The organism is Caballeronia sp. PC1 (genome assembly GCF_021353155.1).
GTDB lineage: Bacteria > Pseudomonadota > Gammaproteobacteria > Burkholderiales > Burkholderiaceae > Caballeronia > Caballeronia cordobensis.
The window spans coordinates 1,534,282-1,764,967 of the sequence record NZ_JAJUBH010000001.1 but is presented as its reverse complement, the minus strand read 5'-3'; the positions used below and the strand labels follow the sequence as shown (position 1 = coordinate 1,764,967).

General features: G+C 64.3%; 203 protein-coding genes, 1 tRNA gene, 19 pseudogenes and 2 riboswitches (2 of these 225 running past the window's edge). Of the genes and pseudogenes, 119 read left to right on the top strand and 104 right to left on the bottom strand.

From position 1 onward, the window contains the following. From parC to LY284_RS08495, 3 genes are all read left to right on the top strand, one after another. A protein-coding gene (gene parC / locus LY284_RS08505; protein ID WP_014190848.1) for a DNA topoisomerase IV subunit A crosses the window boundary here: on the top strand, positions 1-338 show its 3' portion. It extends 1,981 nt beyond the left edge of the window; only the last 338 of its 2,319 coding nucleotides appear in the window; the start codon falls outside the window, past its left edge; its stop codon occupies positions 336-338. A 167-nt stretch (positions 339-505) separates the two neighbouring features. Then, on the top strand, positions 506-829 hold the full coding sequence (locus LY284_RS08500) for a helix-turn-helix domain-containing protein (protein WP_045450411.1): 324 nt from the start codon (positions 506-508) through the stop codon (positions 827-829). Between the two features lie 314 nt (positions 830-1,143). After that, positions 1,144-1,602 (top strand): CopD family protein, encoded by a 459-nt coding sequence (locus LY284_RS08495; protein ID WP_014190850.1) that lies wholly within the window; start codon positions 1,144-1,146, stop codon positions 1,600-1,602. A 9-nt stretch (positions 1,603-1,611) separates the two neighbouring features. Here the strand turns inward: LY284_RS08495 and LY284_RS08490 are convergent, their stop codons facing one another. From LY284_RS08490 to LY284_RS08465, 6 genes are all read right to left on the bottom strand, one after another. Next, positions 1,612-4,032, bottom strand: coding sequence for an EAL domain-containing protein (locus tag LY284_RS08490; protein ID WP_041730231.1), 2,421 nt, complete (start codon positions 4,030-4,032; stop codon positions 1,612-1,614). Between the two features lie 449 nt (positions 4,033-4,481). Next, positions 4,482-5,372 carry a PhzF family phenazine biosynthesis protein gene (locus LY284_RS08485; RefSeq protein ID WP_233385797.1) on the bottom strand — a complete coding sequence of 297 codons (891 nt, stop codon included), beginning with the start codon at positions 5,370-5,372 and terminating at the stop codon, positions 4,482-4,484. An 80-nt stretch (positions 5,373-5,452) separates the two neighbouring features. Next, a complete protein-coding gene (locus tag LY284_RS08480; RefSeq protein WP_014190853.1) occupies positions 5,453-5,914 on the bottom strand; it encodes a RidA family protein in 462 nt (153 codons plus the stop codon). Between the two features lie 25 nt (positions 5,915-5,939). Then, the gene (locus LY284_RS08475) at positions 5,940-7,136 is read right to left on the bottom strand and encodes a PLP-dependent aminotransferase family protein (protein WP_014190854.1); all 1,197 of its coding nucleotides are present in this window, start codon (positions 7,134-7,136) and stop codon (positions 5,940-5,942) included. A gap of 86 nt (positions 7,137-7,222) precedes the next feature. Continuing rightward, a complete protein-coding gene (locus LY284_RS08470; protein WP_014190855.1) occupies positions 7,223-8,152 on the bottom strand; it encodes a DMT family transporter in 930 nt (309 codons plus the stop codon). 40 nt (positions 8,153-8,192) lie between these two features. Next, complete coding sequence (locus LY284_RS08465; protein ID WP_014190856.1) at positions 8,193-8,978, bottom strand: VOC family protein; 786 nt, start codon at positions 8,976-8,978, stop codon at positions 8,193-8,195. Positions 8,979-9,157: 179 nt separating this feature from the next. Between LY284_RS08465 and LY284_RS08460 the strand changes: the two genes are divergently transcribed. Further along, positions 9,158-10,621, top strand: a complete 1,464-nt coding sequence (locus LY284_RS08460) for a PLP-dependent aminotransferase family protein (RefSeq protein ID WP_014190857.1) — start codon at positions 9,158-9,160, stop codon at positions 10,619-10,621. Here the strand turns inward: LY284_RS08460 and LY284_RS08455 are convergent. Continuing rightward, positions 10,588-11,205: a Rhs element Vgr protein gene (locus LY284_RS08455; protein WP_231927707.1), complete on the bottom strand. Its 618-nt coding sequence runs from the start codon at positions 11,203-11,205 to the stop codon at positions 10,588-10,590. The two genes, LY284_RS08460 and LY284_RS08455, sit on opposite strands and share 34 nt — an antisense overlap. 127 nt (positions 11,206-11,332) lie before the next feature. Here LY284_RS08455 and htpG point away from each other — a divergent pair, with 127 nt between their 5' ends. Next, positions 11,333-13,237, top strand: coding sequence for a molecular chaperone HtpG (gene htpG, locus LY284_RS08450; protein WP_014190859.1), 1,905 nt, complete (start codon positions 11,333-11,335; stop codon positions 13,235-13,237). A 55-nt stretch (positions 13,238-13,292) separates the two neighbouring features. Here htpG and LY284_RS08445 read toward each other — a convergent pair whose 3' ends face one another. Further along, positions 13,293-13,550, bottom strand: a complete 258-nt coding sequence (locus LY284_RS08445) for a hypothetical protein (RefSeq protein WP_014190860.1) — start codon at positions 13,548-13,550, stop codon at positions 13,293-13,295. Positions 13,551-13,695: 145 nt separating this feature from the next. Between LY284_RS08445 and LY284_RS08440 the strand changes: the two genes are divergently transcribed. From LY284_RS08440 to LY284_RS08415, 6 genes are all read left to right on the top strand, one after another. Next, a complete protein-coding gene (locus tag LY284_RS08440) occupies positions 13,696-14,334 on the top strand; it encodes a chorismate lyase (protein WP_014190861.1) in 639 nt (212 codons plus the stop codon). After that, the gene (locus LY284_RS08435; protein WP_014190862.1) at positions 14,331-14,813 is read left to right on the top strand and encodes a DNA-deoxyinosine glycosylase; all 483 of its coding nucleotides are present in this window, start codon (positions 14,331-14,333) and stop codon (positions 14,811-14,813) included. The genes LY284_RS08440 and LY284_RS08435 overlap by 4 nt, the downstream gene beginning before the upstream one ends. Further along, positions 14,810-15,712, top strand: a complete 903-nt coding sequence (locus tag LY284_RS08430; RefSeq protein WP_014190863.1) for a spermidine synthase — start codon at positions 14,810-14,812, stop codon at positions 15,710-15,712. The genes LY284_RS08435 and LY284_RS08430 overlap by 4 nt, the downstream gene beginning before the upstream one ends. 225 nt (positions 15,713-15,937) lie before the next feature. Beyond that, on the top strand, positions 15,938-16,186 hold the full coding sequence (locus LY284_RS08425; protein ID WP_014190864.1) for a DUF3311 domain-containing protein: 249 nt from the start codon (positions 15,938-15,940) through the stop codon (positions 16,184-16,186). Beyond that, positions 16,186-17,736, top strand: a complete 1,551-nt coding sequence (gene mctP / locus LY284_RS08420) for a monocarboxylate uptake permease MctP (protein ID WP_014190865.1) — start codon at positions 16,186-16,188, stop codon at positions 17,734-17,736. Before LY284_RS08425 ends, mctP begins: the two co-directional genes overlap by 1 nt. A gap of 176 nt (positions 17,737-17,912) precedes the next feature. Beyond that, positions 17,913-19,019, top strand: coding sequence for an FUSC family protein (locus LY284_RS08415; protein WP_014190866.1), 1,107 nt, complete (start codon positions 17,913-17,915; stop codon positions 19,017-19,019). A gap of 17 nt (positions 19,020-19,036) precedes the next feature. Here the strand turns inward: LY284_RS08415 and LY284_RS08410 are convergent, their stop codons facing one another. The 7 genes from LY284_RS08410 to LY284_RS08380 form a co-directional block, all read right to left on the bottom strand. Continuing rightward, positions 19,037-19,465 carry a VOC family protein gene (locus LY284_RS08410; RefSeq protein ID WP_014190867.1) on the bottom strand — a complete coding sequence of 143 codons (429 nt, stop codon included), beginning with the start codon at positions 19,463-19,465 and terminating at the stop codon, positions 19,037-19,039. 198 nt (positions 19,466-19,663) lie between these two features. Next, positions 19,664-20,617, bottom strand: coding sequence for a transaldolase (gene tal, locus LY284_RS08405; RefSeq protein ID WP_014190868.1), 954 nt, complete (start codon positions 20,615-20,617; stop codon positions 19,664-19,666). Positions 20,618-20,834: 217 nt separating this feature from the next. Beyond that, entirely contained in the window at positions 20,835-21,077 is a 243-nt protein-coding gene (locus LY284_RS08400; protein WP_041730234.1) for a hypothetical protein, read from the bottom strand. A 72-nt stretch (positions 21,078-21,149) separates the two neighbouring features. Further along, a complete protein-coding gene (locus tag LY284_RS08395) occupies positions 21,150-22,346 on the bottom strand; it encodes a benzoate/H(+) symporter BenE family transporter (protein ID WP_014190870.1) in 1,197 nt (398 codons plus the stop codon). Between the two features lie 10 nt (positions 22,347-22,356). Further along, on the bottom strand, positions 22,357-23,532 hold the full coding sequence (locus LY284_RS08390; RefSeq protein WP_014190871.1) for a VWA domain-containing protein: 1,176 nt from the start codon (positions 23,530-23,532) through the stop codon (positions 22,357-22,359). Between the two features lie 25 nt (positions 23,533-23,557). Further along, positions 23,558-24,148, bottom strand: a complete 591-nt coding sequence (locus tag LY284_RS08385; protein WP_014190872.1) for a GNAT family N-acetyltransferase — start codon at positions 24,146-24,148, stop codon at positions 23,558-23,560. A gap of 3 nt (positions 24,149-24,151) precedes the next feature. Next, complete coding sequence (locus LY284_RS08380) at positions 24,152-24,994, bottom strand: MoxR family ATPase (protein ID WP_014190873.1); 843 nt, start codon at positions 24,992-24,994, stop codon at positions 24,152-24,154. A 397-nt stretch (positions 24,995-25,391) separates the two neighbouring features. On the opposite strand from LY284_RS08380, the gene LY284_RS08375 reads away from it, so the two are divergent. Both LY284_RS08375 and LY284_RS08370 read left to right on the top strand, forming a co-directional pair. Then, complete coding sequence (locus LY284_RS08375) at positions 25,392-25,757, top strand: c-type cytochrome (RefSeq protein ID WP_014190874.1); 366 nt, start codon at positions 25,392-25,394, stop codon at positions 25,755-25,757. 45 nt (positions 25,758-25,802) lie between these two features. Beyond that, positions 25,803-26,183, top strand: coding sequence for a c-type cytochrome (locus LY284_RS08370; protein WP_014190875.1), 381 nt, complete (start codon positions 25,803-25,805; stop codon positions 26,181-26,183). Positions 26,184-26,267: 84 nt separating this feature from the next. On the opposite strand, the gene LY284_RS08365 is transcribed toward LY284_RS08370, so the two are convergent. The 3 genes from LY284_RS08365 to rsxB form a co-directional block, all read right to left on the bottom strand. Beyond that, a complete protein-coding gene (locus tag LY284_RS08365; RefSeq protein ID WP_014190876.1) occupies positions 26,268-26,699 on the bottom strand; it encodes a DUF1841 family protein in 432 nt (143 codons plus the stop codon). A gap of 62 nt (positions 26,700-26,761) precedes the next feature. Further along, complete coding sequence (gene nth, locus LY284_RS08360; RefSeq protein ID WP_014190877.1) at positions 26,762-27,406, bottom strand: endonuclease III; 645 nt, start codon at positions 27,404-27,406, stop codon at positions 26,762-26,764. Continuing rightward, positions 27,403-28,266, bottom strand: a complete 864-nt coding sequence (gene rsxB, locus LY284_RS08355) for an electron transport complex subunit RsxB (protein WP_014190878.1) — start codon at positions 28,264-28,266, stop codon at positions 27,403-27,405. Before rsxB ends, nth begins: the two co-directional genes overlap by 4 nt. 271 nt (positions 28,267-28,537) lie before the next feature. On the opposite strand from rsxB, the gene LY284_RS08350 reads away from it, so the two are divergent. Further along, complete coding sequence (locus LY284_RS08350; protein ID WP_014190879.1) at positions 28,538-29,170, top strand: TetR/AcrR family transcriptional regulator; 633 nt, start codon at positions 28,538-28,540, stop codon at positions 29,168-29,170. 113 nt (positions 29,171-29,283) lie between these two features. On the opposite strand, the gene LY284_RS08345 is transcribed toward LY284_RS08350, so the two are convergent. Then, complete coding sequence (locus tag LY284_RS08345) at positions 29,284-30,555, bottom strand: polyhydroxyalkanoate depolymerase (RefSeq protein WP_014190880.1); 1,272 nt, start codon at positions 30,553-30,555, stop codon at positions 29,284-29,286. Between LY284_RS08345 and LY284_RS08340 the strand changes: the two genes are divergently transcribed. Continuing rightward, positions 30,538-30,912 carry a hypothetical protein gene (locus LY284_RS08340; RefSeq protein ID WP_014190881.1) on the top strand — a complete coding sequence of 125 codons (375 nt, stop codon included), beginning with the start codon at positions 30,538-30,540 and terminating at the stop codon, positions 30,910-30,912. The genes LY284_RS08345 and LY284_RS08340 overlap by 18 nt on opposite strands. Here LY284_RS08340 and LY284_RS08335 read toward each other — a convergent pair. After that, complete coding sequence (locus LY284_RS08335) at positions 30,909-32,783, bottom strand: glycoside hydrolase family 15 protein (protein WP_014190882.1); 1,875 nt, start codon at positions 32,781-32,783, stop codon at positions 30,909-30,911. The genes LY284_RS08340 and LY284_RS08335 overlap by 4 nt on opposite strands. A 464-nt stretch (positions 32,784-33,247) precedes the next feature. Here LY284_RS08335 and LY284_RS08330 point away from each other — a divergent pair, with 464 nt between their 5' ends. Beyond that, positions 33,248-33,496 carry a hypothetical protein gene (locus tag LY284_RS08330; protein ID WP_014190883.1) on the top strand — a complete coding sequence of 83 codons (249 nt, stop codon included), beginning with the start codon at positions 33,248-33,250 and terminating at the stop codon, positions 33,494-33,496. 127 nt (positions 33,497-33,623) lie between these two features. Here LY284_RS08330 and LY284_RS08325 read toward each other — a convergent pair whose 3' ends face one another. Beyond that, complete coding sequence (locus LY284_RS08325; protein ID WP_014190884.1) at positions 33,624-33,776, bottom strand: DUF3096 domain-containing protein; 153 nt, start codon at positions 33,774-33,776, stop codon at positions 33,624-33,626. 207 nt (positions 33,777-33,983) lie between these two features. Between LY284_RS08325 and LY284_RS08320 the strand changes: the two genes are divergently transcribed. The 3 genes from LY284_RS08320 (at position 33,984) to LY284_RS08310 (ending at position 37,048) form a co-directional block, all read left to right on the top strand. After that, complete coding sequence (locus tag LY284_RS08320; RefSeq protein ID WP_045450413.1) at positions 33,984-35,318, top strand: lactonase family protein; 1,335 nt, start codon at positions 33,984-33,986, stop codon at positions 35,316-35,318. 24 nt (positions 35,319-35,342) lie between these two features. Continuing rightward, positions 35,343-35,906, top strand: a complete 564-nt coding sequence (locus LY284_RS08315; RefSeq protein ID WP_014190886.1) for an antimicrobial peptide resistance and lipid A acylation PagP — start codon at positions 35,343-35,345, stop codon at positions 35,904-35,906. Between the two features lie 71 nt (positions 35,907-35,977). After that, a complete protein-coding gene (locus LY284_RS08310) occupies positions 35,978-37,048 on the top strand; it encodes a CorA family divalent cation transporter (RefSeq protein WP_014190887.1) in 1,071 nt (356 codons plus the stop codon). Between the two features lie 13 nt (positions 37,049-37,061). Here the strand turns inward: LY284_RS08310 and LY284_RS08305 are convergent, their stop codons facing one another. The 3 genes from LY284_RS08305 to LY284_RS08295 form a co-directional block, all read right to left on the bottom strand. Then, positions 37,062-40,622, bottom strand: coding sequence for a DNA translocase FtsK (locus LY284_RS08305; protein ID WP_375294243.1), 3,561 nt, complete (start codon positions 40,620-40,622; stop codon positions 37,062-37,064). Between the two features lie 177 nt (positions 40,623-40,799). Next, complete coding sequence (locus tag LY284_RS08300; RefSeq protein ID WP_233387160.1) at positions 40,800-41,282, bottom strand: META domain-containing protein; 483 nt, start codon at positions 41,280-41,282, stop codon at positions 40,800-40,802. Further along, positions 41,203-41,637: a hypothetical protein gene (locus tag LY284_RS08295; protein WP_233387197.1), complete on the bottom strand. Its 435-nt coding sequence runs from the start codon at positions 41,635-41,637 to the stop codon at positions 41,203-41,205. Before LY284_RS08295 ends, LY284_RS08300 begins: the two co-directional genes overlap by 80 nt. A 62-nt stretch (positions 41,638-41,699) precedes the next feature. On the opposite strand from LY284_RS08295, the gene purT reads away from it, so the two are divergent. The 5 genes from purT (at position 41,700) to LY284_RS08270 (ending at position 45,545) form a co-directional block, all read left to right on the top strand. Further along, positions 41,700-42,932: a formate-dependent phosphoribosylglycinamide formyltransferase gene (gene purT / locus LY284_RS08290; protein ID WP_014190890.1), complete on the top strand. Its 1,233-nt coding sequence runs from the start codon at positions 41,700-41,702 to the stop codon at positions 42,930-42,932. 54 nt (positions 42,933-42,986) lie between these two features. Further along, positions 42,987-43,157 carry a DUF6726 family protein gene (locus tag LY284_RS08285; RefSeq protein WP_014190891.1) on the top strand — a complete coding sequence of 57 codons (171 nt, stop codon included), beginning with the start codon at positions 42,987-42,989 and terminating at the stop codon, positions 43,155-43,157. A gap of 58 nt (positions 43,158-43,215) precedes the next feature. Continuing rightward, complete coding sequence (locus LY284_RS08280) at positions 43,216-43,572, top strand: MliC family protein (protein ID WP_014190892.1); 357 nt, start codon at positions 43,216-43,218, stop codon at positions 43,570-43,572. Between the two features lie 67 nt (positions 43,573-43,639). Next, the gene (locus LY284_RS08275) at positions 43,640-43,795 is read left to right on the top strand and encodes a hypothetical protein (RefSeq protein WP_175582452.1); all 156 of its coding nucleotides are present in this window, start codon (positions 43,640-43,642) and stop codon (positions 43,793-43,795) included. A 259-nt stretch (positions 43,796-44,054) separates the two neighbouring features. Then, complete coding sequence (locus LY284_RS08270) at positions 44,055-45,545, top strand: DEAD/DEAH box helicase (RefSeq protein ID WP_014190893.1); 1,491 nt, start codon at positions 44,055-44,057, stop codon at positions 45,543-45,545. A 53-nt stretch (positions 45,546-45,598) separates the two neighbouring features. On the opposite strand, the gene gluQRS is transcribed toward LY284_RS08270, so the two are convergent. Beyond that, entirely contained in the window at positions 45,599-46,483 is an 885-nt protein-coding gene (gene gluQRS, locus LY284_RS08265) for a tRNA glutamyl-Q(34) synthetase GluQRS (RefSeq protein ID WP_014190894.1), read from the bottom strand. Positions 46,484-46,489: 6 nt separating this feature from the next. Beyond that, entirely contained in the window at positions 46,490-47,353 is an 864-nt protein-coding gene (locus LY284_RS08260) for a sulfurtransferase (protein WP_014190895.1), read from the bottom strand. Positions 47,354-47,589: 236 nt separating this feature from the next. Here LY284_RS08260 and dnaE point away from each other — a divergent pair, with 236 nt between their 5' ends. Further along, positions 47,590-51,102, top strand: a complete 3,513-nt coding sequence (gene dnaE / locus LY284_RS08255) for a DNA polymerase III subunit alpha (protein ID WP_231927708.1) — start codon at positions 47,590-47,592, stop codon at positions 51,100-51,102. A gap of 13 nt (positions 51,103-51,115) precedes the next feature. On the opposite strand, the gene LY284_RS08250 is transcribed toward dnaE, so the two are convergent. Continuing rightward, a complete protein-coding gene (locus LY284_RS08250; RefSeq protein ID WP_014190897.1) occupies positions 51,116-51,877 on the bottom strand; it encodes a glycosyltransferase family 2 protein in 762 nt (253 codons plus the stop codon). Between the two features lie 242 nt (positions 51,878-52,119). Here LY284_RS08250 and msbA point away from each other — a divergent pair, with 242 nt between their 5' ends. The 3 genes from msbA (at position 52,120) to LY284_RS08235 (ending at position 56,367) form a co-directional block, all read left to right on the top strand. Then, positions 52,120-53,886: a lipid A export permease/ATP-binding protein MsbA gene (gene msbA, locus LY284_RS08245; RefSeq protein WP_255724282.1), complete on the top strand. Its 1,767-nt coding sequence runs from the start codon at positions 52,120-52,122 to the stop codon at positions 53,884-53,886. Positions 53,887-54,063: 177 nt separating this feature from the next. After that, positions 54,064-55,029, top strand: coding sequence for a glycosyltransferase family 4 protein (locus LY284_RS08240; protein WP_231927709.1), 966 nt, complete (start codon positions 54,064-54,066; stop codon positions 55,027-55,029). Positions 55,030-55,092: 63 nt separating this feature from the next. Further along, positions 55,093-56,367: an O-antigen ligase gene (locus LY284_RS08235; RefSeq protein WP_231927710.1), complete on the top strand. Its 1,275-nt coding sequence runs from the start codon at positions 55,093-55,095 to the stop codon at positions 56,365-56,367. A gap of 24 nt (positions 56,368-56,391) precedes the next feature. Here the strand turns inward: LY284_RS08235 and rng are convergent, their stop codons facing one another. The 9 genes from rng to upp form a co-directional block, all read right to left on the bottom strand. Then, on the bottom strand, positions 56,392-57,861 hold the full coding sequence (gene rng / locus LY284_RS08230) for a ribonuclease G (protein WP_014190901.1): 1,470 nt from the start codon (positions 57,859-57,861) through the stop codon (positions 56,392-56,394). 7 nt (positions 57,862-57,868) lie between these two features. Continuing rightward, positions 57,869-58,480 carry a nucleoside triphosphate pyrophosphatase gene (locus LY284_RS08225; protein ID WP_087086230.1) on the bottom strand — a complete coding sequence of 204 codons (612 nt, stop codon included), beginning with the start codon at positions 58,478-58,480 and terminating at the stop codon, positions 57,869-57,871. Between the two features lie 57 nt (positions 58,481-58,537). Further along, positions 58,538-59,008, bottom strand: a complete 471-nt coding sequence (gene rlmH / locus LY284_RS08220) for a 23S rRNA (pseudouridine(1915)-N(3))-methyltransferase RlmH (protein ID WP_014190903.1) — start codon at positions 59,006-59,008, stop codon at positions 58,538-58,540. A 14-nt stretch (positions 59,009-59,022) separates the two neighbouring features. Next, positions 59,023-59,475 carry a ribosome silencing factor gene (gene rsfS / locus LY284_RS08215; protein WP_014190904.1) on the bottom strand — a complete coding sequence of 151 codons (453 nt, stop codon included), beginning with the start codon at positions 59,473-59,475 and terminating at the stop codon, positions 59,023-59,025. Positions 59,476-59,488: 13 nt separating this feature from the next. Then, positions 59,489-60,187, bottom strand: a complete 699-nt coding sequence (locus LY284_RS08210) for a nicotinate-nucleotide adenylyltransferase (RefSeq protein WP_014190905.1) — start codon at positions 60,185-60,187, stop codon at positions 59,489-59,491. After that, the gene (gene hemF, locus LY284_RS08205) at positions 60,178-61,137 is read right to left on the bottom strand and encodes an oxygen-dependent coproporphyrinogen oxidase (protein ID WP_014190906.1); all 960 of its coding nucleotides are present in this window, start codon (positions 61,135-61,137) and stop codon (positions 60,178-60,180) included. The genes LY284_RS08210 and hemF overlap by 10 nt, the downstream gene beginning before the upstream one ends. Positions 61,138-61,249: 112 nt before the next feature. After that, complete coding sequence (gene purD, locus LY284_RS08200; protein WP_014190907.1) at positions 61,250-62,566, bottom strand: phosphoribosylamine--glycine ligase; 1,317 nt, start codon at positions 62,564-62,566, stop codon at positions 61,250-61,252. A gap of 269 nt (positions 62,567-62,835) precedes the next feature. Continuing rightward, positions 62,836-63,564: a YebC/PmpR family DNA-binding transcriptional regulator gene (locus LY284_RS08195; RefSeq protein ID WP_008350627.1), complete on the bottom strand. Its 729-nt coding sequence runs from the start codon at positions 63,562-63,564 to the stop codon at positions 62,836-62,838. 377 nt (positions 63,565-63,941) lie between these two features. Continuing rightward, positions 63,942-64,595: a uracil phosphoribosyltransferase gene (gene upp / locus LY284_RS08190; protein ID WP_014190908.1), complete on the bottom strand. Its 654-nt coding sequence runs from the start codon at positions 64,593-64,595 to the stop codon at positions 63,942-63,944. A 212-nt stretch (positions 64,596-64,807) separates the two neighbouring features. Here upp and LY284_RS08185 point away from each other — a divergent pair, with 212 nt between their 5' ends. Genes LY284_RS08185 through kdpE form a run of 4 tightly spaced genes read left to right on the top strand, consistent with a single transcriptional unit; the run spans position 64,808 to position 67,697 of the window. Then, the gene (locus LY284_RS08185; protein WP_014190909.1) at positions 64,808-65,587 is read left to right on the top strand and encodes an SDR family oxidoreductase; all 780 of its coding nucleotides are present in this window, start codon (positions 64,808-64,810) and stop codon (positions 65,585-65,587) included. A gap of 13 nt (positions 65,588-65,600) precedes the next feature. Then, complete coding sequence (locus LY284_RS08180; protein WP_014190910.1) at positions 65,601-65,990, top strand: methylglyoxal synthase; 390 nt, start codon at positions 65,601-65,603, stop codon at positions 65,988-65,990. Positions 65,991-66,024: 34 nt separating this feature from the next. Continuing rightward, the gene (locus LY284_RS08175) at positions 66,025-66,999 is read left to right on the top strand and encodes a quinone oxidoreductase (RefSeq protein WP_014190911.1); all 975 of its coding nucleotides are present in this window, start codon (positions 66,025-66,027) and stop codon (positions 66,997-66,999) included. Next, entirely contained in the window at positions 66,996-67,697 is a 702-nt protein-coding gene (kdpE, locus tag LY284_RS08170; protein ID WP_233385776.1) for a two-component system response regulator KdpE, read from the top strand. The genes LY284_RS08175 and kdpE overlap by 4 nt, the downstream gene beginning before the upstream one ends. Here the strand turns inward: kdpE and LY284_RS08165 are convergent. The 6 genes from LY284_RS08165 to LY284_RS08140 form a co-directional block, all read right to left on the bottom strand. Further along, entirely contained in the window at positions 67,673-68,365 is a 693-nt protein-coding gene (locus tag LY284_RS08165; protein ID WP_014190913.1) for an NAD(P)H-binding protein, read from the bottom strand. The genes kdpE and LY284_RS08165 overlap by 25 nt on opposite strands. A gap of 102 nt (positions 68,366-68,467) precedes the next feature. Then, positions 68,468-71,794 carry an efflux RND transporter permease subunit gene (locus LY284_RS08160; protein ID WP_014190914.1) on the bottom strand — a complete coding sequence of 1,109 codons (3,327 nt, stop codon included), beginning with the start codon at positions 71,792-71,794 and terminating at the stop codon, positions 68,468-68,470. A 3-nt stretch (positions 71,795-71,797) separates the two neighbouring features. After that, the gene (locus tag LY284_RS08155; protein WP_014190915.1) at positions 71,798-74,917 is read right to left on the bottom strand and encodes an MdtB/MuxB family multidrug efflux RND transporter permease subunit; all 3,120 of its coding nucleotides are present in this window, start codon (positions 74,915-74,917) and stop codon (positions 71,798-71,800) included. A gap of 15 nt (positions 74,918-74,932) precedes the next feature. Continuing rightward, a complete protein-coding gene (locus tag LY284_RS08150) occupies positions 74,933-76,294 on the bottom strand; it encodes an MdtA/MuxA family multidrug efflux RND transporter periplasmic adaptor subunit (RefSeq protein ID WP_014190916.1) in 1,362 nt (453 codons plus the stop codon). A 297-nt stretch (positions 76,295-76,591) separates the two neighbouring features. Next, complete coding sequence (locus tag LY284_RS08145) at positions 76,592-77,425, bottom strand: IclR family transcriptional regulator (protein ID WP_014190917.1); 834 nt, start codon at positions 77,423-77,425, stop codon at positions 76,592-76,594. Positions 77,426-77,923: 498 nt separating this feature from the next. After that, positions 77,924-78,136: a hypothetical protein gene (locus LY284_RS08140; RefSeq protein WP_050878265.1), complete on the bottom strand. Its 213-nt coding sequence runs from the start codon at positions 78,134-78,136 to the stop codon at positions 77,924-77,926. A gap of 381 nt (positions 78,137-78,517) precedes the next feature. On the opposite strand from LY284_RS08140, the gene LY284_RS08135 reads away from it, so the two are divergent. Both LY284_RS08135 and LY284_RS08130 read left to right on the top strand, forming a co-directional pair. Next, a complete protein-coding gene (locus LY284_RS08135) occupies positions 78,518-78,976 on the top strand; it encodes a hypothetical protein (protein WP_014190918.1) in 459 nt (152 codons plus the stop codon). 146 nt (positions 78,977-79,122) lie between these two features. After that, positions 79,123-81,744, top strand: a complete 2,622-nt coding sequence (locus tag LY284_RS08130) for a mechanosensitive ion channel family protein (RefSeq protein WP_233385762.1) — start codon at positions 79,123-79,125, stop codon at positions 81,742-81,744. A gap of 22 nt (positions 81,745-81,766) precedes the next feature. On the opposite strand, the gene LY284_RS08125 is transcribed toward LY284_RS08130, so the two are convergent. Continuing rightward, positions 81,767-82,351 carry a cysteine dioxygenase family protein gene (locus LY284_RS08125; RefSeq protein ID WP_014190920.1) on the bottom strand — a complete coding sequence of 195 codons (585 nt, stop codon included), beginning with the start codon at positions 82,349-82,351 and terminating at the stop codon, positions 81,767-81,769. A gap of 127 nt (positions 82,352-82,478) precedes the next feature. Between LY284_RS08125 and LY284_RS08120 the strand changes: the two genes are divergently transcribed. From LY284_RS08120 to LY284_RS39220, 3 genes are all read left to right on the top strand, one after another. Then, positions 82,479-82,952 (top strand): Lrp/AsnC family transcriptional regulator, encoded by a 474-nt coding sequence (locus LY284_RS08120; RefSeq protein ID WP_014190921.1) that lies wholly within the window; start codon positions 82,479-82,481, stop codon positions 82,950-82,952. 229 nt (positions 82,953-83,181) lie between these two features. Next, a complete protein-coding gene (locus LY284_RS08115) occupies positions 83,182-83,355 on the top strand; it encodes a hypothetical protein (protein WP_156902993.1) in 174 nt (57 codons plus the stop codon). Positions 83,356-83,575: 220 nt separating this feature from the next. Then, a complete protein-coding gene (locus LY284_RS39220) occupies positions 83,576-83,980 on the top strand; it encodes a hypothetical protein (protein ID WP_014190922.1) in 405 nt (134 codons plus the stop codon). Positions 83,981-83,985: 5 nt separating this feature from the next. On the opposite strand, the gene LY284_RS08105 is transcribed toward LY284_RS39220, so the two are convergent. Next, complete coding sequence (locus LY284_RS08105; RefSeq protein ID WP_014190923.1) at positions 83,986-86,499, bottom strand: FUSC family membrane protein; 2,514 nt, start codon at positions 86,497-86,499, stop codon at positions 83,986-83,988. Positions 86,500-86,694: 195 nt separating this feature from the next. Here LY284_RS08105 and recC point away from each other — a divergent pair, with 195 nt between their 5' ends. From recC to arfB, 4 genes are read left to right on the top strand one after another with little or no spacing between them, the layout of a single operon-like run. Beyond that, a complete protein-coding gene (recC, locus tag LY284_RS08100) occupies positions 86,695-90,111 on the top strand; it encodes an exodeoxyribonuclease V subunit gamma (protein ID WP_233385760.1) in 3,417 nt (1,138 codons plus the stop codon). Further along, complete coding sequence (gene recB / locus LY284_RS08095) at positions 90,108-93,800, top strand: exodeoxyribonuclease V subunit beta (protein ID WP_233385758.1); 3,693 nt, start codon at positions 90,108-90,110, stop codon at positions 93,798-93,800. The genes recC and recB overlap by 4 nt, the downstream gene beginning before the upstream one ends. Beyond that, the gene (gene recD, locus LY284_RS08090) at positions 93,797-95,758 is read left to right on the top strand and encodes an exodeoxyribonuclease V subunit alpha (RefSeq protein ID WP_014190926.1); all 1,962 of its coding nucleotides are present in this window, start codon (positions 93,797-93,799) and stop codon (positions 95,756-95,758) included. The genes recB and recD overlap by 4 nt, the downstream gene beginning before the upstream one ends. Beyond that, positions 95,755-96,165, top strand: coding sequence for an alternative ribosome rescue aminoacyl-tRNA hydrolase ArfB (gene arfB / locus LY284_RS08085; RefSeq protein ID WP_014190927.1), 411 nt, complete (start codon positions 95,755-95,757; stop codon positions 96,163-96,165). Before recD ends, arfB begins: the two co-directional genes overlap by 4 nt. Positions 96,166-96,174: 9 nt before the next feature. On the opposite strand, the gene LY284_RS08080 is transcribed toward arfB, so the two are convergent. The 7 genes from LY284_RS08080 to thiC form a co-directional block, all read right to left on the bottom strand. Further along, complete coding sequence (locus LY284_RS08080) at positions 96,175-96,702, bottom strand: hypothetical protein (protein ID WP_014190928.1); 528 nt, start codon at positions 96,700-96,702, stop codon at positions 96,175-96,177. A 100-nt stretch (positions 96,703-96,802) separates the two neighbouring features. Further along, a complete protein-coding gene (locus LY284_RS08075; RefSeq protein ID WP_014190929.1) occupies positions 96,803-97,735 on the bottom strand; it encodes a DMT family transporter in 933 nt (310 codons plus the stop codon). A 100-nt stretch (positions 97,736-97,835) separates the two neighbouring features. Continuing rightward, positions 97,836-99,437, bottom strand: a complete 1,602-nt coding sequence (locus LY284_RS08070) for an L-lactate permease (protein ID WP_014190930.1) — start codon at positions 99,435-99,437, stop codon at positions 97,836-97,838. A 243-nt stretch (positions 99,438-99,680) separates the two neighbouring features. Beyond that, positions 99,681-99,809 carry a hypothetical protein gene (locus tag LY284_RS38635; protein WP_255724154.1) on the bottom strand — a complete coding sequence of 43 codons (129 nt, stop codon included), beginning with the start codon at positions 99,807-99,809 and terminating at the stop codon, positions 99,681-99,683. Positions 99,810-100,061: 252 nt separating this feature from the next. Beyond that, positions 100,062-100,550: a hypothetical protein gene (locus LY284_RS08065; RefSeq protein ID WP_233385756.1), complete on the bottom strand. Its 489-nt coding sequence runs from the start codon at positions 100,548-100,550 to the stop codon at positions 100,062-100,064. A gap of 200 nt (positions 100,551-100,750) precedes the next feature. Further along, positions 100,751-100,954 carry a glycine zipper 2TM domain-containing protein gene (locus LY284_RS08060; RefSeq protein ID WP_374730226.1) on the bottom strand — a complete coding sequence of 68 codons (204 nt, stop codon included), beginning with the start codon at positions 100,952-100,954 and terminating at the stop codon, positions 100,751-100,753. Between the two features lie 229 nt (positions 100,955-101,183). Beyond that, a complete protein-coding gene (gene thiC / locus LY284_RS08055) occupies positions 101,184-103,115 on the bottom strand; it encodes a phosphomethylpyrimidine synthase ThiC (protein WP_014190932.1) in 1,932 nt (643 codons plus the stop codon). 141 nt (positions 103,116-103,256) lie between these two features. Beyond that, a riboswitch (TPP riboswitch) is annotated at positions 103,257-103,398 on the bottom strand. A gap of 219 nt (positions 103,399-103,617) precedes the next feature. Between thiC and LY284_RS08050 the strand changes: the two genes are divergently transcribed. Continuing rightward, positions 103,618-104,559, top strand: a complete 942-nt coding sequence (locus LY284_RS08050) for an EamA family transporter (RefSeq protein WP_233385754.1) — start codon at positions 103,618-103,620, stop codon at positions 104,557-104,559. A gap of 324 nt (positions 104,560-104,883) precedes the next feature. After that, positions 104,884-105,666 carry a DUF4397 domain-containing protein gene (locus tag LY284_RS08045; RefSeq protein ID WP_233385746.1) on the top strand — a complete coding sequence of 261 codons (783 nt, stop codon included), beginning with the start codon at positions 104,884-104,886 and terminating at the stop codon, positions 105,664-105,666. 144 nt (positions 105,667-105,810) lie between these two features. Here the strand turns inward: LY284_RS08045 and LY284_RS08040 are convergent, their stop codons facing one another. Both LY284_RS08040 and LY284_RS08035 read right to left on the bottom strand, forming a co-directional pair. Beyond that, entirely contained in the window at positions 105,811-105,945 is a 135-nt protein-coding gene (locus LY284_RS08040) for an entericidin A/B family lipoprotein (protein ID WP_014190935.1), read from the bottom strand. 183 nt (positions 105,946-106,128) lie between these two features. Then, complete coding sequence (locus LY284_RS08035) at positions 106,129-107,589, bottom strand: sensor histidine kinase (RefSeq protein WP_014190936.1); 1,461 nt, start codon at positions 107,587-107,589, stop codon at positions 106,129-106,131. A 233-nt stretch (positions 107,590-107,822) separates the two neighbouring features. Between LY284_RS08035 and LY284_RS08030 the strand changes: the two genes are divergently transcribed. The 5 genes from LY284_RS08030 to LY284_RS08010 all read left to right on the top strand — a co-directional run bounded on the left by LY284_RS08030 (position 107,823) and on the right by LY284_RS08010 (position 110,191). Next, the gene (locus tag LY284_RS08030) at positions 107,823-107,999 is read left to right on the top strand and encodes a DUF1328 domain-containing protein (protein ID WP_008350561.1); all 177 of its coding nucleotides are present in this window, start codon (positions 107,823-107,825) and stop codon (positions 107,997-107,999) included. A gap of 60 nt (positions 108,000-108,059) precedes the next feature. Further along, the gene (locus LY284_RS08025; RefSeq protein ID WP_008350559.1) at positions 108,060-108,221 is read left to right on the top strand and encodes a DUF1328 family protein; all 162 of its coding nucleotides are present in this window, start codon (positions 108,060-108,062) and stop codon (positions 108,219-108,221) included. A 204-nt stretch (positions 108,222-108,425) separates the two neighbouring features. After that, entirely contained in the window at positions 108,426-109,001 is a 576-nt protein-coding gene (locus LY284_RS08020) for a bacterioferritin (RefSeq protein ID WP_014190937.1), read from the top strand. 105 nt (positions 109,002-109,106) lie between these two features. Then, complete coding sequence (locus tag LY284_RS08015; RefSeq protein ID WP_041730251.1) at positions 109,107-109,739, top strand: response regulator transcription factor; 633 nt, start codon at positions 109,107-109,109, stop codon at positions 109,737-109,739. A gap of 35 nt (positions 109,740-109,774) precedes the next feature. After that, complete coding sequence (locus LY284_RS08010) at positions 109,775-110,191, top strand: response regulator (RefSeq protein WP_041730983.1); 417 nt, start codon at positions 109,775-109,777, stop codon at positions 110,189-110,191. On the opposite strand, the gene LY284_RS08005 is transcribed toward LY284_RS08010, so the two are convergent. From LY284_RS08005 to LY284_RS07995, 3 genes are all read right to left on the bottom strand, one after another. After that, positions 110,170-111,384 (bottom strand): MFS transporter, encoded by a 1,215-nt coding sequence (locus LY284_RS08005; protein WP_233385744.1) that lies wholly within the window; start codon positions 111,382-111,384, stop codon positions 110,170-110,172. The two genes, LY284_RS08010 and LY284_RS08005, sit on opposite strands and share 22 nt — an antisense overlap. Positions 111,385-111,449: 65 nt before the next feature. After that, entirely contained in the window at positions 111,450-112,250 is an 801-nt protein-coding gene (locus LY284_RS08000; RefSeq protein ID WP_233385743.1) for a phosphodiesterase, read from the bottom strand. A 37-nt stretch (positions 112,251-112,287) separates the two neighbouring features. Further along, the gene (locus LY284_RS07995; protein ID WP_233385740.1) at positions 112,288-112,629 is read right to left on the bottom strand and encodes a hypothetical protein; all 342 of its coding nucleotides are present in this window, start codon (positions 112,627-112,629) and stop codon (positions 112,288-112,290) included. A 171-nt stretch (positions 112,630-112,800) separates the two neighbouring features. Between LY284_RS07995 and LY284_RS07990 the strand changes: the two genes are divergently transcribed. Then, a complete protein-coding gene (locus LY284_RS07990; protein WP_041730987.1) occupies positions 112,801-113,094 on the top strand; it encodes a hypothetical protein in 294 nt (97 codons plus the stop codon). 197 nt (positions 113,095-113,291) lie between these two features. On the opposite strand, the gene LY284_RS07985 is transcribed toward LY284_RS07990, so the two are convergent. From LY284_RS07985 to LY284_RS38630, 5 genes and pseudogenes are all read right to left on the bottom strand, one after another. Next, positions 113,292-114,176, bottom strand: coding sequence for a zinc ribbon domain-containing protein (locus LY284_RS07985; RefSeq protein WP_255727845.1), 885 nt, complete (start codon positions 114,174-114,176; stop codon positions 113,292-113,294). 24 nt (positions 114,177-114,200) lie between these two features. After that, positions 114,201-114,935, bottom strand: a pseudogene (locus LY284_RS07980) (recombinase family protein); the annotation flags it as partial. Between the two features lie 24 nt (positions 114,936-114,959). After that, complete coding sequence (locus tag LY284_RS07975) at positions 114,960-115,499, bottom strand: hypothetical protein (RefSeq protein ID WP_233385732.1); 540 nt, start codon at positions 115,497-115,499, stop codon at positions 114,960-114,962. A gap of 152 nt (positions 115,500-115,651) precedes the next feature. Continuing rightward, the gene (locus LY284_RS07970) at positions 115,652-115,810 is read right to left on the bottom strand and encodes a DUF1778 domain-containing protein (RefSeq protein WP_255727844.1); all 159 of its coding nucleotides are present in this window, start codon (positions 115,808-115,810) and stop codon (positions 115,652-115,654) included. 1 nt (position 115,811) lies between these two features. Continuing rightward, on the bottom strand, positions 115,812-115,943 hold the full coding sequence (locus LY284_RS38630) for a hypothetical protein (RefSeq protein WP_255727827.1): 132 nt from the start codon (positions 115,941-115,943) through the stop codon (positions 115,812-115,814). A 555-nt stretch (positions 115,944-116,498) separates the two neighbouring features. Between LY284_RS38630 and LY284_RS07965 the strand changes: the two genes are divergently transcribed. The 3 genes from LY284_RS07965 (at position 116,499) to LY284_RS07955 (ending at position 118,824) form a co-directional block, all read left to right on the top strand. Beyond that, the gene (locus LY284_RS07965) at positions 116,499-116,738 is read left to right on the top strand and encodes a DUF6429 family protein (protein WP_155178378.1); all 240 of its coding nucleotides are present in this window, start codon (positions 116,499-116,501) and stop codon (positions 116,736-116,738) included. A gap of 434 nt (positions 116,739-117,172) precedes the next feature. Continuing rightward, a complete protein-coding gene (locus LY284_RS07960) occupies positions 117,173-117,397 on the top strand; it encodes a DUF736 family protein (protein WP_233385695.1) in 225 nt (74 codons plus the stop codon). 479 nt (positions 117,398-117,876) lie between these two features. Beyond that, complete coding sequence (locus tag LY284_RS07955; protein ID WP_309243181.1) at positions 117,877-118,824, top strand: DNA methyltransferase; 948 nt, start codon at positions 117,877-117,879, stop codon at positions 118,822-118,824. Positions 118,825-119,126: 302 nt separating this feature from the next. On the opposite strand, the gene LY284_RS39215 is transcribed toward LY284_RS07955, so the two are convergent. Beyond that, entirely contained in the window at positions 119,127-119,498 is a 372-nt protein-coding gene (locus LY284_RS39215) for a hypothetical protein (RefSeq protein ID WP_375294242.1), read from the bottom strand. 65 nt (positions 119,499-119,563) lie between these two features. Here LY284_RS39215 and LY284_RS39210 point away from each other — a divergent pair, with 65 nt between their 5' ends. The 28 genes and pseudogenes from LY284_RS39210 to LY284_RS07820 form a co-directional block, all read left to right on the top strand. Continuing rightward, entirely contained in the window at positions 119,564-119,920 is a 357-nt protein-coding gene (locus LY284_RS39210; RefSeq protein WP_375294241.1) for a transcriptional regulator domain-containing protein, read from the top strand. 16 nt (positions 119,921-119,936) lie between these two features. Continuing rightward, the gene (locus LY284_RS07945) at positions 119,937-120,485 is read left to right on the top strand and encodes a DUF2285 domain-containing protein (RefSeq protein WP_230461243.1); all 549 of its coding nucleotides are present in this window, start codon (positions 119,937-119,939) and stop codon (positions 120,483-120,485) included. 129 nt (positions 120,486-120,614) lie between these two features. Beyond that, complete coding sequence (locus tag LY284_RS07940) at positions 120,615-120,881, top strand: AlpA family transcriptional regulator (protein WP_060977333.1); 267 nt, start codon at positions 120,615-120,617, stop codon at positions 120,879-120,881. Continuing rightward, positions 120,878-121,760: pseudogene (locus tag LY284_RS07935) on the top strand (replication initiator protein A). Before LY284_RS07940 ends, LY284_RS07935 begins: the two are co-directional and overlap by 4 nt. A gap of 325 nt (positions 121,761-122,085) precedes the next feature. Continuing rightward, positions 122,086-122,730: a hypothetical protein gene (locus LY284_RS07930; RefSeq protein ID WP_233385691.1), complete on the top strand. Its 645-nt coding sequence runs from the start codon at positions 122,086-122,088 to the stop codon at positions 122,728-122,730. Continuing rightward, positions 122,727-123,875, top strand: coding sequence for a phosphoadenosine phosphosulfate reductase family protein (locus LY284_RS07925; RefSeq protein WP_155178390.1), 1,149 nt, complete (start codon positions 122,727-122,729; stop codon positions 123,873-123,875). Before LY284_RS07930 ends, LY284_RS07925 begins: the two co-directional genes overlap by 4 nt. Next, complete coding sequence (locus LY284_RS07920) at positions 123,872-125,257, top strand: DNA cytosine methyltransferase (RefSeq protein WP_233385689.1); 1,386 nt, start codon at positions 123,872-123,874, stop codon at positions 125,255-125,257. Before LY284_RS07925 ends, LY284_RS07920 begins: the two co-directional genes overlap by 4 nt. 54 nt (positions 125,258-125,311) lie before the next feature. Then, positions 125,312-125,797: a DUF2840 domain-containing protein gene (locus LY284_RS07915; RefSeq protein ID WP_230461329.1), complete on the top strand. Its 486-nt coding sequence runs from the start codon at positions 125,312-125,314 to the stop codon at positions 125,795-125,797. Beyond that, a complete protein-coding gene (locus LY284_RS07910; protein ID WP_233385687.1) occupies positions 125,794-126,048 on the top strand; it encodes a hypothetical protein in 255 nt (84 codons plus the stop codon). Before LY284_RS07915 ends, LY284_RS07910 begins: the two co-directional genes overlap by 4 nt. Further along, positions 126,036-126,230 (top strand): annotated as a pseudogene (locus tag LY284_RS38950) (S26 family signal peptidase); the annotation flags it as partial. The gene LY284_RS07910 and the pseudogene LY284_RS38950, both read left to right, overlap by 13 nt. A 119-nt stretch (positions 126,231-126,349) precedes the next feature. Next, a complete protein-coding gene (locus LY284_RS07905; protein WP_155178399.1) occupies positions 126,350-126,682 on the top strand; it encodes a DUF736 domain-containing protein in 333 nt (110 codons plus the stop codon). A gap of 3 nt (positions 126,683-126,685) precedes the next feature. Next, positions 126,686-127,549 (top strand): lytic transglycosylase domain-containing protein, encoded by an 864-nt coding sequence (locus tag LY284_RS07900; RefSeq protein ID WP_174834972.1) that lies wholly within the window; start codon positions 126,686-126,688, stop codon positions 127,547-127,549. After that, positions 127,546-128,127 (top strand): hypothetical protein, encoded by a 582-nt coding sequence (locus LY284_RS07895; protein WP_155178403.1) that lies wholly within the window; start codon positions 127,546-127,548, stop codon positions 128,125-128,127. The genes LY284_RS07900 and LY284_RS07895 overlap by 4 nt, the downstream gene beginning before the upstream one ends. Positions 128,128-128,365: 238 nt before the next feature. After that, complete coding sequence (locus tag LY284_RS39025; RefSeq protein ID WP_233385678.1) at positions 128,366-129,667, top strand: DUF3363 domain-containing protein; 1,302 nt, start codon at positions 128,366-128,368, stop codon at positions 129,665-129,667. A gap of 33 nt (positions 129,668-129,700) precedes the next feature. Then, on the top strand, positions 129,701-130,129 hold the full coding sequence (locus LY284_RS07885) for a DUF3363 domain-containing protein (protein WP_309243195.1): 429 nt from the start codon (positions 129,701-129,703) through the stop codon (positions 130,127-130,129). Positions 130,130-130,144: 15 nt separating this feature from the next. Further along, a pseudogene (locus LY284_RS07880) lies at positions 130,145-132,125 on the top strand (conjugal transfer protein TraG). Between the two features lie 9 nt (positions 132,126-132,134). After that, a pseudogene (locus LY284_RS38620) lies at positions 132,135-132,239 on the top strand (CopG family transcriptional regulator); the annotation flags it as partial. Positions 132,240-132,274: 35 nt separating this feature from the next. Beyond that, the gene (locus LY284_RS07870; RefSeq protein ID WP_233387195.1) at positions 132,275-132,454 is read left to right on the top strand and encodes a hypothetical protein; all 180 of its coding nucleotides are present in this window, start codon (positions 132,275-132,277) and stop codon (positions 132,452-132,454) included. Between the two features lie 382 nt (positions 132,455-132,836). Further along, a pseudogene (gene trbB / locus LY284_RS07865) lies at positions 132,837-133,773 on the top strand (P-type conjugative transfer ATPase TrbB). A 53-nt stretch (positions 133,774-133,826) separates the two neighbouring features. Then, entirely contained in the window at positions 133,827-134,138 is a 312-nt protein-coding gene (locus tag LY284_RS07860) for a TrbC/VirB2 family protein (protein WP_031290822.1), read from the top strand. Next, a complete protein-coding gene (locus tag LY284_RS07855) occupies positions 134,135-134,416 on the top strand; it encodes a VirB3 family type IV secretion system protein (protein WP_155178416.1) in 282 nt (93 codons plus the stop codon). The genes LY284_RS07860 and LY284_RS07855 overlap by 4 nt, the downstream gene beginning before the upstream one ends. Then, positions 134,413-136,966: pseudogene (trbE, locus tag LY284_RS07850) on the top strand (conjugal transfer protein TrbE). Before LY284_RS07855 ends, trbE begins: the two are co-directional and overlap by 4 nt. Further along, on the top strand, positions 136,851-137,975 hold the full coding sequence (gene trbJ / locus LY284_RS07845) for a P-type conjugative transfer protein TrbJ (protein ID WP_233385673.1): 1,125 nt from the start codon (positions 136,851-136,853) through the stop codon (positions 137,973-137,975). The pseudogene trbE and the gene trbJ overlap by 116 nt, the downstream one beginning before the upstream one ends. Next, positions 137,972-139,304 (top strand): annotated as a pseudogene (gene trbL, locus LY284_RS39205) (P-type conjugative transfer protein TrbL); the annotation flags it as partial. The gene trbJ and the pseudogene trbL, both read left to right, overlap by 4 nt. A gap of 8 nt (positions 139,305-139,312) precedes the next feature. Continuing rightward, positions 139,313-139,995, top strand: a pseudogene (gene trbF / locus LY284_RS07835) (conjugal transfer protein TrbF). After that, positions 139,992-141,012 (top strand): annotated as a pseudogene (trbG, locus tag LY284_RS07830) (P-type conjugative transfer protein TrbG). Before trbF ends, trbG begins: the two co-directional pseudogenes overlap by 4 nt. Continuing rightward, positions 141,012-142,271, top strand: a complete 1,260-nt coding sequence (locus LY284_RS07825; protein ID WP_233385656.1) for a TrbI/VirB10 family protein — start codon at positions 141,012-141,014, stop codon at positions 142,269-142,271. Before trbG ends, LY284_RS07825 begins: the two are co-directional and overlap by 1 nt. Continuing rightward, a pseudogene (locus LY284_RS07820) lies at positions 142,268-142,474 on the top strand (DUF2274 domain-containing protein); the annotation flags it as partial. The gene LY284_RS07825 and the pseudogene LY284_RS07820, both read left to right, overlap by 4 nt. Positions 142,475-142,507: 33 nt before the next feature. Here LY284_RS07820 and LY284_RS07815 read toward each other — a convergent pair. From LY284_RS07815 to LY284_RS07800, 5 genes and pseudogenes are all read right to left on the bottom strand, one after another. Continuing rightward, a complete protein-coding gene (locus LY284_RS07815; RefSeq protein WP_155178434.1) occupies positions 142,508-142,813 on the bottom strand; it encodes a hypothetical protein in 306 nt (101 codons plus the stop codon). 70 nt (positions 142,814-142,883) lie between these two features. Beyond that, a complete protein-coding gene (locus LY284_RS07810; protein ID WP_233385654.1) occupies positions 142,884-143,525 on the bottom strand; it encodes a LysR family substrate-binding domain-containing protein in 642 nt (213 codons plus the stop codon). Continuing rightward, positions 143,525-143,776: a LysR family transcriptional regulator gene (locus tag LY284_RS38610; RefSeq protein ID WP_309243194.1), complete on the bottom strand. Its 252-nt coding sequence runs from the start codon at positions 143,774-143,776 to the stop codon at positions 143,525-143,527. Before LY284_RS38610 ends, LY284_RS07810 begins: the two co-directional genes overlap by 1 nt. A 480-nt stretch (positions 143,777-144,256) precedes the next feature. Continuing rightward, positions 144,257-145,476 (bottom strand): annotated as a pseudogene (gene pcaF / locus LY284_RS07805) (3-oxoadipyl-CoA thiolase). 46 nt (positions 145,477-145,522) lie between these two features. Next, entirely contained in the window at positions 145,523-146,098 is a 576-nt protein-coding gene (locus LY284_RS07800) for an NADPH-dependent FMN reductase (RefSeq protein ID WP_230461330.1), read from the bottom strand. Positions 146,099-146,362: 264 nt separating this feature from the next. Between LY284_RS07800 and LY284_RS07795 the strand changes: the two genes are divergently transcribed. Together LY284_RS07795 and LY284_RS07790 are read left to right on the top strand one after the other, a co-directional pair. Next, on the top strand, positions 146,363-147,091 hold the full coding sequence (locus LY284_RS07795) for a nitroreductase (RefSeq protein ID WP_233385652.1): 729 nt from the start codon (positions 146,363-146,365) through the stop codon (positions 147,089-147,091). 15 nt (positions 147,092-147,106) lie between these two features. Then, entirely contained in the window at positions 147,107-147,646 is a 540-nt protein-coding gene (locus LY284_RS07790; protein WP_155178442.1) for a DUF4863 family protein, read from the top strand. Positions 147,647-147,934: 288 nt separating this feature from the next. On the opposite strand, the gene LY284_RS07785 is transcribed toward LY284_RS07790, so the two are convergent. After that, on the bottom strand, positions 147,935-148,360 hold the full coding sequence (locus LY284_RS07785) for a hypothetical protein (protein ID WP_233385650.1): 426 nt from the start codon (positions 148,358-148,360) through the stop codon (positions 147,935-147,937). A 64-nt stretch (positions 148,361-148,424) separates the two neighbouring features. Further along, positions 148,425-148,616 (bottom strand): annotated as a pseudogene (locus LY284_RS39200) (LysR family transcriptional regulator); the annotation flags it as partial. A gap of 225 nt (positions 148,617-148,841) precedes the next feature. Here LY284_RS39200 and LY284_RS39195 point away from each other — a divergent pair. From LY284_RS39195 to LY284_RS07760, 3 genes and pseudogenes are all read left to right on the top strand, one after another. Beyond that, positions 148,842-150,246 (top strand): annotated as a pseudogene (locus LY284_RS39195) (aldehyde dehydrogenase family protein). 380 nt (positions 150,247-150,626) lie between these two features. Continuing rightward, positions 150,627-151,007, top strand: coding sequence for a hypothetical protein (locus LY284_RS07765; RefSeq protein WP_233385632.1), 381 nt, complete (start codon positions 150,627-150,629; stop codon positions 151,005-151,007). A gap of 41 nt (positions 151,008-151,048) precedes the next feature. After that, positions 151,049-151,609: a helix-turn-helix transcriptional regulator gene (locus LY284_RS07760; protein WP_233385630.1), complete on the top strand. Its 561-nt coding sequence runs from the start codon at positions 151,049-151,051 to the stop codon at positions 151,607-151,609. Between the two features lie 34 nt (positions 151,610-151,643). Here LY284_RS07760 and LY284_RS07755 read toward each other — a convergent pair whose 3' ends face one another. From LY284_RS07755 to LY284_RS07710, 10 genes and pseudogenes are all read right to left on the bottom strand, one after another. Further along, the gene (locus LY284_RS07755) at positions 151,644-152,753 is read right to left on the bottom strand and encodes a DUF2817 domain-containing protein (RefSeq protein ID WP_155178449.1); all 1,110 of its coding nucleotides are present in this window, start codon (positions 152,751-152,753) and stop codon (positions 151,644-151,646) included. A gap of 9 nt (positions 152,754-152,762) precedes the next feature. After that, positions 152,763-153,347: a DMT family transporter gene (locus tag LY284_RS07750; RefSeq protein WP_233385627.1), complete on the bottom strand. Its 585-nt coding sequence runs from the start codon at positions 153,345-153,347 to the stop codon at positions 152,763-152,765. After that, on the bottom strand, positions 153,290-153,781 hold the full coding sequence (locus tag LY284_RS07745; RefSeq protein WP_233385626.1) for a DMT family transporter: 492 nt from the start codon (positions 153,779-153,781) through the stop codon (positions 153,290-153,292). The genes LY284_RS07750 and LY284_RS07745 overlap by 58 nt, the downstream gene beginning before the upstream one ends. Before the next feature lie 13 nt (positions 153,782-153,794). After that, complete coding sequence (locus LY284_RS07740; protein ID WP_155178453.1) at positions 153,795-154,841, bottom strand: low specificity L-threonine aldolase; 1,047 nt, start codon at positions 154,839-154,841, stop codon at positions 153,795-153,797. A gap of 72 nt (positions 154,842-154,913) precedes the next feature. Continuing rightward, positions 154,914-156,530, bottom strand: a complete 1,617-nt coding sequence (locus LY284_RS07735; protein WP_174834965.1) for a GMC family oxidoreductase — start codon at positions 156,528-156,530, stop codon at positions 154,914-154,916. 93 nt (positions 156,531-156,623) lie between these two features. Continuing rightward, positions 156,624-158,035 (bottom strand): annotated as a pseudogene (locus LY284_RS07730) (aldehyde dehydrogenase family protein). Between the two features lie 165 nt (positions 158,036-158,200). Then, entirely contained in the window at positions 158,201-159,874 is a 1,674-nt protein-coding gene (locus tag LY284_RS07725) for a TonB-dependent receptor domain-containing protein (RefSeq protein WP_233385619.1), read from the bottom strand. A 5-nt stretch (positions 159,875-159,879) separates the two neighbouring features. Next, complete coding sequence (locus LY284_RS07720) at positions 159,880-160,389, bottom strand: TonB-dependent receptor plug domain-containing protein (protein ID WP_233385616.1); 510 nt, start codon at positions 160,387-160,389, stop codon at positions 159,880-159,882. A gap of 157 nt (positions 160,390-160,546) precedes the next feature. Continuing rightward, on the bottom strand, positions 160,547-160,882 hold the full coding sequence (locus LY284_RS07715) for a heme-binding protein (protein ID WP_233385614.1): 336 nt from the start codon (positions 160,880-160,882) through the stop codon (positions 160,547-160,549). A 125-nt stretch (positions 160,883-161,007) separates the two neighbouring features. Then, positions 161,008-162,240: pseudogene (locus LY284_RS07710) on the bottom strand (D-amino acid dehydrogenase). Positions 162,241-162,347: 107 nt separating this feature from the next. Further along, positions 162,348-162,432, bottom strand: a riboswitch (glycine riboswitch). A 216-nt stretch (positions 162,433-162,648) separates the two neighbouring features. On the opposite strand from LY284_RS07710, the pseudogene LY284_RS07705 reads away from it, so the two are divergent. From LY284_RS07705 to LY284_RS07675, 7 genes and pseudogenes are all read left to right on the top strand, one after another. Continuing rightward, a pseudogene (locus LY284_RS07705) lies at positions 162,649-163,298 on the top strand (CoA transferase subunit A). Further along, positions 163,298-163,936, top strand: a pseudogene (locus LY284_RS07700) (3-oxoacid CoA-transferase subunit B); the annotation flags it as partial. The pseudogenes LY284_RS07705 and LY284_RS07700, both read left to right, overlap by 1 nt. Before the next feature lie 15 nt (positions 163,937-163,951). Next, positions 163,952-164,665, top strand: a complete 714-nt coding sequence (pcaH, locus tag LY284_RS07695; RefSeq protein WP_155178467.1) for a protocatechuate 3,4-dioxygenase subunit beta — start codon at positions 163,952-163,954, stop codon at positions 164,663-164,665. Beyond that, entirely contained in the window at positions 164,658-165,353 is a 696-nt protein-coding gene (pcaG, locus tag LY284_RS07690) for a protocatechuate 3,4-dioxygenase subunit alpha (RefSeq protein WP_155178469.1), read from the top strand. Before pcaH ends, pcaG begins: the two co-directional genes overlap by 8 nt. Next, positions 165,350-166,351: a lyase family protein gene (locus LY284_RS07685; protein ID WP_309243180.1), complete on the top strand. Its 1,002-nt coding sequence runs from the start codon at positions 165,350-165,352 to the stop codon at positions 166,349-166,351. The genes pcaG and LY284_RS07685 overlap by 4 nt, the downstream gene beginning before the upstream one ends. A gap of 143 nt (positions 166,352-166,494) precedes the next feature. Beyond that, a complete protein-coding gene (gene pcaD, locus LY284_RS07680) occupies positions 166,495-167,667 on the top strand; it encodes a 3-oxoadipate enol-lactonase (RefSeq protein ID WP_155178473.1) in 1,173 nt (390 codons plus the stop codon). A 126-nt stretch (positions 167,668-167,793) separates the two neighbouring features. Further along, positions 167,794-168,963 (top strand): MFS transporter, encoded by a 1,170-nt coding sequence (locus LY284_RS07675; protein ID WP_155178475.1) that lies wholly within the window; start codon positions 167,794-167,796, stop codon positions 168,961-168,963. Between the two features lie 184 nt (positions 168,964-169,147). On the opposite strand, the gene LY284_RS07670 is transcribed toward LY284_RS07675, so the two are convergent. Continuing rightward, the gene (locus tag LY284_RS07670) at positions 169,148-169,846 is read right to left on the bottom strand and encodes a haloacid dehalogenase type II (protein ID WP_217482576.1); all 699 of its coding nucleotides are present in this window, start codon (positions 169,844-169,846) and stop codon (positions 169,148-169,150) included. Between the two features lie 341 nt (positions 169,847-170,187). Here LY284_RS07670 and LY284_RS07665 point away from each other — a divergent pair. Continuing rightward, a pseudogene (locus LY284_RS07665) lies at positions 170,188-172,304 on the top strand (malate synthase G). Between the two features lie 503 nt (positions 172,305-172,807). Here LY284_RS07665 and LY284_RS07660 read toward each other — a convergent pair. The 6 genes from LY284_RS07660 to LY284_RS07635 are packed head-to-tail and all read right to left on the bottom strand — an operon-like array spanning position 172,808 to position 177,546. Next, positions 172,808-173,785 (bottom strand): hypothetical protein, encoded by a 978-nt coding sequence (locus LY284_RS07660; RefSeq protein WP_233385609.1) that lies wholly within the window; start codon positions 173,783-173,785, stop codon positions 172,808-172,810. Continuing rightward, entirely contained in the window at positions 173,731-174,192 is a 462-nt protein-coding gene (locus tag LY284_RS07655) for a hypothetical protein (protein ID WP_233385607.1), read from the bottom strand. The genes LY284_RS07660 and LY284_RS07655 overlap by 55 nt, the downstream gene beginning before the upstream one ends. A 35-nt stretch (positions 174,193-174,227) precedes the next feature. Continuing rightward, entirely contained in the window at positions 174,228-174,605 is a 378-nt protein-coding gene (locus LY284_RS07650; RefSeq protein ID WP_233385605.1) for a response regulator receiver domain, read from the bottom strand. Next, positions 174,595-174,894, bottom strand: coding sequence for an ATP-binding protein (locus LY284_RS07645; RefSeq protein WP_233385596.1), 300 nt, complete (start codon positions 174,892-174,894; stop codon positions 174,595-174,597). Before LY284_RS07645 ends, LY284_RS07650 begins: the two co-directional genes overlap by 11 nt. Next, entirely contained in the window at positions 174,809-176,338 is a 1,530-nt protein-coding gene (locus LY284_RS39005; protein ID WP_233385588.1) for a hypothetical protein, read from the bottom strand. Before LY284_RS39005 ends, LY284_RS07645 begins: the two co-directional genes overlap by 86 nt. Then, positions 176,338-177,546 (bottom strand): ATP-binding protein, encoded by a 1,209-nt coding sequence (locus LY284_RS07635; protein WP_233385575.1) that lies wholly within the window; start codon positions 177,544-177,546, stop codon positions 176,338-176,340. The genes LY284_RS39005 and LY284_RS07635 overlap by 1 nt, the downstream gene beginning before the upstream one ends. On the opposite strand from LY284_RS07635, the gene LY284_RS07630 reads away from it, so the two are divergent. After that, a complete protein-coding gene (locus LY284_RS07630; RefSeq protein ID WP_309243179.1) occupies positions 177,545-178,006 on the top strand; it encodes a very short patch repair endonuclease in 462 nt (153 codons plus the stop codon). The genes LY284_RS07635 and LY284_RS07630 overlap by 2 nt on opposite strands. Here the strand turns inward: LY284_RS07630 and LY284_RS07625 are convergent. The 4 genes from LY284_RS07625 to LY284_RS07610 form a co-directional block, all read right to left on the bottom strand. Then, positions 177,970-178,377 (bottom strand): DNA cytosine methyltransferase, encoded by a 408-nt coding sequence (locus tag LY284_RS07625; protein ID WP_233385567.1) that lies wholly within the window; start codon positions 178,375-178,377, stop codon positions 177,970-177,972. The genes LY284_RS07630 and LY284_RS07625 overlap by 37 nt on opposite strands. Before the next feature lie 11 nt (positions 178,378-178,388). Continuing rightward, the gene (locus LY284_RS07620) at positions 178,389-178,877 is read right to left on the bottom strand and encodes a DNA cytosine methyltransferase (protein WP_233385549.1); all 489 of its coding nucleotides are present in this window, start codon (positions 178,875-178,877) and stop codon (positions 178,389-178,391) included. A 306-nt stretch (positions 178,878-179,183) separates the two neighbouring features. Next, the gene (locus tag LY284_RS07615) at positions 179,184-179,402 is read right to left on the bottom strand and encodes a MerR family transcriptional regulator (protein WP_233385535.1); all 219 of its coding nucleotides are present in this window, start codon (positions 179,400-179,402) and stop codon (positions 179,184-179,186) included. A gap of 337 nt (positions 179,403-179,739) precedes the next feature. Next, positions 179,740-179,824 (bottom strand) — tRNA-Leu (locus LY284_RS07610). A gap of 66 nt (positions 179,825-179,890) precedes the next feature. Here LY284_RS07610 and LY284_RS07605 point away from each other — a divergent pair. Beyond that, the gene (locus LY284_RS07605; protein ID WP_233385533.1) at positions 179,891-180,343 is read left to right on the top strand and encodes a metallophosphoesterase family protein; all 453 of its coding nucleotides are present in this window, start codon (positions 179,891-179,893) and stop codon (positions 180,341-180,343) included. A 48-nt stretch (positions 180,344-180,391) separates the two neighbouring features. On the opposite strand, the gene proP is transcribed toward LY284_RS07605, so the two are convergent. Next, positions 180,392-181,867, bottom strand: coding sequence for a glycine betaine/L-proline transporter ProP (proP, locus tag LY284_RS07600; RefSeq protein ID WP_233385531.1), 1,476 nt, complete (start codon positions 181,865-181,867; stop codon positions 180,392-180,394). Between the two features lie 164 nt (positions 181,868-182,031). On the opposite strand from proP, the gene LY284_RS07595 reads away from it, so the two are divergent. Continuing rightward, entirely contained in the window at positions 182,032-182,220 is a 189-nt protein-coding gene (locus tag LY284_RS07595; protein ID WP_144403875.1) for a hypothetical protein, read from the top strand. Positions 182,221-182,522: 302 nt separating this feature from the next. Here LY284_RS07595 and LY284_RS07590 read toward each other — a convergent pair whose 3' ends face one another. Further along, the gene (locus tag LY284_RS07590) at positions 182,523-182,795 is read right to left on the bottom strand and encodes an oxidative damage protection protein (protein ID WP_008350541.1); all 273 of its coding nucleotides are present in this window, start codon (positions 182,793-182,795) and stop codon (positions 182,523-182,525) included. Positions 182,796-182,855: 60 nt separating this feature from the next. Next, positions 182,856-184,238, bottom strand: a complete 1,383-nt coding sequence (argA, locus tag LY284_RS07585; protein ID WP_014190946.1) for an amino-acid N-acetyltransferase — start codon at positions 184,236-184,238, stop codon at positions 182,856-182,858. A gap of 22 nt (positions 184,239-184,260) precedes the next feature. Here argA and hrpA point away from each other — a divergent pair, with 22 nt between their 5' ends. The 6 genes from hrpA to LY284_RS07555 all read left to right on the top strand — a co-directional run bounded on the left by hrpA (position 184,261) and on the right by LY284_RS07555 (position 193,471). Further along, positions 184,261-188,724, top strand: coding sequence for an ATP-dependent RNA helicase HrpA (gene hrpA, locus LY284_RS07580; RefSeq protein ID WP_233385529.1), 4,464 nt, complete (start codon positions 184,261-184,263; stop codon positions 188,722-188,724). A gap of 147 nt (positions 188,725-188,871) precedes the next feature. Further along, entirely contained in the window at positions 188,872-189,915 is a 1,044-nt protein-coding gene (locus tag LY284_RS07575; RefSeq protein WP_233385514.1) for a beta-propeller fold lactonase family protein, read from the top strand. Positions 189,916-190,000: 85 nt separating this feature from the next. Beyond that, complete coding sequence (locus LY284_RS07570; protein WP_233385513.1) at positions 190,001-191,014, top strand: sterol desaturase family protein; 1,014 nt, start codon at positions 190,001-190,003, stop codon at positions 191,012-191,014. Positions 191,015-191,092: 78 nt separating this feature from the next. Continuing rightward, positions 191,093-191,950: an EI24 domain-containing protein gene (locus tag LY284_RS07565; protein WP_233385476.1), complete on the top strand. Its 858-nt coding sequence runs from the start codon at positions 191,093-191,095 to the stop codon at positions 191,948-191,950. A gap of 10 nt (positions 191,951-191,960) precedes the next feature. Beyond that, positions 191,961-192,779, top strand: a complete 819-nt coding sequence (locus LY284_RS07560) for a molybdopterin-binding protein (RefSeq protein WP_233385467.1) — start codon at positions 191,961-191,963, stop codon at positions 192,777-192,779. Further along, positions 192,776-193,471 carry a copper homeostasis protein CutC gene (locus LY284_RS07555; RefSeq protein WP_233385448.1) on the top strand — a complete coding sequence of 232 codons (696 nt, stop codon included), beginning with the start codon at positions 192,776-192,778 and terminating at the stop codon, positions 193,469-193,471. The genes LY284_RS07560 and LY284_RS07555 overlap by 4 nt, the downstream gene beginning before the upstream one ends. A gap of 9 nt (positions 193,472-193,480) precedes the next feature. Here LY284_RS07555 and LY284_RS07550 read toward each other — a convergent pair whose 3' ends face one another. Next, the gene (locus LY284_RS07550; protein WP_014190953.1) at positions 193,481-193,945 is read right to left on the bottom strand and encodes a rhodanese-like domain-containing protein; all 465 of its coding nucleotides are present in this window, start codon (positions 193,943-193,945) and stop codon (positions 193,481-193,483) included. 352 nt (positions 193,946-194,297) lie between these two features. Between LY284_RS07550 and glnA the strand changes: the two genes are divergently transcribed. The 3 genes from glnA (at position 194,298) to ntrC (ending at position 198,574) form a co-directional block, all read left to right on the top strand. Then, positions 194,298-195,713 (top strand): type I glutamate--ammonia ligase, encoded by a 1,416-nt coding sequence (gene glnA / locus LY284_RS07545; protein ID WP_014190954.1) that lies wholly within the window; start codon positions 194,298-194,300, stop codon positions 195,711-195,713. A 128-nt stretch (positions 195,714-195,841) separates the two neighbouring features. Beyond that, on the top strand, positions 195,842-196,984 hold the full coding sequence (glnL, locus tag LY284_RS07540; protein ID WP_233385447.1) for a nitrogen regulation protein NR(II): 1,143 nt from the start codon (positions 195,842-195,844) through the stop codon (positions 196,982-196,984). A 105-nt stretch (positions 196,985-197,089) separates the two neighbouring features. Further along, a complete protein-coding gene (gene ntrC, locus LY284_RS07535) occupies positions 197,090-198,574 on the top strand; it encodes a nitrogen regulation protein NR(I) (protein WP_014190956.1) in 1,485 nt (494 codons plus the stop codon). 24 nt (positions 198,575-198,598) lie between these two features. Here the strand turns inward: ntrC and xth are convergent, their stop codons facing one another. Beyond that, positions 198,599-199,381 (bottom strand): exodeoxyribonuclease III, encoded by a 783-nt coding sequence (gene xth / locus LY284_RS07530; RefSeq protein WP_014190957.1) that lies wholly within the window; start codon positions 199,379-199,381, stop codon positions 198,599-198,601. A 197-nt stretch (positions 199,382-199,578) separates the two neighbouring features. Between xth and LY284_RS07525 the strand changes: the two genes are divergently transcribed. From LY284_RS07525 to LY284_RS07495, 7 genes are all read left to right on the top strand, one after another. Further along, positions 199,579-199,686: a potassium ABC transporter ATPase gene (locus LY284_RS07525; RefSeq protein ID WP_193788504.1), complete on the top strand. Its 108-nt coding sequence runs from the start codon at positions 199,579-199,581 to the stop codon at positions 199,684-199,686. Continuing rightward, on the top strand, positions 199,683-199,778 hold the full coding sequence (kdpF, locus tag LY284_RS07520) for a K(+)-transporting ATPase subunit F (RefSeq protein WP_041730256.1): 96 nt from the start codon (positions 199,683-199,685) through the stop codon (positions 199,776-199,778). Before LY284_RS07525 ends, kdpF begins: the two co-directional genes overlap by 4 nt. Beyond that, complete coding sequence (gene kdpA, locus LY284_RS07515; protein WP_014190958.1) at positions 199,775-201,532, top strand: potassium-transporting ATPase subunit KdpA; 1,758 nt, start codon at positions 199,775-199,777, stop codon at positions 201,530-201,532. Before kdpF ends, kdpA begins: the two co-directional genes overlap by 4 nt. Positions 201,533-201,546: 14 nt before the next feature. Further along, positions 201,547-203,679 carry a potassium-transporting ATPase subunit KdpB gene (gene kdpB, locus LY284_RS07510; RefSeq protein WP_014190959.1) on the top strand — a complete coding sequence of 711 codons (2,133 nt, stop codon included), beginning with the start codon at positions 201,547-201,549 and terminating at the stop codon, positions 203,677-203,679. Between the two features lie 4 nt (positions 203,680-203,683). Next, entirely contained in the window at positions 203,684-204,259 is a 576-nt protein-coding gene (kdpC, locus tag LY284_RS07505; RefSeq protein WP_014190960.1) for a potassium-transporting ATPase subunit KdpC, read from the top strand. A 665-nt stretch (positions 204,260-204,924) separates the two neighbouring features. After that, positions 204,925-207,702, top strand: coding sequence for a sensor histidine kinase KdpD (locus tag LY284_RS07500; protein WP_045450417.1), 2,778 nt, complete (start codon positions 204,925-204,927; stop codon positions 207,700-207,702). A gap of 81 nt (positions 207,703-207,783) precedes the next feature. After that, positions 207,784-208,368, top strand: a complete 585-nt coding sequence (locus tag LY284_RS07495; RefSeq protein WP_014190962.1) for a GNAT family N-acetyltransferase — start codon at positions 207,784-207,786, stop codon at positions 208,366-208,368. Here the strand turns inward: LY284_RS07495 and LY284_RS07490 are convergent. Continuing rightward, positions 208,328-209,251 carry a LysR family transcriptional regulator gene (locus LY284_RS07490; protein WP_014190963.1) on the bottom strand — a complete coding sequence of 308 codons (924 nt, stop codon included), beginning with the start codon at positions 209,249-209,251 and terminating at the stop codon, positions 208,328-208,330. The genes LY284_RS07495 and LY284_RS07490 overlap by 41 nt on opposite strands. Positions 209,252-209,358: 107 nt before the next feature. Here LY284_RS07490 and LY284_RS07485 point away from each other — a divergent pair, with 107 nt between their 5' ends. Continuing rightward, positions 209,359-210,186, top strand: a complete 828-nt coding sequence (locus LY284_RS07485) for a nitrilase-related carbon-nitrogen hydrolase (RefSeq protein WP_231927713.1) — start codon at positions 209,359-209,361, stop codon at positions 210,184-210,186. A gap of 76 nt (positions 210,187-210,262) precedes the next feature. Then, positions 210,263-211,540: an amidohydrolase family protein gene (locus LY284_RS07480; protein WP_014190965.1), complete on the top strand. Its 1,278-nt coding sequence runs from the start codon at positions 210,263-210,265 to the stop codon at positions 211,538-211,540. 28 nt (positions 211,541-211,568) lie between these two features. On the opposite strand, the gene LY284_RS07475 is transcribed toward LY284_RS07480, so the two are convergent. The 7 genes from LY284_RS07475 to fixL all read right to left on the bottom strand — a co-directional run bounded on the left by LY284_RS07475 (position 211,569) and on the right by fixL (position 221,570). Next, complete coding sequence (locus LY284_RS07475) at positions 211,569-212,339, bottom strand: hypothetical protein (RefSeq protein WP_014190966.1); 771 nt, start codon at positions 212,337-212,339, stop codon at positions 211,569-211,571. Between the two features lie 140 nt (positions 212,340-212,479). Then, a complete protein-coding gene (locus LY284_RS07470; RefSeq protein ID WP_014190967.1) occupies positions 212,480-214,597 on the bottom strand; it encodes a M3 family metallopeptidase in 2,118 nt (705 codons plus the stop codon). Between the two features lie 155 nt (positions 214,598-214,752). Further along, on the bottom strand, positions 214,753-215,607 hold the full coding sequence (gene folD / locus LY284_RS07465) for a bifunctional methylenetetrahydrofolate dehydrogenase/methenyltetrahydrofolate cyclohydrolase FolD (RefSeq protein ID WP_014190968.1): 855 nt from the start codon (positions 215,605-215,607) through the stop codon (positions 214,753-214,755). 201 nt (positions 215,608-215,808) lie between these two features. Beyond that, a complete protein-coding gene (locus tag LY284_RS07460; RefSeq protein ID WP_045451894.1) occupies positions 215,809-216,720 on the bottom strand; it encodes a DUF2950 domain-containing protein in 912 nt (303 codons plus the stop codon). Positions 216,721-216,783: 63 nt separating this feature from the next. Beyond that, positions 216,784-218,091, bottom strand: a complete 1,308-nt coding sequence (locus tag LY284_RS07455) for a DUF3300 domain-containing protein (protein WP_014190970.1) — start codon at positions 218,089-218,091, stop codon at positions 216,784-216,786. A gap of 312 nt (positions 218,092-218,403) precedes the next feature. Continuing rightward, positions 218,404-219,039 (bottom strand): oxygen response regulator transcription factor FixJ, encoded by a 636-nt coding sequence (gene fixJ / locus LY284_RS07450; protein WP_014190971.1) that lies wholly within the window; start codon positions 219,037-219,039, stop codon positions 218,404-218,406. Continuing rightward, entirely contained in the window at positions 219,036-221,570 is a 2,535-nt protein-coding gene (gene fixL / locus LY284_RS07445; protein ID WP_041730259.1) for an oxygen sensor histidine kinase FixL, read from the bottom strand. Before fixL ends, fixJ begins: the two co-directional genes overlap by 4 nt. Here fixL and LY284_RS07440 point away from each other — a divergent pair. The 4 genes from LY284_RS07440 (at position 221,524) to lpdA (ending at position 228,414) form a co-directional block, all read left to right on the top strand. Continuing rightward, the gene (locus LY284_RS07440) at positions 221,524-221,712 is read left to right on the top strand and encodes a hypothetical protein (protein ID WP_175582453.1); all 189 of its coding nucleotides are present in this window, start codon (positions 221,524-221,526) and stop codon (positions 221,710-221,712) included. The genes fixL and LY284_RS07440 overlap by 47 nt on opposite strands. A gap of 153 nt (positions 221,713-221,865) precedes the next feature. After that, complete coding sequence (gene aceE, locus LY284_RS07435) at positions 221,866-224,559, top strand: pyruvate dehydrogenase (acetyl-transferring), homodimeric type (protein ID WP_014190973.1); 2,694 nt, start codon at positions 221,866-221,868, stop codon at positions 224,557-224,559. A 79-nt stretch (positions 224,560-224,638) separates the two neighbouring features. Further along, positions 224,639-226,282 carry a dihydrolipoyllysine-residue acetyltransferase gene (gene aceF / locus LY284_RS07430; protein WP_014190974.1) on the top strand — a complete coding sequence of 548 codons (1,644 nt, stop codon included), beginning with the start codon at positions 224,639-224,641 and terminating at the stop codon, positions 226,280-226,282. A gap of 74 nt (positions 226,283-226,356) precedes the next feature. Then, a complete protein-coding gene (gene lpdA / locus LY284_RS07425; RefSeq protein ID WP_014190975.1) occupies positions 226,357-228,414 on the top strand; it encodes a dihydrolipoyl dehydrogenase in 2,058 nt (685 codons plus the stop codon). Between the two features lie 162 nt (positions 228,415-228,576). On the opposite strand, the gene LY284_RS07420 is transcribed toward lpdA, so the two are convergent. Next, the gene (locus tag LY284_RS07420; protein ID WP_014190976.1) at positions 228,577-229,152 is read right to left on the bottom strand and encodes a phasin family protein; all 576 of its coding nucleotides are present in this window, start codon (positions 229,150-229,152) and stop codon (positions 228,577-228,579) included. A 748-nt stretch (positions 229,153-229,900) separates the two neighbouring features. Here LY284_RS07420 and pbpG point away from each other — a divergent pair. Then, positions 229,901-230,686: the 5' portion of a D-alanyl-D-alanine endopeptidase gene (pbpG, locus tag LY284_RS07415; RefSeq protein WP_014190977.1), read on the top strand. Its footprint extends 399 nt past the window's final position; 786 of the gene's 1,185 nt are visible here — the first part of the coding sequence; its start codon is at positions 229,901-229,903; its stop codon lies off the right edge, out of view.

The following is a 230,686-nucleotide window of genomic DNA, read 5'->3' as shown; positions in this document are numbered from 1 at the left end:
TCGCGCCGATGCCTGTCGTTCCCGGCGCGACGTATGTGGCGTGCCTGTCGAGCACGGGGCGTCTGCTCGTGTTCGGCATGGACGAGATGAAGACGCTTTCGGGCGGCGGCCGCGGCGTGATTCTGATGGCGCTCGATCCGAAGGAGACCTTGCGTCAGGCGCTCGCGATCGATGCGCGCGGCGTCGTGATGATCGGCACCGGACGCGGCGGGAAAGTGAGGGACGAGAAGCTCGCGGGTTCGCAGATGCAACTGCATTTGAGCAAGCGGGCGAGGAAGGGAAGGGCGCCGGATTCGTCGTTGAAGGTGACGGATCTGCGGCCGGTCTTCGAGGGGTGAGGGTGACGGAGCGCTGCCGGCGCTCCAGTCGCGACACGATGAGCCCGCTTCGTGCGGGCTTTTTTGCGTCCGGGGGGGCGCGACAATCAGACATTAATCATTTCAATGCGCGATGCGAGCGGACAAGCTTTGGGGCGAAGCACGAGCGCACGCCGAAGGAGAAGACAATGATCGAGATTGAAAAGGGTAGCGGCAACGTGTACGGCGATTTGGGACTTGCCGACGCCGAAGAGATGCGCGTGAAGGCGCAACTTGCCGGCAAGATAAGCGAGATCATCAAGGCGCGGCGCTGGACGCAACAGCGGGCCGCGGAAGCGCTCGGAATCAGTCAGCCCAAACTCTCGCAGTTGATGCGCGGTCAATTTCGCGGAGTCAGCGAGGCGAAGATGCTCGAACTGCTCGCGCGCCTCGGCCGAAACGTGCAGATCGTCGTCGGTCCGGCGCGGCGCTCGGCGAAGCCAGGGCGCGTGGAAGTCGTATTCGCGGCCTGACGCCATCCGGATGCATTCGAATCTCGCGGGCTTCCAGCCATGCTCGCGAAGCTACACAGTTCATATCGGCTCGTTTCTCCATGCGTCGAGAAGCCGCCTCACGGACAACGCACCGCGCCGCCCATGCCGACAGAACTTACCTTCACGAAGCAATCTTTAGGTTCACGAATAATCCGATTCTGCCTTTTGCCGTCGCTTGTATCCGGGATAAAGCCGCCAAGTAAATCTGCCGGGCCGGGAACTCCTCACCACGGGCGCATTCCTAGTCTTGTGCCTGACCGTACCCGACAACTCAAAAACACCCGGAATCCCCAATGAACAAAGCCATCGAAGCGGCGCTCTTTCTGCATTTGCTCGGCGTAGCCGTTTGGATAGGCGGCATGGTCTTCGCGCATTTCTGCCTGCGTCCCGCGCTCGGCGATCTCACGCCGCAGCTACGTCTGCCGCTGTGGGAGTCGGTGTTTGCGCGATTCTTCAACTGGGTGGCCGCCTCGGTGCTCGTAATTCTCGTCACCGGCGGCTTTCTGCTCGTGGAGTTCGGCGGCGGTCACGCAGCGTGGCCGCTGCATGCAATGGCCGGGCTCGGCATCGTGATGATGCTGATCTTCGGGCATATCCGCTTCGCGGTGTTTCCGCGCATCCGCCGCGCCGTGCAGGCGCAGAACTGGCCCGACGGCGCGCGAGCGGTCGGCACCGTGCGACGGCTCGTCGTGATCAATCTCGTGCTCGGCGTCGTGACGATCGGCACGGCGGTTCTGTCGCGCGGCTTCTGAACCGCTGAATCAGCCGCCGCGCTCGTCGGAAAGCGCGGTGCTCGATTCGCGTCCCGCATCCTTGCGCGAGCGCGGCGCCTGCCCGCGCGGCCATCCGCATACACCGAAGCGATCGAGCAACGCCTGCACGCCGTCCGCCGGCACGGGCCGCGAGAACAGGAAGCCTTGCGCTTCCACCGGCCCGAGCGCCGCAAGCCAGGCAATCTGCTCCTCGCGCTCGGTGCCTTCCACGACCACGGTCAGACCCAGCGATCGCGCCAGATTGACGATCGCCGAGACCATCACGCAGACGCTGCGGTCCTCCGGAATCGCCTGGATGAAGGAGCGGTCCACCTTGAGCGTATCCACCGAAAAGCGGTTCAGATACGACAGCGACGAATACCCCGTGCCGAAGTCGTCCAGCGCGATGCGCACGCCCAGACGCTTCAGCGCGACGATCTTCTCCTGCACCAGTTCCGGATACTCGACCATCACGGTTTCGGTGATTTCGAGTTCCAGCTTGTCCGGCGGAATGCCGCTCGCCTCGATCGCGCGCGCGACCGTCTCCAGCAAATCGCCGCGCCAGAACTGCACGGCCGAGATGTTCACCGCGAGCGACAGCCCCGCGTAACCGTCGCGCTGCCATTGCGCGAGCTGCAGGCACGCGGTGTGAATCACGAAGTCTCCGACCGCGACGATCAATCCGGTGGACTCCGCGACCGGAATGAACTCATTGGCCGGAATCAGCCCGTGCTGGGGATGATTCCAGCGCACGAGTGCCTCGAAGCCGGTGATGCAGCGGCGCGTCAGGTCGATCTTCGGTTGATAGACGAGGAAAAGCTGCTGCTCGGTGAGCGCCACGCGCAGTTGCTGCTCCCACTTCATCAGATGATCCGCGCGATGCGACAGTTGCGGCGAATAGAACTGATAGCAGTTCCGGCCCGCGTCCTTCGCGCTGTACATCGCGAGATCGGCCTTCTTCAAGAGATCGATTTCGCTTTCGTTCGATACGGAATAGAGCGCAATGCCGATGCTCGCGTGCAGCACGAACGCGCTGCCGCGCACGTCGAACGGCGTGGCGAACATGGTCGAGATATCGTCGGCGAGCGTGACGGCGCGTTGCTCGACTTCGTCGCCCTTCACGACGACGACGAACTCGTCGCCACCGATGCGCGACAGCGTGCCGCTCTGGCCCACGGTCTCCGCAAGCCGCGACGCGGTCATTTGCAGGACGATGTCGCCGGCGTTGTGACCGAGCGTGTCGTTGACGGTCTTGAAGTTGTCGAGGTCGATGAAGAGCAGCGCGAGCCGCCCGATGTTCTCCGGTTGCGCCACGTCCTGACGCAGCGCGCGCAGCGTCGAATAGCGGTTGCGCAAGCCGGTGAGCAGATCGTATTCGACGAGATGCGTCATCTCGCGCTCGCGTCCGAGCAGCTTGCCGATGAGGCCCGTCGCCACCGCGAAGAAGCCGAGCATCGCGAGCGAGATAAAGCTCGCCATCAGCAGATAGACATTGCGCGTGTGGTTGTAGTCGGTCATCTCCTCGCGCTCGGAGAGGCCGACGAGCACGCCGAGCGGATAGCCGTCGATATGCCGGTACGAAACGATGCGCTTCACGTGATCGATCGGATCGACATAGATGCCCGACGCGTGATCGGTCGTCGGATAGACGCCGCTCGCGCTGAATTCGGCGTGCGCGCGTTCGGCCGGGCCGCCGCCTTTCGCGACGGCATGCGTCGCGGCGTTGTCGGAGAGACCGCCGGCCGTGCTGCGCGCGAGCACCGAGCCTGAATCCGAGACGACGGCGATCACGCCTTCATGGCCGATCGACGCAACGTTATAGAAGTCGTTCGTGAAGTAGGTCGGATTCTCCGAGACGACCACGACGCCCGCGAACGAGCCGTCCGCGTGATTGAGCCGCCGCGTGATCTGCAGGGTCCACTGTCCCGACACGCGCCCGCGCACCGGACGGCTGATGTACAGCAGATCGTCGTTCGAATGCGCATGGACCTTGAAGTGCTCGCGGTCCGACAGGTCGATGGGCTTCGGATGCGGGTCCGACGTATTGCCGATGAGCGTGCCGTATTCGTCGATGAGCGAGACCTGCACGAGCGTGTCGCTCTGCACGACGCCTTTCTCGACCGTCGCGACGAGATCGAAGTTGTCGGGCGATTTCTCGTACTCGTACTTCACGAAGCGCGTGATCTGATCGACCTGATGAATCGCCTTGATGGTGTGCTGTTCGAGCGCGGAGGAGAGGATGGCGGCGGAGGCCATCGATTCATGCGTGGTCGCTTCGCGCTCGACCGAAAGCCGCGCGAAGATCACCGCCCACAGCAGCACCAGCACGAAGCTGCCGAGCACGGGAATGGCGAGCAGCGCGCGCCGGCGTCGTGTGGAGGCCGCGCCGCGAAGCGCGTCCGAAAAGACGTGAGTGCGCATGCGCTTCATGACGCGTCCGTGCACGCGCGATCGCGTAGCGCGTGGCGTGCTGCGAACTGCGCGAAGTGGATGAAGCGATGCATGTCGTGAGTCGTTCGGCCGAATCGATTGAATAGAGCGCGTGCGTCGCGCAGCGAAGGGTCGGCACAGAAACTGTCCGGGGCGCGGGTCACGGCCCGAACTCTATCAGCAGGCAGCGCAACGGCGGTTCGGCGAGCCGTGTTGTCCAGCAGCGCGCGACCTCCGTCAGGAGCGAAACGACGAGCGTCTGGTGTGGTTAGAAGCATACGTTTGCGCCGCGGCGCAGACGGTTCACCTCACGACGCAAAACCGTCCGCGGACATGAACCGCAAGCGCCATCCCCGATTGTTCAGATATTAACGAAGCCTCGAAGATTAAGAAAGGGGCGCAGCTTGGGGGTATACGCGCGGCCGTATCGCCGCGCGTAGGTCATTGTTTCAAAGGCAGAAAGTGCCGTCGATCACAGTTACCGAAGCGCCCCCGATCCACGCCTGCGCGCCGCTCGCCTCGTCGTCGTAGGCGATGTTCACGCGGCCTTCGCGCCCCAGCACGGTGCCTTGACGCACGGTAAACGATGCGCCGGGACGCTTGCCTTGCGCGCTCAGCAGCGTGGCGAGCGCCGCGTTGGCGCTGCCCGTCACCGGGTCTTCGATGTTCTCCGCGCCGAGCAGGATCACGCGCAGCTCGAACGTCGCCGGTCCGCCGCGCTCATGCGGCCCGTAGACCGCGATGCCGTGCGTGCCGACTTCCTCGACGAGCGCCTGCAGCGATTCGCGCGCCTGGCCCTGCAGCGTCAGCGCGAGGCACTGCGCGGCGTTCTGCACGCGCACGACGAGCCATGGCGCGCCGTTGTTCACGGCGGCGGGCGGCGCGCTGAAATCGATTACGGCCGAACCGAGCGTGGCGGCGAGCCGGTCGTTCTGCGCGGTGTTCAGCGGCACGATGGTGGCGGGCGGCGCGGCGAACGCCCACTCGCCGTCATCGCGCTCGGCGAGCGTCACGAGACCGACGCCGCATTCCTGCATCAGCCGCCCGGGCGTCTTCGGCGTGTAGCCGCTGTCGATCAACGCGTGCGCGCTGCCGAGCGTCGGATGTCCGGCGAACGGCAGTTCGACCGCCGTCGTGAAAATGCGCACGCGATAGTCGGCGCGCGGATCGGTCGGCGGCAGGAGAAAGACCGTTTCCGAAAGATTGGTCCAGTGCGCGATGGCCTGCATGCGTTCGGTCGAAAGCCCTTCGGCGTCGAAGATCACCGCGAGCGGGTTGCCCTTGAACGGAACCGGCGTGAAGACATCGACCTGCTTGAACTGTACGGTGCGTGAGGACATGATTTTTTTCAGCGTCGTTGAGACATAAAAAAACCCGACGGCCTGAGCGCGTCGGGTTTCGTTCCGAAGCGGAAAGCGCCTTAAGCGACTTCCGCGATCATTTCGATCTCGACACACGCGCCGAGTGGAATCTGCGCGACGCCGAACGCCGAGCGCGCATGCTTGCCGGCATCGCCGAAGACTTCCGCAATTAGCTCCGACGCGCCGTTCGTGACGATGTGCTGCTCGGTGAATTCGAACGTCGAGTTCACGAGGCTCATCAGCTTGACGATGCGCTTCACCTTGTTCAGATCGCCGACGTGCGCATGCAGCGTCGCGATCAGATCGATGGCGACGCTCCTCGCGGCGGCCTTGCCTTCTTCAGTCGTGATGTCGTGGCCGAGCTTGCCGGCGTGCACCTTGCCGTCCTTCTTCGCGATATGGCCGGACAGATACACGGTGTTGCCGCTTTGCGCACTCATCACATAAGCGGCGGCGGGCGCGCCCGCGGCGGGCAGTTCGATGCCGAGTTCCTTCAGCTTGTCGTACACGTTCGATGCCATCGGTTGCTCCTCTAAACGTTGAAAATCAGATGCTCGCGCGAATCAGCGCGCCAAGCTTCGCCACGCCGGCGTCGATCGTTGCGGGCGGCACGGTGACGAACGAGAGGCGCATCGTATGGCGCTCGGGTTCGTTCGCGAAGAACGGGCCGCCCGGCACGAAGGCCACGTTTTGCGCGATCGCCTGCTCCAGCAGCTTCATCGAATCGATATGCTTCGGCAACTTCACCCACACGAACATGCCGCCTTCCGGGCGGTTCCATTCGACTCCGGCGGGCATGTGGCGTTCCAGCGCGTCGAGCATCGCGTGGCATTGATCGCGATAAAGCGCGCGGATGGTCGGCACGTGCCGGTCGAGAAAGCCGTCCTTCACCACTTCGTAGACGATGCGCTGCGTGAGGCTCGGCGTATGCAGATCGGTCGCCTGCTTGGCCTGCACGAGTTTGAAGTGCAACTCCTCGGGCGCGATGATGTAGCCCACGCGCAAACCCGGCGCGAGCACCTTCGAGAACGAGCCGAGATGCACGATGTGGTCGGGCGCCATCGAGAGCAGCGTGGGCAGCGGGGCGCCGGCGTAATCGAGCGCGCCGTACGGATCGTCTTCGATCACCGGGAACGAAGCCTTCTGCGCGAACGCGGCGAGAGCGCGGCGGCGTTCGAGCGGCAGGCGGCGGCCCGTCGGATTCTGGAAGTTCGGCTGCGCGTAGAGCAGGCGCGCGTCGGCGGTGAGCGCGGCATCGAGCGCTTCGGGAATCAGGCCGGATTCGTCGGTGGGCACCTGCGCGTAGTGCGGCTCGAACAGCGAGAACGACTGCAGCGCGCCGAGGTACGTGGGCGTTTCGACGAGCACGCGGCTGCCCGGATCGATGAGCGTCTTGCCGAGCAGATCGAGCGCCTGCTGCGAGCCGGTCGTGATGAGCACCTGCGTCGGGCGGATATGCGCGCCGTTCACCGAGTAGCGCGCCGCGACCCATTCGCGCAGCGGCATATAGCCTTCGGTCGCGCTGTACTGGAGGGCGGCCGCGGCCTGATCGCGCAGGATGTGCTCCGAGGCATGGCGCATTTCCTCGACCGGAAAGGTCGCGGGCGAAGGCAGGCCGCCCGCGAAGGAAATGACTTCCGGCCGTTCCGTGACCTTCAGGATTTCGCGAATCGCCGAACTGGTGAGCTTGCGGGCGCGTTCGGAGAGTTGCCACGGCGTGGCGCGGAGATCGGCTTGATTCATGGAAATGCCTCGGTTGTCTCGGGTGTGTCTCGGGAGTGATTTTTATCGCGGACCGTGCCGCAAACGTCGATTATCGCGCGAGTGCGTCATCTTGCGTGGGTCGTGCGGGCGGCGACCGGCGCGGACGGCGGCGCGGCGCGCACGGCGGCCTTGCGGCCGAGCACGACGGTGACGATCACGGCGGCCGCATACAGCCACGTCGATCCGCTCACGTGTTCGCCGAAGAAAAGCGCGGAAAACGCCATCGTGAAGAAGATCTGCAGCAGTTGCACCTGCCCGACGCGCGCGATGCCGCCCATCGCCAGGCCGGCATACCACGCGAAGAAGCCGATGAACTGCGAAAACAGCGTGACATAGCCGAACGCGAGCCACGTGCGCAGCGCGAGCGGTTCCGGATGCGCCATATGATGCGCCCACGCGAGCCAGCCGACCGGCAGCACCAGAAACGGCGCGGAGACCACGAGCGCCCAGCAGATCACCTGCCAGCCGCCCATCTGACGCGCGAGGCGTGCGCCTTCCGCATAGCCGAGCGCGCCGATGCCGACCGCGACGAGCATCAGCAGGTCGCCGGCCTGCAGGCCGCCGCCGCCCGCCTGCAACGCGAACGCGACGACGATCGCGCTGCCCGCGATCGCGCTCGCCCAGAACGCCTTCGAGGGCCGCTCGTGCGAGAGCCACGCGGCATAGACCGCGACGCACAGCGGCTGCAGGCCGTTCACGACCGCGCCGTGCGAGGCGGGCACGCTTTTCATGGCCCAGGCGGAAAACACCGGAAACGCGATGATGACGCCGAGCGACACCACGGCCAGGCTCTTGACCTGCGGCCACGTCGGCAGCTTTTCGCGACGCCAGAGCAGGAGCGCCGCGGCCGGAACCGCCGCGACGAGCGCGCGCCCGAGGCCGTTCAGGATCGGATGCACCTGCTCGACCACGATGCGGGTCATCGGCAGCGTGAGGCTGAAAATGACGACGCCGATCAGGCCGAGCAGCATGCCTTCGGTTTCGCGGGTCTTCATCGTGTAGCGTCTCCTTGTTTGGACCGGTCGGTCCGATGTGTCAGTCCCGAGTATCGGGTGGTGATGCTGCTTTCGTCGTGCGGCGGCGCTTTGCCGCCTGAGCCGCTTCTTCCTCGCGCCGCTCGGTCGCTTCCGCCGATTCGCCGAGCGTCAGCACGGAGCCGTCCGGCAAATCGAACTCGGCGACGAGCACGGGCGCGCCCGCCGTCGCCTCGACGCGCATCAGATGCGCCGCGCCGAGCCACGCGAGTTGCGCCGCGAGCGTCTGCGCCTCCGGATGAAAACCCGTCAGCGAGCGCAGCGCCACGCCCGATTCCGGCAACGTCGCGCTCGGATGGCGCGGCGTGTCCCACTGAATCAGCGACGGCAGCACGCCGTCGCCCGCGCCTTGCCAGGACGGAAACGCGCCGTCGTCAGGGACGGTGAGGCCCCATGTATTGCCGCCGCGCGACATGGCCGCGACCGGCGCGATGCGATCCGGATACTGCTCGCGCCAGCGCCCGAGCGATTTGGGCCGCTCGACGCGCGCCACCCAGTGCACGAGCTGCGGGCCGTGCGCTTCGAGCCGGTGTTGCAGCGCCGGATCGTCGAGCGCGAAAAGACGCGGCCTCGGCGACTCGGCGGGCGCGGCGGCCGGATCGATCGCGATGACTTCGAGATACGCGCCGTCCCACAAATTCAGCAGGCGGTTGTGCGTGCGCATCGACGGATGCGCACCGCCACCCGCTGTCTCGACGCCGAATTTCACGGCGACGAAGCGCGCGCCTTCTTCCAGCGTGCGTGCGGCGATCACGAGGTGATCGAGTTTGAGTCGATGTTCGGTCATGACGGGCGAAGCGAGCCAAAAAGGGGCCGATAGCATAACGCGTCCCTCGTGCGCGCCGGGAGCCCGAAAGCAAAATGTAGCCGCTATCACCGTAACAGTAACGGTACAATCGGCCCAATACTATTCGGTACAGTTTTTCCTCGGCGCACGCCTGCTTGCGCCGCAGACCGGAGGCTCGCATGTCCGTTCCGCTCGACCAGATTCCCGCCCCGCACGACGCGGCCCAGCTCACGCTCGTCGACCAGTTGGTGCAGTGGGGTCGCCGCCGCATCGACGAGCGCGTGTTCCGTCCCGGCATGCGCATGCCGTCGATCCGCAAGCTCGCGCTCGACAAGGGCGTGTCGCGCTTCACGGTCGTGGAGGCTTACGAGCGGCTCGTCGCGCACGGCTACCTCGATTCGCGGCGCGGCTCCGGCTTCTACGTGCGCGAGCGCAGCGGGCCGACGCTCGTCGCGAAGGGCGAAACGCCGGCGCTCGCGGCGGAGCGCGAGCCGGTGCAGAACACCATCGACGTGGTCTGGCTGCTGCGCAACATGCTGCATACGTCGAGCCCGGAAAAAGGGCCGGGGCTCGGCTATCTGCCGGGACGCTGGCTCGACGGCGAACTGATCACCAACGCGCTGCGCGCGCTGTCGCGCCAGAGCGGTGCGCAGATGCTCGGCTTCGGCACGCCGCAAGGGTTTTTGCCGCTGCGCCAGCAGTTGCAGACGCGGCTCGCGGAACTGGAAATCGGCGCGTCGGCGGCCAGGCAGATCGTGCTCGTGTCGGGCATCACGCAGGCGATCGACCTGATCGCGCGCCTGTACGTCAAGCCGGGCGATGCGGTGATCGTCGGCGATCCGGCGTGGTTCCAGATGTTCGGCCGCTTCGCCTCGCAGGGCGCGCGGCTCATCGGCATGCCGTACACGCAGGACGGCCCCGATCTCGACGCGCTCGAAACGCTGGTCGCGACCTGGCGTCCGAAGATGCTCATCATCAACTCTGTCCTGCAGAACCCGACGGGCACGTCGCTCACGGGCAGCCAGGCGTTTCGCATCCTGCAACTGGCGCAGGAATACGATTTCATCGTCGTCGAGGACGATGTTTACGGCGACCTGTGCCCGCCGGCGTTTCCCGCGACGCGTCTCGCCTCGCTCGATCAACTGAAGCGCGTGATCTTTCTCGGCAGCTTTTCGAAAACGCTCGCGGCGAATCTGCGCGTCGGCTATATCGCGGCGGCGCCCGAGGTGGCGAAGGCTCTGGCCGACCAGAAGATGCTCGTCGGCATGACGAGCCCCGAACTCAACGAACGCGTCGTCTACAAGGTGCTGACGGAAGGGCACTACCGGCGGCATGTCGAGCGCCTGCGCGCGCGGCTCGACGGCGTGCGCGAGAAGACCGCGCGCATGCTGGAGAAGACCGGCCTGCGCCTCTTTGCAACGCCCGGCGCCGGCATGTTCCTGTGGGCGGATGCGGGTGTCGATTCCGATGGCCTCGCGGCAGCGGGACACGAAGCCGGTTTTCTGCTGACGCCAGGCAGTCTTTTTTCGCCGCATCAGTCGCCGACGACGTGGATGCGTTTCAATATCGCCAATTGCGGCGATCCGGCGCTGGCCGAATTCCTCTCGAATTACCTGGATAAGGCCGCGCGACGCAGCGCTTGAGCGCGGCGTCCCGGCAGGTTGTGCCGATCGGCGGGCGCGCGGATGAAATCGGCGAGCACGGATTCATAGCGCGCGAGCGCGTTGTCGACTAGCCGGTAGCGATGCTCGTACAAGCCGCTTTGCCCGTCGCAGAATTTCAGCGCGAAATAGTCCGCGAGCAGATTGCCTTGCGCTTCCATGTTGTAGTCGGACAGACGCTTGCCGTCTCCGAGCGTGTAGGCGTACGGCAAGCCGATGCGCACTGCGCCGCGCAAGCGCACCGGATAGCCGAGCTGGAACTGCCACACGTGCGTCATTTCGTGGATGAACCACATGCGGCCGGCCAAGGCGCAGGCGGAAAAGTCGTCCTGAAAGCAGCCGGGCGGAAAATACAGGTTGCCGTTGGGCGCCATCGCCGTGCGGCGTGGCTGCAGGCCGAACGGCAGATAGGCACAGGCGTGGACCGCGACCTTCGCGTAGTCGATCGCTTCGCCAAACACGAGCCGGGCCATCGCGGTTTCGCCGGGCGTGAGCGGGCGGGCATGGCGTTTTCTGAAGAGCGGCATCGCGGTGCGGGAGGAGAATCGGTCGTTCGCAAGCCACATCTTACGATGGCTCTTGAAAATTGCGGCGCCGCCCTCATATCGGACGAATTCGCGGCGAGGCAAGACAAGAGGGCTGCCCGCCCGATCGACTTCAGGCACCAACGAAATCAACACAGAGGACCCGAGCATGGCGCAAGAAACCATGAGCTTTCAGGCGGAAGTGAAGCAGCTTCTGCACTTGATGATTCACTCGCTGTACAGCAACAAGGAAATTTTCCTGCGTGAGTTGATTTCCAACGCGTCGGACGCCGCCGACAAGCTGCGCTTCGAAGCCATCGAGAACAGCGCGCTGTACGAGAGCGATCCGGATCTGCGCATTCGCGTGTCGTACGACAAGGCCGCGCGCACCGTCACCATCGACGATAACGGCATCGGCATGAGCCGCGACGAGGCCATCTCGCATCTCGGCACCATCGCGCGTTCGGGCACGAAGGAATTCTTCTCGAAGCTCTCGGGCGACCAGCAGAAGGACGCGGCGCTCATCGGGCAGTTTGGCGTGGGCTTCTATTCGGGCTTTATCGTCGCGGACAAGATCACGGTCGAGACGCGCCGCGCTGGCTTGCCGGCGAGCGAGGGCGTGCGCTGGACGAGCGCGGGCGAGGGCGATTTCGAAGTCGAGGACATCGAGCGCGCGCAACGCGGCACCACCATCACGCTGCATCTGCGCGCGGACGAGGACGACCTGCTGTCCACGCACCGGCTCAAGTCGATCATCCAGAAGTATTCGGATCACGTCGCGCTGCCCATCCTGATGAAGAAGGAAGAATGGGACGCCGAAAAGAGCGAGATGGTCACGAAGGACGAGGACGAGACCGTCAATCAGGCGAGCGCGCTGTGGACGCGCCCGAAGAACGACATCACGGACGAGCAGTACAAGCAGTTCTATCAGCACATCTCGCACGACCACGACGACCCGCTCGCCTGGACGCACAATCGCGTCGAAGGCCGCAGCGAGTACACGCAACTGCTGTACGTGCCGAAGCACGCGCCGTTCGATCTGTGGAACCGTGAGCATCGCGGCGGGCTCAAGCTGTACGTGAAGCGCGTGTTCATCATGGACGACGCCGAGCAATTGCTGCCCGCCTATCTGCGCTTCGTGAAGGGCGTGGTCGATTCGGCCGATCTGCCGCTCAACGTGTCGCGCGAAATCCTGCAGGAAAGCCGCGATGTGAAGGCGATTCGCGAAGGCGTGACCAAGCGCGTGCTGTCGATGCTCGAAGACATCGCGACGTCGTCCGCCGAAGCCACGGAAGACGCCGACAAGCAGAAGTATCAGACGTTCTGGAACGAGTTCGGTCAGGTTTTGAAGGAAGGCATCGGCGAGGACTTCAGCAATCGCGAGCGCATCGCGAAGCTGGTGCGCTTCGCATCGACGCAGAACGACAGCGCCGAACAGAACGTGTCGCTCGCCGATTACGTCGCGCGCATGAAGCCCGAGCAGACGAAGCTCTATTACGTCACCGCCGATAGCTGGCAGGCCGCGAAGAACAGCCCGCATCTCGAAGTGTTCCGCAAGAAGGGCGTCGAAGTGCTGCTGCTCACCGACCGCGTCGACGAGTGGATGCTGTCGTTCCTGAACGAGTTCGATGGCAAGCCCTTGCAGAGCGTCGCGCGCGGCGATCTCGATCTCGGCGCGCTCAACGACGAGGAAAAGCAGCAGCAGGAGAAAGTCGGCGAGGAGTTGAAGCCGCTCGTCGAGAAGATGAAGGAAGCGCTCGAAGGCAAGGCGAAGGACGTGCGTCTCACGTTCCGTTTGACGGATTCGCCGAGCTGTCTCGTCGCGGATGAAGGCGACATGAGCGGTTATCTGCAACGCATGCTGAAGGCGGCGGGCCAGAATGCGCCGCAAGCGGAGCCGATTCTCGAAGTGAATCCGGAGCATCCGCTGGTGAAGGCCTTGAACACCGATAGCGCCAACTTCGCGGACTGGTGCCATCTGCTGTTCGATCAGGCGCTGCTTGCCGAAGGCGGCGCGCTGGAAGATCCGGCGAGTTTCGTGAAGCGCACGAACGCGTTGTTGCTGGCGCGTTAAGAAGCTGCGCGCGCTTGAATCAAGACGCGCCGCCGGGAAACCGGCGGCGCGTCTTTCATTTCAGCTTGCGTTCCTTGTTGGACTGCGCAAGAACCGACGCGGCGAGCGTCTTCGTTTCTTCCGAATACTTGTTGCTGTGAAGCACTTCGCTCGCCTTGTGCTCCATCTCGGCGCTCGTTTGCTTGCTGGTGTGCGATTGCGACAAGGCCGAAGCGGCGAGACTTTTCTTGATGGCCGACGCCTTCGGGTCATGCAGCGTTTCCGCCGCGAGATGCGCTACTTTCTGCGATGTCTGTTTCTTGTTCTGCGACATGCGATGTCCTCTCGATAATGTGCCGATGTTCGCGCCTGAAGCGCGGCCGGACCCGGCACACGAACCGGCGGCTCAGTTTCTTTCACGAAGCACGCTGATTCCATACGAATCGTCCTAAGCAAGAGCCGGTCATATAATCCGCAGCATGCTCACGCCCAACGATCCCACCGACGCGCACTGGCGCGTCGTCCCGCTCCCCACGCTTTCCGACGCACAAAAGGACTGGCTCACCCGAGGCGGCTCGCTGACGGCGCACTTGCGCACGCTCGGCGCGGTGACGGTCGAGGTCACGCGCGAGGCCGTCGACATGCCCTGGCGCGACGAAGCGCGCGCCCTGCGCATTACGCCGCGCACGCCCGTGTGGGTGCGCGAAGTCGCATTGAAAGTGGATGGCGTGCCGTTCGTCGTCGCGCACAGCATCGTCGCGCTCGCGCACAGCACGGGCGTGTGGCAGTCGATGCGCCGCCTGCGCACGCGGCCGCTGGCGGAACTGCTCTACAGCGACAGCAGCGTGTCGCGTTCGGCGCTCGCAAGCAGCCGGATTACGGCGCGGCATCCGCTGCACAGGCTGGCGTCGGCGCAGGTCGATGGACGCCATGCGCTCGTCGCGAGACGCTCGGTCTTCAAGCGCCACGGCGCGCCGCTGATGGTCACCGAATGCATGCTCGACGCGCTCTGGACGCGCCTCGCCGCCTCGCATGCGCCGAGCCATCGCGAACATGCGCGCGCTTACGATCACTTAAGCTCGCATGCGAAGCGTGTCGCGCACGGCGAGGCGAAATGAAGCTCGCAGGCTTTCCTCCGGTCGGCGACGAAGCGACGCACACGCTCATCCTCGGCAGCTTTCCCGGCGTCGCGTCGCTCGCGGTCACGCAGTATTACGCGCATCCGCGCAATCAGTTTTGGCGGCTCGTCGGCGCGGCAATCGGCGAAGCGCTGTACGAGCTGAGCTACGACGAACGCCTCGCACGGCTGATGAAACACGGCATCGGCCTGTGGGACGTGCTCGCCGCCTGCGAGCGCGAAGGCAGTCTCGACGCCGCGATCCGCAACGCATCGCCGAACGATTTCGCCGCGTTCCACGTGCGCTTTCCGAAGCTGCGCCGCGTGTGCTTCAACGGCAAGACCTCGGGCAAGTTCGCGCCCGTGCTCGCCGCAGCGGGCTATGACACGCTGGTGCTGCCATCGTCGAGCGCGGCCAATGCTATCCTCTCGTTCGATCAAAAATTGCGCATCTGGCGCGACATCCTCACCACACAATGACCAATCTCATCAAGCGCGCGTCGGCCGAAGCCCGCGCGTTCGGCCGCAAGAAAGACGACAACAAGGCAAAGCGCAAACGCAATGATCGCGATCACGACGATCTCGCGAACGCGCCGCGCATCGACGCGCCGCGCAAGCCGCGCTTCGCGCCTGTGACGTTCTCGGAAGAGGGCGGCGTGCGCTATCTCCACTTCGGCACCGAATGGGTGCAAGGCGCGATGCGCCTGAAAAAGCCCGATCACATCGAGCTCGAATACGCGCAGCAGATGATGGCGTGGCTGCTCTTCATCGAGACGCCCGCGCGCATCGTGCAGCTCGGGCTCGGCGCGGCTGCGCTCACGAAGTTCTGTCATCGCTTTCTGAAGCGCGCGAAGGTGGAAGCCGTCGAGCTGAATCCGGCGGTCGTGATCGCCGCGCGCGCGATGTTCGAGCTGCCCTACGACGACGCGCGCCTCACCGTCACGGAGCGCGACGCGTGGGAGTTCGTCAACGACCGCGCGAATCACGGCACGACCGGCGCGTTGCAGATCGATCTCTACGACGCCACCGCGCGCGGCCCCGTGCTCGACAGCGTGTCGTTCTATCGTGCATGCCGCGCATGTCTCACGCCTGAAGCAGGCGTCGTGACGATCAACCTGTTCGGCGATCATCCGAGCTTCGTGCGCAACATGCGTCACCTGAACGAAGCGTTCGATCGTCGCGTGATCGCGCTGCCCGAAGTGCATGACGGCAATCGCGTCGCGATCGCGTTCGCCGGTCCCGCGCTCGACGTGCCGTTCGCCGCGCTCGATGCACGCGCGAGGCTCATCGAAACGCAACTCGGCCTGCCCGCGCGCAAGTGGGTCAAAGGTCTTGCCGAAAGCGCGGGCGTTGCAACGAGCGGTTCCTTCGCGATCTGATTGACGAAGCACAAGGCCAAGGCCCGCTGCAAGGGTTTTGGCCTATTTACAAAATCCTTTCAAATCAGCGGAATAGTCGGGATTCTCCCTGCTTGACCGTCTTTTAAGGGTCCATATACTCCCTCTGTTATTTCGGGGCGCTTTCAGCGGCGTGTCTACCCGACAACCGGCATCCCGCCGGGCTCGCAATAACCCCAGCGAATCAAAACAAAGAGGAGACCGTTCATGGCCCACGAAGCTGCGACCGGCACCGGACAACCGCGCAATAAGCATTGGCTTTGGCTTCTGATCCTTCCGTGGATCGGTGTGGTATGGGTGCCGTTTTACAACAAGATCGAGCCCGTTCTGTGGGGCTTTCCGTATTTTTACTGGTACCAGCTTCTCTGGGTGCTGATCAGCGCGGTCATCACGGCCGTGGTCTACGTGAAGACCAAGGCGCTGCCCTCCGGCCGTAAGAATGGAGGTGCGGCATGATGAATCTCACCGCAACCATCGTCTTCGTTCTCTTCTTCGTCGGCGTCACGATTCTCGGCTTCGTCGCCGCGCACTGGCGCAAGGGCGATCTCGGCCAGCTCGACGAATGGGGTCTCGGCGGACGCCGCTTCGGTACCATCGTCACGTGGTTCCTGCTCGGCGGCGATCTCTATACCGCCTACACGTTCGTCGCGGTGCCGGCGCTCGTGTTCGGCGCGGGCGCAACGGGTTTCTTCGCGCTGCCGTACACCATCCTCATCTATCCGTTCGCGTTCGTCGTGTTTCCGAAGCTCTGGAGCATCGCGAAGCGTCACGGCTATGTGACCGCCGCCGACTTCGTGCACGCGCGCTACAACAGCCGCATGCTCGCGCTCGCCGTCGCGGTGACGGGCATCGTCGCGACGATGCCGTACATCGCGCTGCAACTGGTGGGCATCGAAGTGGTGATCGGCGCGCTCGGCTTCTCGACGCAAGGCTTCGTCGGCGATCTGCCGCTCATCATCGCGTTCGCGATTCTCGCCGCGTACACGTACACGTCGGGCCTGCGCGCGCCCGCGATGATCGCCGTGGTGAAGGACGTGCTGATCTACATCACCATCATCGCCGCGATGATCGTGATTCCCGCGCAGCTTGGCGGTTTCGGCCACATCTTCAGCACGGTTCCGCCCGAGAAGCTGCTGCTGAAAGCGCCCGACGCGACGAGCCTGAACGGCTACAGCGCCTATGCGACGCTTGCGGTCGGCTCCGCGCTCGCGCTCTTCCTGTACCCGCACTCGGTGACGGCGATTCTGTCGTCGAACTCGGGCAACACGATCCGCCGCAACATGTCGCTCCTGCCGGCGTACTCGCTCGTGCTCGGCCTGCTCGCGCTGCTCGGCTACATGGCGCTGGCGTCGGGCGTGAAGGACATGCCGGAATACGCGTCGTACTTCAAGGCCTATGGCGCGAACTTCGCGGTGCCGGCGCTCTTCCTGCACTACTTCCCGTCGTGGTTCGTGGGCGTGGCGTTCGCGGCGATCGGCATCGGCGCGCTCGTGCCGGCGGCGATCATGTCGATCGCGGCGGCGAATCTGTACACGCGCAACGTGCACCGCGAGTTCGTCAATACGAGGATGACGCCTGAGCAGGAAACCAACGTCGCCAAGCTGGTGTCGCTGATCGTGAAGGTCGGCGCGGTCGTGTTCATTCTCGCGCTTCCGCTGACCTACGCCATTCAGTTGCAACTGCTCGGCGGCATCTGGATCATCCAGACGCTGCCCGCGCTCGTGCTCGGCCTCTATACGCGCGTGCTCGATCATCGCGGCCTGTTGCTCGGCTGGGCGGTCGGCATCGGCGTCGGCACGTGGATGGCCGTCTCGCTGCAACTGAAAGGCTCGATCTATCCGCTGCATCTCTTCGGCTATGTCGTGCCGGGCTACGCGGCCGTGTGGGCGCTGATCGCGAACCTGATCGTTTCGATCGTCGTGAGCGTGCTGGTGCGCGTGCTGGGCCTCAAGCGCTCGGAAGACCGCACGCGTCCGGAAGACTATCTCGACATCGTGGAAGGCTGATCCGTACCGCCGTGGCCGCGCGTCGGGCAGCCGTTCGACGCGCGGCCCCAAAAGCTGGTAAAACGCCCGTAGCAGCCGAATGGCCGTTACGGGCGTTTCGTTTTCTTTTTCGTTTCGTTTTCGTTTTTCGACCGCCTTCGTTGTGAGGCGTGTGTCTTCACCGACGCGAGCGAACCATGCTTTCACCGACATCGACGTCAGCCCGGCGCAGCCAACTCGCGCGCCTTCTGCACTGGATCGCCTCGCCGTATTTCCGCTACCGGCACGCGGCCCTGATCCACGCGGTGCGCGTCGGCCTCGCGATGGCCGTGTCGATCGCCGTCACGACGGGCATCGACATGCCGCACGGCGTGTGGGCGTCCGTTTCGGTGCTCGTCGTGATCGGCGGCTTGCAGCACTACGGCAACATCCGCAAGAAGGCGGCGGAACGCGCGGTCGGCACGATGCTCGGCGCGTCCTTTGGTCTCGTGCTCATCATCGCGCAAATGCTCACCGGCTCGTCGATGGTGTTCTTCGTGCTGATGTGCGTGATCGCGGGCGGCTGCGCCTACTACGCGATCGGCAAGGCGGGTTATGTCGCGCTGCTCACGGCGATCACGATGGTGATCGTCTCCGGCCACGGCGACCTGCCGCTTTCCACCGGCCTGTGGCGCACGGCAAACGTGCTGATCGGGGTCGTGATCGCGCTCGGATTCTCGTTCGTGTTGCCGCAGTACGCGACCTATTCGTGGCGCTACCGTCTCGCGGACAATCTGCGCGAATGCGCGAAGCTCTACGGCGCCCTGCTCGACGGCACGCCGCTTCTCGCGGAGGAGTCCGCCCAGCGCTTTTTCAAGATGAGCCAGCGGCTCGTGCAGTCGAGAGGGCTGATGGAATCGGTCTCGAAGGAAACCGACGTGTCGATGGCGCGGCTCGAAGAAATCCAGCGGCTGCACCGCTCGATTCTCGCGGCGCTGGAGTTGCTGGTAGGCTCGATGCCCGAAGCGGCGGGCGCATCGCCGGACCGTTTCGCGATCGCGTGCACGCCGCGCGAATACACGGTGCGCCAGCAACTCCTGCAGATGGCCCGTGCGTTGCGCTTCGGGCGCGTGGGCTTGCTTTATCGCGCGGTGGAGTTATCGCCGCTGCCGCCGCCGCACATCGACGAGAAGGCCAGCGACGCGACGCAGGGCATGCACTGGCTCGCGATGCGTTTCGTCGAGCAGGTGGAACGCTTGCGGCTGCGTCTGTCGGAAATCGAGCGGCAGTGGAATATCGAAGGCGCGCGGCCGCTTGGCGAGTAAGGGTTCGTTGACGAGGTTCAGGCGGCCTGAACTTCGTCGGGCTGCACCACGTTGATGAGCCAGGGCACGCCGAAGCGATCCGTCAGCATGCCGAAGCCTTGCGTCCAGAACGTGTTTTGCCACGGCGTGAGCACGTTGCCGCCTTCGGCGAGCATGTTGAAGATGCGCTCGCCCGCGGGCGCGTCGTCCGCGGCGATCGACAGCGTGAATCCGGAGTAGTCCTTGCGCGGCTGGCCGTAGCGGCCGTCCGACACCATGATCGCGTTCGGTCCGACGTGGAACACCGCGTGCATGACCTTGTCCTGCCAGTCGGGCGGGGCGTTGCCGCCGTCGGGCGCATCGCGGAAGCGGACCAGCGCGGCGATCTGCGCGCCGAATGCGGCCTGATACAGTTCGAGCGCCGCGGCGCAGTCGCCGTTATAGAAAATGTAGGTATCCAGTTGCATGACCGAACGGCTCCGTGCATAGAAAGCGGACATGCCGCCAGAGCACGGAAGTCTATTGCAACGCGATGCCGCATTGACTCGGAATTAGTCAAATTGCGTCACGAAGAAGCGCAATGAAAAAAACCGCAAATCGAAACCTTGCGTAGGCTCGATTTGCGGTTCTGTCCGTGGACTTTCAGACCATCGGATGAGGACGATTTACTGCAACGAGGTGATCAGCTTTTCGAGCTTGATCGCGTCGGCGGCGAAGGTGCGGATGCCTTCCGCGAGCTTTTCGGTCGCCATTGCGTCGTCGTTCACGAGGAAGCGGAAGGTCGGCTCGTCGACGCCGATTTTCTCCACGTTCTCGTTCTTGACGTTTTCCGGCGAGAGCTTGCGCTCCACCTTGTCGTTACTGTCGGCGAGCTTCTTGAGCAAATCGGGGCTGATCGTCAGCAGATCGCAGCCGGCCAGCTCGGTGATCTGGCTCACCGTGCGGAAGCTCGCGCCCATGACCTCGGTCTTGTAGCCGAACTTCTTGTAGTACGAGTAGATGCGGCGCACCGACTGCACGCCCGGATCGTTCGCGCCGCCGTTCTTCGCTTCGTCCCATTCAGCGCCGGCGGACTTCTTGTACCAGTCGTAGATGCGGCCGACGAACGGCGAAATGAGTTGCGCGCCCGCTTCGGCGCATGCGACGGCCTGCGCAAGCGAGAAGAGCAGCGTCATGTTGCAGTGGATGCCTTCCTTTTGCAGCACTTCCGCCGCGCGGATGCCTTCCCACGTCGATGCGAGCTTGATCAGCACGCGATCGCGGCTCACGCCCGCGTTCTCGTACAGCTTGATGATGTCGTGCGCCTTGTCGATCGAGGCCTTCGTGTCGAACGAGAGGCGCGCATCCACTTCCGTCGAGACGCGGCCCGGAATGATCTTCAGAATCTCGGTGCCGAACGCGACCAGCAGATTGTCGATGATCTGCGGCATCGGCTGCTTCGCGTGCTCCTTGACGGTCTTTTCGAGCAGCGGCTTGTAATCGTCCTTCTGGACGGCCTTCAGAATGAGCGACGGATTGGTCGTCGCGTCCTGCGGCTTGAATGCGATGAATTGCTGGAAGTCGCCCGTGTCGGCGACGACGGTCGTGTATTGCTTGAGCTGGTCGAGAGCGGATGTCATGTCGAGTCTGAGACGCGATGCGCCTTGTCAAAGTGCGGTCGTAACCCGCGGATTGCCCATGAATGCGACGCCGCGCGGCGACTTCGTTCGCGCGGCGCGCCCCTGAATGTCATTCCCTCATTCTAGTCCCGAGCGCGGCGAGCGCGCTGAGTGCGTGTGAATCCGTTTGAACCGGTGCCGCGCGCTGCCGGTTTCGACCGGGCGCGCGAGCACGCGTTCAATCGGCGGCGTAGGCGAGCTCGTGCCAGCGCCGCACCGTGCCCGAGCCGAGCTGGCCGCGCGCGAACCGCATCTTGCGGACCTCGTCGAGCGCGTGCGCGTCTTTCGCGGCGTCGCCGCAGCTCATCTTCAGCACGACGTCCTGCACGTGCCCGGCGTCGTCGAGCAGCACGCGCACGATCGTCTTGCGTTTCTGGGCGCCGGGCGCGCTGCGCGCGAGCAGTTTATCGATCAAAGCCATGACGGAATACCACCAACCTATGACAAAAATCCGGCCGGAAATTCGGGGCCGATTCCGCCATTGTAGGCTGCCTCAGGGTCGCCGCGCGTTGAGCACGACATGCGTCACGATGCCCGCGACCAGTCCCCAGAACGCCGGGCCGATCGACAGCAGCGTCAGGCCCGAGGCCGTCACCATGAAGGTGACGAGCGCGGGCTCGCGCTGGCGCGCGTCCTGCATCGCGTTGGTGAGGCCGCTCATGATCGAGCCGAAGAGGGCGAGCGCCGCGACGGACACGACGAGCTCCTTCGGAAAGGCCGCGAACAGCGCGGCGATGGTCGCGCCGAACGTGCCCGCGATCAGATAGAAGATGCCGCACCAGACGGCCGCCGTGTAACGCTTGTCGCGATTCTCGTGCGCTTCGCGGCCGGTGCAGATCGCGGCGGTGATGGCGGCGAGATTCACGCCGTGCGAGCCGAACGGCGCAAGCACGAGCGAGGCGATGCCGGTGGTCGAGATGAGCGGCGCGGAGGGCGTCGCGTAGCCGTCCGCGCGCAGCACGGCGAGTCCGGGCACGTTCTGCGAGGCCATCGCGACGACGAAAAGCGGCACGCCGATGCTGATGGCCGAGGCGAGCGAGAACGCGGGCATCGTGAAGACGGGATGCGCGAGCGCGACATGAAAGCGCGAGAAGTCGAGCAGCCCGAGCCCGCCCGCGACCGCGACGCCCACCACGAGCGTCGCCGGAATCGCGTAGCGCGGCGTGAAGCGCTTCGCCGTGAGATACGCGAAGAACATCACGAGGACGAGCGCCGTGCGATGTCCGGCGGCGCGAAAGATTTCGATGCCGATCTCGAACAGGATGCCCGCGAGCAGCGCGGCGGCGATGCCCGACGGGATGCGTTTCATCAGCGTGTCGAACCAGCCGGTGAGGCCGACCGCGGTCAGCAGCACCGCGCAGACGATGAACGCGCCGATCGCATCGGCATACGCGACATTCGGCAGCGACGAGACGAGCAGCGCCGCGCCGGGCGTCGACCACGCGACGACGACCGGCGCGCGGTAGCGCAGCGACAGGCCGATCGTGCAGACTGCCATGCCCATGGAAAGCGCCCAGATCCAAGATGAAATCTGCGCGTCGGTGAGATGCGCGGCCTGACCCGCCTGGAACATGAGCACGAGCGAACTGGTGTAGCCGGTCATCATCGCGACGAAGCCGGCGACAACCGTGGACAGCGACGTGTCAAAGAGAAAACGCGGCGCGGCGGGCGCCGGAGCGGATGCTTTCATGTCGAGTTTCTTATTTGGACAGCGCGCGCATCGCGGCTTCGAGGCCGGCCATCGTGAGGCCGTACATGCGGTTGCCGAGGACGTTGCGGATCGCGGCGATCGACTGCCGGTATTCCCATAGCCGCTCGGGCTCGGGATTGAGCCACGCATGATGCGGAAACTGATCCGCCAGACGGCGCAGCCACACCGCGCCCGCCTCGGCATTGTTGTATTCGACGGAGCCGCCCGGCTGAAGCACTTCGTAGGGACTCATGGTGGCGTCGCCGACGAAGATCAGCTTGTAGTCCGGCGTGAACTTGTGCAGCACGTCGAAGGTGGGCGTGCGTTCCTGATGACGGCGGCGATTGTTCTTCCACAGATAGTCGTACACGCAGTTGTGGAAGTAGTAGAACTCGAGATGCTTGAACTCGGCCTTCGCCGCCGAGAAAAGCTCTTCGACGCGCTTGATGTGATCGTCCATCGAGCCGCCGACATCGAGCAGCATCAGCACTTTCACGTTGTTGTGGCGCTCGGGCACCATCTTGAGATCGAGCCAGCCCGCGTTGGCGGCGGTGCTGCGGATCGTGTCGGGCAAATCGAGTTCTTCGGCCGCGCCTTCGCGCGCGAAGCGCCGCAGACGCCGCAACGCGACCTTGATGTTGCGCGTACCGATTTCCACCTGATCGTCGTAATCCTTGTACGCGCGCTCGTCCCACACTTTCACGGCCGTGCGATTGCCCGACGATTCACCGCCGATGCGAATGCCTTCCGGGTTGTAGCCGCCATGCCCGAACGGCGACGTGCCGCCCGTGCCGATCCACTTGTTGCCGCCTTCGTGACGTTCCTTCTGCTCGTCCATCAGTTCCTTCAGGCGCTCCATCAGCTTGTCGAGGCCGCCGAGCGCCTCGATGCGCTTCTTTTCCTCCGCCGTGAACTCGCGGTCGAGGCGTTTTTTGAGCCAGTCGAGCGGAATGTCGAAGGCTTCGTCGGGCAACTGCGTCACGCCGTGGAAGTAGGCGCCGAACGCGCGGTCGAACTTGTCGAAGTATTTCTCATCCTTCACGAGCGTCATGCGCGCGAGGAAATAGAACTCGTCGAGCGATGGCGAGATCACCCGCGCCTTCAGCCCTTCGAGCAAGGTCAGATATTCCTTGACCGAGACGGGCAGCTTCGCGTCGCGCAGCGAGTAGAAGAAGTCGATCAGCATGGCGCGCTCTCCATCGTGACGTAGTTCAGCGGTCGAGCCGGTAGTTGAGATTGGCGCGCACCGCCGGCCATTCCGACTGGATGATGGAAAACACGACGGTGTCGCGCAAGACGCCATCGCGGCCGATCTGATGGTTGCGCAGAATGCCGTCCTGTTTCGCGCCGAGCCGCGCGATCGCCGCACGCGATGCGTGATTCATGAAATGCGTGCGGAACTCGACCGCGATCGCGTTCAGCTTCTCGAATGCGTGCGTGAGCAGCAACAGCTTGGCTTCGGTGTTGAGCGCGGTCTTTTGCATGCGCTTCGCATACCACGTATGGCCGATCTCCAGCCGCCGGTTCGCTTCGTCCACCGCGAAATAGCGCGTCGAGCCGACGATGTCGCCCGTTTTCGCATCGATGACCGCGAAGGGATGCGCGCCGAGGCGGTCGCGCATGTCCAGCGCGGTCTCGATATAGGCGCGCGTCTTGTCGGGCGAGGGCACGAAGGTGTACCAGAGCTTCCACAATTCGCCGTCGCTCGCGGCGGCCGTCAGCGCCTGTTCGTGCTCGTGCGTGAGCGGCACGAGCTTCACATGTGCGCCTTCCAGCGTGACGGGTTCGATCCAGCGGCTCATTGTCTAGCGATGGTTGCGGTTCATGAAAAGCAGCCGTTCGAAGAGCGCGACATCCTGCTCGTTCTTCAGAAGCGCGCCGTGCAGCGGCGGCACGATCTGCTTCTGATCCGACGAGCGCAGCGCTTCGGGCGGAATGTCTTCCGCGAGCAGCAGCTTGAGCCAGTCGAGCAGTTCGGAGGTCGACGGCTTCTTCTTCAGCCCCGACACCCCGCGCAATTCGAAGAAGCTCTGCATGGCCGCGGCCAGCAGTTCCTGCTTGATGCCGGGAAAATGCACGTCGACGATCGCTTTCATCGTCTCGGCGTCGGGGAACTTGATGTAGTGGAAGAAGCAGCGGCGCAGGAACGCGTCCGGCAACTCCTTCTCGTTGTTCGACGTGATGATGACGAGCGGCCGATGCTTCGCTTTCACGAGCTCGCGCGTCTCGTAGACGTAGAACTCCATGCGGTCGAGCTCACGCAGCAGGTCGTTCGGAAATTCGATGTCCGCCTTGTCGATCTCGTCGATGAGCAGCACGCTTTGCTGGTCGGAATCGAACGCCTGCCACAGCACGCCCTTGACGATGTAATTGCGGATATCCTTCACGCGTTCGTCGCCGAGCTGCGAATCGCGCAGGCGCGATACCGCGTCGTATTCGTAGAGGCCCTGCTGCGCCTTGGTCGTCGATTTGATATGCCATTGCAGGAGCGGCATGCCGAGCGCGCCCGCCACTTCTTCTGCGAGCATGGTCTTGCCGGTGCCGGGCTCGCCCTTGATGAGCAGCGGCCGTTGCAGCGTCATCGCGGCGTTGACCGCGAGCTTGAGATCGTCGGTTGCGACGTATTGCGATGAGCCTTCGAAACGCATGACGAAGATCCGGTTGGCAAAAAAATCCCAGTATAAGTCAGAAGACCTTTCGGCATTGAGGCCCGCCGGGTATCGTTTGAGCCGCTCCATCGGCGGGTGGCCGCATGCGTCGGGATGCGATTCTAGCGAGCGCGCAGGCGGGCTCGTCGGTTGTACAGGGACGAAATGTCGCAGGCCAAACCACTGCGTTTCAGCCGGTTCCCATTGCCAGCAAGGCTTCCGCGCGGTTCGTGTGTGGACGGAGGGTAGGTCGCGCGGTACAATTAGCGCGATTTTTTTGGCCTGCGTGGCGACAGACCCTGCAGCAGCAAACAGTCCCGAGAAGGTTGTAGCGCGCTCGGCGCGGGCCACGGCCTTTTGAGCGCCGGATTTCCCCTCAAGCCAGGTTAGAAGAGCTATGAACAATTTCGTCGGCAAATGTGCCGTGATTGCAGCGCTGTCCGGTCTCGCCGGCTTCGCGACCGAGGCGTCGGCCGACGTCGTCGGCAACGCGAAGGCTGCGGAGGGCAAGGTCGCGATGTGCATCGGCTGCCACGGCATCCCCGGCTATCGCACCGCGTACCCCGAGGTCTATGAAGTGCCGATGCTGGGCGGCCAGAACGCGCAGTACATCGCCAATGCGCTGCATGCCTACAAGAAGGGCGACCGTCATTTCGACACGATGCGCGCCATCGCGACGACGCTCTCGGATCAGGACATCGCCGATATCGCCGCGTACTACGCTGCGCAGACTCCCCAATCGAAGAACAATCCCGACAAGTAATCCCGGCGTCGAAGCACGCCAGAGCGACAAGGGGAAGGAGAATTCATGAAGCCCTCCAAGGCACTTCAAAGCAGCTTCAAGGCAGCATGCGCGGCAGCGGCGCTGATCGGCATGACGTCGTTCGGCGTGGCGCACGCGGCCGACGTGAGCAACGGCAAGGCGCTCTCGGACAGCCACAACTGCGCGGCCTGTCACGGCCCCGGCCTCAACAAGCCGGTGAGCGGCGAGTATCCGCGTCTCGCGGGTCAGCATGCGACCTATATCTACTGGGCGCTGCGCCAGTATCAGATCGGCGGCAACAACCCGAACTTCGGCCGCAACAACGCCATCATGGCGGCGCAGGTGCAAAGCCTGTCGCAGAGCGACCTGAAGGATCTCGCGGCTTATATCGAATCGCTCGACGGCAGTCTCGTGCTGAAGAAGTAAGCGCGCGTCTTTCGGCCCGGCCGCAGACAAACGAAACACCCCGCTCGAAGCGGGGTGTTTTGCTTGATGGGCCGGTTTCGATGCTCAGTCGCGCGAAGCACGCCGCTCGATCAGGGCGAGATAGGCGTCGGTGTCCGGCGGCGTGCCCGAGCGCTGCGCTTCCCAGATCACTTGCCCGAGGCAGTCCATGATGGCGTGCTGTGCGTCGTGCGGCGAGCCGAGCCGCGCGACGAGCCTGTCGTGCGCCCGGCGGATGCCCGGCGGCTGATCGATCGACAACTGCTCGCTGATCGCCAGATGCATCGACAGATGCAAAAACGGATTGGTCTGGCCGCGATCCGGCGAGTAATCGGTGTCGCGCGCTTCGGGGTTCGCGAGCGCGTCGTGATATTCGGGATGCTCGCCGATCCAGTCGGCGGCCATGCTTTCGAGCGGCGTCAGGATTTCGCCGGCGCGCTCCTTGCGCCACGTCTCGGTGAAGAACTGGCGAACTTCGTCGCGGCTGGGGTTGAACATAAGGTATTGATTCGATGCGGGTTTCGTAACCCGCTATTGTAGACTGCGGCGCCGCGGGCCGCTCATTCCACCGGCGCGGGCGTCTTCGGCCGGTATTCGCAGAGCGGCTCGATCGCGCAATGCCAGCACTCGGGCACGCGCGCCTTGCAGACATAGCGCCCGTGCAGAATGAGCCAGTGGTGCGCGTCGTGCAGGAACTCCTTCGGCGTGAATTTTTCGAGCGCGGTCTCGACCGTGCGCACGTCCTTGCCGGGCGCGAGCCCCGTGCGGTTCGCGACGCGGAAGATGTGCGTATCGACGGCGATCGTCGGATGCCCGAACGCCGTGTTCAGGATGACGTTCGCGGTCTTGCGGCCGACGCCCGGCAGCGCTTCGAGCGCTTCGCGATCGTCCGGCACGTCTCCGCCGTGTTGGTCGATGAGAATCCGGCACGTCGCGATCACGTTCTTCGCCTTCGTGCGATAGAGCCCGATGGTGCGGATATAGTCCGAGACGCCTTCTTCGCCGAGCGCGAGCACCGCCGCCGGTGTGTTGGCGACGGGAAACATCTTGCGCATCGCCTTGTTCACCGAAACATCCGTGGCCTGAGCGGAAAGCATCACCGCGATCAGCAGTTCGAAGGGCGTCGTGTATTCGAGCTCGGTCGTCGGATGCGGATTCAGGCTTTGCAGCGTTTCGTAGATGGCGCGGCGCTTGGTGGCGTTCATTCGTGGCGTTGATTTTTGGCGTTCACGTTGGCGGAGCGCTCGCCCTCGCCGGGATGGGACGCGTTTTCGCCGTCCGTCAGTCCGAGCCGGCGGCGGCGCGCCTCGGCCGCGTCGATCTGCGCCTGAACATCCGTGCTGACATGCTCGGTGTTCTTCGGACCCGCGCCGAGGCTGGCCATCTCTTCCTTTTTCTTGCGCGCACGTTCGAGCGCGGCCTGGATGATCGCGCGCTTCTTCGCTTCGGGATCGTCCTGCGCGGCGGGCGCTTCGGGCTTTTCCTGTGCTTTGGATTCGGCCTGCGAGCGCGACGCCTGGCGCGCGTTCGCCCGCGCTTCGGCCGCCGCGCGCTCGCGTTCGAGGCGCGTCATGCGGCGGTCATGCCGCGCGCGCGCGGCATCGGCTTCCTCCTGGCTCCATGCGTCCCAGCCGATGCGCTGGCCGGTCACGGGGAGCATCGCGATGCAATCAACCGGGCAGGGCGGTACGCACAGATCGCAGCCGGTGCACAGTTCGGCGATGACCGTATGCATCTGCTTCGCCGCGCCGGCGATTGCATCGACCGGGCAAGCCTGCATGCACAGCGTGCAGCCGATGCACACGTTCTCGTCGATGACGGCGAGCGGGCGCGCGCGCTCCTCGCCATGTGTCGTGTCGAGCGGGATCACGGGCTTGTCGAGCAGCGCGGCGAGGCGCGCGATGCCTTGCGCGCCGCCGGGCGGGCACTGGTTGTAGTTCGCCTCGCCCGCGGCGATGGCTTCGGCGTAGGGACGGCAGGCCGGATAGCCGCACTTGGTGCATTGCGTCTGCGGCAGCAGGTCTTCGATGCGCTCTGCGAGCGTTCTGGAAACGGTGGCGGTCACGGGGAATGGCGATGTTGCCTTGGGGACTGGCGCGGCATGGCGCGCTCGGCTTTAACCGTCATTATCGCCGAAGTCGTCAACGGTCGTGCCGAATGTCTTTCAATCCTAATTGCCAATGTTCGTTCAATGTGCGCATAATCGAAGTGCTTTTCCGTTTGACCGCAGGACGGTGTTTCCCAATTAACCAATGGGCAGCGCCCGTTCACGTCATGTACCCCATTGCGGGCCGCGTGACGCTAACCCGGCAACGCGGCTCCCGAGTCATGCCATCATGAATCAGCCGAAAATCAAAAGAGATCCGGAAGGCACCCGGCGCCGTATTTTGCTTGCCGCCGCAGAGGAATTCGCGGCCGGTGGGCTGTTCGGCGCTCGCGTCGATCAAATTGCGCGCCGGGCGGAGACCAATGAGCGCATGCTCTATTACTACTTCGGTAGCAAGGAGCAGTTATTCACGGCGGTGCTGGAACACGCGCTTGCCGCGCTCGTCGACGCCGAGCGCACGCTCGAACTCGACGGCATTGCGCCCATCGAAGCCATGACGCGCCTCGCGCATTTCGTCTGGGATTATTACCGCGACCATCCCGAGCTGTTGCGGCTCATCAATAACGAAAATCTGCACGAAGCGCGGTATATCAAAGGATCGAATCGAATACGCGAGCTGATTTCGCCTATCGTCGCGACGCTCACGGCCATTCTCGATCGCGGACAGAAGGCAGGATTGTTTCGCACCGATGTCGATCCGCTCAAGTTCTACATCATTCTGTCGGGGCTCGGCTATTACATCGTCTCGAATCGCTTCACGCTGGAAGCCACTTTCGGTCTCGACTTCAGCGAGCAGGGGCAGCGCGACCAGATCGTGCGGATGAATACCGAATTGCTGATGGCGTATCTGACGCGCCGCTGATTCGCGAAGTTCGCGCACGCGTTGCCGGAAGAAAAAACGTCGCGCCTTTTGCAGGGCGCGACGTTTTCATTTGATGCGATGGAATCGGTTTCGACGCTTTTCAGCTCAGACGTTCACGCCGGCACCGCTTCGGTTTTCGGCGTCTTGTCGTGTTCGAGGATGAACTCGCGCAATTGCGGATACACCATCGTGCGCCAGCGCCGGCCCGAGAAAATGCCGTAGTGACCGGCCTTTTCCGCCGTGAAATGCCGCTTGTGCTTCGCCGGGAGGCCGGTGCACAGATCGTGCGCGGCGCGCGTCTGGCCGCTGCCGGAAATATCGTCGAGTTCGCCTTCGATCGTGAAGAGCGCGGTGTGCTTGATGTCCTGCGGACGCACGAGCTCGCCTTCGACTTCCCACGTGCCTTCCGCGAGCCGGAACTCCTGGAACACGACGCGGATGGTCTCCAGATAATACTCGGCGGCCATGTCGAGCACGGCGTTGTATTCGTCGTAGAAACGGCGGTGCTGTTCGGCGTCGTCATCGTCGCCGCGCAGCAGGTTTTGATAGAAGTCCCAATGGGCCGTGAGATGGCGTTCCGGATTCATCGCGACGAAGCCCGCGTGCTGCAGGAAGCCCGGATACACCTTGCGGCCGACGCCCGGATAGTTCGCCGGCACCGTGTAGATGACGTTGTTCTCGAACCACTCGTAGGAATGCTCATTGGCGAGCGAGTTGACGGACGTGGGGCTGCGGCGCGCGTCGATCGGGCCGCCCATCATCGTCATGGTGCGCGGCGTGTCTTCGCCGCGGCTCGCCATCAGCGAAATGGCGGCGAGCACCGGCACGGTCGGCTGACACACCGAGATCACGTGCAGATCCTTCGCGCCGATATGGCGGATGAATTCCTGAATGTACGCGACGTAGTCGTCCAGATGGAACGGGCCGTTCTCGATCGGCACCATGCGCGCGTCGATCCAGTCGGTGATGTAGACCTTGTGGTCCTGCAGCAGGGTCTTCACCGTATCGCGCAAGAGCGTCGAATGATGGCCGGAAAGCGGCGCGCACACCAGCACGATCGGCTCGTTCTTGAGCTTGGTGACGGTGCCGCTGTCGTCCGCGAAGCGCTTGAAGCGCAGCAGGCGGCAGAACGGCTTTTCGACGACCGTCTGCTCGACGATCGGAATGTTGTGGCCGTCCTTGACGATCTGATGAATGCTGAACTCGGGCTTTTCGTAGTCTTTTCCGAGCCGGTAGAGCAACTCGTACGCGGCGGCCAGACGGCTCGAACCGGGAACGTAGGCGAGGGGGCTGGCCGGGTTGACAAAAGACTTCGATGCGGCCTGGGCCCATGCTGTGAGGGGAGACAGCACGGCTCGCTGAAATTCGTGAATTTGATAGAGCATGGTTGCCCCAGTAACTCCGGTGAAACCGGTACGCCCGTTGATCCCGGCAAACCTCCCGGGGATGAGCTTCAACGGCATTCGAAGATCCCCGGCGGCGCGGCGGGCTGTCGCCGCGCTGCGGGGCACTGTCTTTCCTGCGACGCTGCATGCCTTTTCTGTGTTGCCACCTGCGCGTTATCGACCCTCAGCAACAAATCCTTGAGTCTAGGCAAGATTTTCCGCGCATTAAATGTTCAATTCAACCAACCGGTTGAAATTGCCGGCCTGGAAACAACACATCTGCGAATACTAGCTTTTGTGCATTGCACCAATATTACCGTGCGCCGCCCGTTTTCGCCAAACAAAACAGCTATTTAAGATTTTCCCGCCGCCGCATCGACCGCTGCGGGGGCATCCGCGTCCTCGTGGTTCTCCGAGCCAGTCGGCTGGCCGGTCGCCTTGGCCATCTCTTCCTCGTGCCGCATCAGGTTCATCCCAGTGTGCACGAGCGCCACGTGGGTGAAAGCCTGCGGAAAGTTGCCCACCATGCGCTTCGCCACCGTGTCGTACTCCTCGGCCAGCAAGCCGACGTCGTTCGCGAGACCGACGAGGCGCTCGAACATCCGGTGCGCCTCGTCGATCCGGCCCTGCAACGCCAGGTTGTCGACCAGCCAGAAGCTACAAGCTAGAAACGTGCCTTCCCCAGGCGGCAGTCCATCGGAGACTTCGGCGGTGTGATAGCGCTTGACAAGACCATCGTGCGTCAAATCGGTCTCGATCGCATGTACGGTTCCGGTCACTCGCGGATCTTTTGGCGGCAAAAATCCGAGCAAGGGGATGAGCAGCAGGCTCGCGTCGAGCGCGTCGCTGCCGTACGCCTGCGTGAACGAGTTCAGCTTCGGGTTCCAGCCTTTCTTCAGCACTTCCGCGCGGATGCGCGCGCGCATCTCGCGCCAGTGATCGATCGGACCGGGCAGCTCGAACTTCTCCGCCGACTTGATCGCGCGGTCGTACGCGACCCACGCCATGACTTTCGAAAAGGTGAAGTGTTGGGGCCCGCCGCGCACTTCCCAGATGCCTTCGTCGGGTCGATCCCAGATCGTGTCGAGGTGCTCCAGCATCGCGCACTGGATCGACCATGCGGTTTCGTCGGTCTGCAGGCCGCCGACGCGCGCGAGGTGCAGCGCGTTCATCACTTCGCCATAGACGTCGATCTGCAACTGGTCGACCGCGCCGTTGCCGATGCGCACCGGCGCCGCGCCCTCGTAGCCCGGCAGCCACGGGATTTCCCACTCGGGCAGGCGGCGCTCGCCCGCGATGCCGTACATGATCTGGATCTGCGAGGGCGAGCCGGCCATCACGCGGCCGAGCCACGCCCGCCACGCGCGGGCTTCGTCGTAGTAGCCGCCGCGCATCATCGCGAGCAGGGTGATGGTCGCATCGCGCAGCCAGCAGTATCGATAATCCCAGTTGCGCGTGCCGCCCAGTTGCTCGGGCAGCGAGGTGGTCGGCGCAGCGACGATGCCGCCGGTCGGCTCGTACGCGAGCGCCTTCAAGGTGATGAGCGAGCGGCGGATGGCGGGCGCCCACTGGCCCTTGAGCTCGCTCTGGCCCGACCATTCGCGCCAGTGGTTCTCGGTGCGCGCAAGCTGCGTATGCGGATCGGACGCGTGCGGCACGCGCAGATGCGATTGCGAATAGCACAGCGAGAAGGGCACGCGCTCGCCGGCGCTCACATCGAAGCAGGCGGTCGTATGCATGTTTTCGCCGACGAGCTCGACGGGCGTGCGCAGCACCGCCAGATCGGGCCCGGCGATCGCGCGGATGCCGCTGTCGTCGGGCAGGCGGCTGACCCAGGGCACGGCCGAGCCGTAATCGAAGCGCAGCACCAGTTCCATCTTCATGCGCACGGTGCCGCGCCGTCCGATCACGATGCGCACGAGTTCCGAATGCCCGTTGCGCAGCGGCATGAAGTCGACGATCGTCACCGCGCCCTGCGGCGTCTCGAAATCGGTCTCGAGGACGAGGGTGTCCTCGCGATAGCGGCGTTTGATGACGGGCATCTCGCCGTCGGCCATCTCCGGGGCGATCAGCCATCGTCCGTGCTCCGGCGTGCCGAGCAGCGCGGCGAAACACGCGCCGGAATCGAAGCGCGGCCAGCACAGCCAGTCGACCGAGCCTTCGCGGGAAATGAGGGCGGCCGTGTGGCCGTCGCCGACCATCGCGTAATCTTCAATCAGTGCAGGCATGAGCGAACATCATCCTCCTGGCGGCGGGGGCTGAACCAAAGCGCGCGCCGCGGGTTGAGCGGGAGATCCGGGACGCATGCTGCGAGCGTGCTCCGGGCAAGCGCCGCGTCCACGACATACGGGACGTCACGCATGCTTTCTGGCCGCATTCTGCCGCATTCGTTCGATCCGAGCAGAAAAGCGGGCCGGGCACGCAGCGCGCCGCGCCATGCGGCATGCGACAGCATGCCGCGGGCAACTGGCGGAAAGCGCGAACGAAGCGCCGATGAATCCGTTGAAAAAACATTCGACTGATGTTTACAATGAAGTTTCGCGAAAGCTTTCGGCGCGGTTTCCCTTGTTTCTTCTTGTTACGCGGTGCGGCTGAAACTCTTTGACCTTTCGCGCGTCTTTCAAGCATGATCCCGGCCGCTCCCGCCGGTCCTTTACGTACCTTAACGTAGCGTTTTCGAGGAACCGAACCCATGCTCTATCCGTCGAAAGCTGACTGCATTGCCATTCTTTCTGCCGCGAGCCGCGTCCCGGACGCCGACACGCTCCTCGCGCTCGATTACACCCATCTCGGCCTGTCGCGTAACGCAATGGTCACCGCCGCGGCCTTTCTCACCGAACGCGACTGTTTTAGTCGCTATAGCTTCGGCGTCGCGGGCGTCTCGGTCGGCGCGTTGTCGTTGCAGGGGCGCCTGCGTCTCGATCAACTCGCGAACGGCTGACGCGCGCAGATTCCGGCGCGGCAGGACCGCGCGTACTTCCACCTGTACTTTTTTCGTGACACTTTGCGCACGCGCGCGGTTCAGTCCGTGCGCGTGCGCTCGTCTTTTGCGCGGCGACCGTCGAACGTCAGAAATGCGCCGATCCCATGCCGAACAAGCCGATCAGACCGATCACGATCAGATAGATCGCGACGATGAAGTTGAGAAGCCGCGGCATCACGAGAATCAGAATCCCGGCAATCAGCGAAACCAGCGGGGCAAGGCTTAGATGGATAGTCATCGCGGCAACTCCTGTTGTTGATTCGAATCGTGTCGGTTGACCTGTGGCGCGTGGTGTATCTTGGCTGCGAGCCCATCTTTCGCGACGGCGGCCGGCGCCTTTGGAGCGGAACTTGCTCCCGCACGTCGCGGGCTTCGCGATGCCGCGCGCTCGCATCGCTTCGCCTTGCTCCAAAAACAAGCGGCAAAGAAACGATGAGGAGGTTTCATGCACCCGAGCCATCCATTCGGCGCGAACACGCTGATGCCGCTCTTGCAAGACGCGCGCCCGATGCGCGCCAGAACCGTCGGGTGGGCGAGAGGCATGGCGCTGATGCTATCGCTGGCGGCGGCGCAGACGTTCGCGCAATCCGCCCCGGCGTCGGCCACGCCCGCCACGTCCGCCACGCCGGGCGCTGCGAGCGGCACGGCCGCCGTGGGCGCGTCGGGCGGCCCGGTCTTCGATCTGCTCGTCGGCACGTATACCGGCGGTGGCAAGAGCGAAGGCATCTATGTCTATCGCTTCGATACGGGCAATGGCGAACTGTCACGCATCGCGTCGGCGCAGACGGTGAACCCGTCGTATCTCGTCGTGAGCCGCGACCGGAATTACGTGTACGCGGTGAACGAATTGCCCGGCGACAACGGCCCGGCGACGCAGCGCGGCGGCGTGAGCGCGTTTCGCTTCGATCGCGCGACTGGCCAGTTGAGCTTTCTAAACCGCGTTTCCTCGGACGGCAACGATCCGTGCTATCTGGCCATCTCGCCCGACGGCAAATATCTGCTGACCGCCAACTATTCGGTCGCGTCCAATCCGGGCGGCAGTTTCGCCGTCTTTCCGCTTGCGGCTAACGGTCAGGTGGGCACGTCGGTGCTGACGGTGCATCACGAGGGCGGGGGACCGGTCAAAGGGCGGCAGGACAATTCGCACGTCCACTCGACCGTCTTCTCGCCCGACGGCAAGTATCTTTTCGCACAGGATCTCGGCGTCGACAAGGTGTTCGCGTATCGCTACACGCCCGATCCGTCGCAGTCGAAGCGCGGGCTGTTCGGTCCGACCGAAGCGCGTTACGCACCCGTCGCGCCGGGCTCCGGCCCGCGCCATCTGATCTTCGACGAAAGCGGCAGGCGCGCCTATCTGACGACGGAACTGAACGCGTCGGTGCTCGTGTTCGATTATCGCGACGGCAAGCTCACGCAAGTTCAGACCGTATCGATGATCGCGCCGGGCTTCAGAGGCAAGATCGGCGGCGGCGCGATCCATCTGTCGCCGGACGGGCGCTTCCTCTACGCGACAAATCGCGGCGATGCGAACGAGATCGTCGCGTTCACGGTCGATCCGAAGAACGGGCATCTGAAGCTCGTCAAGCGTTATCCGACGCTCGGCAAGACGCCGCGTGAATTCGCGATCGATCCGACCGGGCGCTGGCTCGTCGTCGGCAATCAGGAAAGCGACAGCGCGTATTTCTTCCGCCGCGATCCGGAATCGGGCGAACTCGCGTCGGACCCGAAGCGCCTGTCGATCGGCTCGCCGGTGGATTTCAAGTTCGTGTCGCCTTCGTGAGCGGATGACGACCGGTTCGCGACCATGAAAAGCACATGGGTCAAGGCGGTCACGGTGTCGACGCTATGCGCGCCGCTTGCCGTGCTTGCGAGCGGCACGGACTGCGACTATCAGCGGGACTGGATGTCGTCGGCGTGCGAGCGCGTGATGCGCGTCGCGCACGAAGGCACGTGGGATCTGTATGTGACCGGCTACGGCTGGCATATCGATGGCTTCGACAACCGCAGCGAGTTGAACCCGTGGTCGTACGGCGGCGGCGCGGGCAAGCACTGGACCGATGCGAACGGCAACGAGGACATTCTGTTCGCGTTCGCTTTTTCGGACTCGCATCACAACTTTCAGCCGATCGGCGGCTATGCGCGACAGTGGTACACGAAGCCGGTGCTGGGCGGCTTGCAGGCGGGCGGCGGATTTTTCGTCGGCGTCACGGCGCGCAGCGATATCGCGCATTACCTGCCGTTGCCGCTCGCGCTGCCGATCGGTTCCGTGCGCTTTCAGCGCGCCTCGGCGATGGCGACCTTCATCCCGCGCATTCCCGGCCTGAACGACGGCGACGTGGCGTTTTTCTGGGGCCGCTATGAGTTCTAGTACGATGCAATCCGCACAGCGCCATGCGACAGCGCGCGACTGAAAGGTGTACTGAGGAAATTTGAAAGGCAATGGCAGGAAACACACGACTGAACACGGCTCATCCGCTCGACGCCAATGAACGCCCGCTCAAGCGCAAGGAGGCCGCGCCGCCGGGCTTCATCAGCGCGTTCAGCTTCGCGGGCGGCGAGGCATTGCGGCTCACGTGGGACGAAGCGCGCGATGCGGTCGCGGGCGACGGCCCGACGTGGCTGCATCTGTCCGCGAACGACGATACCGTCGAAGGCTGGCTCGAAGGCGTCACGTCGATGCCCGATGTCGCGCGCGAATTCCTGAACGGTGAGGACAAGCGTCCGCGCGTGCATATCGGCTCGAACTTCATGTATGGCGTCGTCGCGGATCTCGAACTCGTGGCGAAGACGCCGGATGCCGCCGCGCCCGGCGCGCGCGAGGTGAACCGCGCGACCGGCGCGCTGCGCTTTTACGTCGACCGGCACCGCATGATCACGGTGCGCGCGCGGCCGCTCGAATCGACCGACCGGCTGCGCCACGCCGTGCTCGAAGGCACGACGTTCCGCGACACCGTCGATCTCTTCGCGGGGCTGATTCGCGCGCTGAACGAGACTTTCGCGGACCGCATCGACGAAATCGGCGACTGTCTCGACGATGTCGAGGAAAGCGTGCTCGAAGGCGGCCACGTGAAGTGCCGCTCGGTGCTGGGCGATGTGCGGCGGCGTCTCGTGGAAGTGCGGCGCTTCATCGACCCGGAGCGCAACGCGCTGACCCAGCTCGTGCTGCGCAAGCTGGAATGGGCCGAGCCGCGTTCGATGGAAGCGCTCGTCCAGGCGATTCAGGTGCTCAACGGTCTCGGTGGCGGGCTGGAAGGGCTGTACGAGCGCGCGAAGCTCTTGCAGGATGAAATCGCCGCGGCGCTGTCGGAAGACATCAACCGCAAGCTGCTGTGGCTCGCGATCATGTCCGCGTTGCTGTTGCCCGCGACGCTCGTGACGGGCATCTTCGGCATGAACGTGGCCGGCCTGCCGGGCACGAAAGATCCCGTTTCGTTCTGGATCGTGATCGGCGTGATGGCAGCCTGCGCCGCCATCACGATCTTCCTGTTGCGCCGCCTGCGGCTCTGGTAAAGCCCGCGCCCCGTCAGTCCGCCGGGCCGGGCGGCGCGAGCACTTCGCGGTTGCCGTTGCTGCCCATCGGCGAGACCAGACCGGCGCTTTCCATCTGCTCGACGAGCCGCGCCGCGCGGTTATAGCCGATGCGCAATTGCCGCTGCACCGACGAAATCGACGCGCGCCGCGTGCGCACGACGAAGGCCACGGCTTCGTCGTAGAGCGGATCGGCTTCGGCGTCGGGCGTGTCGCCAAAGAGATCGCCCGTCGCGCCGCCCTCGGCGGTCGGGCCGGAGAGGATGCCTTCCTCATACTCGGGCTCGCCGAACTGCTTCAGATGCTCGACCACGCGATGCACTTCCTCGTCCGCGACGAACGCGCCGTGCACGCGCTGCGGATAGCCCGTGCCGGGCGGCAGGAACAGCATGTCGCCCGCGCCGAGCAGCGATTCCGCGCCCATCTGGTCGAGAATCGTGCGCGAATCGATCTTCGACGACACCTGGAACGCCACGCGCGTCGGAATATTCGCCTTGATGAGGCCGGTGATCACGTCCACCGAAGGCCGCTGCGTCGCGAGAATCAGGTGAATGCCCGCCGCGCGCGCCTTTTGCGCGAGCCGCGCGATCAACTGCTCGATCTGCTTGCCGGCGACCATCATGAGATCGGCCAGTTCGTCGATGATCACGACGATGAGCGGCAGCGTGGACAGCGGCTCGGGCGCATCGGGCGTCAGCGAGAACGGGTTCGTGAGCTTCTTGCCCGCGGCTTCGGTATTGCGGATCTTCTGGTTGAAGCCTTGCAGATTGCGCACGCCGACCGCCGACATCAGCCGGTAGCGCTTCTCCATTTCGCCGACGCACCAGTTGAGCGCGTTCGACGCGAGCTTCATGTCGGTCACGACCGGCGCGAGCAGGTGCGGAATGCCCTCGTAGACGGACAATTCCAGCATCTTCGGGTCGATCATGATGAGGCGCACGTCCTCGGGCTTCGCCTTGTAGAGCAGCGAGAGGATCATCGCGTTGATCGCAACCGACTTGCCCGAGCCCGTCGTGCCCGCGACGAGCATGTGCGGCGCCTTCGCGAGATCCGTCACAACCGGATTGCCGATGATGTCCTTGCCCATCGCGATCGTCAGATTGGACTTCGAACTGCGGTAGACGTCGGCCTCGAGAATCTCCGACAGCCGGATCATCTGACGCTTCGCGTTCGGCAGTTCCAGGCCCATGCAGGTCTTGCCGGGAATTGTCTCGACGACGCGGATCGACGTGAGGCCGAGCCCGCGCGACAGATCCTTCATCAGCCCGACGATCTGGCTGCCGCGCACGCCGAGCGCCGGCTCGACCTCGAAGCGCGTGATGACCGGACCGGCCGATGCGCCGACCACCGTCACCGGCACCTTGAATTCTTGAAGGCGCTGCTCGATCAACAGGCCGGTTTCGGCGAGGTGCTCTTCGGAGACGGGTTCGGCTTCGTCCGAGGCGGGTTCGAGCAGATCGAGCGTCGGCAATTCCACCGCCGATGCGTGCGGCGCGTGGAACTCGAATTCGGCCGGCGCGGAGCCGCGCACGGGTGCGCGCGGTTCGGGCGGGGAGGTCGGTGCAATGGCCGGCGCAATCGCGGGCGCGGCCGCGACGCTGGTCGCGATGGGAAAGCGCACGACGTTCGACGGCGACGCGAATTCGTCGCCCGCCGCCTGGCGCTCGGCCTCAGGCGCGTCCGCGTCCTCTTCAAGCTCGGCTGGCGCTTCGAGTGCCGCGACCGGTTCATCGGCGATGTGCACGAGCGACGGGGGAGGGGGCTCGCGCTCTTCGTTGCCCGAATCGACGGCGTCGAGCCACGGCGGCGTCTGCGCGATCTCGCGCGCGTCATGCATCGGGGGCAAAACGGCAATCGGCTCGTCGATCTGGGGCGACGGCGGCTCGGACAGCATTTCGATGGGCGCGGGCGCGGGCGCGGGCGCTTGCGCTTCGATCGTGGCGATTTCGCTGGCCGGCGGCGAAGCGGGTTGCGGCGGTGCGATCGGTTCGGCCACGGATTCGGCTTCGGCGAGCGATGGCTCCGGCAGGCGGATGTCGAAAAGCGGCGGCGGCTCGACGAGCGCGGGCGCGATCGCCAGGGCGTCGATCAGCGGCAGGTCGTCGTGGTCTTCGATCGTCGGCGCGGGTGCGGGTGGCGTTAGCGGCGTTATCGGCGCTATCGACGGTTCCGCGCGCGGGATTTCGACGAATTCCACGGCAGGCTCGTCGCTCGGCGCCGCTGCCAATGCCGGCGTTTCGGCGTCCGGCGGAATGGCCGACTGACCCGCGCGCGCCATCGCGACGTGTCCGCGAGCGAGGCTCGCGCCCGCCAGCGACGTCCACAGCGCGGTCTTTTCCTCGATGGAGCGCAGCGTCGCCTGAATGGCGTCGGGCGCGGGCGGCGGCGAGGGCGGTCCGAGCGGCGCGGCCGGGCGCGAGAACGCGGGCGCGGCGAGCGGCGCCGACGCGAACTCGCGCGGGGCGGCGCTCGCGACCGGGCGCGCGAGCGGGCGTCTGAACCCTTGCACCGGCTGCTGAGATTGTGGCAACGATGCCCCGCGCGCGGCATGCCCAGCCGGCGCGACGGACGTAGACAAGCTCGCCGCGCCCGTGCTCCGTTGCGCGGGCATCGAAGACGGCGGACTGCGCGGACGATCCACGCGCGGCGCGGGCGTCGGCTGCGTCCGGGCACGCGGCTCCTCGGCAGCGACGGACGCGCGCAAGCCCGATCCCGACGGCTCGAACGCGGACGCCTGACGCGGCGGGAACGGCGCGCGGGCATCGCGATTCGCGGAAGGCGACGGCGGATTCAACCAGCCCGAAGGCGCGACCGGCTCCGTGTGCGTGGCAGGCCGGGGGACGCCCGCCGCCTCGAAGGCGGGACGTTTCGCATACGCTTCGGCAGTGGCCACGGCGCTCGCGCCGGCCGCCGCCGCGCGGGCGGCGTTCTTGCCCACCGCGGGCGGTCGCCACACGGTCGGCCGCTGATAGCGGCTGCTGCGATTGCCGGTCGGCAGGCCGAGCGTGGGTTCGTCGGGCGCGATGCGCGATGACGACGCATCGAAACGCTCCGCGCGATGGCCGCGCTCCTGCGACTCGCGAGGCGTCTTCGCGCGGGGGCGGCGCGCAAACCAGCTCGCGATTTTGTCGCGGCCCGGCGCGCTTTGCCGCGGCTCGCTCTCCCGCTCGCGCGGCGTGAGCCAGCTTTGCGGCAGGCCGAAGCCGAACGCCTCGTCGGCCCAGGCCAGCACCGAGCGCCAGCTGAATTCGACGAGCCACGGCAGAAAGATCGCGAGCACCAGCGCCGCGATCGCGGCCGCGCCGCCCGGATGCGCGATGCCGCTCAAGCTCGAGGCGAGCGCGCGTCCGCAGCGATTGATATTCACCTGCGTTTCGAACGAGCCCGCGAGCGCGCCTTCGAGCGTGCTGCTCGCGAGCAGCACGGCGATGAAGCCGAGCCAGAGACGGATCGTGCCTGCACCGCGCGCGCCGCCCGGCAGCGCGAGCCTGACGATGCGCCAGAGAAGCGGAAGAAACCAGACGACCGATGCACCGAACCAGCCGAGAACTACCATGTGCATGCCTGAGATTGAATCAATGTTGTGTCAAACGGATGAGACTGCTGCCCGGCCACGGCGATGCCGCCTGCGAGCCGGGCTGTTCGATGGAGCAGTTTAACGGGTGCCGCGCACGCGCGACGCGCCTGCCGCAAGTACGCAACACCTGTTTCGACAATGCGCGCGTCGCGCTCCTTACTTCTCGGCGCGTGGCGCGAAGGTGAGCACCTGACCGTCGTCGAGCGTGAGTTGCAGCGCTTGCGGAGGATTCATCTGCACGCCGCTTTTTGCGACATGCGCGAGCGCGTCGAGATACGGCCGCTCAAGCGCGGCGCCCGCGCCGGAGACGCACGCCATGCGGGTGCCTGCGAGCGGGCCGAACGTGAGCTTGCCGTTCTTGAGATCGTAGGCGCCGCTGAAGCGGTTGCAGCCCGAAAAGCCGCTCGCCCGGCGATGCCCGCTCGCGGTCGAAAAATCGAGCGTGAGCGGCTGCGCGGCGTTCTCGCCCGCATGCGGCACGGCGCGCGGCTGGCCGCTCGCGTCGGTCCAGCTCGTGAGCGCCCATTGCGTGTCGTCGAGCAACTGCGTGGCGGCGGGATTATAGGGATCCGTGGGCGGGGCCGCCACATCCGGGTGTTTCGGCATCGCGCAGCCGGCGGCGATGCTCGCGGCGGCAATCAGCGTGCAAGTGCGGGAAACCAGCGAGAGCCATGCTTTGCGGCGCGACAGGAAACCTGACGATGAGCGCGGCCGGAAAAAAACGGTAGCGGACGCGCGAAGGAAGGAACTGGGCATCGATGATCCTGAAGCTGGCGAAACCGTAAGGGTATCGCACGCGTCCTACGATTTGTCCAGCTTCCGGATGCAACAAAATGATCGGCGGCGTCCTGGCAACGCCGATGCAAGCGGGGACCGCGCGGGGAATTCCGGTGCGCGTTCGCGTGTCAATACCGTCTGTGACGACGCTGTCGGCAAGCCGGACGGCAAAGTGCCGGTGCGCGCGCTGCGTGTTAACATCGCGGCCAATCAACATCGCGGCCCACCCGGCTTTCGAGCATGGCCGGCCTCGCTACTCGACCGATCCCTGGAGCACTCATGCAGACCGATCCTTTCCGCCCCGGCGCCTTGCGCATCGGTACGCCGCTGTCCCCCAACGCGACGCGCGTGATGCTGCTCGGCGCGGGCGAACTCGGCAAGGAAGTGATCATCGCGCTGCAGCGTCTGGGTGTGGAAGTGATCGCGGTCGATCGTTACGCGAATGCGCCGGGGCATCAGGTCGCGCATCGCGCGCACGTCATCGACATGACGGACGGCGCAGCGTTGCGCGCGCTCGTCGAAAAGGAGCGGCCGCATCTGATCGTGCCGGAGATCGAGGCGATTGCGACCGACGCGCTCGCCGAAATCGAATCGGCCGGACTCGCGACCGTCATCCCGACCGCGCGCGCCACTCAGCTTACGATGAACCGCGAAGGCATCCGGCGTCTCGCCGCCGAGGAACTCGGGCTGCCGACTTCGCCGTATGCGTTCGCGCAATCGCTCGACGAGATGAAGGCGGCGATCGCCACGATCGGCTTCCCGTGCGTCGTAAAGCCGGTGATGTCCTCGTCGGGCAAGGGGCAGTCGGTGCTGAAAAGCGACGCGGATATCGAACCCGCGTGGCAGTACGCGATGGCGGGCGGTCGCGTGAATCACGGGCGCGTGATCGTCGAGGGTTTCATCGACTTCGACTATGAAATCACGCAGCTCACGGTGCGTGCGGCGGATGCGGCGAGCGGCGAGACGCAGACGTATTTCTGCGAGCCGATCGGCCATGTGCAGGTGGCGGGCGATTACGTCGAATCGTGGCAGCCGCAGGCGATGAGTCCGGCCGCGCTCGCGAAAGCGCGCGACGTCGCCGCGAAGGTGACGACCGCGCTGGGCGGCCGGGGGCTCTTCGGCGTCGAGCTTTTCGTGCGCGGCGACGATGTGTGGTTCTCGGAAGTGAGCCCGCGTCCGCACGACACCGGCCTCGTCACGCTCGCGACGCAGCGCTTCTCCGAGTTCGAGCTGCATGCGCGCGCGATTCTCGGCTTGCCTGTCGATACCGCGCTCGCCACGCCGGGCGCGTCCGCCGTGATCTACGGCGGGCTGGAGCAAGCGGGCATCGCGTTCGAGGGCGTGGCCGAAGCGCTCGCCGTGCCGGGCGCGGATCTGCGGCTGTTCGGCAAGCCGGAAAGCTTCGCGAAGCGTCGCATGGGCGTCGCGCTGGCGACGGGCGCGGACACGGAGCAAGCGCGCGAGCGTGCAAGGCTCGCTGCGTCGAAGGTGAAGCCGGTGGCGGCAAGTTAAGCGAAGAGAAGCGAACAAGGCAAGCGGCGCGCGAGCGCGGGCGGGAGCAAGAACGTGAACTGGAAAGCACTGGCCATGCTCGTCGTGGCGTCCATCGGACTGTCGGGCTGCGGCCTCGCGGCGGCGCCGTGCCGGATCGCATCGGCGGGACTGAAGATCGTGCCGGTCGTCGGCCACGTCGCCGCCGCGCCCACCGATGCCTGCGCGGACGTAATCGATCCGTGACGCGATCCGTCGTCGCGATCGCACACGCACCGGCATCCAACGAACCACGAACCGAACGATGAAAAAGCTCTTCGCCTTGCTGCTCGCGTCGCTCTGCGCCCACGCCGCGCTCGCCATGCCGCTCACCGTGCCGCAGATCCAGACCGCATCGACGCAAACGACCCGCTACGACTGCAAGGACGGCAAGAGCGTGTCCGTGCAGTACACCAACACCCGGAACCATCAGAGCTTCGCGGCGCTGACCGTCGACGGGCGCAAGCTGCTGTTCGTCAACGTGATCGCGGGATCGGGCGCGAAATACGTCGCCGATCAATACACCTGGTGGACCAAGGGTCCGCAGGCCAATCTCTACGACGAAATGGCCGCGAAGGACGCGCCGCCGCTGCTCGCCGATTGCGAGGCGCGCAAGAAGTAGGGCCGGGCGCGCCGCGTGCTGGTTCGGGTTCGACCGGCGCGGCGGCGTGCCGCCGGAGCCGGGCGGCGTGCGGTGCTACAATGTGCGGCTTTCCGGCGGTGAATTCGCGGCCGGACCGAATTTCGAGTTTTCCGGCATCGCCGTCGATGCCGGTTCGGGCGGTTCGAGCGGTACGCGGCCTGAGGCGTCCACGAACCGCGAGCGAGCGATGCACGTGCCTTGAAGGCGTCATCGAAGCCGTGTTCCATTTGGGCGCGGGCTCGCGAATCGAAACGAATCGAAACGAACGGCGCTCGAACCGGGCGCGCCAGACACGATAAACCAGCCGCCCAAGCCCGGCGCCGCGCACGATGTGCCGATCGCGTGCGCCCACGAAACCCATCCGCGTAAGCAAGCGATCGCGACGATCGACCCAACGACCCGACCGATTTTTACGCGCGCCGCATCGAGCGGCATTATTTGCGATAGCCAATATAGTTACCATGTCCGATTCCGTCGCCACGAACACGTCCACCGCTGTGGGCGCCGCGCCTACGTTCGACCAGTTCGGTTTGGCCGCCGACATCCTGAAGGCGGTGCGCGAGTCCGGCTACACCACGCCCACGCCGATCCAGGCGCAGGCGATTCCGGTCGTCCTCGCGGGCCGCGATGTCATGGGCGCCGCGCAGACCGGCACCGGCAAGACCGCGAGCTTCTCGCTGCCGATCATCCAGCGCCTGTTGCCGAGCGCGAACACGAGCGCCTCGCCGGCGCGCCATCCGGTGCGCGCGCTGATGCTCACGCCCACGCGCGAGCTCGCCGATCAGGTCGCCGCCAACGTGCAGACGTACTCGAAGCACACGCCGCTGCGCAGCACGGTCGTGTTCGGCGGCGTCGACATGAACCCGCAGTCCGATGCGCTGCGCCGGGGCGTCGAAATCCTGATCGCGACGCCCGGACGCCTGCTCGATCACGTCCAGCAGAAAACGGTCAATCTGGGCCAGGTCCAGATGCTGGTGCTCGACGAAGCCGACCGCATGCTGGACATGGGCTTTCTGCCCGACCTGCAGCGCATTCTGAATCTGCTGCCGAAGGAGCGTCAGACGCTGCTGTTCTCCGCGACGTTCTCGCCGGAAATCAAGAAGCTCGCGTCCACGTATCTGCGCAATCCGCAGACGATCGAAGTCGCCCGCAGCAATTCGACCGCGACGAACGTGCGTCAGATCGTCTTCGAGGTTCATGAAAGCGACAAATCCGGCGCGGTCGCGCAGCTCATTCGCGAGCGCGAGCTGAAGCAGGTGATCGTGTTCTGCAACAGCAAGATCGGCGCGAGCCGGCTCGCGCGCGTGCTGGAGAAGGACGGCATCGTCGCGACGGCGATTCACGGCGACCGTTCGCAAAGCGAGCGCATGCAGGCGCTCGACGCGTTCAAGCGCGGCGAGATCGAAGCGCTCGTCGCCACCGATGTCGCCGCGCGCGGTCTTGATATCGCCGAATTGCCGGCGGTCATCAACTTCGACCTGCCGTTCAACGCGGAAGATTATGTGCACCGCATCGGCCGCACGGGGCGCGCGGGCGCGTCGGGCGACGCGCTGTCGCTGTGCAGCGCGAACGAGCGCAAGCAACTCGCCGACATCGAAAAGCTCATCAAGCGTCCGCTCGAAGTCGAGCCGCTCGAAGTGACGATGCGCGCGCGCCGCGATGGTGCGACGTCCGCGCCGCGGCGCGACGAGCGCTTCGGCCGTTCGGAGCGCGCCGAGCACCGTCACGGATCGCGCGACGAAGCCGGTTCGCGCCGCCGCACGGCCAGCACGCATGATCGTCCGCGCGGCCGTCAGCAGCCCATCGACGAGTTTTTCCTGAAGCCCTACGAGCCGTCGCCCTCGGCGATGAAGCGTCAGGAGGAAACGGTCGAGCCCGAGCGCAAGAGCGCGCCGAAGCAGCCGCTTGCGGCCTTGCTCGGCGGATTAGGCATGCCGCGCAAGTCGTCGTAAATGTCAAAAGGGCAGCCCGCGTGGCTGCCCTTTTTTACGTCTGGAGGCGGAATTCAGCGCGCGAAGCGCTGCGCCCATGCGGCCGTCGCGGCGCTGTAGAACGTATCGAGCGACGAGATCGATGAAAGCGACGACGCAACGTCGAGGCCCAGATGCCGCGCCGCCTGCACGAGCGCATCGAGCGGCGCGTGGCGATCGAGCGGGGCCGCGCCCGTCTGCTTGCTGAGCTTCTCGCCGACGTCGTTATTGACGACAGGCACATGCAGATAAGCCGGCGTCGGCACGTCGAGACACCGTTGCAGATAGATTTGCCGCGCCGTCGAATCGAGCAGATCGGCGCCGCGCACGACATGCGTGATGCTCGCGTCGGCATCGTCGACGACGACCGCGAGTTGATACGCCCACAAGCCGTCCGCGCGCTTCAGTGCGAAATCCCCGACCTCGGTGGCCAGATCTTGCGATTGCATGCCTTGCCAACGATCCTGAAACGACACGACGGCCGCCGCGCCATCCGGCACGCGCAGCCGCCATGCGCGCGCGGGTTTTCCATGCAGACCGTTTCGGCACGTGCCCGGATAGGCGAGGGTGGCGTGGCGCGCATGTGCGTGTAGCAGCGAATCCGCGATTTCGCGCCGCGTGCAGCCGCACGGATAGATGAAGCCCGCCGCCTGCAACCGGGCGAACGCCGCCGCATAGGCCGCGCCGCGTTCGCTCTGCCAGACGGCGGGCGCATCGGAATGCATGCCGAAGTGCGCGAGCGTCGCGAGGATGTCATCGGCGGCGCCCGGTACGGTGCGCGGCGCGTCGACGTCTTCGATGCGCACGATCCAGCTTCCGCCGTGCGCGCGGGCATCGAGAAAACTGGCGAGCGCGCTGACGAGCGAGCCCGCATGGAGCGGACCGGTCGGCGAGGGCGCGAATCGGCCGCGATACGTCATTCGGTCTTACGCCGCCGCGCGGGCCTTCGCGTCGGGATGGCAGGCCGGACACGTCTCGCCCGGCTTGTAGTACGGCGACGCCTGATCTTCCACCGGCACCACGGCGCGGCAACCGAAGCATTGCGCGGTCGCGGTCGGCTGCAGGTTCGGATCGAGCGCGGTGCGGTAATCGAACACGAAGCATTCGCCGGTGTAATGCGCGCCGCCCACTTCTTCGAAATACTTCAGAATGCCGCCTTCGAGCTGATAAACATGCTCGATGCCGACTTCCTTCATGTGAATCGCGGCCTTTTCACAGCGAATGCCGCCGGTGCAGAACGACACGACCGTCTTGCCTTCCATATCCGCGCGATTCTTTTCGATGACTTCCGGAAACTCGCTGAACTTCGTGATGCGGTAATCGAGCGCATTGTCGAACGTGCCGACATCCACTTCGAACGCGTTGCGCGTGTCGAGCATCACGACCGGGCGGCCCGCGTCGTCGTGGCCGCGGTCGAGCCACGTCTTGAGCGTGGGCGCATCCACGAAAGGCGCGCGGCCGAGTTCCGGCTTGATCGCGGGCTTTTTCATCGTGATGATTTCGCGCTTGAGCTTCACCAGCATGCGGCGAAAGGGCTGCTTCGCGGAGAGGCTTTCCTTGAATTGCAGATCGGCGAAACGGCCGCCGAAGAGCGCATCCGTGCGGATGTAATCGATGAATTCGCGGACTTCGGAAATCGGCCCGGCGATGAAAAGATTGATGCCCTCCGGCGCCAGCAGAATCGTGCCCTTGAGGCCGAGCGCGTTGCAGCGGTCGGTGACGAGCGGCCGCCACGCGGGGCCGTCTTCGATGCTGACGAATTTGTAGGCGGAGAGGTTCAGAATGCTCATGATCGGATGACGCGCGATGCGGCGTGTAACAGGTAAAAACGAGTAAATGTTGCGGACGGACGCGCCGCGCAAAACACGTATTATCCCGCAAACGGCGCGCGCTCCCGCATTACGTGATGCGGCGATTCCCGCCGCCTTGCGCACGCGCAATATCGATCGCCTTCAAGGGCTTATCCGTTCGGCCAATGCGCCGCCGTCAGGGCAATTTCGGGACGGCCCGCATGTACAATACCGCCATGTCAGATCCCCGCTTCGTTCATCTCCGCGTCCACTCCGAATTCTCGATCGCCGACGGCATCGTACGGCTGGACGATGTCGTCAAGGCTGCCGCACAAGACGGACAAGGCGCGCTCGCGCTGACCGATCTCGGCAACGCATTCGGTCTCGTGCGCTTTTACAAGGAAGCGCGCGGCAAGGGTGTGAAGCCCATCGCCGGCTGCGACGTCTGGATCACCAATCCCGACGACCGCGACAAGCCCTCGCGCCTGCTTTTGCTCGTGCGCGACAAGCAGGGCTATCTCAACCTGTGCGAACTGCTGAGCCGCGCGTGGCTGACGAATCAATATCGCGGTCGCGCCGAGGTCATGCTGGAGTGGCTCGAAGGCGGCCTGGCGCAAGGCCTGCTCGCGCTGTCCGGCGCGCAGACGGGCGATATCGGCATGGCGTTCGCGGCGGGCAATGCGGCGAGCGCGCAACGTCACGCCGAGCGCTGGGCGAAGCTCTTTCCCAATGCGTTCTATATCGAACTGCAGCGCGCGGGACAGCCGGGCGAGCAGGGCTATATTCAGGAAGCCGTCGCGCTGGCCGCGAAGCTGCGCTTGCCGGTCGTCGCGACGCATCCGATGCAGTTCATGACCCCCGACGATTTCACCGCGCACGAAGCGCGCGTGTGCATTTCGGAAGGCGATATCCTCGCGAATCCGCGCCGGCAGAAGCGCTTCACGCAAGATCAGTTTTTCCGCACGCAGGACGAAATGTGCGCGCTCTTCGCGGATATTCCTTCTGCGCTCGCGAACACGGTGGAGATCGCCAGGCGCTGCAATCTGACGCTCGAACTCGGCAAGCCGAAGCTGCCGCTCTTCCCGACGCCCGATGGCATGTCGCTCGACGACTATCTCGTGCAACTGTCGAAGGAAGGGCTCGAAGTCCGCCTGCAGCAGCTTTATCCCGATGAAACCGAACGCGAGGCGCAGCGCGAAACGTATTACGCGCGCCTCGATTTCGAGTGCGGCACGATCATCAAGATGGGCTTTCCGGGCTACTTCCTGATCGTCGCCGACTTCATCATGTGGGCGAAGAACAATGGCGTGCCGGTCGGTCCGGGCCGCGGTTCGGGCGCGGGTTCGCTCGTCGCCTATGCGCTCGGCATCACCGATCTCGACCCGTTGCGCTACAACCTGCTGTTCGAGCGCTTCCTGAATCCGGAACGCGTGTCGATGCCCGACTTCGACATCGACTTCTGCCAGGAAGGGCGCGACCGCGTCATTCAGTACGTGAAGGGCAAGTACGGCGCGGACGCGGTGTCGCAGATCGCGACGTTCGGCACGATGGCGGCGAAGGCCGCGGTGCGCGACATCGGCCGCGTGCTCGATCTCGGCTACATGTTCACCGATGGCATCGCGAAGCTGATTCCGTTCAAGCCGGGCAAGCACGTGACTATCGCGGACGCGATGAAGGAAGAGCCCACGCTGCAGGAGCGCTTCGATTCCGAAGACGAAGTGCATCAGTTGCTCGAACTCGCGCAGCGCGTCGAAGGGCTCACGCGCAACGTCGGCATGCACGCGGGCGGCGTTCTGATCGCGCCGGGCAAGCTCACGGACTTTTGTCCGCTCTACACGCAGGGCGAAGACGGCGGCGTCGTCAGTCAGTACGACAAGGACGACGTCGAAGCCGTCGGCCTCGTGAAGTTCGACTTTCTGGGCCTCACCACGCTCACCATTCTCGACTGGGCCGAGCGTTACATCCGGCGTCTCGATCCGTCGAAGCAAGACTGGAATCTCGCGCAAGTGCCGCTCGACGATCCGGTCTCGTTCCAGATACTGAAGAAAGCGAACACCGTCGCCGTGTTCCAGCTGGAAAGCCGCGGCATGCAGGGCATGCTGAAGGACGCGCAGCCGGACCGCTTCGAGGACATCATCGCGCTCGTGGCGCTGTATCGCCCGGGCCCGATGGACCTGATTCCGAGCTTCTGCGCGCGCAAGCACGGGCGCGAGATCGTCGAGTATCCGGACCCGCGCGTCGAACCTGTTCTGAAAGAGACCTACGGCATCATGGTCTATCAGGAGCAGGTGATGCAGATGGCGCAGATCATCGGCGGCTATTCGCTCGGCGGCGCGGACTTGCTGCGCCGCGCGATGGGCAAGAAAAAGCCCGAGGAAATGGCGCAGCACCGCGAGATCTTCGCTCAGGGCGCGGCAGTTAACGGCCTGACGCGCGCGAAATCCGACGAAATCTTCGACCTGATGGAGAAGTTCGCCGGCTACGGCTTCAACAAGTCGCACGCGGCGGCCTACGCGCTGCTCGCGTATTACACGGCGTGGCTGAAGGCGCATCATCCGGCCGAATTCATGGCGGCCAACATGTCGCTCGCCATGGACGACACCGACAAGGTGAAAATCCTTTTCGAGGATTGCGCGACCAACGGCATGAAGGTGCTGCCGCCGGATATCAATCAGTCGGCGTATCGCTTCGAGCCGGTCGCGGAGGCCGACGGCACGCGCTCGAAGACCATCCGCTACGGCCTGGGCGCGGTGAAGGGCAGTGGCCAGAACGCGATCGAGGAAATCCTGCGCGCGCGCGAAGACGGCCCGTTCGTCGATCTGTTCGATTTCTGCGAGCGCATCGACCGGCGTGTCGTGAATCGCCGCACCGTCGAGGCGCTGATTCGCTCGGGCGCGTTCGACACGCTGCATGCGAATCGCGCGCAACTGCTTGCCTCCGTGCCGCTCGCGATGGAAGCCGCCGACCAGGCCGCCGCCAACGCCATGCAGGCCGGCCTTTTCGACATGGGCGACGCCACGCTCGCGAAGCACGAATACGTCGACGAACCGATGTGGTCGGACAAGAAGCGCCTGCAGGAAGAAAAGACCGCGCTCGGCTTCTATCTGTCGGGGCATCTTTTCGATGCCTACAAGGGCGAGGTGCGCCGTTTCGTGCGCCAGAAAATCGGCGAGCTGAAGGAAGGGCGCGACAAGCTGGTCGCGGGCGTCATCTCCGCGATGCGCACGCAGATGACCCAGCGCGGCAAGATGCTGATCGTCAATCTCGACGATGGCAGCGGCCAGTGCGAAGTCACCGTCTTCAACGAGCAGTTCGAAGCGAACAAGGCGCTCTTCAAGGAAGACGAGCTGCTCGTCGTGCAGGGGCAGGCGCGCAACGATGCGTTCACGGGCGGCATCCGCTTCACCGTCGATACGGCGATGGATCTCGAACGCGCGCGCAGCCGTTATGCGCAGTCCGTGAAAGTCGAAATGAACGGCAACGCCGATGCGCTGCGTTTGCGCCGCGTGCTCGAAGCGCATGCCGCGGGCGCGCAGAGCGAACCGCCGCCGATGCCGGTCAAGGAAAACGGCCGTCAACGTTCGAGCGCGCCGATTCCGAACGGGCTGAACGTCAGCATCGTCTATCGCAGCGAACATGCGGAGGGCGAGGTGCGTCTCGGCGATGCGTGGCGCGTCAAGCCCACCGACGAACTCATCACGGCGCTGCGCGGCGAGTTCGCGGGCAGCGCGATCGAGATCGTGTATTGAGGCGCGTCGCGCTTCAGCGAGGCTGGTCGAGATGCGCCAGCTTCAGAAACCGGTAGTAGACGGTCTGAGCATTGAAGACGGCGATCAGAAAGCCGGCGCGGCCGTCGAGAAAACCGCGTCGCAGCAGGTAGGTTCGTGCAAATGCCCACAGTCCGCGCGTGATCGCGATGCTCAGGCTGCCTCGCTTGCCTGCCGCGTGGCGTTGCAGCGCGCCCGCCGTGGAGTACGCGTCCAGCTTGCGCAGGACGGTCTCGAAGTCTTCGTAAGAGTAATGCATCAGCTTGCCTTGCAGGCGCAAGGCGGGTGTCTTCGCTGCCATCACCAGCCGTTCGTGCACCAGGTCGTCCGAGAAGCGCGCCGACGAGCGCCTGAAAAGCCGCGGAATCCAGTCCGGATACCAGCCGCTGTGTTCGATCCACTGGCCGCAAAAGCTCGACAGGCGGTCCACCGCGTACACGTCGGCGGCGGGCGCGGCGATGGCGGCGCGGATCGCGGCGGCGAGTTCCGGCGTGACGACCTCGTCGGCATCGATGGAGAGCACCCAATCGGTCGAAAGCGCGTCGAGCGCCCGATTCTTCTGCGGGCCGAAGCCGGGCCAGTTCCGCTCGACGATTACGCGGGCGCCGTGTGCGCGCGCGATCTCCGCGGTGGCGTCGGTGCTGCCGCCATCGATCACCACGATGTCATCGGCGAAAGAAACGGATGTCAGGCATTGCGCGAGCCGCGCGGCCGCGTTGTAGGTGATGAGAGCGATGCCGAGTGTGGGTTGCGTCATGTCGTGATGATGAAAAACGGGTGCGCGCCGGATGCATGCTGACGCGTATTCTAAGACCATCGATCGCAAGCGCCTCACCGGTGAAGGAACGCGCCTGTAATGTGAGCTTCGCATCAACGACGGTTTAAAATGAGCGAAATTGTGACGCCCGGCCAGAAGGCGTTCGGCATGACCTTCCGCCCGGCCGCGTCTCGCGCGCGGGGCATCGCAATGTAGAGGACGATTTGAGCGAGAAGCAGACACTGAGAAAAACCATCGGCGGCGGCGAGCATTCATCGTCCACGGCCGTCGTCAGGCGGCTGTGGCCTTATATTCGGCCGCTGATGAGCATCGTGCTGCTCGGCCTCGTCGCCATGGGTTTCGTCGCCGCGAGCGAAGCGGGCATCCCGATGCTGCTCAAACCCCTGCTCGATCATGGCTTCGGCACGAACGGCAGCGAGAAGGCGAAATGGGTGGTGCCCGCGGCCGTGATCGGCCTCGCGCTCGTGCGGGGAAGCGCGCAGTACGCCTCGGGCTATCTGCTTTCTTATGTGTCGAATAAGATCCTGCTGCAGTTGCGGCTCCAGATGTTCGATCGCATGATTCACGCGAGCGCCGGCTTTTTCCAGCGAGAGACGGCGAGCACGGTCATCAATGCGATCGTATTCGAAGTCAATCAGGTGCTGCAGATCTTGTCCGGCGTGGTCGTGACGCTCGTGCGCGACTCGCTGACCGTCGTCTTCCTGCTGGGCTATCTCTTCATCCTCAACTGGCGTCTCACGCTGATCGTCGCGCTGATCCTGCCTGCCATCGGCTGGCTGGTTTCGAAGATCAACCGCCGCCTGCGCCGTCTGAACCGGGAGCATCAGATGCTCACCAACGATCTCTCGTATATCGTCGAAGAGACCGTGGGCGGCTATAAGGTCATGAAGGTGCATAACGGCGAGCCGTACGAGACCGGCCGTTTCACGGAGATGAGCAACCGCCTGCGCGGCTACTCCATGCGCATGCAGGTGTCGGGCGGGCTCGCGCAGCCGTTGACGCAGTTTCTGGCGTCGATCGCGCTTGCCATCGTGATCACCATCGCCGTGCTGCAATCCGCAAGCGACCAGACGACGGTCGGTGGCTTCGTCGCCTTCGTGACGTCGATGCTGCTCGTCATTTCGCCGCTCAAGCATCTGATCGACGTCAATCAGCCGCTTCAGCGCGGCGTGACCGCGGCCGAGCTGATCTTCGGCCTCATCGACGAACCGCCGGAGCCCGCGGGCGGTGGCCGCCGCCTCGAACGGGCTCAGGGCAGCATCGAGTTTCGCAACGTGTCGTTCAACTATGGCTCGCGCGAGCGCGCCACGCTGGATCGCGTGTCGTTCAAGGTCGCGCCCGGCGAGATGGTCGCGCTGGCGGGGCCGTCGGGAAGCGGCAAGACCACGTTGGCGAACCTGCTGCCGCGCTTTTTCGATCCGGCCGAGGGCGAGGTGCTCGTCGACGGCGTGGCGTTGCCCGAGTTCGCCTTGCGCGACCTGCGCGCCCAGATCGCGATGGTCAGCCAGGACGTCGTGCTCTTCAACGACACCATCGCCGCCAATGTCGCGTATGGTACGATCCCCAACCGCGAAAAGGTGCTGGCCGCGCTCGCCGCGGCCAATCTGGCGGACGTCGTATCGTCGCTGCCGCAGGGCATCGATACGCTCGTCGGCGGAAACGGCATGCGTTTGTCGGGCGGGCAGCGCCAGCGTCTCGCGATCGCGCGCGCCATCTACAAGGACGCGCCGATTCTCGTGCTCGATGAAGCCACGTCGGCCCTGGACTCGGAATCGGAGCGGCATGTGCAGTCGGCGCTCGAAACGCTGATGAAAGGCCGCACGACGCTCGTGATCGCGCATCGTCTGTCGACCATCGAGCGCGCCGACCGGATCGTCGTGCTGGATGGCGGAAAGATCATCGAGCAGGGTAGCCACTCGGAGCTGTTGCGACTGGACGGGCTCTATGCCCATCTGCATCGCATTCAATATCAGCAGCAGGCGGCCTGATTCGTTCGCGGGGCGCTTTGTCCGCGGGCGCAGCGGCAAAGCGCATGGCGAGCGTTGCGGCGTGTCTTTGCGGTCCGTCGATACAATCGGCGATTCGCGAGCCTTTACCCCGCGTTACTCACAACTGTCATGCCTAATGCAGCTCCGAAGCCGGTGATTCATATCATCAACGGTTTCATGAATGAAAACGGTGGCAGCGAGCAGGAAGCGCTGCACCTCGCCGGTCTCCTGCGAGACCGAAGCGAGCTGACACTGTGGTCGTCCTCGTCGCGTTTTTCGCGCGATCTCGCGCAGCGCCACGGGATTCGCCGCATCGGCCTTCGCTCGGGCACGCGCCCGGAGGGCGGCACCTTCGTTTTCGTGGGCGCGCACTGGCGTCACACCGCGTGGCCGTATCTCGTGCGAGCGCCGCGCCGCCTGATCTACGTCTTCAATACGTTTCATCCGAAAATTCTCTCGCTCACGGCGGCGCATCCCTTCATGCTGCGCTGGCCACGGACCGAGTATGTGGCGATCTCCGACTTCCAGCGCAGCCTGCTCGGCGTGGAATGCGAAGTGCAGCCGTCTCCGATCGACATCGCGCGTTTCTCGCCTTCGCCCGATCCGCGCCCGGACAACGCCCGGCCCGTGATCGGCCGGCTGAGCCGCGATACGACCGAGAAACACGATACCGACGATGTCCCGCTCTATCGGGCGTGGATCGAGGACGGCGCCGAAGTCAGGCTGCAGGGCGCGACCCAGTTTTCCGCCGCATCGGGCGACGCGCTCGGCGCCATGCCCCGGATGCAGATCCTGCCCGAGGGCGCGGTTCCGACTGTCGCGTTCTTGCGCGGGCTCGATATCTTTTATTATCGGACTGGCGCGCACGTGGAGACCTTCGGGCGCGTCGTGCTCGAAGCGATGGCGTGCGGCCTGCCGGTCGTCTGTCACCGGCGCGGCGGTTATGCCGACTGGATCCGCCACGGCGAGAACGGTTTCCTTTTCGATCGTTCCGACGAGGCCGATCAATTGGTGCGCGCGCTTCTCGCGAACGCCGGCCTGCGCAAAACGATCGGCGAACGCGCGCGCGCGACGGTGGAGACGATGTATTCGGCCAAAGCGGCCCGGGAACGTGCCGACTTCTATCTGCGCGAGCCACGCTGACAAAACACGACCTGAAAGCGCGCCTTGGGCGCTCGATCCGAAACGGGGTAGCAGAACATCACAATGCAAGTCACACACATCTCAATGCTGGGCCGTTCGGGAACGGAGTCGTACTCATTGTTTCTGGCGCGGTGGTTCGCGCTGATCACGCTGTCGCTGATCCCCATTTCGACGGCGGGCGTCAACGTCGGTTCGGCCGCGTTCGCGCTGTTCGCGTTCATTTCGCCCGAAGTCTGGCGGCGCGCACGGCCTTTGCTGACGTGGACGGCGGGCGCCACCGCCGCGCTCGCGCTGTTCGTCGTGCTGAGTCTGAGCCTGGCTTACAGTTCCGCCGGATTCGCGGAGGCGTTCGACTTTCTGATGAAGTATCGGAAGCTGCTGTTCATCCCGCTCCTGCTGCTCGTTTTCGCGGACGACGCCGGCAAGCTCTTTGCGCGCGCTGCCGTCTGGAGCCTGTTCGCCACGCTCGTGCTTTCCATGGTGCTGACGTACACGAACGCGTTCGGCTGGACGTCGCTCGGTCCGATGCACGCGGACGACCCGGTCAGGCGGCCCTGGGTGTTCAAGGATCACATCTCGGGCGGCCTGATGATGGCGTTCCTCGTCTGCCTGTCCTTTGCGCTTGCGAAGGCGGCGAGCGGCTGGCGAAGCAAGGTGTTGTATCTCGTGGCGCTGCTCGCGCTGATCAACGTCCTGTTCGTGCTTCAGGGGCGCACCGGTCAGGTCGTGGCGATTGCGTATGTCGCGATCTATCTGGTCGTGCAGGCGGCGCAGTTCCGCCGTTACGACAAGCGCTCGCGGCTGCTCGCGGGCGTGGGTGTGGCCGCCGTGTGCGTCTGTATCGCCGCTTTCGTGCTTTACGCCAAAGACCGGCGGCTTGCGGACACGGCGCAGGAAGTCTCGCAGTTCGAGACGCAAAACAAGAATACGTCGATGGGCGTGCGGCTGCTGTTTTACCGCCGCAGCATCGAGCTGATGTCGCACCGGCCGATTGCCGGCTACGGCGTGGGCAGCGTGCGCACGCAGTTCGAGCGTCTCGCGAGCGCGCAGACCGGCGGGCATGCGGCGATGGCGGGCAATCCCCACAACGAATTCTTTCTGATGGGCGTGCAGCTCGGGCTTATCGGCGTGGCGCTGTTCGTGTGGTTCCTGATCGCGATCGGAAGAGAGTGCCGGCGGCTGGCGGAGCCCGCGAAGCTGATCGCGATCGGCTACCTTTTCGCGTTCGTTCTCGGCTGTCTCGCGAATTCGCTGTTGCTGAATTTCACGGAAGGCAACCTCTTTGTGTTCCTGATTGGTGTGTTGATCGGCGCGGGGAGGGGAGGAGAGCGCGCCTGACGATCGTTGCGCCGGGGGCAGGCACTACATCAACACAATGTCATACTGCTCCTGACTCAGATTCGACTCGACCTGCAACGAAACCGGTTTCCCGATGAAGTCCATCAGCATCGCCAGATGCTGCGATTCTTCTTCGAGAAACAGATCGATGACCTGCTGCGAAGCCACCACGCGAAACTCGCGCGGATTGAACTGCCGCGACTCGCGCATGATCTCGCGCAGCACGTCGTAGCACACGGTGCGCGGCGTCTTCACCTGCCCCTTGCCCTCACACGTCGGGCAAGCCTCGCACAGCACGTGAGCCAGCGATTCGCGCGTGCGCTTTCTCGTCATCTCGACGAGCCCCAGCTGCGAAAACCCATTGACGGTCACGCGCGTGCGGTCCCGCGACAGCGCCTTCTTCAGTTCGCCCAGCACCTGATCCCGATGCTCGACATTCTCCATGTCGATGAAATCGATGATGATGATCCCGCCCAGATTTCTCAAGCGCAGTTGCCGCGCGATCGTATGGGCCGCTTCGAGATTGGTCTTGAAGATCGTGTCGTCGAAATTGCGCGCGCCGACGTAACCGCCCGTGTTCACGTCGATGGTCGTCATCGCCTCGGTCTGGTCGATCATCAGATAGCCGCCCGACTTCAGATCGACGCGCCGCGACAGCGCCCGCTGAATCTCCGTCTCGATGTTGTACAGATCGAAGAGCGGCCGCTCGCCGGTGTAGTGATGCAGCCGCGACGCCACCGCCGGCGTGAACTCGGCCGCGAAGTCCGCGAGCATCTGATACGTTTCGCGTGAATCGACCTGAATGCGCGTGGTCTCGTCGTTGACGAAATCGCGCAGCACGCGTTGCGCAAGGTTCAGATCCTGATAGAGCAGGGACGTGGGCGGCACGCGCTGCGCCTGCGCGACGATGGTCGCCCACGTCTTGCGCAGATACGCGACATCGGCGGCCAACTCTTCGCTCGTCGCGTCTTCCGCGATGGTCCGCACGATATAGCCGCCTTTCTCGTCGGCGGGCAGCACGGCCGTCAGGCGCGCGCGCACGGCCTCGCGCTCCGCTTCGCTCTCGATCTTCTGCGAGATGCCGATATGCGGGTCCTGCGGCAGATACACGAGCGTGCGCCCCGCGATGCTCACTTGCGTCGACAGGCGCGCGCCTTTCGTGCCGATCGGGTCCTTCACGACCTGCACCATCAGCGCCTGGCCTTCGAAGACGATTTTCTCGATCGGCACATGCGGCGTGGAATTGTGCGACTCACCCGCAATGCGCGGATGCCAGATATCGGCGACATGGAGAAACGCGGCGCGCTCCAGACCGATGTCGATGAACGCGGACTGCATGCCCGGGAGCACACGCACGACCTTGCCGAGATAGACATTGCCGACGCGTCCGCGCGACAGCGTGCGCTCGACGTGAAGTTCCTGAACGGCGCCTTGCTGAACCAGTGCGACGCGGGTTTCCTGCGGTGTGACGTTGATCAGGATTTCTTCGTTCATGGCCTGTTTAGAATTCGACGCGCGCCACGCGCAAGAGAGCTGCGGTTTCGAAAAGGGGCAGACCCATGATACCCGAATAGGACCCGTCGATTCGCTCGATGAACTCGGCCGCGCGGCCCTGAATGCCATAGGCGCCCGCCTTGCCGAGCGGCTCGCCCGATGCCGCGTAGCGCTGCAGCGCAGCACGGTCGGCTTTCGCGAAACGCACATGCGAGCGCGAGAGCACGGGATCGAGCAGCGCGCCTGCGCCATCGACGACGGCGATCGCGGTCAGCACTTCGTGCGCGCGGCCGGCGAGGCGTTCGAGCATCGCGACCGCGTCTTCTTCGTGCAGCGGCTTGCCGAGGATCAGTCCGTCGATGGTCACGGTCGTATCGGCGACGAGAATCGGCGCGTTCGCGTGTTTGCCGTTGAGAAGACGCGCGCGCGCCGCATGCGCCTTGAGCGCGCACACGCGCACGACGTAGGCATCGGCGGCTTCGCCGGGCAGTTCGGCTTCGAGCGCTTCGGCGTCTTCATCGGGACGGGGAAGAAGGAGTTCGTACTGCACGCCGAGCTGACGCAGCAGTTCTTGCCGGCGCGGACTTTGGGACGCGAGATAAACGAAGGGATGAGTCATCGGGAACCTGAATTCGAATGACGCGCGCGGCATTCGAAGTCAAGCTTCGCTCCCGCCTCACGCGCGATGATAAGGATGATTCTGCGTGATGCTCCACGCCCGGTAAAGCTGTTCGGCGAGCAGCACGCGCACCATGCCGTGCGGCAGCGTAAGACTCGACACGCGCAGCAGGATTTCGGCGCGCGATTTCACATCCGGATGAAGCCCGTCCGCGCCGCCGATCACGAAGGCGACGTCGCGCCCGTCCTGTTGCCAGCCGGGCAGGGCGTTCGCAAGCTGCATCGTGGTCCAGTCGCGGCCGCGTTCGTCGAGTGCGACGACGCGCGCGTTCTTCGGCAAGGCGGCTTCGATGCGCTGTTTTTCGGCCGCCATCACGCTCTCGGCGTTGCGTCCCGACGAGCGCTGCTCGGGCTTGATCTCTTTCAGCTCGATGCGCAACTCGGGCGGCATGCGCTTCGCATATTCGTCGAAGCCATTCGTGATCCAGTCGGGCATCTTGTGTCCGACGGCGAGGATGACCAGCTTCATCGAATGAAGCGGGATCAGTGCTTGCGCGTGGTCTTGCGCGCGGGACGCTTGACCGCGGGCGCGGCGTCTTCGTCGTCCTCGTCTTCGTCCGCGGTGACGCTCGCGCCGCCGAACATGTTCGGCTTTTGCAGCTTCACGCGCACGGGCTTGTCGCCCCAGACTTCTTCGAGGTTGTAGTACTGGCGCAGCGCGGGCTGAAGGATGTGCACGACCGCGTCGCCGCAATCGACCAGCACCCATTCGCCGATCTCTTCGCCTTCCGTGCTGATGATATCGCCGCCCGCTTCCTTGACCTTCTCGCGCACGCTGTTGGCGAGCGCCTTGGTCTGGCGGTTCGACGTGCCGCTCGCCACGACCACGCGGTCGAAGAGGGACGTGAGATGCGTCGTGTTGAACACCTTGATGTCTTGCGCCTTGACGTCTTCCAGACCGTCGATGATCGCGCGTTGCAGCTTCTGAAGTTCCATAGTTACCGTGTCTTTACCGTGTCCGGTACAGGTGATGTTGAACAATATAGTCCCATACTGCCTCGGGGACGTGCTTCTGGACCTGGGCGCGCGCCTCGGCCGCGTCTGTCATCGTGCGCGCGGCTTCGCGGATCGCCGTGGCGGATACGTCGAGCAGGAGCGTTTCGTCGATGAGCATGTGCCCGTGCGGGCTCGCCTGCAGTGTCTCGCGCGGCGCGGCGCGCTGCGCGACTTCCGCGGCAACGGCCGGCGACAGCGTCGCGACATCGAAGCCCGGGCGCGTTTCCACGCAGACGTGCGCGTAGTCGAAGAGCTCTTTCCATCGATGCCAGGAGTCGAGCTTGACGAGCTGGTCGGCGCCCATCAGCAGCGAGATCGACGCCTGCGCGCCTTCGCGCTCGCGCCAGTGCGCCAGCGTGTCGACGGTATAGGTGTCGCCCTGGCGATCGATTTCATCGGTGCCGACGGTGATGCGCACGCCGTCGAGCGTGAGCGATGCGGCCGCCGCGCGCGTCATCGCCAGCCGATGCTCCGGCGCCGAGACGCCCGCTTTTTGCCACGGCTGCCCGGCGGGCAACAGCACGAGCTCGGTCAGCCGAAGCAGTTCGACGAAGCGCCGCGCAAGCGCGAGATGCCCGTTGTGGATCGGATCGAAGGTGCCGCCGAAAATGCCGACGCGTTTCGTGCAGGGCGCAGCGGGGTTCAAAGCCATTCGCGCCGCACCAGAAAGTCCGAATAGAGCCGCGCCTCGGGCGTGCCCGGCGCGGGGGTCCAGTCGTAGCGCCAGTTCGCGGCGGGCGGCATCGACATGAGGATCGACTCGGTGCGTCCCCCGCTTTGCAGCCCGAAGTGCGTGCCGCGGTCGAACACGAGATTGAACTCGACGTAGCGCCCGCGCCGGTACGCCTGAAACTCGCGCTCGCGCTCGGTGTACGGCGTGTCGCAGCGGCGCTCGATGATCGGCAGATAGGCCTTCAGGAACGCATCGCCGACGCTTCGCATCAGCGCGAACGCCCGCTCGAAGCCGCCTTCCGCGTAATCATCGAAGAAAATGCCGCCGATGCCACGCTGCTCGTTGCGATGCTTCAGATAGAAATACTCGTCGCACCATGTCTTGAAGCGCGGATACAGCGCGACGCCGAACGGATCGAGCGCGTCGCGGCAAACCTGATGGAAATGGCGCGCGTCGTCCTCGTAGCCGTAAATCGGCGTCAGATCCATGCCGCCGCCGAACCAGAAGATCGGCGCTTCGCCTTCCTTGAGCGCGGTGAGCATGCGCACGTTGGCGTGCACGGTCGGGCAGTGCGGATTGCGCGGATGCATGACGAGCGAGACGCCGAGCGCCTCGAAGCCGCGTCCGGCGAGTTGCGGGCGCGCCGCGCTCGCGGAGGGCGGAAGGGCGTCGCCCTGCACGTCGGAAAAGCCGATGCCGCCGCGCTCGAAAAAGCCGCCGCCTTCCAGAATGCGCGTCACGCCGCCGCCGCGCAGATGCGCGCCGGGCTCGCGGGTCCAGGCGTCGGTGGCGAAAGCGGTGCCGTCGAAGTTGCCGAGCGCATCGGCGATACGCGTCTGCAGGCCCGTCAGATAGTCGCGCACGGCCCCGATATCGCGGGATGCGTCTTCTTGCTCGCGTGGTTCCGCGCTGCGGTTCGGTTCACTCATCGATTGCTGCTGGTCGGTTCCGGGGTTAACCCTTCGTTTCGAAACGCTTAAAAGCGCGCTGCCGGACACGAGGTCCGGCAGCGCGTCGCTCATGCGGGCCTTCCGGCCGCGCTTAGCCGTGCTTGTCGGCGGGCTTTTCGGCGCTTTTATCGGCGGATTGCTTGCGGTTCACTGCGCGATAGCCGATGTCCCGGCGATACTGCATGCCGTCGAACGAGATCTGGTTCACTGTATCGTAGACCACGGATTGCGCGCCGCGTACGGTATCCGCCAATCCGACCACGCATAGCACGCGGCCGCCCGACGTCGTGAGCTTGCCGTCGGCGAGCGTCGTACCCGCATGGAAAGTGACGGAATTCTCGGTTTCTGCGGGAATGCCGTTGATGCGGTCGCCCTTTCTCGGCGTGTCCGGATAGCTGTGCGCGGCGAGCACGACGCCGAGCGCGGTGCGGCGGTCCCACTCGAGATCGACGGTGTCGAGCTTGCCGTCGATCGCCAGTTCCACGACCTTCGAGAAATCGCCCTTCAGGCGCGCCATGATTGGCTGCGTCTCGGGGTCGCCCATGCGGCAGTTGAATTCGAGCGTCTTCGGATTGCCGTTCGCGTCGATCATCAGGCCCGCATACAGGAAGCCGGTGAAGCGAATGCCGTCGTTTTCCATGCCGCGCACGGTCGGCTGGATGATCTCGCGCATCACGCGCGCGTGCAGTTGCGGCGTGACGATCGGTGCGGGCGAATACGCGCCCATGCCGCCGGTGTTCGGGCCGCGGTCGGCGTCGAGCAGGCGCTTGTGATCCTGGCTGGAGGCGAGCGGCAGCACGTGCTTGCCGTCCACCATCACGATGAAGCTCGCTTCCTCGCCCGCGAGAAATTCTTCGATGACCACGCGCGCGCCCGCATCGCCGAGCTTGTTGTCCGCGAGCATCGCATCGACGGCGCCGTGCGCTTCTTCCAGCGTCATCGCGACGACCACGCCCTTGCCGGCTGCGAGCCCGTCCGCCTTGACGACGATCGGCGCGCCTTTCGCGTCGATGTACGCGTGCGCGGCGGCGATGTCGGAAAAAGTCTCGTACTCGGCCGTGGGGATGTTGTGGCGCTTCATGAACGCCTTGGCGAAGTCTTTCGAGCTTTCGAGCTGCGCGGCTTCTTTCGTCGGCCCGAAAATCTTCAGACCGCGCGAGCGGAACAGATTGACGATGCCGGCCGCGAGCGGCTGTTCCGGACCCACGAGCGTGAACGCGACATGTTCCTTTTCGACGAAATCGGCGAGCTCCGCCGGGTCCGTGATGTCGACGTTGCGCAGGCGCTCGTCCTGCGCGGTGCCGCCGTTGCCCGGCGCGACATAAACGATCTGCACGCGCGGCGATTGCGCGAGCTTCCAGGCCAGCGCGTGTTCGCGGCCGCCGGAACCGACGACGAGTAACTTCATGTGAATCCCCGAAATCCTGACAAAAAGCGGCTTGAGTAAAAGCGGCGGGCGCATCGACCGTAAAGCGCGCGCATGACGGCCGTCATGGCGTCGCGAAGGCGGCTCGCGCTGACATCGGCTGCGTCACGCGCCTTCAACGGGCGATGCCGCGCCGCGGCGACTCGGCGTCGAACGAGCGGCGCTGCTCCGGCATGTGGAGCCGAAGCGAAAGACATTCCATCGAGGGCGGGCGAAATCCGGTTTCGCCGCGCCCCGTGCGATCCGAAGCTTCAGTCTTCGTTGATCGCGGCGTTCGTATAGACCTCTTGCACGTCGTCGAGATTTTCGAGCGCGTCGAGCAGTTTTTGCATCTTCACCGCGTCGTCGCCGCTGAACTCGACTTCCGTCTGCGGTTTCATCGTCACTTCGGCGAGCTCCGCCTTGAAGCCCGCGGCTTCGAGCGCGTCCTTCACCTTCTGGAAATCGTTCGGCGGGCATACCACTTCGATGCTGCCGTCTTCGTTCGTGACCACGTCGTCCGCGCCGGCTTCGAGCGCCGCGTCCATCAGCTTGTCTTCCGGCGTGCCGGGCGCGAACAGGAACTGGCCGACGTGATCGAACATGAACGACACCGAGCCGTCCGTGCCCATGTTGCCGCCGAACTTCGAGAATGCGTGGCGCACTTCCGCGACGGTGCGGGTGCGGTTGTCCGTCATCGTGTCGACGATGATCGCCGCGCCGCCGATGCCATAGCCTTCGTAGCGGATTTCTTCGTAGTTCGCGCCATCGACGCCGCCGGTGCCGCGCTGGATCGCGCGGTTGATGTTGTCCTTCGGCATGTTGGCGTCGTAGGCCTTGTCGACGGCGAGGCGCAGGCGCGGGTTCGAATCGATCTCGCCGCCGCCCATGCGTGCCGCGACCTGGATTTCCTTGATGAGGCGTGTCCAGACCTTGCCTTTCTTCGCGTCGGCCGCGGCCTTCTTATGCTTGATGTTGGCCCATTTCGAATGACCCGCCATTACCTTTCTCCATCGCGCGCGGAACTGGAAGCCGCGCGCCTAGTGTGCTGTCGTGCTGAAAATGTCTGTTCGCGTTCCGCTTGCCGCGTTCATGGATCGCGCGTGCGCGCGCTTCGTTCGTGAACGGCGGCCGGGTTCGCCCGCGGACCGCGTGGACCAGTCGGGTCCGGCGTAATCCGATTAGGAACAGACCGAAATTTTAGCATGGCGGGGCGTGCGCTCAGTGCCGCCGTGCGCGGATCTGCGCGGCAAAGACGGCGCAAACCGGAGGAAATCACGCCGAATCGGGGCGTAATCGCAAAACGGCGCGCAAAAGGCGCGCTGAAACGAAAACCGCCGCGCGTGGCGCGGCGGTCGGTAGAAGCGCTTAACGACGCTTAGTTCTTCGTGCCGAAGAGCCGGTCGCCCGCGTCGCCGAGGCCGGGAACGATATACGCATGGTCGTTCAGATGCGAATCCAGCGACGCGACGTAGAGCTTCACGTCCGGATGCGCGTCCTGGAACACCTTCACGCCCTCGGGCGCGGCGACCAGCGCGACAAAAACGATGTTCTCGGCCTGCACCTTGCGCCGCTTCATGACATCGACGGCATGCACCGCCGAATAGCCCGTCGCGACCATCGGATCGCACAGGATGAAGACGCGCTCTTCCAGATCGGGCGGCAGGCGCACGAGATATTCCACCGGGCGGTGATCCTCGGCCCGGTACACGCCGATATGCCCGACGCGCGCCGAGGGCACCAGGTCGAGCAGGCCGTCCGACATGCCGATGCCCGCGCGCAGCACCGGCACGATCGCGAGCTTCTTGCCGGCGATCACGGGCGCGTCGATCTCGACGAGCGGCGTTTCCACGCGCTTGGTCGTGAGCGGCAGGTTGCGCGTGATTTCGTAGCCCATCAGCAGCGTGATTTCCCGCAGCAGTTCGCGAAACGTGCGCGTCGACGTGTCCTTGTCGCGCATGTGCGTGAGCTTGTGCTGGATCAGCGGGTGATCGAGGATAAAGAGATTGGGAAAGCGGCTGTCTTGTTTCATGGGTCTCGCGCGCATTGCGCGTCCTGCTCGTGTGATGGGCTGCCATTCGTTACTTTTGCGCCTCGCCTGGGGCGAAGCGGACAGTGGCGACAGTTTACCCAAAACGCGGCGCGCCCCTAAGACTATTCGGCCCGCCGACGTTGCCGCCCCGATTCTTCTAGAATTGCGCGGAGACATCGCAAATTGTGACAAACAAAACTGGAGGAAGCACGATGGACATGGGAATCGCGGGCCGTACGGCGCTGGTGTGCGCGGCGAGCAAGGGACTCGGACGCGGCTGCGCCGAGGCGCTCGCCGCCGAGGGCGTGAATCTGGTGATCACCGCGCGCACGGCCGAAACGCTCGAAGCGACCGCGGCGCACATTCGCGCGCAATACGGCGTCGACGTGAAAACCGTTGCGGGCGACATCACGACGCCCGAAGGGCATGCCGCCGCGCTCGCCGCGTGCCCGTCGCCGGACATTCTGGTGAACAACGCGGGCGGGCCGCCGCCGGGCGACTTCCGCACCTTCACGCACGACATGTGGATCAAGGCGCTCGAAGGCAACATGCTCACGCCGATCGAGCTCATGAAAGCGACCATCGACGGGATGATCGAGCGCGGTTACGGGCGCATCGTGAATATCACGAGTTCATCGGTGAAGGCGCCGATCGACGTGCTCGGGCTCTCCAACGGCGCGCGCTCGGGTCTGACCGGCTTCGTCGCGGGCGTTGCGCGCAAGGTCGCGGCAACCGGCGTCACCATCAACAATCTGCTGCCGGGCTCGTTCGACACGGACCGCATCGCCGTCACGCTCGAAGCGCAGGCGAAGGCGCAGAATCTTCCGCTCGACGAAGTGCGCAAGCGCCGCGCGGAAAGTCTGCCGGCGGGACGCTTCGGCACGTCCGAGGAATTCGGCAAGGCGTGCGCGTTCTTGTGCAGCGTGCATGCCGGCTACATCACCGGGCAGAACCTGCTGATCGACGGCGGCGCGTACCCCGGCACCTACTGATAGCGAGCACACCATGACCACACGCGTCGCGCTGATCGCGCACGACATGAAAAAGGACGACATCGTCACGCTCGCGGGCGAATTCGCCGATACGCTCGCGCAGTGCGAACTCGTCGCCACGGGCACGACGGGCGGACGCATCGCGGCGGCGCACGGGCTCGACGTCGAGCGCAAGCTGTCCGGCCCGCACGGCGGCGATTTGCAGATCGGCGCGGAACTGGCGGAAGGGCGCGTGAATATCGTGATCTTCCTGCGCGACCCGATGACCCCGCAGCCGCATGAGCCCGACATCAACGCGCTGGTGCGCGCCTGCGACGTGCACAACGTGCCGTGCGCGACCAATATCGCGACGGCGCGCATGATCCTCGACGATTTGCGCCTGCGCTTTGCGCGGGCGGCGTGAGCACGAACCGAGCACGAACAAGGAGAACGAAACGATGACCAAGGCAATCCGATTCGACAAGGCCGGCGGCCCCGAAGTCATGAAGTGGGTCGATGTGGACGTGGGCGCGCCGGGCAAAGGCGAAATCCGCGTGAAGCATCACGCCGTGGGGCTGAATTTCATCGACGTCTATTTCCGCACCGGCCTCTATCCGATGCCGCTGCCCGGCGGCCTCGGCATGGAAGCCGCGGGCGAAGTGATGGCGGTGGGCGAGGGCGTCACGCAATTCAAGCCGGGCGATCGCGTCGCCTATGCATCGCGTCCGCCGGGTGCGTATGCCGAAGAGCGCGTGATGTCGGCGGACTACGTCGTCAAGCTGCCGGATGCGATCAGCTATGAGGACGCCGCGTCGATCATGCTGCAAGGCCTCACCGCGCAATATCTGCTGCGCCGGACCTATCGCGTGAAGGCGGGCGATACCGTGCTGATTCACGCGGCGGCGGGCGGCGTCGGCATGATCGCGTGCCAGTGGGCGAAGGCGCTCGGCGCGACGGTGATCGGCACGGTCGGCTCGGACGAGAAGGCGGCGCTCGCGAAGGCGCACGGCTGCGATCACCCGATCGTCTATACGCGCGAGAACTTCACGCAGCGCGTGCGCGAGATCACCAACGGCGCGGGCGTGCCGGTGGTGTACGACTCGATCGGCAAGGACACGTATATCGCGTCGCTCGACTGCCTCGCGCCGCTCGGGCTTTTCGTGAGCTTCGGGAATTCGTCGGGACCGTTGCCGCCGCTCGATTCGTCGGAGCTTGCCGGACGCGGCTCGCTGTATTTCACGCGGCCCACGCTCTTCAGCTACATCGCCAAACGCAGCGATCTCGATACGATGGCCGCGGAACTGTTCGAAGTCGTCTCGTCGGGCAAGGTGAAGACCAACGTGCGCCAGCGCTATCCGCTCGCCGAGGCGGCGCGCGCGCACGAAGATCTCGAAGCGCGCAAGACCACCGGCTCGACGATTCTGCTGCCTTGAGTTCGAACCCGACCGCAACCGTCGTTCTCATCGAGGACGAGAAGCAGATTCGCCGCTTCGTGCGCGTCTCGCTCGAAGGTCAGGGCATGACCGTTCACGAGGCGGAAACCGGGCGACAGGGTCTCGTCGAAGCCGCGACGCGCAAGCCGGATCTCGTGATCGTCGATCTCGGCCTGCCCGACACCGACGGCATCGACGTGATTCGCGAACTGCGCGGCTGGACAGAACTGCCGATCATCGTGCTGTCGGCGCGCACGCAGGAAGAGGAGAAAGTGGCCGCGCTCGATGCCGGCGCGGACGATTACCTCACCAAGCCCTTCGGCGTCTCTGAGCTGATGGCGCGGATTCGCGCGCATCTGCGGCGGCGCAATCAGGCGTCGGGCAGCGAGACTCCGGTCGTGACCTTCGGCGATGTGACCGTCGATCTCGCGCTGCGACGCGTCGCGCGAAGCGGCGAGAACGTGCATCTGACGCCGATCGAATACCGGCTGCTCTCGACGCTCGTGCGGCACGCGGGCCGCGTGCTCACGCATCGGCAATTGCTGGTGGAAGTGTGGGGGCCGTCGCATGTCGAGAGCCCGCATTACCTGCGCATCTACATGGCGCATTTGCGGCAGAAGCTCGAACGCGATCCCGCGCAGCCCGAGCATATCGTGACGGAAACGGGTGTCGGCTACAGGCTCGTCGGCGCAGCGTGATGGGCGTGTTGCGCGTGTTGCATCGATAGCGTGTTCAGCACGATATCGATGGGCTGGTCGCCGCCGACGAACGCGATCAGCCGATCCCGTATGCCGAGCGTCACGCACTGCACCGCGATCCGCGCGACATCGGCGCGCGCGACCTGCGGCTTGTGTGTCGTGAGCGCGTCGGCGAGCGCGATCGCGCCATGCGCGGGCTCATCCGACAGCGGGCCGGGACGCAGAATCGCAAACGGCACGCCGCGACGCGCGACGTAGGCATCGGCTTCGCGCTTCATCCGCGAATAATGGCGTAACGCAAAGCCGCTGCGTTCGGGATAAAACGCCGACAGTGCGCTCACGACAACGAGTTGCCGCACGCGCCGGCGCTTCGCGTAATCGGCGGTGCGCATGACGGCGTCGCGATCGATCGCGCGTTGCTCGTGCACGCCTTCGTCGTGCGCCGAACCGGCCGCGTAGATCACGTGCGTGATGTCGTCGAAGGCGTGGGAGAAGTCGTTGGCGAGATCGCCGAGCACGATTTCCGCGCCCATCGCGGCGAACTCGCTCTTGTGCGCGGATTTGCGCAGCATCGCGCGAAGGGGAATGGCTTCTTCGTGCAGGCGCGCGGCGATGAGGCGGCCCGTGCGGCCATGCGCGCCGATCAGCAGAACCTTCAGCGTTTTCATGCGGGGACACTCCTTCGCCGTGGGTTTCTATCCGACAAAGTAGGTCATTTTGGCGCGGCGCGCTGCGCGACGCGTTTGCGTCCGCAGCATTTTCTCACTGGCTCATTCGGATGCGTTCGCCGGTTGCGCGCCGCCCTGACGGCGCGCACGCCGTTGCTCCGCGCGAATGCGGAAGCGGTCCATGTACAGATAGACGACGGGCGTCGTATACAGCGTCAGCATCTGGCTCACGATCAGCCCGCCGACGATCGCGATGCCGAGCGGCGCGCGCATCTCCGAGCCCTCGCCCGTGCCGAACGCGAGCGGCAGCGCGCCGAGGAGGGCGGCGGCGGTCGTCATCATGATCGGGCGAAAGCGCAGGAGACACGCCTCGCGAATCGCGTCCTGCGGCGTGGACGCGCCGTGACGCGTCGCCTCGATGGCGAAATCGACCATCATGATCGCGTTCTTCTTCACGATGCCGATCAGCAGAATGACCGCGATCAGCGCGATGATGCTGAACTCCGTCTTGAACAAAAGCAGCGCGAGCAGCGCGCCGATGCCCGCCGACGGCAGCGTCGAGAGAATCGTGATCGGATGAATGTAGCTCTCGTACAGAATGCCGAGCACGATATAAACCGCCGCGAGCGCCGCTAGAATCAGGAGCGGCTGATCGTTGAGCGACTGCTGGAACGCCTGCGCCGTGCCCTGGAAACTGCCGTGGATGGTCTGCGGCATGCCGATCTCCGCCATCGTTTCGTAGATGGCGGCGGTCGCGTCCGAGAGCGACTTTCCCGGCGGCAGATTGAACGAGATCGTCGACGCGACGAACTGGCTCTGGTGATTGACCGACAACGGCGTGTTGCCCGGGCCGAACTTCGCGATGGCCGACAGCGGGACCATCGTTTCCTTTGTAGTCGATACCGCCGAACCCGACGACGAGCCGTTCTTGCCGGTGGCCGCGATCGCGTTGGTCGCCGAATTTTTCACGGCGGCGAGCGCGAGGGCGGCGGTCGTGTCGGTAGTGCTCGTCGATGCGCCGCCCGCGCCCGTGGAGCCCGTCGCGGTTGTCGAAGCCGAAGCCGAAGTCGTCGTCGATTGCGTCGATGCCGAGCCGCTTGCCGTGCCGCCCGACGTGCTGATCCAGATCTGCTTGAGCATCTCCGGGTCTTGCCAGTACTTCGGCGCGAGCTCCATCACGACGTGATACTGCGACAGCGGGTTGTAGATCGTCGAGACCTGACGCTGGCCGAACGCGTCATACAGCGTGTTGTCAATCTGCGCGGGCTTGATGCCGAGGCGCGCGGCGGTGGCGCGGTCGAACGTGACCATGGCTTCGAGGCCGCCTTGCTGCTGGTCCGAGTTGACGTCGGTGAGTTCGGGGCGCTTTTGCAGCGCGTCGGTGAGAAGCGGGCCCCACTTGTAGAGATCGGACGTGGTGTCGGACAAGAGCGTGAACTGATACTGCGCGTTCGACTGCCGTCCGCCCACGCGAATGTCCTGCACCGCCTGCAGGAAGGTGCGCGCGCCCGCGACGTCCGCGAGCGGCTTGCGCAGGCGGTTGATGACCTGGTCGGCGGACACCTTGCGCTCGCTCTTGGGCTTGAGCGAAATGAACATGAAGCCCGAATTGGTCGAGCGCCCGCCCGTGAAGCCCGCGACGCTGTCCACGGCCGGATCCGCTTCGACGATTTTCATCATCTCCGCGAACTTGATCTTCATGGCCTGAAAGGACGTGCTCTGGTCCGCCTGAATGCCGCCGACGATGCGCCCGGTGTCCTGCTGCGGGAAAAAGCCCTTCGGCACGATCACATACAGATAAATGTTCAGCCCGATGGTCGCGAGCAGGATCATGAGGATCGTGCGCGGATGCGCGAGCGCCCAGCCGAGCGTGCGCTCATAGCCGTTCTGCATGCGCGTGAACTGGCGCTCCAGCCAGCGCGCGATGCGGCCTTCTTCCTTGCGCTCGCCCGGCTCCTGCAGGAGGCGCGAGCACATCATCGGCGTGACGGTCAGCGAGACGACGAGCGACACGCCGATGGCAAGCGAAAGCGTGAGCGCGAACTCGCGGAACAGCCGCCCGACGATGCCGCCCATGAGCAGGATCGGCAGGAACACGGCGACGAGCGACACGCTGATCGACAGCACCGTGAAGCCGACTTCGCGCGCGCCGAGTATCGCTGCCTGCATGCGCGGCACGCCTTTCTCGACATGGCGCGTGATGTTTTCCAGCACGACGATCGCGTCGTCGACGACGAAGCCCGTCGCGATGGTGAGCGCCATCAGCGAGAGATTGTCGAGCGAGAAGCCGAGCAGATACATGGCCGCGAACGTGCCGATGATCGATATCGGCACGGCGACGCTCGGTATCAACGTGGCGCGCCAGTTGCGCAGGAACAGGAACACGACCATCACGACGAGCGCCACCGCGATCATGAGCGTGAGCTCGGTGTCGTGCAGCGACGAGCGGATCGTGACGGAGCGGTCGGCGGTCGGGGTGATCTGCACGTCGGCGGGCAGCGCGGCCTGCAACTGCGGCAGCATGGATTTGACGCGGTCGATCGTCTCGATGATGTTCGCGCCCGGCTGCCGGTACAGAATCACGAGCACCGCGCGCTTGTTGTTGATGAGGCCGAGGTTGCGCAGATCCTCGACCGAATCGACCACTTCGCCGACATCGGACAGCTTCACCGCCGAGCCGTTGCGGTACGCGACCACGAGATCCTTGTACTGCGCGGCCTTGCTCGCCTGATCGTTCGTGTAAAGCTGGACGCGGGTGCCCTTGAACTCGATCGCGCCCTTCGGACTGTTCGCATTCGCCGATGCGAGCGCGGCGCGCACGTCTTCCAGCCCGATGCCGTAATGGAACAGCGCGCCCGGTTCCAGTTCGACGCGCACTGCCGGGTTCGCGGAGCCGCTCACATCGACTTCGCCGACGCCCGGCACCGTCGATAGCGTCTGCTGCAGCACGGTCGCGGCGGAATCGTAGAGCGAACCCGCCGTGCGCGTGGGCGAGGAGAGCGCGAGCACGAGAATCGGCGCATCGGCCGGATTGACCTTGTGATACGTCGGGTTCTGACGCAGCGAGGCCGGCAGGTCGGCGCGCGCGGCGTTGATCGCGGCCTGCACGTCGCGCGCCGCGCCGTCGATGTCGCGGTTCAGCCCGAACTGCAACGTGATGCGCGTGCTGCCGACGGAGCTCATCGACGTCATTTCGCTGACGTCGGCGATGGTGCCCAGATGCCGTTCGAGCGGACTCGCGACGCTCGTCGCAACGGTTTCCGGGCTCGCGCCGGGCAGGCTCGCCTGCACGGAAATGGTCGGGAAATCGACTTGCGGCAGCGGCGCAACCGGCAGCTTCACGAACGCGAACATGCCCGCGAGCGCGATGCCGATCGCGAGCAAAGTCGTCGCGACGGGCCGGCCGATGAAGATGCGCGACAGGTTCATGCCTTACCGTCCTTCACCGGCGGCCGCCGCGTCCGGCGCGCGGCCAAAGCGCGCGCGCAGCTTGCGGGCGAGCGAATCGAAGCCGAGATAAATGACGGGCGTGGTGAAGAGCGTGAGCAACTGCGACACGATCAGGCCGCCGACGATGGCGATGCCGAGCGGATGCCGCAGCTCCGAGCCTGCACCCCAGCCGAGCATCAGTGGCAGCGCGCCGAGCAGCGCGGCCATCGTCGTCATGAGAATCGGGCGAAAGCGCAGGAGACACGCCTGGAAGATCGCCTCGCGCGGCGGCTTGCCTTCATCGCGTTCGGCTTCGAGCGCGAAGTCGATCATCATGATCGCGTTCTTCTTCACGATGCCGATCAGCAGCACGATGCCGATAATGCCGATGATGTCGAGATCGTGCCCGGTGATCATCAGCGAGAGCAGCGCGCCGACGCCCGCGGAAGGCAGCGTCGAGAGAATCGTGATCGGATGGATGAAGCTCTCGTACAGCACGCCGAGCACGATGTACATCGTGACGATGGCCGCGAGAATCAGGAACAGTTCGTTCGACAACGACGCCTGGAACGCGAGCGCCGCGCCCTGGAAGCGGATCTGGAACGACGCGGGCAAGCCGATGTCCTGCTTCGCCTGCTCGATCGCCTTCACCGCCTCGCCGAGCGACGCGCCTTTCGCGAGGTTGAACGAGACGGTCGTCGCCGGAAACTGGCCGAGGTGCGTGACGAGCAGCGGCGCCGCGCGCTCGTGGAACTTCGCGATGGACGAAAGCGGCACCTGGCCGTTGCTCGCGGTGGAGGAGGGCAGGTAGATGCCGTTGAGCGTCTCGCTGTAGTGCGCGTCGGACGGTTCGGCTTCCAGAATCACGCGGTACTGGTTCGACTGCGTGAAGATCGTCGAGATGATGCGCTGGCCGAACGCATCGTAGAGTGCGTTGTCGACCGTCGCGGGCGTGATGCCGAAGCGCGCCGCCGTCGCGCGGTCGATCTCGATATACACCGACTGGCCGTTCTGCTGCAGATCCGTCGCGACGTCCGTCAAGATCGACGTGTGCTGCAGGCGGTCGACGAGCTTCGGCACCCATTCCGCGAATTCGGCCGGATTCGGGTCCGTCAGCATGAACTGATATTGCGTGGGGCTCACGGTCGAGTCGATCGTCAGATCCTGCACCGGCTGCATATAGAGCTTGATGCCGGGAATGTCCGCCACTTCGCTCTGGATCGTGCGGATGATCTCGCTCGACGTGTTGTCGCGGTCGTCGCGCGGTTTCAGGTTGATCAGCATGCGCCCGTTGTTGAGCGTGATATTCGTGCCGTCGACGCCGACGAACGAGGTCAGGCTTTCCACGTCAGGGTTCTGCAGAATCTTCTTCGCCAGCGCCTGTTGCTGCTCGGCGACTGCCTGATACGACGCGGCCTGCGGCGCCTGCGTGATGGCCTGGATCACGCCCGTGTCCTGCGTCGGGAAGAAGCCCTTCGGAATGTAGACGTACAGCACGGCCGTGAAAACGAGCGTGAGCACGAAGACGAACAGCGTCGCGTGCTGCCGCTCCAGCACCCATTCGAGCGCGACCGCATAGCGCCCGATCACGTAATCGATGAACTGATGCGCGCGCGCCTCGAAGCGCTTGCTTTCCTTCGGCGGCGTGTGGCGCAGCAGCTTGGCGCACATCATCGGCACGAGCGTGAGCGAGACGATCGCCGAAATGACGATGGTCACCGCGAGCGTGATCGCGAATTCATGGAAGAGGCGGCCGACGACATCGCCCATGAAGAGCAGCGGAATCAGCACGGCAATGAGCGACACCGTCAGCGAAATGATGGTGAAGCCGATCTGTTTCGAGCCCTTCAATGCCGCTTCGAGCGGCGGATCGCCTTCCTCGACGTAACGCGCGATGTTTTCGATCATCACGATGGCGTCGTCGACGACGAAACCCGTCGCGATGGTGAGCGCCATCAGCGAGAGGTTGTCGAGCGAAAAGCCGCACAGATACATGACCGCGAGCGTGCCGACCAGCGAGAGCGGCACGGACAAACTCGGGATGATGGTCGCGTAGACGTTCGCGAGGAACAGATAGATGACGAGCACGACCAGCACGACCGACAGCGCGAGCTCGAACTGCACGTCGCGCACGGACGCGCGAATCGTGGTGGTGCGATCGGTGACGACGCGCACGTCGAGCGCCGCGGGCAGCGACTGCTGCAACTGCGGCAGGATTTTCTTGATGCCGTCGACGACCGCGATCACGTTCGCGCCCGGCTGTCGCTGCACGTTCAGGATGATGGCGGGCGTCGAATCGACCCAGGCGCCGAGCTTCGTGTTCTCCGGTCCCTCGACGATGCTCGCGACATCGGTCAGCATCACCGGCCGGCCGCTGCGATAGGCGACCACCGCGCTCTGGTAGGCGGCGGCGTCGGTGAGCTGGTCGTTCGCGTTGATCGTGTACGCGCGCGTCGGGCCGTCGAAGTTGCCCTTCGGCGTATTGACGTTGAGGTTGGAAATCGTGGTGCGCAGGTCGTCGATATTCAGGCCATACGACGCGAGCGCGCGCGTGTTCGCCCGGATGCGCACGGCGGGACGGTTGCCGCCGCTCACCGAAACGAGACCCACGCCCGCCACCTGCGAGATCTTCTGCGCGAGACGCGTGTCCGCGAGATCCTGAACCTGAGTCAGCGGCAGTGTTTTCGAGCTGACCGCGAGCGTCATGATCGGCGCGTCGGCGGGATTCACCTTCGCGTAGATCGGCGGCGCGGGCAGGTCGGAGGGCAGCAGGTTGCCCGCCGCGTTGATCGCCGCCTGCACTTCCTGTTCGGCGATATCGAGCGGCAGGTCGAGCGAGAACTGCAAGGTGATGACCGACGCGCCCGCCGAGCTTTGCGACGACATCTGATTCAGGCTCGCCATCTGCCCGAACTGCTTTTCGAGCGGCGCAGTGACGCTCGACGTCATCACGTCGGGCGATGCGCCCGGATAGAACGTCTGCACCTGAATGGTCGGATAGTCGACGGCGGGCAGTGCGGAGAGCGGCAGAAAGCGCAGCGCGACCAGGCCGACCAGCATGATCGCCGCCATCAGGAGCGCCGTGCCGACCGGGCGCAGGATAAAAATGCGGGATGGATTCATGCGTTGGCTAACGTGTTACGGCTGCTGCGATTGCTGGCGGCGATGTCCGCCGTGGCGCGTGCCCGAGGCGGCGGAAGCGGGCGCGGCCGCCGAAGCGTCCGAAGCGCCCGATGTACCGGAAGCCGCCTTCGCCTTTTCGGCCGGAATCGTGATTTTCGCGCCTTCCTTGAGGCGGTCCGAGCCGTCGATCACCACGCGCTCGCCCACTTGCAGGCCCGACTTGATGCTGGTGCGCTCGCCGTCGACCGGGCCGATCTTCACGTTGCGCACCGTCACGGTGTTGTCCGGCTTCACGACGTACACGAACGCGCCCGAGGAGCCGTTCAGCACCGCGGAAGTCGGCACGATGGTCGCGCTCTTGATGACGTCGACGAGCAGTTTCGTGTTCACGAACTGATTCGGGAAAAGCATGCTTTCCTTGTTGTCGAACGTGGCGCGCAGCTTGACCGTGCCGGTGGTCGTGTCGATCTGGTTGTCGACCGTTTCGAGGAAGCCCGCTTCGAGCGCCGTGGTGTTGGCGCGGTCGTATGCCGTGACCGACATCTTCGTGCCCGCGCGCAGCGGCTTGAGAATGGCGGCGAGATTGTCTTCCGAAGTCGTGAAGATCACGCTGATTGGCTGCAACTGCGTAATGACGACGACGCCGTTGGTGTCGCCGGTCGTCACGTAGTTGCCGGGATCGACCTGGCGCAGGCCGACGCGCCCCGACACCGGCGCCGTGATGCGCGCGTAGGTCAGGTCGAGCTTGTAGGTATCGACGTTTGCCTGGTCGGACTTCACCGCTCCTTCGTACTGCTTCACGAGCGAGGCTTGCGTGTCGACCTGCTGTTTGGCGATGGAATCCTGCGACAGCAGCGTCTGGTAGCGCTGCAAGTCGAGACGCGCGGTCTGCAGGAGCGCCTGATCCTTCGCGAGCGCGCCTTCGGCGTTGCGCAACGAGATTTCATACGGACGCGGATCGATCTGCGCGAGCACGTCGCCTTTCTTGACCATCTGGCCTTCCCTGAAAGCGACATCGACGAGCGTGCCGTTCAGTTGCGTCTTGACCGTGACGTTCGCAAGCGGCGTGACCGTGCCGAGCGAATTGATGACGACCGGCATTTCACCCTGCGTGACGCTCGCCACGTGCACCGGCTGCGGCTGGTTCGCCGCGCTGGGGCCACCGCGCCGGCCGCCCTGACGCGCTTCGGACTGGCCGCTCGCGCCGCTGCCGCTGCCACTGCCGCGATTCCACGGATGCCACCACGCGAGCGCGCCCGCGACGATCAGGATCGCGACGATGAGCGGCACGATCCGGCGACGCCGCGGCGCGGGCTCGATGGCGGCGTGTGTAGGAGGCGTCGGGCGCTGCCCGGAGGGATTCTTATGGTCGTCCATCGGTTCGGTGGCTGGGTCTTTCAAACTGTCGTACGGAGCGCGGATGGGCGGCGGTCGCGATTCGGGCGCGCATGAACCGCAACCGAAGCGGAAGCCTTGCATGGTCGGGGCCGCGAAAGCGGGCGCAAGGCCGGAGAGTAGGCTGGACTCGCGGCGCGGCCCCGGTGCGCGCGAAGCATGATGCTACGTCCCGCACCAAGGGCCGTCCACCCGTCATTCTTTCTGTTGATTACGACTGTTACACGCGTGCGGGCGCAGGCTTTCGACGACCCTTCACCGTTTCACGCGGCGCTCAGTCTAACTGGCGGCGCGCGCCGCGGTCGTGGCGTGCGTGCCGCCGATCTCGCGCGTGATGTTCCCGATGCATTCGAGCAGGGCGGGCGCTACGGCGTCGAACAGGATTTCGCGCGGGCATTGATGCGCGGCGCCGCCGCAGTTGACCGAGTAGCGCTCTTCCGACGGTCCGACGAAGCCGGCCGCGACGGCGTTGAGCCCGTGATGCCATTCGCCGAGGGAAGTCGCGAAGCCCAGGCGCAATGCATCGTCGATGCCGCGCTGCAAGCCGCCCGAGATGGCCGGCCAGTCGTCGCCCGATGCGGTCTGGAGACTGCCGATGAGCGCACGCCGATCCGCCTCCGACAGCACCGCGAGATAGGCGCGCCCGACCGCCGTGCGGCTCAGGTCCATGCGGCCGCCGACTTCGAGCCGCGAGACGAGCACGGCCGATCGCGGCCGAATGGCATCGATTACAACCATTTCCAAACGATCGCGCACGGCTAGATGGACAGATAGTCCTGTATGCTCGGCGAGCCGGATGAGAAACGGGCGCGCCCGTGCGCGAATATCGAAATTGCGTAAGAATCCGTTGCTCAGTTCGAGCACGGACGCGGTCAGCACGAAGCGTTCGCTGTCCGGCAGACGATGCAGCAGTCCCGCGCCGACGAGCGTCGCGGTAATGCGCGAGATCGTCGGCTTCGGAATGCCGGTCCAGTCGGTCAGCTCGCGGTTGCTCACGGGCGCATCGGCGGCGGCGATCCTGCGCAGCACGTCCAGCCCGCGCGCAAGCGCAGTGACTTCTTCGCCGTCCTTTTCCCGGACACGCTCTCGGCCCATCGACCGATCAATTTGCATAGGCATTTGTTTTGTGAAACATCGTTTTATTTGATAACTGACGCAATTCTACAAGCAGGAATCAAGAAACTTGCAAACGATGCAAGAGTTCACAATAAGCGGCATCACTTATGAAAGTTTTTTCCGCAATGGCATGAGTTGAGCGACGGATGGGCACTTGCCCGGACTGCGAAATTTTGCTTGACTTGAGCAGCGATCCCGGAAAAAATGGAACCGAATTTCGAAACCCGAAGCGATGTGCGCGAATGCGCCTCCCGTTAAGGTTTGATGACAGGCTCTCAGGTTCTAGCACGGCCCTCGGAATGGCTAGAACTTTTAAGGCGCTACGGAAACGTAGCGCCTTTTTTTTCGCCCGCGCGTTCGCGAAATGCTTCGGCGCGAATATACCTTTAATGCGGACGAGCCGCATCGGCTAGACGGACGCGGGGAAGGCGGGGGACCTGCGAAGGGGACCTGCAAGCGAGGCGGCGAAGGCGCGATGCTCGTCGCGCCTAAAGCTCAATACAGGCTGCTGAACACACGCGGCGGCTTGCGCAAACGCTTGCCGCGCACAATCCAGTAGACGCTCGCGCACACGAGCAGCAGCGCGACGGCGAAGACGATCAGCGGCGAGATTTGTTGGGGCGGCGGCGGGGTTGTCGCAATGAGCAAGGCAGCGAAGAATGCCGCGCCCGCCTGATAGTACGAGCGATTGGCCAGATTGCGGCGCATGCGGACAGTCGTGAATCGTGAGATCGGGGCGCGGGTAAACGGCTCGAACAACATGCACCCTGCGACAAGGGCGATAGCGACATTCATGAAGAGCATGGTGCTGGACATCGTGGAGGCGGGACGCGGCGAATATATGCCAAGGCGATATCGGCTAAAACCAGAAGTCTCTTAAATGTAGAGGGAACGTTCTATTCACGATTTTTTTGCGGATGCGCTTTCTATGAAACCATTTTGAAAGGCTAATAGAGTGCGCTTGTCGGCGATCAGGTTCCCCTGCGATGCAAGGTTCGGCCATTCGACGTGTCGTATGATGTGGCCGAAATCTTGAGATGCTCACAGCCGTGCGCGCGAAAGCGCACGCATTACGCGGGAGGTAACGCCATGCAGATGAATCCCATGACCCGAATCGCCATCGCGCTCGCGGCGCTCGGCGTGCTCGCCGCATGCGAGAAGCACGACGCCACCGCGGGACAGGCCGCGGGCGCCTTCAACAACCTGGCGAGCCAGACCAGCCAGAAGTTCGATCAGGCGGCGAGCTACGTCGGCCAGAAAGTCGATGCGGCCAAGCAGTCGGCGCAGCAGAACATCGACAATGCCGGCTCGATGCCCGATATTTCCGCGAGCGGCGTGGCCGCGACGGCCCGCTCGAACTTCGACAATGCGGCAAGCGCGACCAACGCCGCGATCAATAATGCCGCGAGCGCGACCGGCGCCGGCCTGCAGTCGGCCGGACGCAAGCTGCAGGAATGGTCCGCGCAGGGCAGCGCGTCGAACACGTCGGCGGGGGCGGCCAGTCCTTCGGGCGAAGGCAGCGGTGCGCGCACGGAGATGGACAAATAGCGCGAAAAAGCGTGTCGCGGGACGAATCGCAGCACCGTTTCATCTGAAAAATCGGCGCGCGACGCTTAACATTCGGTTACGTCCGCAACGGTCGGGCGTCTAGTCACAGCCGCTAAACTGGCGGTCTTTCAGAAATCGAGACCGTTATGAAGTCACGCAACCTCGCGCGGCCACGCGCGTGGGCGTCAGTCGCGATGTCCTGGATGGCGGCGCTCGCGCGGGTCCGCGCGCGACATATTGGCTGCGCAATTTCGTTGGTCATCTCGTCGATGCTTGCCGCATCGATCGCCCACGCGGGGCCCGCACTCACGCTGCCTACGTTTCAGGAACTGATCACGCCGGCCGCGCCCGCATCCGCGCCGGAGCCCGCGTCGGGAGTGGATACGCCCGCCATGTCCGATGCCGAGATGCTGCGCTCGCTCGACAACATCATCACGACGCTCGACAGCGACAAGCAGCGCGCGGCGCTCGTCGCGCAGCTGAAGCATCTGCGCGACGCCAAGCGCGCCGCCGATACCGCCGCGCCCGCATCGGGCGTTGCGGCCTCCGACGCCGCGGCGAGCGGCACGCCGGCGTCCGCTCCGGCGGCGCCTTCTGTCGTCGCGACGATGGCGCAGAACGCGGGCCTGCTCGGCGCGATCGCGTCGGCGCTCACCAACATCGAAGCCGACGTGAAGCGCGGCAAGACGCCGTTCGCGTATTGGGTCGGACGCTTCAACGCGGCGGGCAACGAGCTTTTCACGATCGTCACGAGCCAGAGCCGCGAATCGTTCGGCCGCACGCTCTTCAACTTCTTCGCGACGCTCCTGGGCTGGGGCGCGTGCGCGTTCGTCCTCGTGTACATCCAGCGGCGTGTGCAGGCGCGCTACGGCATCGACACGGGCCTGCATTCGAATCCGACCACGGGCGAACTGCTGCGCTTCACGCTGCGCCGCGTGGCGCCGTATCTGTTCGCGTTTCTCGCGGCGCTGACGTTCACGCATTACATGCCGCTGTCGCTCGGCCGCACGCTGGCGATGGTCACCGCTTACGCGATCGTCGCGGGCGCGGTGTTCTCGGCGATCTGTCTCATCATGTTTTCGCTGTTCGGCTCGGCGCACCGGCGCGTGGCGGTGAACGTGCTGATCGTGCGCGCGCGGCGGCTGCTGTTTCTGATCGGCACGCTCGGCGCACTCGGCGATGCCGCCGCCAATTACGATGTCGCGCAGCAACTCGGCACCAATCTCTCCGCGCTGATATCGACCTGCGCGAACATGGGCGCGGCGGGCCTCACCGCGTACTTCGCGCTGGCCTATCAGCGTCCCGTCGCGCATCTGATCCGCAGCCGCACCTACGAGCAGCGCAACACGCGCAAGGCCGCGACCGAGACCTTCGAAGTGGTCGCCTCGCTGTGGCAGTTGCCGCTGTTGCTGCTCGCGTCGGCGTCGGTGGTGGCGACGCTGATGGGCATCGGCACGTCGGAGAACGTCTTGCAGATGGCGATCGCGACCGCGGGGCTGCTCGTCGTCGCGTTCTTTCTGTCGGCGATCGTCGTGCGCATCACGCGGCCCAAGTCACGCAAGCCGCGCCGGCAATCGGCGTACGTGCGCCGGCTGATCAAGTTCGTCGGCACGATGATCGTCGTCGGCGTGTGGCTGGTGTTTCTGGAACTGTCGTCGCGCTTCTGGGGCTTTTCGCTCGCGCACATGGCCGAGCAAAGCGTGGCGGCGCGCGGCATCACGCACGCGGTCGCAATGATCGTGCTGACGTTCTTCGTCGTCTGGCTGATCTGGATTCTCATCGACACGGGCATTCAGGAAGCGCTGCGCCCGGACGCCGCGCGGCGCGGCGGGCGCGGTCCGAGCATGCGCGCGCGCACCATGCTGCCCCTCGTGCGCAACGTCGTGTTCGTGTTCCTGCTGACGGTCGCGGCGATCGTCACGGCGGCCAATCTCGGCCTGAACGTGACGCCGCTGCTCGCCGGCGCGGGCGTGATCGGCCTCGCGGTCGGTTTCGGCGCGCAGTCGCTGGTCGCGGATCTGATCACGGGGCTTTTCATCATCATCGAGGACACGATCTCGGTCGGCGATTCGATCGAGGTCGAAGGCGGCCACGCGGGCATCGTCGAAAGTCTGACGATACGCACGGTGCGTCTGCGCGACGGGCAGGGCGCGATCCACGCGATTCCGTTCTCGCAGATCAAGACGGTGAAAAACCTGTCGCGCGACTTCGCATACGCGGTGTTTGAAGTGCGCGTGCCGTTTTCCGCCGACATCGACGACGTCACGCAGATGATCCGCGAAGTCGGCGCCGATCTGATGGCCGATTTCCGTTACTGCCTCGAAATGCTCGGGCCGGTCGAAGTGTGGGGCCTCGACCGCTTTGATCCGAACTGGATGGTCGTGAAAGGGCAGATCAAGACGCGGCCGCTGCAGCAATGGAGCGTCGCGCGGGCGTTCAATCTGCGCATCAAGCGCAAGATGGACGAAGCGGGGATGGAGATTCCGGTGCCGCAGATGCACGTTCAGATGACGCGCGATGCGATGTCCGGCCTCGACGCCGAAGGGCGCGAACGCGCGCGCCGCATCTGGACCGGCGAGGCGAACGCGCCGGTGGAAGAGGAAGAAGAAGCGTTGACGGCCGCGTCGGGCCTTGCGCGTGGGACGAAACCCGCGACGGCCGCGGCGCGCGACGTGTCGCACGAACCGCAGGCCGCGCCGCCGCCGACGGATCAGTCCGTGCCGATTCCGCCGCAGATTCCGACGGCGTCCGAGCCGGGGAAGGGCTGAGCGCGCGCCGCTTTACGTCGCTTTATGCCGCGAGCAGATCGTTGACATGCGTGGCGATCTGCGCGCCCGCGACGCCGTAGATATGCAGCGACACGGCGCGCGCGGTGGCATCGGCGGGATTGCCGAGTTGATGAATCGCGCCGCGTCCCGCATCCACGTAGGACACCGCGCCCGGCGCGCGGGCATGCCGCCGCGTGGCGACCGCGCAATGGTCGAGCGGGTCCCAGCGATAAAGCGTTTCCTCCAGCGTGCCTTCGATCACCGCATAGCCGCACCACGTCCGATGGCCATGCACCGGGCTCGCTTGCCCCGGCTCCCAGACGAGCGCGGCGATCGCATAGCGATTCAGTGGATCGGCGGCGAGCAGATGACGGCAATAGGCTTGCGCATTGCTTGTGCGCTGATCCGGGCGCAGCAGGTCCGGTCCGGCGATGGCGCGTTGCAGCGCGAGGCGCACGCGTTGCCCGAACGACGCGCCAGGCGCCGTTTCGGCGGCCTCGAACGCGGCGTCGATTTCGCGGCACAGCTGTTCCAGCGTCGCGCTCGGAGTGCCGCCGGAAGCGGGGAAGAAGGGCCGCGTCGGGCGGCTGACATGTTCGGATCGCATAGTGAGAGGGCCGTCTTGCTGTCGTTATCGGGTCAAACTATTTATACCGGCTTGCCTCCAGAAATAGTTTCCATATAATTCCGCTCGGATAGCCAGAAATAGAATAATTTCCTCCAAGGGGTGCAGCATGGGAATGGACCTCATCGACCGCAAACTGCTCGAATTGCTGCAGAACGACGTGACGATGCCCATCGCGGAGCTCGCGCAACGCGTGAATCTGTCGCAGACGCCGTGCTGGAAGCGCGTTCAGCGGCTTAAGGAGACGGGCGTGATTCGCGCGCAGGTGGCGCTTTGCGATCCGAAGAAGCTGGGCGTGGGCACGACGGTGTTCGTCGCGGTGCGCACGAATCAGCACACGCAGACATGGGCGGAAGATTTCACGCGCGCCGTGCGCGACATTCCGGAAGTGGTCGAGGTGTACCGGATGAGCGGCGAGACCGATTATCTTCTGCGCGTCGTGGTGTCCGATATCGACGACTACGATCGCGTGTACAAGCAGCTCATTCGCGCGGTGCCGCTTTATGACGTGAGTTCGAGCTTCGCGATGGAGCAGATCAAGTATTCGACGGCGTTGCCGGTGCGGCCGACGCTTGCGCCTTAAACTTCGGATGCGCGCAGGCGCTGCAGGAAAATCGCGCCTGCTCACTGCTTATTCGCAGATAAAGTTAGGAATTACAAGCAATACGCGGAGATTGAGCGTGTGTATGATGAGACTCGCTGGGCATTAGATTCGATGAGATTCGATATCCTTATCGAATCAAAAAGCCCAAGGGGGCGTGCCCCGTCTCGTCATCACGGCCTGCGGGCCTTAATCCAGAGGAACAAACACAATGATTGAAATCAGCCGTCATGCATTGGCTCAATCCGGTGTCGCGGGCGGAGCCGCGAAGCAATCCGGCAAGTCCTGCCCGATCGAGCCGAGTACGCCGACTCAGTCCGGAATGACGTCCACGCTCGTGGTCGTCGACGGCAAGGTCGTCGTCGATCGCACGGTCGTGTTCTGACAAACCGCCGCGTGATGAAGCGAGAATGGCGGAATCGCAAGATCCGCCATTCTTGCTTTTTCATTGCGCCGCGGATGGCGTCGGGCGGGCAACGTCGCCCGGCCATTCGAATAAAAAAGCCGCCCGGGGAGGGCGGCGCAACGCGTCCGGTCACTAGGTATCCCGGCCTTGCCCCTTGCAGCCGAGCCGGGATCGGATGCGCATGGAATCGTGAGTAGTATTGCCGCTCAAGGAGACGGCGTTCAAGCGCGCCGGTGCAGCAGAGAATTTCAGGCCGGACGTGCGCATGGCGAAACGCTTTGCGCCGTCGAGCACGGGAGCGCGCCAGTGCGGCGCAACCCGACTGAAATCCATCGAGGGTAGGATGGCGGTTCTTTCCACGAACCGCGCCTTTCCCACGCTTCCCTCCATGAACAACGCCCCACGCGATCCCCGCCACGACAAACCGAAGAAAAACCCGACCCGCGCCGTGAGCGTGTTCATCGTCGTAGTCGTTTTGATCGTGATCGGCACGGTCCTTTTTAACGCGATCCGCGAAAAACGCGAGTTCGATCGGGACAACGCGCAGCCGTCCGCTGCGAGCGACGTGCGTCCGGCCGTCCCCGCGATCGGCGCGTCCCAATAGCGGCGTCAGGCCGGCAGACGAATCTGCGCCGCGTCTTTTCCGATGAGCGACGCGGCCGTCAACATCTGCTTGCACTGATGCGCGAGCAGCTTCAGATCATGCAGCGCGTCGGCGGGCAGCGACTGCGCACGCTCGGCCTCGACCACCATCTTGTCGAGATCGCGCCGCAGCGCCTTCAAGGCTTCGGCTTGCGCAAGCGGCGTATCGGGCTGCGGCGCGGCGGGAAGATTGTCCTCGGCGCCCGCGAGATTGTCGCGCACGGCGCCGAAGGTGCGCTGCACCGGATCGAACGGCTGGCCGCCCGCTTCATTGAGCGATTGCAGCAGCGGCGCGGCGGCGGTGATCTGCGAGGCGAGCACATGGCTCTGCACGAGCAGGTCGTTCAGTTCGGCGACGTATCTTTGCTGCGCCTTCGGCTCCAGCATCATGCGCTGAAACGCCTGCGCCAGATTGGCGAACGCAATGTGCACGTTCTTGCGCGCAAGCCGGTAGCGGAAGTCGCGGTCGAGCGCGGTGGCGGCGACCGTCGCCGCGGCGGACGCGCCCTTGCTCGCCGTGGCCGCCGTGCTTTCCCCGATGCTTACCGACGACAGGCGTTGCGCCGTCGCGCTCGCGGCCTTCATGGCCGAATCCGCGACGATGGCCGGGTCGAGCGGCGCCTCGTTGACGGCTTCACCGGCCGTGGCAGCCGCCGTCACAGCGGCGAGCGCATTCGCATCGGCAAAGACCGCGCGATCGGCCGGAGAAGCCGCGCGCGCCTTTTCTGCCTGCGCCGCCTGCGTCTGAGCCGCCTGCGCCGCAGGCTTCGCCCGCCACCACCAGCTGGCTTCGAGATAGTTGCGCGTGGCGGCGAGCAGGTCTTTCACGAGCTTGCCCATCAGCCGGTATTCCCAGTACGGGAAAAGATGACTCGCCGCAATGGCGATCGCACAGCCGACGACCGTGTCGATCGCGCGCTCGCCGATGAGCCGCAAGCTGCCCGGCGCGAGCAGATGGAACATCAGGAGCACATACGACGAGGTGAACACCACGCTCGCCGCGTAGTTGAAGAGCAGCAGGCTGTAGCTCATCACCATCGACGCGAACATCACGATGAGCAGGATATGCGGCTCCTTCACGAAGAGAATCAGCGCGATGGTCACCGCGCAGCCGATCGCCGTGCCGATAATCCGCTGCGTATTGCGCTGCTTCGTGAGCGAGTAGCCGGGCTTCAGAATGATGACGGTGGTCATCACGATCCAGTACGCGTTGGTGAGCGGCAAAAGACGCCCGACCCAGTAACCGATGCCCACCGCGATGGTCACGCGCAACGCATGCCGGAAGCTCGGCGAGGCCATCGTGAGATTGGAGAAAATCTGCATGAACGGCACGCGCCGGCTCGAAATGAAGCGCGACAGCGCGTGGTCGATCCGCACTTCGGTTTCGGTCTGGCTCGCGTCGTCGCGTGTGCGGCGGCGCATCTTGTCGATGAGGCGCGTGGCGCTCCACAAGCGCCTGAACACGGCGGTGGCCGCCGTGTACGCTTCGGGATTCTTCTCCGGCAGGCCATGCTTGCGCATGAGTTCCAGCTCGTATTCGATCGCGCGCAGTTCGGCTTTCACGCTGATCTGCTTGCCGGCCGGATCGTTTTGCAGCACCGCAAGCCCGATTTCCTCGAGGTCGGCGGCGGCCTTGCGCATCAGGTCGCGATAGAAAACGAGCACGTCCGAGCCCGCGAAGGTCTTTCTGACGAGCGGATAATCCGTATGCGCGCCGACGAAAAACTCGTGCAGATCGACCACATTGATGAACAGGTTGAAGAGCCGGGCGCGCCGCGGGTCGAGCTTGCCGCTCTTCACTTTCGGCAGATTGCGCAGCACGATGTCGCGCGCCGCTTCCTGCCGCTCCACGGCCGCGATCTGCTTTTCGATGAGCGCGCGGTAGCATTCGTCGAGATCGGCCTCGCCATCGTAGAACTCGGCGCGCGCGAGCAGATACTCCGCACAGCTGAACATGCTTTCGGCCAGCGCCTGCTGCTCGATGCGATACACGAGCAGATGACTCACGAGCGTCGCCCAGTACGTGTACCAGAGGCCGCCCAGGAGAATCCACGACGCGTTGACGAGCGCCTGCATCGGCGTGAAATGCTCTTCGAGCGTGACGACCATCATGAAGAGCGTGGCGAAACTGATCTGCGGCCAGCGGTTGCCGTACACGACGATGAGCGACAGCACGAACGTGAGCGGCACGATGGTCAGCCAGAGCGTGAGCGGATGCGCCGACGCGATGCCCGTTGCAAGCGCCGCAACGAAGCCGATGATCGAGCACGCCAGCATCTCGTTGTGCTTGTGCCGCAGCGGGCCGGGCATGTCGACGACGCACGCGCCGAGCGCGCCGGTCGCGATCGTGAAACCAAGCTCGCGATTGTGAAAAACGATGAGCATCAGAACGGCGGGTAGCGACACGCCCACGGCGATGCGCAAGCCGCCGAAGAAATACTGGCTGTAAATAAACTTCCTGATTTCGAACGAATAGCGCATCGACTTCCTGTTTTTTGACGCTCGTTGATGTTTCGGGGGACGAGGCGAGAACGAGTCTAACTCAACTCCCATGGGCTTCGGACCTCGGCCATTCGGCCAGGTTCTCGGCGCCGCGCGTGCTTTGCTATGCTGGCGCCTGAACTGACAAAGCTTTTCAAATCGCGCCATTTTTTGGCGTGTAGCAAACCGCCTTCCATGCTCGAACTCTTCTATTCGAACCGTCACGAGACGCTCGCCGCCGCGCTCTTCGAAGACCTCGACGCCTTCGCGATGCGCGAGGGCGATCCCTTCGCGCGCGAGGCCGTGATCGTGCCGAGCGCGGCCCTGCGGCGGCGGCTCGAACTCGACATGGCCGGGCGCTTCGGCATCTGCGCGAACGTCGATTTCTGCTATCTGGCGCAGTGGCTGTGGGCGCAGATCGGGCGCGTGCTGCCGGTGCCCGCGCATTCGCCGTTCGCGCCGGACCGGCTCGCGTGGCGCTGCTACCGGCTCTTCGAAGACCCGTCGTTCGGCGATTCGGCGCGGCTCTCGACCTACCTCCACGCCGCCGACGATTCGATGCGCTACGAGCTCGTGCGCCGCATCGCAACGGTCTTTGACCACTATCTGACCTATCGGCCGGAGTGGCTGGGGCAATGGCAGGCGGGCGGGTCGATCCTGGCGGGCGCTTCCGGCTCAGGCGCCGAAAGCGATACGCGCGGTCCGCGCCTCGCGGGCGCGAACGAGATCCAGCGCGAGGACGAACGCTGGCAGGCCGCGCTCTGGCGCGCGCTGCTCGCGGATCTCGCGGTCGATGCGAACGGCCACGAAAAAGACCCGACGCCGCCCGCGTACCGCTTTCTCGCCGATGCGCCCAACCTCGATCTCGATGCCGCGATGCGCGCGCAATGGCCGCGCCGCATCAGCGTGTTCGCGCTGCCGACCATGCCGCCGCTGCATATCGCGCTTTTGCGCGAGCTGTCGCGCTGGATCGACGTGCGCGTCTACGCAAGCAATCCGTGCCGCGAGTTCTGGTTCGATATCGTGAGCGAGGCGCGCGTCGAGCAACTCGAATTGAAAGGCGAGGCGGATTACCAGGAAGTCGGTCATCCGCTGCTCGCGGAATGGGGCCGGCAGACGCAGGCTCAGCTTCACATGCTGCACGAACTGACCGAGCGCGCGGCGTCCAGCGAACGGCAGCATTTCGAAGGCAATCCCGCCCCGACCTGGCTCGCGCGGGTGCAGAACGGCATTCTCGCGCTCGATGAAGAGAACGCCGGGCCGCAGCCCGAGGCGATCACCGCGAACGGCATCGAAGTGCATGTGTGCCACAGCCTGTCGCGCCAGCTCGAAGTGCTGCACGACCGGCTGCTCGACTGGTTCGACGATATCGAAGGGCTGGAGCCGTCGGACGTGCTCGTCGCGTTTCCGGACCTCGCCGTGGCGGGGCCGCTCATCGACGGCATTTTCGGCACCGCGCCCGCGGGCGCGAGCAACGAACGGCGGCGCATTCCGTATCGCATCACGGGCCTGCCGCCGTCGCAGGCGAATCCGGTGGCGCGCGCGCTTATCGACTGGCTCGCGCTCACCGAACGCAGCGTCGGCGCGCCGGAGCTCGTCGAATGGCTGCGCGTGGACGCCATCGCGGCGCGCTACGGCATCGACGCCAGCGCGCTCGAAACGGCGCAGGCGTGGCTCGCGGCAGCGGGCGCGCGGCGCGGCCTGCGCCCGGACGAAGTCACGGCCGCGGACGTGCCCGCCGCCCGCCACACGTTCGCCGATGCGCTCACGCGTCTCTATCTCGGCTACGCGTTGCCGGAGGGCGGCGCGCCGGTCGCGGAGTGGCTGCCGATCGAAGGCGCGAACGGCTCGGACGCCGAGTTGCTCGGCCGCCTCACGCGCTTCGTCGACGACATCGACGCCTTCGCCGAGCGCATCGCGAGCCCGCGCACCGCGCGCGCCTGGGGCGATCTGCTGCTCGATGCGCTCGAACGCTTTTTCGATGCCGGCGTGGCCTTTACCGACGTGCTGTCCGACGTGCGCGGCGCGATCGATGCGCTCGTCGTGGCGATGGACGAAGGCGCGGGCGCAACGGAAGTGTCGGCGGCGGTGATCCGCACCGCGCTCACCGATACGCTCGACGATCCCGCGCGCGGCGGCGTGCCGTGGGGCGGCGTCACGTTTTCGTCGCTGACGAGCCTGCGCGGCCTGCCGTACCGCGTGGTCTGCCTGCTCGGCATGGACGACGGCATGCTGCCGAGCCTCACGCGCGCCGACGAGTTCGACCTGATGGCGCGCTTTTCCCGGCTCGGCGACCGGCAGCGCCGCGACGACGAGCGCAATCTGTTCCTCGATCTCATGCTGGCCGCGCGCGACCGGTTCATGATCGCCTACACGGGCCGCAGCATTCGCGACAACGCCGTGCTGCCGCCCGCTGCGCTTATCGACGAACTGCTCGACTATCTGGCGAAGTCGGTGGCGGGCAAGCACGCGGCGCCCGAGGCGCTCGAAGCGGCGCGCGCGAGCTTCGTATTCGAGCATCCGCTGCAGCCTTACGCGCCCGATTATTTCAACGAGGAAGGCCGGCTCTTCACCTACGAGCCCGAGCGCGCCGAACTCGCGCGCGCGCTGGAGTCCGGCAAAACGCAGCCGGTCGCGCCGTTTTTCTCCGCGCCCCTGCCGCGCGAAGACGACGTGCAGACGGTCGCTTTCGACGACTTCGTGCGCTTCTGGCGGCATCCTGCGCGCGCGCTTTTGCGCGACAGGCTCGGCATCGCGCTCTTCGATGCCGAAGCCGAGCTCGACGACACCGAGCCGTTCGAACTGGGCTTCTCAGGCCGCGATGCGCTCGCCGCGCGCGTGCTGCCCGCGTTGCTCGAAGCCGCCGACGACAACGATCGCACCGCCCGCGAACGCGCGCGCCGTGTCGCGCGGGCAAGCCCCGAAATGCCCGGCGGCGCGACGGGCGGCGTGTGGCAGGCGCGCGAACTGCACGCGCTCGGACATCTCGCGGAGCGCGTGCGCGCGTCGACGGCGGCGGGCATCGAACGTCTGCCGTTCTCGCTCGATCTCACGCCGCGCTGGCCCCATCCACACGATCAGGATGACGTCGCGCTCTTCGGCGCGCACGACGATGCACTCGTCGATCTCCGTCCGATGACGCTCGTCGGCACGCTCAACGCGCTGACGCCGCAAGGTCAGGTGATCTATCGCTACGACGCGCCGCGCGCGCGCGACTATCTTTCGGCGTGGCTCGCGCATCTCGCGTATTGCGCGGCGCTGCCCGACGGCCCGCGCCGCACGGTGTGGCATGGCCGCGGCTCGCAGGCGGCGGATTTCGAGCTCGCGCCCGTCGCCGATCCGCTCGCGCATCTCGCCGCGCTCGCCGCGCTGTATCGCGCGGGACGGCGCATGCCGCTCCGGTTCTTTCCGAAAAGCGCGTGGCTCAAGGTGAAAGAGGGCGATGCGAAAGCGCAGGGCGCGTGGGAGTCGGAGCGCACGCGCGCCGAGTCCGACGATCCCGTTTTGCGCATCGCGTTTCGCGGCGCGAATCTCGCACTGGACGACGCCTTCGCGGCCATCGCGCGCATTGTGTTCGAACCGCTCGTGCAACATCTGCGGAGCGGCGCATGACTATCTTGGATAACAACGAAGTGCGCGAACTCGACGTCTTCTCATGCGCGCTCGACGGCGTGAACCAGATCGAGGCATCCGCCGGCACGGGCAAGACGTGGAACATCTGCGCGCTCTATGTGCGCCTGCTGCTCGAAAAGCGGCTGTCCGTCGAGCAGATTCTGGTCGTGACATTCACGAAGGCCGCGACCGCCGAGTTGCACGAGCGCATCCGCTCGCGGCTCGCGGGCGTCGCGCATGCAATCGAAAACGGCGACGCCGCCGGCGATCCGTTCATCGAGCAACTTTTCGATACGACGCTCGCGGACCTCGATGCCGATGAAGCCGCGAAGCGCCTTCGCATCGCGGTATCCACGTTCGATCAGGCCGCGATCCACACGATTCACGCGTTCTGCCAGCGCGCGCTGCAGGAAGCGCCGTTCGCCGCCGCGATGCCCTTCGCGTTCGAGATGGAAGCCGACGACAGCGCGCTGCGCTTCGAACTGGCTGCGGACTTCTGGCGCGAGCGCGTCGAGCCGGTCGCGGCGCGCACGCCGTCGTTCGCGTCGTGGCTCGTTGCGAAAGGCGCGGGACCCGCATCGCTCGATGCGCAACTCGCGCGGCGGCTGAAGAAGCCGCTTGCGGCGCTGCGCTTCGGCGACACCGGCGCGGCGGAAGCCGCCGACATGCAGGCCCTGTTCGACGAGGCTTGCGCGCTGTGGAACGCCGAGCGCGACAGCATCGTGAAACTGCTCGCCGACGCGCAGGGCGCGCTCAAGGGCAACAGCTACAGCGCGAAGATCGTGGGCGAGGCCATCGACGCGTGGACCGCCTATTTCTCCGAAGGCGATTGCCACGCGCCGCCGCCCGAACGCGCGCTCAAGCTCACGGCCACCGCGCTCGCCAAAGGCACGAAGGCGAAGAACACACCGCCTGTGCACGCCTTCTTCGACCAGGCCGAGGCGCTCGCCGCGTCCGCCGCCGCCGCCGAGGCGTCGCAGCGTGCGATGTGGCTCGACATCGTGCGCGAATGGCTCGCTTACGCGCCCGGCGAACTCGCCGCGCGAAAGCGCGCGCGCCGCGTCGTGTCGTTCGACGATCTGCTGTCGAACCTGCATCACGCGCTCGTCAAGCATGCGTGGCTCGCCGAGGCCTTGCGCGCGCGTTATCCGGCCGCGCTCATCGACGAATTCCAGGACACGGACCCGCTGCAATACGCGATCTTCAGCCGCGTGTTCGCGCCGCATGGGCCGCTTTTTCTCGTCGGCGATCCGAAGCAGGCGATCTACAGTTTCCGCGCCGCCGACCTGCACACGTATCTCGCCGCGCGCGACGGCGCGAGCGCGCGCTATACGCTCGCGGTCAACCAGCGTTCGACGCCGCCGATCATCGAGGCGTGCAACCGCGTGTTCGAAGCGAATGCGAAAGCGTTCATCCTCGACGGGCTGGACTATCAGCCGGTGCGCGCGGGCACGAGGAAGCGCGGACCGTTCGTCGATGAGACGCCCGCCGCGGCGTACGCCGACATCGCCGATTTTTGCGTGTGGATGCTGCCGCACGGCGAATCGGCGCTTGCAAAAACCCATGCGCAGCGCGATGCCGCCGAAGCTTGCGCCGCCGAGATCGCGCGGCTTCTGCGCGGGGCGGCGCGCGGCGAAGTGAGAATCGGCGACAAGGCGCTGTCGGCGGGCGATATCGCCGTGCTCGTGCAGACGCATCGGCAGGGCAGTCTGGTGAAGCGCGTGCTCGCGTCGTGGGGCATCGGCAGTGTCGAGCTCGCGCAGGCCTCGGTGTTCGGCTCGCCCGACGCCGAGCAGATCGAGCGCGTGCTCGCCGCCATCGATACGCCCGGCGACCTGCGCCGCCTGCGCGCGGCGCTCGCAACCGACTGGTTCGGGCTCGACGCCGCCGCGCTCTGGCGTCTCGAACACGCCGACGCCGCCGATCCGCACGGCGAGCCGATCGATTCGACGAGCTGGGTCGAGCGCTTCTCGCGGTATCGCACGATCTGGCACGAGCGCGGTTTTGCCGTGATGTGGCGCACGCTCGCGCGCGAATTGTCGATCGCGACGCGTCTCGTCGCGCGGCCCGACGGCGAGCGTCGGCTCACCAATGTCAATCATCTCGCGGAGCTGTTGCAGGCGAGATCGGCCGAGCAGCCCGGCATCGCGCCGACGCTGCGCTGGCTCGCCGCGCAACGCGAGCGGCAAGGCGGCGGCGAGGAAGCGCAACTGCGTCTCGAATCGGACCGCAATCTCGTGCAGATCGTGACCGTGCACAAGTCGAAAGGGCTGGAGTATGCGGTCGTGTTCTGTCCGTTCCTGAACGACGGCAGCGCGCGCGAGCCGTCCGCTTCGGGCCTGCCGGATGCGCGCGAGTATCACGACGATGCGGGTGTCGCCGTGCTGCATTACGGCATCGAAGGCGATGAGGACAATCACGTGAGCGGGACGATCGCGCGGGAGCAGGCCGCCGAGCGGGCGCGCCTCGTGTATGTCGCGCTGACGCGGGCGGTGTTCCGCTGTTATGTCGTCGCGGGCTTTTATCTTTCGAACCGCTCGACGAAGGAGTCGCGCCGCAGCGTGCTCAACTGGCTCGTCGCGGGCAACGGCCGCGAGTTCGACGCGTTCAGCAAGGCGCCGCCCGAGGACGCGGAGATCGCCGCGGCGTGGCACGCGCTCGCGGCGAAATGCGATGGCGCGATCGGCGTCGCGCCGCTGCCGGTCATCGAGATGCGCGAGCCGCTCGTCGCCGATACATCGAAGCAGCACGAGATCGCCGCGCGTACGAACCGGCGCATCTTGCGCGACACATGGCGCATGGCGAGCTTCAGTTCGCTGATCGCCGCCGGCGCGCGCGACGAAGCGAATCAGGCGCAGCCGGCCGAAGCGCGGCCCGATCACGACGCACTCGCCGCGCTCAAGGACGATGCGCGCGCGCAAGCGTCGGCGAAGAAGGATGCGCCGCTCGCCGAAGACGACATCCTCGCGTTTCCGCGCGGCGCGGCGGCGGGAGAATGCCTGCATCGCATGTACGAGCTTGCCGATTTCACGGAGCCATCGACGTGGACGGAAGCCGTCGAGCGCGCGCTGCACGAACATCCGACGCCCGCGCCGGAAGCGCTCGCGCCGCAGCTTCGTCCGATGATGCTGCGCCTGCTTGCCGATACCGTCGCCGCCGAAATCGCGCCGGGCATGCGGCTGCACGACATCGCCATGACGCGCCGCATGAACGAACTGGAGTTTCTGTTTCCGGCCGAGGCGCTCGATTTCACCGCGTTGCGGCGCGTGCTCGCGGCGCACGGCTTTCCCGACGTCGCGCTGGAGTCCGGCGCGCTGCGCGGATTCATCAAGGGATTCATCGACATGATCGTCGAGCACGAGGGCCGTTACTGGATCATCGACTGGAAGTCGAATCATCTCGGCGACGACGCCGCCGATTACGCCGCCGCGCCGCTCGGCGTTGCGATGGCGGAACATGCGTATCACCTTCAGGCGCTCGTGTACGTGGTCGCGCTGCATCGCTATTTGCGCGCGCGCTTGCCCGGCTACGCGTACGACACGCATATCGGCGGCTATCTGTATCTGTTCGTGCGCGGCGTGCGTCCCGACTGGCGCGACGGCGATGCGGCGAGCGGCGTGCATCGCGGGCGGCCGTCGCTGGAACTGGTCGAAGCGCTCGACCGGCTGATGGCGGGAGGCGCGGCATGAGTACGCCCGCTGTCACGCCCGATCTCGTCGAACGCGCGGGCGCGGACGAAAGCGCCGCGCTCGCGGAAGGCTTCGCGCGGCGCATGAAGGCGCTCGCGACGCGGCTCGACGCCGACGAACGCGGCGTGCTGTGGGCCGAGCGCGCCGCGCTGGCGTTGAGCCGCGCCACCGCGCAGGGTCACGTCTGCTTGCCGCTCGCCGCGCTCGCGCGCCGTCATGACGAGCGCTTTCACGAGGCGCGCGACGCGTTACTCGCGAGCGGCGTGGCGTGCCTCGTGCGCGACGATGCGCGTGAGGACGCGGCTGATCTGCTGCCGCTCGTCATCGACGAGGATGGGCGGCTCTATCTCGCGCGTTACTTCGATTACGAGCGGCGGCTCGCGGAGGCGCTCGTCGAACGCTCGCGCGGCTCGGGTGCGCAGATGCCGCCGCGGGCTATCGAAGCGCAGGCTACGCGCATCGCGCGCTATTTCGGCCCGCGCGCCGGCGACGAGATCGACTGGCAGCGCGTTGCCGCATTCGTTGCGCTGGCGGGGCGGCTGACGATCGTGAGCGGCGGCCCGGGCACCGGCAAGACCACAACCGTCGTGGGCGTGCTCGCGTGCCTGCTCGACGACGATCCGCAACTGCGCATCGCGCTCGCCGCGCCGACCGGCAAGGCCGCGCAGCGCATGCAGGAAGCGCTGATCGAGCGCGCCGACAAGCTGCCGCCCGAACTCGCCGCGCGGCTGCCGCGCACCTCGTTCACGTTGCAACGGCTGCTCGGCGTGCAGGCGGACGGGCGCTTCCGGCATCATCGCGACAATCCGCTGCCGTACGACGTGATCGTCGTCGACGAAGCCTCGATGATCGACGTCGCGCTCGCGGCGCACCTGCTCGAAGCCGTCGCGCCGTTGAGCCGGCTCGTGATGCTCGGCGACAAGGATCAGCTTTCGGCGGTCGAGGCGGGCGCGGTGTTCGCGGAACTGAGCGCCGAGCCGTCGTTCAGCGGCGCGGGCGTCGCGCGGATCGCGTCGGCGCTGGCGCTCGACGTGAAGCGGCTTCAGGCCGTGTTGCTGCATGCCGAAGCACCGGCGAGCGATCCGCAGCTCGGACTTTTCGACGCGCCGCCGGAAGCGCCCGGCCCGGCATCCGCGCTGACCGATTGCGTCGTCTGGTTGCAGAAAAACTATCGCTTCGGGCTCGATTCGGACATCGGGCGTTTGTCGATCGCGATCCGCGACGGCGACGAAAAGGCCGCGCTTCATGCGCTCGACGCTTCCGGCGAACGCGCCGCCGCGCTTTTCGACGATGGCGACACGGCGCTCTCCGAGCGCACGCTCGCGCGTCTCGCGAAGGGCTTCGCGCCGTATGCGCACGCGCTGTTGGCGGTGCTCGAAGACGAAGACGCCGATCACGCGCAACTCTTCGACGCGCTCAACCGCTATCGCGTGCTGTGCGCGACCCGCAAGGGACCGCGTGGCGTGGACGAAGTGAACGCGCGCATCGCCGCGAAGGTGCGCGAACAGGCGGGCATTGCGCTTGCGCTTGGTGCGCAGTGGTTCGCCGGACGACCGGTGATCGTCACGCGCAACGACTATGCGCTCGGGCTTTTCAATGGCGATATCGGCATTGCGCTGCCGGGCGCGGACGGGCTCCTGCGCGTCGCGTTCCGCATGGCCGATGGCGCGCTGCGCTACGTGTCGCCCGCCGCGCTGCCGCCGCACGATACCGCGTTCGCGCTGACCGTCCACAAGTCGCAGGGCTCGGAGTTCGAGCATGCGTCGCTCGTGTTGCCCGGCGTGTTCGTGCGCGTGTTGTCGCGCGAGCTGGTGTATACGGCGATCACGCGCGCGAAGCGCAGAATTGACGTGATCGGCTCGGCGGCGATCTTTGCGCAGGCGGTGAGAGAACCGACGCAACGCGATTCCGGGCTGGCCGCGCGCATGCAGCGCTTATCGAGGGAAATCGAACGATGACGACCGACAGCCTCGCCGTGCCGCCCAACGAAATCGAGCTGACGGCCGTGCGCGCGCAAGGCGCGGGCGGTCAGAACGTCAACAAGGTGTCGAGCGCGATCCATCTGCGCTTCGATATTCGCGCGTCGTCGTTGCCGGAGCACATCAAGGCGCGCCTGCTCGCGCTCTCCGATAGCCGCGTGACGCGCGACGGTGTGATCGTCATCAAGGCGCAGGAGCATCGCACGCAGGACATGAACCGGGCGGCGGCCCTGGCGCGCCTCGACGAACTGATTCGCAGCGTGTCGGTGACGCGGCGCAAGCGCATCGCGACCAAGCCGACGCGCGCTTCGCAAACGCGGCGTGTGGAAGGCAAGGTGAAGCGCGGCGCGATCAAGGCGGGACGCGGGCCGGTGCGCGGCGAGTAAATCGACAAGTCAGCCTTGCCGCCACGTCGGCGGGACGTCCACGCGCGGGCCGAGGAAATACGATTTGAGCGCAACGCGTCCGATCACGCGCCCGAGTTCGGCGAACGCGCAGTAGTTGCCGATCATGAGGAAAAGAAGAATCTGAATCGCCCAGAACTGCGGCCAGTTGATATGCGCGAGGAGTTCGTGATGCGCCGCCGCCAGGCCGTGCGTCTCCTTCCAGAATTCGAACAGGCGCTCGAAGTAGTGCAGGATGCCGGCGACGATGGTGTAGATGAGCGTTTTCCACGCCGCATTCCAGATGAGCGGATGGTCCGGATAGCGATTGATGAACGGCAGCATGTTGGCGAGCAACACGGACTTGCCGAGAATCAGCGAAGCGAAGACGACCGAAACCGACGTCGGCAGCGAGATGCCGGTGCCTTTCAGCATCAGCGCGCGAATGATGACGACGGCATTCAGAAGCACGAAGAAGAAGAGCGTGGGCGGCACCATCTTCATCATTTCATGCTTCAGCTTGGCGAACGAAACGGCCATGTCGGCTCCTTGCGCAAAAAGCGCGAAGGATGACGCGGCTTCCCGTAAGACGCAACGCGCATCCAAATAATTTGACGGATGCGCATGCGCGAGCCCGACCTTACGGCGCGAGTTTGCGCCGCCCCGCGAAGGACGCGCGTTTCACCGCGCCGGTGGCGAGCGCCGTGCCCGCGAGCACGATCGCGCAACCCGTCATCATCACGAGCGAGACGTGCTCGCCGAGAAAGAGCGCGCCCCACAAGATGCCGAAGAGCGGGATGACGAACGTCACGGTCATCGCGCGCGCGGGACCGGCCACCGCCACCAGATGGAAATAGATGAAGTACGCGATGCCCGTGCAGCCGATGCCGAGCGCGAGCACCGCGCCCCATGCGTGCGCGGAAACCGGCGCGGCGGGCCACGTGAAGAAGGCGATCGGCGCGAGCGTCAGGGTGGCGCCGATCATGCTGCCGGCGGCGTTGGTCATCGCGTCGACGTCCATCAGATACTTTTTTGCGAAGTTGCCCGCGACGCCATACAGCGCCGATGCCGCGAGCGCCGCGGCCGCCGCGAGCATGCCTTGCGTGGGCAGCGCGGCGTCGTGGCCCGCGTGCTCCGGCGCGATCTGGTTCCACACCAGCACGAGCACGCCCGCAAAACCGATCGCCATGCCGATCGTGCGCGCGGTCGTCAGACGGTCGCGCAGCCACAGATACGCGACGAGCGCGCCGAAGAGCGGCGTCGTCGCGTTGATGACGGACGTCGCGCCCGCCGAAAGCGTCAGCTCGGCATACGCGAAGAGGCAAAACGGCGCGGCCGAGTTGAGAATGCCGACCGCGAGCAGTTGCGGCCAGCGCGCGCGCAGCGTCGCGGCGGTGGCGGCGAGCGGACGGCGCGCGAGCAGCATGCCCCCCAGAAACAGCGCGCCGATGCCGACGCGCAAGGCCATCAGCGGCGCGACGCCGAACTCGGCGACGCCCACGCGGATGAAGAGAAACGACGCGCCCCACAGGGCGGCGAGGACGATCAGTTGCAGCAGATTGGCGGGTGACATGGCGGGCGGACTTCGGTATGCATAGCGAAAGTCCGCGCATGGTAGCACCGCGCGCGTCTCGAAAAGACGCTTGCTGAAAGACTGCGCAAGAAACGGGAGATCAGTGCGGCGGAATCATCCACGTCAGCACGTTCTGTTGCAGCCAGACGAGCACGCCGAGCAGGATCGTGAGCAGGATCGAATGCCAGAACGTGCGCGCAAAGACGAGGCCTTCCTTGCCCTTGAGCTCGGTCGTGGCCACCCCGGTGGAGATGTTCTGCGGCGAGATCATCTTGCCCATCACGCCCCCCGACGAGTTGGTCGCCGCCATCAGCACCGGATTGAGATTGAGCTGGTTCGCCGCCACGACCTGAAGATTGCCGAACAGCGCATTGCCCGACGTATCGCTGCCGGACAGGAACACCGCCACCCAGCCGAGGAACGCCGAGACGAGCGGGAAGAACGGCCCGACCGAGGCGACGCCCAGGCCCAGCGTGTAGTTCATGCCCGAGTAGTTCATCAGATACGCCAGCCCGACGATGGTCGCGACCGTGAGAATGGCGATGCGCGTCTGCACCCAGGTATCGGCGATCGCCGCGCTGTATTCCCGCGCGGGCAGCTTGACCATGAGCGCGGTGATGATCGACGCGACGAGAATCGCGGTGCCCGTCGCGAGCGGCTGGAAGTCCCAGATCGCGCCGTAAGGCTGGTTGTAGAGCGTGATGTAGACGGCTTTGTCGAGGCCGGGCCACGCGATTTTCACATCGCCGATCAGGAAGATCTTCAGCACCGTCCACACGATCACGACCACCGACACGACGATCCACGGCACCCAGCCGTGGCCGCCCGGGAGCGTCGCGTCCGTGCCCGGGAGGCGCTCGGCATTGACCGCGAAGCGATCGTCGGCGACGGGCTTCCACACGCGCAGAAACGCGATCGTCAGGATCAGAGAGACGAGCGATGACAGCACGTCGGTCAGCGCATAGCTGATGAAATTCGACGTGACGAACTGCGTGAGCGCGAACGCGCCGCCGGAGACGAGCAGCACCGGCCAGATGCGCAGCATGTTGCGAAAGCCCGCATAGACGCCGATCACGTAGAACGGCAGGAAGAACGCGAAGAGCGGCAACTGGCGGCCGACCATTTTCGCGAGGGCGTCGGTGGGCAGGTGCGTGACCGCGCCGAGTACGGTGATCGGCACGCCGAGCGCGCCGAATGCGACGGGCGCGGTGTTGAAGATCAGCGTGAAGGTCAGCGCTTCGAGCGTCGGAAAGCCGAGCAGGATCAGAAGCGAACTCGTGATGGCGATCGGCGTGCCGAAGCCCGAAATGCCTTCGAGCAGCGCGCCGAACGAAAAGCCGATCACCACGAGCACGATGCGCCGGTCGTTCGGCAGGTTATCGACCATCCACTGGCGAAAAGCCTCGAAGCGTCCCGAGCGTTGCGCGACGTTGTAGAGCAGGATCGCCGCGAACACGATCCACATGACCGGCCACAGCGCGAACACCGCGCCGGCCGCGACCGAATCGAGCGCGAGCCCGACCGGAAAATGCCAGCCCGCCACGGCGATGACGAGCGCGAGGATCAGGCCCGCGAGCGACGCCTGCCACGCCGGGCGGCGCGCCCAGCCGAGCAGCACGAGCACGAGCACGATCGGCAGCGCGGCGACGACGAAAGAAGCGAAGAGGGAATGGGCGATCGGGGTGAGAAGCTGATGGAACATCGGGTCTCCTTGCCGGGGTCATGTGCGGCAACGGCGACGAGCCGATACCGCGCTCGCGCGTGGCGTTCGATGTCCTGCTTCGCTGCGGTCGCCGGTTAAGCAAGCGCATAACGCGCTCACTAAGAATAGGGCGCGAACGGCTGGCGTCAAGGAGTCAATGGGGGTTCATTGCGGCGCGGGCGTCGCGCAGGGACGTGACGGGACGCGCCGCGTGAGGGCGCGCCGTCACAGGCGAAGAGACAATCAGCTTTCGGCGATGGCCGCGGGCGTGCCGTCCTCGCGGCCGGCGGGCGGCGTCTGGCGAAACACCCAGACGGTCAGAAGGGCGAGCGAGGCGAGCATCCACGCCAGAAAAAACAAGAAGGCCATCATGTCCGATCCCCCGATACGGAAAGCGTGTGCGGAAAAATGTGCTGCGGTAATGGGGGAGCTATGTAGCCAGAAGCATGCCAATCGTCTGGCGAAATCGGCCGATGCCTTGTCGGATAAGGAAAGTGTCGGGGCGCACAAAGTGGTTTGAGGCGTGCGCCGCCAGATTCGAGTCGGAAAATGTTGCAGCGATGTTACGCGAAGCCGTTTAACGCCGATGTTTGTCTCATCTGATGTAACGGTCCGATGCACCGTTCAGTGCCCGTGGCCGCCTCCGCCGTGCCATCCGCCTCCACCGCCACCGTTCCAGTTGTTGCCGCCGCCGTGCCAGCCGTGTCCGTTCCAGCCGCCGCCGTGCCATCCGCGGCCCCAGCAGCATCCGCTGCCGCCCCAGTAGCCGAAGCTGAACGAGACCGCGGGATAGCCATAGCCGTAGCCGTAATAGGCCGGGTACGCCGCATAAGGCGGGTAATAAGGATAGGGATAGGGGTACGGATAGGTCTGGTAGTAATCGGCGTAAGGCGATCCGACCGCGTACTCGTACTGCGGTGGCAGCGTGGCCGCCGCCGCGCCGGATGCCGCCTGCCCGGGCAGCGAGAATTCACGCTGGACGTAGGTCGCGTCGACGACAGGATAAGACGGATACGCCGGATAGCCGTAGTAATAGCACCCGCTGACGAGAAGCCCGGCAGCGAGCGCGACGGCGGCCGTTGCGGGTCCGGAAATGATGCGGGCGGAAATCATGATGCTGCTCCTTGCACTACGGCTTGCCGGACCTCTGAATCGGATGCAAAGCGTGCGGGTCCGTTAAGGAGAAGCTTAGTCGACCGGCGCGGGACCGACACCGTGCGTCACGTCAAAAAGCGTTACGGCGCGCGATTTTGTATCAGATATGAAACAACGGGTCGTTTCGGGCGAGGCGTCGCGCCTCGCCGCCCGGAAAATTACTTGCCGACCTGATTGCCGATGACGCCCCCAACTGCCGCGCCGCCGAGCGTCGAAAGCGCGCTGCCGCCGATGACCGCTCCGCCCGCCGCGCCCACGCCGGCGCCGATCGCGGTATCCCGTTGACGCGTGGTCATGTCGCCGCAAGCGGTCAGTCCTCCGAGGAACGCAACGACCATTGCAGCGGCGCCGATCTGTCTCATGGTTTTCATGTCGACTCTCCAATTCGATGATGAAGTGAATCGGCTGCGAAGCGCCATGCGAGCGTTCGGACGTTTTCGCCGGTTCATTCACCGTTCAGCACGAAAAGTGCCCGAATCCTCCGATTAACCCGCTCAGCCAGTCCGCACAAGGCTTTGCGCCGCGCGAAGGCGAAAAAAACGGCCTGCCGCACGTCTCGTGCGACAGGCCGTCGTCAGCCTTAGGCAAGCATCACGTCGGCTGATAGATTTCCGCGCCCTTCTTCACGAACTCGATCGCCTTCGTCTCCATGCCTTTGGCGAGCGCCTCGTTTTCGGACACGCCTTGCTTCGCGGCGAAGTCGCGCACGTCCTGCGTGATCTTCATCGAGCAGAAGTGCGGGCCGCACATCGAGCAGAAATGCGCGACCTTGGCGGAATCCTTCGGCAGCGTTTCATCGTGGAATTCGCGCGCCTTGTCCGGATCGAGGCCGAGGTTGAACTGGTCTTCCCAGCGGAACTCGAAGCGCGCCTTCGAGAGCGCGTTGTCGCGCACCTGCGCGCCCGGATGACCCTTCGCCAGATCGGCCGCGTGCGCCGCGAGCTTGTAGGTGATGATGCCTTCCTTCACGTCGTCCTTGTTCGGCAGGCCGAGATGCTCCTTCGGCGTGACGTAGCAGAGCATCGCCGTGCCGAACCAGCCGATCATCGCGGCGCCGATGCCCGACGTGATGTGGTCGTAACCCGGCGCGATATCCGTCGTGAGCGGCCCGAGCGTGTAGAAGGGCGCTTCGTCGCACCATTCCAGTTGCAGGTCCATGTTCTCCTTGATGAGCTGCATCGGCACGTGGCCGGGGCCTTCGATCATCACCTGCACGTCGTGCTTCCATGCGATCTGCGTCAGTTCGCCGAGCGTCTTCAGTTCGCCGAGCTGGGCTTCGTCGTTGGCGTCGTAGATCGAGCCGGGGCGCAGGCCGTCGCCGAGCGAGAACGAGACATCGTATTGCTTCATGATTTCGCAGATGTCTTCGAAGTGCTCGTAGATGAAGCTTTCCTTGTGATGCGCGAGGCACCACTTGGCCATGATCGAGCCGCCGCGCGACACGATGCCGGTCATGCGGTTGGCCGTCAGCGGCACGTATTGCAGGCGCACGCCCGCGTGGATCGTGAAGTAATCGACGCCTTGTTCGGCTTGCTCGATGAGCGTGTCGCGGAAGATTTCCCAGGTCAGGTCTTCGGCCTTGCCGTTGACTTTTTCGAGCGCCTGATAGATCGGCACCGTGCCGATGGGCACCGGCGAGTTGCGCACGATCCACTCGCGCGTTTCGTGGATGTGCTTGCCGGTCGAGAGATCCATCACCGTGTCGCCGCCCCAGCGGATCGCCCACGTCATCTTGTCGACTTCCTCGCCGATCGACGAGCTCACCGCCGAATTGCCGATGTTCGCGTTGATCTTCACGAGGAAGTTGCGGCCGATGATCATCGGCTCGCTTTCCGGGTGATTGATGTTCGCCGGGATGATCGCGCGGCCGCGCGCCACTTCCTCGCGCACGAATTCGGCCGTGATTTCCTTGAGCGCATCCTTGCCGAACGCCGCTGCGCCGAACGCTTGTCCGGCGTGCTGACGGCCCATCATCGCCGCGAGCTTTTCGCCGTTCGGGCCGCTCGACTTCAGGCTTTCGAGATATTCCGCGCGCCGCTGATTTTCGCGGATCGCGATGTACTCCATCTCCGGCGTGACGATGCCGGCGCGCGCGTAGTGCATCTGCGTGACGTTCTTGCCTTCGAGCGCGCGGCGCGGCTTGCGGTGCAGGCCGGGAAAGCGCAGCTCGGCGGTCTTCGCATCGGCGGCGCGTTCGCGGCCGTATTCGCTCGACAGGCCCGCAAGTTCCTCGGTGTCGCCGCGCTTCTCGATCCACGCGCCGCGCAGCGCTTCCAGACCCGAGCGAATGTCGATGTGCGCGTCCGGATCGGTGTACGGACCCGACGTGTCGTAGACGTAGACCGGCGGATTCTTCTCGGCGCCGAAGCCGTCGGGCGTGTCCGACTGCGTGATTTCGCGCATCGGCACGCGGATGTCCGGCGTCGAACCTTCGACGTAGACCTTGCGCGAGTTCGGCAGGGGCGCGATGGCGGCGGCATCGACGACGGCGTTCTCGGACAGGAACTTGGGGTTGGCATTCATGTGTTGTATCTCCTGTGTGGGACGGTTATTTCCGAAGCGCGACGCGAACGAGCGACACCGAGCTCGGCTGACTCAGGAGCTAAACAGGGAGGAACGAGATGGAAAGGTACGGGTTCGGAAGAAGTGGCGGGATGCTGCAAACCGTCGAACCCGAACGCTTCCCTGCGCTGGCATTATCCAGATCAGGTTCAAAGGGTATTTCTCACCCACGCCGCACGAAGCGATTCGATCGATGAAACCGGTTGAAATCGCGATGCGCAACGCAGGACCCCCGCGTTAGCAGCCGCCACCTTACACCGTGGCGTGGCGTGTTGGCAACCATCTTCAAATTCCGTCGTTCGTAGAGGGCGCTTACTGCATAATGGCGGGCGCCGCGAACTTCCGGGTTTTCCCGAAGATCGAGCGGCCCCTTCTCGCGCCATCCGCCTCTTCGTTTTCCGTCATGCCGTCCTGTCTGGTTTTGCCTGTTTTCGTCCGGCGCGCAGCCGTCGCGGAGTAATGCATGTCCGCTCTGCCGCCGCCGCGTCTGCCGTTCAGTTTCCCCGACCGTTTTCCGTTTCGCGCGCCGCGTTCCTTCAAGGGGCAGGTGGCGCTCGCGCTCGCGGTCGTCTATCTCGTGTGGGGATCGACGTATCTCGGGATTCACCTGTCGCTCGAATCGTTTCCGCCGCTCATGCTCGGCGGGCTGCGCAACCTGTTCGCGGGCGTAGGGCTGCTCGCGATCGCGGTGCATCGCAAGGCGGTGTGGCCCAGCGCGCGGGAAGTGCGCAACGCGGCGATCGTCGGCACCTTGCTCGAAGGTCTGTCCAGCGGGATGATGGCCTACGGCATGCGCACCGTCGGCTCCGGCACCGCCGCCGTGATGGTGGCCACGGTGCCGCTCTTCGCGACGATCTTCACCGCGCTCGCGGGCCGCGCGGTCGCGAAGGGCGAGTGGTTCGCGGTGGCGTTGGGTCTCGTCGGCATCGTGCTGCTGAATCACGGCGATCCGTCGCCGAGTTCCACGTTCGGCACACTCGCCATTCTGTGCGCGGCGATCTTCTGGGCGGGCGGCGCGCATCTCGCGACCCGGCTGCCGCAGCCTTCCGATCTGTTGATGTCCACGGCCTTGCAGATCGGGCTGGGCGGTTTGATCGCGACGGGCATCGCGCTGTTGTCCGGCGAGCGGCTCACGCACGTCGCGCCGGGAGCCGGGCTTGCGTTCGTCTATCTCGTGGTCGTCGGTTCGATGGCCGCGTATGTCGCGTATAACTTCCTGATCCGCAACACGAGCACGATCGTCGCGACGAGTTGCCTGTACGTGAACCCGGTCGTCGCGGTGCTGCTCGGCGCGGCGCTGCTCGGCGAGATCATCACGCAGTGGACCGTCATCGCGACGCTCGTCATCCTGCTTTCCGTCGGGCTTTCGTTCTGGTTCGACTATCGGCGGCGCGGGCTGGCCTGAGCGTCCCTTCATTGTAAAAGCCGCTTCGCGCACCGGCGGGCTGCATCGTTCGATGCCGCTTCGCCGCGTGCCTTTCCCACCTCCCGAACAATTCCTCTAACGATTCCGGAAGCCCCGTCCTGCATGGCTTTGCAGGGCGCGAGCGGGCCATTCACATCCCTCAGGGGCACATCCTTTGCTGATGGCAGGCACCCGCATCGCCGGCGCGATTGACGTCGACCGATCGGTCCAGAAAGAAAACAGAACCAGGGTCCACGAATCAGGCGCAAGCCTTCGTCCGGACCCGGCCAACGAGGTGTCGATCAAAATAAAGGAAGGTGAATCATGAAGCTCATCCGCACCGCTGCCGCGCTCGGCGCCGTCGCTGCTCTGCTCTCCGCTTGCGGCGGAAGCTCCGACGATGTCGGCAAGGAAATCGGCGTCACGCCGCCGGAAGTCCATTTCATTCACGCGATCCCGAGCGGGCCGAACGTCGACTTCTACGACAACGGCAAGATCCTGCAGCCGAATCTCGCGTACAAGACCGTGACCAACTTCGCGAACATCGACACCGGCCAGCACAACTTCTCCTACGCCGCGGTCAACACGACGACGCAACTCGCGACCGACACCAGCATCAGCAACGCCGCGAAGGGCCACGAGTACACGGTGATCGCGTTGCCGGATGCGGGCTTCGTGCCGTCGATCGCGGTGATCGACGATCCCTTCGACAAGGGACTGCTGTCGACGAGCGCACGGGTGCGCGCCTTCAATGCCTCGACCAACGCGCCGAATCTGGACATCTATCTGGTCGCGCCGGGGACGAACATCGCCAACGTGAGCCCGACGATGGCGGGTGTCGCCTACAAGAACGCCGTGCCCGCGTCGACGCAGGACTCGCTCTATGTGTCCGGCAGCACTTATCAGCTTATCGCGACGCTGCCGGGCTCGAAGACGCCGGTCTATACGTCGGCATCGTTCAATCTCGGCAATAACGCGGACTGGCTCGTGACGACGCTGCCTTCGGGCAACGCGGCTTCGCAACTGGTGCCGGGCAAGATTCGCGTGCTGGTGGCGCAGGGCGGCAACACGCAGCAGCCGGCGCTGGAGTTGCCCGACACGCAGTAACCTAGCGGGTGCAGAGAGACCAAGTCCGGCCGCATATCGCGGCCGGATTTTTTTGCGCCATGCGTAGGAGCAACGGCACAAAAAAATCCCGCCACACGAGGTGGCGGGAAGAGAGGGAACTACAGCAACGCTATGGAACGATTGTTACTTGTGCTGCTCAGCGGAGTTCGAAATGGCCTGGCCGCCCTTCGAAATGTCCTGGCCCGCGCCCGAGACGGTGTTGCAGCCCGCGAGAGCCGCCGTGCCCGCGATCAGCAGCAGAGCGATGAGTCGAGTCATGTTGTATTCCCCTTGGAGTTGAAATGCGTGACAGGAATCGGTTCGCGCATCGTTTCGAGTGACGGACGCCTCATGCCGCCCGGCCTATCGGTCTAGTAATCATAAAAAAGCGCGGCGTCGCGGGCTGTAGGCACGCATGCGATTTTCGTGTCGGCGGCGTCCGTACTTATTGTCGGCATCGTCTTACGCGGATTGCGCCAGGTCGGTGGCGTCGGCGCTGCGCTCGCGCGGCATCGATACGCTGATCGCCGTGCCGTGCGGCGTGACGCGCTCGATCTCGAAGCGCCCGCCGCGCGCCGACACGCGCTGACGCATGCCGACGAGTCCATGCGTCTGCGTGCGCTTCAGATCCTGCGGACGGATGCCGATGCCGTCGTCGGTAATCGAGAGCGACACGTTCTCTTCACCGACGCCAAGCGCCACGCGGATGCGGCTCGCGCGCGCGTATTTCGCCGCGTTCGTGAGCGACTCCTGCGCGACGCGAAAGAGCGCGATCTCGATCGCCTCGCCGAGCTTCACGTCTTCGCCCGGCAAATCGAATTCGATGCTCCAGCCGTTGCGCTGCGCGGCCTCATCGGCGAGCGAGCGCAGGGCGGTCACGAGCCCGAAGTTGGCGAGCACGGTCGGGCGCATGTCTTCGATGATCCGCCGCTTGAGCGCGATGCCCTGATCCAGATTGCCGAGCGCGCGCGCGAGCTTTTCAGCCATCGCGGGCTCGGCGTCCTTCAGCTTGCCGCGCACCCATGCGACATCCATCTTGCTCGCGGTGAGAATCGAGCCGAGCTCGTCGTGCAGTTCGCGCGCGAGCTCCGTCTTTTCGTTTTCGCTGACGGACTGCAAATGCCACGCGAGCGCTTCCAGTTGCCGCGTGCGCGCGAATACGAGCTGATCCAGCTCCTCCTGCTGCGTGATGAGCGCCTTCTGCACGCGCGCCTGCTTGTCGAGCTGAATGCCCAGATTGCGAAAGAGCAGCAGGAACAACACGATGTTGAGCGCGCATAGCGCGGCGACGCATAGCGTCGAGATGCGCTGATCGGCGCGGCTCGCATCGAGCGCGTGCTGGGCGCGCCGTTCTTCGTTCAGGCGCAGAAGCGCGAGCGCGGCGTCGAGGGTCGCGCTCGTGCCCGCGCTCGCGCTCGCGTCGGCCGGCGTGGGCACGGCGGCATCGGCGGCGGCGTCTTTCGATGGCTCCGCGAGACGCGCCGTGCCGTGCGCGATTTCATCGTCGGCGGCGGCGCGGATTTGCGCGAAGCTCGCGAGCGCGGCGTCGTCGCCGATGCGCCGGTAATACGCATCGAGCGAGGCGAGCGTGCGCCGCACGCGTGCCGCCGTGTCCGCGAAATGCGCCTGATACGCGCCGTCCGGCTTGAGCGCAAAGCCGCGCTCGTCGGCGGTGAGCGTCGCAATATCGGCGGCGAGTGTCGAGAGTTGCGCGGTCGCGCCTTTGGCGTCGAGCGCGGTTTCGTATTCCGCCGCGATCCGCATGCGTCCCGACTCCAGGATCACGAGACCGCCCACGGTGATGACGATCGCGACTGTCATCGCGACGGCCCAGCTATAGCGGCGCATCCAGTCGTTCAGGCGCGACGCGCGATGCGCGATGCCCGCAGGCGCGGGCGCGGGCCGGGCGGCGGCTTTCGGCATGGCGGAGTCGTCGGCGAAGATCGGCGATTCCGGTGGCGAATGAAGAGGCGATTCCCCGGGCAGCATCGTCGGTATGTGGCTCATGGTGTCGTCGGATCGGCGTTTCACGGCGCGCAGCCGATTTGAAAGCAGGTGTCGGTGGATTCCCACAGCAAAAAAGGAGCCTGCCCGAATGCGCGTGCTGAAACGCGTCGCTAGGATGGATGCGTCATCCATTCTTACGGGGAACGATCATGCTCAAGTGGGCATTGTTTTTCGCGATCGTGGCGGTGATCGCCGGCGTGCTGGGCTTTACGGGCGTCGCCGCAGGGGCTGCCGCCATCGCCAAGTTCTTGTTCGTGCTGTTCCTGATTCTCTGCGTCGTGTTTCTGGTGCTGGGCTTCGTCGTCACGAAAAAAGCCATCGATTAGCGCCGCGCATAGCCGTTAGCGCGACACCGGTTCCCATCACCCGTTTTTGCAGGAGGTCACATGCTTCACTACGCTGCCGTCTTTTTCGTCATCGCCCTCATCGCAGCCGTGTTTGGTTTCACGGGCATCGCGGCCGGCGCGGCGGAAATCGCGAAGATCCTTTTCTTCATTTTTCTCGTCGTGTTCGTGGTCACGTTGCTGCTCGGCGTCTTCCGAACGTGATGCGCGGTTCGCGCCGAACCGCGAGCCACCGGGCCGCGCGCGGGATTCTCGTCCGCCGCGCGGCCTTTTCGAGCGATCAGGCATGCTGCATGCATCGCAGTCCCTGATTGGATAGCAGGGCGCTATAGATAAGCCGCGCTTCACGAGCGCGCACGCCCGATCCAGCGACCGTCATCTCATTCCTATCTGTGAGGAGCGAACCAAATGTCCAAATCGTCTGCTGTAAAAGCCGCGCCGAGCCAGTCCACGGACGCCTTCGTCCTCGATCTCGACAAGATTCGCGCCGACGCGCGCCAGCACATGGACGAAGGTCCCGTCACGTCGAGCTACGGCGCTGACCGCGAGACCGTGCTGAAGCTGCTCAACGACTCGCTCGCGACCGAGATCGTCTGCACGCTGCGCTACAAGCGTCACTATTTCATGGCGAAGGGCATCCATTCGGAAGCCGTCGCGCAGGAGTTTCTCGAGCACGCCAACGAGGAGCAGGAGCACGCAGACACGCTCGCCGAGCGCATCGTCCAACTGGGCGGGGAGCCGAATTTCGCGCCCGACAGCCTGAAGTCGCGCTCGCATTCGGAGTACAAGGAAGGCCACGATCTGATCGACATGATTCGCGAAAATCTGATCGCGGAGCGCATCGCGATCGATACGTATCGCGAGATCATCCGCTATCTCGGCGACAAGGACGTCACGACGCGGCGCCTCTTCGAAGAGATCCTGGCCGTCGAGGAAGAGCACGCCGACGACATGGCCGATCTGCTCGCCGGCCGCAACGGATAAGGCCTCGCGCGCCGGACGCGCCTTGTGCGCAGCGCGCGCGTCCGGCGCATCCGAACGATGACCGCTCAACTCCTACAAGAACGTCCGGCAGCGCGGACGACCCGAATGATTCGAGTCTTGATAGCCGACGATCACGCGATCGTGCGCAGCGGGTTCCGGCAATTCGTCGCGGACGAGCCCGACATGGAAGTCGCCGCGGAAGCCGCGACCGGCGACGAGGCCATCGCGCGCGTGCGCGAGCAGGCGTTCGACGTCGTGCTGCTCGATATCGCGATGCCCGACAAGAACGGCGTCGACACCTTGCGCGTGATCAAGCAGATCCGGCCGGAGCAGGGCGTGCTGATGCTGTCGGGCTTTCCGGAGAGCCAGTACGCGATCAACCTGCTGAAGGCGGGCGCGAACGGCTATCTGAACAAGGACGCCGCGCCGGACGAAATCGTGCGTGCGATCCGCACGGTGGCGCGCGGGCATCGGTATCTGTCGGAATTCATCGCCGATGCGCTCGCCGACAAGCTTGACAAGCCCGCCGCCGAGCGGCCGCACGAACTGCTTTCGGAGCGCGAGTTCCAGATCTTCTGCAAGCTCGCGGGCGGCCAGATTCCGACGGAGATCGCGCAGGAACTGCATCTGTCGGTGAAGACGGTGAGCACGTACCGCGCGCGCGTGCTGGAAAAAATGCGGCTCGCCAATAACGCCGATCTCACCTATTACGCGATCAAGAACGGACTGATCGAATAGCGGCGCGGAGGGTGCCCGACGTGGGCGATCAAATCATGACCGACGATCGACGAGGAGCGCCGCGCGCGCCGCTTGCGGCGCTGCTGATCGAGGACTCGCCGCTGATCCGCCGCAGCCTGACCGAGGCGATCGAAGCGCTCAAGTCCTGGCGCGTGACCGCGTTCGCCGATACGCCCGACGACGCCATCGCGCTCCTGTCGTCGCAGGCGTTCGACGCGGTGATCGTCGATCTGCAACTGAAGCGCGGCTCGGGTATCGACGTGCTCGCATGGCTCGAAGCGAGCGGCGTGGCGCGCGCGCGCGGCGCGTTCGTCGCGGTGCTGACCAATCACGCGCTGCCGGCGTACCGCGAGCGGTGCCTGCAATTCGGCGTGCGTCACTTCTTCGACAAATCCCTCGAATTCGATCGCGTGCTCGACGCGCTGCACGACTACGCGCGCGAGCGCGTCTGAGCGCCTTCGCGTCCGCGCCAGTGGCTGAAAGCGGCAAGCGCCGTCGCGGCGAGCCCGGCCAGGCACACGCCCGTCCAGCCCATTGCGTGCCAGGCGAGCGACGCCGCCGCCGAACCCAGCGATCCGCCGATGAAATACGCGACCATGTAGACCGTGTTCACGCGGCTGCGCGCTTCGGGCTTGAGCGCGTAGATGCGCGACTGGTTCGAAATCTGCGCGGCCTGCACGCCGACATCCAGCACGATCACGCCGATCACGAGCCCGACGATGCTCGTCGCCGAAAAGGCGAACACGACGAAGGACAGCGCGACGAGCCCGATGCACAGCGAAATGACGGCGCGCGGCCCGCGCTTGTCGGCGGATTTCCCGGCGAGCGGCGCGGCGAGCGCCCCCGCCGCGCCGACGATGCCGAACAGCCCCGCCGCCTGCGGACCCATGTGAAACGGCGCGCCCGCGAGCAGCAGCGTGAGGATCGACCAGAAGATGCTGAACGCCGCGAAGAGTGCGCCGCCCGTCAGCGCGGCTTCGCGCAGCGCCGCGCTTTCCACGGTGAGATGCCACAACGAGCCGAGCAGCTTGCCGTAGGACAGCGTCGAAGTCGGCCGGCTCTTCGGCAGCCGCGCGATCACGATGACCGCGAGCGCGACGGTCGCGATCACGGACGCGCCGAACACTGCGCGCCAGCCGAAATACTGGGCGACGAAGCCGGACACGGTGCGCGCGAGCAGGATGCCGAGCAGGAGGCCGCTCATCACCATGCCGACGGCGTGGCCGCGCTCGGCGGCGGGCGCGAGTTCGGCGGAGAAGGGCACCGCCTGCTGCGCGATGGTCGAGACGATGCCGATCGCCAGGCTCGCCGCGATCAGCACCGCGAGCGTCGGCGCGCTCGCCGCCACGACGAGCGACACGCCGAGCGCCGCGAGTTGCAGCAGGATCAGAAGGCGCCGGTCGAAGCGGTCGCCGAGCGGCGCGAGCACGAGCATGCCGAGCGCATAGCCGAGTTGCGTCGACGCGGGCACCGCGCCGATCAGCCACGCGCTTTCGGGGAAGCTCGCGCGGAAGTCGTCGAGCAGCGGCTGATTGAAGTAGATGTTGGCGACCGAGACGCCCGCGATGGTGGCGAGCAGCCACAGCGTCGCGCGCGAGTAATGCGGATGGCGCTCGGGCGGATTCGACTGAGGAGAAGCGGGCATGGATCGCGGGGCATGATGACCAGCCGCCGATCATACGCAAGACGCGCGCGCGCCGCAGCGCGCCGTTAGAAAGGCTGCGGCCCGCCGCCCTGTTCGACGCTCACGCAATGCGTGACGAGGCCGAGATCCTCGCGCCACAGATGCAGCCCGAATGCGGGCGGCTCCATGACGAAGGCTTCCGGGCCGTCGGGCTTCAGTTGCAGGGCGACCTGATGCGCCGTCGAGGGCGCGCACCACACGATCGTGCCGCCGAAACGCGCGGTGATCGCCCGATGCACATGGCCGCACACGATGCGCTCCACGTTCGGATGACGCCGCAGGAGCGCGTCGAGCGCGCGGCTGTCGTCGGGGGCGAGGCGAATGTCGTCCATGAAGCCGATACCGCACGCAAACGGCGGATGATGCATGGCGATCAGCACGGGCCGTTCGCGCGAGGCGTCGAGTTCCGCTTCGAGCCAGCCGAGGCGGGCCGCGCACAGCCGGCCCGCGCCCGAACCGGGATCGAGCGTGTCGAGCGCGATCACGCGGACGCCGCCGACATCGAATGCGTACTGGAGGAAGGCCTCGTGGCCCGCGAATTCGGGGCGATCGCCGAACACCGCGCGCAGATTGCCGCGATCGTCGTGATTGCCGGCGAGCACGCGCCACGGCATCTCGAGCGTATCGAGCAGCGTGCGCAGATGCCGGTATTCGTCGATGCCGCCCGCGTCGACGAGATCGCCCGTGACGAGCACCGTGTCGGGGCGCGGATCGAGCGCATTGAGCACGCCGATGGCGCGGGTGAGAAAGGCGGCCGTATCGACGCGGCCGTAGGCGAGCGTGCCCGGCGGCGTGATGTGCAGATCGCTGATCTGGGCGAGCAGCATGCGCGTGTCTCTCCTCGTCGCGGGCGGGGGATCGGCTTTATTCGTCGGCGTCTTCTGCCGGCGGCTTCGGCGCGAGTTTCGCGGGCACGAGCCACTGGAAACCGGTCATCGAAGTCTCGCGGAACGTGCATTCGGCGGCTGCCGTGACCATCACCGGCTTGGTGGCGGGCGGCTTCGGCGGGTTCTGGATCGTGCCGTGCACGACCACCCGCGAGCCATGATAACTCGCGCCGGAGCCGGTGATTTTGAGCGGCGCGCTCGCCGCGTCGGGATACTCGGCGCGGGCCTTGTCCTTGCAGGCTTCGACGTTCTTGTAGTAGGACGTGCAGCCCGCGAGATACGCGAGAGGAATGAAGAGGAGGAGCAGGCGAAGCTTCATCGATGAATCCGGTTCGAAGCCCGATGCCGCGAGGTGCATCGGAGCGTGATGAAAGTCGGGCGAAGCTTTATAACACGCGTGCCGCCCGACGGCTTGTTTTACCGCGCGATGCGGTAGCACAATCGGCATTGGCGTTTTTTCGAGCGCGTTCGATCGATGGAGGCGACCGCCATGCAGAAGGACATCGAAGTAGGCGACTACCTGCTTGCCATGCAGGCCGTGCCCCGGCCGCGCGAGACCGACGAGGCCGACGAGGAAGCCGGTGTGGCCCCGTCCGAGGGCTATGCGATTCGCGTGCGCGTGACGCGACTCGACAAGCAGCCCTTGCACGGTTCGAAGCTCGCCGACGATTCCGGTGAAATGACGGGCGACCACGGCCTGTTCGAGACCGTCGCCGAGGCGATCGCGCACGGCGAGGCGTGGGGGCGGCATTACGTCGCCCGCGTGCTGGGGCATTCGGTGTAGCGGCGGGGCAGCGAAAGAGGGGGCGCGCTCCCCGCGTCGGGCGGGTGCCGGGCGGCGGCCGGCGTCACTAGACTGGGCTCATCGTCCGGATCGACCCGAGGCCGCCATGTCGCCCGTTGCCCTGTATATCACGCCCCATTACATCGCTTCCGTGCGCAGAGGGAAGTCGCGCGACTGCTTTGCGGGGACGGTGCGCTTCATCGATGTGGACGCGCTGCCGTTTGATATCGAACATGTGTGCCTCCTGGACCGCGATACGGCGATCGAGGCGCTTTTCGATGCCGTGAGGGATGCGCAGAGGCTGTTGAATGCGGTGTGAGGGGGGCTTCGAGGTGGCGGATGGTGCACCATTTCGGTCCAAAACCGCGAGTCCCTAGCACCGCCGCCTCTACGCCAGAGACGGCGGTGAGGGTGCGTAGCAACTCGGTGCGCGTGCCGCAGATTCGCACATCCGTCTTGCTATGGACCTCGACCCGCTGAGCGACGGCACGCACATGGTTCCGCGCATAGGAGCCGTCGTCATGGCGCAGCTTATGTTTCGCGGCCAGCGCGAACGCATGAAGGCTCTCGACGGTGATCTCCGGGCTGATGCGCTCGATATGCGCGACAGCCCGCTCGGCATCCCCTCGGGCCTGGTCGCGGAGGGTGGTCAGCTCGGCGATGCGCGCCTTGAGCGACGGATCGCCCATATCGACCACTCCATTCTCGATCGCCTCATAGAGTCGGGAGAGCTTGGTATCGGCCTCCGTCGCCCGACGCTCCATCTCGGCGACGTGCTGGCGGCGCTCCGTCACCCATTCCTCACGCCGGGCGATAAGCTGGTCCATCAGCACTTCAAGCCGAGCGGGATCGAGCAGCCGCTTCTCCAGATGCTCGATCACGGCCTCGTTCAGCCGGTCCATCGGCAGAGAGACGCCGGGGCAACCCGTTTTCCCCTTCGTGGCTTTGGTCGCGCAGGTGTAGTAGCGATACTCCTGACCGCTCCGGCTGGTGCCCGTGCGCAGCGTCATCGCCGCACCGCAGCAGGCGCAGAAGCAGATGCCCGTCAGAAGCGTCGAACCGCCCACCGCGCGCGGCGGCATCATCTTGGGGCTGCGCGCCTTCAATGACCGCTGCACGGCCTCGAACTCGGCCACCGTGACAATCGGCGGCACTTCCATGATGGCGTGCTCGGCCTCGGGCTTCCGACGCCCCTTCTTGACGTCATAGGTGTTGAAACGGTGCTGGCCGATATAGGTCGTGCGCGTCAGCACCTGATGCACCATGCCCTTGCCCCAGCGCCCACCATAGCGTGTGCGGATATTGTTCTCGTTGAGCCAGCACGCGATAGCCATGACTCCGATCGGCCCGCGTCCATCGGCGCCCTCCAGCGCCAGGCGGAAAATCCGGCGCACCGTCTCGGCATGGATCGGATCGATCTCCAGCTTCTTCTTGATCTTCGTGCCCCGCTGCTCGGCCTCGACCACGCGGTAGCCGATCGGCGGACGGGCGCCGTTCCAGAAGCCTTGCCGCGCGTTCTCGTTCATCGCGCGTAGCGTATGCTTGGCAGTCTCTTTCGACTGATATTCGTCGAACAGCGTCATGATCCTGCGCATCATCTCGCCCGCGGGATCATCGCCGAGAACCTGCGTGATCGAGACAAGCTGCACGCCGTTCTTCGCCAGCTTGCGGACGTAGAACTCGAACTGGAACTGATCGCGGAAGAAGCGCGAGAAGCTATGCACGACCACCACGTCGAACGCGGGAGGCCTCTCCATCGCCGCATCGATCATATCCTGGAAGGCGGGACGGCGATCGTCGGTGCCCGAGACGCCCGGCTCGACGAACTCGGCCGCGACCTCCCAGCCGTTCGAGAGGCGTAACCCTCAAGCTGGCGGCGTTGATCGGGGATCGACAAGTCGTGATCCGCCTGGCGCGGAGTGGAAACGCGCAGGTAGAGCGCGGCGCGAGCCGTCGCCACGACCGGCGGCGTCTCGGGTTTGGCGGGGCGACAGTCGCCATGACAACATCCTTTCATCAACCTGCGGCCCACAGCGGCGACCGCGACTACATTTTCTCCAGCCCCCGCCCGCCGAGGACGCCAGCAGGAACAGCCGGTTCGGCCGCCGCGGGAAGGGCGCAAAGCCAAGCCCTTCGTAGAAAGCTGCCGCGCGTTCATCCTTGGCGTCGACGATGATGGCCAGCACCGCCAGCGTTTCCGCGGCGCCGAGAATGCGGCGTATCGCATCCACCGCCAGCACTTCACCGAAGCCCTTGCCACGCATCCGAACGTCCCGTGCAAGGCGTCCGATCAGCGCCGCTGGATAACCGCTCTCGTAGCGCGGCTGCTTGCGCGCGATTTCCTCCGGCAATTCGCCCAGCTCCAGCTTGAAGGCGCTCAGGCTGTAAAAGCCGACGACGCCCAACTCCGAATCCGCTGCGACGAAGACACGCGCGACATCGCGGCGGTCATCCTGACCGGCGCGTCGCCGGAACCAGCCATCCAGATCGGCCTGCCCGCAGAGAAGCGCGACCGATCGTGATGCTTGCCGAGGGCTTCAAAGACGATCGCCAATCGTCAGCCCACGAGATCGCGGTGACGGCGCATGGCCGCGATCAGCCGCTCGGACGGCTCCGGCGGGTTCATCAGCGCCTCGAAGAAGGCATCCCGATCTGCGCCGGTCAGCACCAGGCGTTGATGCTCGTCCAGCACGCGCCGCGCGCCTTCATAGGCCAGATCACCGGCCGTCAGGCCAGGTGACCGCCGTCGCCTGTTGAATCAAATCCTTGGCCGACGCGCTCACGCGCAGCTCGATCCGCTCGCGCTTGATCTCGCGCTCCGGTTTCCGGCGTTTCTGAACGGCTGACATGCCCGATCTCCTTTGACCGTTAATGTACGGCATAATACCGTGCCAGTCAACTTCGCCGAAGCGCGTGGGCCGCATCATCCGATCGTAGAAGCACGGGACAGCAGAGCCGATTTTCATCATGGCAGCGACCCGAACAGGGCGTCCAGTTCCTCACGAAAGCGCCTTCGATGACGCGCAGCTCGGCATCGCCGATGGGAACCTGCTCGGGCCAGTCGTCGGTAACGATTATCGGCGCGCTGGTAGCGCTCCTGCGAGACGATGCGCGCGTCGGATGCGGCTGCATGTAATCGTGCAGGTCTTCCAGCCCTTCCGACCAGCCGCGGGGTGCGCGGCGGCGACGTTTGCGAGAGTGCCATATGCTCAAGCTGCCGCGCATCTCTCGGGAATCCAGCAAAATCGCCCTTGGCCGCATACGTGCCGGTCCCGTAGCGGCGGCGGCGGGATTCGGCGCACGGCGGCGCAAGGCGGAAATAGCGAAGCGTAGCGTAGCAGAGATACGTGCTCACGGCGGGATCGCGGATGCCGTGTGCAGCCCGGTTTGCTATCCTTCCGCACATGGACTCGCGGACGCACATCGACACTGACAGAATCGACGAGGCGGTGCTTGCCCTGCTGTGGCTCAACCGCAGCACCACCGGCACGGCCTGGAAAGGCTTCGACTGGAGCGCGATGGATCGACTGCACGAACGCGGACTGATTTCCGATCCGGCGCGCAAGGCGAAGTCGGTGCATCTGACGGACGAAGGCATGGCCGAGGCTGAGCGCCTGTTCAACGCGCTGTTCGCTCGCCCCTGAATCCTGCCACGCCGATGCGAAAGCCATAACCCGGCCATCGCTGGTGGCTCCGCTGAAATGCCGGGTGCATCAGTGTCTCCCGTCCTGCCTGCCTGACCGACCCTCGCGGCCTCCCTCGTGGCTTGATCTGTTCGTGTCCACCTGGCGGCGCAACGGCGCCGGGCAGCTTTTTTCCGCCGCCTTCGGCTTTGCAGCGCGAAGCAAAAAGCCGCCCTTCGGCCGTCTCTTGGCCGCAAGCCCACCCCGCCGCGCAAGCGCGACGGGAACCCCGAGCAGCGGTGCGCAGCCGGCTGTCCCCGATCCTCGACATGCCACGAGGCCGCGAAGGGCGCGGTCCCGAGTCAAGAAAGGACTGACGACATGATCTGCGGAAACTTCACGGCAACCGATCGCGGCTTCCACGGCGAAATCCGGTTTTTCGGCCTCAGCGAAAGGTGGAAATCCTTCGGATCGACGACAAGGCAAGCGACAAGTCGCCCGACTATCGCATCGTTGCCGCCGACGACGAGCGCATCGAATTCGGCGTTGGCTGGCTCAAGGCCACCAAAGACCAGAAGCCTTACGCTTCACTCAAGCTCAATCCGGTCCTGGCGCCGGACGTTCATCTTCGGCTTGTCTCGACCGAGACAACCGGCAAGTTCGAGCTGAAGGTCGACTGATCGCGAGCGTCCCGCCAGCAATGGCGGGGCGCTCCCTTTCCGGTCCCGGATGGATCTTCACTGTATCCGCCAGCGCCGCTCACCCTGGCGACCTGCCGCACAATGATCGCAATCTCAGGCTGGGGCTGACCGAGCAGGGATCGGCCTATGGCCGAGCCGGTATCCCGGCTGTCCTCTGCGTGAGTGGAAAAGAGGGCGGGACAAGCCCGCAAAGCGAGCCCGCCCACGCGGGCAGGTCTTCCCGTGCGCGCCGCCTGGGCGGCGCGATCGTTGCTAAGGACGTTGTCCTCGCGCCGGTCAAGGTAAGTGGAACCGTCCGGGGCGGTATCCCCACCTTCCGCGGCTTCGCCTTGTGCAGGCGGGTGATTCCCCTCCGCCCCGGCCGCCCTTGCCCCGTTGCTACCCTTGGCTCGCCGCCGGGCAGAAGTTCAGGCGCGGCATTCCGCTTCGCTGAACTTCAGACCCAAAGGATTTGAGACATGACCAGCAAGGCACAGGCTCCCCGCAATGTGATTTTCAACGGTGATTGCATTGAAGTGATGCAGGCTTTCGATAGCGGCACGGTGGATTTCATCCTGACCGATCCGCCCTATGTGACCCGCTACCGGGACCGTCAGGGCCGCAAGGTTGCCAATGACGATAACGGCCGGTGGCTGCGTCCGGCGTTTCGGGAAATGCACCGCGTCCTGAAGGATGGCGGTTTCGCGGTTTCCTTCTATGGCTGGAACAAGGTGGATTTGTTCATGGACGCATGGAAGGCGGCGGGCTTCCGCGTCGTCGGCCATCTTGTGTTTCGCAAGCGTTATGCGTCATCGGCCCGCTTCCTCCGCTATGAGCACGAACAGGCTTATTTGCTGGCGAAGGGCAATCCGGCCCGGCCCGCGCGTCCTATCGCCGACGTGCTCGATTTTCCTTACAGCGGGAACCGTTTGCATCCCACGCAAAAGCCGGTTGAGGCGCTGACTCCGTTGATCGAGGCTTTCACGCAGCCGGGCGAGCTTGTGCTGGACCCGTTCAGCGGCAGCGGTTCGTCACTGGCGGCAGCCCAGCAACTCGGCCGCGACTGGACCGGCATCGAACTCGACAACGGCCATTACCACACCGCGAGCAAGCGGCTGGAACGCCCGGCGCGGAGGGTGGCGGCAGGCCGCCTCCCTTTCCGGCTCTCCCATTTTGAAAGGCACGATCATGGCCGCTCCTATGTCGCCCGCTTCACGCGGCTGCACCCCAAGCTCTGGGCGCCCTACGGCATCACCGCCTATCCGTATGGTTTTCACGACTGGCCGCCCGAGGAAGCCGCCCCGGTCTGGATACCGCGAGCCCATATCATCACCGCGCGCGGCGCCGCGTTCCTCGACCTCGGCGATTGCACCACGCTTGAACAGGCGATCGAAGCCTGCTGGACCCATTTTGCAAGCCTTCGCTGACATCCCATGCCGCCGCCGACCCACCCAGGCCGGCGGCGGCCGCGCGTCCCAAAGGTCCGCGCGGCCGTCCTGGCGCGCGCTCGCCGGGCGCTGCCCGGCTCGCAAGAGACAGTAGCCAGAACGGCATCCCCGTCCTAAGAAGGACGTGGGCCGCTACGCGGCGGCCTGGGGTTGGTAGCCCCACGTTCAACGGTTTGGCGCCGGCCGTGACGGCGCCGCCATCCTTGACCACATGGTCGGGGAGCCTGTGACGTATACAACAGGCTTCCGGGCTAAAGGTCACAGGGCCGATTGAACGCGGTTTACCACTCCCCGATCAGGGTCAGGAGCAAGTTTGCGGGGGCGCACCGCAGACAAACCGCTTCTCGCCCGGATCGACCGTTGCGGAGCGCGCGCGAAGCCATGCCCGCCGCGCGCATGGAATTGTCTCCGTTTCGGTCTAAAAGGTTAACGGGGACTGGAGGAACGGGGGCGTTATGACCGGCAAGCATTTCGAGGATCGCGCGCCCGACGCGCCGCGGCTTACCGCCTATGACGAGGATCACCTCGCCGACTATATCCGCCTGCTCGATACCGACGACGAGGGCGCCGACTGGCGAGATGCGGCGGCGCATATCTTCGGGATCGATCCCCGTGCCGAACCCGAGCGCGCCCGCGTGATGCACGAAAGCCATCTCGCCCGCGCGCGCTGGATGACCGAAGTGGGCTACGCATATCTCCTCGGCCCGCGCGCCACGGAATGGTTAACATTCAGACCGGAATGGATTTTTCCGGTCGCGGATTCCGATGCGCGGGCGGCATCGCACCGCGCAGCCTTCGCGCTGTCGGGATGCAGCGCTTCTCCCGATCCTCGGCGGTCCAGACTCCGCACAAAGAGCGGCTGGGGAGGATGCTCATGCCGACACCGCCACGACGGCGCTCGCGACGTGCCGGCAATGCGCCGGCCACGCCCGGCCGCGCCGAATTCGCCGCCGCGTTCCTTCAACGCAACCGCCAGTATCGCGCAGAACGGGCGCGTCTCAGGCGCAACGCCCCGGCGAGCGAGCGAATAGCGCTCGCCCGCCGCTGGGGGTTGTCCTTTCGCCTACCTGCCTGATGAGCTGTCGGGCACGGTGATCTGGCGGCCGGAACTCACCGCCGTCACCGTGATCCTCGACGCCGCGCCGGAGGAATATGCCGGCGCAGCGGCAATCGACCCGCTGGCGCTCGGCGCGCTGCTCGCCGACCGGGCCGGGATCGACGGCCGTCATGTCGTCGTCGCTGACGCGGCCGGCGAGCATCGGCTGTGGCTACGCGATCCGACGCCCGGCCAGCCGCTCGCCGCGATCGTCCCGCTCGACAAGGATTTCATCAAGCGCATCTTCAGCCTGCTGCGTTTCCATCGGCTCATGTCGGGCAAGCGACCCGGCCCGTTGCCGCGCGGATGGCCACTCACCGCAATTCGCACGGCCCGGCTCGAGTTGATGCTTCGCGCGCTCGATCTGCGCCTCGCCGGGGCGACATATCGCGAAATCGCGATCGCGCTCGGCAAGGACGAAGCCGGGCATCTCTCGGCGTCCGACTTCAAGAACTCGGACGCCCGGTCCTTCGCCTATCGCCTGGTGCGCGACGCCACCGCCATGATGAAGGGCGACTACCGCAAGCTGCTGCGCTTCCGCTGATAGCGCCCACCGCGTGACCGCGGCCGGGGGGTGGTCACATCGGCGCAGCTGCGAATCTTCGTTCCCCACCCTGCCGTGAGCACTTCGCCATGATCGCCTCCTGCCATCCCGCTTCGCAGGAGACGCTCGTTGTCCAGGCCGCCCGTCACCCTTCCGCCCCGCTACCTGCGGACCCCCGAAGCGGCGCGCTTCCTCGGTCTCTCCGGCCGCACGCTTGAGAAGCACCGCTATTTCGGGAGCGGCCCGGCCTATCGCCGGATCGGCGGACGGGTGGTCTATTCGGTCGACGACCTGCGCGCCTGGGCCGACCTCGGCACCAAATATTCCACGTCCGACCCCGGCCAGAACGATCTCATGCCGCAGCGGGATGCGGCGATCACGCAGAGCCGCCGATGAAGCCGCGCGCCGCCTCCCGTTCCGGCGAGCGCGCCCAACTCGCGCTGTTCCCGTCGCTCGGGCACGACATCGCGCCGCGCGACGCCCAGGACCTCATGGCCTGGCCGTTCTTCAGCCTCGCCAAGCGCAGGCGGGTGACGCCGATCGACTTCCGCATGGGCGCGACCTGGATATCGGTCGAGGCGGTGCCCGAGCACGGCATGGCGACCATATGGGACGCCGACGCGTGCTGATATGGGCGGCGAGCCAGATCGTCGCGGCACGCGACGCGGGGCTGCCGACCTCGCGCCTGATGGCGACGACGCCGCACGAAATCCTCACCTTCACCGGACGCGGCACCGGCAAGGATCATTATGACCGGCTGAAGGCCGCGCTCGACCGGCTGCAATCCACTACGGTCGCCACGTCGATCCGCCAGCAGCACCAGCGCCGCCGCCATCGCTTCTCGTGGATCAACGAGTGGCAGGAGCGGCTCGACGGCGAGGGCGGCCGCTCGGTATCGAACTGATCCTGCCCGACTGGTTCTATGCCGGCGTGGTCGATCGCACGTTCGTCCTCACCATCGACCGGGCCTATTTCGACCTGACCGGAGGGCTGGAACGCTGGCTCTACCGGATCGTGCGCAAGCATGGCGGCCAGCAGGAAGGCGGCTGGAGCTTCGACGTTTCGCACCTCCACCTGAAATCCGGCGCGCTCTCGCCCTTGAAGCAATTCGCGTTCGAGCTGCGCGGCATCGTCCGCCGCCAGTCCCTTCCGGGTTACGCGCTGGCGATCGAGCGCGCGTTCGGCCGTGAGCGGCTGACCTTCGCGCCCGTGCCTGCCGATCCGTTCGAGACGGCGGCGCGGCGCATGGGGCTGGCTGTGGATAACCGGCCATGAGACTCGGCCTATTGAAAACCGCCGGACTCGGCCGATTAAAAACCGCTGACTCGGCCTATAAAAAACCCGCCCCCCACGCAAGCCTCTGGAATCGCTCGCGTAATCGCCCCCCTTCTAACTATGCTAACAGTAAAGAATACTTCGTATTCTTTCTAACGCGATTTCGAGCTGTGGATAATTCGCGAGACGGTGCGAAGTATCAGGCAGTAAATCCGCCGTTTCCACTACGCTATACTACTACGCCTTTTCCGCGAGGCGATCAATCGTCCAGAGGGCGTGATGCGAAAGCGATCCGCCATCCGGTGATGGCGCCGGGAGGCGGCCGATGATCGGCTATGCTTCCCGCACTGGCACACGCCGCAATCTCGATGCTCTGCGGCGCGCGGGCTGGCGGCTGATGGTCTCCGCAAAGGGACCGTTGCGCCCGGAACGCTTCCGCTACGCGCTCGACAATGGCGCATGGACGGCTTTTCAGCGGGGCGAGCCGTTCGACGTGCCCGCGTTCGAGAAGGCGGTTGCTCTGCTCGGGTCGGGGGCCGACTGGATCGTGCTGCCCGACATCGTGGCGGGCGGCCTCGCTTCGCTGCGCTTCTCGCTCGACTGGCTGGACGCGCTGCGCAACCGGCCCGAGCTGCGCGACGCGCAATATCTGCTCGCCGTCCAGAACGGCATGGAGCCGCCGCACGTCGCGGCGGTGGTCGGCCCGGAGATCGGTATCTTCGTCGGCGGCGATACGCCGTGGAAACTGGCGACGATGGCGACATGGGCGCGGCTCGCGCATGAGCGTGGCGCCATCTGCCATGTCGGCCGCGTCAACACCGCGCGGCGCATCCGCCTTTGCGCGGCGGCAGCAGGGGCCGACAGCTTCGATGGCTCGGGCGTCTCGCGCTTCGCCTCCGCTTTGCCGCCGCTCGATCTCGCCCGGCGGCAGCCGGACATCGAAGCCTGGCTTGCGGGGCAGCGGCCATGATCGCCGTCCAGCACTTCGGCAGCATCTCGGGCGGCAAGGACAGCCAAGCCGTTCTCTGCAAGATGGTCGAGCGGATCGAGCGCAAGGGGCTGGCCGCGTTCGGCAACAACGCCCCGCGCTTCCTCTGTGCCGACAACGGCCATGAGAACCCGATCACGCTCGATCATATCGCCTATCTCGACGACTGGCTGCGGCAGCGCACCGGCCTGCACATCGAGATCGTGTCGGCCAACGATGTGCCCGGCCTCACCGACGCGGCGGCCTTCGCCCGTAAGCGCGGGATTCTTCGTGAGGAATGGTCGAACGAAAAGCGGCGGACGCGCCATAGAGGCGCGTGCAACCAGCGCCGGGACGCATGGCAGGCAGGCACGATCACCAGGGCCGAGTGGATGGCCGGGTGCGATTGTCCCGTCCTGGTCTCGCCACCTGTCCCCGATCACCTGATCGAGCGGGCGCTCGGGCTGCTGCATCCCACCGGCATCCCGTTCCTCGACATGGCGATGCTGCACGGCCGGTTTCCCGGCACGAAGACGCGCTTCTGCACCGACGAGACCAAGCTGATCCCGATGATGCACCGCAAGCGCCCGCTGCTCGACGCGGGCGTGCCGGTGATCGACTGGATCGGCGAACGGGCCGACGAGAGCCCGGCGCGGGCGAAGAAACCGCCCATCCAGTCGAAGCGGTATCCGGTCGGGGCGCGCCAAGTGCTCTACCGGCCCATCTTCCGCTGGTCGGCCGCTGACACCTTCGCCATCTCCGAGCGCCACGGCCTGCGCCACAACCCGCTTTACACGATGGGCATGAGCCGGGTCGGCTGCTCGACCTGCATCATGGTCAAAAAGCGCGAATTGCGCGCCTGGTCCATGCGCTTCCCGGCCGAGGTAGACCGCGTGCGCGAGTGGGAGCAGCTGGTCAGCCTCGTGTCCCGCCGCAGCGCCGTCGCCGGCACGCCGGCATCGCTGCTGCCCGCGCCGACCGTCCCGGGCGATCCCGCCGATCATGGCCGGGCGACCATCGACAGGGCGATCGCGTGGTCGCGCACAAGCCGGGGCGGGCGCAACTACGACCTGTTCATCGACCAGGAGCAGCGCGAGGCCGATGAGCACGGCCTGCGCTGCGACAGCGAATACGGGCTGTGCGAATGATGCGCGCGCTCGACCTGTTCAGCGCAGCGGCGGGCGGCTGGTCGCTTGGCCTGCATCGCGCCGGCTTCATTACCGTCGCCGCCTGCGAGATCGTCGAGTGGCGCCGCATCCTCTACGCGGAGAACAATCCCCATGTCAGACTCTACGATGACGTGCGCGCCCTCACGGCAGCTCGACTTGTTTCCGACCTCGGATTCCTACCCGACATCATCGTCGGATCGCCGCCGTGCCAGGACATCTCCAGCGCCAACACCAAAGGCAGGGGAATCGAAGGCGAACGGTCGGGCCTCTACCTCGAAGCCGTCCGCCTGGTCGGAGATTGCCGGCCTCGCTGGTTCGCTTTTGAGAACAGCGCTAATCTCAGAACTCGCGGCGCTGACCGGCTGCTCCTTCTCCTGGAAACGCTCGGCTACGCCTGCGAACCGTGCGTGGTGGCTGCTGAAAATGTCGGCGCCAACCATGTCCGCAAGCGATCATGGCTCATCGGCTACGACCCCGGCCAGCTTGCCGACGCCGCGCACCAGCGACGCGGCACACGGCCCGGAGATGTGCAAGGTGCGCGGAGAGAAGCGGACTGGCATGAACCTGCCGACGATGATGCACCCCGCTGCATTGAACAGGCTGCCGACCCCGCTGGCGACGGACGGGATGACGGACGGCGCGGGCGGCGGAGCGGATCAACATATCCGCTGCGGATGATTCTGGCGACGCCGCGCAAGTCGGATGCGGAACGCGGCGGCCGGGGATGTGCTCAGCCAGTTGCAGGGCCATGCCAGCCGCCATGCGGGCATGATGCCGACGCCCGTCAAACCGAACGGCGGCCGGAGATTGAGCGCGCAGGAGATCGAGACGGGACGCCGGGCGAATGGCGCGAAGGCGCAGATCGACACGCCGAACCTGCTGCGCCATGCCGCGGAACTCCTGCCGACTCCCACGAAGCGGGACAGCCGGATGGACAGCTGGAGTCCGGCCTACGACCGCAGGAAATCCCCGACGATGGACGCGGTGATGGACGGGGCTATGACCGATCGCGCGCCGGACAAATGGGCGGGCGCTCGCGCGCTGGCGGCGATGCTGCGGAGCCGTGGGCTGACTGGAACGGCGGCCTTGCCCGTCACTTACGGCTGGATGATGGGCTTTCCGCCTGGGTGGCTGGCACGCGCGTTGCGGTCGGCGGTCCACGCGGGACGGCTGCTGCCAGCCTGATCGTCGAGGCGTTCGGCGACGCCGTTCTCCGCAAATCCCCGAAGCCATCGGCCGCGCGATCCTGCGCACCGAAGCCGCGCTCGATCTCGTGCTCGGCCGCGCATCCCTCGACAGCGCCGGAGACGAACGATGAGCGACCCCGCGCGTCCACAGCATATCGATTTCAGCGGGTTTGAAGCCGCGCTGCGCGGCAGGCGGCGGAACGGGAAGCACCTCACCGCAGCCCGCCCATACCGTCCGCAATCGCAGCCGCCTCCCGGCTGACCGAAGTCGAACTCACCTGGATCGAGAAGAAGCTGGAGCACTGGATACGCTTCGGCCGTATCGCCCACGACCGCATCCTCACGCGCCGAACGCGCGTGGTGAGCTTTCGGCCCGGCGCGATATTCACCTTCGTCCGCTGGTCCGCCAACGACTATGGCACGATCACCTCGCGCATCGACGTCTTGCGGGCGGTGGATGCCGGCGAACCATACACCACGCTGCCCTTCGTGCGGCCGGGCGGCGACATCCTCCTGCATATCGAGAGCTGGCCGAAGGTGAGCCAGGTGCTCGCCGCGATCGACGCGGTGGAAGCGGCGGGTGTCGATCCCTGCGATGCCGCGTCCGACCACTGGCGCCACGTTCACAACCGCATCGCCGCGGGCCATGAGCCGCGTCCCTACACGATGGAGCGCCATCGCGCCTGGCTCAAGCGCCGGGAGATCGAAGGATGACGCGCCGCCGTTATGTCATGGCGACGGCCATCGCCGCATTCGCCTTCGCCGCGGCGTTCGTCATCACCGCAGCCGTCGATCCGCTTCCGCGCGTGATCTGGAACGCCAGCGCCAGCGCGCCGATCGGCCTTTACCGCGTCCATCCCGACCGCGATCCGCCCACCGGGGCGCTGGTCGCCATCACGCCGCCAGAGCGGCTCTCCCGCTGGCTTTCGGCGCGAGGTTACCTGCCCGAGGCGTGCCGCTCCTGAAACATGTCTCGGCGAAAACGGGGCAGCGCGTGTGCCGCATCGGCGCCGTGGTGCGCGTCGATGGCCGGCGCGTCGCTATGGCCCGCGCGCGTGACGGTCGGGGCCGCCCGCTGCCGGTCTGGCAGGGGTGCCGGACGCTCGGCCCCGGCGAGATATTCCTGCTCAACCCATCCGTCCCGGACAGTCTCGACGGCCGCTATTTCGGCCCGCTTCCGGCTTCCACCGTCATCGGACGCGCGACGCCGCTGCATCTGCGCGCGCCGTCCCCGTCGCTTTCAACCCCAGTGAAAGGAGATCGGCCATGCCGACGAATATCTTTGAACCCACCGCTAGCGGCTATGCTGGACGTGCCCGTTATTTCGGCATCAACGAGCAGATCGTGCTGGTCGCGATCGATCCGGGCGATGCCGAAAACGCGCCCGACTACCGTGTCCACCTCGACGACGAGGACGGCCCCGAGGTCGGCGGCGCGTGGAAACGGGTCGGTGAACGCGCGGGCGATTACATCGCGCTGGAGATCGACAGCCCGCTTTTCGGCTCGCCGTTCCGGCCGGTGCTGTTCCGCGCCGATGACGAGGGTCGGACGTTCCGGCTGTCGTGGAAGCGCCCCCGGCCTCGCGACGACCGGAACTGATCCGTGCCTTTCCCGGTCATCCCTCTGTTCGCGGAAAGATCGCATCATCCCTCCGTCCCGCTCGGTCGCAGGCCGGCCGGCGCGCGCAGCGAAGGTCAAGGGCGGCCCCCGGCCGGCGCATCGCGCGCACCCTTTACCGGAGCGAGCACGCTGGCAGGCTGGCGGCGGAGCGGGGGCGGATCGGTCGTCCTGCTCGCGGTTCTGCTGCTGTCGTCCGGTATCGGGCCGGACGCGGCGCGGGCACAGGACGCGCCGGCCGAACGCACGGCAACCAGCCATCCCTGGGCCGTTCAAGTCGCAGACGCCGCGCGGCGCTTCGGCATCCCCGAGGCATGGATTTGGGCGGTGATGCGCGTCGAGAGCAACGGCGATTCCCGTGCGGTATCCTCGGCTGGCGCGATGGGCCTGATGCAGATCATGCCCGGCACATGGGCGAACCTGCGCATTCGTCACGGGCTGGGGCGCGATCCCTACAATGTGCGCGACAATATTATGGCGGGCGCGGCCTATCTGCGCGCGATGCACGACCGCTACGGCAACGCGACGGCGATGCTGGCGGCCTACAATGCCGGGCCGGGCCGCTACGACGAATACCTCTCGCGCGGCCGCCCGCTGCCCGCCGAGACACGCGCCTATCTTGCAAAGCTGGCGGCCATCACCGGCAGCGCGGGCGACAGCCAGCTTGCCGCCGCGCCGCCGTCCGATCGCTTCGCCTGGCGCCGGGCCGCATTGTTCGCTGCGCGGCCGAACGACGATCCGGCCGCACTGGAAACGTCACCCGGAAAACACGCGGACGACATGCGCGCGGCGGTAGAACCGGCCGCGAACAGTCTGTTCGTCGCGCTGTCAGGGCGGAGGCAGCCGTGAAGATCGCCTACGCCGATCCGCCTTATATCGGCTGCGCGCATCTCTATCGCAATCATCCCGACTATGCGGGCGAGGTCGATCATGCGGCGCTGATCGAGCGGCTCCAGCGCGACTATGACGGCTGGATATTGCACGCCGCAGCGACGCCGGAATCGGTCGCCGTTCTCGCGCCGCTGATCCGCGAAACCGGCGCGCGGTGGATGGCGTGGGTCAAGGGCTTTGCCGCCTTCAAGCGCAACGTGCCGGTCGCCTGGGCGTGGGAACCCGTCATCGTGAAGCCCGCGCGCAAACCCGTGGTCAGCAAGCGCCTGGTCATGCGCGACTGGATCGAATGCCCGATCACGCTGCGCCGCGGCCTCACCGGCGCGAAGCCCGAAGCGGTCTGTCATTGGGCGTTCGAGACGGTCGCCGCGCGTCCCGAAGATGCGCTCGACGACCTGTTTCCCGGCACCGGAGCCGTCGCCGAAGCTTGGCGGACCTGGCGCCTCAAGTTCGCGCTGCCGGGCGATCCCGTTGCAGCATCGCCGCGGCCCGGCAGCGCGCCGTCCGCAAGCCGGCGGCAGGCCGGCGCACCATGACCGCCCCCGTTTTCAGATTGCCCGGTTGGAAGGTGGAAGTGCCTGGAAGGGCAGGAAAAAGCCGAAGGAAGGGACGGCAAGATAGAAAGCGCACCCCAAATTCGCTGAAAGCCTTTGTCTTTCAACGATTTGGCGCGGGTGCGTCGGTCGGCGAGCGTGCCGCTCGGAAGAAAAAAGCAAGTCATTTCAAAGCGCCGAATGGCACCACAGGCCATTTTCGGCGGAAAGCAGCCCGGCCGTGAGCGAGGACGAGGATTTCCGCGTCCGGCCGGGCAAGGTCAGGAACAGGGGAGCCGGCCAGGGCCGCAAGGCGCAAGGATTTGTCGTCCAGGTGCTCCGCGTCGCCGCGCGCAGCGGCGGAGGCCGGCGAACGGGCGGCTGGGGCGGATCGCGGCGCGTCGGGCAATCGAACTTCGGCCGGGGCCGCACGTCCTTCGCGCGCAGCCGGCTGTTCGGATCGGGCCGGCGCGTGCTGGTCAAGATCGTGCCCCTCACCCGCTTCCACCGGAACGGGCGGCCGAGGGCGCCGCTCTCCGCGCACATCGCCTATCTCAAGCGCGAGGGCGTCACCCGTGACGGATCGCCCGCGCGGATGTTCGACGCCAATGGCGACGGCGCCGACGACCGCGCCTTCGCCGATCGCTGCAAGGACGACCGGCATCATTTCAGGATCATCGTCTCGCCCGAGGATGCGGCGGACCTCACCGACCTGCGCGAATATACCCGCGATCTCGTTCGCCAGATGGAAGCCGATCTCGGGACGCGTCTCGAATGGATCGCGGTCGATCACTGGAACACCGACAATCCCCACGTCCATCTGCTCGTGCGCGGCGTCGATGACCAGGGGGCCGACCTCGTTATCAACCGGGAGTATATCAGCCACAATCTGCGCTCGCGCGCCGAGGAACTGGCCTATGCCGAACTCGGCCCCAAGCCCGAGCATGAAATCCAGCGCGCGCTCGAACGCGAGGTGACGGCCGAACGCTGGACCAGGCTCGACGCTGAGATCGATCGCACGGCGGACGCACTCGGCGTCATCGACTTGCGCCCCCAGCAGCCCGGACCCGACGATCCCCAGGTCCGCCGCCTGATGATCGGCCGCTTGCAGCATCTGGAGACGATGGGGCTCGCAGCCGAGGCCACGCCCGGTCAGTGGGCACTGGCGGCGGATGCGCAAGCCAGGTTGCGCGAGCTGGGCACGCGCGGCGACATCATCCGCACGATCGGCAAGGCGCTGAACGATCGCGGCCTGCAGCGCCCGCTCGACAGCTACGAGATCGTCAGCGCCGCGCCGCAAAAGCCCATCGTCGGCCGGTTGATCGACAAGGGGCTGCACGACGAGCTGCATGGCTCGGCCTATGCCGTGATCGACGGCATCGACGGGCGCACCCACCATGTCCGGCTTCCGGGCATCGAGGCGCTGGGCGCAGCCCGGATATCGGCGGCATCGTCGAGCTGCGCGCTATCGGCCGGCCGGGCGATCCGAAGCCGACGATGTTCCTGGCGACGCGATCCGATCTCGACCTCGCCGCCCAGGTGAACGCGACAGGCGCGACCTGGCGATCATCGTCTCATCGAGCGCCGCCGTGCGGTGACGGCCGCCGGGTTCGGATCGGAGGTGCAACGGGCGCTCGACCAGCGCACCGATCATCTCGTGCGCGAAGGACTGGCCCGCCGCTTCGGCAACCGCGTGGTTCTGCAAGGCAACCTGATCGACACGCTTCGCCGCCGCGAGCTGGACGCGACAGGTGCCGAAATCGCGGGCCGGACGGGACTCGCCTACCGCCCCACCAGTCCCGGCGACAAGGTCGCCGGGACATGCCGCCAGCGCCTCGCGCTCGCCTCGGGCCGCTTCGCGATGATCGACGACGGGTTGGGCTTCCGGCTCGTGCCTTGGTCGAACGACCTCGAACGCCAGCTGGGCCGGCAGATCGCAGGCGTCGCCCGCGACGGCGGCGGCATCGGCTGGTCGCTGGGCCGCAAGCGCGGCCTCGGCATCTGAACAAGGAGATAAACCATGCCCGCTACCAAAATCCTCTGGGGCCAGATCATCGCCGTCTTCCTGATCGTGCTCGCCGCGATCTGGAGCGCCACGCAATGGACGGCGGCGGCGCTGGCATATCAGCCCGAGCTTGGCGAACCCTGGTTCATGGCGCTCGGCTGGCCGGTCTATCCGCCTTACGCCTTTTTCTGGTGGTGGTTCAGCTTCGATGCCTATGCGCCCGGCATTTTCCAGACCGGCGCCTATATCGCCGCGTCGGGCGGGTTCGTGGCGGTCGCGGTCGCCATCGCCATGTCGGTGTGGCGTGCGCGCGAGGCGAAGAACGCGGAAACCTATGGCTCGGCGCGCTGGGCGACCGAGGACGAGGTGCGCGCGGCCGGACTGCTCGGCGACGACGGCGTGGTGATCGGCAAGCTGGGCCGCGCCTATCTGCGCCATGACGGTCCCGAGCATGTGCTGTGCTACGCGCCGACCCGCAGCGGCAGGGCGTGGGGCTGGTGGTGCCCTCGCTCCTGACCTGGCCGGCGTCGGCGATCGTCCATGACATCAAAGGCGAGAACTGGACGCTGACCGCTGGCTTCCGCGCGCAGCATGGCCGCGTCCTGCTGTTCGACCCGACCAACGCGGCGTCGGACGCCTACAACCCGCTGCTGGAGGTGCGGCGCGGCCAGTGGGAAGTCCGCGACGTGCAGAACGTGGCCGATGTGCTGGTCGACCCGGAAGGCTCGTTGGAGAAACGCAACCACTGGGAAAAGACCAGCCATGCGCTGCTGGTCGGCGCGATCCTGCATGTGCTCTACGCCGAGCCCGACAAGACGCTTGCCGGCGTCGCGGCCTTCCTGTCCGATCCGGCGCGCACGATCGAACAGACGCTGGCCGCGATGATGGCGACACCGCATCTCGGCGAAGCCGGGTGCATCCGGTGGTTGCTTCGGCCGCGCGCGAGCTGCTCAACAAGAGCGACAACGAACGCTCGGGCGTGCTCAGCACCGCCATGTCGTTTCTAGGGCTTTACCGCGATCCCGTCGTCGCCCAGGTCACGCGCGCCTGCCACTGGCGCGTCATGGATCTGGTCGCGGGCGAACTGCCAACAACGCTCTACCTCGTCATTCCGCCCAGCGACATCTCGCGGACCAAACCGCTCATCCGCCTGATGCTCAACCAGATCGGGCGGCGGCTGACGGAGGAACTGAACCAGGGCAACCGGCATCGCCTGCTGCTGATGCTCGACGAGTTTCCCGCACTCGGGAGATTGGATTTTTTCGAGAGCGCGCTGGCGTTCATGGCCGGCTATGGCCTGAAATCCTTTCTGATCGCGCAGTCGCTCAACCAGATCGAGAAAGCCTACGGACAGGACAATGCGATTCTCGACAACTGCCACGTCCGGGTGAGCTTCGCGACCAACAACGAGAAAACGGGGGAGCGCGTGTCGAAGGCGCTCGGCACCAAGACCGAGATGCGGGCGATGAAGAATTATGCCGGGCACAGGCTCTCGCCCTGGCTCGGGCATCTGATGGTCTCGCGCTCCGAAACCGCCCGGCAGCTTCTGACGCAGGGCGAAGTCATGCAGCTGCCGCCCGACGAGGAAATCGTCATGGTGTCGGGCGTCCAGCCGATCCGCGCGAAAAAGGCGGCCTATTATGCCGATCCCCGTCTCGCCGCGCGGATCATGCCGCCGCCCGATCCGGCCGCATCGCCACCGCGGGAGGTCCGTCCCCACGACTGGACGGGGCTCGCCGCCACGGCCGATCCCGCCGAGATCGCGGCGATCATCCGGCGCCAGGAGGATGCCGCCAACAGCGGGCTGCGCCGCGAGCCCGAGCTTCCCGATCATGTCGCCATCGTGAAGGAGACGGCGCCCGCACCGCCCGCGCAGGAATTTTCCATCGTCGAGGACGAGCCCGAGGACGCCGCGCGCCAGGCCGCGGCGCGGCGCCGGATGCAAGGCATCGCACGGCAGGCGTCGCTCGATCCCGACGACGGCATCGAAATGTAGGAGGCTCCCATGCGCGTCCGTCTCAACGTCTATTTTCCGCCCGAACTGGCCCGCCAGGTGAGCGAGCTGGCGATCCGCCGCCGCATCTCGCGCTCGGCTATCGTGGAAGCGGCCGTTACGTCCTGGATGTCGCCGGACGGCTCGACCGGATGGAGGCCGCGTTCGCGCGGCGGCTCGACCGTCTCTCGCGCCAGGTTCAGCGGCTCGAACGCAACACCGGCCTCACCACCGAGGCGCTGGCGCTGTTCGTGCGTTTCTGGCTGGCGGTCACGCCACCGCTGCCCGACGAGGATCAGGCGGCGGCCCAGGTCAGGGCGCAAGCGCTATGAGGGTTTTGTCGAGACGCTCGGCCGGCGCTACGCCAGCGGCAAGAGCCTGCTCGATGAGATACCGGAGGATATTGCAGGTCGTGACGGCGGCTCAGCCGACACATGACAGTGTGCGAACCAATCGGGGCCGGCCATGCGCGACTCGGCCAGCTATGTTCGCGAAAATAGCGCGGGCGGAGAGCGGCGCCGAAAGTGTCCGACCGCAACGCGCACTTATCTACCGCCGTCACTACTACGCCCTGACATAGTTGTTGCCCCGCGCGATTTCCTGTCTCTCTTGATGTGCCCCTGACGCCGGGCGGCGGTTCGCCCGGCCCAATTCAGGGGCCGTTCGCTTCCCGTCCAGTCGATCCGATCCGAAGCGAACATGCGCGGCGCGCGGATGCTGCGCACGGCGCTGGGGCCGTCGATCGCGGCCTGGCTCGACGATGCCGCCGTGATCGAGGTGATGCTGAACCCGGACGGCCGGCTGTGGGTCGACCGGCTGGGCGAAGGCATCGGCGACACCGGCATGATGCTCGGCGCGGCGGATGGCGAGCGCATCGTGCGCCTGGTCGCGCACCATGTCGGCGTCGAGGTCCATGCCCGGTCCCCGCGCGTCTCGGCCGAACTACCCGAAGGAGGGGAGCGGTTCGAGGGCTGCTGCCGCCTGTCGTCGCCGCCCCGGCCTTCGCGATCCGCAAGCCGGCCGTCGCGGTGTTCACGCTGGGCGACTATGCCGCGGCCGGCATCATGTCGTCCGCCCAGGCGGACACGCTCCGGCAGGCTGTTTCGGCCCGCGCCAACATCCTCGTGGCGGGCGGCACCGGCGGCGGCAAGACCACGCTGGTCAACGCGCTCCTGGCCGAGGTCGCAAAGACGACTGATCGCATCGTCCTGATCGAGGACACGCGCGAGCTTCAGTGCGCCGCGCCGAACCTTGTCGCCATGCGGACCAAGGATGGCGTCGTCTCGCTGTCCGATCTCGTGCGGTCCAGCCTGCGCCTGCGTCCCGACCGTATCCCCATCGGCGAGGTGCGCGGCGCGGAGGCCCTCGACCTCCTCAAGGCCTGGGGCACCGGGCACCCCGGCGGCATCGGCACCATCCACGCCGGGACCGCGATCGGCGCGCTGCGCCGCATGGAGCAACTCATCCAGGAGGCCGTCGTCACGGTCCCCGCGCGCTGCTGGCCGAGACCATCGACCTTATCGCCGTGCTGGTCCGCGACGGGCACGGCCGCCGTCTCGCCGAACTGGCCCGCGTCGAAGGGCTCGACGCCGCGACCGGCGACTACCGCCTCACGCCGCTCATCACCCCCCAGACCGGAGACCTGCCATGACCAACGACGCCAAGCCCATCAGGACCATGAAGGGCCGCCTGCTCGGCGGCACCATGCTCGACCGCCTCGGCCATATCGGCATCACCGCCGCTGGCCTGCTCTACGCGATGCCCGCCCATGCGGGCGGATCGTCGATGCCGTGGGAAGCGCCGCTGCAAAGCATCCTCGAATCGATCGAGGGTCCGGTTGCCAAGATCATCGCGGTGATGATCATCATCGTGACCGGCCTGACCCTGGCCTTCGGCGATACGTCGGGCGGGGCGCGGCGAATGATCCAGATCGTGTTCGGCCTCAGTATCGCGTTCGCGGCCAGCTCCTTCTTTTTGAGCTTCTTCTCGTTCGGCGGCGGGGCGCTGATCGCATGACGGGCGCGGCCGATCACGGCGAGCCCATCGCGGGCTATTTCGCGCCGGTCCATCGGGCGCTGACCGAGCCGATATTGCTCGGTGGCGCCCCGCGTTCGCTCGCCATCGTCAATGGGACGTTGGCGGGCGCGATCGGCCTGGGCCTGCGCCTCTGGATCGCGGGCCTCGCCCTCTGGGCCATCGGTCACGCGCTCTCGGTCTGGGCGGCGCGGCGCGACCCGCAATTCGTGGACGTGGCCCGCCGCCACCTCCGCTATCCGACGTGGATGCGGCCATGATGAGCCTGCGCGAATACAGGAACCACGCCGCGCATCTGGCCGACTTCCTGCCCTGGGCCGCGTTGGTCGGCGAGGGCGTCGTTCTGAATAAGGACGGGAGTTTCCAGAGGACGGCGAAGTTTCGCGGCCCCGATCTTGACAGCGCGACGCCGGCCGAGCTGGTCGCCACCACCGCGCGGCTCAACAATGCGCTGCGCCGGCTGGGCTCGGGCTGGGCGATCTTCGTCGAGGCGCAGCGCACGCCCGCGCTCGACTACCCGGAATCCGATTTCCCCGATCCCGTCTCGGCGCTGGTCGACATGGAACGCCGGGAGCAGTTCCGCGAGGAAGGCGCGCATTTCGAGCGCGGCTATTATCTGACGCTGCTCTGGATGCCCCGGCCGAGGACGCCGCCCGCGCCGAAACCTGGCTCTATGAAGGCCGTTCCGGCACGGGCGTCGATCCGTGGGAGTTGCTCAAGGGCTTCACCGACCGCGGCGATCGCGTTCTCAATCTGGTCGAGGGCTTCGTGCCCGAGGTCCGCTGGCTCGATGACGCCGAGACGCTGACCTGGCTGCACAGCACGATCTCGACCCGTCGCCAGCGCGTGCGCGTGCCCGAGACGCCGATGCACCTCGATGCGCTGCTCGCCGACGAGCCGCTGACCGGCGGGCTCGAACCCCGTCTGGGCGACCATCATCTCCGCACGCTCACCATCACCGGATTCCCCAGCGTCACCTTTCCCGGCCTGCTCGACGAGCTGAACCGGCTCGCTTTCGAGTATCGCTGGTCGACGCGGGCGATCATGCTGGACAAGACCGATGCGACGAAGCTGCTGACCCGCATCCGCCGCCAGTGGTTCGCCAAGCGCAAGAGCGTCGCGGCGATCCTCAAGGAAGTCATGACCAACGAGGCATCGACGCTGCTCGACAGCGACGCCTCCAACAAAGCCCTGGACGCCGACACCGCCCTGCAGGAGCTGGGCGCCGACTATGCCGGCATGGCCTATGTCACCGCCACGGTGACGGTGTGGGATCGCGATCCCGCGATTGCCGCCGAGAAGCTGCGGCTGGCCGAGAAGATCATCCAGGGCCGCGACTTCACGGTGATCCCCGAGGGGATGAACGCCATAGAAGCGTGGCTCGGCTCACTTCCGGGCCACACCTACGCCAACGTCCGCCAGCCCCCGGTCTCCACCCTCAATCTCGCCCACCTGATCCCCCTGTCAGCGGTATGGGCGGGGCCGGAACAGGACGAGCATTTCGGACAGCCCCTTTGCTCTACGCGAGGACCGAAGGCTCGACCCCGTTCCGGTTTTCCCTCCACGTCGGCGATGTCGGCCACACCCTGATCGTCGGGCCGACCGGCTCGGGCAAGTCGGTGCTGCTCGCGCTGATGGCGATGCAGTTCCGCCGCTATGCGGGGGCGCAGGTCTTCGCGTTCGACTTTGGCGGCAGCATCCGCGCCGCCGCGCTCGGCATGGGCGGCGACTGGCGGGATTTGGGCGGAATGCTCGCCGACGAGGCCGGCGATGGTGTCCAGCTTCAGCCGCTCGCCCGGATCGACGATCCGGCCGAGCGCGCCTGGGCCGCCGAATGGCTGGCCGCGATCCTCGCCAGCGAGAACGTCACCGTCGATCCGCAGGCGAAGGACCATCTCTGGTCGGCGCTGACCTCGCTCGCCACCGCGCCGGTCGCGGAACGCACCCTGACCGGGCTCGCCGTTCTCCTCCAGAGCCAGCAGCTCAAGCGGCATTGGCGCCGTGGTGCGTGGGTGGCGCCTGGGGCCGACTGCTCGACGCCGAGCGAACGGCTCGGCGACGCGGCGATCCAGGCGTTCGAGACCGAAGGATTGATGGAAAGCGGCGCGGCGCCGGCCGTGCTCTCTTATCTGTTCCACCGCGTCGCCGGCCGGCTCGACGGCAGCCCCACGCTCGTCATCATCGACGAAGGCTGGCTGGCGCTGGGATCGCCGGCCTTCGCCAAACAGCTATCGGAATGGCTGGTGACGCTGCGCAAGAAGAATGCGAGCGTCATCTTCGCCACCCAGTCGCTCGCCCAGATCGAGGGCAGCCCGATCGCGCCCGCCATCGTCGAGAGCTGCCCGACGCGCATCCTCCTGCCCAACGAGCGCGCGGCCGAGCCGCAGATCGCGGTGATCTACGAGCGGTTCGGGCTCAACGCGCGGCAGATCGAAATCCTCAGCCGGGCGACGCCCAAGCGCGATTATTACTGCCAGTCGCGGCGCGGCTACCGCCTGTTCGAGCTGGGGCTGGGTGAGGTCGCGCTGGCCTTCGCCGCCTCCTCCTCCAAGACAGACCAGCTCGCCATCGCCGGGATCATCGAAACCCACGGCGTAGACGCCTTTGCCGCCGAATGGCTGCGGCATCGCGGCTGCGCCTGGGCCGTCGAGCTTCTTCCTGAAGCCCATCGCCACCCCACCAGGAGTTGCCCCTATGAAGTCCACCATCCTGCGCCGCGCCCTTACGGCCGGCGTTCTCGCCACGTCGAGCATCATCGGCATCACCGCGTCCGCACCAGCGCACGCGCAGTTCGGCGGGATTGTCTATGATCCCACCAACTACGCGCAGAACGTGCTGACCGCCGCCCGGTCGCTGCAACAGATCAACAACCAGATTCAGCAAATCCAGCAGCAGGCGACCAGCCTCATCAACGAGGCGCGCAATCTCGCTTCGCTGCCGCTCTCGACGGTCGACACGCTCCAGCAGCAGGTCCGGCAGACGCAGCAGCTGCTCGGACAGGCCCAGCGCATCGCCTACGATGTTCGGAACATCCAGCAGGCGTTCGAGGGCCGCTACAAGGGAACCGCGCTCACCGGCACCAACGCGCAGATGATCGCCAACGCCAATGCGCGCTGGGAGGACAGCGTCGGCGCGTTCCAGGACGCCTTGCAGGTGCAGGCGGGCGTGGTCGGCAATATCGACGACGCCCGCACCACGATGAACAGCCTGGTCACGGCCAGCCAGTCCGCGACCGGCGCGCTCCAGGCGGCGCAGGCGGGCAACCAGCTTCTCGCCCTGCAATCGCAGCAGCTCGCCGACCTCACCGCCGCCGTCGCCGCGCAAGGCCGGGCGCAGTCGCTCGACGCCGCGCGACGAGGCCGCGATCGAGGCGGAAGGGCGCGAACGCTTCCGCCGCTTCTTCGGCCGCAACTGACGGGAGCCCTGCCAATGTCCCGCAACGCCAAGATCGCCGGTGTCGCAGCGCTCGGCGGCATCATGCTGGCCGTCGCGCTTGCTGGCTTGCGTGAACCGAACGACCCGCCCCTCGGCGCGGTCCTTCCTACCATTGAGCAGGGAGAGCAACAGAAGCGGCTGACGCGCGAACTGGAGCGTTGCGCTTCGCTCACCATGCCGGATTCCGGGTGCGAGCAGGCATGGGCGGCGAACCGCCGCCGCTTCTTCGGAAAGGATAGCGACGCGCCCGCGACGGCCGGGAATGCATCGCTCCCCGCCGCCTACAATAGCGCGGGCAGCGATGGCAGCCGGGCGAACGAGGCTATCCGGCCGGAGCTGCCCGGCAACTTTGTCGCCGATCAGGCCGGGAGCACCGCGCCATGAGCGATACCGGCATCGTCGATACCTTCCTCGACACCTTCTCCACCTACATCGATTCCGGCTTCGGCCTGCTTGGCGGCGAGGTCGGCTTCCTATCGTCGACGCTGATCGCGATCGACGTGACCATCGCCGGGCTATTCTGGGCCTGGGGCGCCGACGAGGACGTGATCCAGCGGCTGGTCAGGAAAACCCTCTATATCGGCGCCTTCGCCTTCATCATCGGCAATTTCCAGTCGCTTGCGACGATCGTGTTCGAGCTTCGCCGGGCTGGGCCTCAAAGCGAGCGGCGGCACGCTGACAATCGGCGAGTTCATGAAGCCGAGCACCATTGCCGCCAAAGGGCTGGATGCGGCGCAGCCGCTGATCGACGCGGCCGAGGCGTTCAGCAGCCTGTGGGCGGTATTCGCGAATCTCGCGATCATCGTCGTGCTGCTGCTGTCCTACCTGATCGTCATCCTCGCCTTCTTCTTCATGGCCGGGCAGGTCTTCGTGACGCTGATCGAGTTCAAGCTGGTGACGCTGGCCGGGTTCGTCCTGCTCCCGTTCGCCTTCTGGAACCGCACCTCGTTCATGGCCGAAAAGGTGCTGGGGCATATCGTCTCCAGCGGGATCAAGGTGCTCGTGCTCGCCGTCATCATCGGGATCGGCACGACCTTGTTCAGCACGTTCACGGTCACGATCGGACCCGAGCCCAACGCGCGGCAGGTTCTGGGAATCGCGCTCGGCGCGCTGTCGCTGCTCGGCCTGTCGATCTTCGGCCCCGGCATCGCCAACGGCATCGTCTCGGGCGGCCCGCAGCTCGGCGCGGGCGCAGCGGCCGGAACCGTGCTGGCGGCAGGCGGCGCGCTGGTCGGTGGCGCAGCCGCCGCGAAGCTGGGCCTGGGCGCTGCCGCCTCGACCATAGGCGCGACCGGCCGGATGACCGGCGCCGCCTCGTGCGGCGCGCGCATGGCTGGCGGCGCAGCGGGCGCTTACAGCGTCGGCTCGTTCGGCAGGAGCGGCGCGGGCGCGGTGGCGGGCGGCATGGCCGCTGTCGGACAGAAGGCGGCGAGTGGCGCTGCCAGTGCCGCGTTCTCGCCGCTGCGCCGGATGGCCGGAAAAGCCGGCGCATCCATGAAGGATAACTTCCGCACGGGCGCCCGCGCCCGCCACCGTGCTGCGCCCCCATACGGAAACACCGCGCCCGCAGCCCCGGCTTCCGCTCAGCCCGCATGGGCCTTGGCCATGAAGAACCGCCAGTCCGCCAGTCACGGCGCGACCGTGCTCGCCCACACGATGAAGGCCGGCGACAGCCACGGCGGCGGCGCCGGTCCCGACGTCAAGGAAGGGAATGATCCGAAATGTTCCGACGACCCACCATCCGCTACGGCGAGACCCCCGAGCCCGCCACGCCCTATCAGCGCGCAGCGCAGGTCTGGGACGACCGCATCGGCTCCGCCCGCGTGCAGGCCAGGAACTGGCGCCTCGCCTTCTTCGGCGCGCTTGCCTTGTCGGGCGGGCTCACCGCCGGCCTCGTCTGGCAATCCGCCCGCGGCCACATCGTTCCCTGGGTGGTCGAGGTCGATCGGCTGGGTGGAAACGCAGGCGGTCGCCCCGGCCGAAGCCGGCTACCGCCCGACCGACCCGCAGATCGCGTTCCATCTCGCCCGCTTCATCGAGCAGGTCAGAGCGATCCCGGCCGATCCGGTTATCGTCCGCCAGAACTGGCTGCGCGCCTACGACTTCACGACCGATCGGGGCGGTGGCGCTCAACGACTACGCCCGCGCCAACGACCCCTTCGCCAATGTCGGCCGGGTGCAGGTCGCGGTGGACGTGTCGAGCGTGATCCGGGCATCGCCCGACAGCTTCCGCGTGGCCTGGATCGAGCGGCGCTATCAGGACGGTAGCCTCGCCGCCACCGAACGCTGGTCCGCGATCCTCACCGTCGTCGTGCAGCCGCCGCGCACGCCCGACGCCCTGCGCAAGAACCCGCTCGGCGTCTTCGTCAACGCTTTGAATTGGTCAAGGGAGCTGTCGCAATGACGCACACGCCATTTCGCCGTTCCGCCTCGGCGGTCCTGCTTGTCTCCGCCACCGCGCTCGCCGGCTGCGCCCCCCCATCGGCGAAGCCGCCCTCCATAACCTACGACGATCCGCCGCGCGAGATCGCGGCGACGCCGGCCGCGGAACCGCCGCGCCCCGTCGAGGTGGTGACGATCCCCGAACCTCTGCCGCTCCCCGGCCAGGTGAAGCCGGTCGCGGCCGGGCGGCGACTTCCGAGCCCGCCGATCCGCGCCGCCGCGTCGGGCAGCCAACGCCGCCGCGCGCATCCAGCCCACCCGCGACGGCTATGTGAACGCGATCCAGCAATATCCATGGACCGAAGGTGCGCTCTATCAGGTCTATGCCGCGCCCGGACAGGTGACGGACATCGCCTTGCAGGAAGGCGAGCAGCTCGTGGGGCCGGGGCCGGTCGCGGCCGGCGATACGGTCAGGTGGATCATCGGCGACACGGTGAGCGGCAGCGGCGCGACGGCGCGCGTGCATATCCTCGTGAAGCCGACGCGGCCCGACCTTTTCACGAACCTCATCATCAACACTTCCCGGCGCACCTATCATCTGGAGCTGCGCGCGACGGCTTCGACCTACATGGCGTCGGTATCGTGGACCTATCCGCAGGACGCGCTGATCGCCTTGCGCGGGGCCAACGCCGCCGCGGCATCCGCCGCCCCTGTGGCGAGCGGACTCGACCTCGCCGCGCTCAATTTCCGCTACCGGATCGAGGGCGACCGCGTGGCCTGGCGTCCGGCCCGTGCGTTCGACGACGGCCGGCAGGTGTTCGTCGAGTTTCCGGCCGGGATCTCGCAGGGCGAGATGCCGCCGCTGTTCGTGACCGGCCTGGCCGACGACGCCGAGCTGGTCAATTACCGCGTGCAGGGCCGCTACATGGTGGTGGACCGGCTGTTCACCGCCGCCGAGCTGCGCCTGGGCGACCGGCGCAGCGAGCGGCGCGTGCGGATCGTGCGCGACGGCGCGGAACCGCGCCGCAGGGGGCGGTGATGGCCGATCCGCCGCCACGCCCGTCCAGCCTGCACGTGAGCAATCTGTGCCGGCCGCGCCGCAGGCATCCCCGCAACCCGCATCCGCGAATCCCGCCGCCTTCCAGCTTCGCGGGCCGGCGCCGCGCGTCATGCGCCTGTCGAGGAAGGCGCTGGCCACGCTCGGCGTCGTCGCCGGCGAGCATCGGCGGCTCGCTTTATTATGCGCTCGCGCCCAAAGGGAGAAGGCGGCCAGGGAACTCTACAATACCGACAGCCGCGCCGCGCGCGGAGACCATCACGTCGGGGCCGAAGGATTACGGCCAGGTTCCGAAACTCGGAAAGCCGCTCCCCGGCGATCTCGGCGGGCCGATCGTCTCGGCGCAGCAGCGCGGGCAAGACGTGCCCGCGCCGCCGATCGGCGCGCAGCCCGATCCGCGCGCCCAGGCCGCCGAAGCTGCGCGCCAGCGCATCGCCCAGGAACGCGACGCCGCCCGCACCAGCACGGTGTTCCTTGGGCAAAGCGGTGCCGGGGCCGTCGCGATGCCATCCTTGCCCGGATTGGCGATAGCAGCGCCGGACACCTCCGCTCCGCAATTCCCGGAACAGCAAGACGGCTCAGCGGCGCAGGGCGATCAGGCCGGAAAGCGGGCGTTCATGGCGCAGGCCGCCAACCGGCGCACAGTCAGCGCCGAGCGGCTGACCGCGCCGGTTTCGCCCAACATCGTGCAGGCGGGCAGCATCATCCCCGCCGCACTCATCACCGGCATCCGCTCCGACCTGCCCGGCCAGATCACCGCCCAGGTGACGGCTAACGTCTATGACAGCCCCACAGGGCGCATCCTGCTCATTCCGCAGGGCGCGCGACTGATCGGCGAATATGACAGCGAGGTTGCTGCGGGGCAGACCCGCGTGCTGCTCGCCTGGGACCGGCTCATCATGCCGGACGGCCACTCTATCGTTCTCGAGCGCCAGCCCGGCGCCGATGCGGCGGGTTATGCCGGCTTGCAGGACCGCGTGAATCAGCATTGGGGCAATCTGCTGAAAGCCGCAGCGGTCTCGACCTTGCTCGGCGTCGGGACCGAGCTGGGGGCCGACAGCGAGGACGACCTGACTCGCGCGCTCCGTCGCGGCTCGCAGGACACCATCAATCAGACCGGCCAGCAGATCGTGCGGCGGCAATTGAATGTGCAACCGACACTCACCATCCGGCCGGGGCATCCGCTCAGGATCGTCCTGACCCGCGACCTTGTATTGGAGCCCGTTGGAGGCACACGATGACGAAACTGAAGCTGGGGCCGATCCCGGAGGACAAGCCCGTCAAGCTCGCCGTGGAGTTGCCCGCCACCGTGCATCGCGATCTCGTCGCCTATTCAGACGCGCTCGCGAAGGAGACCGGGCAACAGCCGTTCGCACCGGAGAAACTCGTCGCGCCGATGCTGGAGCGGTTCATGGCGACCGACCGCGCCTTTCGCCGGCATCGCGCGCAGGGAGTTGAAGGCGGTGTAAATCCCGCCTCAGTTGCCGAAGAACCGCTTGTGCCGCGCCCTGCCGTCCGCCTCCGTGACGGCCATCTCGGCATTGAAGCATTCGTCGCCGCGCACCGAGCCTTCCGCGCATTGCGTCAGAACCTGCCGGGCCTCGCCGAGATGCGCCGCAAAATACTGCTTGCCGCGCGGCTCAGCCGGCGAAGCAGCGGGAGCCGGGCTCGCGACGACTTGCGCCTGCTCGACCGGCGCGATTACCGGCCGGAGCACGAAACCCGCTCCGAACCCGACGATCAGCGTGACCAGCACGATGATGAGTGTCTTGCCTTGCGCCATGACGCGCTCCTTTCTCCGGTTGCAAATCAGGCCGGCCATTGGTTGCGATCCGGCTTGTTAACGTCGCATGTCACTGTCTCGCGCGTTCACGGAATGTCGAACGACAGTGCATGGCGGTCGCGCACGAAGGCGAGGAACCGCCGCAGTGCGGGATTGCCGTTGTCCTCTCGCCAATAGCCGGAATAGCTGACGAACGCCGGTCCCTGCTCGCCGAGGATGGGCCGATGACGACGTCGGGATAGCGCGCGCCGGTCCCACCCTCGCAGATGATCGAGACACCGAGCCCGCCGCCGAGCACGCTCAGTATCGCTTCCCGGCTCGCCTGGTGCATCCTGATATCGGGAGGCTCGCCCGCCATCATCAGACGGCCGAGCAGTATGTCGCGAATCTCCGGGCCGGGATCGGCGCCGGGCAGCAGGAAACGCTCGCCACGCAGATCGGTCCAGTGAACGGTCTCGCGCCCGGCCAGGACATGACTGTCGGGCAGGGCGATCATCACGCGCTCGTTCCAGAACGACGCGTGCCGGAAATCGGCGTGGTTCGCTTCGCCCACCAGGATCGCGATGTCGATCTCGCCCGTATCGAGGCCGGCAAGCAATGCGCCCCGGTCGGCCTCCACGCCATCGACCTCGACGTCGGGGTGGGCCGCGCGCCAGCCCAGTATCGTCGCGCGCAGATGGCCGGCCGAAATCGCGCTGTTGTGCCCGATCATCAGCCCGCCGGCGCGCCCTGACCAGCCGCCCGCATCATTGTCGCCATCTTTTCCGCGTTCGCCACCATCGGTCGCGCCGCGCGGATGAACTGCGCGCCGGCAAGGGTCATGGTGACGCCCGCTTGCGAGCGATTGAAAATTCTGCCGCCGATCACCCGCTCCAGCTTCAGGATGGCGCGGCTCAGGGTGGATTGCTCGACGTCTAGCGCCCGCGACGCGCGATATAAGCTGCCGTGATCGGCTGCTGCAATGGCAAATCGGGTTGGCGAATGTCGAAAGGCATCGGAACTCCTTCGACATTCATTCCACGCGAGGCGCGGTCAGAAGTGACTGATAACTTCTGGCTTGGCGGCTTTTGGCAAAGCATCTCAGCGTTGTTTCAATACTGGAGAGGACCGAATCCTTAGTTACGTCGCCAGGATGGACGGCCACCCGAACCGTCAACAGCGGATGAAGCACCTGGCGAGCAAGCGCTGCGGAGGCTAGAGAAGACGCCGTCCTTGCAGTCGATCTGCTTGCCCAGGTGATCACTGGTGCGGTCGAAGTCCCCCTACGGTGTCTCAGGGAATGAGAACCGAAGCTCATGCCGCAGGAGGCGGCCTGCACCAAAGCGACAAGGACGCCTCTCGACTGTAGGCTACTCGAAGCCGTGACGGGGTAGTCGGCGAACGCCATACAAGTCGATCGACTAAGGTGCGGATACAGCGAGGCCACGCGATCATGCCTACTTTCTAATTTCGACGCCCGGCCGCCTCAGATTTTTCGAGCAGTATTGCGACGCCTTGACCGACTCCGACGCACATTGTGCAGAGAGCCTTGCGTGCACCGCTGCGAATGAGTTCCTCAGTCGCTGTGAGTACGAGCCGCGTGCCGGACATCCCAAGGGGTGGCCCAGCGCGATTGCTCCACCGTTCGGATTGACGTGGTCGGCACAGTCGGGAAGGCCGAGTAGCCTCAGGACCGCCAAACTCTGGCTCGCGAATGCCTCATTGAGCTCGATCACATCGATCGAGCTCAATGGGATGCCGAACCGCTCAAGGAGTTTCTGGCTCGCTGGCGCGGGCCCGATCCCCATGATGCGGGGTGCCACTCCCGCGACAGCTGCCCCGAGGATTTTCGCCCGCGGCGCAAGCCCGTAGGAGTCAACTGCTGCCTTGCTGGCCACAACGATTGCGGCAGCCCCGTCGTTGATGCCGCTCGAATTGCCGGCGGTTACTGTCCCGCCATCACCGGCGATGGGCTTCAATGCCGCTAGCCGCTCGATTGTAGTCGCACGAAGATGTTCATCATGCTCGAATTTTAGTTCTGTGCCCTTTGGCCCAGCGACCCTCACCGGTACGATTTCCAGTGAAAGCCGCCCACTTATTTGGGCGGTAGCCGCACGACGCTGGCTTTCCAAGGCGAAGGTGTCTTGGTCGTCTCGGCTTATACCGAACTCGTGCGCGACGTTTTCGGCGGTCTCCGGCATGGAATCGGTTCCGTATCGCTCCTTCATCAGGGCATTTGCGAACCTCCAGCCTATGGTGGTGTCATGGATCACGTTGGCGCGCGAAAACGCGCTTTCCGCTTTTGGCAAGACGAATGGCGCCCTAGACATGCCTTCCACACCGCCGGCCACTATCAGATTTGCTTCTCCTGTCTTGATCGCGCGAGCAGCAAGGATGACAGCGTCCATCCCCGAACCGCAAAGCCGGTTGACCGTCGTACCCGGGCATTGCTCGCCAAGACCAGAAAGCAGAGCCGACATACGTGCGATGTTACGGTTGTCCTCGCCTGCCTGATTGGCACAGCCAAGAATTACCTCATCGACATTTCCATCGATAAGCGGCCACTCGGACTTGAGAGCGGAGAGCGGCACCGCAGCGAGATCGTCGATCCGAATACTGGACAGACTTCCGCCATAGCGTCCGATGGCGGTGCGCACGGCCCCGCAGATATAAGCTTCGCTCAAGTCAGTTTCCCTCTGTCGCGTCAGACCGAGCGGCCGGTCAATTTCGTCAGCCGGATATCGCGTGATTGTCAGGCGCATTCGCCCAGTTCGTCATGCGGATGACATCCTCCAGCTTTCGCAACTGAGCTTCGATCATGGTACGCAAGGTGCCATCGAGAAGCTGCGAACGATCCTCGCTGAACTTGCTTGGCGCCAGACCCACGAAAATCTCGGGCGTCGCTACCAGATTGGCCTCAAGAAAGGTCAGCATCATCCGCATGTGATATTGCATTCGCGCTCCACCGAGCGGGCCGGCGCTCGCGGACTGAAGAGCAACAGCCTTTCCTTTCAGCGGCTGATTCTCGACTCGCGAAAGCCAGTCGAAAGCATTCTTCAGCGCTCCCGGGATGGTCCAGTTATATTCTGGACTCACAATTACCACTCCGTCGGAGCGGCGAATGGCTTCCGCCAGCGCGAGGACTGCTTCGGGTGTCCCGGCGCGCTGATGTTCATCGGCGTCATAGAATGGAAATTCAGCAAAGGACGGCGCGGTATCCATCGCAAACGATGCAGGTGCGAGCGACGGGAGCAGGCGGAGGAGTGCCGAGTTGTAAGACCCTGCCCGGAGGCTCCCGCTGATCATAAGTACGCGTACCGACATTCCGTATCCCCATGCAGAAAAGATCTGCAGCGACCTATCGTCTTGTGATGATTAGCGTCAAACTTGGGGCTTTGATCGTTCCCTGGAATTTTATCTTTAATAAACAGGAAGTTGTAGTCGCTTCATGCTCGTGATGAGAGTGCCGCATTTGGGTAATGCGTACTATTCACTTCTGAGTGATCGATCCGGGTGGCAAATCCGAAGGAGCATTGCCCCGTTAGTGCAGGCATTTTGGAGCCGTACAGGTTGAGACCTCTCAGTGAAAAACGAGCGACCCTTCGGGTTCGGGATCGTGATCATGCTTCGATCGACGACGTCATCCGGTCGAGGACCTCGACGCGAAAATTCAGGACCGAGCCGGTTGGGGAGGAGCTGGTACGCGAAATCCTCGATGCCGCGCGGCACGCGCCGAGTGGAGCGAACATCCAGCCTTGGCGGGTTTATGTGGTTTCCGGCGAAATTCAGCACAAGATCGGCTCGACTCTCCTCCTGGCGCATGAAACTGAGAAAGACAGCTACGCTTCCGAGTATGCCTATTATGCGGAAGAGCTGCCGGAACCCTATCTTTCCCGGAAGAAGGACTTCGGCAGAATATTCTACGGATCACTGGGAATCGAGCAGGCCGACATGACGGGACGTGCACGACAGACCGGCAAGAACTATGGATTCTTCGGCGCTCCGGTCGGTCTCATCGTGACGATTGATCGACGTCTGGAACAGGGCAGCTGGCTGGATCTGGGAATGTTCCTGCAGAATATCATGCTGAGTGCAAAAGGGCGTGGCCTGAGCAGCTGCCCTCAGGAAACGTTCGCGAAGTACCACAAGCTATTGCGGACACTTCTCCCCATTGCAGATGCGGAAATGGTCGTTTGTGGAATTTCCATGGGCTTTGAGGAGGACGGCAACGCCATTGAACCTCGTTTGATGCCCAGAGCGCCAGTCGATGAATTTGCATGTTTTCTCGGCTTCAATTGAGGATTGGATTTATCCATGGGACATCGCGATCAGCTGATCGAACGCAGCATTTCCTTTCTCTCTGAAGTGAAGGACATGACCGCAAGCCGCGACTTGGAAGTCTGGCTGAACGAGAAGTACGGCCCCGCTACCGACACATATCGTGAACTCGCTACACTCATTCGATACGGCATCGACGAAGGTTGGGCGGCAAACCAGGAGATCGCTGGCAAGAGCTATCGTCGCAGCCGAATCATCGAGCCAGGGCCAGAAACCTTTCATTTCAGCATTACCGCCGTCTTCATGGACAGCAACGATGCGCGTGCCATTCGCGACGCGGACGGAGAGATCATCTTGCGTGGCGACTACCATGGTCATCCCTACGGTGAGTTGAACATGGTGGTTCCGATAGACGAGGGTGCCCAACTCCGCGGCTTGCACGGCTGGCAAGGTCCGGGCTGGACGGCTCCGGACCCAGGAAGTCGGCACTATCCCGAGGTGCGTGGCGGTGCGGTGATTGCATTGTTCTATCTTCCGGCAGGCCGCATCAGCTATGACTTTGCTCCGCCTAACTGATCGCCGTCGGAAACCAGACGAGATACCAAGCTCCGCAAAATGCTTCTGAACCATATCAATCCTTCATCCTTGTCGGATCGCTGGTGCCAGATCATGCCGATCTGCTGTGAGGCACAGGGATAGGGAAGTTTGTCGAGCCTTACTGGATGGGTCCTGCAGAAATGTGCGCCTAGCGGGTGTGGAATGATGGCGGTGAGATTTGCCTCCACGACAAGCTCGGGCAATAGCAGCGCATGGGGGATGGCCAACAATGGACGGGGTATCAAGCCGCAATTCCGAAATGCGCGCTCAAGTGCTGCCTTGTCGTACATCTCGGTTCTTCGGCCCAATCCTTTCATAGAAGAAGCCGCCGATTGCGCCCTCTTCTTCGCCGCCGACGGACACCACGGCCAGTCGCCGGCTATGCAGTTGGTCGGATCTCTCGATAGGCGTGCTGCCAATGGGAGAGATCAGCACGTCGCGATAGGCAGCCATCGGATCGAACCGCATGTGCTCGGGCCATTCTGAGAAGCTTCCCAAGGCCACATCGATCCGACCGAGATCAATCATCTCTCCCAGATCCACGCGCGTGCCCGGTTTGACGACTAGAGATACACCGGGCGCGCTGCGCCCGAACTCGCGCAGCAGGTTTTGAACCGTGAGTATCGAGTGCGTCGCTCGCGGCCAGCGTAAACGTACGATCCGATGTGGCAGGATCAAATTCTTGCCGTTCAACAGCTGTCCGAACTATCGCCAGCGCCGCCACGATCTCCGGAGCGAGTTCCAGCGCGCGTGCCGTTGGCTTGAGACCCCTGCGTGTTCTCAGAAATAGGTCGTCGCCGAGCTGGTCGCGGAGGCGGGCGAGGGCGTGGCTGACCGCCGATTGGCTCGTGCACAGCAGGCGACTGGCCCGGAGGGCGCTCCGCTCCTCCATGACCGCCGCGAAAACGCGAAGGAGGTTGAGGTCCAGCTGTTTGAACGATGGGGCCATTGAACCATATTGCCGGAAAAGACGGACAAGCACTTTTGTTCTGGCCGCTCAGACATTTGAAGGCTTCCATATGGCTGCACAAACGAGCCGCATCGGAAGGGATGCGTAATGTGCAAGTCCGCATAAGCAAATGACCGCCGGGCAAATGTGGCAGCTAGCCGTTCCCCGCATAAACTTCCCGATCATCGATTGTCCGTGAGGCGGACGAGGCTCGGAGGCAACGGCATGGAAAACTATAGGATGTTGGTAGGCGGTAGCCTCATCGACGGAGACGAGATGGCCGATGTCATCAATCCGGCAACGGCAACGGTCGTTGCGAAAGCGCCTGTGGCAGACGCTGCTATTGTCGAAGCCGCCGTCTCAGCAGCGCATGCAGCGTTCGCGAGCTGGTCCATCGTGCCTCAGGCCGAGCGCGGCCAACTTGTCGCGCAACTTGCGAGTGGCATCGAAGCACAAAGCGCAAAGTTTGCTCGACTCCTCGTCGAGGAGCAGGGCAAGCCTCTCGGACTTGCCGAAATGGAAGTCGGGCAAACGGTTTACATTTTGCGCGCGTTTGCGAGCATGGAAACGACCGAGGAAGTCCTTCGCGATAATGAGGGAGAACGCATAGTCGAACATCGCACGCCGCTCGGGGTCGTCGCCATGATTACCCCTGGAACTTCCCATTGCTTCTGCTGGCCACCAAATTGGCTCCGGGTCTGACTGCCGGCAATTGTGTCGTTGTCAAGCCAGCCCCGTCGACGCCCTTGACAACTCTGCTTCTGGGCGAGCTTTGCGCTGACATTTTCCCTGCCGGTGTCGTGAACATCATCAACGGACCAAGCCAGATCGGAGCGCTGCTGACGGAACACCCACTCATCGCGAAGATCGCGTTTACAGGTTCGACGAGCACGGGGCGCCACGTAATGGCGAGCGCCGCATCGACGATCAAGCGCCTGACCTTGGAACTAGGTGGCAATGACGCTGCCATCGTGATGAACGATATCGATCCTGAGGAAGTCGCCGAGCGCATTTTCGCTGGCGCAATGGTGAACTCGGGCCAAGTCTGTGTCGCCATAAAGCGGGTATATGTTCACGAGAATGTGTACGATGCGGTATGCGAGCGGCTAGCGGCCCTTGCTGAAGCTGCGGTCGTCGGTGATGGTTTTTCTCAAGGTGTGCAATTCGGGCCGTTGCAGAACGAAGCGCAATTTGCGCGCGCAAAAGAGTTTCTCCGGGAGGCTGCGAGAGATGGCACGATCATTGCCGGCGGCGATCCTATCGACCGACCGGGCTATTTCATTCCCCCGACGATCGTTCGTGATATTGACGACAGCGCGCGGCTGGTGACCGAGGAGCAATTTGCTCCCATTCTTCCGATATTGAAGTATGTCGACCTTGACGATGTCATTGCGCGCGCCAATTTTGGTACGTTCGGATTGGCCGCTAGCGTCTGGGGCAAGGATCTCGATGCCGCCTATGGCATCGCTCAAAAGCTCGATGCTGGAACGGTTTGGTAAACAAGCATTTCGACCTCCCGCCGGATGTGCCTTTCAGGGGGGCAAAGCAGTCGGGCCTCGGCGCAGAGCTCGGCCGCGAGGGCATGGCCGAATACAGCCAGCCCAAGATCATTAACATGGCCACTCAGTAGAGTCGGCTTCTTGGTTGATGGCCGGAGGCGAATCGGTTGTGCGATAGCGCCGAAAAGGCTATAGTGTCAGTTTGATCGAAAGAGTGAATCAAAGTGAGTGACGTCAACTCAGATGAATGAGCCGCAATAACGATCGATATCGTTGTTGCGGCGATGAGCTGGATGCAGTCAACGCCTGCGTGCTGCGTGCAGGATGCCGCTATATTTCTGCGGAGTTCTGTCATGCTGGCGTTGACTCGGCGCTATCGCCGTCACCTGTCTTCCTATCTATTTGACGCAGTAAATGCGGCGTATGAGCCATTGCTGCGCTCATATGATCAATATCTTCATGTTCGACGCATGTCGTTCGTCGGTTCGTGGCACATCGGGGAGGAATCCCTATGACAGCCATGCTCGCAGAACGAATGCTGAATCTGGTCCCACGCGACTACGAGATCGTCGAGCGCGAAGATGTCGGTTTGACCGCTCTGATCGCGACACGGCCGCAAAGGATGGACGCGGAGGGGTTCCGGAACGTCCTGATATTCCCAGGTGGTGTAACGGTAAGCTGGGCTTCGCTCCATCGTCTCCGAGATGTGCAAGAAAGTGAGGAGAGCGATGGCGCCCTCCGGATCCACATACGCATGGCAGGGCGTTCCATCATCACTTCTGCATCAGCTCGATCATTCGAAATCGAACCAGAAGCTGCACCGTACCAATCAGCCCTGCGGGAGTGGTGCGTACTCAAAGCTTTTTTTCGGGGGACGAAGAGCGATCTGTAACGGTTTCGTGCGACAAAAACTACTTGATAGAGTATCTCGGCTTGGACCCGAGCCTATACTCCGGGGCGCTCAGTGACTACCTGAACGACGTGAACGGGATATGCGGGATCATATCTACCGATTTGTCGTTCGAGCTTCGAGAAGCGGCCGCCGCTTTCTTCGAGGCTGCTGGTGCACCGTTCGCTCGCTGTCTCCTTCTGCAATCCAGAGCCAATGACATCATTCGCATCTTCTTCGAGCAGATTGTTCGGCGAGATGCTCGCGGTTCGCAGCCGCGGTCAAGAGACAGACTCGCTGTCGCTCGCGTCATGAAAATCCTTGAGGACAGGTATCAACAGCCGCCGCCTGCAAACGAAATTGCTCGCCAAGCCGGCATGAGCTTGTCGAAGCTTAGCAAGCTGTTCAAGGCAGTCGAGGGTAAGACGATGATGGAATATCTCCTCATGGTAAGGATGCGGCGGGCTTTGGACCTGATGCGTGAGGGCGATCTGTCGATAACGCAGATTTCTTACGAAGTCGGATACGAGTACCCGGCCAATTTTTCGACGGCTTTCCGACGGTTTTTCGGCACATCGCCTCGTGAAGCACTGTCCCAAGTCTGACCCAAGGCGAGGCTGGACGCTTCACCTGCCGAGCTTAACATCGGTCTGGCAAGCGGCGAGAAATGTCTGCGAGCACCTGGTCGAAAATCTGCTCGCCTCGATGCAGAACATAGTTCTGCCAGTGCGGATCGTCGGGCGCGAAGAAAGCTTTGAAAGCATCGCGTGCCGCTTTGAGCCTCGGATCGTCAGGCGTGCTGGCGAGATGCCGGGTATGGCGATGCTCGTTGATCATTGCAGCGACGAGCTGCGGCTGCGGTAGCGTGCCGATCTCGAGCACGCCGGCGATTACTTCCGCGTCTGGAAGCATCGCTTCGTAACCATCAGTCGTGTGACCGGTCGTTTCATACGTGGTGGCGGTAGGGCGAGCCCGAGGAGCGAGAATCCAATCGCCGAATACCTCGTGAGCTCGTTCGAGCTTCGAGCCCGTCTGCATCGCGACAACGCAACCATGAGCGTAAGGCCCGTAGCCGGTGTGATAATCTACCATGTAGACGTGCCGCGCTGATCTCCCTTCCTCAGTGATGATTTGCTCGATCGTGCTGCGGGACCAGGCCGGTTCCTTCCCCCCAAAGCCAATGCCGCTCGGGAAATGATACTGTCCGGAGAGGGCCACGTTGATGAAGGCTCCCAAGCCATTTTCCTCGATGAACCTTTCAATGATTGCGTCGGAACCTGCGACATCCGCAGGTTCCAGAGAAGCAGAGTCGATCGCCTCCTGAAGATCGATGAGCCTTTCCGAAACCTCTGTCTGCGTCGGAAATACGGTGAAGTTTCGGCACAGGTCTACATTGTCTTCCGTATAGCGCCGGCCATGAGCCGAGCCCCAGGGGTTGATAGCATGGATCAGCACGACCTTGACGTCCGCAGGCAAGGCAGCGAGCTTTCCGCCATTGACCAGGTCGATCTGACAGGCGGAACCTGCGATCAGTTCAGGGCCATGAACGCCGGAGGTGAGGAAAACGGTGTTGGCCGCTTGTGGGGATCCGAAGACAGCTACATCCACGTGTAGAGGCTCACCGGATGGTCCGCTTAGTGGATGTTCGATCGAATAGATCCTTGCAGCTTTGCCCGTCGTAGCCTGCAGAAAGTTATCACGTGCTGCCAAGTACGTTTGATTGAATACCTGCAGGTTTTTAGACATCATCGATCTCCTTTAGGAAAATCTAGGGAGGTGTGGTTGGGACGCTTTTGCCTCTTTGGCGAAAATGATTGAGCGCTCATCGAGCAGACACGTGTTGATCTTCGGGTTTTCGGCTCGGCTGCCCGATCGATGGTTGACCAGATAAAGTCCGAGACCGACGAGCGCTCCGCCGATAATCTGATGGAGCCCCAGCACCGAACCAAGAAAGGGCACAGCGAGGAGGGATGTGAAGAGGGGAGCAAGGAAGAGGAAGCTGCTTGCCCGTGTTGCCCCACCCTTGGACAGAGCGACGAACCAAAGCCCAAATGACCCGGCCGAAGCAGGTATGGAAAGCCAGAGAAACCATATTACCTGGGCAAAATCGAGATGTGTCGGCCAGCGCTCACACTTAAGCTGCGCGATCGACATGAGAGTTAGGGCACCAACGAGCATCTGCCAGAAGTTGAGCGTGGCAGGCCGCAGGTTTGGCTGAAACTTTCTATGTGCAATTGTTGCCCCCGCCCAACAGAAGGCGGCCGCGATAGCCAGCCCGTGGCCAATCAAGCCGTTTGCGGACACCGTGATCTTGCCCCGACGATGACGGGGATACCTGCGCATCCGACGACCATGCCAAGGCGATTTATCCGGTTGAGCTGCTCACCCAGCGCCCTTCCTGCGACGAGCATCACGATCAACGGGTTCGTGAAGAGGAGGATCGCAACGGTCGCAGCATCGATGAAGCGCATAGCTGCAGACACCAACGCCATGACCGCCGCAATCTGAAGGAGACCGAGCAGCAGCGTCAGGACTGCATCGCGCCGGCGGGGCGAACGCCAGCGAAATCCATCGCGTGGAGATTCCATCAGAAGAAACGGGAGAAGTGAGAGCGTCGCAACGAGAAAGCGGCACCCCGATAGCAGCAGCGGAGGCAAGCCACTCTTCAAGAGCAACTGTGTCGCAACAAAGCTTGAACCCATTAGGAAGGTCGATGAAAAGATTATAACCAAAAAGCTGGCGCCTTGCCCCGAAGGCGACCTCGAAAAAGGAGACATGGTCTAATTTCGGTCAGCTCAGGATTTCCGCGAAGTCCTGCAGATCGGTCGCATCGTTCATTGGACTTGTTACAAAGCGATATAGGCCCTCGTCTCCAGCGATGGCTATTTCGGTCTCTAAAGATGCGCGCCTGTAGAAGAAGGCTCCAGCCGCTTGAAGTCTCTCGGCTTCTTTGATTTTCATGATCGCGAAGACAATGTTGGCTTCGGGCGTCCAAGCGATCCGAGCTGCACCAGATCGCATCAGTATTGCAGTTAGTTCCGCCGCAAGCCTGTTAGCCTGCCTCGCCCACTTCCGCCAATTGTCTTCTGAAAGATAGGTTTCGAGCTGGGCAGAGATGAAGCGGGACTTTGAGAACAGATGCCCGGCCTGCTTTTGTGCATAAATCATATGTTCCGCATACCGAGGATTGAATACGAGGAGCGCTTCGGCGCACCAGCAGCCATTCTTGCTCGCACCGAAGGAGAGCATGTCGACGCCCTGCCTCCATGTCATGTCGGCGGGTGTGACATCGAGAGCGACGAGAGCGTTTGCAAACCGAGCCCCATCCATGTGGACCGCGATATTCCTCTTTCGGGCTATGGACGCGATTTCAGCAATCTGATCGAGCTGATAGAGGGTGCCCCACTCGGTCGCCTGTGTAAGCGTAACTGCTGACGGCTGACCGACGTGGACAAAGCCCTCCGGCAGTCGGCCGAGCGCAGCAGCAAACTTCTCAGGGGCAATTTTGCCCAGCGCGCCTTCGACAGGGGTGATCCGCAGGCCTCCGCCGATCTTCTCGATGGCTCCACATTCTTCTTCGAACATATGCGCATTTGCATGGCTGAACACCACGCCGCCGGGGCGACCAGCTGCCGACATCGCAAGACTGTTGGCAGCGGTGCCGGTTCCCACGAGAAACATCTCGAGATCGTGCTCGAATATCTCCTGGAAGCGATGGACGAGCGATCGATCGAGTTCGGAATTGCCATATGCGGCGGCGAAGCCGTCGCAATGGTCGACGAGAGCCTGAGCCACTTCAGGAAGGGCGCCCCCCCAGTTATCGGAAGCGAAATGCATCGGTCATATCTCCCTGGCCAAGCGATCGATCGTGCGTACGAGGGCCATCGGCTCCTGCGGTACGATATCTCCTCAGTGGCTTCTTCGGATCAGATCGGCCGCCCGTTCGCCAATCATGATGCACGGTGCATTTGTATTCGCGCTAACCAGCGTCGGCATGATCGAGGCATCCGCAACGCGAAGACCGGTGACGCCCTTGACGCGCAACTCCGGATCGAGAACCGCTGTCGGCCCAATTCCCATCGCGCAAGTGCCAGTCGGGTGGTACATCAGGAAGGCGCTCTGACGGATATACTCGATCCAATCAGCGTCGGTTTCGACCTGCTTTCCGGGTAAGCGTTCACCTTTGTCATATTCACTGAATGGCTTGGAACGGAAAATCTTGCGCACGATCCGGCATCCTTCGATGAGCTGCTTGATCTCATCATCTCCGCCGAGCAGCTCATGTTGGATAATCGGCCGCTCACTTGGATCGGTGGAGCGGAGCAGCAACTGACCGCGCGTCTCGGGCCGGCAGATGTTGATGGCAACGCCAATTGCCGCACGCTTGTACAGGTGTACGCCGTCCGGCGTGAAGTCGTACGCGATCGGCGAGAACGACAGTTGGATGTTGGGCCACTCGAGATGGTCTCGCGTGCGAATGAACGCGAGAGCGGAGGCAACGCATGCCGTGGCTGGCCCTCGCCCAAACAAAGCGAAGTTCAAGCCATGCTTGACTATCCTGGCGACGCTTTGCACTTCGACATTGAGGCTATCGATGCCGACATGGGTCGACATCAACACTCCGGGATGTTCCTGCAGATTTTGCCCCACTCCCGGGGAATCGACGACAACAGGGATGCCATGCTCGCCAAGATGCTTTGCCGGGCCAATGCCCGAGAGCATCAATATTTTCGGCGACGACAACGCGCCGCCGCAAAGAATGACCTCCTTGTTTGCCAAGTAGCGAACCGTGCGCCCGTTCTGAACGCCTTCGACGCCGATCGCGCGGCCTTTCTCGATCAGTACCCGACTGACCATGAAATGCGTCTCGACCTTCAGATTGGATCGGCGCTTCGCCTTGGCCAGATAGGCGCGTGCCGTTGAATGTCGCCAACCCTTGTTCTGGGTGGCTTGGCAGGGGCCGATACCCTCTTGCTCGGCACCGTTGGTATCCGGATTGTGCGGAATCCCCGCACGTACGCCAGAAGCGATGAATGCGTCGGCCAACGTGGTCGATAGGCGGGCATTCGATACGCGCAGAGGGCCCTTGTCGCCGCGAAAGCGCGAGCCGCCGTTTTCGTTCGTCTCGGCCTTGTTAAAGAACGGAAGCACGTCGTCATAGGACCAGCCCTTGCAGCCGAGCTGAGCCCATTGATCATAATCGCCGCGATTGCCGCGAACATACATCATCCCGTTGATCGACGAGCCGCCGCCGAGGACTTTGCCGGCCGGCCACATGTCTGCTCGATCGTTTCGTGAGGCATCCGGTTCCGCTTGATAGAACCAGTTGTACTCAGGATTCATGATCGCTTTGATCGAGCCCGCCGGAATCCGAATGAAAGGCGAGCTGTCCCACCCGCCGGCTTCGAGCAACGCGACCTCAAAACGCTTCTCTTCGCTTAGCCGAGATGCGACCACCGCGCCACTCGAACCGCCCCCAACGACGATAAAGTCCGTAGTTCTAATATCTTGCACAATGCCCTCCATGTGAAGGCCGCTCTAGCGCACCTCGGAAAGTTGGACTTTGCGGTAGTCGCAAACAGATTTGGCGCTTGGGCCGATCTGCGATGTCGGCGGTGGCTAGCGATCCAGCGGCGCGAGGCAGCCAATTTGCTCCACGGCCATCCGACGGCTGTAGCTGGAGAGAGCGTCAACGCCGAACTCGATTCCGTAGCCGGACTGACCGGCAGGCTCCAGTGGAAGCGCCAGACCAGTCGCCGAGTCCTGACCAGCGACGGACTTGATCTTCAAATGACCGACGCAGAGTTCCTGCCGTAACATGTTGGCTCGAGCCAACTCGCCGGTCCAGAGCGTCATCGCCAACCCGTAGCCGCCGAGGCCGGCCAGTCTCACGGCATCGGAGATGCTATCATATGGAACGACTGCAAGGATCGGACCGAAATATTCATCTCGCAATATCGGCGATGTTGGGTCATCCGCTCTGACCACTGTCAGCGAATGATTCAGCATGTCGTGCTGCACGGGACGACCATCGCGGATGACTTGTTCGCCGCGACCGAGGGCCATGTCGACTGCCGATCGGATCCTGTCCGAATGAGCCTTGGACGCCAAGGGCCCGAATTTTGTGTTCGGCTCGAGAGGATCACCCGGCAAGAAATCTGCTGCAGCGGCTACGAGAGCGTCCGAGAATTGGTCAATACGATCGCTTGGGACGAGGATTTTTGAGCGGGCGACGCAAAGCTGACCGCTATTTGCATATGCTTCCGCTACAGCGTCGATGGCTATGCCCTGATAGTCGGTCATGTCGTCAAGAACCACGATCGCGTTCTTTCCTCCGGCCTCGATGATAGCAGGCACGAGCCGCTCGGCCGCGAGCTTGGCGACAGAGCGGCCCGTCTGGGTCGAGCCCGTGAAGGCAAGCATTGCAACCCCGGGATGGCTGCAGAGCGCTGCGCCCGTCGCCGCTCCGCCAGGGAGGACAGACAGCAGACCGACGGGGATGCCCGCCTCTTCGGCGAGGGTGCCAATCAGTATCGCGGAGCGGGCGAAATCTCGGACGGTTTCAGCACCATGCCATTGCCGGCCGCGAGTGCTGGCCCAACTTTCATGGCGGCGTTTATACTTGGGTAATTCCACGAGACCATCGCGCCAACGACACCGTAGGGCACTCTCAGCGACAGAGAGATCGCCTCGCGCGACGACGCAATGACTTCTCCGCAAGCCTTGTCGATTGCCTGAGCGTACCAGCGCACAATGTGAGCGGCAACGCAGGCTTCCATCGTCGCAACGGCTATCGGTTTGCCCATGTCGACACAGTCGAGCATGCCGATGCGCTCGGCGGCGGCCTCTATTGCGTCGCCCCACCGCAGCATCGCCATTCGCCGTTCACTCGGCGCGAGCCGGTGCCACAAACCAGCAGCTCGACCCGCTGAACCGACGGCCCGCTCGACATCAGCGTGTCCGCCGGCGCGAAACTGAAGGGCTCTGTCCGGAGCGGTCGGGCTCGTCCAGTCGATGACTTCGCCGCTCATCGGGGTCAGGCTCCCGATAATTCCATCAAAGCTCGTCATGTCGATCTCGGTCACGGCAAATCCTTTGACAGCGAAGCAGCGTTTCGCTGCGGGCCGACGCTCCTTAACAAGGACACGATTCCTGAGTGGTCAAAGCCGCCGGCCAGTGAGGCCGGCGGCGGATGTTCACCAGCTGTAGTTCAGCTTCACGCCAAACTTGCGAGGTGGAAGCACCGAGGCGCGGGTGAACGGTTGGAACGGCGGTGCGAACCGGCGTGTAATGTTGAAGTTGTCCGTCACATTGTCGACGTAAACGGTCAGCTCCCATCGGTCTCTCTTCAGACTGGCGCGGAGGTCGAGCTGGTCATAGGATTGAACCTGCAGGATCGGATCAAACGGAGGAGCCCCGTTACCGGAATAATACGGCCCCACATAACGATAGTCGGCTGCGAGATTGAGTTCAGTGTCACCGATCGAGACAGTGTAATCTGCGCCGCCTGAAGCAGTCCACTTGGGGACATAAGGCAACGCATCGCCGGTCAGATGGGATCCTACCGGGCTCGTAATAGAGGTGAAGCGCGCGTCGGTATATGCAGCGTTCCCGCGAATCTTGAATCCGCGGAACGGCATGGCGGTTGCTTCGAACTCGAACCCGCGGTTACGGGAGGCACCGACATTGGCAGTGACACCGACAGGGAGACCGGTGACCGGGCTGATGGCAACAGAAGCCAGCTGCATGTCGTCCACCTGAACGATGAAACCAGCAACGCTGGCGATCAGGTGTCGGTCAAAGAGCGACGCTTTCAGCCCCACCTCATAATTGGTCGACTTTTCGTTGTCGAAAGCGATCCCAACGGCTGCACTGCTACCCGGATATTTGTCAAAGCCGCCTGAGCGATAACCTCGCGACACAGTCGCGTAAGTCATGACATCAGGCGTCCAGTGAACGGAGAATGAAGCGGACGGCGAGAAATTGCTGAAGCTTTTTGACGTGACTCCGCTGAACGCGTCGTTCGCGCCCACAGCCGGCACGATCACGACGCCCTGCTGGAATGCCCGCGTCCGCTCCCAGCCATATCGCCCGCCGACAGTCAGCTCGAAGCGATCGTTGAACTTGTAGCCGACTTGACCGAAAGCGGCCCAGCCGCGACGCCGCAACCTCGTCGCTTCCCGCACGTCGTTGGCGGGATTGAAAATCGGCGGAAAGGCGCAGATCGTACAGCCAGACAAGGCGAAATTGCGGTTCTGTTCGTGGATATCCTGAAAGGCGTACAATCCGCCAAGCCATGTGAAAGACCCGCCGCTCCTCGACTCGAAACGAAGTTCTTCGGAGAGTGCTGACTGGGTCGTGCGCTGGTCCTGAAAGTTGTCGGGGTCCGAATATCCATCAAAGTCGTACCAGAATTCGGTCTTTACGTGCTGATATCCGGTGATCGACTTGATCGTAAACGCCGGAAGATCGTACGACATGGTTAGAGAGCCGCCAAAGCTCGTGTCGGGCGAGACAACCTTGCGATCATCGAGTGTGGCATAACGCTTCGCGCCGTCGTCCACGACGCCGTAACCGAGATAACCGTTTCTGTTGCGAGAACCATCCAGTCGGAGAATGATCTCGAAGTCTTCGGTGGGCAATGCGCGAAGCACGAAGCGCCCGGCCAGGCTGCGAAGCGTATCCTGATCCTTGTCGATGGTCAGGTTGTGGATGTAGCCATCGGTGCTGTAATATTGACCAGAAAGGCTAGCGAAGAGCTTGTCCTCCACCAATGGGCCGCTGAAACTCGCGCCGAGGCGAACGCTATTGAAGTCCGCATATTCTGCGCGCAGCTTCCCACGAAAGGTGCCGTCGGGCTTCGCGGTCACAATGTTCAGTGCACCGCCTTCGGTGTTTCTGCCAAAAGGGTACCTTGCGGCCCACGCAAAACCTCGATGCGCTCCAAGTCGAGGAAGCCAGTGTCGAATGCCAGGCTCGGTTGATAGACGCCATCGACGAAGGTTCCGACAGCGGGATCGTTGGATGCCGCCGCTCCGACGCCGCGAAGTACGAGATAGGTCTGGTTGGGAAGCGGCCCGAACGCCTGGTTCTGGCTGGTGAAGAGGCTCGGAACCGTCCCGATCAGGTTTGTCACATTGTCGATGCCCTTCTGTTCGAGGGCAGCTCCGCCGATCGCCGAGACCGCCACCGGGATATCCTGGAGGCGTTCTTCGCGCTTGCGGGCGGTAACGACAATGTCGAGCGATCCGCCCGATGAGGACGCGGAAGAATCTTGAGGCGCCTCGGGTGTCGCCTGCCCGAAGGCTGGCGTCGCCGATCCGGCCAGAACAGTAGCGGCAAGCAGGGCCGCTACCGACCCGTTCGTTCTATTCGACCGAGACATAAACCCCCCTTATTATTTGCTGGAAGGAGCCGTACGCATGCCGCGCCAGCTGCCTGTCCAACTTCATAAGGCGAACGTCCTCCTCGCTGCTTTTGCCAATCTCTCTTCAATCATTGCACTTATGTGAAATACCTTTGCCGCGTTGCGCGGGCAATGATCAGTCCTTCGCGAACAGATTTGCCTCTTCGATGCCCGCAAGTGCACAAGCTTCGTCATTGTCCGAGGTGTCGCCGGTAACGCCGACGGCACCCAGTGTCTGGCCGTCGCTGTCAACCACGATCACTCCTCCGGCGGCCGGCACCATACCGAGAGGCGCTATGCCTACGAGCGAGTTGAAAAATGTCGGTCGTTCGGCCGCGATCGCCGCGATCGAGCGGGAAGAGACGCCGAGATTCAAGGCGCCGGCCGCCTTCGCGATAGCAATTGCTGGTCGAAGATGCGACGCGCCGTCCGCTCGGTGCAGGACTATTGTATGACCTCCCGGATCGAGCACGGCTACGCATAGCGGCTTCAGTCCTTTTCGGCACCGGCCTTGAGAGTGCGAAGTGCAATATTCTGGGCTTGCTTCAAGCTTAGGATCATTCTCGAAATCCTTCTGATGAATAATGTGGATCGAAGCTACGCGGCGAAGTCGCTGTCCAGGCGCATGGCGATCATCTCGGCAGTTGCAGCGGAAAGCGTCCAGCCAAGATGGCCGTGGCCGGTGTTGTAGTAGACGCCACGCACTCCCCCGGCCTGACAACAGGCAGCATATCGGGCGTCATGGGGCGCAGGCCTGCCCATGGGGTGACGCTGTCAGTATCCATTTTGGGGAACAGGCGTTCCGACCAGCGCAGCAACGGGCGGATCCGGTCAGCGCGAATATCTAGGTTGAACCCATTGAACTCTGCGGTGCCGGCCACCCGGAATCGATCTGGACCGAGGCGGCTTGTGACGATCTTCGCAGCGTCGTCGAGCAGGCTGACACTCGGTGCAGCTGTTCGGCTCTGCTCGTCTCTCAAGTTTACAGTGATGGAATAGCCCTTCACCGGATAAATGTTTACTTTCTCGCCGAGCTTTCTGGCGATTTCTCGGCTTTCAACCCCTGCGCAGACAACGATGGCATCAGCTGTCTGAGAGGCGATCGGCCGACCACTCTCGTCATCGGTCAAGCTGATGGTACAAATCCGGTTCTGTATCTCCACTCGCCGGACAGCAGCTCCAAACTTGAAAATCACGCCTCGGCGTGCACACGCATCTGCGAGCCCGCGTGTGAACTTGTGGATGTCGCCCGTGGCGTCCCCCGGGGTGAAGAATCCGGCGTGAAGAGCGCCTTGCAGGCTCGGCTCGATCGCGCGCATTTCTCCAGCTGACACTGCGTGCCTTTCGAGCCCGCCCTTGAGGAGGAGGGCGTTGCCCACTTCGGCAGCACGAAACTCCTGTTCATTGTGGTAGAGATGAAGGATTCCGCATCGCTTCAGATCGAAATCGATGCCCTCTGCTTCCGCAATGGTGAACATATGCCTTCGCGCGTCGAGTGCGAGACGAACGGTCGCGATCGTGTTTCTTTCGTGCCGAAAGATATTGCCGCAAAACTCGGCGAGCCACCCGTATTTGTGAAGGCCGGGCTTGAGGTTCAGCAACAACGGCGCGTCATTTTTCAAGAGCCATCTCATACCCTTTGCGATGGTGGCCCAGCTGTTCCAGACTTCGGCATTGCTTGCGGAGAGCTGGCCACCGTTGGCAAATGAGGGTGACCATCGCCGGATAGCGGCGACGATCGTAGACGGTGACTTCATGACCGCGGACAGCCAAGCTGTAGGCGGTTGTTACGCCGGTAATGCCGGCGCCGATGATGCTAATACGTGCCACTGGGAGCCGCTCCCCAAAAGGTGGTGGATGCGCCCCATCTGTCCGCTGTGCCTGAGATCGCTATCCCGTCGGCGGGCACCCAGGCGGGCGCCACTCTCCAGATATCTTGATGCCCTGCGGTCCTTTTGCCTGAGAGTTTCCGGGGCGGTTGCTCCTTCGGCGCCGGCGAACGGTCTCTCCCGCAATGGCAAGTCTGGCCTGCCTGGAAATGTGCGCTCAAGTCAATTCGGACGACCGAGAATGACGAAACCGCAAACGTCCTTCACATATCGTCAAAAGCAGCAGCTCCATGCCGATGCGAAGGATAAGGTTCGAAGGAAAATTCCGAACAGTTCCGAGGCTTATAATGCTTTCAAAAATTCGAGGCAGCGCGTCCGAAGCGCGCTTGAGGGTTTGCTGTTCGACGGAATGTCGATCATGTCGGGTGGCTTTGGCCTTTGCGGAAACCCGGAGAACCTTATCGCGGAGCTTTATCGAAGCGGTACCCGAGGGCTTACAGTGATTTCGAACAACGCGGGCGCAGAAGGCTTTGGTCTGTGGCAGCTGCTGCAAAGCAGGCAGATCAGTCGCATGATCGCATCGTATATTGGCGACAATCGTCTTTTGAGCGGCAGTTCCTGGATGGTGACATCGAACTTGAGCTGAATCCGCAAGGTACGTTAGCCGAGCGCATTCGCGCCGGCGGCGCCGGCATTGCGGCATTCTATACCCGGACCGGGGTAGGAACCGTCGTCGCGCAAGACAAGCCTGTCGAAACTTTCGACGGCGATGAATATATTCGAGAGCGCTGGCTGAAAGCTGATCTTTCGATAGTCAAGGCTTGGCGGTCTGATCCCGAAGGCAATCTGGTTTTTCGAAAGACAGCGCGGAATTTCAACCCGATCATGGCGACAGCCGGACGGGTGACGGTCGCCGAGGTCGAGGAGATCGTGCCAGCTGGCGCCATCGACCCGGATGAAGTGCATACGCCCGGCATTTACGTCGATCGGATTGTTCGAGCGACGGGCCTCGAGAAGAAGATCGAAAAGCTGACGATTCGCGCTCGGGAGCCTGCATGATGGCTTGGTCGCGCGATCAGATGGCAGCGCGCGCTGCTCGAGAACTCAAGGACGGATTTTACGTAAATCTCGGAATCGGCATCCCTACGCTGGTTGCCAACCATGTCCCCGAAAACGTGACCGTCACGCTGCAAAGCGAAAATGGCATGCTCGGAGTGGGCCCTTACCCGTTCGCTGATGAAGCTGATGCAGACTTGATCAATGCCGGCAAGGAGACAGTCACCACGCTGCCGACTTCGAGTTTTTTCTCGTCTGCCGACAGCTTCGCCATGATCAGGGGCGGGCACATCGACATGGCCATCCTGGGAGGCATGCAAGTCGCGTCGAATGGCGACCTCGCCAACTGGACCATTCCGGGCAAGATGGTGAAGGGGATCGGAGGAGCGATGGATCTGGTTGCAGGCGTCAAGCGGGTGGTGGTCGTCATGGATCATACGTCCAAGGATGGCGCGCCCAAGATCGTCCAGAAATGTACTCTGCCCCTGACCGGCAGGTCGGTGGTTGATCTGATCATTACGGACCTCGGGGTGATGGAGTTAGACCCGCAAGCCGGAGTGCTTGCGCTGCTCGACATGGCACCATCCGTCTGCGTCGAGGAAATCGCTTCCAAGACGAATGCCCCTCTTTCTGGGCAAGCTCCGGGAGAATTGCCTGTGACAACGGACATCGCATATGCGCCTGACGACGCGGGCTTGCCACCACTCCTCTACCCAGAGTATCGCTCGACCGGATTGCGTAGTCCGCGTCACCCCTTGGTCAACGCTCCGCAGACTTTGACTGAGGTGAGCGGCCCCAGCGGTTGCTGGAGCGCTCTTATGGGTCAAGCCGAGGTAGACCTAACGTCGCAACATGGATCTGCTCCCCATGGCCAGCGCATCCGCATCTCTGGCAGGGTGCTGGATGACAGTGGTCGTCCGGTACCAAACACCATCGTCGAAATCTGGCAGGCGAACGCGGCCGGGCGGTATATCCATCGCAACGATAATTGGGACGCGCCGCTCGATCCGAACTTCACCGGAGCTGGTCGGGTGATTACCGATGATCAGGGCTGGTATTCCTTCACGACCATCCGGCCCGGAGCTTACCCTTGGGGTAACCATCACAATGCATGGCGCCCGGCTCATATTCACCTGTCGTTGCTTGGCCCCGCCTTCGCCACTCGTCTCGTCACCCAAATCTACTTTCCTGACGATCCATTGATCGAGATCGATCCGATCGCGAATGCGGTTCCGATGCCGTATCGCAATCGCCTCATCTGCCGGTTTGATATCGACACGACCATCGCCAACTGGGCGCTCGGATACCGTTTTGACATCGTGCTGAAGGGGGCAATGCAGACGCCCTTCGAGGGTACTGCCAATGGATAACGACTTGGAAAAGCGTAAAGCGTCTGCGCGGTTCGATAACCAGGATCCTCGATTATTCGGTCAAACTCCTTGGCAGACTGTAGGCCCCTTCTTCCACTACGGTCTGCCTTGGAAAGGCGGCGCTGACTTGGTGGGACTGTCAGATCTGGGAGCCCGACCGGAGCTCTTCGCGGATGATCACTATGTTCTGAATCGCCCGACGCGAACGGGCGCTCCCAGAGGGGATGTGATAGACATTGCTGGCCAGATTCTCGACGGAAATGGCGACCCGATTTCAGACGCATTGGTAGAAAGTTGGCAAGCCAACGCGTCGGGAAGATATTCCGGAGGGGCGGATAAGCGAGCCGAAATTCCACTCGATCCGGAGTTCATAGGGTTCGGCCGATGCGCTACCGACGAATCCGGCGTGTATCGCTTCCGCACTGTTTTCCCGGGCCGCGTGCCCGGACCAGGCAATTCGCTCCAAGCTCCCCACATCGCGTTATCGATCTTCGCGAGAGGGGTGCTGCGAAGACTTTGCACACGCCTGTATTTCGACGGCGCAGAAGGCAACGACACAGATGCCATCCTCTCCCTTGTGCCATCGGACCGTCGATCGACGCTTGTTGCGCGCCAGCGCGATGATGGAGTCTGGTGGCTCGATATTCACATCCAAGGTGATGCAGAGACGGTCTTCTTTTCGCTGTGAGCAGGCTCCTTCACGATCGTTCAGCGACAACGCCGGCGATGCTGGCGGTCTATGACGACCGCTCGACCGTCAAACACGCCCTGGAATTTGAGGCTGCATTGGCGCAGGCTCAAGCCGCAGAAGCGATCATCGAGGAACGCGTCGCCGATGAGATCGGCGCCGTCTGCGCGTCGCTCGCCATCGACCCTCAAATCCTCGCCGACGAGGCTGCGTTCGCAGGTACGCTCGCGATACCGCTGATCGGCAGGATCCGTTCGGCGATGGCGCCAGAGACGGCGATGGCGGTCCACAAGGGCGCGACCAGTCAGGACCTGGCTGACACGGTGATGATGATGCAGGCGAGAGAAGCCTCCGCATTGCTGATCGACGATGCCGATCGTCTCGACCTTGCCCTGACAGCCTTGGCGGAAAACTATCGCCGCGTGCCTGCCGTAGGCAGGACGTTGATGCAGAATGCGATGCCAATATCTTTTGGACTGCGGATCGCCCAATGGCGTGCGGGGATCGCCGAGGCAGCGGCGCGCATGCGAGCCGACGCCGGCGCGTACATATGCGTTCAGCTTGGCGGGGCCTCGGGGACGCGGGCAGGCATGTCGGGCAGAGGCTCTGCGGTCGCGCGCCGGCTATCCAGCGCGTTGCAGCTGAAACCTGCGCCTCCTTGGCATAGCCGCAGAATCGCCGTGGCCGCGATCGGCACGAGCGTCGGCATCCTGGTTGGCACCGTTGGCAAAATGGCAAAGGATATCGCCTTGCTGTCGCAGGACCATATTCGGGAAGCTCTTGAGCCGGTCGTCCCGGGCCGTGGCGGGTCCTCTGCGATGCCGCACAAACGGAACCCGACAGGCTGCCAAGTCGCTCTATCCGCTGCGCATCGCGCGCCCGGACTGGTTGCCACATTGCTGGGGGGCCTTCCCCAGGAACAGGAGCGGGGCTCGGTGGATGGCAGACAGAGGCTTCAATTCTGGCGGATCTCTTTTCCATCGCCGCCGGAGCAATAGGCTCGATGGTCGTTACGATCGAAGGCCTCCAAATCGATGGAGATGCCATAGCTTGCAATCTCGCGGCTTCCGCCTTGGGGAATGACATAGGCGAAAGCGAAGGCATCGTCCGCGAACTTCTAAACCTCTGACGAGGGATATCGATGCCGTTCACAAAGCATAACGGGGTCCGGTTATACTGGAAGGAGCAAGGCTCCGCAGAGTTGCCAGCCATCGTCCTGATAAACTCAATCGGTACCGACATGAGCTTGTGGGACAAGGCGCTTCCTCATCTCCTGCCGCATTATCGGCTTATACGCCTTGACAACCGTGGTCATGGCGCTTCGGACGCGCCGGGGGGCGACTACAGCCTTGATGTGCTCGGTTCAGACACCGTCGCGGTGATGGACGCAGCGAATGTAGAAAAGGCGATCATTGCTGGGATTTCTCTCGGCGGGATGATCGCCATGGATATGGCGATCAACCATCCTCGGAGAGTGGCAGGCCTTGCATTGATCTGTACCTCCGCCACGATGGACAAGGCGATTTGGACAGACAGGGTCGCAGCCGTCCGGTCCAACGGCACGGAAGCCATCGCAGATGCCGCGATAAATCGCTTCTTCTCGCCGAAGTTCATCGAGAACCGTGCCGCAGAGGTGAGCTCGGCGTGGCGGGCGCTCGTGAACAGCTCCGACACCGGATATGCCGGCTGTGCCGCAGCAATTCGCGACATGGATATCGCGGACCGTCTCGGCGCCATCGCCGTGCCAACGCTCGTCATCACCGGAGACGATGATATCTCCACACCGTTTCTTGGACATGGGGAATTCCTGGCAGCAAGCATTCCCGATGCAAAAGCGGTGCGCCTCAAGACCGGGCATCTTCCCGCTATCGAGGATCCAGCAGCATTGGCATCGGCAATCGTTCGATTCTTCGGCACCAAATCGACTGTGACATCCGCCAGAGACATCCTTTTCGAGGCCGGTCTGGTGACACGGCGCGCAATTCTTGGCGACGAATGGGTAGACAGATCGCTCGCCGGACGCACTTCTTTCAACGAAGACTTTCAGGCTATGATCACCCGTATCGCTTGGAACGAAATATGGAGTCGTCCCGGCCTTGACGAGCGGACGCGGCGATTGATCGTTGTAGCCACAACTGCGAGTCTCGGAAGATGGGAAGAATATGCCCTTCACGTGCGCGCGGGGCTGGCTCAAGGAGGGTTCACGCAGGACGAACTCAAAGAAGTGCTGATGCAAATCGCCATCTACGCAGGGGTCCCCGTCGCCAATACCGCATTTGGTGAAGCTACCAAGATCATTTCCGAGATCGTTTAGCCAGACGTATCGAGAACGATCTGTTCTCATGAACGAAGACGATCGAATAACATCTATCTCGTTTGGAAGAGGACTGACCGAAGCCCACGGGCTAACCCGCTCGGAAAAATCAGCGCGCTGGGAAACATGCAGAGAAACGATCGGAAGGACGCATTGAACTCCGGAAGGGAGGTGGCCGCTGGCGTAATCCTCTTCTGGTTTGGAACAATGGTTTATGGGATCCTGCCACTCTACATCGGCACGCAGGCGCCACGATTGGCCTTGTCCCCCAATATGGCAGGATATATCGGGACGGCTTACCTCTGTGGGTTTGTGGCGAGCACCGCTTCAGCCGTCTGGTGGATTCCACGGTTCGGAATCCGCAAACTGTCCGCTATCGCCGGTATGATATCGCTCGCCCTGATAGGCACGAGCGGGCTTATCACCGATGTTGCCGTTCTTTACCCCTCGCTTTTTGCAGCCGGCCTCGGCTCCGGCGTGATCTATGCTATCGCGTGCCGCATAATCGGAAGCTCTGGTGATCCGGACCGAAACTTCGGATTTGGGACTGGAGGCCAGGTCGCAACGGTGGCTATCGTCATGGCCACGGCGACAGCTTGGGCCATTCCTTCGGCGGGCATGCCAGGCCTGACTTTCCTGACCGCGATCGCCATGCTTCTCTTCTTGTCGTGCGTGCCTTTCCTGCCCGGCCGCATCACGCAGTCCTTCGACGAACCCGCCGCGCACAGGCATGACGGCAGCTTGGCCAGTATTCTAAGCCTGCTTGCCATGCTCTTCCTGTTCGGCGGTGGAACGAGCATCTGGATCTTTGCGCAGCAGATCGGAGTTTCGCACGGCAACTCCCTTTCGGCGACGGGGTATGTTCTTTCTTTTGCCCTCATTGCCAACGCCGCTGGATGCATCGCGGCGTCGTGGATCAGTCGCCGTCTAGGTCGAGGGCCGCTCCTGATCGTCGTTCAATTCTGCCTGAGCGCTTTTTGCTTGCTTCTGGCATATGGGCACGCAGGCCTCCCATATTTCGCGATCGCGATCTTTGGGTGGTCGTTCTTCTATGGATTTTCTGTCGTAATCGGGATGTCCCTGATCGCCGTGGTCGATCGATCGGGAAGGGCGATTACCGGCGCCGGCGCCGTGCAGTCTCTTGGCGCCGCAATCGGCCCTGCCGTCGGCGGCAATATCGTAGGCGGCGGATCATTTGAATCGCTTGGCATCCTGAGTGCGTCGGCCGTGATAGTGTCGTTGCTGCTCGGCCTCACGGCGCTTCAATCTCACCGTCGCCATGCGCAAGACCGGTGAGGGTAGGAACATTGGAAACGAGCCTGCCCCGCGAACTCCTATGGATCGGCCCGCTTGCGGATGGGGTGGGCTTCAGGATCGCGAGCCCGGTGGACCTGCGCCGAGACTGCACTGCAACGGAGCGGTCTGGGTTCTGGCCCATCGAAATAGCCAAGAGGGCAATAATTTCGTCAACGCTCGCGACTTAGTCGCTTAGAAGCTCGACAAGCGAGCCGATGACGCGCTTGGGAGCCGCGTCGAGATATTCGTCTGGCATGCCGCTGCGGTTAACCCAAATTGTGTAAAATCCGGCCTTGGTAGCTCCTGCGATATCCCAGCGGTTCGACGAAACAAAGGCGATCTCCGCACGATCCAGTGCCCACCGCGACGAGTAGACGGAATAAGCCAGCGGATGCGTCTTGAAATTTCCAACCGCATCAATTGAGAACGGTGCCTCGAGTATCTCGTCAAGGCCGGCGGCCACCGTCGCCGTCCGAAGCATTGTCGACGTGCCATTTGACAGAAACGCCAGCCGAGCGCCCTTGGCTTTGAGGTCTGTCAGGGCCTCCAGCGCCCCGTCGTGGGGTTCAAGTCGCAGATATGCATCCAGAAGCTCCTTGCGAATTGCCGGATCGACGGATCCGAATAAACGCAGGACATGGTCCAAGGCATCCTGCGTCAGCTGCCAGAAATTTTCGTAGTTGCCCATCAAGGTACGCACCCACGAATATTCCAGCTGCTTCGCGCGCCATAGATCTGAGAAGGCCTGGAAATCCGGGCCGATGGATTCGGAGTGGCGACGCACGGCTGCATGGACATCGAGGACAGTACCATATGCATCGAACAGATATGCCGGCTTCATGATCGCTCGCCCTATCTCGACTATGTTGAAGTGGAAATTCACGGATGACTCGATAATAACATCTAAGTGGTATCGAGGCGCCGTTGTCGAACATCCTATCACCGCGACGTATCGGGTAGCAACTGTAATAGTATGATATCGACAGGGAATTGCACAGGTGCAAATCAAAGATCGATTTTGTCAAAACTAATGCTCGATCACATAATATGATCCATCTCAATTTCCGTATTGAATGATATTCACATCAGAAAGCGCGAATTTTCGGTAATCGACAGATTCGCAGGCTTGGAAGATGTGGGCCAATGGCGAAGGCCGGTGCGCGGGCCGCTTCGTTGCATTTTCCCGAGTGCGCCTGTCCGAGAAATAGTGCGGAGACGGTATCGATGACAAAGGCTATGACTGAAATAGGTAGGCTGTCGGTCTCCGGCGCGCTTGTGGATTTCGTCGAACAAGAGGTTCTTCCCGGCACCGACATCAGCGCTTCGGTATTCTGGCGAGGACTGGAAGCGATCTATTCCGCTTTTGCGCAAGAGAACGCTCAGTTGCTTCGAGTGCGCGACCGTATCCAGGAGCAACTCGATGGCTGGTACGACGCTCGTGCAAGCGAGCCTATAGACCAGAAAGCCTATCTAAGCTTCCTTCGATCGATCGGATACCTGGTCGACGAGCCGGCGCCTTTCCTTGTTGGCGCTGACAATGTCGACGAAGAACTGTCCGCGATATCGGGTCCGCAGCTGGTTGTGCCGATCTTGAATGCGCGCTTTCTTCTCAACGCTGCGAACGCGCGCTGGGGCAGCTTGTACGACGCACTCTACGGGAGCGACGTCGTCGGTACGAAGGTCGAGGCCGGCGGTTATGACGCCAAGCGCGGCGAAAAAGTCGTCGATTGGGCCAAGCGCTTCCTCGACAGGGCGATACCGCTTGCAAATGGGAGTTGGCGGCGCTGGAAAGGCGGGGAATTGTCGTTGTCCGACCCGGCGTTGTTGGCGGGACGAAATGGCGACAATCTGCTCTTTCGGCATAATGGCCTCCATATCGAGGTCGTCATTGATCACGATCACCCCATCGGCCGGGATGACCCGGCAGGCATCGCCGACATTATTCTCGAATCTGCAGTGTCGACCATATGCGATCTTGAGGATTCGGTTGCCGCAATCGATGCGGCAGACAAGATCGCGGCCTATCGCAACTGGCTCGGTCTGATGAAGGGCACCCTCGAGGACAGCTTTCAGAAGAATGGCCGAATGGTCACCCGCCGCCTGAATCCCGATCGCGCATATACAGCGTCAGATGGAAGCACATTCGCTCTTTCCGGCCGCAGCCTTCTTCTTGTCCGCAATGTGGGTCACTTGATGACAACTCCAGCGGTGCGCCTGCCCGATGGCTCGGAGGCTCCCGAGGGCATATTGGACGGCGTCCTGACTGCGGTCATCGCCCTGCATGATCTGAAGGGTCGAAAGGGCAATAGCCGGCGAGGCTCGCTCTATATCGTGAAGCCGAAAATGCACGGACCCGATGAGGCCGCTTTTACCGATCGGCTCTTCGATGCGATAGAGGATATGCTCAGCCTCCCTCGCTATACGATCAAAGTCGGGATCATGGACGAGGAGCGCCGTACGTCCGCCAATCTTGCTGCCTGCATCTACGCTGTGAGGAACCGGATCGTTTTCATAAATACGGGATTTCTCGATCGTACGGGCGACGAGATTCATACTTCGATGCTCGCTGGGCCGATGGTTCGGAAAAGCGAGATGAAGGCGGCCGATTGGATCGGCGCTTATGAAGATCGCAACGTCCAGATCGGACTAGCGTGCGGGCTCGGGGGCCGAGCACAGATCGGCAAGGGCATGTGGGCCGCCCCTGACATGATGGCGGATATGATTGCGCAGAAGATCGCGCACCCCCAGGCCGGCGCCAGCACGGCGTGGGTTCCGTCGCCTACCGCCGCAACGCTGCACGCCACCCATTATCATGCAGTCAATGTCTCAGTCCGCCAGGCGGAGCGACGCGGTGAACCGGTGGCGCCCCTAGAGCGGTTGCTAGCCCTGCCCTTGGCGGGGGGGCGAAACTGGCAAGAGGACGAGTTGCGAGAGGAGCTTGATAACAATACCCAAGGCATTCTCGGTTACGTCGTCCGATGGATTGACCAAGGTGTTGGCTGTTCGAAGGTCCCTGATATTCACGACGTTGGCCTGATGGAGGATAGGGCGACGCTCCGGATATCCTCGCAGCATATCGCAAACTGGCTGCTGCACGGCGTCGTCAGCGCCGACGACGTTGAAAACTCGCTTCGCCGGATGGCCGTAAAGGTGGACAGGCAGAATGCCGGTGATCGGATATATCTGCCGTTGATCAGCGGTGAAAAAGTAAGCTTGGCATTCGAAGCTGCGCGTTCGTTGATATTCGAGGACGGGTGCAGCCCAACGGCTACACCGAGCCACTGCTTCATTCATACCGTGCTCGATACAAGCAGCAGCAGGCGGGAGGTTCCCCCGCATAATGCGTGCCGCAGGCACCCTCAGTGTTTCCGCCGTCGATCCCTGCGTTCCGCAGCACCTACCGCGCCGTATCCTCGCCGATTTGCGCGATGACGTGACCGGCTCCTCAATGACAGCATCGTCAAATTCGAGGTGATTGCTGAAGGCGCCCGACTTTCCGACATGCGCTTCGGTGTATTCCTCCAGCCCGGGTCAGTAAATGCCAAGTCTGAATGGATCTGCACTCCCTTAAGGGCAATCGACGCATGGCGCGCACTACGTCGTGCGCTGACTCGTTTGCGCTACCCTCGGTACTCAATAGCGTAGCCACGGCAGTGTATGACGGCAGGAAGTTCGAGTCCGTTTCGTGAGATGGCTGGATCGCGCCTCGTCTTGGTTGTTTGGAGCGCGACTCCTCGGCCCCAAAAAGCTGCCGCGCGCCAGCGTCAGGGATCGACGTAGTCGACGCCGATGCGGGATTGATGCTGCCCCGCCGCCATCAGGAAGCGTGTCGCGAACGCACTCCTTAACTGTGCAACAATTTCGAGGACAAAAGGCGCGTCTGCTTGCGCCGCCTCGCCCGGAAGTTCGGGCAGAGCTTCGATGTCCAACGCATTTGCATTTTCCCCGACCGGAGCGGGGATCTCCTGCGCTGGTGCTGCAGCCTCGGGGCGGCTGCGGCTGGGAATCCCTGCGCCGCGGAGGCAGCGCGAAGGCCAGCCTCAGTAGCGAACCAACCGCTGGTGGTTGCACGCCCGCCGTCGCGGCTTACCCTCGTGCCGCCGGGAAGGACGAGCATCGTCAATGCCGGCTGCCGTCCCTTCTTGTCGAGCGCACGCAAGATCGTGATCTCGCGTGCTTCCGACCACGACAAATTCCCCAGGCGTGAACCTTTCGGGCGGTGCCCGGTCTTCTCCAGCTTGATTAGCTGGACGACGATCGGCCCGTCCTCGCGCGGGACGAGGTCACATGCCGGTGACGCGCACAGCCAAAAGGCGTCATCCGCGTCCCGCAGGACGGTTCCCGTCGTAACGTGACCGCCCCTGAAGGCATCCGATACCATGAAGGCATTTACGGCCGGCACGACCTTCTGCTGCCAATCGATGCTTCGATCCGCCGCGATATGTGCCAGCTCGCGGGCACGGATACGTCGGGCGCTCTCGCCGGCCGGCGCCGTGCCAAGCGTCGTGGAAAGCCGGGCGCTGAGAAGATCGTTGGCGGTCCTGGATATACCGTCGTGGGTCGCAAGCCGCCGCCTGATGATGTCTACGAAGCGGTCGATCAGACTTTGTGCCGAGCCCTCGATATCCGACGGCGACAATACTCCGCTTGCGGCCTCGTCGCTCTCCAAGAGATAAAGTCCGAGCCCGAGTGACAGGTCATCGTCCAGCCAGTTCTCGTGATGCGCGACGGCCTCCAACTCCAGCGCATTCTGGATTTCGGACAGAATCAGGCGGTAAATGTTCGGCTTCCACGCACGCAGCGCCGAACCCAGCCGCCCCAAACGTATTCTCCCTCGTCCTCCTCGGAACTCGATGGCAGCTTCTGGACGATCGCTACGAAGCAGCTTCCGCAATGCACCCACATAGGCTGGTCGGGCCCGATGTTCAGACCGAGAGGAAGCTCACTTGCATCAGGCTCATAGTCGTCAACGAGGGTCGCGATCCATTGCCGGGCAACATAATCAGCCAAACTCTTGAGGTTGGAGAGATGGATTCCGGCGGTCTGCATGGACTGGCGCAGGTCGTTGTTCCAGCCGATCTTGCCGTCGGTCAAATAGTCACGCAGCCCCGGTGCGTCGATTTCATAAAAGCGCTCCTCTGCAAGGATATCCTCGGCCGCTTCGAGAATTTCCGGAGACGGCGCCGTGTCGTCCTGAACCGGGGCAAGCCCGCGCATTGCGGTCGCCACAGTCAGCGCCGTGTTGGCGTTAGCCTCGGCGGTATCTACAGCAGCACCACCAGATTGAAGTGCGACGACACCGCGAGATGGCGCAGAATCTTGAGCGCCGTCTTCGATCCGGCTGCACCGAGCTGGTAATCAAGGAGAATTAGGTCGCTCTTTCGCGCCTTATCGAGAAGATGCACGTCCATGTCGTCCGGGACGCGCCAGTTCTGGATATCGCAGATGAGACCCTTGGCGTGCATGAAGCCATATATGTGCTTTGCGCGCGCGATCTCGCTGAACTCTTCGTCAGTGGCATCGCTCATCCGGAGATAGTCCGGAAACTGATCATCGATCAGGACGGCGGTGCGGATTGCGTCGTCGCGAAAGCTCCTTTCGACCGCATCGGCAAAGCGCGCCTCGAACGCTTCAAGCTCCACCTTCCAGCCCCCTCATCTCAATTATGAAGTTTGCGCCGGGCAGAATGTGCGGATCTTCCTCGGTCGCGTAACGGATCGCATGGCGGCCAGCCTCAAGGTTCACCCGGGACAGATACAGTCCGACGCCGCGACCGGAAGAGCGGCGCGTGTAGAACAGCTGAAAAAGACGCCAGACGTCATCCCGGTCGATACCGGGGCCGGTGTCACCGACAACGATCTTGCCATCGACAAAATCGAAGCGGATCACTCGCTCTTCCGACCGTCCGACCCAATAAACGGCGTTGTTCACGAGGTTGATGAACACCGGGTAGATGCGTGATTTGAGTTCGGTGAAGCGGATCGAGTCGAAAGCTGGCGTACTCTCGCCGGATGCCCCCGTCCGTGAAGACCGGCCCGAAGAAATCGCGGACATAATCAACGATAGCCTTGCCGGTGATCGTCTCTCGCAACCGGGCGCCGGCCAGTTGGAGAGGTGAGAGGAAGCGTAGCTTTTCGGTGAGTGACCGATGCGCGTCCATCGCCCGGGTGAAGGCCAGCGTCTTCTTGGCCGTGTCCGGCAGCTTCTCCAAGTTACGGCTCACCTCACTGTCGAGCGCTTCAAGCTCATGTCCGATGATCTCGACCGTGATTCCGAGCTGTGCGACCGCGTTCAGGTCACGAACCCGGCGATCGAGTTCTTCCCGATCCTCGTCAATCGTGGCGAGCGCCATCTCCGCGTCCACGCCTTCGATTATGGTCCGGATATTACGGACAATCGGCCGGTACCGGTCGTTGAATTCGTCTTCCAGCTCGCGCCGCACCGTTTCCAACAGGCCGAGAAGATCGTTCAGATCGGTGTCTTGCGACAGCTTGCGCAACAGGGGAGTCGTCGCTCGCTCGTATCGCGTCCGGTCGTCCTCAAGATTGGATGTCCAATTGGATGTGATCGCCTTGATACCCTCACGGATGTCACCTTGGAACCCCGAGAGAAGTTCGTTCAGTGCTTTCTCGTGCCGATCCCTGGCGGCTGCAGCGACCTCACGAGGCGAAGACGCACCGACCGTGGCCTCCATCTCGCGGAGCGCTTGGTCGGACAGCAGGATAAGATCGCTGGCTTCATCCAGTTCGTCCCTGAACGTTCGGTAGCGCGATTCAGCGTCGCCCAACGTGTTCGGGACGTCGAGAGGCGTCAGCGCGGCTAATTCCGCGCGAGCCAACTCGACCTCGGCGCGCATCATCGCGACCGTGTCCTTCGAAGCCGGCTGTTTCACATCTTCCAATCGTGAAGAGATGCTCTTCGCTCGCTCAGCCAATTGCGGCATGCGTTTGATCGCGTCGGCGAGGTAAGTCCTGAATTCGCCCCGCCGACGTTTACGCGCCTGCTCGGCCGCCTTGCGACCCTTGATGTTTCGCTTCTTGGTCTCCGCGATGCGCTCTTCGCGTTCCGGAGAGTCTGTTCCGAAATAATCTCTGGCCAGTTTGATGAGCAGGGCCTGGACGAGGAGACGAAGCTCGCGGCTCGCTCGGTTCTCGACCAGGCCTTCGCGGCCAGCCTTGTCCTTTAGCGCGGGATTTCCGGCGCGCGTGAAGGCAAGTCGTCCGAAACTCCGTCGGTGGGCCCAAAAGTAGCGTCCAGCGTGCTTCTGGCGAGTTTCTTCCAGTGAAAAGAAGTCGGCGTCGGCTGAGCCGTATGGCATCACGCGCAAGCCGTCGCGATACACCCGAACCCCACCGTACCGGTCGACGAGTTCCATTAGATCCTGATGCCGCTTGGCATTGTGCGTTGAGGCCATCGCGACCTGCTCGAACGTACCGATCGCAAATGCAAAGGGACCCGGCCGATCCGATCTTGCCGGGGCAACGACCGCGGGGGCGGAATGATGCGTTCGCCTAAATCCTCACCGAACGCCCGGATTTTGCCGCGGAAAACTCCGGCCTCGTCGAAGGCGCCCTCGACGCTATGTTCAAGTTCTCGGAAATCGGAGAGATCGAACACATCCGAGGAAGCAAGGATACGACGCGGAACATCTCCATGATAGGCGAGAACCTCATAATCGAACACGACCGGCGCAGCCGACAGCGTGTCGGTGAAGCCGGTCAAAATATCCTTGAGCCTTTGCTTGACCTCCTTCGCTTCATCGTCGTCCGGCGCGGAGCCAAGCCAGACCGACAGTTCATGGTGGGCACCAAGTAGATACAGTGCGGTACCATGTGAGGCCAAATCCGCGAAGACGGGCCACTCTTCGAGGTGTCGGGCGGAAATCGGCATCTCCGACCAGAAGTCGATCATGGCCTCTGCGGTCGATCGTGCACCCGCCGCCTGTTCGGCGGCGGTGTAACGCTGCCAATCGGGTGACAGGATCAAGTCGCCTGTGGCAGATCTCTCCCCGAGATTGTCGAGTATCGCCGTTGCCATCGCCCGCAGCCCAACGGCCACTTCGCCGCGCTTGCCGAATGTACGTACAGGCAATGTGATCTGATCAAGTGACAGGAACGGGTTTTCGAAAAGGCGCCAATCGACCAGAACCGCCGAAATCGGACCATCTGCCTGTTGTGACAAAACAAGAGTCGCCGGCGCGAGAAAAGCGGCCGACAGACGTCCGATTCCTTTTTCGCCCTGCCGCTCGCGTGCGGAGCCGGTGAAATCGGCCGGTGGCGCCGGCGGTGGGCCATCAATCTTTGATTCGGTACCGATGACGAGCCACTTCTCGACGAAATCCTGCGCCGACATGCCGATACCGTCGTCGAAGACTGCGGCAACGGCCGGGTCACCGTCGAAGATATTGAGCGATACCTGTGTCGCGTAGGCATCCCACGCATTCTTCCAAAGCTCGCTGACCGCCGTCGGAGCGTCGGCGATCTGACCGCGCCCGAGATGATCGATCGTTCGCGCACGCGTTCGGAAGGAAACGTTCTCCGCAGCCCGTTCCAGCGACCGGCCGGTTTGATCCGTATCGGTCATGGTTTGTGGGGCCACCCGTTGCTATAACCGCAGCATGGCGGACCATATGACACCGGAACAGCGTTCGCGCGCAATGTCACGCGTCGGCGGCAAGGATACGGCGCCCGAATTATATGTTCGACGCGCGTTGCATGCCGTCGGGCTCCGCTTTCGCCTTCATCGTCGCGACCTTCCCGGAAAGCCCGATATGGTCCTCCCGCGGCATCGCACCGTCGTCTTGGTCCATGGATGCTTTTGGCATGGCCATGACTGCCCGCGAGGTGCTCGGCCTCAATCAAACCAGGAGTTTTGGGCGGCGAAGCTCGATCGCAACATCGACCGCGATCACAGCACGCGAATACGCCTGGAAGCGCTCGGTTGGCACGTCGAAACAGTATGGGAATGTGCGCTCGACCTTGGAGTGGAGCGGATAGTGCGCCGACTTCAGCCATCGGCCGACACAAGGGCGTCAGAGAGATAACGCGAAAAATATTCGGCCAGCCTGGGCGGCACTGCGTTGCCGATCATGCGCGCGACCGGTTCGATCATGTCGGTTGGATAGAAGACATAGTCCTGCGGGAAAGACTGGAGGATTGCGGCTTCCCTCAGCGAAATTCCGCGCACCTGACTCGTGTCAAAATGGCCGAAGCGTCCATTCGAGATGCTATGGCATTTCGTCGTAATCGTGGGAGACGGTCGATCCGGGTCCATTCGCGTATAGACATCGGTAAAGCAACGCACCTTGAGCTTCGCGTTCACCTTCCGGTGGCACGCCAGCGAGAGGTCGCCGTGAGGGGTGTTGTCGAGATAGACATTTGACTCGCCGGGTTTAGCCGAAGCCAGACGCTTCAAGTTGAGGTCGCTCAGAGTCCGGGTCTTGTGGTTCGGGATTGTTGCGTGCTGCGCCCGGCGGGAAGCGACGGCAGATGACCGATTGCCGAACGGACCGATCGGACCGCAGCCGCCGTGTCCTCGAGAGGGACCACCAGATCACCGTCGTGGCCCGGCTCCAGAAACTCCGGCCGCGCCAGCTCCCGTGGAGCAGCAATGAGGATCGAACGACGGCGAAACTGCGGAACGCCGAAATCGGACGTGCAGACGACATTCGAGCCGGTCGCATAACCAAGCTTCCTGAGCTGACTACGAAAATCGTTCCAGACGCCACCATATTTCGGATCGCCGATGCCTTGGACGTTTTCCGACAGGATCATCTCCGGGCGAAACCGCGCAACAAATTTTGCCGCTTCACGCAGCAGATTGCTATCGCGTTCGCGACCTTCCTTCCGGGCGTTGCTGAGTTCCTTGCGGGAAAGCTTTGTGAAGGGCTGGCATGGCGCGCAGATCGCGAACATGAGAGGCGCACCGGGTGCTTCCGCCCTATATTTCTCGATCAGCTTCTCAAGATCGTCGAACAGTTCTGCCTGCTCGCCATCCGGATAGGCATCGGTTGCGGGAAGATATCCCGCCTGATGAACCGCGGGGTCGAGAAATCAATGGTCGTATTGGGATTGTTCTCGACATAGGTCTGCCGGCAGCGATTGTCCTTATCGACACCGGCGATGACGTAGCCCCCAGCATCGATCAGACCGCGCGTGGTCCCGCCCGCACCGCAGAAAAATCGACCGCCAAGAACGCGGGCCGCTGCCGACGCGCGGCGCTCATGGACGGTGCGGTCCTGAGTTTTTCGTCGGCTTCGTGGACGCGGCAAGTGTCCGAATTGCGGTTACCTCGGCGGGTGAGAATATCCGCCAACCATTCCGGTCGCGCCGCTGCGCATCCTTAACTTTGCCGTCTTTAATCCACCGAAGAAGGGTCGGTTTCGAGATGCCGGCCGCCGCCGCCGTCTCGGCAATGTGTAGATCGCCAGTTTCGCTCATGCCGCCCTCCCGACTGCCTTCAACTATACTCAACCATGGTCAACGTCAACACGACGTTAAGTTCCGGTTGTGAGTCAGGTTGTGGCCGAGTGTAGGGCTCCGGGCCTTGACGGTCCTTTGAGAGCCGATCAACCTAGCCACGACGGTCTGCCCAAAATGATGAATTTCGGCTTGCGGGGGGCAACGATCTGTCGGGTTCTCGTCCTTTTTGTTCATCTTTTCATGCGGAAAGTAGCGCCGAACAGCATGTAGCGGCGGCCTATTTCGCTGTTTGGCGGCTTATGACGGTTCTAGCGTAGTAGTAGCGGCGATTCATACTCATCGCTTTCGTCCTGCTTGGGGCCGGGGACCGGACTCGAACCGGCAAGCCGTGAGGCGGCGGATTTTAAGTCCGCTATGTTTACCAATTTCATCACCCCGGCAGGGCGGACGCGATTCTACCATTGCCCTCATAATCGTCGGCATCGAATCATGCGCGAGGGCACGCAATGCGCATCGGCGTCATCTCCGACACCCACAATCTCGTGCGCCCCGAGGCGCTCGCCGCCTTGCGCGGGGTCGCGCACATCATCCACGCGGGCGATATCTGCAAACGCGACGTGCTCGATACGCTCGCCTCGCTCGCGCCGCTCACGGTCGTGCGCGGCAATAACGATATCGGCGACGGCGTCGCGCACCTCGCCGTGCATGAACGCATCGAACTCGGCGGCGCGACGATCCACGTCGTGCACGACATCGCCGATGCGCCGAAGCAACTCGACGGCATCGATGTCGTCGTGACGGGGCACTCGCACAAGCCGGTCATCGAGCAGCGCGGCGCGGTGCTTTTCGTGAATCCCGGCAGCGCGGGGCCGCGCCGTTTCAAATTGCCGATTTCGCTCGCGCTGCTCGATATCGACGATGGCAAGCCGCAAGCGCGCATCGTGCAGCTCATGACGTGAAAAAGCCGGCGCATCGCGCGCCGGCTCCTTTTTTCCATCGCGTGGACGTCAGGCGCGCACCGTGCCTTCCGGGAACGTATCGTCCATTTCGGCGGCTTCACGATGGCCGCGCAGAATCGCATGCGCTTCCGCTTTCGACGACACCGCCGGCGGCGAGCCCTTCAGCGGCTTCTTCGCCGTCTCGGAGAGCGCGAGCACGGACACGATGCCGATCAGCGACGCGCCCATCAGATAGTACGCGGGCATCATCAGGTTGCCGGTCGTGTCGACGAGCCATGCCGTGACGAGCGGCGTCGTACCGCCGAACAGCGACACCGACACGTTGAAGCCGATCGCGAGCGCGCCATAGCGGATCTTCGTCGGGAAGAGGGCGGGCAGCGACGACGGCATCACGCCCGTGAACGTCGAAAGCAGCGCGCCGAGAATCATCATGCCCGCGAAAATCGACGGCACCGTGCCCACGCGGATCAGTTGCAGCGCCGGAATCGACAGCACCAGCAAGCCGATACACCCCGCGAGCATAACCGGCTTGCGGCCGATCGCGTCCGACAGGCGGCCCGCGAGAATCGTCAGCGGCACCATCAGCACCATCACGACGAGCACGATGAACAGGCCGTGCGACTCGTTGAACTTGAGCGTCGCCGACAGATAGCTCGGCAGATACGACAGCGCCATGTAGTCGGTCACGTTGAAGATCAGCACGAGGCCGACACACTGCAGGAGCGGCTTCCATTGCTGGAGCAGCGTTTCGCGGAACTGCTGCTTCGTCGTCTCGTGCGAGACGGCTTCCGCCTTCTCGGCTTCGCGCTGGAACGCCGGCGTCTCTTCGAGCTTCATCCGGATGTACAGACCGATCAGGCCGAGCGGACCCGCGATGATGAACGGAATGCGCCAGCCCCAGCTAAGCAGCGCGTCCTGCGACATGACGGCCGTCATCACCGCGACGACGCCCGCGCCGAGCACGTAACCGACCAGCGTGCCGCACTCCAGGAAGCTCGACATGAAACCGCGTTTCTTGTCCGGCGAGAATTCGGCGATGAAGGTCGCCGCGCCGCCGTACTCGCCGCCCGTCGAAAAGCCCTGCACGAGGCGGGCGACGAGCAGGAGCACCGGCGCCATCACGCCGATCGTGTCGTAGCTCGGAATCAGGCCGATACAGAAGGTGCCGACGGCCATCATGATCATCGTCATCGCGAGCACGCGCTTGCGGCCGATGCGGTCGCCGAGCGGGCCGAACACCATGCCGCCGATCGGGCGCACGAGAAACGCGGCCGCGAACGTGCCGAAGGTCGCGAGCAACTGCGCTGCCGGGCTCGACGACGGGAAGAACACCTTGCCGAGCGTCACGGCGATGTAGCTGTACACGCCGAAGTCGAACCACTCCATCGCGTTGCCGATGGCCATGGCGCCGACGGCGCGCTTCAACAAGGATTGATCGACGATGGTGATGTCGTCGAGGGTGAGGTCGGACTTCTGACTCGATGGTTCGTTATTGCGCCAAAGGCCCTCGTGAAGAGAAGACATAGTTCGAAAAACTCCGTATTCGATCCCGAAGGCCCGCAAGGAACTTCGGGTGCGTCGCCGCGGAGGACGGACGCCAATTGCCGGGATAGTGCAGTTTCGAGACGGCGCCGCGAACGCTTGAGACGAAAGCAAAGGCTTCCCACAGCCTCGGGCCGAACGGCTCGATGCTGATGAGCGAAAAGAAACACGGTGCCGGTGCCTCGCGCGGGTGTGGTCGCGAAAATGCACTCGGTGAAACAAACGAGTTTGACGTGCGGACGGCGAGCTCTACGGAAAACGTGAACTGCCGCGGGTGGGCCGCGACGTCGGCGAAAAAACTGCTTGAGACGAAAAAGGCCGGCGTTGTTGCTTGAAACCGACGCGCCTCTTTGTATGAAAACTGTCACTACCGCGCAATGAGCCGAAGCGCGTGCTTCGGAAACAATTACGCGTGAATGATGGTGAATTGCTGTTGATAACGAGCAAGATAATAACACGATGACAGACGATGTGCAAACCGCTTACTTCCTACGGTATCGCGCGAAGCGCCCGATCCCTTGCTGGCTATAGGATTGCGCCGAATCTCACGTTGTACTGAACGGACCAATTGCCGGGCGCGCGGGCAAGAAAAAACCGGCCGCATGGACCGGTTCTTGCAGGGCGACGGAACGCGATTTCAGCTTTGCGGCGGCACGTAGCCCGAAGCCGTATCGGCGCCTTCGCCGAAGAAGTATTTCTCCGTCTGCTTGATGAGGTACTGGCGCGCGCGCGGATCGGCCATGTTCAGACGATTTTCGTTGATGAGCATCGTCTGCTGTTTGAGCCAGCCTTGCCAGGCTTCCTTGGAGATCGTTTCGTAGATGCGCTTGCCGAGCTCGCCGGGCAGCGGCGGGAAATCCAGTCCTTCGGCTTCCTTGCCGAGCTTCGCGCATTGAACCATTCGGGCCATTGTGAGTTTCTCCTCTGTAGCGGGGACGAAGCGCGTGTCTCGCGCTTCAGATCATGTTGTTCAAAGCTGTTTCATCAGGACGAGCGACTTGCGCTGCCAGTTGTAGAGGCGCCTGCGGTCTTCGGGCAGGTCGTCGACGGTTACCTTCACGAAGCCGCGTTTCAGGAACCAGTGCTCGGTACGCGTCGTCAGCACGAAGATGCGCGTCAGACCGCGCGCGCGGGCGCGTTGCTCGATGCGCTTCAGAAGCCGCTCGCCGTCGCCCGAACCTTGCGCCTCGGGCGCGACCGTCAGGCACGCCATCTCGCCGATGCGCTCCTGCGTGTACGGATAGAGCGCCGCGCAGCCGAACAGCACGCCGTCGTGCTCGATCACCGAGAAGTGGTCGATATCGCGTTCGATCTGGTGCCGCCCGCGCCGCACGAGCGTGCCGTCGGATTCGAGCGGCTCGATCAGCGTGAGAATGCCGCCGACGTCGTCCGGCGTCGCTTCGCGCAGGCTTTCGAGATTCTCGTACGAGATCATCGTGCCGACGCCGTCGTGCAGGAAGAGTTCGAGCAGCACGCTGCCGTCGAGCGAATACGGAATGATGTGCCCGCGCGCCACGCCGCCGCGGCACGCGCGCACCGTATGCTTCAGATAGAACGCCGTGTCGCCCTGCAATTCGCCGCTTTCCTGCAGGCGGTAGGCGTCGTCGAGCGACATTTCGCGAATCAGTGCGCCTTCCGCATCGACCAGGCCGTCGATTTCGGTGACGAAAATGATCTTGTCGGCGCGCAGCGCGATGGCCGCGGCGGACGCGACGTCTTCCATCGACAGATTGAACGCTTCGCCCGTCGGTGAAAAACCGAGCGACGAGAGCAGCACGATCTTGTTCGACGCGAGCGACTGGCGCACGGAGTCGCCGTCGATCTTGCGCACGACGCCCGTGTGCTGGAAATCGACGCCGTCGAGAATGCCGACCGGCCGCGCCGTCACGAAGTTGCCCGACACCACGCTGATGTGGGCGTGGGCCATCGGCGTGTTCGGCAAGCCCTGACTGATCGCGGCCTCGATGTCGAGGCGCACTTCGCCGGCGGCTTCCTTGGCGGATTCGAGCGCGCGGGCGTCGGTGATGCGCAATCCGTGCGAGAACGACGATTCGACGCCGTGCAGGCTCAGCTGCTCGTCGAGCTGCGGGCGCGAGCCGTGCACGAGCACGACGTGGATGCCCATTGCGTGCAGCAGGCCGACGTCCTGTACGAGCGCGTTCAGGCGTCCTTCGTGCACCAGTTCGCCGCCGAACGCGACGACGAAGGTCTTGTTCCTGAACGCGTGAATGTACGGCGCGACGGAGCGCATCCATTCGACGAACTGGGCGAGGGGATTCGGTGCTTCGGGCTCTGCCGCAACGGGCTGCGAGGCCGCCTGTGTGCTCATCGTGAGGTCGGTTTGGGAATTCATCCCGGGATTATAATGCGACGCTATGCCGAATGTTTTCCGACCCGCCCGCCCCGGCCAGCAGGGCACGCCCCAATCCGCCGATAAAGCCACCGACACTCAGGACCAGCTGAAGAAGCTGCGTGAAAGCCTGCTGCGCGAAGCGCGGGAGGGCGAAGGCGCGGGCGCCGCCGGCGAGACGGCGGGATTGAGCAAGAAGGAACTCGCCGCCCGGCGGTTCGCGGGCGCGAAAGCGGAGGCCGCAGCGGCTCCGAAACCGCCGCAACCGAAAGCGCCTGAGCGTCCGCAGCCTGCTAAGACAGCGCCGGCGAAATCCGATCAGCGTCCGCAGCCTGCGAAGAAAACACCGCCGCCACAACCCGATCAGCCTTCGCGCAAGCCGCGAGACGACGAGCGCGGAGCGGCACAGGCTGCTTCGCGACCGCAACCGCAACCGCAAGCGAAACCCCAACCCCAACCGCGAGCGAAGCGCGACCTTCCGCAACGGGCGGCGCAGAACCGGCCCGCCGAAACACGCCAGCCGGACACGACCCCGCGCGCACCGCGAGTCGCCGAACGCCGAAACGAAGCGCCGAAATCCGAACGTCCGTCCGAAGTACGCGAATCACGTGAACAGCGCGAACCACGTCAGCCGCGCGCGCCGCGCGTCGTCACGCCGAATCCCGTTCCGCCGATCACGTTCCCCGAAGCGCTTCCCGTTTCCGGCCGGCGCGACGAGATCGCGCGCGCGATCGACGCGAATCAGGTCGTGATCGTCAGCGGCGAAACCGGCTCCGGCAAGACCACGCAACTGCCGAAAATCTGTCTCGCGCTCGGGCGCGGCCTCGGCGCGGGCGGCAGCGGGCTCATCGGGCACACGCAGCCGCGGCGTATCGCGGCATCGGCCACAGGCAGGCGCATCGCGGAAGAACTCGGTACGCCCTTCGGCGAAGTGGTCGGCTACAAGGTGCGCTTCACGGACAATCTCGCGCCGGGCGCGTCCGTCAAGCTGATGACGGACGGCATCCTGCTCGCGGAAACGCAGACCGATCCGCTCCTCAAGGCCTACGACACGATCATCATCGACGAGGCGCACGAGCGCAGCCTCAACATCGACTTTCTGCTCGGCTATCTGAAGGAAATCCTGCCGAAGCGCCCGGACCTGAAGCTGATCGTCACCTCCGCGACCATCGACGCCGAACGCTTTGCGCGCCATTTCGGCAGCGGCGAAAAACCCGCGCCGGTCATCGAAGTGAGCGGGCGGCTGTATCCGGTGGAAGTGCGTTACCGGCCGATCGAAGAGGAAAGCGAGGCGATCAAGAACGCGCAGGGCACGGCATCGAAGCGCAACGACCGGAAAACGGATCGCGATCTGATGGAAGGCATCGTCGATGCCGTCGACGAACTGTGCCGCGTCGGTCCCGGCGACGTGCTCGTGTTCCTGCCGGGCGAGCGCGAAATCCGCGACGCCGCCGAAGCGCTGCGCAAGCACCATCCGCCGCATACGGAAATTCTGCCGCTTTTCGCGCGGCTGTCCGCGCAGGAGCAGGAGCGCGTGTTCAGGCCGTCGAACGCGCGGCGCATCGTGCTCGCGACCAATGTCGCGGAAACGTCGCTGACGGTGCCGGGCATCCGCTATGTCGTCGATACCGGCAGCGCGCGCGTGAAGCGCTATTCGTATCGCAACAAGGTCGAGCAGTTGCAGATCGAGCCGGTGTCGCAGGCGGCAGCGAACCAGCGCGCGGGCCGATGCGGGCGCGTCGCGGACGGCGTGTGCATCCGTCTCTACGACGAAGCCGATTTCCAGTCGCGGCCGCGCTTCACCGATCCGGAAATCCTGCGCTCGTCGCTCGCAGCGGTGATTCTGCGCATGAAGTCGCTGCATCTGACGGCGATCGAAACGTTCCCGTTCATCGAGCCGCCGCCGGGCCGGGCGATCGCCGATGGCTATCAGTTGCTGAACGAACTCGGCGCTGTCGATGACGACAACGCGCTCACGCCGCTCGGCCGCGAACTCGCGCGCCTGCCGCTCGATCCGCGCGTCGGGCGGATGATTCTCGCGGCGCGCGATCATCACGCGCTCGCGGAAGTGCTGATCATCGCCTCCGCCCTGTCGGTGCAGGACCCGCGCGACCGGCCGATCGAAGCGCAGGAGCAGGCGGATCAGGCGCATCGCCAGTTCGTCGACGAGCGTTCCGAATTCCTGCAGTGGACGCGCATCTGGAAGTGGTTCGAAGACGCCGTCGCGCACAAGAAATCGAACAAGCAGCTTGCCGATGCGTGCCGCGCGAACTTCCTGTCGCATCTGCGCTTGCGCGAATGGCGCGACGTGCATTCGCAATTGCTGACGGTCGTGCGCGAACACGGCTGGCGGCTGAACGAATCCGATGCGACCTTCGAGCAGATTCATCTTTCGCTCTTGACGGGTTTGCTCGGCAACGTCGGTCTGAAGGCCGACGACGAGCCGCATTATCTCGGCGCGCGCGGCATCAAGTTTCATCTGTGGCCGGGCTCGGCGCTGCTGAAGAAAGCGGGGCGCTGGGTGATGGCGGGCGAGCTCGTCGAAACGAGCCGGCTGTACGCGCGCACCATCGCGAAAATCGAGCCGGAATGGCTGGAAACGGTCGGCGCGCACTTGCTGAAGACATCGCTTTCGGACGCGCATTGGGAGAAGAAAGCCGCGCAGGTCGTCGCCTACGAGCGCGCAACGCTGTACGGACTGACCGTCTACGCGCGCCGGCGCGTGAGTTTCGGCAAGCAGGACCCGAAATACGCGCGCGAGCTGTTCATTCGCGGCGCGCTCGTCGAAGGCGAATTCGATACGCGCCTGCCGTTCTTCGCGCATAACCGCAAGCTGGTGGCCGATATCGAGCAACTGGAGCACAAGTCGCGCCGCCAGGACGTGCTGGTCGACGACGAACTCATCCACGGCTTCTACGATGCCCTGATTCCCGAAGGCATGTGGACGGGCGCCGCGTTCGAACGCTGGTATCGCGACGAGCAGAAGAAAGAGGGCAACGACAAGCTCCTGTTCCTCTCGCGCGACGACCTGATGCGCCACGAAGCCGCCGGCGTCACGACCGACTTGTTCCCGAAGCGCATGACGATGTCGGGCATCGAGATGTCGCTCACGTATCACTTCGAGCCAGGCGCGCCGCGCGACGGCGTGACCCTGCAAGTGCCGCTCTACGGGCTGAATCAGGTCGATGCGCGCCGCGTCGAATGGCTCGTGCCGGGCATGATCAAGGAGAAGGCGCAACTGCTCTTGAAGTCGCTTCCGCAGAAGCTGCGCCGCCACGTCGTGCCGCTGCCGGAATACGCGGCGGGATTCGCCGAGCGGCACGCCGGGCCGAAGTTCGGCGCGGGCGCGCTCGTCGATACGCTCATCGCCGATATTCGCGAGCAGACGCAGGTCGCGGTGCGGGGCGCGGACTTCAAGCTCGAAACGCTGCCCGCGCATCTGTTCATGAATTTCAAGGTGATCGACGAGCATGGCCGCCAGCTCGCGATGGGCCGCAACCTCGCGCAATTGCGCGCGGAACTCGGCGGCCAGGCGCAGCAGCAGTTTCAGAAGCTGACGTCGGCGGCGGCGTTCGATGCGCTCTCGGGAGAGTCGGAATCGCCGCCGCAAGCGCCGCAACCCGGCGAGGGCACCGCGCTTTATGAAAACCTCACGACGTGGAACTTCGGCAAGCTGCCCGAGCTGCTCGAAATCCGCCGGCGGGGGCAGACCTTGTTCGGCTATCCGGCGCTGGTCGATCGCGGCACGCATTCCGACGTCGAAGTGTTCGACTCGCCCGAGGAGGCGGCGCGGATTCATCGCGCGGGTTTGCGGCGCCTGTTCGCGCTGCAATTGCGCGAGCCGATCCGCTATCTCGAGAAGAACCTGCCGGGCCTGCGCGAAATGTCCATGCAATACATGGCGCTCGGCACCGCGGAGGAGTTGCGCGATCAGATCGTCGAGACGGCGCTGGATCGCGCGTGCCTGCAAGACCCGCTGCCCGACGACGACGCCAGTTTCCACGCGCGCCGCGATGCCGCGAAAGGGCGCCTGACGCTGCTCGCGAACGAAATCGCGCGGCTCGTCGGCACGATTCTCGCGGAATACGCGGCGCTGGCCAAAAAGCTCGCGCAGGCGAAATCGTTCGCATCGGCGTATGCGGACATGCAGGCGCAGGCGGGCGCGCTGATCGGCAAGCGCTTCGTCATCGACACGCCTTATGCGCAGCTTGCGCATTTTCCGCGTTATCTCAAAGGCATCGGGCTGCGCATCGACAAGCTGAAGGCCGACCCGGCCCGCGATGCGCGGCTCTTCGCCGATCTTCAGCCGCTCGCGCAGCATCATCAGCGCGCGCTCGCGCAGCGCGGCGGCGTCGCGGATGCGCGGCTCGCCGAATATCGCTGGCTGCTGGAAGAATTGCGCGTGTCGCTTTTCGCGCAGGAATTGCGCACGCCGATGCCGGTTTCGGTGAAGCGCCTGCACAAGGTCTGGGAATCGATGCAGCGATGACGAGCGACTGAGAAGCGATGAGAAGCGTCTGAAAGGCTTTCATTTCTTGCGCCGAAGCAGCGCATTGCGCAAAAAGCCGCACCTGGTCAACGCGCCGCGCGAGGCAAACGTTCTACAATGACGCCTGCCTTTCGAAACCCAATTCCCATGCGCAACATATTCCGTTCCGGCCAAGCTAGCGGCCGTTTCCGTGCGGCTGCCGCACGCGCCGCGCTTGCCGCACGCGCCGCGCTTGCCGCCGGCGCCGCGCTCGTCGCCACCGCGGCGTTCGCCAACAATGTCATCGTGCTCAATTCGGCGGAGGCCACGCTGAGCCTCATCGACGAAAACACGCGTCAGGTCGTCGGCACCGTGCCCACCGGCAAGGAGCCGCACCACCTGATGCCCTTGCCCGACAATTCCTCGCTGATCGTCGCAAATTCGGTGTCGAACAATCTGATGTTCGTCGATCCGAAAACCGGCGCGTTCCAGCGCTGGGTTCAGGACATCGAAGACCCGTACCAGATCGGCTTTTCGCCGGACAAGAAGTGGTTCGTGTCCACGGGTTTGCGTCTCGACCGTCTCGACATCTATCACTTCGACGGCAAGAACCTCGCCATCGCGAAGCGCCTGCCGCTCGCGACCATGCCGAGCCATATCGCGTTCACCAACGACAGCTCGACGGCGTTCATCTCCCTGCAGGTTTCGGGCGAAATCGCCGCGATCGACCTCGCGACGCAGACCGTGAAATGGAAGATGAAGGTCGGCAAGGTGCCGGCGGGCGTGTGGCTTACGCCGGGCGACAAATTCCTGCTCGTCGGCATGACAGGCGCGGATTACGTGGCCGTGGTCGACTGGCGCAACCAGAAGGTCGTCAAGACCATCACGACGGGCAAGGGCGCGCACAACTTCCGCTCGATGGTCGACGGCAAGCACGTGCTGGTGTCGAACCGCGTCGCGAACACGATCAGCATCATCGACGAAGACGCGCTCACGAATGTCGGCGATATCACCGGACTGCTGCCGGGCCCGGATGACATGGAACTTTCCGCCGACAGGAAGTATCTGTGGGTTACGTTCCGCTTCGCGAAGCATGTCGGCGTGATCGACCTTGCAAATCGTAAGCTTATCGAGACGATCAAGGTGGGCCGTTCGCCGCACGGCATCTACTTCTTCAATCGCGCGCCGGTCACGGCGCCGAACGGGGCGTAAGCAGTACAGGGCGCGCAACCGCGCCCTGTACTACGATGGAGGCAGGTCCGGAGCGACCGGGCCGCCGCTAGCACCACGGAGCACCATGTTGCATTCCATTCTTTCGGCTCTCGACAGTTTCGTCTCGTCGCTGCAGACACTGCTTTACGTCGATGTCGTCCAGCCGGCGCTGTTCAAGCTCGGCATGATGGACTACGACGAAGACACTTACGACGCGCTCTACTGGGTGATCGTCGGCGTGCTGGAAGTCCTCACGATGTACGCGATCCTGCGTCCGCTCGAAGCGTTTCGCCCCGCGGAAACGTGGAAGGACCGCAAGGGCGTGCGCGTGGACGTGCTCTACACGTGGATCGTCAAGCTCGGCATTCTCAATCTGTTTTTCTTCTTCACGTTCCAGCCGCTTTTCGATTCGCTGCAAAGCTGGCTGCGCCTCCATAGCGTGCCGAATCTCGAGATCGACAATCTCTGGCCGGGCGTGACCACGGAACCGCTCGTCACCTTCATCATCTATCTGCTGATCCTCGATTTCGCGGGTTACTGGTATCACCGCCTGGAGCATCGTTTCGGCATCTGGTGGGAACTGCACGCGGTGCATCACAGCCAGCGGAAGATGTCGCTCTGGACCGACGACCGCAACCATCTGCTCGACGACGTCCTGCAAGCGAGCTTCTTCGCGTGCGTCGCGCTCGTGATCGGCGTGGAGCCGTCGCAATTCGTCGTGCTCGTCGCCATCACCAATTTCATGCAGAGCGTGCAACACGCGAATATCCGGCTGCATTTCGGCTGGTTCGGCGAGCGGATCGTCGTGAGCCCGGCGTTTCATCGGCGCCATCACGCGATCGGTTTCGGTCACGAAGGCACGACTTACGGCTGCAATTTCGGCGTGCTGTTTTCCTTCTGGGACATCCTGTTCCGCTCGGCTTCGTTCGACCGCACCGTCGAGCCGACGGGCATTCGCGACCAGCTCGGCGCGCCGGGCGTCGCGCCTGTCCATTACGGCGACGGCTTCATCGAGCAGCACTGGCTCGCGTTCAAGCGCATCGCCGCGCGTCTTTCGACACGCCGCGCGTCCACATCGGACAACTCAGCGGCCGTCTGACCGTTCCCTCGAGACCAGCGCCCGCGGGCGGCGCTGGTTTATCCTGTCGGTTCTTCCTTCACCTTCCAAGAAACACGCATGAGTGACTTGCTGCGTTCGTTCGTGCGCGCGCTTGCGAACGTCTTTCATCCGCGCATGCTCTGGCTTACGCTGATGCCTTTCGGCGTCGCCACGGTGGTCTGGGGCGCGGTCCTCTGGTTTTTCTGGCAGACGCTGACGGGCGCCGCGAACGTCTGGCTCGACGGCTGGGCGCTCACCTCCGCGATGTATCGCCTCTTCGATACGGTCGGCTTTTCCTCGCTGCATGCGGTGATCGCACCGTTTCTCGTCGTCATCATGACGGTGCCGCTGATCGTCGTGACGGTGCTGCTGCTTATCGCGACCATTTCGATGCCGGGCGTCGTCAAGCTGCTCACGCGCCGGCCAAAAGGGCATTACGCGTCGCTGGAAGAGCGGCGCGGCGGCTCGTGGTACGGCAGCCTCGGGCATTCGGTCGTGACGACCGTCGTGTGCCTCGTGCTGCTCGTCGTGACGCTGCCCTTGTGGCTCATTCCGCCGTTCTTCGCACTGATTCCGCCGCTGCTGTGGGGCTGGCTGACGTATCGCGTGATGACCTACGACGCGCTTGCGCTGCACGCGAGCGCGGACGAGCGCCGCGCGATCGTGCGCGAGGCGCGCTGGCCGCTGCTGACCATCGGCATCGTGAGCGGCCTGCTGAGTTCCGTGCCGACGATGCTCTGGGCATGGTCGGTCTGGCTGCTGCCGCTTTTTCCGGTCGTCGCGGTGGTGACGATCTGGGCGTATGCGTTCATCCTCGTGTTTTCTGCGCTCTGGTTCGCGCATTACTGTCTGCACGCGCTCGAACGCCTGCGCGCGAGCGCGCCGCATTACGCGGCGATCACGGTCGAAACCCGCGACGTATCACTGAAAGATTAGAGGGGCATTCATGGGCATTGGCGTCATCATCATCGGCGATGAAATTCTGTCCGGCCGCCGCACCGACAAGCATCTGCCGAAAATCATCGAACTGCTGGGCGCGCGCGGTCTGTCGCTCGACTGGGCGGACTATGTCGGCGACGATCCCGCGCGCATTACCGCGACGCTCGCGCGCACGTTCGCATCGGGCGATATCGTGTTTTCGACGGGCGGCATCGGCGCTACGCCCGACGATCACACGCGCCAGTGCGCGGCGAAGGCACTCGGCGTGCCGCTCGAACTGCACGCGGAAGCCGCGGAACTGATTCGCGCGCGCATCCGCGACACGGCCGCCGAAGCGGGCAAGCCGGTCGATCTGGAATCGCCCGAGAACCTGCATCGGCTGAACATGGGCACGTTTCCGCAGGGCGCGGCGATCATTCCGAACAGCTACAACAAGATTCCGGGCTTTTCCGTCGGCGACCATCATTTCGTGCCGGGCTTTCCCGTCATGGCCTGGCCGATGATCGAATGGGTGCTCGACAACAAGTACGCGCATCTGCATCACGCGGTGCCGCATGTCGAGCGTTCGCTGCTCGTATTCGGCCTGCCGGAATCGCGCATCACGCCGCTGATGGTCGCGATCGAGCGCGACTTCGACGGCGTGCGGGCGTTCAGCCTGCCGAGCGTCGGCGATGCGACGCGCGGGGCGCTTTATGCGCGCTCGCACATCGATCTGGGCGTGAAGGGCGATCCGGAACAGGCGACTGCGGCGTTCGAGGTGCTGCGCGAGGGCGTGATCGCGCTGGGCGGCGAAGTCGTGGAAGTGCCGCCGGAGGAAGCGAAGTGACGTTGCTCGAAGTCATCGCGACGACCGTTTCCGACGCGCGCGCGGCCGAACGCGGCGGCGCGGACCGGCTCGAGCTCATCACCGCGATGGGCGAGGGCGGGCTGACGCCGAGCATCGGGCTGATCGAATCCGTGGTCGACGCGGTCGGCATTCCGGTGAACGTGATCGTGCGGCCGCACAGCCGCTCGTTCGTCTACGATGCCGACGACTACGCGGTCATGCTGCGCGACGTGCGCGCGATTGCGAAGACGGGCGCGAACGCGATCGTCGCCGGCATGTTGCGCGCAAATGGCGATATCGATACCGATGGCCTCGCGCGCGTGGTCGAAGCCGCCGATGGCTTGCCGTTCACGTTCCACCGCGCATTCGATGAAACGCGCGATCTCTTGGCCGCCTTCGATACGCTGCTGCGGTTCGAGACCGTGACGAACGTGCTGACTTCGGGCGGCAGGCCGTCCGTGCTGGAGAGTGAGGCGACGATCGCCAGGCTCGTCGAAAGAGCGGCGGGCACGCGCTGCGCGGTGCTGGCGGGCGCGGGACTGACCGTCGAGGCGGTAGCGCCGTTCGTCGCGTCGACTGGCGTGCGCGCGGTGCATTTCGGCTCGGGCGTGAGAGTCGACGGAAAGGGGCTCGCGCCTGTCGATGAAGGGCGAGTCAGGCGCGTGCGAACGCTGCTCGATGCGCAGCGATAAAGACGTCGCTCAAGCCCCGATCCACGGCAGCCCGCGAAAGCACCATCCCGCCACCGTCTTCCGGTGTCCCTGGCCGTCCTTGTCGCCTTCGAAGCCTTCGAGCAGATCATACGCCTGCCCATAGCCTTCCTTCTGCGCTACAACCGCCGCGAGCTTCGAACGGGCCGCGCTGCGGCATAGAAACACGACAGGCGTTTCCGGAGTGGCGACCTGTCGCAATTGTTCGATAAACTCGGCGTTCGGCACCGAGCCGGGGTAGCGGATCCATTCGATGTGCGCGTACTGCGCGCCGTCGATCGCGGGGCGGCCGACCCAATCCAGTTCGGCCCGGGTGCGGACATCGATCAGCCGCACGCGCGGATCGAGCTGCAGCAGTTCGAATGCTTCGGCGGGAGAAAACGCGCCCGCGTAGGTGAGCTTGTTGTCGGCGGCGCGCTGGGCGGCCTGGCTATAGAGTTGTTCGAGCGTGCTCATGGCGGTCTCCGTAAGGCGCAAAGAATCATTCTAGCGTGCGCGGGAACCGCGCCGGGCGCATGATGAATGCGCAATTGCGGTGCAAGAATAAGTCGATGCACCTGAACGGTGCCGCGATAAATCTGGACAAACGAGTGCGCACCGAAAAGGTGCGCGCGGTAGGAGCGGCAAACCGGAAACCTTTTCGTCGCACGAATCGGTTTCACTCGAAACGCGCGCTGCTTCAAGCGCTTAGCGCAAAGTTGGTGCGCTTGGCACGGAAGCTGCTTTTCCATCCTCGATTGAATCGATGTTCAGGATTGGTCGGGGCGGCGAAGCGATTCGCCGACTTTTGTTAATCAGGAGATAGGTAATGAGTAAATCCGTGGCCGACGTCATGCAACTCGTCAAGGACGAGGACGTCAAGTTCGTCGACTTCCGCTTCACCGACACGCGCGGCAAAGAACAACACGTCTCCGTGCCGGTTTCGCACTTCGACGAAGACAAATTTGAAAGCGGCCACGCTTTCGACGGCTCGTCCATCGCAGGCTGGAAGGGCATCGAAGCGTCGGACATGCTGCTCGTTCCGGATGCGAACACTGCGTTCATCGACCCGTTCTACGAAGAAGCCACGCTGGTGCTCTCCTGCGACGTGGTCGAGCCGGCCGACGGCAAGGGCTACGAGCGCGACCCGCGTTCGCTCGCCAAGCGCGCCGAAGCCTATCTCAAGAGCTCGGGCCTGGGCGACACCGCCTTCTTCGGTCCGGAGCCGGAATTCTTCATTTTCGACTCGGTCCAGTGGAACACGGACCAGTCGGGCACGTTCGTGAAGATCGGCTCGGAAGAAGCGCCGTGGTCGTCGGCGAAGGAATTCGAAGGCGGCAACACGGGCCACCGTCCGGGCACGAAGGGCGGCTACTTCCCGGTCGCTCCGGTCGACACGTTCCAGGACATCCGCTCGGAAATGTGTCTGCTGCTCGAACAGATCGGCATTCCGGTCGAAGTGCATCACCACGAAGTGGCGGGCCAGGGCCAGAACGAAATCGGCACGAAGTTCTCGACGCTGGTGCAGCGCGCGGACTGGCTGCAGCAGATGAAGTACATCATCCATAACGTGGCGCACACGTATGGCAAGACGGCGACCTTCATGCCGAAGCCGGTCGTCGGCGACAACGGCTCGGGCATGCACGTTCACCAGTCGATCTGGAAAGATGGCCAGAACCTGTTCGCGGGCAACGGCTACGCAGGTCTGTCGGAATTCGCGCTGTTCTATATCGGCGGCATCATCAAGCACGCACGCGCGCTGAACGCGATCACGAACCCGGGTACGAACTCGTACAAGCGTCTCGTGCCGCACTTCGAAGCGCCCGTGAAGCTGGCTTACTCGGCACGCAACCGTTCGGCATCGATCCGTATTCCGCACGTGAGCAACCCGAAGGGCCGCCGTATCGAAACGCGCTTCCCGGATCCGCTGGCGAACCCGTACCTGTGCTTCTCCGCGCTGATGATGGCGGGTCTCGACGGCGTGCAGAACAAGATTCATCCGGGCGAAGCCGCGGACAAGAATCTGTACGACCTGCCGCCGGAAGAAGACAAGAAGATCCCGACCGTGTGCGCGGGCCTCGACCAGGCACTCGACGCGCTCGACGCGGATCGCGAGTTCCTGACGCGCGGCGGCGTGTTCACGGATTCGATGCTCGACGCATACATCGAACTGAAGACGCAAGAGTTGCAGCGTTATCGTCAGTCGGTGCATCCGATCGAGTTCGAGATGTACTACTCGCTGTAAGCCGCATGCGCGCAACGCATGTAAAGCGATGACGAAAAAGGGACGGCGCGCCGTCCCTTTTTTAATCGCCGAGCGTGTCATGAATCAACAAGAAGATCGGTGTTACGAACGGCCTCACTCATTGCACGATGGTGTTAAAGAATCTCATCAAGGCGCGTAAAGGCCACGCCGACGCGCTCTCCGACGACTCGCAGCTCGCCGCGACGGGGCTGTTGCCCGGACTGGAAGCGCTGCCTACGGTCGTGCTCGTGCTCGACATGCGCAACCTGCGGATTGCCTACGCGAACCCTTCGGCTGAATCGATGCTGGAGATGTCGCGCAAGCAATTGACGCAGATGAAATGGCCCGAGCTCTTCGCCGATGCGAACGAACTGGCGGCCACGATCGCGTCGATCGCGGAGAACCGCTTCAACGCGACGCGGCTCGACGCCGTGCTCGAACGGCCGAGCCGCGAGCCGGTGCACGTGCATGCGATCGTCGGTTATCTCGAAGCTGCGCCGGACTACCTGCTGCTGGAACTCTTCGAGAACGAGCGGCATCTGCGCACGGATCGCGAAGAGCGCATCCACGACCTCACCGCGGTCAACAAGCAACTGATCCGCAATCTCGCGCACGAGATCAAGAATCCGCTCGGCGGCATTCGCGGCGCGGCGCAGTTGCTCGAATTCGAGCTGGGCGAGCGCGAACGCGACGAGTTGCGCGAGTACACGCAGGTCATCATCAAGGAATCCGATCGATTGCAGACGCTCGTCGACAGGCTGCTCGAGCCGCACCGGCATCCGCATATCGTCGGCGATGTGAATATCCACGAAGTCTGCGAGCGCGTGCGCGCGGTGATCCTCGCCGAGTTTCCGCGCGGCCTCACGATCGAGCGCGATTACGACGTCAGCGTGCCCGACTTGCGCGGCGACAAGGAGCAGTTGATCCAGGCGCTGTTGAATATCGTGCGCAACGCGGCCGAAGCGCTGAAGGAACGCATCTCGCAAGGCGATGCGAAGATCGAACTGCGCACGCGCATCGCGCGCAAGGTGACGATCGGCAAGAAGCTGCACAAACTGGCACTGGACTTGCATATCACTGACAACGGCCCCGGCATTCCCGATGAAATCCGCGACCGGATCTTCTTTCCGCTCGTCTCGGGCAGGGAAGACGGCAGCGGTCTCGGTCTCACGCTCGCGCAATCGTTCGTGCATCAGCACGAGGGATTGATCGAAGTGGAAAGCCGGCCGGGCTGCACCGAATTCGCCATCCTGCTGCCCTTCGAGAACTGACATCGACGACCATCCACTTCACGCCAGGAACGCCACCCACGCCTTGACGCCTGACCGTTTCGACGGGCTCACACCGAACCACACGAAGACTTCTCGCCGAACGATATGAAGCCGATCTGGATAGTAGACGACGACCAATCCATCCGCTGGGTGCTGGAAAAGGCCCTCGCACGAGAAAACTTCACGACGCGCAGCTTCTCGGGCGTGCGCGACGCGCTTGCCGCGCTCGAACAGGAAAGCCCGCAAGTGCTGGTTTCCGACATCCGCATGCCGGGCGGCTCCGGGCTCGAACTGCTGCAGACCGTGCGCGACCGTTTGCCGGGTTTGCCGGTCATCATCATGACGGCGTTTTCCGATCTCGACAGCGCGGTCGCCGCGTTTCAGGGCGGCGCGTTCGAGTATCTCGCCAAGCCGTTCGATGTCGATAAAGCGGTCGAGCTGATCCGCCGCGCCGTCGACGAAAGCATGCGCGGCGAAGCGGCGTATGACGAGCGCGTGACCGAAACGCCCGAGATGCTCGGCCAGGCGCCCGCGATGCAGGACATGTTCCGCGCGATCGGCCGCCTGTCGCATTCGGCGGCGACGGTGCTCATCACGGGCGAATCAGGCACCGGAAAGGAGCTTGTCGCGCGCGCCTTGCACCGACATAGCCCACGCGCGAACGGACCGTTCATCGCGCTGAACACGGCGGCGATTCCGAAGGATCTGCTGGAATCCGAACTATTCGGCCACGAGCGCGGCGCCTTCACGGGCGCGCAGGCGATGCGCCAGGGCCGCTTCGAGCAGGCCGAGAACGGCACGCTCTTTCTCGATGAAATCGGCGACATGCCGTTCGATCTGCAGACGCGCCTGTTGCGCGTGCTGTCGGACGGGCAGTTCTATCGCGTGGGCGGGCACAATCCGCTGCGGGCGAACGTGCGCGTGATCGCGGCGACGCATCAGAATCTCGACGCGCGCGTGCGGCAGGGGTTGTTTCGCGAGGACTTGTATCACCGCCTCAACGTGATCCGCCTGCGCCTGCCCGCGTTGCGCGAGCGCAGCGAGGACATTCCGCTGCTCGCGCGGCATTTCCTGCAGAAGAGCGCGCGCGATCTGGGCGTGGAGCCCAAGCGCGTTTCCGACGACGCGCTCGCCTATCTCGCGTCGTTGCCGTTTCCGGGCAACGTCCGCCAGTTGGAGAACCTCTGCAACTGGCTCACGGTGATGGCGCCCGCGCAAGTGATCGAGCAAAAGGATCTGCCGCCCGATCTCGTGCCGCGTCAGGACGTCACGCCGGAGAGCATCGCCGTATCGACGGATGGCGCGGTCGCGGCGAACCCGGTCGTGCAGAACGGCGCGGGGGCGATGGCCGCGCCGCTTGCGGGCGCGACGGCGAGCGTGTGGGAAAACGGTTTGCGCACGGAAGTCGCGCGCCTCTTGCGCGAGAATTCCGCCGATGTCATGGATGAACTTGCGCGCCGTTTCGAGGCGGCCGTGATTCGCGAAGCGCTCGACTTCACGCGCGGGCGCAAGGTGGAAGCGGCGGAGCGGCTAGGCATCGGCCGCAATACGATCACGCGCAAGATTCAGGAATTGCATCTCGACGCGTGAGCGTGGCTCGAAACGGAAGCGGGATCAGTCGATGGTTGCGATCACGGGCGTGTGGTCCGACGGCTGATCCCACTTGCGCGGCACCTTGTCCACTTCGCACGCCGTGCAGCGCGCCGCGAGTTCCTGCGACAGCAAGATGTGATCGATGCGCAGCCCCGCGTTGCGGCGAAACGCCAGCATCCGGTAATCCCACCACGTAAAGAGCTTCTCGGCCTGCTCGAATTTGCGGAAGGCATCCGTGAGCCCGAGTTCGATGAGCTGCGTGAAGTGCGCGCGCTCTTCCGGCGACACGAGATTCTGTCCTTCCCAGGCTTTCGGATCGTGCACGTCGCGATCTTCCGGCGCGATGTTGTAATCGCCGCAGAGCGCGAGTTGCGGATGACGCGCCATGTCTTCGCGCAGCCATACGCGCAGCGCGTCCAGCCAACGCATCTTGTAGGCGAACTTCTCGGAGCCGGGCGCCTGTCCGTTCGGGAAATAGGCCGAGATGATGCGCACGCCATCGACCGTCGCGGCGATCACGCGCTGCTGAAGGTCTTCGAAGCCGGGAATGTTGCGCACGACGTTGATTTCATCGACCTCGTAGTTCGATTCGGCGCGCACCAGGATGCCGACGCCGTTGTACGTCTTCTGACCCGCGAACCAGCTTTTGTAGCCCGCGGCTTCGAGTTCCGCGCGCGGGAATTTCTCGTCGGGGAGCTTGAGTTCCTGAAGGCACAGGACGTCGACCTGCGATGCTGCGAGCCAGTCGATGACGTGCTGCTGGCGGACTTTGAGGGAGTTGACGTTCCAGGTGGCGATTTTCATGAATCTCGATCTTCTTCGTGAAGCGCAGCCGTGCGCTGAAGCCACGATTCTATAGGAGCGTCGAACCCGGTCTGGCTTTGCCTGATACAGCGTCTTTACGCGATTTTTACACCGCACGCTCCACCTTTATCCCGCCCTTTACACCAATCCTCGTAATCTCCCCTCAGTCCTAAACCGCACAAGGGGAGAACACGACAATGGACTTGCTTTACCTCGCCGGCATCGTCCTTTTCTGGGGGCTTTGCGTGGCGCTCACGAGCGGCTGCGAGCAACTGCGCCGCCGCGCGTCGGGAGGCCGCTCATGAATCTCTGGATGATGTGGCTCGCCGCAGCCTCGACGCTGCTGCTTTTCGTCTACCTCGTGTACGCGCTTCTGCGTGCGGAGGATCTCGAATGAACGCGAATACCTTCACGCAGACGGCGATATTCATCGTCGTGCTGATCGCGCTCGCGCTTCCGCTCGGGCGCTACATGGCGAACGTGTTCGAGGGCACGTCCGTCGTCGTGCGCAGAATCGGGCGGCCTGTCGAGTCCGTGTTCTATCGCCTCGCGGGCGTCGATCCCGAATCGGAGATGTCGTGGAAGCAGTACGCGCTCGCCGTGCTGCTCTTCAACGCGTTGGGCGCGCTCGTGCTGTACGCGATCCTGCGCCTGCAAGGGATGTTGCCGCTCAATCCGCAGGGCATGAGCGGCATGACGCCCGACGCCGCGTTCAACACCGCCGTCAGTTTCGTCGCCAACACGAACTGGCAGGACTACGGCGGCGAAAGCACGCTCGGCTATCTCGCACAGATGCTCGGCCTCACGGTGCAGAACTTTCTGTCGGCGGCGACGGGCATCGCCGTGGTGATCGCGCTGATACGCGGCTTCAAGCGCCATAGCGCGCAGACCATCGGCAATTTCTGGGTCGATCTCACACGCTCGACGCTCTACGTGCTCATGCCGCTCGCGGTCGTGTTCGCGCTCGTGTTCGTAAGCCAGGGCGTGATCCAGAACTTCAAGGCGTATGAAGACGTGCCGACGCTCGAAGTCACGCAATACAAAACGCAAACAGAAACCGTCAAGGTCGATAAACAGACGCTGCCGATGGGCCCGGTCGCATCGCAGGAGTCGATCAAGATGCTCGGCACCAACGGCGGCGGCTTCTTCAACGCGAACTCGGCGCATCCGTTCGAGAACCCGACGCCGTTTTCCAACTTCATGCAGATGCTCGCCATCCTGATCATTCCGGCGGGGCTGTGCATGACCTTCGGGCGCATGGTCGGCGACCGGCGTCAGGGCTATGCCGTGCTCGCGGCGATGACCATCGCGCTCACGGTCGCGTGCGTCGCCGAGATCTCGGCGGAACAGGCGGGCAATCCGCTCTTCGCGTCGCTTCATGTCGATACGCACGCGTCCGCGCTGCAGGCGGGCGGCAACATGGAAGGCAAGGAAACGCGCCTGGGCATCGCGCAATCGGGCATCTTCACCGTGGTGACAACGGCGGCATCCTGCGGCGCGGTCGCCGATATGCACGACTCGCTGACGCCGCTCGGCGGCCTCGTCCCGATGCTGCTGATCCAGCTCGGCGAAGTAATCTTCGGCGGCGTCGGCTCCGGTCTCTACGGCATGCTCGCGTTCGCACTGCTGGCGGTGTTCGTCGCCGGGCTGATGATCGGGCGCACGCCCGAATACATCGGCAAGAAGATCGAAGCGTTCGACATGAAGATGGTGTCCATCGTCATCCTGCTCACGCCGCTGCTGGTTCTCGTGGGGACGTCCATCGCCGTGCTCACGGAAGCGGGCAAGGCGGGCATCGCGAATCCGGGCGCGCACGGTTTCTCCGAAATCCTCTACGCCTTCAGCTCCGCCGCCAACAACAACGGCAGCGCGTTCGCCGGGCTTTCGGTGAACACGCCGTTCTACAACTCGATGCTCGCCATCGCGATGTGGTTCGGGCGCTTCGGCACCATCGTGCCGATTCTCGCGATCGCGGGTTCGCTCGCCGCGAAAAAGCGCCTCGCCGTGAATGCGGGCACGCTGCCGACCCACGGTCCGCTCTTCGTGGTGCTGCTGCTCGGCACGCTGCTGCTCGTCGGCGCGCTGACGTATGTACCTGCGCTCGCGCTCGGCCCGATCGTCGAGCATCTCACCATGATCGCAGGCCACTGAACTTCGAGGACAGCATGACCCAACTGAATCAAACGCCGCCGCTGCATCGCCCGGAGAATCTCGGGCAGGCGCGCACGGCGGCACGCTCGATGTTCGATCCGTCGCTTCTCAGGCCCGCGATCGCCGATGCGTTCAAGAAGCTCGCGCCGCGCACGCAGTTGCGCAATCCGGTGATGTTCTGCGTCTACGTCGGCAGCATTCTGACGACGGTGCTCTGGATCGCCGCGCTCGCCGGGGACGCCGAAGCGCCCGCGGGCTTCATCCTCGCGATCGCGCTGTGGCTGTGGTTCACGGTGCTCTTCGCGAACTTCGCCGAGGCGCTCGCGGAAGGGCGTTCGAAGGCGCAGGCCGCGTCGCTGCGGCAGGCGAAGCACAACGTCATGGCGAAGAAGCTCAACGAGCCGCATCCGAAATCGCCGATCCGCATCACGACCTCGACGGATCTCGTGAAAGGCGATGTCGTGCTGGTCGAAGCGGGCGATGTCATTCCCGCCGACGGCGACGTGATCGAAGGCGTCGCGTCCGTCGACGAATCCGCGATCACGGGCGAGTCCGCGCCGGTGATCCGCGAGTCGGGCGGCGACTTCTCGTCGGTCACGGGCGGCACGCGCGTGCTGTCGGACTGGATCGTGGTGCGCGTGTCGGTGAATCCCGGCGAGGCGTTTCTCGATCGCATGATCGCGATGGTCGAAGGCGCGAAGCGTCAGAAGACGCCCAACGAAATCGCGCTGACGATCCTGCTCGTCGCGCTCACGCTCGTGCTGCTGTTCGCCACGGCCACGCTGCTGCCGTTCTCGATGTTTGCCGTGGACGCGGCGAAGCAGGGCCATGTCGTGACGATCACCGCGCTCGTCGCGCTGCTCGTGTGTCTGATTCCGACGACCATCGGCGGGCTGCTTTCCGCGATCGGCGTCGCGGGCATGAGCCGCATGTTGCAGGCGAACGTGATCGCCACGTCGGGCCGCGCCGTGGAAGCGGCCGGCGACGTCGATGTGCTGCTGCTCGACAAGACCGGCACCATCACGCTCGGGAATCGCCAGGCGTCGTCGTTCGTGCCGGCGCCGGGCATCGCCGAGCGCGATCTCGCGGATGCCGCGCAACTCGCGTCGCTGGCCGACGAGACGCCGGAAGGCCGCAGTATCGTCGTGCTGGCGAAGCAGCGCTTCAATATCCGCGAGCGCGACCTGGGCCTGCTGCATGCGAACTTCCTCGCATTCTCGGCGCAGTCGCGCATGAGCGGCGTCGATCTGCCCAATCGCGAGATTCGCAAGGGCGCGGCCGAAGCGGTGAAGAAGTACGTCGAAGAGCGCGGCGGGCGTTTTCCGCAGGACGTGCAGAGCGCCGTCGATGAGATCGCGCGTCGCGGCAGCACGCCGCTCGTGGTCGCGGAAAGCATCGAAGGCAGGACGCGCGCGCTCGGCGTGATCGAATTGAAGGACATCGTGAAGGGCGGCATTCGCGAGCGTTTCGCGGAGTTGCGCAAGATGGGCATCAAGACGGTGATGGTGACGGGCGACAACCGCCTGACCGCGGCGGCGATCGCGGCGGAAGCGGGCGTCGACGACTTCCTCGCCGAAGCGACGCCCGAGGCGAAGCTCTCGACGATCCGCGCGCATCAGGCCGAGGGGCGGCTGGTGGCGATGACGGGCGACGGCACCAACGATGCCCCCGCGCTCGCCCAGGCCGACGTTGCCGTGGCGATGAACACGGGCACGCAGGCCGCGAAGGAAGCGGGCAACATGGTCGATCTCGATTCGAACCCGACGAAGCTGATCGAGATCGTCGAGATCGGCAAGCAGATGCTGATGACGCGCGGTTCGCTCACGACGTTTTCGATCGCGAACGATGTCGCGAAGTACTTCGCGATCATTCCGGCCGCGTTCGCGACGACTTATCCGCAATTGCGCGTGCTGGACGTGATGCATCTGGCGTCGCCTTCGTCGGCGATTCTGTCGGCGGTGATCTTCAATGCGCTGATCATCGTGTTTCTGATTCCGCTTGCGCTGAAGGGCGTGAAGTATCGCGCGTTGGGCGCGGCGACGCTCTTGCGACGCAATCTTCTGGTCTACGGCCTGGGCGGCATCGTGCTGCCGTTCCCGGTCATCAAGCTGATCGATATGGTGATCACCGCACTCGGATGGAGTTGAAATCATGAAGAACATCTTGCGTCCCGTTATCGTGATGTTCGTCGCGCTGACGATCGTTACGGGGCTCGTTTATCCCGCGATCGTGACGGCGGTCGGGCAGGCGGCGTTTCATCGCGAGGCGAATGGCAGCCTGATCGAACGCGACGGGAAAGTGGTCGGCTCGGAACTGATCGGGCAGCAGTTCGATGCGCCTCGGTATTTCTGGGGGCGTTTGTCGGCGACGACGCCGAATCCTTATAACGCTGGCGGGTCCAGCGGCTCGAATCTCGGGCCGACGAATGGGGCGCTGGCTGATGAGGTCAAGGGGCGGATTGCTGCTTTAGGTGCCTCCGGCGCTTCCGGCGCTGTGCCGGTTGATCTCGTGACTTCTTCTGGCAGTGGGCTCGATCCGGAGATTAGCCCGGCTGCTGCTGCGTATCAGGTTGAACGCGTTGCGCGGGAGAGAGGGATGGCTGTTGCGCAGGTCGAAGCGCTTGTCGCTGGGGCTATTGTGGGGCGGCAGTTTGGAGTGTTCGGGGAGCCGCGGGTGAATGTGCTTAAATTGAATCTTGCGTTGGATGCCGCTGGAGCGGCGAAGTAGTTTTTTTTCGCTGGATCCCGTTTTCGTGTCGGTTTATTAGCATTGCCCCTGTGCGGGGCGGCACCTACTTTCTTTGCTGCTGCAAAGAAAGTAGGCAAAGAAAGCAGCTTCGTCACCGCCCGCGGTCACACGCAGTTTGGCCATGCTTGCCAGCCCACCGTGGCACTCGCCTAAGTGTCGCTCTCACAGGACCCATCGTGCTGGGATCGCGCACGGTCTGACAAGCCATGACTTTGAGGGCGCTGGTTCAGCACGAAATAGCTTCGGCACAGCGCTACGCGCTGCCGTGGGGGATGCGAGGGAAACCAGCGGTACGCAAGTGCGCTCGCGTACCCGACTAACCCGTCGGCCGCGAAGCGGGCTGGAGCTTGATATGGCTGTACCGGTTCGTTGTGTGGTGCGATGTGACGGATCGTGCGCGATCCAAGCCCGATTGGGCCTATGGGGGCACTCTTTAGGCGAGGGCCGTTCCCCGAGGAGAAGAGTGGCCAAACTGCGTGTGACCGCGGGCGGTGACAAAGCTGCTTTCTTTGGTGACTTTCTTTGCAGCAGCAAAGAAAGTTACCCCCGCCCCGGGGAGGGGCAGTGCCAATAAACCGACACGATTACGGGATCCGGCAAATAGCCGAAGCAAAACGAACCTCCAAAGCGCCAGCAAGAACCAAATGCCCCGCCCAACCCCCGACGAACTCCTCGACAAACTCCATCGAGAAGAAGAAAAACGCCACCGCGGCACGCTGAAAGTCTTCTTTGGCGCATCGGCCGGCGTCGGCAAGACCTTCGCGATGTTGCAGGCTGCGCGCCGCCGCCGCGACGAGGGCGTGGACGTGGTCATAGGCATCGTCGAAACCCATGGCCGGAAGGAAACCCTCGCGCTCCTGGAAGGACTAGAAACACTGCCCCCCGCGCGCATCGAATACAAACACCGCGTCATCACGGAATTCGATCTCGACGCCGCGCTGCAAAGAAAACCGCAACTGATCCTCGTCGACGAACTCGCGCATTCGAACGTGCAAGGCTCGCGTCACCTGAAGCGCTGGCAGGACGTGCAAGAGCTGCTCGATGCGAACATCGACGTCTATACGACCGTCAACGTTCAGCACCTCGAAAGTCTCAACGATATCGTCGGCCGCATCACGGGCATTCGCGTCTGGGAAACCGTGCCCGACCGCGTGTTCGATCTCGCCGATGAAGTCACGCTCGTCGATCTGCCGCCCGAGGAACTGCTCGACCGCCTGCGCGAAGGCAAGGTCTATCTGCCGCAGCAGGCCGAACACGCCGTGCGCAACTTCTTTCGCAAAGGCAATCTCATCGCGCTGCGCGAACTCGCGTTGCGCCGCACCGCGGACCGCGTCGATGCGCAAATGCGCGAGTACCGCGCCGATCAGTCGATCGAACGCATCTGGCGCGCGCGCGAACGGCTGATCGCCTGCATCGGCCCCGGCCCGGAAAGCGCCACGCTCGTGCGCGCGGCCGCACGGCTCGCCGCGGCGCTCAAGGCGGACTGGCTCGCGGTCTACGTCGAAACGCCGAAGCTGCAACGCCTCTCCGACGACATCAGAAAACGCACGCTCGATGCGCTCAAGCTCGCCTCCGAACTCGGCGCGGAAACCGTGACGCTCGACGGCGCCGATGCCGCCGCGACGCTCATCGACTATGCGCACATGCGCAACGTGTCGAAGCTCGTGGCGGGCGCGTCGGGCAAGGCGGGGTGGCGGCGGCGCTTCGAGCGGACGGTGAGCGAACGCATCATCGGGCAAGGCTCGGATATCGACGTGACGCTCGTCTCGACCGGCACGCGCGATGCGAATCGCCGCACGCTCGCCGAGGCTTTCGGCACCTGGCGCGACGGCGCGCATTCGTCCCCGCGCGCGTATGGCTATGCGCTCGCGATCGGCGCGGGCATCACGCTCGTCGCGCAAGGGCTCGCCGCGCGCCAGATCGCGATCACGAATCTCGTGATGCTCTATCTGCTCGGCGTGATTTTCGCGGCGGTGAAGCTCGGACGCGGACCGGGCGTGATGCTGTCGTTTCTGTCGGTCGCGGCGTTCGATTTCTTCTTCGTCGCGCCCGAGCTTTCGTTCTCCGTGACGGACACGCAATATCTGCTCACCTTCGTCGTGATGCTGCTCACCTCGCTCACGATCAGCCATCTCACGTCGAGCCTGCGGCGCGAGGCGCGCATCGCGTCGCAGCGCGAGCGCCGCACCGGCGCCATGTACGCGATGACCAAAGAGCTCGCCGCCGCGCTGATGACCGAGCAGATCATCGAGATCGGCACGCGGCATGTCGCCGAAGTGTTTCAGTCGAAAGTCGCGATCCTTTTGCCCGACGCCGCCGACAAGGTCAGGCAGAAAGTCGGCGAACCCAATCCCGATGTGACGCTCGACGCCGCGTGCCTCGATCTCGACATCGCGCAATGGGTCTACGATCAGCAAAAGCCGGCGGGACGCGGCACGGACACCCTGCCCGCGAGCCAGGCGCTCTATCTGCCGCTCAAGGCGCCGATGCGCACACGCGGCGTGCTCGCGCTCTCGACCGGGCGCGAGGCCGAGCTTGCGGTGCCCGAGCAGCGCCGCATGATCGAGACGTTCGCGTCGCAGATCGCGCTCGCGCTCGAACGCGTGCATTACGTCGAAATCGCGCAGGACGCGCTCGTCAACATGGAATCGGAGCGGCTGCGCAATTCGCTGCTGTCGGCGATTTCGCACGATCTGCGCACGCCGCTCACGTCGATCGTCGGCTTCGCGTCGGTGCTCGAAGAACAGGCGCGCGAAGCGGGCGGCGGCGAGCAGGCGTCGCAGGAACTCGTGCACGCGATTCATGAGGAAGCGCTGCGCATGAGCGGGCTCGTGGTCAATCTGCTCGATATGGCGCGGCTGCAAGCGGGCGCGATCCGCCTGAACCGGCAGTGGTCGATGCTGGAGGAAACCGTCGGCGCGGCGCTCGCCACATCGCGGCGCGTGCTCGCGGGGCGCGCGGTGCAGGCGCATGTGCCGGCGAACCTGCCGCTGCTGCGGCTCGACGCCGTGCTGATGGAGCGCCTCTTCGCGAACCTGCTGGAGAACGCCGCGAAGTACACGCCGCCGGGCACGCCGATCCGCATCGGCGCGGCGCTGGAACACGACGGCGATGCGCGCTTCGTGCGCGTGTGCATCGACGACGAAGGGCCGGGCCTGCCGTCCGGCATGCAGCACCGTCTCTTCGACAAATTCACGCGCGGCGAGAAAGAATCGGCGCAACCGGGCATCGGGCTCGGTCTCGCGATCTGCCGCGCCATCGTCGAGACGCATGGCGGGCAGATCGGGGCGGAAAATCGCGCGGACGCGAACGGGCGCATCGAAGGCGCGCGCTTCTGGTTCACGCTGCCCGCGAACGATGCCGCGCCGGAAGACGTGCCGCCCGACGAAGATGTCGAATCGAAGGCGGCGGGCGATGTCTGAGCGGCGCCGGCCATCGGCTGTCCAACGCTATTCGACGCCGCGCCTTATCATGTCCGCTCACGAAAAAGCCGCCCACGACCGATGAGCCAACCCACCCTGAACGGACAGCGCGTGCAGCTTCGCCCGCTGCAACGCGAAGACCGCGCCGCCTTGCTCGACGCCGCCGCCGATGGCGAGCTCTGGAATCTGAGCGTGACGGTCGTGCCCAACGAAGACACGATCGACCGATACATCGAGACGGCGCTGGCGGGCCGCGATGCGGGCACGGTGATGCCGTTCGCCGTCGTGCGGCTTCGGGATGGCAAAGTCGTCGGCAGCACGCGCTACTGGAAGATCGACCGCGCGAACCGCAAACTGGAGATCGGCCATACGTGGCTCGCGGCATCGACGCAGCGCACGGGCATCAACACGGAAGCGAAATATCTGCTGCTCGCGCACGCGTTCGACGCGATGCAGTGCGTGCGCGTGCAGTTCACGACCGACGAGCGCAACGAGAAATCGAGCGCGGCGATACTCGGCGTCGGCGCGACGCAGGAGGGCGTCGTGCGGCACGAGCGCATCATGCCCGATGGACGCAAACGCAACTCGGTGCGCTTTTCGATCATCGACGACGAATGGCCCGGCGTCAAAGCGATGCTGCTTGCGAAGCTCGATCGTCGAGCGTAGCGCGCGTCTTCAGCGCTTTCACGCGCGCTTTCATGAAGGCGACGAAGCGCGCCGTGACCGTGCTCTCGCGCCCGGCGTGCCATGCGAGTCCGACGCGCCATCGCGCGGGCCGGTCGCGCAAGGTCAACACGCGGGCATCGCGCAGCAGATATTGCGCGCGTGAAGGCAGGAACGCCGCGCCCACGCCGCCCGCCACCGATGCCAGCACGGACTGGATGTCGTCCGCTTCCTGAATCACGCGCGGCGTGAAGCCGTGCTCCGCGCACCAGCGGTCGATCTGCGCGGCCAGTCCCGGCCCGCGCGTGCGCGACAGCGCGATGAATCCCGGCTCGTTCAACTCGTCCAGATTCGCGGGCAGACACGTGTGGCGCGTGTGCTCGGGCACGGCGAGCGCGAGCGTCTCGTCGAGCAGGGTGAAGCCCGAGAGCCCGGCGCTCGCGGGCATGCGCATGAATCCGACATCGAGCTTGCCCGCGAGAATGCGATGCGTCTGCTCGTGCGACGAAAGATCGTGCAGCGTGATGCGCACGCCCGGATTCAGCGCGCCGAATTCCGCGATGAGCTTCGGCACGTGCGTGAGCGTGGACAGGCACAAGCCGGCGCGCAGAAACCCGCGCGTGCCGCTGGCCGCTTCGCGCGCGCGGGCGAGCACGGTGTCCGCATCGCGCACGAGCGTTTGCGCATCGGCGATGAAGCCGTCGCCAAAGGTCGTCAGGTCCGCGCCGTGACGGCCGCGCTCGAACAGGCGCGCGCCGAGGCTCGCCTCCAGCACGGCGATCTGCTTGCTGAGCGCGGGCTGGCTCAAATGCAAGGCGTCGGCCGCGCGGCCGAAATGACGCAATTCGGCGATGGTGAGAAAGGCGCGCAGGAGCTTCAGTTCCATGGTCTTCGATTCCAGACAGTAATCGAATCGGTCAAAACATTCATTTTACTAATCGATGCGCGAGCGGTTCAATGAGGCCATTGACTCGTTTTTCGCCGGAGGCACGCTTGAAAGCCCGCCTGGAAGCCGCATCGTTTCGCATCGCCGTGATCGGGCTCGAATCCGACGATCGCACCTTCATCGCCGCAAAACTCGCCGATGCCGCGCGGCAGGGCGTGCAGCTCGCCGTCTTCCCGCCCGCCGCACTGGACGACGCGCACGCCGAATCGTTCGATGAGCTCGCGGCCCGGATGAGCGCCGCCGTCGATGCGACCGGCGTCGCGGCGGGCATCGGCTGGATCGAGCGCACGGAAGACGGCCGCCTTTACGATAGCTATGCGCTGTGCTTTCCGGGCGGCGCGCGCGTGCGGCATCGCAAGCTGCATGCGACGCGCCGGGGCTTTCACGGCGGCAACGGCTTCACCGTGTTCGACGCGCCCTTCGGCATGCGCATTGGCGTGCTGATCGGCGAGGACAACGATGTCGTCGAGAACGTGCGGATGACGGCGCTGATGGGCGCGACGCTGCTCATCGCGCCGGTGCGCGGCGAGCGGCCGCATCGCGCGACGCTCGCCGCGCGCGCCGCCGACAACGGCATGTATATCGCCTACGGCCACGCATCGGGCGAGCAAGCGCTGATCGTCGGTCCCGATGGCCGCGTGCTCGCGCGTCATGCCGGCGCGAGCGATGGCCTGATCGTCGCGCGCGTGTCGCCTGCGCTGGCGGCGGCGAGCAGCGGACGGCGGGCGTTGGCCGCGCGCCGGCCCGAACTGTACGCGCCGCTCGCGCATCGGGGCAACGCGTATCCGGTTGCGATCGAAACCGAGCGCGCGGCGCCGCGCGGCGCGCTGCCGCTCAGCTTCGCGATCGTCGGCCGGAATCGCGTGATGCGCTGATGCGTTAAAGCGCGCGCGCACGGCATTTCTGTCCCGATACAATCGAGCGACACAGTACGGGACGGAGGCTTCGCACATGGATTTGATCATTCGCCGCGCGGCGCTCGCGGATTCGCGCGGACTTGTCGATATCGGCATGGAAGCGGGGCGCATCGCCGCGATCGAGCCGCATCTTTCGGCGACGGCGCGCGAGGAGATCGATGCGAACGGCTCGCTCGTCACCGCGCCTTTCGTCGATGCGCATTTCCATATGGACGCCACGCTTTCCTACGGCCTGCCGCGCGTGAACGCGTCGGGCACGCTGCTCGAAGGCATCGCGCTGTGGGGCGAACTGAAGCCCGATCTCACGCAGGAAGCGCTCGTCGAGCGGGCGTTGCAGTACTGCGACTGGGCCGTCGCGCGCGGGCTGCTGGCGATCCGTTCTCATGTCGATGTCTGCGATCCGCGCCTGCTCGCCGTCGAGGCGCTCGTCGAAGTGAAGCGGCGCGTGAAGCCGTATCTCGATCTGCAACTCGTCGCGTTTCCGCAAGACGGCGTGTTACGCAGCGCGGGTGCGTTCGAGAACCTGAAGCGCGCGATTGCGCTGGGCGTCGATGTCGTCGGCGGCATTCCGCACTTCGAGCGCACGATGGCGGATGGTGCGGCATCGGTGAAACTGCTGTGCGAATACGCGGCGGAGCAGGGCTTGCGCGTGGACATGCACTGCGACGAGTCCGACGATCCGATGTCGCGTCATATCGAAACGCTCGCGGCGGAAACGCATCGGCTCGGGCTGCATGGGCGTGTGACCGGCTCGCATCTCACGTCGATGCATTCGATGGACAACTACTACGTCAGCAAGCTCATTCCGCTGATGCGCGAGGCGGGCGTGAACGCGATTGCGAACCCGCTCATCAACATCACGTTGCAGGGGCGCTCGGATACGTATCCGAAACGCAGAGGCATGACGCGCGTGCCTGAACTGATGGCGGCGGGCGTCACGGTGGCGTTCGGCCATGATTGCGTGATGGACCCGTGGTACAGCCTCGGCTCCGGCGACATGCTCGAAGTCGCGCATATGGGCCTGCACGTCGCGCAGATGACGGGCGTCGATGCGATGCGCTCGTGCTTCGATGCGGTGACGAAGAATCCGGCGCGAATTCTCGGGCTGGAAGGCTATGGGATCGAAGTGGGATGCAACGCGGATTGCGTGGTGCTCGATGCGCGGGACCCTATCGAGGCGATTCGATTGAGGGCGGCGCGCATCGCGGTCGTGCGACAGGGCAAGGTGGTGAGCCGAAGCCCGGCGGTGCGCGCGGCGTTGTCGCTGGAAGGCCGGCCGTCGCAAGTCGATTTCCGCATCGAGCGGCAATGATTCTCGACGTTGCCGGGCCGGCTTTGCGTCACTGCGCCGACAGATAGAACGCCTGATCGCGCTGCGGCGTGACGCCGACGACAGTGAGCTGGCCGTTCACGACCGTCGCTTCGACGGGCATCGACACGTTATCGAGCAAGCACGCCGCGCCGGTGAAACTGAGCGTGCCGTCGAGCAGATGCTTGCCGCTCGCGCGAGGCTTGAACGTGCCGGTGAACGTGCACGCGACCTGCACGCCCCTGGCGGTGCCGTCGGCCGCGAACGTGATCGTCGATGCGGGCGACACGCCGGTTGCGCTCGTCCACGTGCGCGCGACGTCGTTGATCGAAATCGGGGTGTCGTACGTCGAGTTGTAGTTGCCGTTGAAGCTCGTCGCCGTGGTGTCCGGGCTGACGAAGAGGCTGGTCGTCGCGGAAAGCGTGCTCTTCGCGGTGAAATTGCCGGTCAGCGAGCCGCCGCGGATCGCGCCGAGCGAGTGGAAGCCGTTGGTCGCGGAATCGGTGAACGAGCCGTCGGTCGCGCTCATGATGCCTTCGATCAGCCAGATGAACGAGCCGCCCCGCGTGAAGATGCTGAAGTACTGTCCGTTTTCCAGCACGATCGTCTGCGCCGCCACCGACTGCGACGAGTTCACCGCGCCATACCAGATGCCTTCCGGCAGTGCATGCGACGTCGTCGGAACGCATGACTTCGTGAGATTGCTCAGGTCGGACACGCAGGTTTTGTCGTCGCTGCCGCCGCCTCCGCATGCGGCAAGAATGGGCAGAGCGAGCAGCATCAGTTTCTGGAGCAGTTTCATGTCTTTTTTTGCGTTCCGATTGATTGCAGCGCACGCCCTAAGGCGCGCCGACAACGGGATATCGGAAGGCAGGCATGAAATCTTTAGCGATAAAAAAACCCCGGCCGCACGACCGGGGTTTCACTTGAGCGAGGTGCAGGTCAGTTCGCCGCCGCGCCCGACATCCCGTTATGCCTCAACAACGCATCGATATCCGGCTCCCGTCCACGAAACGCCTTGAACGAATCCATCGCCGGCCGGCTGCCGCCGACTTCCAGAATCTCCCGCCGATAACGCGTGCCCGTGCTCGCGTCCAGCACCGAGCCGTTGCCCGCCCTGGCCGCTTCCTCGAACGCCGCGTACGCATCGGCTGAAAGCACTTCGGCCCACTTGTAGCTGTAGTACCCCGCGGCATACCCGCCCGCGAAGATATGGCTGAAAGTGTTCGGCCAGCGCGAGAACGGCGCTTGCGGAATCACATGGAACCTCTCGTTGATCTCACGCGCGAGGTCGTTCACGTTCTGCGTCGCGTTCGCCGGATCGTAAGACGTGTGCAGCACCATATCGAACATCGAGAACACGATCTGGCGCAGCGTGCCCAGACCGCTCTGGAAGTTCTTCGCGGCGAGCATCTTGTCGAACAGCTCGCGCGGCAGCGGCGCGCCGGTATCGACGTGCGCGGACATGTCGGTGAGCACGTCCCACTCCCAGCAGAAATTCTCCATGAATTGCGACGGCAGTTCGACCGCATCCCACTCGACGCCGTTGATGCCCGACACGCCCAGCTCGTCCACACGCGTGAGCATGTGATGCAGCCCGTGCCCGAACTCGTGGAACAGCGTGATCACTTCGTCGTGCGTGAAGCACGCGGGCTTGCCGCCGACCGGCGCGGAGAAGTTGCAGGTGAGATACGCGACCGGCGTCTGCACGCCGCCTTGCGTGCGCTTGTGACGTGAACGCGCGTCGTCCATCCACGCGCCGCCGCGCTTGCCTTCGCGCGCGTAAAGATCGAGATAGAACTGCGCGACGAGCGTGCCGTCCTTGTTTTCGACGCGGAAGAAGCGCACGTCGGGGTTCCACACGGCGGCCTCGTCGCGGCGAATCGACACGTTGAAAAGCGTTTCCGTGACCTTGAAGAGACCCTTCAGCACGGCTTCCTGCGGAAAGTACTGCTTCACTTCGTTTTCGGAGAACGAATAACGCTTCTGACGCAGCTTTTCGGCCGCATACGCGATATCCCACGGCTGAAGCTCGGGCATGCCGAGTTCCGTCGCGGCGAAAGCGCGCAGTTCCATCCAGTCGTTCTCGGCGTAAGGACGCGCGCGTTTCGCGAGATCTTCGAGGAAGGCGATGACCTGCGCGGGCGACTCGGCCATCTTCGGCGCGAGCGACACTTCCGCGAAATTCTGATAGCCGAGCGTCTTCGCTTCTTCCTCGCGCAGCTTCAGATTTTCGACGACGTTCGCCGTGTTGTCCCATTCGGCTTTGCCGCCGCCATAGGTCGCGCCGAGCTCGGACGCGCGCGTGACGTACGCGCGGTACATCGCTTCGCGCATCGGGCGATGTTCGGCATATTGCAGCACCGGGAAATACGACGGGAAATGCAGCGTGAATTTCCAGCCCTGCTTGCCGTCGCGCTGGGCGGCTTCGCGGGCCGCTTCGATCACGTCATCGGGCAGGCCGGCGAGATCGCTCTCCTGCGTGACGACATACGCATAAGCGTTCGTCGAATCGAGCACGTGATCGGAGAACGCCTTCGCGAGCGCAGCCTGCTCTTCCTGCAATTGCGCGAACCGCGGCTTGCGGTCTTCGGGCAGTTCAGCGCCGGAAAGGCGGAAGTCGCGCAGCGAATTCTCGAGGATTTTCTTGCGCTCGGCGGACAACCCGGCGAATTCCGTGCCGGCGGCAATCGCCTTGTACTTCTCGTACAGCGCGAGATTCTGGCCGACGCTCGCGGAAAATTCGGTGACGCGCGGCAGGTTTTCGGCGTGGGCGGCACGCAGTTCCGGCGTATCGGCGACCGCGTTCAGATGGCCGATGACGCCCCACGCGCGCGACAGTTTTTCCGATTCCTGCTCGACCGCCTCGACGACGTCCTTCCAGGTCGCGGGCGTCTCGGGCGCGGCCGCGCGATCGACGGCGGCTTTCGCATCGGCGAGCAGCACGTCGAGCGCCGGCGTGACGTGCGCGGGCTCGATTTCGCCAAAACGCGGAAGATCGGAAAAATCGAGCAGCGGATTGGCTGCTGCCGTGTTGGAGGTATTGGTGGTATCGCTCATGGCTCTCCCGTTCTGGTGTTGGGTGAAGCGCACGTCGCGGGGTGGGCAGCACGCCCCGCGCCGGCTCGTTTGGAGATTATTGGGGCGGGCGGGGCAAATTCCAATTGATTGTTTTTAAGGGGGCGATGAACGGTGGTTCGCCCCCGCGCCGCGGCTCAGGCCTGCGCCGCGCGTTCGGCCGCCTCGATGGTGTTCACGAGCAGCATCGTGATGGTCATCGGGCCGACGCCGCCCGGCACCGGCGTGATGGTGCCGGCCACTTCCTTCACCGCGGCGAAATCGACGTCGCCGCACAGCTTGCCTTCGTCGTTGCGGTTCATGCCGACGTCGATGACCGTCGCGCCGGGCTTCACCATGTCCGCAGTGACGATGTTGCGCCGTCCGACCGCCGCGACGATCACATCGGCGTCGCGGGTGTGCTTGCCGAGATCGCGCGTCTTGCTATGACAAATCGTGACGGTCGCGCCGGCTTCGAGCAAGAGCAGCGCCATCGGCTTGCCGACGATGTTCGAACGGCCGATCACCACCGCGTTCGCGCCTTTCAGGTCGATCTCGTGCGCCTCGAACATCTTCATGATGCCGTAGGGCGTGCACGGGCGGAAAAGCGGTTTGCCGGTCAGCAGCGCGCCCGCATTGGCGACGTGAAAACCATCGACATCCTTCTGCGGCGCGATTGCTTCGATCACCTTGTGGCTGTCGATATGCGCGGGAAGCGGCAGTTGCACGAGAATGCCGTGAATCGACGCATCGGCGTTGAGCTTCGCGATGTGCGCGAGCAGCTCGTTTTCCGTGAGCGTCGCGGGGAAGCGGTCCATCACCGAGTGCAGGCCGTTGTCCTGGCACGCCTTCACTTTGTTGCGGACGTAGACTTCGCTCGCGGGGTTGTCGCCGACGAGCACGACGGCCAGGCCCGGCTTGTGTCCACGAGCGGTGAGGGCGGCGGCGCGGCGGGCGACATCCGCGCGAAGAGTCTTGGAAAGGGCGTTGCCGTCGATGAGTTGGGCGGTCATGGCGAATCGGATCGAGAATGGGCGAGGGCGCGAGGGCATGAAGCTGGCGCCGTGCCCGCGGCTCTGTGCGGCTGCGGTGCGCGGCGCTCGCGCGGGGTGCTGGGCGCATTTTCGGCCAATGCGCCCCTGGGAAAGGGCGAAATTATACCGCCGGGGGCATTCCCGCGTTCTGACTCGCCGTTGCCGCCAATCTTCCGATGCTTACTGAGTGACCGCCTGCCAGGACGAATCCGGGTCGAACGACTTGATCGCGGCCGCGCGCTGGATCGACGCGGGGCCGAGATCCTTCTCGTAGATCTGCCCGTCCTGATTGACGATGAAGGTCATCACGCCGGTCTGGCCGTAGCGCGCGGGCGTCGCGATCAGGCCGAAACCGTCCTTGAGTTGCCCGCCCTGCATGTAATTCTTCGCGCCGCCTTGCGCGTGCGCACCCTGCGCCGTCAGGATGCGGTAGTGGTAGCCGTAGTAGCCGTCCTTGTCGGTCGGCTTGTTCGGCATCGTCGCGGCCAGCGGCCCAAGCGGGCTGTCGGGCTCGCCGGGCGCCGAGTGCCAGTAGAGGCCGTCGTGTTTGCCGCTCGTGCTGACGAAGCGGTCGGCGTAGCGGTCCGCCGCCTTGCGATAGTCGTTTTGCGCGGCGACGTAGGCGAGCGCGACCTGCATCGCCGAGTTTTCGTTGCGGCCGATGCGCCGCGTCAGCATTTCGTCGTGCGCGGCGCGCATGTCGAAGCGCCAGCCGTTCGCGACCTTCACGAGCGGAATCGGCAGCGTCCAGCCGCTCGTGCCCGCTTCGATATGCGCGGCCGGGCGGCCATCGAGCGGCTCCTTATCCTCGACGATGCGGTGTTGCTGCGCCCAGGCGCCGAGATAGGCGTAGATGTCCTCCCTGCCGATCGCGCCCTCGGGCACGTAACGCCGGTGATCCTTGCCGAGCACTTTGGCGAGCGCGGTTTCATCGTTGGTGGCGATGGCGTCGGTGAGCGCCTCCGCCGCGGCTTCAGCCGTCGGATACACGGCCTGCGCCCTGAGCGCCGGGGCGCCGAACGCGAGCGACACGGCGATGAGCGCGCGCAGCAAGGGCTTGCTGATTGAAGCGGATGCTTGATTACGGGTCATGTCGGGCTCCTGGTTCTGGCGTTCGCCGCGTGCGTGCGCGGCGCGTGGGCCTTGCATCGGACATCAACGGCGATGAAAACCGCCGCCGCCGCCGCCTCGCTGGAACCCGCCGCCCCCGCGCTCGAATCCGCCGCCTCCGCGCTGCACGCCGCCGCCGCCCCCGCCGAAGCCGCCGCCACCGCCCGCCTCGCGCTGTACGCCGCCGCCCCTGCCGCCGACAGGCTCGTGCGACCGGTTCGCGAGCGACTCGCGGCTCGCCTGTCCGCGCTGCGCGTCCTGCCGCGCGCCATTGCCGTCGCCCGCGCCGCGCAGCGCGTTGTCGCGGTTCACGTTCTGCGAGCGCTGGCGCAGGTCGCTCGTGTCGCGCGCGTTCGGGCCGCCCTGTTGCCGGATGCTCTGCGCTCTCTGGCTTGCCGATTCGTTGAGGTTCTGCCCGGTGCGCTGCTGCAGCGTCTGCGCGGCCTGCGCGCGCGCGTCCTCGCGTCCGCGAAACTGGTTGGCGTTCGCGCCGCGATTCACGTTGTTCAAATTCTGGCGGTTCGCCGCGACATTGGTGCGGTTGAACTGCGGATCGTTGCGGTTCCAGCGCACGTTGTTGCTGTTCGCGGTGATGCGGTTGTTCGTGTTGATGTTGTTGTAACGGTTCACGTTGACATTCACGTCGCCGTGGCCCCAGTTGCAGTTGCCCCACAGAGAATTCACGACCGCCACGCCCGCGCCGAACGCGAGGCCCGACATGAAGCCCGTTGCGATCGCGTAGCCGGGCGGCGGCGGCACATAGACCGGCGGATACGCGGGATACGGCCACGTGCCGTAGACGACCGTCGGGTTATACGTCGGCACATAGACGACTTGCGGATTGGCCGGCTCGATCTGGATCACCGTCGTGCTGGTGGTCGTGCTGCCGGGCGGCGGCGGCGCCGTCGTGACCTTCTGCTGCTCGGTCGTCTTGAGATTGCCCGCCTTTTGCGCCGCGCTGCGCAGACGCTGCACCGAGTCCATCACGTCGCTGGGCTGCGCGATGAAGGCATTGCCGAGCTGCGTCACCCAGTCGATCTTGGAGGCCATCGTCGCGAGCGCCTGCGGGAACGCGACGAGCGATTGCACGCTCGGGTCCCAGGGCTCGGACTGCACGGCTTTCACCGCGTCGTCGCCCTTGACGTTCGGGTTCGCTTTCGACCACGCCTGCGCTTCGGTGACTTGCGACGGATACGTCGACGCCATCAGCACCTGCGCGAGCAGTGCGTCGGGATAGAGCGCGACGGGCGCGGTGAGCGCGTCGAGCTGCTGATTGGTGAGTTTCTGGCTCGCGGGCGCGGCGGCCTGCGTTTGCGCGTGCGCGACGTTCGCATGCCACGCGAGAAGCGGCATCGCGGTGAGCGTGGCGGCGAGCACGATCGAGCTCAGCGTGCCGGTGCGCGAACCATTGACGAGATTTCGTTTCGACATCGAGTCCCCCGTGCAAGACGTTGCACTGCCTGTTGCGCGTTGCCGGATTGAAGCGAAGGAATCAGGCCTTGAGCGGCGTGATTCAGCCAATATCACTTTTCAGTTCGGCAGACAACGGGGCTTCGGAGGGAAGAAAAGGCGGGCGCGTTTGCTGCGAAAATCGCATCAAAGCGCGCTGCCATGCGCGACTGCGGCCGGCGCGAAAACGCCGGCCGCAGAAGGGGAAGGGAAGCGTTACTGTTGCGGCTTGTTGGACAGCGCGAGGCGCAGCAGATCCGCGACGGTATTCACGGAGAGCTTCTCCATGATGTTCGCGCGATGCGCTTCGACCGTCTTGATGCTGATGCCGAGATCGTCGGCGATCTGCTTGTTGAGCCGCCCCGCGATGATGCGCTCGAGCACCTGATGCTCGCGCGCCGTCAGCTTGCCGAGGCGCTCGGCGGCGGCGCGCTGCTGCTGCACGCTCGTGCTCTCGCTGCGCGCCTTCTCCAGCATGCGCTCCACGAGCTTGCGCAGTTCGGCTTCGTCGAACGGCTTTTCGATGAAGTCCATCGCGCCTTTTTTCATGGTCGAGACGGCCATCGGCACGTCGCCGTGACCCGTCACGAAGATGATCGGCAGGAGCGAGTTCTCGGCGATGAGCTTTTCCTGCAATTCGAGACCCGTCATGCCGGCCATGCGCACGTCGAGAATCAGACAGGAGATCGCGCCGGAATGGCTGATCGGCAAATAGACGTCGAGGAACGATTCCGCGCTGGAGAAGCATTGAACCCGATAGCCGTTTGCTTCGAGCAGCCAGCGCAAGGAATCACGCACGGCTTCGTCATCGTCGACGACGAAGACGGTTTCCTGAGTGGTGACTGTGCTCATAGTTCTCCCGTAACTGTTTGTTGTCTCGTATGTTCGTCCTGCGCATCCGTGCCGCCTGAGCCCGAACCGCCTTCCACTTCGCCGATCGGCAGGCTGCAGTGGAAAGTCGCGCCGGTCACGTGCCCGTCCGCTTCGACGTTGTTGACCACCCAAAGGCGTCCGCGATGCGACTCGATGATCGAGCGGCAGATATTCAGACCCATGCCCATGCCGTCGGATTTCGTGCTGTAGAACGGCTCGAAGAGGCGTTCCGCGGTCGCTTCGTCCACGCCCGGACCCTGATCGACCACGCTGATGCAAACGAAGCCGCCGTCCATGCGCTGCACGACGACGCGTATCACCGGATCGACGGCGTTCGGCTTCGCATCATGCATGGCTTCCGCGGCATTTTTCAACAGGTTGACCAACACTTGTTCGATCAAAACCGGATCGACGTAGATCACCGGCATGCGCGAGCGGATTTCGGTGACCATGCGGATCTTGCGTTTGCGCGCCTCGATCTCCGCAAGACCGACCGCGTCCGCGACGATATCCGCGACGCGCGCGGCCTGGCGCTTCGGTTCCGAGCGTTTCACGAATTCGCGGATGCGCTTGATGATCATGCCCGCGCGCACGGCCTGCTGGGCGGTCTTTTCGAGCACGGGAAGGAGCGTCTCCTGCGTCATGCGGCCGGATTTGACCAGCGCGACGCAGCCCGAGCAGTAGTTGTTGATGGCGGCGAGCGGCTGATTCAGCTCGTGCGCGAGCGACGACGCCATTTCGCCCATCGTCATGAGACGGCTCGTGAACTGCAGCTTTTCTTCCTGCTGATGCGCGAGTTCCTGCGCCTGCTTGCGCTGCGTGATGTCGGTCGCGATCTGCATCTGCGCGAGATGGCCGTCCACCCACTGGATGTACTGGCGGCGCACTTCGAACCATTTCTGGATGCCTTCGACATAGACCTCCTGCGCGTCCGCCGAGCTTTCGGTAAGCGCGGTGGCGGGCAGGCCCGCGAAGGTATCGACCATGTCGATGTCGTCGGACGAGCTTTGCGAGCCGCCGTCGAACGCGGCGCCGGCGAGCTCCAGATGGCCGTCCGGGCGAATGCCGAACAGATGCCGGTAATAGCGGTTCGCGAAGAGCAGTTCGGCTTCGTCGGCGGCGAGCACGGACACGGCGGCGTCGAGGCTTTCGAGCACCGTGGTGAAGCGCTCGTGCGCGGCGGCGAGTTCCTCGCGCGCGCGCTTGGGCTCGGTGATGTCAGTCATCGACGACATCCAGCCGGTCTGACGCCCCGAGCTGTCGATGAGCGGCGAGACGTAGAGCCGCGCGTGGAAGAACGAGCCGTCCTTGCGGCGCACGCGCAGCTCGAATCCGGAAGAGGGCGCCTTGCCGCGCAAGGTCATGTCGAGCTGACGCTGCATCTCCGGGTACGCGTCGCGCGGCCAGTACGGGAACGGCGCATTCTTGCCGACGAGATCGCTTTCGTCCCAGCCCGTCATGCGGCAGAAGGCCGGATTCACGTGCGTGATGCGGCCGTGCATGTCGAGCACACGCATGCCGATCAGCACCGAGTTTTCCATCGCGCGGCGGAAAAACGCTTCAGCGTAGAGCGCCTGCTGCGCCTCGAAACGCTGGCGCGTATGCTTCCAGAGACTCCACAAGCTCCACAGTACGAAGCACGACAGGCCGGCGACGAGCCAGACGAGCGTGTTGTTGGTGAAGTTCGTGAGCTGCGGATACGAATACACGCGCACCGAAAGCCCCTGGCCGGGCGGGTCGAGCGGCAGGTCGTAGAACATGTCGCGCGGCAGGCGCGGGCGGCTCGAGGTGGTCGCGAGCTCGCGGTTGTTCAGATCGGTGATGGAGATCTTGTACTTCGCCGACAGTTCGCTCGGAATGTCGTGCTTGAGAATGCCTTCGATCGAGAACACCGCCGCGATCGAGCCGAGAAACTCGCGGTCGCGGAAAACGGGCGTCTGCAGCGTGATATAGCCGTTGCCGAGGTCGTCATAGAGCAACGGCGAGTAGACTTGGCGGCGAGTGGTGCGCGCTTCCTCGAAGGCGGCTTGCACGGCCTCGTCCATCTGCGTTTCGTTCGGCTTCGCGAGGCGCGATCCGAGCACGGGCAGCGGCGTATTGGGCCAGCGAGGCTTATGCTCGCTCGTGTACCAGTTCATGTAGAGGATCTCGGGATGCCCCTGCATGATGTCGGTGGAGGATGTCTGGAAGGTTTGCGGGTCGCCGTGACCGGTGGCGATGTCGCGCGCGAGCGCCTGAATCTGCTCCTGCGCGCCCGTCATCGACAGGCGTATTTGTTGCTGTGCCCACGCGACATTTCGGTACAGCGTGTCTTCCTGCTGCTGTTGCTCGCGCCGGTTCAGGCTCCAGAGGATGAGACTCATCACCACCAGAAATACGAGGATGGAAATAAGCGGCGTGAGTAAATAGGAGTTCGACCACCACGGTCCGTGGTGCCAGCGGGAGGGCGAGGCGTCGGTCGGCTTGCGCGCGGACCTCGCCGAGCGTTTGATCAGCCGTTCGGTCAACATGGAAGCGATTGTAACGCACCACCTGATTGTTAAATGGCGTAAAAAGACGGTAAAGAAGCCTCAACCGCCGGAAATGGAGGAGAAACATCTGAACAAAAAAGTCTTATCGGACGGTGCGTTGCAGCAATTTTTCGTATGGTGAGATGAACTCTCATGATTTGAAAAATTCCTTGCGTCATGATCTCGACCCTCTTTAGAATTGCCGGCACGCGGCCAGTGCCCGCCTTTCCGTGTCTTCGCGCGCGGGCGTGCGCCGGCGGTTTTCAGAGAGTGTTCCTCACATCAGGAGACGAGCATGTCCGCTGTACCCGACGAAGTTCTCAAATATGTCGCCAACGCCAAGGACGACGATCCCCAGGAAACCGCCGAGTGGCTGGACGCGCTCGACGGCGTGATTTCCGCGGTCGGTCCTGATCGCGCGCACTACCTGATCGAGAAACAAATCGAATTCGCTCGCGTGCACGGCGAGCACCTGCCGTTCTCGGCGAACACGCCGTACATCAACACGATTCCCGTCGCGTCGCAGTCGAAGATCCCCGGCGATCAGGACATCGAACACCGCATCCGCTCGTACACGCGCTGGAACGCCATCGCCATGGTGCTGCGCGCGGGCAAGGACACCAACGTCGGCGGGCATATCGCTTCGTTCGCATCGGCGGCCACGCTGTACGACGTCGGCTTCAACCACTTCTGGCACGCACCGTCGAAAGAGCACGGCGGCGACCTCGTGTTCGTGCAGGGCCACTCGTCGCCGGGCGTGTACTCGCGCGCGTTCCTGCTTGGCCGTCTGAACGAAAAGCAACTGAACAACTTCCGCCAGGAAGTGGGCGGCGAGGGCATCTCGTCGTATCCGCATCCGTGGCTGATGCCGGATTTCTGGCAATTCCCGACCGTCTCGATGGGCCTCGGCCCGATCATGGCCATCTATCAGGCGCGCTTCATGAAGTACATGCAGGCGCGCGGCATGGCCAAGACCGAGGGCCGCAAAGTCTGGGCGTTCCTGGGCGACGGCGAGACCGACGAGCCGGAATCGCTCGGCGCGATCGGCATGGCCGGCCGCGAGCGTCTGGACAACCTCGTGTTCGTCATCAACTGCAACCTGCAGCGCCTGGACGGCCCGGTGCGCGGCAACGGCAAGATCATCCAGGAACTGGAAAGCGAATTCCGCGGCGCGGGCTGGAATGTCATCAAGGTAATCTGGGGCAGCCGCTGGGACGCGCTCTTCGCACGCGACAAGTCCGGCGCGCTGATGCGCCGCATGATGGAAGTCGTCGACGGCGAATACCAGACGTACAAGTCGGAGTCGGGCGCGTTCGTGCGCGAACACTTCTTCAACACGCCGGAACTGAAGGCGCTGGTGTCCGACTGGTCCGATGACGACATCTGGAACCTGAACCGCGGCGGCCACGATCCGCACAAGATCTACGCGGCTTTCGACGCAGCGACCAAGACGAAGGGCGCGCCGACCGTCATCCTCGCCAAGACCATCAAGGGTTATGGCATGGGCGAGCACGGCCAGGCGATGAACATCACGCACCAGCAGAAGAAGCTGCCGATCGACACGCTGAAGAAATTCCGCGACCAGTTCCGTCTGCCGCTCACCGACGAACAGATCGCCGACGTGCCGTACCTCACGTTCGAGGAAGGCTCGAAAGAACTCGAGTACATGCGCCAGAAGCGCATGGACCTGGGCGGTTATCTGCCGACGCGCCGCGAGAAGGCGGAATCGCTGCCGGTGCCGGCGCTCGCCGCGTTCGAACCGCTGCTGAAGGGCACGGGCGAAGGCCGCGAAATCTCCACGACGATGGCGTTCGTGCGGATTCTCAACATCCTCCTGAAGGACAAGGCGCTCGGCAAGCGCGTCGTGCCGATCGTCCCGGACGAGTCGCGCACCTTCGGCATGGAAGGCCTGTTCCGCCAGATCGGCATCTGGAATCAGGAAGGCCAGAAGTACGTGCCGGAAGATTCCGATCAGCTCATGTTCTACAAGGAATCGACGACGGGTCAGATTCTGCAGGAAGGCATCAACGAAGCCGGTGGCATGTGTGACTGGATCGCGGCCGCGACGTCGTATTCGACGCACGGCGAGATCATGATCCCGTTCTACATCTTCTATTCGATGTTCGGCTTCCAGCGCATCGGCGATCTGGCGTGGGCCGCGGGCGACATGCGCTCGCGCGGCTTCCTGCTCGGCGGCACCGCGGGCCGCACGACGCTCAACGGCGAAGGCCTGCAGCACGAAGACGGCCACTCGCTCCTGTGGGCGGCGTCGATCCCGAACTGCGTGAGCTACGACCCGACGTTCGGCTACGAACTCGCGGTCATCATGCAGGACGGCCTGCGCCGCATGGTCGCGGATCAGGAAGACGTGTACTACTACATCACGGTGATGAACGAGAACTACGAGCATCCGGCGATCCCGCAAGGCGATGCCGTGGCTTCGGACATCATCAAGGGCATGTACTCGTTCCGCAAGTCCGACGCGCCCGCCAAGGCGCACGTCCAGCTCATGGGCGCGGGCACGATCTTCAACGAAGTGATCGCCGCCGCCCAGTTGCTGAAAGACGACTGGGGCGTGTCCGCCGATCTCTGGAGCGTGCCGAGCTTCACCGAGCTCGCGCGCGAAGGTCAGGCCGTCGAGCGTTACAACCTGCTGCATCCGACGGAAGAGAAGCGCGTGGCGCACGTCACGAAGCTGCTCACGGGCGCGAAGGGTCCGGTGATCGCATCGACGGACTACATCCGGGCGCTGACCGACCAGATCCGCGCGTTCGTGCCGCAGAAGTTCGTGGTGCTCGGCACCGACGGCTACGGCCGCTCGGATACGCGTGAAGCGCTGCGCCACTTCTTCGAAGTCGACCGCTACTGGGTGACGCTGGCCGCGTTGAACGCGCTGGCCGACGAAGGCACGATCGAGCGCAAGGTCGTCGCCGAGGCGATCAAGAAGTACAACCTCGACCCGTCCAAACCCAACCCGATGACCGTCTAAAGGCATCGCCCCCGTGCGTTGTGACGCGGCCTCTCTCCGAAGCGGAGGGAGGCCGCGTGCAGCCCAGGAGACACTAATAATGAGTCAAGCGATCGAAGTCAAAGTGCCGGACATCGGCGATTACAAGGACGTCCCCGTGATCGAAGTGCTGGTCAAGGTGGGCGATACCGTGGAGCCCGAGCAGTCGCTCGTCACGCTCGAATCCGATAAAGCCACGATGGACGTGCCGAGCTCGGCAGCGGGCGTCGTGAAGGAAATCAAGATCAAGGTGGGCGACAACGTGTCGGAAGGCACGCTGATCGTCGTGCTGGAAGGCGGCGCGTCCGCCGCCGCGCCGGCTCCGGCGGCTGCCCCCGCATCCGCGCCGGCCGCCGCGCCTGCGCCCGCGCCCGCCGCGGCGTCGGGCGGCGGTTCCGTCGACGTGAAAGTGCCGGACATCGGCGATTTCAAGGACATTCCGGTCATCGAGATCGCCGTGAAGGTGGGCGACAAGGTGGAGAAAGAACAGTCGCTCGTCACGCTCGAATCCGACAAGGCGACGATGGACGTCCCGAGCCCCGCCGCGGGCACGGTGAAGGAACTGAAGGTCAAGATCGGCGACACGGTCTCCGAAGGCACGCTGATTCTCGTGCTCGAAGGTGGCGCGGATAGCGCGGCGGCAGCGCCGTCGCCCGCTCCCGCTCCCGCCGCCGCGAAGGAAGTGCCGTCGGATGCGCCCGCGAAACCCGCGCCCGCGCCGAAGGAAGCACCGTCCGCGCTCGCGCAGGCGCCCGTGATGCCTGCCGGCGACGGCACGCGCACGTCGAGTCATGCATCGCCGTCGGTGCGCAAGTTCGCGCGCGAACTGGGCGTCGATGTGTCGCGCGTGCGCGGCACGGGGCCCAAGAACCGCATCACGCAAGGCGACATCACCGCGTTCGTGAAGGGCGTGATGTCCGGTCAGGGCGCGGCGCCTGCCGCTGCCGCTCCGGCTGGCGGTGGCGGCGGCGAGCTGGGCCTGCTGCCGTGGCCGAAGATCGACTTCACGAAGTTCGGTCCGGTCGATCCGAAGCCGCTCTCGCGCATCAAGAAGATCTCGGGTGCGAACCTGCATCGCAACTGGGTGATGATCCCGCACGTCACGAACAACGACGAAGCCGACATCACCGAGCTCGAAGAACTGCGCGTGAAGCTCAACAAGGAGCACGAGAAAGCGGGCGTGAAGTTCACGATGCTCGCGTTCGTCATCAAGGCCGTGGTTTCGGCGCTCAAGAAGTTCCCGGACTTCAACGCGAGCCTGGACGGCGACAACCTCGTCTTCAAGCAGTACTACCACATCGGTTTCGCGGCCGATACGCCGAACGGTCTCGTCGTTCCGGTGATCCGCGACGCCGACAAGAAGGGCCTCGTCGATATCGCCAAGGAGATGGCGGACCTGTCGAAGCTCGCGCGCGATGGCAAGCTCAAGCCCGATCAGATGCAGGGCGGCTGCTTCTCGATCTCGTCGCTGGGCGGCATCGGCGGGACGCACTTCACGCCGATCATCAACGCGCCCGAAGTCGCGATCCTCGGGCTGTCGCGCGGCTATCAGAAGCCGGTGTGGGACGGCAAGCAGTTCGTGCCGCGCCTCACGCTGCCCATGTCGCTGTCGTACGACCATCGCGTCATCGACGGTGCGGCCGCCGCGCGCTTCAACGCGTATCTGTCGGCGATTCTGGCGGATTTCCGTCGCGTCATTCTCTGATCGTCTGATCTGGCCGACGGCGGAACCTCGGGCGTGTGCCTGAGGTTCCATCCGCACATCTCTTAGGGGACAACATGAGTCTCGTCGAACTAAAAGTACCCGACATCGGCGACTTCTCCGATGTCGATGTCATCGAAGTCAATATCAAGCCCGGCGACGCCATTGAAAAGGAACAGGGCGTCATCACGCTCGAAACCGACAAGGCCACGATGGAAGTGCCCGCCGATGTCGCGGGCACGATCAAGGAAGTGAAGGTCAAGCAGGGCGACAAGGTGTCGCAAGGCTCGGTCATCGCGATGATCGAAACGGAAGGCGCGGCTGCCGCGGCCGCGCCGGCCGCTGCGCCCGCACCGGCTGCGGCTGCTCCGGCGCCGGCGCCGGCTTCGGGCGGCGGCGTGCAGGACGTGAAGGTGCCGGACATCGGCGACTTCAAGGACATTCCGGTCATCGAAATTCACGTGAAGCCGGGCGATACGGTCGAGAAGGAGCAGTCGCTCATCACGCTCGAATCCGACAAGGCGACGATGGACGTGCCGTCGCCCGCCGCGGGCACGGTGAAGGAAGTGAAGGTCAAGGTGGGCGACAACGTGTCGGAAGGCACGCTGGTGCTGACGCTCGAAGGCGGTGCGGTTGCCGCCGCGCCTCAGAAGGCGGCTCCGGCTCCGGCGCCGGCCGCAGCCCCGACGCCCGCACCGCAGGCCGGCAGCTATTCCGGCTCGGCGGATGTCGAATGCGACATGCTCGTGCTCGGCGCGGGCCCCGGCGGTTATTCGGCGGCGTTCCGCGCAGCCGATCTCGGCATGAAGACCGTGCTCGTCGAACGTTACTCGACGCTCGGCGGCGTGTGCCTGAACGTCGGCTGCATTCCGTCGAAGGCGCTCTTGCACACCGCGCTCGTGATGGATGAAACGAAGGAGCTGGCCGCGCACGGCATCAGCTTCGGCGAGCCGAAGATCGATCTCGACAAGCTGCGCGGCTTCAAGGAAGGCGTCGTCAAGAAGCTGACCGGCGGTCTCGCGGGCATGGCGAAGGCGCGCAAGGTGACGGTCGTGACGGGCGTCGGCAATTTCGTCGATCCGAATCACATGGAAGTGCAGGGGCCGGACGGCAAGAAGGTCGTCAAGTTCAAGCAGGCGATCATCGCGGCCGGTTCGCAAGCCGTGAAGTTGCCGTTTTTCCCGGACGATCCGCGTGTCGTCGATTCGACCGGCGCGCTCGAACTGCGTCAGATTCCGAAGCGCATGCTGGTGGTGGGCGGCGGCATTATCGGCCTGGAAATGGCGACGGTGTATTCGACGCTCGGCTCGGACATCGATGTCGTCGAAATGCTCGACGGCCTGATGCTCGGCGCGGACCGCGATCTCGTGAAGGTCTGGGAGAAGTTCAACAGCAAGCGTTTCACCAACGTCATGCTGAAGACCAAGACGACCAAGGCCGAAGCGAAGGAAGACGGCATCTACGTGACCTTCGAAGGCGAGAAGGCGCCGGCCGAACCGCAGCGTTACGACCTCGTGCTGCTCGCGGTCGGCCGCAGCCCGAACGGCGGCAAGATCGGCGCGGACAAGGCGGGCGTCGCGGTGACGGATCGCGGCTTCATCGACGTCGACAAGCAGATGCGCACCAACGTGCCGCACATCTTTGCGATCGGCGATCTCGTCGGCCAGCCGATGCTCGCGCACAAGGCCGTGCACGAAGGTCACGTCGCGGCGGAAGCGGCGCACGGCGAGAAGGCGTATTTCGATGCGCTGCAGATTCCGTCCGTCGCTTATACGGACCCGGAAGTGGCGTGGGCGGGCAAGACGGAAGATCAGTGCAAGGCCGAAGGCATCAAGTTCGGCAAGGCCGTGTTCCCGTGGGCCGCATCGGGCCGCGCGATCGCCAATGGCCGCGACGAAGGTTTCACCAAGCTCATTTTCGATGAGGAAACGCATCGCGTGATCGGCGGCGGCATCGTCGGTCTGAATGCGGGCGATCTGATCAGCGAAGTGTGCCTCGCGATCGAAATGGGCGCGGATGCGACCGACATCGGCAAGACGATCCACCCGCACCCGACGCTCGGCGAATCGGTCGGCATGGCGGCGGAACTGTACGAAGGCGTGTGCACGGACTTGCCGCCGCAGCGCAAGAAGTAAGCTCCGGCGCTGAAGGTTGAAGCGCAAAAGGCGCGCTCCGGAAACGGGGCGCGCCTTTTTTCATGCGCGAGCGGCAAACGGCAGACGACAAAAAACCCGGCGCGATGGCCGGGTTTTTCGTGATGCGTGCTGCACTACGCCGGGCAGAACCCGGCAGCAAACTTAGGCAACCGACTTCTTCGCGACGCGCGAAGCTTGTTCCGTCGCTTGCGTAGCAGCCTTCGTCGCAGCCGTGGCAGCGGCGTTGAAGTTGCTTTCAGCGATTTCGACAGCTTGCTTCGTTGCCTTGTGAACCGTTTCGTACGTCGTGTTGGCGGCGGTGATGGCCGACTTCATCACGGCGACAGCGGTTTCCGAACCGGCCGGTGCGTTCTTGGCGACGTTGTCGACGAGCGTTTGCACCTTGCGGTTCTGCTCTTCGTACTGCGCTTCCGCGACGCGGGCGAATTCGGCTTGCGTGGCCGATGCGATTTCATACAGGTGACGGCCGTACGACAGCACTTTTTCCGCGACCGGCTGGGTCAGGCTGGCTTGCAGCGCGAGCAGTTCTTGCGCGTCCTTCACCGACAGCGCGCGCTGTGCGTTTTCCTGGCTTTCGGCCAGCGTGGACTTCACGACTTGCAGGTTCAGTTCGACGAGCTTTTCAACGCCTTCGAATGCCTTGTTCGTGAGGCCGAACAGCGTGTCGAAGTTGGCTTTCTGTGCAGCGGCGATTTGCTCGGGGGTCAACAGCGTCATCTCAGGCTCCTGATGGCCGACCCATCAAAGCGCGGGTCGTGGTTTGGTAGATCCGGCTCGGCGAACCTGCCGGTTAGTGCAACTGCGATTGGTGCGTCGCAACATGAAGCCCATTTTAGAGATATTCCGTTGGATGTCAAGCACTTTTTGTGCGTCGCACCATCGGAGAAAATCGTTGTTAAACAAGAGCTTACTTTGTGGGGAAGGAGAGAAATGCGTGCGGGGAAACCCCTAGCTGCCTACACCTGGACGGGGCCGCAAGACACGGTGTTCTCCCTCGCATGCTCCGATGAAAGCACGGCTGCATGAACTCTTGATGTTGCCCTTGCCGCGATGCAAAAGGAGGTTTCTCATGCATGTCTTATTTTTAAGACGCCGCCGTACACCAAATTGTTGAAGAAACGTTAACATTTCGGCTGCCCAAACTGCCGCAAGCGGTGCGGGCCGTGGCTGCACCCCATTCCCTCGATCGAAAATCTGCGTTTTGTCCGACCTGATTCACCGGTTCGACTAAAGTCGTGGAAAGTTTTGCCGATAGTGCGTGTGTCGTCGGGCAGAAAAGGGCACTGTCGGCAGCACGGTTTCGCCGCGTCGATCGTTTCTTCCGATCGCGGCGCGTGGTCGATCGGCAATAAGCAATCACGGCTTACAACTCGGTTTAACGAGTGCCCATAAGTACTTAATATTGCTTAAATTTCGTAGCTTCACTACACTTGGCGGTACTCTCCAGCCGCCCAACAGAACACTAATGAAAACCGAAATGTTTTCGTCGTTGAAGATGGTGCACGGCGTGGCGATGCGCTCCGCATTGTCCCTCGCCGTCTCCATCGCAGTCGCGACGTCCTTCGCAGCGGTTCCGGCTGAAGCCCTCGCGAAGACCACTACCACCGCAACCAAGACAGCAAAGAAGCCCGTCAAAGCTGAAAAACCGGCGCGCGTGGCGAAGACCACGCTCCGGGCGCCGAAGCCGGCGAAGGCCGCGAAAGTCGCCGCCGCCGATGACGACGACGACGCGCCCCGCGCGTCGAAGAAGCGCCGCGTCGCCTATCGCATGGAGCCGCACGCGCGCCGCGCCGCGGTGCACGCGGTGGCATTCCAGCCGCGCGCGACGTCGGTCGGCCAGGCGTTCGGGCTGCATGACACGCCCGACAGCCTCGCGCTGCGTTCGAGCGTCGCCTATGTCGTCGATCAGAACACGTCCGAGACGCTCTTCGACAAGAACTCGCGCGCCGTCGTGCCCATCGCGTCGATCACCAAGCTGATGACGGCCATGGTCGTGCTCGACTCGCACATGCCGCTCACCGACGAGCTCGCCGTCACCGACGAAGATCGCGATTACGAGAAGTTCACCGGCTCGCGCCTCGCGGTCGGCTCGGCGCTCAATCGCGAAGACATGCTGCATATCGCGCTGATGGCCTCCGAGAATCGCGCGGCCGCGGCGCTGTCGCGCTATTACCCCGGCGGCCGTCCGGGCTTCATCGCCGCGATGAACGCGAAGGCGAAGTCGCTCGGCATGACCGATACGCACTTCGAG

Bases quoted from the DNA above. Each gene is read 5' to 3' on its own strand.
- LY284_RS08500 (WP_045450411.1), top strand. From the start codon at position 506: ATGATCGAGATTGAAAAGGGTAGCGGCAACGTGTACGGCGATTTGGGA.
- LY284_RS08495 (WP_014190850.1), top strand. From the start codon at position 1,144: ATGAACAAAGCCATCGAAGCGGCGCTCTTTCTGCATTTGCTCGGCGTA.
- LY284_RS08490 (WP_041730231.1), bottom strand. From the start codon at position 4,032: ATGAAGCGCATGCGCACTCACGTCTTTTCGGACGCGCTTCGCGGCGCG.
- LY284_RS08485 (WP_233385797.1), bottom strand. From the start codon at position 5,372: ATGTCCTCACGCACCGTACAGTTCAAGCAGGTCGATGTCTTCACGCCG.
- LY284_RS08480 (WP_014190853.1), bottom strand. From the start codon at position 5,914: ATGGCATCGAACGTGTACGACAAGCTGAAGGAACTCGGCATCGAACTG.
- LY284_RS08475 (WP_014190854.1), bottom strand. From the start codon at position 7,136: ATGAATCAAGCCGATCTCCGCGCCACGCCGTGGCAACTCTCCGAACGC.
- LY284_RS08470 (WP_014190855.1), bottom strand. From the start codon at position 8,152: ATGAAGACCCGCGAAACCGAAGGCATGCTGCTCGGCCTGATCGGCGTC.
- LY284_RS08465 (WP_014190856.1), bottom strand. From the start codon at position 8,978: ATGACCGAACATCGACTCAAACTCGATCACCTCGTGATCGCCGCACGC.
- LY284_RS08460 (WP_014190857.1), top strand. From the start codon at position 9,158: ATGTCCGTTCCGCTCGACCAGATTCCCGCCCCGCACGACGCGGCCCAG.
- LY284_RS08455 (WP_231927707.1), bottom strand. From the start codon at position 11,205: ATGTGGCTTGCGAACGACCGATTCTCCTCCCGCACCGCGATGCCGCTC.
- htpG (WP_014190859.1), top strand. From the start codon at position 11,333: ATGGCGCAAGAAACCATGAGCTTTCAGGCGGAAGTGAAGCAGCTTCTG.
- LY284_RS08445 (WP_014190860.1), bottom strand. From the start codon at position 13,550: ATGTCGCAGAACAAGAAACAGACATCGCAGAAAGTAGCGCATCTCGCG.
- LY284_RS08440 (WP_014190861.1), top strand. From the start codon at position 13,696: ATGCTCACGCCCAACGATCCCACCGACGCGCACTGGCGCGTCGTCCCG.
- LY284_RS08435 (WP_014190862.1), top strand. From the start codon at position 14,331: ATGAAGCTCGCAGGCTTTCCTCCGGTCGGCGACGAAGCGACGCACACG.
- LY284_RS08430 (WP_014190863.1), top strand. From the start codon at position 14,810: ATGACCAATCTCATCAAGCGCGCGTCGGCCGAAGCCCGCGCGTTCGGC.
- LY284_RS08425 (WP_014190864.1), top strand. From the start codon at position 15,938: ATGGCCCACGAAGCTGCGACCGGCACCGGACAACCGCGCAATAAGCAT.
- mctP (WP_014190865.1), top strand. From the start codon at position 16,186: ATGAATCTCACCGCAACCATCGTCTTCGTTCTCTTCTTCGTCGGCGTC.
- LY284_RS08415 (WP_014190866.1), top strand. From the start codon at position 17,913: ATGCTTTCACCGACATCGACGTCAGCCCGGCGCAGCCAACTCGCGCGC.
- LY284_RS08410 (WP_014190867.1), bottom strand. From the start codon at position 19,465: ATGCAACTGGATACCTACATTTTCTATAACGGCGACTGCGCCGCGGCG.
- tal (WP_014190868.1), bottom strand. From the start codon at position 20,617: ATGACATCCGCTCTCGACCAGCTCAAGCAATACACGACCGTCGTCGCC.
- LY284_RS08400 (WP_041730234.1), bottom strand. From the start codon at position 21,077: ATGGCTTTGATCGATAAACTGCTCGCGCGCAGCGCGCCCGGCGCCCAG.
- LY284_RS08395 (WP_014190870.1), bottom strand. From the start codon at position 22,346: ATGAAAGCATCCGCTCCGGCGCCCGCCGCGCCGCGTTTTCTCTTTGAC.
- LY284_RS08390 (WP_014190871.1), bottom strand. From the start codon at position 23,532: ATGCTGATCGACTTCTTCTACTCGCTGCGCGACGCGAAGCTGCCCGTC.
- LY284_RS08385 (WP_014190872.1), bottom strand. From the start codon at position 24,148: ATGAGCCGCTGGATCGAACCCGTCACGCTGGAAGGCGCACATGTGAAG.
- LY284_RS08380 (WP_014190873.1), bottom strand. From the start codon at position 24,994: ATGCGTTTCGAAGGCTCATCGCAATACGTCGCAACCGACGATCTCAAG.
- LY284_RS08375 (WP_014190874.1), top strand. From the start codon at position 25,392: ATGAACAATTTCGTCGGCAAATGTGCCGTGATTGCAGCGCTGTCCGGT.
- LY284_RS08370 (WP_014190875.1), top strand. From the start codon at position 25,803: ATGAAGCCCTCCAAGGCACTTCAAAGCAGCTTCAAGGCAGCATGCGCG.
- LY284_RS08365 (WP_014190876.1), bottom strand. From the start codon at position 26,699: ATGTTCAACCCCAGCCGCGACGAAGTTCGCCAGTTCTTCACCGAGACG.
- nth (WP_014190877.1), bottom strand. From the start codon at position 27,406: ATGAACGCCACCAAGCGCCGCGCCATCTACGAAACGCTGCAAAGCCTG.
- LY284_RS08350 (WP_014190879.1), top strand. From the start codon at position 28,538: ATGAATCAGCCGAAAATCAAAAGAGATCCGGAAGGCACCCGGCGCCGT.
- LY284_RS08345 (WP_014190880.1), bottom strand. From the start codon at position 30,555: ATGCTCTATCAAATTCACGAATTTCAGCGAGCCGTGCTGTCTCCCCTC.
- LY284_RS08335 (WP_014190882.1), bottom strand. From the start codon at position 32,783: ATGCCTGCACTGATTGAAGATTACGCGATGGTCGGCGACGGCCACACG.
- LY284_RS08330 (WP_014190883.1), top strand. From the start codon at position 33,248: ATGCTCTATCCGTCGAAAGCTGACTGCATTGCCATTCTTTCTGCCGCG.
- LY284_RS08325 (WP_014190884.1), bottom strand. From the start codon at position 33,776: ATGACTATCCATCTAAGCCTTGCCCCGCTGGTTTCGCTGATTGCCGGG.
- LY284_RS08320 (WP_045450413.1), top strand. From the start codon at position 33,984: ATGCACCCGAGCCATCCATTCGGCGCGAACACGCTGATGCCGCTCTTG.
- LY284_RS08315 (WP_014190886.1), top strand. From the start codon at position 35,343: ATGAAAAGCACATGGGTCAAGGCGGTCACGGTGTCGACGCTATGCGCG.
- LY284_RS08310 (WP_014190887.1), top strand. From the start codon at position 35,978: ATGGCAGGAAACACACGACTGAACACGGCTCATCCGCTCGACGCCAAT.
- LY284_RS08305 (WP_375294243.1), bottom strand. From the start codon at position 40,622: ATGGTAGTTCTCGGCTGGTTCGGTGCATCGGTCGTCTGGTTTCTTCCG.
- LY284_RS08295 (WP_233387197.1), bottom strand. From the start codon at position 41,637: ATGTTGATTGGCCGCGATGTTAACACGCAGCGCGCGCACCGGCACTTT.
- purT (WP_014190890.1), top strand. From the start codon at position 41,700: ATGCAGACCGATCCTTTCCGCCCCGGCGCCTTGCGCATCGGTACGCCG.
- LY284_RS08280 (WP_014190892.1), top strand. From the start codon at position 43,216: ATGAAAAAGCTCTTCGCCTTGCTGCTCGCGTCGCTCTGCGCCCACGCC.
- LY284_RS08270 (WP_014190893.1), top strand. From the start codon at position 44,055: ATGTCCGATTCCGTCGCCACGAACACGTCCACCGCTGTGGGCGCCGCG.
- gluQRS (WP_014190894.1), bottom strand. From the start codon at position 46,483: ATGACGTATCGCGGCCGATTCGCGCCCTCGCCGACCGGTCCGCTCCAT.
- LY284_RS08260 (WP_014190895.1), bottom strand. From the start codon at position 47,353: ATGAGCATTCTGAACCTCTCCGCCTACAAATTCGTCAGCATCGAAGAC.
- dnaE (WP_231927708.1), top strand. From the start codon at position 47,590: ATGTCAGATCCCCGCTTCGTTCATCTCCGCGTCCACTCCGAATTCTCG.
- LY284_RS08250 (WP_014190897.1), bottom strand. From the start codon at position 51,877: ATGACGCAACCCACACTCGGCATCGCTCTCATCACCTACAACGCGGCC.
- LY284_RS08240 (WP_231927709.1), top strand. From the start codon at position 54,064: ATGAATGAAAACGGTGGCAGCGAGCAGGAAGCGCTGCACCTCGCCGGT.
- LY284_RS08235 (WP_231927710.1), top strand. From the start codon at position 55,093: ATGCAAGTCACACACATCTCAATGCTGGGCCGTTCGGGAACGGAGTCG.
- rng (WP_014190901.1), bottom strand. From the start codon at position 57,861: ATGAACGAAGAAATCCTGATCAACGTCACACCGCAGGAAACCCGCGTC.
- LY284_RS08225 (WP_087086230.1), bottom strand. From the start codon at position 58,480: ATGACTCATCCCTTCGTTTATCTCGCGTCCCAAAGTCCGCGCCGGCAA.
- rlmH (WP_014190903.1), bottom strand. From the start codon at position 59,008: ATGAAGCTGGTCATCCTCGCCGTCGGACACAAGATGCCCGACTGGATC.
- rsfS (WP_014190904.1), bottom strand. From the start codon at position 59,475: ATGGAACTTCAGAAGCTGCAACGCGCGATCATCGACGGTCTGGAAGAC.
- LY284_RS08210 (WP_014190905.1), bottom strand. From the start codon at position 60,187: ATGGCTTTGAACCCCGCTGCGCCCTGCACGAAACGCGTCGGCATTTTC.
- hemF (WP_014190906.1), bottom strand. From the start codon at position 61,137: ATGAGTGAACCGAACCGCAGCGCGGAACCACGCGAGCAAGAAGACGCA.
- purD (WP_014190907.1), bottom strand. From the start codon at position 62,566: ATGAAGTTACTCGTCGTCGGTTCCGGCGGCCGCGAACACGCGCTGGCC.
- LY284_RS08195 (WP_008350627.1), bottom strand. From the start codon at position 63,564: ATGGCGGGTCATTCGAAATGGGCCAACATCAAGCATAAGAAGGCCGCG.
- upp (WP_014190908.1), bottom strand. From the start codon at position 64,595: ATGAAACAAGACAGCCGCTTTCCCAATCTCTTTATCCTCGATCACCCG.
- LY284_RS08185 (WP_014190909.1), top strand. From the start codon at position 64,808: ATGGACATGGGAATCGCGGGCCGTACGGCGCTGGTGTGCGCGGCGAGC.
- LY284_RS08180 (WP_014190910.1), top strand. From the start codon at position 65,601: ATGACCACACGCGTCGCGCTGATCGCGCACGACATGAAAAAGGACGAC.
- LY284_RS08175 (WP_014190911.1), top strand. From the start codon at position 66,025: ATGACCAAGGCAATCCGATTCGACAAGGCCGGCGGCCCCGAAGTCATG.
- LY284_RS08165 (WP_014190913.1), bottom strand. From the start codon at position 68,365: ATGAAAACGCTGAAGGTTCTGCTGATCGGCGCGCATGGCCGCACGGGC.
- LY284_RS08160 (WP_014190914.1), bottom strand. From the start codon at position 71,794: ATGAACCTGTCGCGCATCTTCATCGGCCGGCCCGTCGCGACGACTTTG.
- LY284_RS08155 (WP_014190915.1), bottom strand. From the start codon at position 74,917: ATGAATCCATCCCGCATTTTTATCCTGCGCCCGGTCGGCACGGCGCTC.
- LY284_RS08150 (WP_014190916.1), bottom strand. From the start codon at position 76,294: ATGGACGACCATAAGAATCCCTCCGGGCAGCGCCCGACGCCTCCTACA.
- LY284_RS08145 (WP_014190917.1), bottom strand. From the start codon at position 77,425: ATGCAAATTGATCGGTCGATGGGCCGAGAGCGTGTCCGGGAAAAGGAC.
- LY284_RS08140 (WP_050878265.1), bottom strand. From the start codon at position 78,136: ATGCGCCGCAATCTGGCCAATCGCTCGTACTATCAGGCGGGCGCGGCA.
- LY284_RS08135 (WP_014190918.1), top strand. From the start codon at position 78,518: ATGCAGATGAATCCCATGACCCGAATCGCCATCGCGCTCGCGGCGCTC.
- LY284_RS08130 (WP_233385762.1), top strand. From the start codon at position 79,123: ATGAAGTCACGCAACCTCGCGCGGCCACGCGCGTGGGCGTCAGTCGCG.
- LY284_RS08125 (WP_014190920.1), bottom strand. From the start codon at position 82,351: ATGCGATCCGAACATGTCAGCCGCCCGACGCGGCCCTTCTTCCCCGCT.
- LY284_RS08120 (WP_014190921.1), top strand. From the start codon at position 82,479: ATGGGAATGGACCTCATCGACCGCAAACTGCTCGAATTGCTGCAGAAC.
- LY284_RS08115 (WP_156902993.1), top strand. From the start codon at position 83,182: ATGATTGAAATCAGCCGTCATGCATTGGCTCAATCCGGTGTCGCGGGC.
- LY284_RS08105 (WP_014190923.1), bottom strand. From the start codon at position 86,499: ATGCGCTATTCGTTCGAAATCAGGAAGTTTATTTACAGCCAGTATTTC.
- recC (WP_233385760.1), top strand. From the start codon at position 86,695: ATGCTCGAACTCTTCTATTCGAACCGTCACGAGACGCTCGCCGCCGCG.
- recB (WP_233385758.1), top strand. From the start codon at position 90,108: ATGACTATCTTGGATAACAACGAAGTGCGCGAACTCGACGTCTTCTCA.
- recD (WP_014190926.1), top strand. From the start codon at position 93,797: ATGAGTACGCCCGCTGTCACGCCCGATCTCGTCGAACGCGCGGGCGCG.
- arfB (WP_014190927.1), top strand. From the start codon at position 95,755: ATGACGACCGACAGCCTCGCCGTGCCGCCCAACGAAATCGAGCTGACG.
- LY284_RS08080 (WP_014190928.1), bottom strand. From the start codon at position 96,702: ATGGCCGTTTCGTTCGCCAAGCTGAAGCATGAAATGATGAAGATGGTG.
- LY284_RS08075 (WP_014190929.1), bottom strand. From the start codon at position 97,735: ATGTCACCCGCCAATCTGCTGCAACTGATCGTCCTCGCCGCCCTGTGG.
- LY284_RS08070 (WP_014190930.1), bottom strand. From the start codon at position 99,437: ATGTTCCATCAGCTTCTCACCCCGATCGCCCATTCCCTCTTCGCTTCT.
- LY284_RS38635 (WP_255724154.1), bottom strand. From the start codon at position 99,809: ATGATGGCCTTCTTGTTTTTTCTGGCGTGGATGCTCGCCTCGCTCGCC.
- LY284_RS08065 (WP_233385756.1), bottom strand. From the start codon at position 100,550: ATGATTTCCGCCCGCATCATTTCCGGACCCGCAACGGCCGCCGTCGCG.
- LY284_RS08060 (WP_374730226.1), bottom strand. From the start codon at position 100,954: ATGAGACAGATCGGCGCCGCTGCAATGGTCGTTGCGTTCCTCGGAGGA.
- thiC (WP_014190932.1), bottom strand. From the start codon at position 103,115: ATGAATGCCAACCCCAAGTTCCTGTCCGAGAACGCCGTCGTCGATGCC.
- LY284_RS08050 (WP_233385754.1), top strand. From the start codon at position 103,618: ATGTCCGCTCTGCCGCCGCCGCGTCTGCCGTTCAGTTTCCCCGACCGT.
- LY284_RS08045 (WP_233385746.1), top strand. From the start codon at position 104,884: ATGAAGCTCATCCGCACCGCTGCCGCGCTCGGCGCCGTCGCTGCTCTG.
- LY284_RS08040 (WP_014190935.1), bottom strand. From the start codon at position 105,945: ATGACTCGACTCATCGCTCTGCTGCTGATCGCGGGCACGGCGGCTCTC.
- LY284_RS08035 (WP_014190936.1), bottom strand. From the start codon at position 107,589: ATGCCGAAAGCCGCCGCCCGGCCCGCGCCCGCGCCTGCGGGCATCGCG.
- LY284_RS08030 (WP_008350561.1), top strand. From the start codon at position 107,823: ATGCTCAAGTGGGCATTGTTTTTCGCGATCGTGGCGGTGATCGCCGGC.
- LY284_RS08025 (WP_008350559.1), top strand. From the start codon at position 108,060: ATGCTTCACTACGCTGCCGTCTTTTTCGTCATCGCCCTCATCGCAGCC.
- LY284_RS08020 (WP_014190937.1), top strand. From the start codon at position 108,426: ATGTCCAAATCGTCTGCTGTAAAAGCCGCGCCGAGCCAGTCCACGGAC.
- LY284_RS08015 (WP_041730251.1), top strand. From the start codon at position 109,107: ATGATTCGAGTCTTGATAGCCGACGATCACGCGATCGTGCGCAGCGGG.
- LY284_RS08010 (WP_041730983.1), top strand. From the start codon at position 109,775: ATGACCGACGATCGACGAGGAGCGCCGCGCGCGCCGCTTGCGGCGCTG.
- LY284_RS08005 (WP_233385744.1), bottom strand. From the start codon at position 111,384: ATGCCCGCTTCTCCTCAGTCGAATCCGCCCGAGCGCCATCCGCATTAC.
- LY284_RS08000 (WP_233385743.1), bottom strand. From the start codon at position 112,250: ATGCTGCTCGCCCAGATCAGCGATCTGCACATCACGCCGCCGGGCACG.
- LY284_RS07995 (WP_233385740.1), bottom strand. From the start codon at position 112,629: ATGAAGCTTCGCCTGCTCCTCCTCTTCATTCCTCTCGCGTATCTCGCG.
- LY284_RS07990 (WP_041730987.1), top strand. From the start codon at position 112,801: ATGCAGAAGGACATCGAAGTAGGCGACTACCTGCTTGCCATGCAGGCC.
- LY284_RS07985 (WP_255727845.1), bottom strand. From the start codon at position 114,176: ATGCCGCCGCGCGCGGTGGGCGGTTCGACGCTTCTGACGGGCATCTGC.
- LY284_RS38630 (WP_255727827.1), bottom strand. From the start codon at position 115,943: ATGTCAGCCGTTCAGAAACGCCGGAAACCGGAGCGCGAGATCAAGCGC.
- LY284_RS07965 (WP_155178378.1), top strand. From the start codon at position 116,499: ATGGACTCGCGGACGCACATCGACACTGACAGAATCGACGAGGCGGTG.
- LY284_RS07955 (WP_309243181.1), top strand. From the start codon at position 117,877: ATGACCAGCAAGGCACAGGCTCCCCGCAATGTGATTTTCAACGGTGAT.
- LY284_RS39215 (WP_375294242.1), bottom strand. From the start codon at position 119,498: ATGGCTTTCGTGCATCACGCGGGCGCGCTCGGGTTCGGCACGGGGATC.
- LY284_RS39210 (WP_375294241.1), top strand. From the start codon at position 119,564: ATGGTTAACATTCAGACCGGAATGGATTTTTCCGGTCGCGGATTCCGA.
- LY284_RS07930 (WP_233385691.1), top strand. From the start codon at position 122,086: ATGATCGGCTATGCTTCCCGCACTGGCACACGCCGCAATCTCGATGCT.
- LY284_RS07925 (WP_155178390.1), top strand. From the start codon at position 122,727: ATGATCGCCGTCCAGCACTTCGGCAGCATCTCGGGCGGCAAGGACAGC.
- LY284_RS07920 (WP_233385689.1), top strand. From the start codon at position 123,872: ATGATGCGCGCGCTCGACCTGTTCAGCGCAGCGGCGGGCGGCTGGTCG.
- LY284_RS07910 (WP_233385687.1), top strand. From the start codon at position 125,794: ATGACGCGCCGCCGTTATGTCATGGCGACGGCCATCGCCGCATTCGCC.
- LY284_RS07905 (WP_155178399.1), top strand. From the start codon at position 126,350: ATGCCGACGAATATCTTTGAACCCACCGCTAGCGGCTATGCTGGACGT.
- LY284_RS07870 (WP_233387195.1), top strand. From the start codon at position 132,275: ATGGAGGCCGCGTTCGCGCGGCGGCTCGACCGTCTCTCGCGCCAGGTT.
- LY284_RS07860 (WP_031290822.1), top strand. From the start codon at position 133,827: ATGCTCGACCGCCTCGGCCATATCGGCATCACCGCCGCTGGCCTGCTC.
- LY284_RS07855 (WP_155178416.1), top strand. From the start codon at position 134,135: ATGACGGGCGCGGCCGATCACGGCGAGCCCATCGCGGGCTATTTCGCG.
- trbJ (WP_233385673.1), top strand. From the start codon at position 136,851: ATGAAGTCCACCATCCTGCGCCGCGCCCTTACGGCCGGCGTTCTCGCC.
- LY284_RS07825 (WP_233385656.1), top strand. From the start codon at position 141,012: ATGGCCGATCCGCCGCCACGCCCGTCCAGCCTGCACGTGAGCAATCTG.
- LY284_RS07815 (WP_155178434.1), bottom strand. From the start codon at position 142,813: ATGGCGCAAGGCAAGACACTCATCATCGTGCTGGTCACGCTGATCGTC.
- LY284_RS07810 (WP_233385654.1), bottom strand. From the start codon at position 143,525: ATGATCGGGCACAACAGCGCGATTTCGGCCGGCCATCTGCGCGCGACG.
- LY284_RS07800 (WP_230461330.1), bottom strand. From the start codon at position 146,098: ATGATCAGCGGGAGCCTCCGGGCAGGGTCTTACAACTCGGCACTCCTC.
- LY284_RS07790 (WP_155178442.1), top strand. From the start codon at position 147,107: ATGGGACATCGCGATCAGCTGATCGAACGCAGCATTTCCTTTCTCTCT.
- LY284_RS07765 (WP_233385632.1), top strand. From the start codon at position 150,627: ATGACAGCCATGCTCGCAGAACGAATGCTGAATCTGGTCCCACGCGAC.
- LY284_RS07755 (WP_155178449.1), bottom strand. From the start codon at position 152,753: ATGATGTCTAAAAACCTGCAGGTATTCAATCAAACGTACTTGGCAGCA.
- LY284_RS07750 (WP_233385627.1), bottom strand. From the start codon at position 153,347: ATGCGCAGGTATCCCCGTCATCGTCGGGGCAAGATCACGGTGTCCGCA.
- LY284_RS07745 (WP_233385626.1), bottom strand. From the start codon at position 153,781: ATGTCTCCTTTTTCGAGGTCGCCTTCGGGGCAAGGCGCCAGCTTTTTG.
- LY284_RS07740 (WP_155178453.1), bottom strand. From the start codon at position 154,841: ATGCATTTCGCTTCCGATAACTGGGGGGGCGCCCTTCCTGAAGTGGCT.
- LY284_RS07735 (WP_174834965.1), bottom strand. From the start codon at position 156,530: ATGGAGGGCATTGTGCAAGATATTAGAACTACGGACTTTATCGTCGTT.
- LY284_RS07720 (WP_233385616.1), bottom strand. From the start codon at position 160,389: ATGTCTCGGTCGAATAGAACGAACGGGTCGGTAGCGGCCCTGCTTGCC.
- pcaG (WP_155178469.1), top strand. From the start codon at position 164,658: ATGGATAACGACTTGGAAAAGCGTAAAGCGTCTGCGCGGTTCGATAAC.
- pcaD (WP_155178473.1), top strand. From the start codon at position 166,495: ATGCCGTTCACAAAGCATAACGGGGTCCGGTTATACTGGAAGGAGCAA.
- LY284_RS07675 (WP_155178475.1), top strand. From the start codon at position 167,794: ATGCAGAGAAACGATCGGAAGGACGCATTGAACTCCGGAAGGGAGGTG.
- LY284_RS39005 (WP_233385588.1), bottom strand. From the start codon at position 176,338: ATGGAACTCGTCGACCGGTACGGTGGGGTTCGGGTGTATCGCGACGGC.
- LY284_RS07630 (WP_309243179.1), top strand. From the start codon at position 177,545: ATGGTTTGTGGGGCCACCCGTTGCTATAACCGCAGCATGGCGGACCAT.
- LY284_RS07635 (WP_233385575.1), bottom strand. From the start codon at position 177,546: ATGACCGATACGGATCAAACCGGCCGGTCGCTGGAACGGGCTGCGGAG.
- LY284_RS07620 (WP_233385549.1), bottom strand. From the start codon at position 178,877: ATGTTCGCGATCTGCGCGCCATGCCAGCCCTTCACAAAGCTTTCCCGC.
- LY284_RS07615 (WP_233385535.1), bottom strand. From the start codon at position 179,402: ATGAGCGAAACTGGCGATCTACACATTGCCGAGACGGCGGCGGCGGCC.
- LY284_RS07605 (WP_233385533.1), top strand. From the start codon at position 179,891: ATGCGCATCGGCGTCATCTCCGACACCCACAATCTCGTGCGCCCCGAG.
- proP (WP_233385531.1), bottom strand. From the start codon at position 181,867: ATGTCTTCTCTTCACGAGGGCCTTTGGCGCAATAACGAACCATCGAGT.
- LY284_RS07595 (WP_144403875.1), top strand. From the start codon at position 182,032: ATGCTGATGAGCGAAAAGAAACACGGTGCCGGTGCCTCGCGCGGGTGT.
- LY284_RS07590 (WP_008350541.1), bottom strand. From the start codon at position 182,795: ATGGCCCGAATGGTTCAATGCGCGAAGCTCGGCAAGGAAGCCGAAGGA.
- argA (WP_014190946.1), bottom strand. From the start codon at position 184,238: ATGAATTCCCAAACCGACCTCACGATGAGCACACAGGCGGCCTCGCAG.
- hrpA (WP_233385529.1), top strand. From the start codon at position 184,261: ATGCCGAATGTTTTCCGACCCGCCCGCCCCGGCCAGCAGGGCACGCCC.
- LY284_RS07575 (WP_233385514.1), top strand. From the start codon at position 188,872: ATGCGCAACATATTCCGTTCCGGCCAAGCTAGCGGCCGTTTCCGTGCG.
- LY284_RS07570 (WP_233385513.1), top strand. From the start codon at position 190,001: ATGTTGCATTCCATTCTTTCGGCTCTCGACAGTTTCGTCTCGTCGCTG.
- LY284_RS07565 (WP_233385476.1), top strand. From the start codon at position 191,093: ATGAGTGACTTGCTGCGTTCGTTCGTGCGCGCGCTTGCGAACGTCTTT.
- LY284_RS07560 (WP_233385467.1), top strand. From the start codon at position 191,961: ATGGGCATTGGCGTCATCATCATCGGCGATGAAATTCTGTCCGGCCGC.
- LY284_RS07550 (WP_014190953.1), bottom strand. From the start codon at position 193,945: ATGAGCACGCTCGAACAACTCTATAGCCAGGCCGCCCAGCGCGCCGCC.
- glnA (WP_014190954.1), top strand. From the start codon at position 194,298: ATGAGTAAATCCGTGGCCGACGTCATGCAACTCGTCAAGGACGAGGAC.
- glnL (WP_233385447.1), top strand. From the start codon at position 195,842: ATGGTGTTAAAGAATCTCATCAAGGCGCGTAAAGGCCACGCCGACGCG.
- ntrC (WP_014190956.1), top strand. From the start codon at position 197,090: ATGAAGCCGATCTGGATAGTAGACGACGACCAATCCATCCGCTGGGTG.
- xth (WP_014190957.1), bottom strand. From the start codon at position 199,381: ATGAAAATCGCCACCTGGAACGTCAACTCCCTCAAAGTCCGCCAGCAG.
- LY284_RS07525 (WP_193788504.1), top strand. From the start codon at position 199,579: ATGGACTTGCTTTACCTCGCCGGCATCGTCCTTTTCTGGGGGCTTTGC.
- kdpF (WP_041730256.1), top strand. From the start codon at position 199,683: ATGAATCTCTGGATGATGTGGCTCGCCGCAGCCTCGACGCTGCTGCTT.
- kdpA (WP_014190958.1), top strand. From the start codon at position 199,775: ATGAACGCGAATACCTTCACGCAGACGGCGATATTCATCGTCGTGCTG.
- kdpB (WP_014190959.1), top strand. From the start codon at position 201,547: ATGACCCAACTGAATCAAACGCCGCCGCTGCATCGCCCGGAGAATCTC.
- kdpC (WP_014190960.1), top strand. From the start codon at position 203,684: ATGAAGAACATCTTGCGTCCCGTTATCGTGATGTTCGTCGCGCTGACG.
- LY284_RS07500 (WP_045450417.1), top strand. From the start codon at position 204,925: ATGCCCCGCCCAACCCCCGACGAACTCCTCGACAAACTCCATCGAGAA.
- LY284_RS07495 (WP_014190962.1), top strand. From the start codon at position 207,784: ATGAGCCAACCCACCCTGAACGGACAGCGCGTGCAGCTTCGCCCGCTG.
- LY284_RS07490 (WP_014190963.1), bottom strand. From the start codon at position 209,251: ATGGAACTGAAGCTCCTGCGCGCCTTTCTCACCATCGCCGAATTGCGT.
- LY284_RS07480 (WP_014190965.1), top strand. From the start codon at position 210,263: ATGGATTTGATCATTCGCCGCGCGGCGCTCGCGGATTCGCGCGGACTT.
- LY284_RS07475 (WP_014190966.1), bottom strand. From the start codon at position 212,339: ATGAAACTGCTCCAGAAACTGATGCTGCTCGCTCTGCCCATTCTTGCC.
- LY284_RS07470 (WP_014190967.1), bottom strand. From the start codon at position 214,597: ATGAGCGATACCACCAATACCTCCAACACGGCAGCAGCCAATCCGCTG.
- folD (WP_014190968.1), bottom strand. From the start codon at position 215,607: ATGACCGCCCAACTCATCGACGGCAACGCCCTTTCCAAGACTCTTCGC.
- LY284_RS07460 (WP_045451894.1), bottom strand. From the start codon at position 216,720: ATGACCCGTAATCAAGCATCCGCTTCAATCAGCAAGCCCTTGCTGCGC.
- LY284_RS07455 (WP_014190970.1), bottom strand. From the start codon at position 218,091: ATGCCGCTTCTCGCGTGGCATGCGAACGTCGCGCACGCGCAAACGCAG.
- fixJ (WP_014190971.1), bottom strand. From the start codon at position 219,039: ATGAGCACAGTCACCACTCAGGAAACCGTCTTCGTCGTCGACGATGAC.
- fixL (WP_041730259.1), bottom strand. From the start codon at position 221,570: ATGTTGACCGAACGGCTGATCAAACGCTCGGCGAGGTCCGCGCGCAAG.
- aceE (WP_014190973.1), top strand. From the start codon at position 221,866: ATGTCCGCTGTACCCGACGAAGTTCTCAAATATGTCGCCAACGCCAAG.
- aceF (WP_014190974.1), top strand. From the start codon at position 224,639: ATGAGTCAAGCGATCGAAGTCAAAGTGCCGGACATCGGCGATTACAAG.
- lpdA (WP_014190975.1), top strand. From the start codon at position 226,357: ATGAGTCTCGTCGAACTAAAAGTACCCGACATCGGCGACTTCTCCGAT.
- LY284_RS07420 (WP_014190976.1), bottom strand. From the start codon at position 229,152: ATGACGCTGTTGACCCCCGAGCAAATCGCCGCTGCACAGAAAGCCAAC.